General features: G+C 66.1%; 214 protein-coding genes (1 of these 214 only partly in view). 105 read left to right on the top strand and 109 right to left on the bottom strand.

Annotated features, from left to right (window positions below; translation table 11 throughout):
• Window positions 1-449: the 5' portion of an MFS transporter gene (locus TV39_RS18305; RefSeq protein WP_043484366.1), read on the bottom strand. 916 nt of this gene lie to the left of the window's left edge; the window shows 449 of its 1,365 coding nt (coding positions 1-449); the start codon lies at window positions 447-449; its stop codon lies off the left edge, out of view.
• A 118-nt stretch (window positions 450-567) separates the two neighbouring features.
• A complete protein-coding gene (locus tag TV39_RS18300; RefSeq protein ID WP_043484364.1) occupies window positions 568-4,434 on the bottom strand; it encodes a hydantoinase B/oxoprolinase family protein in 3,867 nt (1,288 codons plus the stop codon).
• Between the two features lie 498 nt (window positions 4,435-4,932).
• Here TV39_RS18300 and TV39_RS18295 point away from each other — a divergent pair, with 498 nt between their 5' ends.
• Window positions 4,933-5,745 carry an IclR family transcriptional regulator gene (locus tag TV39_RS18295; RefSeq protein ID WP_043484362.1) on the top strand — a complete coding sequence of 271 codons (813 nt, stop codon included), beginning with the start codon at window positions 4,933-4,935 and terminating at the stop codon, window positions 5,743-5,745.
• 153 nt (window positions 5,746-5,898) lie between these two features.
• Here the strand turns inward: TV39_RS18295 and TV39_RS18290 are convergent, their stop codons facing one another.
• A complete protein-coding gene (locus TV39_RS18290) occupies window positions 5,899-6,708 on the bottom strand; it encodes an IclR family transcriptional regulator (protein WP_043484361.1) in 810 nt (269 codons plus the stop codon).
• A 402-nt stretch (window positions 6,709-7,110) separates the two neighbouring features.
• On the opposite strand from TV39_RS18290, the gene TV39_RS18285 reads away from it, so the two are divergent.
• Window positions 7,111-7,890 carry an N-carbamoylsarcosine amidohydrolase gene (locus TV39_RS18285; RefSeq protein WP_043484359.1) on the top strand — a complete coding sequence of 260 codons (780 nt, stop codon included), beginning with the start codon at window positions 7,111-7,113 and terminating at the stop codon, window positions 7,888-7,890.
• Between the two features lie 151 nt (window positions 7,891-8,041).
• On the opposite strand, the gene TV39_RS18280 is transcribed toward TV39_RS18285, so the two are convergent.
• Window positions 8,042-10,927 carry an ATP-binding cassette domain-containing protein gene (locus tag TV39_RS18280; protein ID WP_043484356.1) on the bottom strand — a complete coding sequence of 962 codons (2,886 nt, stop codon included), beginning with the start codon at window positions 10,925-10,927 and terminating at the stop codon, window positions 8,042-8,044.
• Window positions 10,924-11,481: a hypothetical protein gene (locus tag TV39_RS18275; RefSeq protein WP_043484353.1), complete on the bottom strand. Its 558-nt coding sequence runs from the start codon at window positions 11,479-11,481 to the stop codon at window positions 10,924-10,926. Before TV39_RS18275 ends, TV39_RS18280 begins: the two co-directional genes overlap by 4 nt.
• Before the next feature lie 512 nt (window positions 11,482-11,993).
• Here TV39_RS18275 and TV39_RS18270 point away from each other — a divergent pair.
• Together TV39_RS18270 and TV39_RS18265 are read left to right on the top strand one after the other, a co-directional pair.
• A complete protein-coding gene (locus TV39_RS18270) occupies window positions 11,994-14,018 on the top strand; it encodes an ATP-binding protein (protein WP_043484764.1) in 2,025 nt (674 codons plus the stop codon).
• A gap of 128 nt (window positions 14,019-14,146) precedes the next feature.
• A complete protein-coding gene (locus tag TV39_RS18265; protein ID WP_043484351.1) occupies window positions 14,147-14,452 on the top strand; it encodes a hypothetical protein in 306 nt (101 codons plus the stop codon).
• Window positions 14,453-14,618: 166 nt separating this feature from the next.
• Here TV39_RS18265 and TV39_RS18260 read toward each other — a convergent pair whose 3' ends face one another.
• Complete coding sequence (locus tag TV39_RS18260; RefSeq protein WP_043484347.1) at window positions 14,619-14,879, bottom strand: hypothetical protein; 261 nt, start codon at window positions 14,877-14,879, stop codon at window positions 14,619-14,621.
• 160 nt (window positions 14,880-15,039) lie between these two features.
• On the opposite strand from TV39_RS18260, the gene TV39_RS18255 reads away from it, so the two are divergent.
• Window positions 15,040-15,783, top strand: a complete 744-nt coding sequence (locus tag TV39_RS18255; protein WP_043484763.1) for a GOLPH3/VPS74 family protein — start codon at window positions 15,040-15,042, stop codon at window positions 15,781-15,783.
• 206 nt (window positions 15,784-15,989) lie between these two features.
• Here the strand turns inward: TV39_RS18255 and TV39_RS18250 are convergent, their stop codons facing one another.
• From TV39_RS18250 to TV39_RS18240, 3 genes are all read right to left on the bottom strand, one after another.
• Complete coding sequence (locus tag TV39_RS18250) at window positions 15,990-17,081, bottom strand: type I restriction endonuclease (RefSeq protein ID WP_043484344.1); 1,092 nt, start codon at window positions 17,079-17,081, stop codon at window positions 15,990-15,992.
• 116 nt (window positions 17,082-17,197) lie between these two features.
• A complete protein-coding gene (locus TV39_RS18245) occupies window positions 17,198-17,935 on the bottom strand; it encodes a VOC family protein (RefSeq protein ID WP_043484341.1) in 738 nt (245 codons plus the stop codon).
• 46 nt (window positions 17,936-17,981) lie between these two features.
• The gene (locus TV39_RS18240; protein WP_235347445.1) at window positions 17,982-18,521 is read right to left on the bottom strand and encodes a TspO/MBR family protein; all 540 of its coding nucleotides are present in this window, start codon (window positions 18,519-18,521) and stop codon (window positions 17,982-17,984) included.
• A 155-nt stretch (window positions 18,522-18,676) separates the two neighbouring features.
• Here TV39_RS18240 and TV39_RS18235 point away from each other — a divergent pair, with 155 nt between their 5' ends.
• The 3 genes from TV39_RS18235 to TV39_RS18225 all read left to right on the top strand — a co-directional run bounded on the left by TV39_RS18235 (window position 18,677) and on the right by TV39_RS18225 (window position 20,507).
• Window positions 18,677-18,973 carry a hypothetical protein gene (locus TV39_RS18235; protein WP_043484335.1) on the top strand — a complete coding sequence of 99 codons (297 nt, stop codon included), beginning with the start codon at window positions 18,677-18,679 and terminating at the stop codon, window positions 18,971-18,973.
• Window positions 18,974-19,155: 182 nt separating this feature from the next.
• Window positions 19,156-20,184 carry a TerC family protein gene (locus TV39_RS18230; protein WP_043484332.1) on the top strand — a complete coding sequence of 343 codons (1,029 nt, stop codon included), beginning with the start codon at window positions 19,156-19,158 and terminating at the stop codon, window positions 20,182-20,184.
• The gene (locus tag TV39_RS18225) at window positions 20,181-20,507 is read left to right on the top strand and encodes a helix-turn-helix transcriptional regulator (RefSeq protein WP_043484329.1); all 327 of its coding nucleotides are present in this window, start codon (window positions 20,181-20,183) and stop codon (window positions 20,505-20,507) included. The genes TV39_RS18230 and TV39_RS18225 overlap by 4 nt, the downstream gene beginning before the upstream one ends.
• A gap of 83 nt (window positions 20,508-20,590) precedes the next feature.
• Here the strand turns inward: TV39_RS18225 and TV39_RS18220 are convergent, their stop codons facing one another.
• Both TV39_RS18220 and TV39_RS18215 read right to left on the bottom strand, forming a co-directional pair.
• Window positions 20,591-21,862, bottom strand: a complete 1,272-nt coding sequence (locus TV39_RS18220) for an SLC13 family permease (protein WP_043484326.1) — start codon at window positions 21,860-21,862, stop codon at window positions 20,591-20,593.
• A 3-nt stretch (window positions 21,863-21,865) separates the two neighbouring features.
• Window positions 21,866-22,612 (bottom strand): GntR family transcriptional regulator, encoded by a 747-nt coding sequence (locus TV39_RS18215; RefSeq protein ID WP_043484323.1) that lies wholly within the window; start codon window positions 22,610-22,612, stop codon window positions 21,866-21,868.
• Window positions 22,613-22,687: 75 nt separating this feature from the next.
• Between TV39_RS18215 and TV39_RS18210 the strand changes: the two genes are divergently transcribed.
• From TV39_RS18210 to TV39_RS18195, 5 genes are all read left to right on the top strand, one after another.
• Window positions 22,688-23,542 carry an amidohydrolase family protein gene (locus tag TV39_RS18210; RefSeq protein ID WP_043484320.1) on the top strand — a complete coding sequence of 285 codons (855 nt, stop codon included), beginning with the start codon at window positions 22,688-22,690 and terminating at the stop codon, window positions 23,540-23,542.
• 102 nt (window positions 23,543-23,644) lie between these two features.
• A complete protein-coding gene (locus tag TV39_RS18205; RefSeq protein ID WP_043484318.1) occupies window positions 23,645-24,529 on the top strand; it encodes an aminoglycoside phosphotransferase family protein in 885 nt (294 codons plus the stop codon).
• Window positions 24,530-24,651: 122 nt separating this feature from the next.
• On the top strand, window positions 24,652-25,203 hold the full coding sequence (locus TV39_RS22865; RefSeq protein WP_442853509.1) for a hypothetical protein: 552 nt from the start codon (window positions 24,652-24,654) through the stop codon (window positions 25,201-25,203).
• The gene (locus TV39_RS18200; protein WP_442853508.1) at window positions 25,163-26,194 is read left to right on the top strand and encodes a DUF222 domain-containing protein; all 1,032 of its coding nucleotides are present in this window, start codon (window positions 25,163-25,165) and stop codon (window positions 26,192-26,194) included. Before TV39_RS22865 ends, TV39_RS18200 begins: the two co-directional genes overlap by 41 nt.
• Before the next feature lie 172 nt (window positions 26,195-26,366).
• Complete coding sequence (locus TV39_RS18195; RefSeq protein WP_144406465.1) at window positions 26,367-27,149, top strand: hypothetical protein; 783 nt, start codon at window positions 26,367-26,369, stop codon at window positions 27,147-27,149.
• 97 nt (window positions 27,150-27,246) lie between these two features.
• On the opposite strand, the gene TV39_RS18190 is transcribed toward TV39_RS18195, so the two are convergent.
• Together TV39_RS18190 and TV39_RS18185 are read right to left on the bottom strand one after the other, a co-directional pair.
• Window positions 27,247-27,558: a putative quinol monooxygenase gene (locus TV39_RS18190; RefSeq protein ID WP_043484312.1), complete on the bottom strand. Its 312-nt coding sequence runs from the start codon at window positions 27,556-27,558 to the stop codon at window positions 27,247-27,249.
• 9 nt (window positions 27,559-27,567) lie between these two features.
• Window positions 27,568-28,602 (bottom strand): LacI family DNA-binding transcriptional regulator, encoded by a 1,035-nt coding sequence (locus TV39_RS18185; protein ID WP_043484309.1) that lies wholly within the window; start codon window positions 28,600-28,602, stop codon window positions 27,568-27,570.
• Between the two features lie 248 nt (window positions 28,603-28,850).
• On the opposite strand from TV39_RS18185, the gene TV39_RS18180 reads away from it, so the two are divergent.
• The 4 genes from TV39_RS18180 (at window position 28,851) to TV39_RS18165 (ending at window position 34,247) form a co-directional block, all read left to right on the top strand.
• Window positions 28,851-30,203: an NAD(P)H-dependent oxidoreductase gene (locus TV39_RS18180; RefSeq protein WP_043484306.1), complete on the top strand. Its 1,353-nt coding sequence runs from the start codon at window positions 28,851-28,853 to the stop codon at window positions 30,201-30,203.
• A gap of 94 nt (window positions 30,204-30,297) precedes the next feature.
• Window positions 30,298-31,329 (top strand): DctP family TRAP transporter solute-binding subunit, encoded by a 1,032-nt coding sequence (locus TV39_RS18175; RefSeq protein WP_043484304.1) that lies wholly within the window; start codon window positions 30,298-30,300, stop codon window positions 31,327-31,329.
• Between the two features lie 85 nt (window positions 31,330-31,414).
• The gene (locus TV39_RS18170) at window positions 31,415-33,334 is read left to right on the top strand and encodes a TRAP transporter large permease (RefSeq protein WP_043484762.1); all 1,920 of its coding nucleotides are present in this window, start codon (window positions 31,415-31,417) and stop codon (window positions 33,332-33,334) included.
• Window positions 33,335-33,353: 19 nt separating this feature from the next.
• Window positions 33,354-34,247 (top strand): NAD(P)-dependent oxidoreductase, encoded by an 894-nt coding sequence (locus TV39_RS18165; RefSeq protein ID WP_235347444.1) that lies wholly within the window; start codon window positions 33,354-33,356, stop codon window positions 34,245-34,247.
• A gap of 65 nt (window positions 34,248-34,312) precedes the next feature.
• On the opposite strand, the gene TV39_RS18160 is transcribed toward TV39_RS18165, so the two are convergent.
• Window positions 34,313-34,837: a flavodoxin domain-containing protein gene (locus tag TV39_RS18160; protein WP_043484301.1), complete on the bottom strand. Its 525-nt coding sequence runs from the start codon at window positions 34,835-34,837 to the stop codon at window positions 34,313-34,315.
• Window positions 34,838-34,971: 134 nt separating this feature from the next.
• The gene (locus TV39_RS18155; RefSeq protein ID WP_043484299.1) at window positions 34,972-35,256 is read right to left on the bottom strand and encodes a DUF427 domain-containing protein; all 285 of its coding nucleotides are present in this window, start codon (window positions 35,254-35,256) and stop codon (window positions 34,972-34,974) included.
• A gap of 167 nt (window positions 35,257-35,423) precedes the next feature.
• Between TV39_RS18155 and TV39_RS18150 the strand changes: the two genes are divergently transcribed.
• A complete protein-coding gene (locus TV39_RS18150; RefSeq protein ID WP_043484297.1) occupies window positions 35,424-36,182 on the top strand; it encodes a GOLPH3/VPS74 family protein in 759 nt (252 codons plus the stop codon).
• A gap of 104 nt (window positions 36,183-36,286) precedes the next feature.
• On the top strand, window positions 36,287-37,072 hold the full coding sequence (locus TV39_RS18145; RefSeq protein ID WP_235347443.1) for an alpha/beta fold hydrolase: 786 nt from the start codon (window positions 36,287-36,289) through the stop codon (window positions 37,070-37,072).
• Window positions 37,073-37,075: 3 nt separating this feature from the next.
• On the opposite strand, the gene TV39_RS18140 is transcribed toward TV39_RS18145, so the two are convergent.
• A complete protein-coding gene (locus TV39_RS18140) occupies window positions 37,076-37,522 on the bottom strand; it encodes a hypothetical protein (RefSeq protein ID WP_144406463.1) in 447 nt (148 codons plus the stop codon).
• A 407-nt stretch (window positions 37,523-37,929) separates the two neighbouring features.
• Window positions 37,930-38,496 (bottom strand): hypothetical protein, encoded by a 567-nt coding sequence (locus TV39_RS18135; protein WP_235347442.1) that lies wholly within the window; start codon window positions 38,494-38,496, stop codon window positions 37,930-37,932.
• A gap of 261 nt (window positions 38,497-38,757) precedes the next feature.
• Here TV39_RS18135 and TV39_RS18130 point away from each other — a divergent pair, with 261 nt between their 5' ends.
• Together TV39_RS18130 and TV39_RS18125 are read left to right on the top strand one after the other, a co-directional pair.
• The gene (locus tag TV39_RS18130) at window positions 38,758-39,966 is read left to right on the top strand and encodes an aspartate transaminase (protein WP_043484291.1); all 1,209 of its coding nucleotides are present in this window, start codon (window positions 38,758-38,760) and stop codon (window positions 39,964-39,966) included.
• Between the two features lie 25 nt (window positions 39,967-39,991).
• The gene (locus tag TV39_RS18125; protein ID WP_043484288.1) at window positions 39,992-40,669 is read left to right on the top strand and encodes a 4-carboxy-4-hydroxy-2-oxoadipate aldolase/oxaloacetate decarboxylase; all 678 of its coding nucleotides are present in this window, start codon (window positions 39,992-39,994) and stop codon (window positions 40,667-40,669) included.
• Between the two features lie 514 nt (window positions 40,670-41,183).
• Here the strand turns inward: TV39_RS18125 and nac are convergent.
• Window positions 41,184-42,104: a nitrogen assimilation transcriptional regulator NAC gene (gene nac / locus TV39_RS18115; RefSeq protein ID WP_043484283.1), complete on the bottom strand. Its 921-nt coding sequence runs from the start codon at window positions 42,102-42,104 to the stop codon at window positions 41,184-41,186.
• Window positions 42,105-42,423: 319 nt separating this feature from the next.
• Between nac and TV39_RS18110 the strand changes: the two genes are divergently transcribed.
• From TV39_RS18110 to TV39_RS18050, 13 genes are all read left to right on the top strand, one after another.
• Window positions 42,424-43,506, top strand: coding sequence for an ABC transporter substrate-binding protein (locus tag TV39_RS18110; RefSeq protein WP_052500620.1), 1,083 nt, complete (start codon window positions 42,424-42,426; stop codon window positions 43,504-43,506).
• 48 nt (window positions 43,507-43,554) lie between these two features.
• Window positions 43,555-44,679, top strand: a complete 1,125-nt coding sequence (locus tag TV39_RS18105) for an ABC transporter ATP-binding protein (RefSeq protein ID WP_052500619.1) — start codon at window positions 43,555-43,557, stop codon at window positions 44,677-44,679.
• Window positions 44,676-45,596, top strand: a complete 921-nt coding sequence (locus TV39_RS18100; protein ID WP_043484281.1) for an ABC transporter permease — start codon at window positions 44,676-44,678, stop codon at window positions 45,594-45,596. The genes TV39_RS18105 and TV39_RS18100 overlap by 4 nt, the downstream gene beginning before the upstream one ends.
• 2 nt (window positions 45,597-45,598) lie before the next feature.
• Window positions 45,599-46,414, top strand: a complete 816-nt coding sequence (locus TV39_RS18095; RefSeq protein WP_052500618.1) for an ABC transporter permease — start codon at window positions 45,599-45,601, stop codon at window positions 46,412-46,414.
• Between the two features lie 135 nt (window positions 46,415-46,549).
• Window positions 46,550-47,338 (top strand): LamB/YcsF family protein, encoded by a 789-nt coding sequence (locus tag TV39_RS18090; protein ID WP_043484278.1) that lies wholly within the window; start codon window positions 46,550-46,552, stop codon window positions 47,336-47,338.
• 1 nt (window position 47,339) lies between these two features.
• Entirely contained in the window at window positions 47,340-48,065 is a 726-nt protein-coding gene (locus TV39_RS18085) for a 5-oxoprolinase subunit B family protein (protein WP_043484276.1), read from the top strand.
• Window positions 48,062-49,075 carry a biotin-dependent carboxyltransferase family protein gene (locus TV39_RS18080; protein ID WP_043484274.1) on the top strand — a complete coding sequence of 338 codons (1,014 nt, stop codon included), beginning with the start codon at window positions 48,062-48,064 and terminating at the stop codon, window positions 49,073-49,075. The genes TV39_RS18085 and TV39_RS18080 overlap by 4 nt, the downstream gene beginning before the upstream one ends.
• A 51-nt stretch (window positions 49,076-49,126) precedes the next feature.
• Window positions 49,127-50,467, top strand: a complete 1,341-nt coding sequence (locus tag TV39_RS18075) for an MFS transporter (RefSeq protein WP_043484272.1) — start codon at window positions 49,127-49,129, stop codon at window positions 50,465-50,467.
• Window positions 50,468-50,537: 70 nt separating this feature from the next.
• A complete protein-coding gene (locus tag TV39_RS18070) occupies window positions 50,538-51,287 on the top strand; it encodes an SDR family oxidoreductase (protein ID WP_043484270.1) in 750 nt (249 codons plus the stop codon).
• Window positions 51,288-51,333: 46 nt separating this feature from the next.
• Entirely contained in the window at window positions 51,334-52,278 is a 945-nt protein-coding gene (locus TV39_RS18065; RefSeq protein WP_043484268.1) for a 2-hydroxyacid dehydrogenase, read from the top strand.
• A complete protein-coding gene (locus TV39_RS18060) occupies window positions 52,275-53,045 on the top strand; it encodes an SDR family oxidoreductase (protein ID WP_043484266.1) in 771 nt (256 codons plus the stop codon). The genes TV39_RS18065 and TV39_RS18060 overlap by 4 nt, the downstream gene beginning before the upstream one ends.
• Window positions 53,045-54,121: an L-idonate 5-dehydrogenase gene (locus tag TV39_RS18055; protein WP_043484264.1), complete on the top strand. Its 1,077-nt coding sequence runs from the start codon at window positions 53,045-53,047 to the stop codon at window positions 54,119-54,121. The genes TV39_RS18060 and TV39_RS18055 overlap by 1 nt, the downstream gene beginning before the upstream one ends.
• Window positions 54,122-54,313: 192 nt before the next feature.
• Window positions 54,314-55,918: an S-layer homology domain-containing protein gene (locus TV39_RS18050; protein ID WP_235347441.1), complete on the top strand. Its 1,605-nt coding sequence runs from the start codon at window positions 54,314-54,316 to the stop codon at window positions 55,916-55,918.
• 21 nt (window positions 55,919-55,939) lie between these two features.
• On the opposite strand, the gene TV39_RS18045 is transcribed toward TV39_RS18050, so the two are convergent.
• The 3 genes from TV39_RS18045 to TV39_RS18035 all read right to left on the bottom strand — a co-directional run bounded on the left by TV39_RS18045 (window position 55,940) and on the right by TV39_RS18035 (window position 57,777).
• A complete protein-coding gene (locus tag TV39_RS18045; RefSeq protein WP_011693407.1) occupies window positions 55,940-56,323 on the bottom strand; it encodes an RNA-binding S4 domain-containing protein in 384 nt (127 codons plus the stop codon).
• Window positions 56,324-56,383: 60 nt separating this feature from the next.
• Window positions 56,384-56,683: a DUF4193 domain-containing protein gene (locus TV39_RS18040; protein ID WP_043484261.1), complete on the bottom strand. Its 300-nt coding sequence runs from the start codon at window positions 56,681-56,683 to the stop codon at window positions 56,384-56,386.
• Window positions 56,684-56,853: 170 nt separating this feature from the next.
• Complete coding sequence (locus TV39_RS18035; RefSeq protein ID WP_082049866.1) at window positions 56,854-57,777, bottom strand: AraC family transcriptional regulator; 924 nt, start codon at window positions 57,775-57,777, stop codon at window positions 56,854-56,856.
• Between the two features lie 276 nt (window positions 57,778-58,053).
• Between TV39_RS18035 and TV39_RS18030 the strand changes: the two genes are divergently transcribed.
• The 6 genes from TV39_RS18030 to TV39_RS18005 are packed head-to-tail and all read left to right on the top strand — an operon-like array spanning window position 58,054 to window position 64,871.
• Complete coding sequence (locus TV39_RS18030) at window positions 58,054-59,400, top strand: ABC transporter substrate-binding protein (protein WP_043484260.1); 1,347 nt, start codon at window positions 58,054-58,056, stop codon at window positions 59,398-59,400.
• 26 nt (window positions 59,401-59,426) lie between these two features.
• A complete protein-coding gene (locus TV39_RS18025; protein ID WP_043484258.1) occupies window positions 59,427-60,395 on the top strand; it encodes a carbohydrate ABC transporter permease in 969 nt (322 codons plus the stop codon).
• Window positions 60,392-61,309 carry a carbohydrate ABC transporter permease gene (locus tag TV39_RS18020; RefSeq protein WP_043484256.1) on the top strand — a complete coding sequence of 306 codons (918 nt, stop codon included), beginning with the start codon at window positions 60,392-60,394 and terminating at the stop codon, window positions 61,307-61,309. The genes TV39_RS18025 and TV39_RS18020 overlap by 4 nt, the downstream gene beginning before the upstream one ends.
• 35 nt (window positions 61,310-61,344) lie before the next feature.
• A complete protein-coding gene (locus TV39_RS18015) occupies window positions 61,345-62,406 on the top strand; it encodes an NAD(P)-dependent alcohol dehydrogenase (RefSeq protein WP_043484254.1) in 1,062 nt (353 codons plus the stop codon).
• Window positions 62,407-62,408: 2 nt separating this feature from the next.
• Entirely contained in the window at window positions 62,409-63,389 is a 981-nt protein-coding gene (locus TV39_RS18010; RefSeq protein WP_043484251.1) for a carbohydrate kinase family protein, read from the top strand.
• Window positions 63,390-63,392: 3 nt separating this feature from the next.
• Window positions 63,393-64,871 (top strand): mannitol dehydrogenase family protein, encoded by a 1,479-nt coding sequence (locus TV39_RS18005; RefSeq protein WP_043484249.1) that lies wholly within the window; start codon window positions 63,393-63,395, stop codon window positions 64,869-64,871.
• Window positions 64,872-64,928: 57 nt separating this feature from the next.
• Here TV39_RS18005 and TV39_RS18000 read toward each other — a convergent pair whose 3' ends face one another.
• Together TV39_RS18000 and TV39_RS17995 are read right to left on the bottom strand one after the other, a co-directional pair.
• Complete coding sequence (locus TV39_RS18000) at window positions 64,929-65,177, bottom strand: hypothetical protein (RefSeq protein WP_043484248.1); 249 nt, start codon at window positions 65,175-65,177, stop codon at window positions 64,929-64,931.
• A 124-nt stretch (window positions 65,178-65,301) separates the two neighbouring features.
• Complete coding sequence (locus TV39_RS17995) at window positions 65,302-65,475, bottom strand: CsbD family protein (RefSeq protein WP_043484246.1); 174 nt, start codon at window positions 65,473-65,475, stop codon at window positions 65,302-65,304.
• A gap of 193 nt (window positions 65,476-65,668) precedes the next feature.
• Between TV39_RS17995 and TV39_RS17990 the strand changes: the two genes are divergently transcribed.
• The 3 genes from TV39_RS17990 (at window position 65,669) to TV39_RS17980 (ending at window position 68,807) form a co-directional block, all read left to right on the top strand.
• Window positions 65,669-66,265 (top strand): adenylate kinase, encoded by a 597-nt coding sequence (locus TV39_RS17990; protein WP_043484244.1) that lies wholly within the window; start codon window positions 65,669-65,671, stop codon window positions 66,263-66,265.
• Between the two features lie 371 nt (window positions 66,266-66,636).
• The gene (locus TV39_RS17985; protein WP_043484243.1) at window positions 66,637-67,998 is read left to right on the top strand and encodes an MFS transporter; all 1,362 of its coding nucleotides are present in this window, start codon (window positions 66,637-66,639) and stop codon (window positions 67,996-67,998) included.
• Window positions 67,995-68,807 (top strand): putative hydro-lyase, encoded by an 813-nt coding sequence (locus tag TV39_RS17980; RefSeq protein ID WP_043484241.1) that lies wholly within the window; start codon window positions 67,995-67,997, stop codon window positions 68,805-68,807. Before TV39_RS17985 ends, TV39_RS17980 begins: the two co-directional genes overlap by 4 nt.
• A 71-nt stretch (window positions 68,808-68,878) precedes the next feature.
• On the opposite strand, the gene TV39_RS17975 is transcribed toward TV39_RS17980, so the two are convergent.
• The 4 genes from TV39_RS17975 to TV39_RS17960 all read right to left on the bottom strand — a co-directional run bounded on the left by TV39_RS17975 (window position 68,879) and on the right by TV39_RS17960 (window position 74,433).
• The gene (locus tag TV39_RS17975) at window positions 68,879-69,451 is read right to left on the bottom strand and encodes an MOSC domain-containing protein (protein ID WP_043484239.1); all 573 of its coding nucleotides are present in this window, start codon (window positions 69,449-69,451) and stop codon (window positions 68,879-68,881) included.
• A 9-nt stretch (window positions 69,452-69,460) separates the two neighbouring features.
• Window positions 69,461-70,786 carry an alkaline phosphatase family protein gene (locus TV39_RS17970; RefSeq protein WP_235347440.1) on the bottom strand — a complete coding sequence of 442 codons (1,326 nt, stop codon included), beginning with the start codon at window positions 70,784-70,786 and terminating at the stop codon, window positions 69,461-69,463.
• Complete coding sequence (locus TV39_RS17965) at window positions 70,783-72,435, bottom strand: alkaline phosphatase D family protein (RefSeq protein WP_043484236.1); 1,653 nt, start codon at window positions 72,433-72,435, stop codon at window positions 70,783-70,785. Before TV39_RS17965 ends, TV39_RS17970 begins: the two co-directional genes overlap by 4 nt.
• A gap of 123 nt (window positions 72,436-72,558) precedes the next feature.
• Window positions 72,559-74,433 carry a Na+/H+ antiporter gene (locus TV39_RS17960; RefSeq protein WP_043484234.1) on the bottom strand — a complete coding sequence of 625 codons (1,875 nt, stop codon included), beginning with the start codon at window positions 74,431-74,433 and terminating at the stop codon, window positions 72,559-72,561.
• A 179-nt stretch (window positions 74,434-74,612) separates the two neighbouring features.
• Between TV39_RS17960 and TV39_RS17955 the strand changes: the two genes are divergently transcribed.
• Together TV39_RS17955 and TV39_RS17950 are read left to right on the top strand one after the other, a co-directional pair.
• Complete coding sequence (locus TV39_RS17955; protein ID WP_043484232.1) at window positions 74,613-75,659, top strand: metallophosphoesterase; 1,047 nt, start codon at window positions 74,613-74,615, stop codon at window positions 75,657-75,659.
• Window positions 75,660-75,774: 115 nt separating this feature from the next.
• The gene (locus tag TV39_RS17950) at window positions 75,775-76,134 is read left to right on the top strand and encodes a TfoX/Sxy family protein (protein ID WP_043484229.1); all 360 of its coding nucleotides are present in this window, start codon (window positions 75,775-75,777) and stop codon (window positions 76,132-76,134) included.
• 58 nt (window positions 76,135-76,192) lie between these two features.
• On the opposite strand, the gene TV39_RS17945 is transcribed toward TV39_RS17950, so the two are convergent.
• Window positions 76,193-76,669 (bottom strand): NUDIX domain-containing protein, encoded by a 477-nt coding sequence (locus TV39_RS17945; RefSeq protein WP_043484227.1) that lies wholly within the window; start codon window positions 76,667-76,669, stop codon window positions 76,193-76,195.
• A gap of 65 nt (window positions 76,670-76,734) precedes the next feature.
• Between TV39_RS17945 and TV39_RS17940 the strand changes: the two genes are divergently transcribed.
• On the top strand, window positions 76,735-77,559 hold the full coding sequence (locus tag TV39_RS17940) for an oxygenase MpaB family protein (protein ID WP_043484225.1): 825 nt from the start codon (window positions 76,735-76,737) through the stop codon (window positions 77,557-77,559).
• On the opposite strand, the gene TV39_RS17935 is transcribed toward TV39_RS17940, so the two are convergent.
• Together TV39_RS17935 and TV39_RS17930 are read right to left on the bottom strand one after the other, a co-directional pair.
• The gene (locus TV39_RS17935; protein ID WP_144406462.1) at window positions 77,519-78,982 is read right to left on the bottom strand and encodes a hypothetical protein; all 1,464 of its coding nucleotides are present in this window, start codon (window positions 78,980-78,982) and stop codon (window positions 77,519-77,521) included. The two genes, TV39_RS17940 and TV39_RS17935, sit on opposite strands and share 41 nt — an antisense overlap.
• Window positions 78,969-80,405, bottom strand: coding sequence for a hypothetical protein (locus TV39_RS17930; RefSeq protein ID WP_144406461.1), 1,437 nt, complete (start codon window positions 80,403-80,405; stop codon window positions 78,969-78,971). Before TV39_RS17930 ends, TV39_RS17935 begins: the two co-directional genes overlap by 14 nt.
• A 292-nt stretch (window positions 80,406-80,697) precedes the next feature.
• Between TV39_RS17930 and TV39_RS17925 the strand changes: the two genes are divergently transcribed.
• The gene (locus tag TV39_RS17925) at window positions 80,698-80,961 is read left to right on the top strand and encodes a GlsB/YeaQ/YmgE family stress response membrane protein (RefSeq protein ID WP_043484223.1); all 264 of its coding nucleotides are present in this window, start codon (window positions 80,698-80,700) and stop codon (window positions 80,959-80,961) included.
• Window positions 80,962-81,059: 98 nt separating this feature from the next.
• On the opposite strand, the gene TV39_RS17920 is transcribed toward TV39_RS17925, so the two are convergent.
• Together TV39_RS17920 and TV39_RS17915 are read right to left on the bottom strand one after the other, a co-directional pair.
• Window positions 81,060-82,307 carry an NYN domain-containing protein gene (locus TV39_RS17920; protein WP_043484222.1) on the bottom strand — a complete coding sequence of 416 codons (1,248 nt, stop codon included), beginning with the start codon at window positions 82,305-82,307 and terminating at the stop codon, window positions 81,060-81,062.
• Between the two features lie 55 nt (window positions 82,308-82,362).
• A complete protein-coding gene (locus TV39_RS17915) occupies window positions 82,363-83,061 on the bottom strand; it encodes an HAD hydrolase-like protein (RefSeq protein WP_043484221.1) in 699 nt (232 codons plus the stop codon).
• Window positions 83,062-83,145: 84 nt separating this feature from the next.
• On the opposite strand from TV39_RS17915, the gene TV39_RS17910 reads away from it, so the two are divergent.
• Window positions 83,146-83,634 (top strand): Lrp/AsnC family transcriptional regulator, encoded by a 489-nt coding sequence (locus TV39_RS17910; RefSeq protein ID WP_043484220.1) that lies wholly within the window; start codon window positions 83,146-83,148, stop codon window positions 83,632-83,634.
• Between the two features lie 13 nt (window positions 83,635-83,647).
• Here TV39_RS17910 and TV39_RS17905 read toward each other — a convergent pair whose 3' ends face one another.
• Window positions 83,648-85,057: an aldehyde dehydrogenase family protein gene (locus TV39_RS17905; protein WP_235347439.1), complete on the bottom strand. Its 1,410-nt coding sequence runs from the start codon at window positions 85,055-85,057 to the stop codon at window positions 83,648-83,650.
• Complete coding sequence (locus TV39_RS17900; RefSeq protein WP_043484219.1) at window positions 85,050-86,099, bottom strand: homoserine dehydrogenase; 1,050 nt, start codon at window positions 86,097-86,099, stop codon at window positions 85,050-85,052. The genes TV39_RS17905 and TV39_RS17900 overlap by 8 nt, the downstream gene beginning before the upstream one ends.
• Window positions 86,100-86,399: 300 nt before the next feature.
• Here TV39_RS17900 and TV39_RS17895 point away from each other — a divergent pair, with 300 nt between their 5' ends.
• Together TV39_RS17895 and TV39_RS17890 are read left to right on the top strand one after the other, a co-directional pair.
• The gene (locus TV39_RS17895) at window positions 86,400-87,857 is read left to right on the top strand and encodes an amino acid permease (RefSeq protein ID WP_043484218.1); all 1,458 of its coding nucleotides are present in this window, start codon (window positions 86,400-86,402) and stop codon (window positions 87,855-87,857) included.
• Between the two features lie 123 nt (window positions 87,858-87,980).
• A complete protein-coding gene (locus tag TV39_RS17890) occupies window positions 87,981-88,757 on the top strand; it encodes an IclR family transcriptional regulator (RefSeq protein WP_043484747.1) in 777 nt (258 codons plus the stop codon).
• On the opposite strand, the gene TV39_RS17885 is transcribed toward TV39_RS17890, so the two are convergent.
• From TV39_RS17885 to TV39_RS17875, 3 genes are read right to left on the bottom strand one after another with little or no spacing between them, the layout of a single operon-like run.
• Entirely contained in the window at window positions 88,750-89,511 is a 762-nt protein-coding gene (locus TV39_RS17885) for an IclR family transcriptional regulator (RefSeq protein ID WP_043484217.1), read from the bottom strand. The two genes, TV39_RS17890 and TV39_RS17885, sit on opposite strands and share 8 nt — an antisense overlap.
• Before the next feature lie 46 nt (window positions 89,512-89,557).
• A complete protein-coding gene (locus TV39_RS17880; RefSeq protein WP_043484216.1) occupies window positions 89,558-90,307 on the bottom strand; it encodes a cyclase family protein in 750 nt (249 codons plus the stop codon).
• On the bottom strand, window positions 90,304-90,738 hold the full coding sequence (locus TV39_RS17875; protein ID WP_326942852.1) for a hypothetical protein: 435 nt from the start codon (window positions 90,736-90,738) through the stop codon (window positions 90,304-90,306). The genes TV39_RS17880 and TV39_RS17875 overlap by 4 nt, the downstream gene beginning before the upstream one ends.
• A gap of 153 nt (window positions 90,739-90,891) precedes the next feature.
• Between TV39_RS17875 and TV39_RS17870 the strand changes: the two genes are divergently transcribed.
• From TV39_RS17870 to TV39_RS17860, 3 genes are read left to right on the top strand one after another with little or no spacing between them, the layout of a single operon-like run.
• Entirely contained in the window at window positions 90,892-92,277 is a 1,386-nt protein-coding gene (locus TV39_RS17870; protein ID WP_235347438.1) for an NtaA/DmoA family FMN-dependent monooxygenase, read from the top strand.
• Between the two features lie 41 nt (window positions 92,278-92,318).
• The gene (locus TV39_RS17865) at window positions 92,319-92,651 is read left to right on the top strand and encodes an ArsR/SmtB family transcription factor (protein ID WP_043484214.1); all 333 of its coding nucleotides are present in this window, start codon (window positions 92,319-92,321) and stop codon (window positions 92,649-92,651) included.
• 14 nt (window positions 92,652-92,665) lie between these two features.
• Window positions 92,666-93,169 carry an SRPBCC family protein gene (locus tag TV39_RS17860; protein WP_043484213.1) on the top strand — a complete coding sequence of 168 codons (504 nt, stop codon included), beginning with the start codon at window positions 92,666-92,668 and terminating at the stop codon, window positions 93,167-93,169.
• 116 nt (window positions 93,170-93,285) lie between these two features.
• On the opposite strand, the gene TV39_RS17855 is transcribed toward TV39_RS17860, so the two are convergent.
• Window positions 93,286-93,483 carry a hypothetical protein gene (locus TV39_RS17855; RefSeq protein ID WP_011693996.1) on the bottom strand — a complete coding sequence of 66 codons (198 nt, stop codon included), beginning with the start codon at window positions 93,481-93,483 and terminating at the stop codon, window positions 93,286-93,288.
• A 404-nt stretch (window positions 93,484-93,887) separates the two neighbouring features.
• Between TV39_RS17855 and TV39_RS17850 the strand changes: the two genes are divergently transcribed.
• A complete protein-coding gene (locus tag TV39_RS17850) occupies window positions 93,888-94,595 on the top strand; it encodes a DUF2306 domain-containing protein (RefSeq protein WP_043484212.1) in 708 nt (235 codons plus the stop codon).
• On the opposite strand, the gene TV39_RS17845 is transcribed toward TV39_RS17850, so the two are convergent.
• From TV39_RS17845 to TV39_RS22410, 10 genes are all read right to left on the bottom strand, one after another.
• On the bottom strand, window positions 94,564-96,339 hold the full coding sequence (locus tag TV39_RS17845; RefSeq protein ID WP_235347437.1) for a thiamine pyrophosphate-dependent enzyme: 1,776 nt from the start codon (window positions 96,337-96,339) through the stop codon (window positions 94,564-94,566). The two genes, TV39_RS17850 and TV39_RS17845, sit on opposite strands and share 32 nt — an antisense overlap.
• A gap of 251 nt (window positions 96,340-96,590) precedes the next feature.
• A complete protein-coding gene (locus TV39_RS17840) occupies window positions 96,591-98,105 on the bottom strand; it encodes an amino acid permease (RefSeq protein ID WP_043484211.1) in 1,515 nt (504 codons plus the stop codon).
• Between the two features lie 75 nt (window positions 98,106-98,180).
• On the bottom strand, window positions 98,181-99,125 hold the full coding sequence (locus tag TV39_RS17835; RefSeq protein ID WP_043484210.1) for a glutaminase: 945 nt from the start codon (window positions 99,123-99,125) through the stop codon (window positions 98,181-98,183).
• The gene (locus tag TV39_RS17830; protein ID WP_043484209.1) at window positions 99,122-100,720 is read right to left on the bottom strand and encodes a PucR family transcriptional regulator; all 1,599 of its coding nucleotides are present in this window, start codon (window positions 100,718-100,720) and stop codon (window positions 99,122-99,124) included. Before TV39_RS17830 ends, TV39_RS17835 begins: the two co-directional genes overlap by 4 nt.
• A gap of 251 nt (window positions 100,721-100,971) precedes the next feature.
• Window positions 100,972-101,280 (bottom strand): ArsR family transcriptional regulator, encoded by a 309-nt coding sequence (locus tag TV39_RS17825; RefSeq protein WP_043484208.1) that lies wholly within the window; start codon window positions 101,278-101,280, stop codon window positions 100,972-100,974.
• A gap of 68 nt (window positions 101,281-101,348) precedes the next feature.
• Window positions 101,349-102,650 (bottom strand): dicarboxylate/amino acid:cation symporter, encoded by a 1,302-nt coding sequence (locus TV39_RS17820; protein WP_043484206.1) that lies wholly within the window; start codon window positions 102,648-102,650, stop codon window positions 101,349-101,351.
• Window positions 102,651-102,779: 129 nt separating this feature from the next.
• Complete coding sequence (locus TV39_RS17815; protein ID WP_043484204.1) at window positions 102,780-104,195, bottom strand: aspartate ammonia-lyase; 1,416 nt, start codon at window positions 104,193-104,195, stop codon at window positions 102,780-102,782.
• Between the two features lie 169 nt (window positions 104,196-104,364).
• The gene (locus tag TV39_RS17810) at window positions 104,365-105,093 is read right to left on the bottom strand and encodes a FadR/GntR family transcriptional regulator (RefSeq protein WP_043484202.1); all 729 of its coding nucleotides are present in this window, start codon (window positions 105,091-105,093) and stop codon (window positions 104,365-104,367) included.
• A 93-nt stretch (window positions 105,094-105,186) separates the two neighbouring features.
• Complete coding sequence (locus TV39_RS17805) at window positions 105,187-105,438, bottom strand: DUF2630 family protein (RefSeq protein ID WP_043484198.1); 252 nt, start codon at window positions 105,436-105,438, stop codon at window positions 105,187-105,189.
• A gap of 177 nt (window positions 105,439-105,615) precedes the next feature.
• Window positions 105,616-106,050 carry a hypothetical protein gene (locus TV39_RS22410; protein ID WP_043484195.1) on the bottom strand — a complete coding sequence of 145 codons (435 nt, stop codon included), beginning with the start codon at window positions 106,048-106,050 and terminating at the stop codon, window positions 105,616-105,618.
• A 255-nt stretch (window positions 106,051-106,305) separates the two neighbouring features.
• Between TV39_RS22410 and TV39_RS17795 the strand changes: the two genes are divergently transcribed.
• Window positions 106,306-106,917: an NADPH-dependent FMN reductase gene (locus TV39_RS17795; RefSeq protein ID WP_043484192.1), complete on the top strand. Its 612-nt coding sequence runs from the start codon at window positions 106,306-106,308 to the stop codon at window positions 106,915-106,917.
• A gap of 148 nt (window positions 106,918-107,065) precedes the next feature.
• On the top strand, window positions 107,066-107,680 hold the full coding sequence (locus TV39_RS17790) for a J-domain-containing protein (RefSeq protein ID WP_043484739.1): 615 nt from the start codon (window positions 107,066-107,068) through the stop codon (window positions 107,678-107,680).
• Between the two features lie 20 nt (window positions 107,681-107,700).
• Here the strand turns inward: TV39_RS17790 and TV39_RS17785 are convergent, their stop codons facing one another.
• The 3 genes from TV39_RS17785 to TV39_RS22405 form a co-directional block, all read right to left on the bottom strand.
• Complete coding sequence (locus tag TV39_RS17785) at window positions 107,701-108,342, bottom strand: NADPH-dependent F420 reductase (RefSeq protein ID WP_043484189.1); 642 nt, start codon at window positions 108,340-108,342, stop codon at window positions 107,701-107,703.
• A gap of 69 nt (window positions 108,343-108,411) precedes the next feature.
• Window positions 108,412-108,726: a DUF6221 family protein gene (locus tag TV39_RS17780; protein ID WP_043484186.1), complete on the bottom strand. Its 315-nt coding sequence runs from the start codon at window positions 108,724-108,726 to the stop codon at window positions 108,412-108,414.
• A 6-nt stretch (window positions 108,727-108,732) separates the two neighbouring features.
• Window positions 108,733-108,894, bottom strand: coding sequence for a hypothetical protein (locus tag TV39_RS22405; protein ID WP_200891050.1), 162 nt, complete (start codon window positions 108,892-108,894; stop codon window positions 108,733-108,735).
• Window positions 108,895-109,059: 165 nt separating this feature from the next.
• On the opposite strand from TV39_RS22405, the gene TV39_RS17775 reads away from it, so the two are divergent.
• The gene (locus TV39_RS17775) at window positions 109,060-109,443 is read left to right on the top strand and encodes a hypothetical protein (RefSeq protein WP_043484183.1); all 384 of its coding nucleotides are present in this window, start codon (window positions 109,060-109,062) and stop codon (window positions 109,441-109,443) included.
• Between the two features lie 80 nt (window positions 109,444-109,523).
• Here TV39_RS17775 and TV39_RS17770 read toward each other — a convergent pair whose 3' ends face one another.
• The 4 genes from TV39_RS17770 to TV39_RS17755 form a co-directional block, all read right to left on the bottom strand.
• Window positions 109,524-109,808: a DUF1540 domain-containing protein gene (locus TV39_RS17770; RefSeq protein ID WP_043484181.1), complete on the bottom strand. Its 285-nt coding sequence runs from the start codon at window positions 109,806-109,808 to the stop codon at window positions 109,524-109,526.
• Between the two features lie 269 nt (window positions 109,809-110,077).
• Window positions 110,078-111,409: an ammonium transporter gene (locus tag TV39_RS17765; protein ID WP_235347436.1), complete on the bottom strand. Its 1,332-nt coding sequence runs from the start codon at window positions 111,407-111,409 to the stop codon at window positions 110,078-110,080.
• A gap of 381 nt (window positions 111,410-111,790) precedes the next feature.
• Window positions 111,791-113,194 carry a GntP family permease gene (locus TV39_RS17760; protein WP_043484177.1) on the bottom strand — a complete coding sequence of 468 codons (1,404 nt, stop codon included), beginning with the start codon at window positions 113,192-113,194 and terminating at the stop codon, window positions 111,791-111,793.
• A gap of 73 nt (window positions 113,195-113,267) precedes the next feature.
• Complete coding sequence (locus TV39_RS17755) at window positions 113,268-113,813, bottom strand: gluconokinase (RefSeq protein WP_043484174.1); 546 nt, start codon at window positions 113,811-113,813, stop codon at window positions 113,268-113,270.
• Between the two features lie 191 nt (window positions 113,814-114,004).
• Here TV39_RS17755 and TV39_RS17750 point away from each other — a divergent pair, with 191 nt between their 5' ends.
• Window positions 114,005-114,739 carry a FadR/GntR family transcriptional regulator gene (locus TV39_RS17750; RefSeq protein WP_043484172.1) on the top strand — a complete coding sequence of 245 codons (735 nt, stop codon included), beginning with the start codon at window positions 114,005-114,007 and terminating at the stop codon, window positions 114,737-114,739.
• 22 nt (window positions 114,740-114,761) lie between these two features.
• Here the strand turns inward: TV39_RS17750 and TV39_RS17745 are convergent, their stop codons facing one another.
• From TV39_RS17745 to TV39_RS17715, 7 genes are all read right to left on the bottom strand, one after another.
• Window positions 114,762-116,936, bottom strand: coding sequence for a transglycosylase domain-containing protein (locus TV39_RS17745; RefSeq protein WP_043484170.1), 2,175 nt, complete (start codon window positions 116,934-116,936; stop codon window positions 114,762-114,764).
• Between the two features lie 102 nt (window positions 116,937-117,038).
• Window positions 117,039-117,860 carry an aldolase/citrate lyase family protein gene (locus TV39_RS17740; protein ID WP_200891049.1) on the bottom strand — a complete coding sequence of 274 codons (822 nt, stop codon included), beginning with the start codon at window positions 117,858-117,860 and terminating at the stop codon, window positions 117,039-117,041.
• Entirely contained in the window at window positions 117,845-118,630 is a 786-nt protein-coding gene (gene hpaH / locus TV39_RS17735; protein WP_043484169.1) for a 2-oxo-hept-4-ene-1,7-dioate hydratase, read from the bottom strand. Before hpaH ends, TV39_RS17740 begins: the two co-directional genes overlap by 16 nt.
• Window positions 118,631-118,632: 2 nt before the next feature.
• A complete protein-coding gene (hpaD, locus tag TV39_RS17730; protein ID WP_043484166.1) occupies window positions 118,633-119,718 on the bottom strand; it encodes a 3,4-dihydroxyphenylacetate 2,3-dioxygenase in 1,086 nt (361 codons plus the stop codon).
• Between the two features lie 63 nt (window positions 119,719-119,781).
• Window positions 119,782-121,293 carry a 5-carboxymethyl-2-hydroxymuconate semialdehyde dehydrogenase gene (gene hpaE, locus TV39_RS17725; RefSeq protein WP_043484165.1) on the bottom strand — a complete coding sequence of 504 codons (1,512 nt, stop codon included), beginning with the start codon at window positions 121,291-121,293 and terminating at the stop codon, window positions 119,782-119,784.
• Between the two features lie 9 nt (window positions 121,294-121,302).
• Complete coding sequence (locus tag TV39_RS17720) at window positions 121,303-121,995, bottom strand: GntR family transcriptional regulator (RefSeq protein ID WP_043484163.1); 693 nt, start codon at window positions 121,993-121,995, stop codon at window positions 121,303-121,305.
• On the bottom strand, window positions 121,988-123,499 hold the full coding sequence (locus TV39_RS17715; protein ID WP_043484160.1) for a fumarylacetoacetate hydrolase family protein: 1,512 nt from the start codon (window positions 123,497-123,499) through the stop codon (window positions 121,988-121,990). Before TV39_RS17715 ends, TV39_RS17720 begins: the two co-directional genes overlap by 8 nt.
• A 223-nt stretch (window positions 123,500-123,722) precedes the next feature.
• Between TV39_RS17715 and TV39_RS17710 the strand changes: the two genes are divergently transcribed.
• Window positions 123,723-125,639, top strand: a complete 1,917-nt coding sequence (locus TV39_RS17710; protein WP_043484158.1) for an FAD-binding monooxygenase — start codon at window positions 123,723-123,725, stop codon at window positions 125,637-125,639.
• Here the strand turns inward: TV39_RS17710 and TV39_RS17705 are convergent.
• The 4 genes from TV39_RS17705 to TV39_RS17690 form a co-directional block, all read right to left on the bottom strand.
• Entirely contained in the window at window positions 125,636-126,505 is an 870-nt protein-coding gene (locus TV39_RS17705) for a prephenate dehydratase (RefSeq protein WP_043484157.1), read from the bottom strand. The genes TV39_RS17710 and TV39_RS17705 overlap by 4 nt on opposite strands.
• Before the next feature lie 124 nt (window positions 126,506-126,629).
• Complete coding sequence (locus tag TV39_RS17700) at window positions 126,630-127,346, bottom strand: GntR family transcriptional regulator (RefSeq protein WP_052500617.1); 717 nt, start codon at window positions 127,344-127,346, stop codon at window positions 126,630-126,632.
• Between the two features lie 4 nt (window positions 127,347-127,350).
• Window positions 127,351-127,896 carry a PTS sugar transporter subunit IIA gene (locus tag TV39_RS17695; protein WP_235347435.1) on the bottom strand — a complete coding sequence of 182 codons (546 nt, stop codon included), beginning with the start codon at window positions 127,894-127,896 and terminating at the stop codon, window positions 127,351-127,353.
• Window positions 127,893-128,123: a glucose PTS transporter subunit EIIB gene (locus TV39_RS17690; protein ID WP_011693340.1), complete on the bottom strand. Its 231-nt coding sequence runs from the start codon at window positions 128,121-128,123 to the stop codon at window positions 127,893-127,895. The genes TV39_RS17695 and TV39_RS17690 overlap by 4 nt, the downstream gene beginning before the upstream one ends.
• A gap of 185 nt (window positions 128,124-128,308) precedes the next feature.
• Between TV39_RS17690 and TV39_RS17685 the strand changes: the two genes are divergently transcribed.
• From TV39_RS17685 to nagB, 3 genes are read left to right on the top strand one after another with little or no spacing between them, the layout of a single operon-like run.
• Complete coding sequence (locus TV39_RS17685) at window positions 128,309-129,583, top strand: PTS transporter subunit EIIC (RefSeq protein WP_200891048.1); 1,275 nt, start codon at window positions 128,309-128,311, stop codon at window positions 129,581-129,583.
• A complete protein-coding gene (locus TV39_RS17680) occupies window positions 129,573-130,895 on the top strand; it encodes an N-acetylglucosamine-6-phosphate deacetylase (protein ID WP_082049862.1) in 1,323 nt (440 codons plus the stop codon). The genes TV39_RS17685 and TV39_RS17680 overlap by 11 nt, the downstream gene beginning before the upstream one ends.
• Window positions 130,876-131,685 (top strand): glucosamine-6-phosphate deaminase, encoded by an 810-nt coding sequence (gene nagB, locus TV39_RS17675; RefSeq protein ID WP_043484156.1) that lies wholly within the window; start codon window positions 130,876-130,878, stop codon window positions 131,683-131,685. The genes TV39_RS17680 and nagB overlap by 20 nt, the downstream gene beginning before the upstream one ends.
• Window positions 131,686-131,749: 64 nt before the next feature.
• On the opposite strand, the gene TV39_RS17670 is transcribed toward nagB, so the two are convergent.
• On the bottom strand, window positions 131,750-133,159 hold the full coding sequence (locus TV39_RS17670) for an aldehyde dehydrogenase family protein (protein WP_043484155.1): 1,410 nt from the start codon (window positions 133,157-133,159) through the stop codon (window positions 131,750-131,752).
• A 155-nt stretch (window positions 133,160-133,314) separates the two neighbouring features.
• Window positions 133,315-133,908: a TetR/AcrR family transcriptional regulator gene (locus tag TV39_RS17665; protein ID WP_043484154.1), complete on the bottom strand. Its 594-nt coding sequence runs from the start codon at window positions 133,906-133,908 to the stop codon at window positions 133,315-133,317.
• Window positions 133,909-134,089: 181 nt separating this feature from the next.
• On the opposite strand from TV39_RS17665, the gene TV39_RS17660 reads away from it, so the two are divergent.
• The 3 genes from TV39_RS17660 (at window position 134,090) to TV39_RS17650 (ending at window position 137,406) form a co-directional block, all read left to right on the top strand.
• Window positions 134,090-134,434: a cupin domain-containing protein gene (locus TV39_RS17660; protein WP_043484153.1), complete on the top strand. Its 345-nt coding sequence runs from the start codon at window positions 134,090-134,092 to the stop codon at window positions 134,432-134,434.
• 9 nt (window positions 134,435-134,443) lie between these two features.
• Entirely contained in the window at window positions 134,444-135,781 is a 1,338-nt protein-coding gene (locus TV39_RS17655) for a flavin monoamine oxidase family protein (protein ID WP_043484152.1), read from the top strand.
• Between the two features lie 149 nt (window positions 135,782-135,930).
• A complete protein-coding gene (locus TV39_RS17650; RefSeq protein WP_043484150.1) occupies window positions 135,931-137,406 on the top strand; it encodes an APC family permease in 1,476 nt (491 codons plus the stop codon).
• Here TV39_RS17650 and TV39_RS17645 read toward each other — a convergent pair.
• The gene (locus TV39_RS17645) at window positions 137,383-138,093 is read right to left on the bottom strand and encodes an AmiS/UreI family transporter (protein WP_043484726.1); all 711 of its coding nucleotides are present in this window, start codon (window positions 138,091-138,093) and stop codon (window positions 137,383-137,385) included. The genes TV39_RS17650 and TV39_RS17645 overlap by 24 nt on opposite strands.
• A 205-nt stretch (window positions 138,094-138,298) precedes the next feature.
• Between TV39_RS17645 and gdhA the strand changes: the two genes are divergently transcribed.
• Window positions 138,299-139,636 carry an NADP-specific glutamate dehydrogenase gene (gdhA, locus tag TV39_RS17640; RefSeq protein WP_028271230.1) on the top strand — a complete coding sequence of 446 codons (1,338 nt, stop codon included), beginning with the start codon at window positions 138,299-138,301 and terminating at the stop codon, window positions 139,634-139,636.
• Window positions 139,637-139,664: 28 nt separating this feature from the next.
• Here the strand turns inward: gdhA and TV39_RS17635 are convergent, their stop codons facing one another.
• The gene (locus tag TV39_RS17635) at window positions 139,665-140,624 is read right to left on the bottom strand and encodes a helix-turn-helix domain-containing protein (RefSeq protein ID WP_028271229.1); all 960 of its coding nucleotides are present in this window, start codon (window positions 140,622-140,624) and stop codon (window positions 139,665-139,667) included.
• Window positions 140,625-140,752: 128 nt separating this feature from the next.
• Entirely contained in the window at window positions 140,753-141,349 is a 597-nt protein-coding gene (locus tag TV39_RS17630; RefSeq protein WP_043484147.1) for a TetR/AcrR family transcriptional regulator, read from the bottom strand.
• A 126-nt stretch (window positions 141,350-141,475) separates the two neighbouring features.
• Between TV39_RS17630 and TV39_RS17625 the strand changes: the two genes are divergently transcribed.
• Window positions 141,476-143,413: a primary-amine oxidase gene (locus tag TV39_RS17625; RefSeq protein ID WP_043484145.1), complete on the top strand. Its 1,938-nt coding sequence runs from the start codon at window positions 141,476-141,478 to the stop codon at window positions 143,411-143,413.
• A 9-nt stretch (window positions 143,414-143,422) separates the two neighbouring features.
• On the top strand, window positions 143,423-143,902 hold the full coding sequence (locus TV39_RS17620) for a hypothetical protein (protein WP_043484141.1): 480 nt from the start codon (window positions 143,423-143,425) through the stop codon (window positions 143,900-143,902).
• On the opposite strand, the gene TV39_RS21455 is transcribed toward TV39_RS17620, so the two are convergent.
• Together TV39_RS21455 and TV39_RS17615 are read right to left on the bottom strand one after the other, a co-directional pair.
• Window positions 143,899-144,345 (bottom strand): SRPBCC family protein, encoded by a 447-nt coding sequence (locus TV39_RS21455; protein WP_052500616.1) that lies wholly within the window; start codon window positions 144,343-144,345, stop codon window positions 143,899-143,901. The genes TV39_RS17620 and TV39_RS21455 overlap by 4 nt on opposite strands.
• 179 nt (window positions 144,346-144,524) lie before the next feature.
• The gene (locus TV39_RS17615; protein ID WP_043484139.1) at window positions 144,525-145,853 is read right to left on the bottom strand and encodes an MFS transporter; all 1,329 of its coding nucleotides are present in this window, start codon (window positions 145,851-145,853) and stop codon (window positions 144,525-144,527) included.
• 152 nt (window positions 145,854-146,005) lie between these two features.
• Here TV39_RS17615 and TV39_RS17610 point away from each other — a divergent pair, with 152 nt between their 5' ends.
• Window positions 146,006-146,842: a shikimate dehydrogenase family protein gene (locus TV39_RS17610; protein ID WP_043484136.1), complete on the top strand. Its 837-nt coding sequence runs from the start codon at window positions 146,006-146,008 to the stop codon at window positions 146,840-146,842.
• Between the two features lie 123 nt (window positions 146,843-146,965).
• Complete coding sequence (locus TV39_RS17605) at window positions 146,966-147,763, top strand: IclR family transcriptional regulator domain-containing protein (RefSeq protein ID WP_043484133.1); 798 nt, start codon at window positions 146,966-146,968, stop codon at window positions 147,761-147,763.
• 52 nt (window positions 147,764-147,815) lie between these two features.
• Here the strand turns inward: TV39_RS17605 and TV39_RS17600 are convergent, their stop codons facing one another.
• Window positions 147,816-149,183, bottom strand: coding sequence for an LssY C-terminal domain-containing protein (locus tag TV39_RS17600; RefSeq protein WP_043484130.1), 1,368 nt, complete (start codon window positions 149,181-149,183; stop codon window positions 147,816-147,818).
• Window positions 149,184-149,274: 91 nt separating this feature from the next.
• Window positions 149,275-149,748 (bottom strand): sensor histidine kinase, encoded by a 474-nt coding sequence (locus tag TV39_RS17595; RefSeq protein WP_043484127.1) that lies wholly within the window; start codon window positions 149,746-149,748, stop codon window positions 149,275-149,277.
• Between the two features lie 314 nt (window positions 149,749-150,062).
• On the opposite strand from TV39_RS17595, the gene TV39_RS17590 reads away from it, so the two are divergent.
• The 3 genes from TV39_RS17590 (at window position 150,063) to TV39_RS17580 (ending at window position 153,489) form a co-directional block, all read left to right on the top strand.
• Entirely contained in the window at window positions 150,063-150,899 is an 837-nt protein-coding gene (locus TV39_RS17590; RefSeq protein WP_043484124.1) for a response regulator transcription factor, read from the top strand.
• A gap of 95 nt (window positions 150,900-150,994) precedes the next feature.
• Window positions 150,995-152,836 (top strand): sensor histidine kinase, encoded by a 1,842-nt coding sequence (locus tag TV39_RS17585; protein ID WP_235347434.1) that lies wholly within the window; start codon window positions 150,995-150,997, stop codon window positions 152,834-152,836.
• A complete protein-coding gene (locus TV39_RS17580) occupies window positions 152,833-153,489 on the top strand; it encodes a response regulator transcription factor (protein ID WP_043484121.1) in 657 nt (218 codons plus the stop codon). The genes TV39_RS17585 and TV39_RS17580 overlap by 4 nt, the downstream gene beginning before the upstream one ends.
• 75 nt (window positions 153,490-153,564) lie before the next feature.
• On the opposite strand, the gene TV39_RS17575 is transcribed toward TV39_RS17580, so the two are convergent.
• Window positions 153,565-154,059: a hypothetical protein gene (locus TV39_RS17575; RefSeq protein WP_043484118.1), complete on the bottom strand. Its 495-nt coding sequence runs from the start codon at window positions 154,057-154,059 to the stop codon at window positions 153,565-153,567.
• A gap of 280 nt (window positions 154,060-154,339) precedes the next feature.
• Between TV39_RS17575 and TV39_RS17570 the strand changes: the two genes are divergently transcribed.
• Window positions 154,340-154,906: a type 1 glutamine amidotransferase domain-containing protein gene (locus TV39_RS17570; protein ID WP_043484115.1), complete on the top strand. Its 567-nt coding sequence runs from the start codon at window positions 154,340-154,342 to the stop codon at window positions 154,904-154,906.
• 430 nt (window positions 154,907-155,336) lie between these two features.
• Here the strand turns inward: TV39_RS17570 and TV39_RS17565 are convergent, their stop codons facing one another.
• Window positions 155,337-155,567 (bottom strand): hypothetical protein, encoded by a 231-nt coding sequence (locus TV39_RS17565; RefSeq protein WP_043484112.1) that lies wholly within the window; start codon window positions 155,565-155,567, stop codon window positions 155,337-155,339.
• 448 nt (window positions 155,568-156,015) lie between these two features.
• On the opposite strand from TV39_RS17565, the gene TV39_RS17560 reads away from it, so the two are divergent.
• The 5 genes from TV39_RS17560 (at window position 156,016) to TV39_RS17540 (ending at window position 162,924) form a co-directional block, all read left to right on the top strand.
• Entirely contained in the window at window positions 156,016-158,109 is a 2,094-nt protein-coding gene (locus TV39_RS17560) for a S8 family serine peptidase (protein WP_043484110.1), read from the top strand.
• 16 nt (window positions 158,110-158,125) lie between these two features.
• Complete coding sequence (gene mgtA, locus TV39_RS17555) at window positions 158,126-160,834, top strand: magnesium-translocating P-type ATPase (protein WP_235347433.1); 2,709 nt, start codon at window positions 158,126-158,128, stop codon at window positions 160,832-160,834.
• Between the two features lie 103 nt (window positions 160,835-160,937).
• On the top strand, window positions 160,938-161,816 hold the full coding sequence (locus TV39_RS17550) for a CPBP family intramembrane glutamic endopeptidase (RefSeq protein ID WP_043484107.1): 879 nt from the start codon (window positions 160,938-160,940) through the stop codon (window positions 161,814-161,816).
• A 29-nt stretch (window positions 161,817-161,845) separates the two neighbouring features.
• Window positions 161,846-162,583: a DUF4386 family protein gene (locus TV39_RS17545; RefSeq protein WP_043484104.1), complete on the top strand. Its 738-nt coding sequence runs from the start codon at window positions 161,846-161,848 to the stop codon at window positions 162,581-162,583.
• A gap of 134 nt (window positions 162,584-162,717) precedes the next feature.
• Complete coding sequence (locus TV39_RS17540; protein ID WP_043484102.1) at window positions 162,718-162,924, top strand: hypothetical protein; 207 nt, start codon at window positions 162,718-162,720, stop codon at window positions 162,922-162,924.
• Here TV39_RS17540 and TV39_RS17535 read toward each other — a convergent pair.
• The 5 genes from TV39_RS17535 to TV39_RS17520 all read right to left on the bottom strand — a co-directional run bounded on the left by TV39_RS17535 (window position 162,921) and on the right by TV39_RS17520 (window position 169,074).
• Window positions 162,921-163,904 carry a CapA family protein gene (locus TV39_RS17535; RefSeq protein ID WP_043484100.1) on the bottom strand — a complete coding sequence of 328 codons (984 nt, stop codon included), beginning with the start codon at window positions 163,902-163,904 and terminating at the stop codon, window positions 162,921-162,923. The genes TV39_RS17540 and TV39_RS17535 overlap by 4 nt on opposite strands.
• A gap of 29 nt (window positions 163,905-163,933) precedes the next feature.
• Window positions 163,934-165,196: an ABC transporter permease gene (locus TV39_RS17530; protein WP_043484098.1), complete on the bottom strand. Its 1,263-nt coding sequence runs from the start codon at window positions 165,194-165,196 to the stop codon at window positions 163,934-163,936.
• 2 nt (window positions 165,197-165,198) lie between these two features.
• A complete protein-coding gene (locus tag TV39_RS17525; RefSeq protein ID WP_043484096.1) occupies window positions 165,199-166,146 on the bottom strand; it encodes an ABC transporter ATP-binding protein in 948 nt (315 codons plus the stop codon).
• A gap of 180 nt (window positions 166,147-166,326) precedes the next feature.
• The gene (locus TV39_RS21845; RefSeq protein ID WP_082049858.1) at window positions 166,327-166,503 is read right to left on the bottom strand and encodes a CsbD family protein; all 177 of its coding nucleotides are present in this window, start codon (window positions 166,501-166,503) and stop codon (window positions 166,327-166,329) included.
• A 132-nt stretch (window positions 166,504-166,635) separates the two neighbouring features.
• On the bottom strand, window positions 166,636-169,074 hold the full coding sequence (locus TV39_RS17520) for an HAD-IC family P-type ATPase (protein WP_235347432.1): 2,439 nt from the start codon (window positions 169,072-169,074) through the stop codon (window positions 166,636-166,638).
• A 100-nt stretch (window positions 169,075-169,174) separates the two neighbouring features.
• Here TV39_RS17520 and TV39_RS17515 point away from each other — a divergent pair, with 100 nt between their 5' ends.
• Entirely contained in the window at window positions 169,175-169,579 is a 405-nt protein-coding gene (locus tag TV39_RS17515) for a hypothetical protein (RefSeq protein WP_326942850.1), read from the top strand.
• Window positions 169,580-169,583: 4 nt separating this feature from the next.
• Here TV39_RS17515 and TV39_RS17510 read toward each other — a convergent pair whose 3' ends face one another.
• On the bottom strand, window positions 169,584-170,327 hold the full coding sequence (locus TV39_RS17510) for a GAF and ANTAR domain-containing protein (protein ID WP_043484094.1): 744 nt from the start codon (window positions 170,325-170,327) through the stop codon (window positions 169,584-169,586).
• A gap of 384 nt (window positions 170,328-170,711) precedes the next feature.
• Between TV39_RS17510 and TV39_RS17505 the strand changes: the two genes are divergently transcribed.
• Window positions 170,712-172,037, top strand: a complete 1,326-nt coding sequence (locus TV39_RS17505; RefSeq protein ID WP_043484092.1) for a phosphoribosyltransferase — start codon at window positions 170,712-170,714, stop codon at window positions 172,035-172,037.
• Here TV39_RS17505 and TV39_RS17500 read toward each other — a convergent pair.
• Window positions 172,007-173,068: a glycosyltransferase family 4 protein gene (locus TV39_RS17500; RefSeq protein WP_043484090.1), complete on the bottom strand. Its 1,062-nt coding sequence runs from the start codon at window positions 173,066-173,068 to the stop codon at window positions 172,007-172,009. The genes TV39_RS17505 and TV39_RS17500 overlap by 31 nt on opposite strands.
• Before the next feature lie 371 nt (window positions 173,069-173,439).
• Between TV39_RS17500 and TV39_RS17495 the strand changes: the two genes are divergently transcribed.
• Entirely contained in the window at window positions 173,440-175,110 is a 1,671-nt protein-coding gene (locus tag TV39_RS17495) for a GAF domain-containing sensor histidine kinase (protein ID WP_043484087.1), read from the top strand.
• Between the two features lie 27 nt (window positions 175,111-175,137).
• Here TV39_RS17495 and TV39_RS17490 read toward each other — a convergent pair whose 3' ends face one another.
• From TV39_RS17490 to TV39_RS17480, 3 genes are all read right to left on the bottom strand, one after another.
• On the bottom strand, window positions 175,138-175,776 hold the full coding sequence (locus tag TV39_RS17490; protein ID WP_043484084.1) for a response regulator transcription factor: 639 nt from the start codon (window positions 175,774-175,776) through the stop codon (window positions 175,138-175,140).
• Window positions 175,757-176,470: a hypothetical protein gene (locus TV39_RS17485; RefSeq protein WP_043484081.1), complete on the bottom strand. Its 714-nt coding sequence runs from the start codon at window positions 176,468-176,470 to the stop codon at window positions 175,757-175,759. The genes TV39_RS17490 and TV39_RS17485 overlap by 20 nt, the downstream gene beginning before the upstream one ends.
• A gap of 129 nt (window positions 176,471-176,599) precedes the next feature.
• Entirely contained in the window at window positions 176,600-177,079 is a 480-nt protein-coding gene (locus tag TV39_RS17480; RefSeq protein WP_043484077.1) for a universal stress protein, read from the bottom strand.
• Window positions 177,080-177,211: 132 nt separating this feature from the next.
• Here TV39_RS17480 and TV39_RS17475 point away from each other — a divergent pair, with 132 nt between their 5' ends.
• The 5 genes from TV39_RS17475 to TV39_RS17455 all read left to right on the top strand — a co-directional run bounded on the left by TV39_RS17475 (window position 177,212) and on the right by TV39_RS17455 (window position 180,992).
• Window positions 177,212-177,532: a DUF3040 domain-containing protein gene (locus TV39_RS17475; protein ID WP_052500613.1), complete on the top strand. Its 321-nt coding sequence runs from the start codon at window positions 177,212-177,214 to the stop codon at window positions 177,530-177,532.
• 12 nt (window positions 177,533-177,544) lie between these two features.
• Window positions 177,545-177,922, top strand: coding sequence for a hypothetical protein (locus TV39_RS17470; protein ID WP_144406458.1), 378 nt, complete (start codon window positions 177,545-177,547; stop codon window positions 177,920-177,922).
• Between the two features lie 152 nt (window positions 177,923-178,074).
• Complete coding sequence (locus tag TV39_RS17465) at window positions 178,075-178,947, top strand: NAD-dependent epimerase/dehydratase family protein (protein WP_043484071.1); 873 nt, start codon at window positions 178,075-178,077, stop codon at window positions 178,945-178,947.
• Between the two features lie 8 nt (window positions 178,948-178,955).
• Window positions 178,956-179,987, top strand: coding sequence for an aldo/keto reductase (locus TV39_RS17460; protein ID WP_043484068.1), 1,032 nt, complete (start codon window positions 178,956-178,958; stop codon window positions 179,985-179,987).
• A gap of 165 nt (window positions 179,988-180,152) precedes the next feature.
• A complete protein-coding gene (locus TV39_RS17455) occupies window positions 180,153-180,992 on the top strand; it encodes an NYN domain-containing protein (RefSeq protein ID WP_144406457.1) in 840 nt (279 codons plus the stop codon).
• A gap of 27 nt (window positions 180,993-181,019) precedes the next feature.
• On the opposite strand, the gene TV39_RS17450 is transcribed toward TV39_RS17455, so the two are convergent.
• Window positions 181,020-181,235, bottom strand: a complete 216-nt coding sequence (locus tag TV39_RS17450; RefSeq protein WP_043484062.1) for a hypothetical protein — start codon at window positions 181,233-181,235, stop codon at window positions 181,020-181,022.
• A 95-nt stretch (window positions 181,236-181,330) separates the two neighbouring features.
• The gene (locus TV39_RS17445) at window positions 181,331-182,443 is read right to left on the bottom strand and encodes a DNA alkylation repair protein (RefSeq protein WP_043484052.1); all 1,113 of its coding nucleotides are present in this window, start codon (window positions 182,441-182,443) and stop codon (window positions 181,331-181,333) included.
• A gap of 164 nt (window positions 182,444-182,607) precedes the next feature.
• On the opposite strand from TV39_RS17445, the gene TV39_RS17440 reads away from it, so the two are divergent.
• Window positions 182,608-183,390, top strand: a complete 783-nt coding sequence (locus tag TV39_RS17440) for a phosphatase PAP2 family protein (RefSeq protein ID WP_043484049.1) — start codon at window positions 182,608-182,610, stop codon at window positions 183,388-183,390.
• A gap of 47 nt (window positions 183,391-183,437) precedes the next feature.
• Here TV39_RS17440 and TV39_RS17435 read toward each other — a convergent pair whose 3' ends face one another.
• On the bottom strand, window positions 183,438-183,749 hold the full coding sequence (locus tag TV39_RS17435) for a MerR family transcriptional regulator (RefSeq protein WP_043484046.1): 312 nt from the start codon (window positions 183,747-183,749) through the stop codon (window positions 183,438-183,440).
• A 142-nt stretch (window positions 183,750-183,891) separates the two neighbouring features.
• Between TV39_RS17435 and TV39_RS17430 the strand changes: the two genes are divergently transcribed.
• The 4 genes from TV39_RS17430 to TV39_RS17415 all read left to right on the top strand — a co-directional run bounded on the left by TV39_RS17430 (window position 183,892) and on the right by TV39_RS17415 (window position 186,759).
• A complete protein-coding gene (locus TV39_RS17430; protein WP_043484712.1) occupies window positions 183,892-184,317 on the top strand; it encodes an Hsp20/alpha crystallin family protein in 426 nt (141 codons plus the stop codon).
• A gap of 107 nt (window positions 184,318-184,424) precedes the next feature.
• A complete protein-coding gene (locus tag TV39_RS17425; RefSeq protein WP_043484043.1) occupies window positions 184,425-184,811 on the top strand; it encodes a J domain-containing protein in 387 nt (128 codons plus the stop codon).
• 18 nt (window positions 184,812-184,829) lie between these two features.
• On the top strand, window positions 184,830-185,219 hold the full coding sequence (locus TV39_RS17420; protein ID WP_043484041.1) for a hypothetical protein: 390 nt from the start codon (window positions 184,830-184,832) through the stop codon (window positions 185,217-185,219).
• A 40-nt stretch (window positions 185,220-185,259) separates the two neighbouring features.
• On the top strand, window positions 185,260-186,759 hold the full coding sequence (locus TV39_RS17415; protein ID WP_043484039.1) for a GH1 family beta-glucosidase: 1,500 nt from the start codon (window positions 185,260-185,262) through the stop codon (window positions 186,757-186,759).
• A gap of 64 nt (window positions 186,760-186,823) precedes the next feature.
• Here TV39_RS17415 and TV39_RS17410 read toward each other — a convergent pair whose 3' ends face one another.
• The 3 genes from TV39_RS17410 to TV39_RS17400 form a co-directional block, all read right to left on the bottom strand.
• A complete protein-coding gene (locus TV39_RS17410; protein ID WP_043484038.1) occupies window positions 186,824-187,882 on the bottom strand; it encodes an App1 family protein in 1,059 nt (352 codons plus the stop codon).
• Window positions 187,883-187,956: 74 nt separating this feature from the next.
• Entirely contained in the window at window positions 187,957-188,688 is a 732-nt protein-coding gene (locus TV39_RS17405; protein WP_043484037.1) for a DUF72 domain-containing protein, read from the bottom strand.
• Window positions 188,689-188,719: 31 nt separating this feature from the next.
• The gene (locus tag TV39_RS17400) at window positions 188,720-189,610 is read right to left on the bottom strand and encodes an aldo/keto reductase (RefSeq protein WP_043484035.1); all 891 of its coding nucleotides are present in this window, start codon (window positions 189,608-189,610) and stop codon (window positions 188,720-188,722) included.
• A 47-nt stretch (window positions 189,611-189,657) separates the two neighbouring features.
• On the opposite strand from TV39_RS17400, the gene TV39_RS17395 reads away from it, so the two are divergent.
• From TV39_RS17395 to TV39_RS17380, 4 genes are all read left to right on the top strand, one after another.
• The gene (locus TV39_RS17395) at window positions 189,658-191,451 is read left to right on the top strand and encodes a glycoside hydrolase family 15 protein (RefSeq protein WP_043484033.1); all 1,794 of its coding nucleotides are present in this window, start codon (window positions 189,658-189,660) and stop codon (window positions 191,449-191,451) included.
• Window positions 191,452-191,556: 105 nt separating this feature from the next.
• Window positions 191,557-192,429 carry a fumarylacetoacetate hydrolase family protein gene (locus TV39_RS17390; protein WP_200891047.1) on the top strand — a complete coding sequence of 291 codons (873 nt, stop codon included), beginning with the start codon at window positions 191,557-191,559 and terminating at the stop codon, window positions 192,427-192,429.
• A gap of 126 nt (window positions 192,430-192,555) precedes the next feature.
• The gene (locus TV39_RS17385) at window positions 192,556-192,867 is read left to right on the top strand and encodes a hypothetical protein (protein WP_043484029.1); all 312 of its coding nucleotides are present in this window, start codon (window positions 192,556-192,558) and stop codon (window positions 192,865-192,867) included.
• Window positions 192,868-192,881: 14 nt separating this feature from the next.
• Entirely contained in the window at window positions 192,882-193,583 is a 702-nt protein-coding gene (locus tag TV39_RS17380; RefSeq protein WP_043484028.1) for an HAD family hydrolase, read from the top strand.
• Window positions 193,584-193,591: 8 nt separating this feature from the next.
• Here the strand turns inward: TV39_RS17380 and TV39_RS17375 are convergent, their stop codons facing one another.
• From TV39_RS17375 to TV39_RS17345, 7 genes are all read right to left on the bottom strand, one after another.
• The gene (locus tag TV39_RS17375) at window positions 193,592-193,810 is read right to left on the bottom strand and encodes a hypothetical protein (protein ID WP_043484026.1); all 219 of its coding nucleotides are present in this window, start codon (window positions 193,808-193,810) and stop codon (window positions 193,592-193,594) included.
• A 99-nt stretch (window positions 193,811-193,909) separates the two neighbouring features.
• On the bottom strand, window positions 193,910-194,851 hold the full coding sequence (locus tag TV39_RS17370; RefSeq protein WP_052500611.1) for a CHAD domain-containing protein: 942 nt from the start codon (window positions 194,849-194,851) through the stop codon (window positions 193,910-193,912).
• A 73-nt stretch (window positions 194,852-194,924) separates the two neighbouring features.
• Window positions 194,925-196,088, bottom strand: coding sequence for a serine hydrolase domain-containing protein (locus TV39_RS17365; RefSeq protein ID WP_043484023.1), 1,164 nt, complete (start codon window positions 196,086-196,088; stop codon window positions 194,925-194,927).
• A gap of 155 nt (window positions 196,089-196,243) precedes the next feature.
• Window positions 196,244-197,056 (bottom strand): bifunctional allantoicase/(S)-ureidoglycine aminohydrolase, encoded by an 813-nt coding sequence (locus tag TV39_RS17360; protein WP_043484707.1) that lies wholly within the window; start codon window positions 197,054-197,056, stop codon window positions 196,244-196,246.
• A gap of 10 nt (window positions 197,057-197,066) precedes the next feature.
• Window positions 197,067-198,341 carry a DUF6986 family protein gene (locus TV39_RS17355; RefSeq protein WP_043484020.1) on the bottom strand — a complete coding sequence of 425 codons (1,275 nt, stop codon included), beginning with the start codon at window positions 198,339-198,341 and terminating at the stop codon, window positions 197,067-197,069.
• A 3-nt stretch (window positions 198,342-198,344) separates the two neighbouring features.
• On the bottom strand, window positions 198,345-199,943 hold the full coding sequence (gene aceB / locus TV39_RS17350) for a malate synthase A (protein ID WP_043484018.1): 1,599 nt from the start codon (window positions 199,941-199,943) through the stop codon (window positions 198,345-198,347).
• A gap of 26 nt (window positions 199,944-199,969) precedes the next feature.
• Window positions 199,970-201,409 (bottom strand): NAD-dependent malic enzyme, encoded by a 1,440-nt coding sequence (locus tag TV39_RS17345; protein WP_043484015.1) that lies wholly within the window; start codon window positions 201,407-201,409, stop codon window positions 199,970-199,972.
• 222 nt (window positions 201,410-201,631) lie between these two features.
• Between TV39_RS17345 and TV39_RS17340 the strand changes: the two genes are divergently transcribed.
• Window positions 201,632-202,387 carry an IclR family transcriptional regulator gene (locus TV39_RS17340; RefSeq protein WP_043484012.1) on the top strand — a complete coding sequence of 252 codons (756 nt, stop codon included), beginning with the start codon at window positions 201,632-201,634 and terminating at the stop codon, window positions 202,385-202,387.
• Window positions 202,388-202,441: 54 nt separating this feature from the next.
• Here TV39_RS17340 and TV39_RS17335 read toward each other — a convergent pair whose 3' ends face one another.
• The 4 genes from TV39_RS17335 to pucL form a co-directional block, all read right to left on the bottom strand.
• Entirely contained in the window at window positions 202,442-204,004 is a 1,563-nt protein-coding gene (locus TV39_RS17335) for an NCS1 family nucleobase:cation symporter-1 (protein WP_043484009.1), read from the bottom strand.
• A gap of 197 nt (window positions 204,005-204,201) precedes the next feature.
• A complete protein-coding gene (locus tag TV39_RS17330) occupies window positions 204,202-205,026 on the bottom strand; it encodes a MurR/RpiR family transcriptional regulator (RefSeq protein WP_043484006.1) in 825 nt (274 codons plus the stop codon).
• 163 nt (window positions 205,027-205,189) lie between these two features.
• Entirely contained in the window at window positions 205,190-206,695 is a 1,506-nt protein-coding gene (locus TV39_RS17325; RefSeq protein ID WP_043484003.1) for a nucleobase:cation symporter-2 family protein, read from the bottom strand.
• A 174-nt stretch (window positions 206,696-206,869) separates the two neighbouring features.
• Window positions 206,870-207,778, bottom strand: a complete 909-nt coding sequence (gene pucL / locus TV39_RS17320) for a factor-independent urate hydroxylase (protein WP_043484000.1) — start codon at window positions 207,776-207,778, stop codon at window positions 206,870-206,872.
• 362 nt (window positions 207,779-208,140) lie between these two features.
• Here pucL and TV39_RS17315 point away from each other — a divergent pair, with 362 nt between their 5' ends.
• On the top strand, window positions 208,141-208,329 hold the full coding sequence (locus TV39_RS17315) for a hypothetical protein (protein ID WP_043483997.1): 189 nt from the start codon (window positions 208,141-208,143) through the stop codon (window positions 208,327-208,329).
• A gap of 113 nt (window positions 208,330-208,442) precedes the next feature.
• Here TV39_RS17315 and ligD read toward each other — a convergent pair whose 3' ends face one another.
• Both ligD and TV39_RS17305 read right to left on the bottom strand, forming a co-directional pair.
• Window positions 208,443-209,696, bottom strand: a complete 1,254-nt coding sequence (gene ligD / locus TV39_RS17310; protein ID WP_043483994.1) for a non-homologous end-joining DNA ligase — start codon at window positions 209,694-209,696, stop codon at window positions 208,443-208,445.
• A 103-nt stretch (window positions 209,697-209,799) separates the two neighbouring features.
• Window positions 209,800-211,164 carry an 8-oxoguanine deaminase gene (locus tag TV39_RS17305; protein ID WP_043483991.1) on the bottom strand — a complete coding sequence of 455 codons (1,365 nt, stop codon included), beginning with the start codon at window positions 211,162-211,164 and terminating at the stop codon, window positions 209,800-209,802.
• A 391-nt stretch (window positions 211,165-211,555) separates the two neighbouring features.
• Here TV39_RS17305 and TV39_RS17300 point away from each other — a divergent pair, with 391 nt between their 5' ends.
• The 6 genes from TV39_RS17300 to TV39_RS17275 all read left to right on the top strand — a co-directional run bounded on the left by TV39_RS17300 (window position 211,556) and on the right by TV39_RS17275 (window position 219,935).
• Entirely contained in the window at window positions 211,556-212,050 is a 495-nt protein-coding gene (locus tag TV39_RS17300) for a nucleoside deaminase (RefSeq protein WP_043483989.1), read from the top strand.
• Window positions 212,051-212,064: 14 nt separating this feature from the next.
• Window positions 212,065-213,561, top strand: a complete 1,497-nt coding sequence (locus tag TV39_RS17295) for an NCS2 family permease (protein WP_043483986.1) — start codon at window positions 212,065-212,067, stop codon at window positions 213,559-213,561.
• A gap of 189 nt (window positions 213,562-213,750) precedes the next feature.
• Complete coding sequence (locus tag TV39_RS17290) at window positions 213,751-215,070, top strand: XdhC family protein (protein ID WP_043483983.1); 1,320 nt, start codon at window positions 213,751-213,753, stop codon at window positions 215,068-215,070.
• Window positions 215,061-216,089, top strand: a complete 1,029-nt coding sequence (locus TV39_RS17285; RefSeq protein WP_043483980.1) for an FAD binding domain-containing protein — start codon at window positions 215,061-215,063, stop codon at window positions 216,087-216,089. Before TV39_RS17290 ends, TV39_RS17285 begins: the two co-directional genes overlap by 10 nt.
• A gap of 2 nt (window positions 216,090-216,091) precedes the next feature.
• On the top strand, window positions 216,092-218,944 hold the full coding sequence (locus TV39_RS17280; RefSeq protein ID WP_043483979.1) for a molybdopterin-dependent oxidoreductase: 2,853 nt from the start codon (window positions 216,092-216,094) through the stop codon (window positions 218,942-218,944).
• A gap of 7 nt (window positions 218,945-218,951) precedes the next feature.
• On the top strand, window positions 218,952-219,935 hold the full coding sequence (locus TV39_RS17275) for an aldo/keto reductase (protein ID WP_043484704.1): 984 nt from the start codon (window positions 218,952-218,954) through the stop codon (window positions 219,933-219,935).
• A 55-nt stretch (window positions 219,936-219,990) separates the two neighbouring features.
• Here the strand turns inward: TV39_RS17275 and TV39_RS17270 are convergent, their stop codons facing one another.
• Window positions 219,991-220,515, bottom strand: a complete 525-nt coding sequence (locus tag TV39_RS17270) for a DUF488 domain-containing protein (protein ID WP_043483976.1) — start codon at window positions 220,513-220,515, stop codon at window positions 219,991-219,993.
• Between the two features lie 69 nt (window positions 220,516-220,584).
• Between TV39_RS17270 and TV39_RS17265 the strand changes: the two genes are divergently transcribed.
• Entirely contained in the window at window positions 220,585-221,235 is a 651-nt protein-coding gene (locus TV39_RS17265) for a uracil-DNA glycosylase (RefSeq protein WP_043483973.1), read from the top strand.
• A gap of 4 nt (window positions 221,236-221,239) precedes the next feature.
• Here TV39_RS17265 and nboR read toward each other — a convergent pair whose 3' ends face one another.
• Window positions 221,240-221,848 carry a nicotine blue oxidoreductase gene (nboR, locus tag TV39_RS17260; protein WP_043483970.1) on the bottom strand — a complete coding sequence of 203 codons (609 nt, stop codon included), beginning with the start codon at window positions 221,846-221,848 and terminating at the stop codon, window positions 221,240-221,242.
• 83 nt (window positions 221,849-221,931) lie between these two features.
• Window positions 221,932-224,664: pyruvate dehydrogenase (acetyl-transferring), homodimeric type (aceE, locus tag TV39_RS17255; protein WP_052500610.1), on the bottom strand; the 2,733-nt coding region annotated here is incomplete at its 5' end.

Genomic DNA, 224,664 nt, shown 5'->3' with positions numbered 1-224,664 from the left:
CTGTTGTGGGCAAACATCTCGTTGAGGTACGCAGCGTTAATGGCCTGTTCGGCGTAGCCGAGGCCGGCCAGTGAACGCACGAGGACGAGGAAGACGAGTCCAAGGCCGGCCGCGATGCCCACAACCCAGCCGACAGTGGCCGTCAGCAGTGAGGCGACAGCGGCACCGATGACGGCGATCAGGATGCCCTTGCGTCGGCCGATCCGGTCGACGATCGGGCCGATCCCGAAAGCCACGAGTGCAGTTCCTGCAGTCACCCAGGTATTGATCCCGGTGGACTGGGCCGCGCTCCAGCCGAGGTCTGAGGCCAGCATCGGCAGGAGGTTGCCGAACAGGACGAAGTCATAGACAGCGAAGGTCCAGGCGAAGAAGCAAATCCAGGTGGCCAGCCGGACGTCCTTGGGCGTGACATCAGACTCGACAAATTGAAACGTTGGGGCAGTGGTCATAACGGTTCCTAATTCACGGGGATGGGTGGGGATGTGATCAGTACGGAACGAAGGGGGCGGCCTGGAGACCAGCGTCACCAACTGGCTCCAGACCGCCCCTTTTACTGCTGCGCTTGGCTCAGGTTGCCGAACTGAGCTCGGCGACCAAAACCCCGCGGCGTTCGGCGGTTGATTTCAGATCAACCGTGAGCTGGCCGTTGACTTCCTTGAGGACCACGCCGTAGTCACGGGCGGCCGCCTCGGCGGTCGTGAAGCCGTCCAGCACATCTTCGAGAACTTTCAGCGGGTCCCGCTTGTGCGGGTCACCGAAACCGCCACCGCTGGGCACGGTGATCTGGAGGGAGTCGCCGGCCAGCAGCTGACGACCGGTGACCTTGGACGGCCAGGACTCCTCGCCCGCCCGACCGGGGTTTTTCACGAGCGATCCGTTGAGGCCGTCATGGCCCTCGAATGCGCCCCACGGTACGTCCGATTCGTGGCGTTCACCCTCGCAGGTGATCGCGGTGTCCGTCAGGAACGTGTTTTCCCGGACGATGCCGATCCCGCCGCGGAACTCGCCGGCCGCTGCGGGCTCGGAACGCAGTTCGTAGCGGTCGGTGCGCATCGGGAACCGCCACTCGAGCTCCTCGATCGGGTTGTTGCGGGTGTTGGCAATGAGGTTGTCCACGGAATCCGGCCCGTCGCTGGTAGCGCGGGCGCCGTAAGAGCCCTCGTTGACCTCGAGGTAGACCCAGTACTCGCCCTGTTTCTCGTCCCATCCTGAGTAGGAGATGAAGTGGATGTGGGCGGAGTTGCCGGCGGTGACGCGCTCGGGGATGACCGGGGCGAGGGCACGCAGGGCCAGGTCGACGGCCCGCTGCACCTGGGAGAACCGCGAGAAGGTCGCGGCCGGGTATGTCGGGTTGAATATGGTGCCCTCCGGGGCGATGACCTTCAGCGGCTTGAGCATGCCCTCGTTCTGGGGCACGAACACTGGGAAGGCAACCTCATCCAGGAATATCATCCGGGTGATGAACGTGAACGCCGAGACCGTGGTGCCCTCGAAGGCGCAGTTGTATGCGGTGGGCACTTGTTCGGAGGATCCGGTGAGGTCATAGGTGATCTCGTCACCCTCGACGATCACCTTCACGACGATCGGCAGCTTCTTGCCGTAGTTGCGGCCGTCATCGTCCAGGTAGCCGACCTCGGTCTCGTAGACGCCGTCCGGGATCTTGGCGATCTCCTGGCGCAGCATCCGCTCCGAGTAGTCGATCCAGCTCTGGCCGGCTTCGCGGACCGCGCCGAAGCCGTACCGCTCGATGAGGGCGATGTAGCGGGACTTGGCCAGCTCGCAGGCCGCGATCATCGCCTGGAAGTCGCCCTCGTTGGAGGTGGGTGTCCGGGTGTTGTTGAGGATGTGCCGGATCAGCGATTCCTGGCGGACGCCCTTCTCGGAGATCTTCACCGCCCGGAAGATGGTGCCTTCGGACTGGATGTCCTGGATGTCCACCATCAGTCCGGAGTACGCACCGCCGTTGTCGATCAGCTGGCCCGAGGCGCCGGCGAAGCCGACGAGTTGCCCGTCGTGGAAGATCGGTTCGATGATCGCCACGTCGGGGGAGTGGGTGGCGCCGAGATACGGATCGTTGTGCAGGATGATGTCACCGTCGTGGATGTCGTCGCCGAGGACCGAGATCACGCCCTTGACGATCTTGGGCATGGAGCCCATGAACATTGGCGTGGAGTCGGACTCGGCCAGCACGTTGCCGTCCTTATCGAACAGCCCTGCCCCGAGGTCCTCGGACTCGCGGATGATCGAGGAGTAGGCCATGCGGAACAGCACCGAGGCCATTTCCTTGGCTGCGGAGTTCAGGGCGCCGCCGATCACGCGCATCAGGATCGGGGTGGCCAGTTTCTCGGCGCTCTGGGTAGCGGCCGGGCAGTCGATGACGAGGTTGCCGGCTGCGTCCACCGCTCCGGAGAATCCCGGAGGAATAACTGTGGTGGAATCGTACTGCTCGATGATGGCGGGGCCGGTGAAGGTGATTCCCACGCCCATCCTGTCGCGGTCGTAGAAGCGGGTGTCCAGGGTGACCGGCTTGCCATCCTGTTCGAAGGTCACCGGGCGGGTTTCCACCAGGGCGTCATCGAGGGAACCGGACTTGATCGCTTCCGGCGTGGGCAGGTCATCCATCACGGCGCTGGCCTCGACACGGATGTTGATAACTTCCACGGTGCCGTTCTTGAAGCGGTGGCCGTACTCCTCGAAGTGGGCGTCGTGGAAGGCTGTTTCGGCCTTTTCCAGCCAGGCCTGGTTGACCGGCCCTTCGGGGGCGGTGAAGCGGATCTCGTAGCCCTGTCCCTCGTAGCGCGCGTCCGCGAGCCATTCGAGCTTGCGGCGGCCGGCTGGGACGTCCTCGGCATCGAGTTGGGCGTTGGCGTCGCGCTCCAGCTGTTCATAGGAGTCCTGGATGGCGGCGGGGTCCGCGCTGGAGAACGTGAACCGTCTGGTGGCGACGAACTCGTACCTCTCGTCGGTGGCCAGCAGGCCGGTTGCGGCCATGATGCCGGGGTGGGCCGGGATCAGTACCTTCGGGACCTCCAGCTCCGCGGCGATCTCGCAGGCGAACAGTGCGCCGGCACCGCCTGCCGCCACGAGGGTGAAGTCACGTGGGTCGTAGCCGCGGCGTACGGAGTTCTGCTCGATTGCCTGGGTCATGCCGAACTTCTGGATCTGCAAGGCACCGAGGGCAGCCTGGTCCACTGACATGTTGAGTTTTTCCGCCAGACCTTCCATGGCCTTTCGGGCGCCCTCGAGATCCATATCCATACCTGAGCCTGCCAGGACGCGATCAGGACGCATCCGACCCAGCAACACTTGGGCGTCGGTTGATGTCGGCTCCGTACCGCCGCGGCCATAGCAGACCGGGCCCGGGACGGCGCCGGCAGACTGGGGACCGACACGGAAGACCCCGCCGGCGTCGACGTAGGCGATGGAGCCGCCGCCCGCGCCGATGGTGTCGATGTCCACCATCGGAACCATTGCCTGGTGGTCGCCGATCTTGGTGTCCAGGAGGTGACGCATGCGCAGTTCACCCTGGTAGGCAACACCTATGTCCGCGGAGGTACCGCCGATGTCCAGGGTGACCACGTTTTCGAAGCCGGACTGGCGCCCGGCCCACATGCCGCCGATCAGACCGCCGACCGGCCCGGACATCATCAGTGTGACGGGCCGCTTGGCGGCCTCCTTGATGGGGACCATGCCGCCGGAGGACTGCATCAGCAGGATCTCCCGCTTGTAACCCAATCCTTCGGCCTGCTCCTGCAGGCGGTAGAGGTAACGCGAGACCCGGGGCCCGACATAGGCATTCAGTGCGGTGGTGGAGAACCGTTCGTACTCCCGGTACAGGGGCACGATTTCGCTAGAAAGGGACAGGTAGGCCTCGGGGAACTCCTCCGCGACGATTTCCCCGATCCGCTGCTCGTGGGCGGGGTTCAGGTAGGAGTGCAGCAGGCAGACGGCGATGGCTTGAACTCCGGCCGCCTTCAGCTCGAGTACGCGCTCACGGACCTCGTCCTCGTCCAGGGGAACCAGGACGTCTCCGTTGGGTGCGGTGATGCGCTCCTTGACGGTGAGACGGTGACGGCGCTTGATCAGGGGTTTGGTCTGCCAGGGCAGATCCTGCTGGAGGGAGAAGTTGTACGGCTTCTTGTGACGGGCGATATGCAGGATGTCCCGGAAACCCTCGGTAGTGATCATCCCGACCTCTGCACCGGTATGCGTCAGCGCGGTGTTCGTGGCGACCGTGGTCCCGTGCACCAGCTGGTCGATCTCCGATAGGGACACCCCGGCCTTCTCACAGAGCTTCTTGATGCCCGAGATAACGGCTTCGGACGGGTCGTGCGGGGTGGAGGGAACCTTCTCCACAACGGCGATGCGCTGGTCGTCGTCCGAGAAATACAGGTCGGTGAATGTGCCGCCGACGTCTACTCCGATGCGCTTCATAAGGGGGTCCTTTCGAAAGTTTGGTTCAGGACTGGGGTTGAAGGAAAAACCGGGGGCCTCTCGGCCGGGCCCGATTCACCCGGGGTTGGAGATAGTCCGTTGGGCCGGGGGTCCGGTCCCGCAATCCGATGTGCGGTAGCTCACATCGTTGCTTAGAAAGCAATTTAGTTCCCTTATGAACAACGCGCAATGCTTTTGACGTTCATTTCTTGAGACTTCCCTTTTGCGTCAGCCTCCCTAAGTGCTGGAGCGCATCTTGCGGAAGGATCCGACAAGGCCTCTGCCAAGCAAGGTGGATAGTGTGCATAGTCGATTTCGGACTGCCGAGACTGTCGTCGCCTGATCTGACCCTCAAGGCCACAGGGTGGCTCCGGATTTCCTGGGCCGCGCTGCGGCGTGCCGGGCAGGTGTGTCTTGTCTTCCGGCGAGAGGTCGGATGGGCACACCGTACGATGGCTGCTACGGTGACTGCGCGTAGCGCCTGGAGAGGGAGAACCCATGCTTGACCCACAAACAACCACTGACAAACCGCAAGGGGCGGCAGCATCGCTGCTTAACGGTCTTACGGTTCTCGAAGCATTCTCCGTCGCCAAGCGTTCCCTCCTAGGCGTCACGGAGATCTCCGAGCTCGTTGGCCTGCACAAGAGCACGGTCTCCCGGATGCTTAGCGGCCTGGACGAAGCAGGCTACGTGCAGCGCGATGAGGAAACAGGGCGATACCGCCTTGGGCTGGGGATGATCGGCCTGGCCGGACCACTGTTGGCCGAGCTCAGCGTCCGCCGTGCCGCCTTGCCGCATCTCGAAGAACTCACCCAGGCCACCGGTGAGACGGCCGCGATCGCAGTTTGGAACGGCAGCAATGCGATTGTCGTGGAACAGACGGCCTCCACCCACCAGGTCAAGCACAGTGCGGCGATCGGCACGCGCTACAACAAGTTCGCCAGCTCCTCAGTTCGCGTATTCCTCGCCGAATTACCGTCCGAGGAGACCGACCGTCTGCTTGCCGACCGGACGATCCTGCGGGAGGGCTACCTCGGTCTCGAAGACCCGGCCCACGAAGAGCTCGTCGGCGTACGTGACGACGGCTTCGCCGTCAACGACGGCGAGACCACTTACGAGGAATACGGTGTGTCCGCTCCTGTGCGGGACTACCGGGGCGAAGTCGTCGGCTGCATCACAGCCAGCGCGCCCCGATCCCGAGTGCAGCACCTGCATAGTCAGTCGATCCTGCGCGAAGCCGTGCTAGAGGCCGCGGCGCGGGTGTCCACACGGTTGGGCGGCCTTCCGAGGGGAACAGACCCAGGTCGCTGACGGCGCTGTTTGCTGATCCGGGCAGGAGTGGATGGGCCTGCGAGCCGTAATCCTCGATGGTTTGCCAGAGCAGGGACCGCCGGAACCTCAAGTAGGGCCACGCCTTCGAAATTGGCAGCTGCTGGCTGACGTTCGCCTGGCTGCGTGGACGAATCACCCCGGAAGCGAGGCTGACCAGCCCAAACGGGTGGATACTTCCGAGGCAGCCTTTTGTACGGCTTGAACCAGAGCATCCTTGGTGTCGTGCTTGTGCACACGGGAACGGGGGGCGGATAAAGTGATGCACCCAACCACCTTGCCCCGGTAATCCCAAACCGGAGCGGAGACCCCAAACTCCTCCTCCGTAGTCGAGCCGTCGTTAACGGCGTATGCCTGGCGGGCTACTTCCTGCAGGTGGGCGGTGTGGTCCAACGGTAAACCATCTTCTGCCGTGCGTAGGATCTGCCCGGAGCCGATCAGTTCCGTCGCGAGAGCCGGCGCCAGTTCCGCTAGGAAAACCCGCACCGAAGAGCTCTCGAATTTGTTGTACCGGGTTCCGATGGTGGCAGTGTGTTTGACCTGATTCGGGCTGGCAACCTGCTCCACGACGATGGCTTCGTGACCATTCCAGACCGAGATTGCGCTGGTCTCTTGAGTGCTTTCGGTTAACTGCTCCAAATAGGGAAGCGCGGCACGCCGGACATCCAGGTCCGCCAGTAAAGGGCCGGACAGCGCAAGGAGACTCAGGCCGAGCCGATACCGCCCCGACTCCTCATCCCGCTGGACATATCCAGCTTCTGCCAGGCCGCCAAGAATGCGGGAGACCGTGCTCTTGTGGAGGCCAACGCGCTGAGCAACCTCAGTCACACCAAGAACCGGATTCTGCACCGAGAAGGCTTCCAGTACAGCAAGACCGTTCAGCAGCGACGCCGCAGCCCCTTGGACCTGCCCGTTATCCTGCCTCGGCCTGCCTGCCACCTTCATCCTTTCGCGCTACGTGACTATCCCGCCCACTCTTTCGAGCCATCATATGCCGCAATCTGTACCCGCCTCACTGAGGGGTGTCGCTTCCATATTTCGGACGAGAGATTACCGAACAGAAGGCTGGCCTTGGCGGTCCTTCAAAGTGTTTCGCTCAGACTACATCCGAGCTACGGCAGGCTTCCCTGCCTTTGCCTTGTCCAGAAGGGATCGGCTGCATTATTAGCAACATCGTCACAACAGGAGCAACGCACTCGCCGATGCTCGCCCTATCGGGCAGTTGGTCCGGTGGAGATGCAGACTCTGGGTACCTCTGGTGCTGTGCCGGTTCGTGCGCTACAGTATCCACTACAGCAACCTCGTTGCTACCTTAGAAACACAAAAGGCGAAAGAGTGGAGAGAACCATGACAACAGAGACAGAGACGTTCAACGACATCGAAGCCCGTCTTGCAGCAGTGCTGGAGGAGGCGTTCGAAGCCGGAACCAGCATCTACAACGAGCGCGGTTTCAAGCGTCGGATCGGCTTTGGCAACCGCCCCGCCGTCATCCACATCGACCTCGCGAACGCCTGGACCCGTCCGGGCCACCCGTTCAGCTGCCCGGGCATGGAGACCATCATCCCGAACGTCCAGCGGATCAACGAGGCCGCGCGCGCCAAGGGTGTCCCGGTCTTCTACACCACGAACGTGTACCGTAACCGCGACGCCACCTCCGGCACGAACGACATGGGTCTGTGGTACTCGAAGATCCCCACGGAGACCCTTCCGGCGGATTCCTACTGGGCGCAGATCGACAGCCGCATTGCTCCCGCGGAAGGCGAGGTCGTAATCGAGAAGAATCGTGCCTCGGCGTTCCCGGGCACGAACCTCGAGCTCTTCCTGACCTCCAACCGCATCGACACCCTGATCGTGACCGGTGCGACCGCGGCCGGGTGCGTGCGCCATACCGTCGAGGACGCGATCGCGAAGGGCTTCCGCCCGATCATCCCCAGGGAGACCATCGGCGACCGCGTCCCGGGCGTCGTGCAGTGGAACCTCTACGACATCGACAACAAGTTCGGTGACGTGGAGTCCACGGATTCGGTGGTGGATTACCTGAACCGCCTCCCGCAGTTCGAGGACACGGTCCCGAAGACCCTCTCGGATCCCCAGCCCGAGGTGGCGTGCCCCGCGGATCCGGCCTAAGCCGCACCGCACTCTCGGAGCCCCGCGGCCCGGCATCCCCGGGCCGACCAGACGACAGCCGGCACCCCTCAGCGGGTGCCGGCTGTTGTCGTGTCGGGCTGGGCTGCGGTGATGAAGTGCTGGATGCGGGTTGGGCCTCCCAGCGGTGTCCTCAGACCTCGATATAGAGCCGGTCCCTGGCCCGGGCGGATTGACCCTGGGCGGTCTGTCCGCCGGATATTCCGCCGACGCTGGAGACCGGCTTCACCCGCCGCAGGGCGGCCAGGATCGCCCGGCCCACCACAGCGATTCCGATGATGGTGGTGATGGCGCGCAGGGTGTCCCAGCCCGCCGTCGACGTCAACAGCGAGTAGAGCAGGAAGCTGCTGAGGTTGGTGCCCAGCGGCGCGCCGGGCACGTAGGAAATGCCGGTGCCGGCGCCCACCGCGAAGGGCCAGAACCACAGGTTGGTCAGCAGGCCGAACAGGTAGGACGCCAGCACACCGTAGCCGCACAGCATCCACAGCTCGGCTCTTCCCCGCACCCGGCGGGGGAGCAGGCCGGCCCCCGCGCCCACCCACGCACAGGCAAAGATCTGGAACGGTGTCCACGGCCCGAGGCCGCCCCACAAAGCACTTGAGAGGGCGATGGTGGCGGCGCCGAGGAGCATGCCGAACCGGGCACCGAACGCCCGGCCGGCAAGGATCAGCAGGATAAAGACCGCCTCCACGCCCCCGACGCCGGTGCTCGCCACCCGCACCGCCGAGCCGACCGCGGCCAGGATGCCGAGCAACGCCACCGTATGTGCGGAGCTGACAGAGCCGTCGAGGGACACGACGATGGCGACGACGGCCAGCGGCGCAATGGCCAGCGCCGCGTAGGGGAGGGCCGCGGCGGCATCCTCCGGGAAGGCCGCGGCGAGGAGAGGCCAGCAGAATGCTGCCAGGGCGAGGACGTTCGCAGCTGCGAGGACGCCGTGCTCGACGCTCCGCGGCATCCGGATGCGGTGCTGCCTTGCCGGGGCCTGCGAGTCTTGTTCGACGACGGCCCTGGGTTTTAGTGCGGCGCCGACCGTCCGGGGGAGCGGCAGGGGCGGTTCCGGCGCCTTGGCAGCCGCTGGGGAAGGCGCGACGCCGTCACGCATCGGGAGGATCCGGGCGCCAAGGCTGTGGGCAAAGTCGAGGTCGTGCGTGGCGATCAGGACGGCCGCGCCGGATTCCGCAGCAGCCCGCAGCGCGGCCGAAACAGCTGTGCGCGCCGCAGGATCGAGTCCGCGCGTCGGCTCATCGATCAGGAGCACCTGGGGATCATCCATGGTCTGCAGTGCGATGGCAAGGATCCTGCGTTCCCCCGCGGAAAGGTCCCGGGGATGCTCGTGCCCAATGGGAATCCGGACGTCTCCCCGCAGACGGGCAAGGCGAGCAGCAGCAGACCCGGGCCTGGGCTGTCCGCCGTTCTTTCGGCGCGACTGCCGCCGTTCGGCCGCGCGGAGCTCCCCGGCGACCGTATCCCTGGTGAAGAGGTCGTCCGAGGCGTCCGGCACCAAGGCTACGCGGCCGCCGTCGAGCGTGCCGCCGTCGCGCTTTACTGCCCTGCCTGTTCCTTCACTCACCGTGCCCTCACCCAGCGCTAGCGCCACCAGGAGGGACGACTTCCCGGCACCGTTCGGCCCCACCAGGGCCATCACTTCACCGCGGTGCAGGGTCAGGGATGCGTCGCGCACCAGCGGCTTGCCCTTGCGGTGCACCGCGAGCTTTGTGGCCGTCAGAACGGGCGCGAAGTCCGCTGGCAGTGCAGGCGTCGGACCGGCGTCGACAGGGCGCGACGGCGGGGGCGCGGCACCCGGCACCCCTGCTGCTGGGGTCAATGTGCCGTCGTCGATGGTCCACCACGAGTCGGCAACCGGGACGAGCGGCTCCGCGCGGTGCTCCGCCACGATGACGCAGACGCCGGCGTCGCGGGCGAGGGCGTTGAGCACGGCAATGACGTGTCCGCGCGCTGCGGTGTCAAGGTCGGCCAGGGGCTCATCAACCAGGAGCAGTGCCGGTTGCTCCACCACTGCGGCGGCGATGGCAACAAGCGTCGCCTCGCCCGCCGAGAGGGTGCTGACATTCCGGTCCAGAAGCGCCGACACCCCGATGCCCTCCGCGACCTCCAGCACCCGGGCCTTGGCGGCAGCGGATGCCATGCCGCGCAGCTCGAGTGCCAGGGTGATCTCGTCCCGTACCCGGGTGGTGGCGAACGCGGCGCGGGGATTCTGCAGTACGACGCCGATACGGCGGGCGGTATCGCGCGGCGGCGTGGCGGCACGGTCCGCCCCGGCGACGCGCACTGTGCCGGAAATGCCTCCGCCGTCAACGTGCGAGAGGAGGCCGGCGATGCCACGCAGGACGGTGGACTTGCCGGAGCCCGTAGCCCCGGTAATGACCGTGATGGACCCGCTCGACGGCGTGAAGTCGGCGACGCTCACTTGCGCGTCACCAACGCGGAACCGGGCGTCCCGGACGAGGAGCGGTGTTTCCGTACCTCTGCCGGGTTGGTGTGCCGCCTTGCTCCCGAAGCCGCGCAGCTCCAGAGCTGCGGCAACCCGGGCCGCGTGCTCAAGGGTGCGCTCCAGCACGGGAACAAGGGCGCGGGGTCCGAAGCGTTCGCCCCGCAACCGGAAGGCCAGGCGCACGGAGGTCACGGCGTCGGAAAGCGCCGGGAGCGCCGCCCAAGCCACCACAAGCGTCCGGGCCATGCCCTGCATGGGGCCGCGGCGGGCCAGGTGCACGAAGCCGCGGGCCACGTCTACCCAGGCGTTGAGCAGGCCGAAGCCAAGGAACATCCCGGCAATCGGCAGGGCGGACAGGACCGCCGCCCACAGCCCGGGCGCCGTGACCGGACCGAGGAGCACCACATGGGCGTACGGGGCCGGCAGCCGAATCGCCGGCAGGTCGAGCAGAACCGGCTCGGCAATGCCTGCCCCGTTGAAAAGGACGCGGTAGATGACCCGCGCCACGATGAAGACGACGGCGAGGGCCGCCCCTGCACGTAGCGGCGCGGGTCGAAAGGTCATGCCGCGGGTGCGGCCGGTTCGCCGTCGACCGTGAAGAGCAGTTCCAGGCTCTCTCCGGGGCTCACCTTCAGGGTGGCGAGGCCTTCCTGGGCGTATGCCCAGTCGCCGGAAGCCGGCTTAACCCAGAGAGCCCAGTAGGCAAAAGCGGCGGGCATCTTGCTGCAGTCTTCCCGGTACGTGCCGCCCTTGTGGGTGATGTCGAAGTCTGCGGCGGGCACGCCGTTCACCCGGCACGCCAGTTCCTTGGGATATTGGGCGGTGCCCTCGGTCTTTACCTTTGCCTCTTCGAGCGCCTTGGAAGCGAGGATTGGCGCGTCCGCCGGCACGCAGACGGACGTATCAGCGGCATCCTGCTTCAGGGCGCCCGAGTCGACGATGACCTTCACGCCGGCGCAGGGCCCGGCGGCAGCGCTGGATGAAGACGTTGCCGGGGAAGCCGGCGCAGAGGTGGTCGGCTGGGTGGCGGCCGGTGAGGAACAGGCGGCGAGGGTAAACAGGAGGCCTGCGGCGGCGAGGGAACTCGCGGCGGCGGTGCGGATCTTAGTCAAAGTCACATGTCAAGGGTAGGGCGTGGCCTCTCCGGATCGGGATGCCGTCCCGTTGTGTGACGTCAGGTCACCTAGTACTGAGTCACGCACGAGGTACCTGTCCGAGCGGACAATTGCCAGGTGTAGCCACCGGAAATTCTTGGTCATGTCGCTGGACGATCAGCCCGGGTATTTATTAGAGTCTCTAACTACGGAAACCGGCAGGGGCGCCCAGCGCCCGGGGAGGAGGAGCTGCATCACCGCTGACCAACACCAGAGATCAACTGCCCAACCCACTGAAAGCCCCTCCCGAGGGGCTTTCCCTATTTATCCGCAAGCATGAAACGGACACGGTCGCCGGTCCGAGCACTTCATCTCTCATCCCACGAACGTCTGCCTCACGGAACCGCCGCGGCCCCGATCTCGCGCATCCGTGCCAAGTACTCCAAAACTGCTACGCTCCACGTATCGGCCCGCCAGCACGCCGTCGGGCCGAATAGACTGCCAGCAACACCGGAGTTGTGAGCGAGGGAATCAGCATGACGGTTGCCGAAATCCAAGTGGACCAGCGCGTGATCGGGATCGACTCGCGGCGCTTCGCCTCGGTGGAGAAGGCGCTGGTGGAGCTGATCACCAACAGCGACGACAGCTACGCCCGGCTGGAGAAGTCCGGCACCCAGGTCACCGGCCGGATCCACGTCGGCTACGAGCGCCACCACGCCGGGGCCGTGCTCACAGTAGGCGACCAGGCCGAGGGTATGTCCTTCGAACAGGCCGGGCGCATCCTCAGCTACGGCGGCGCCCACAGTCCTCTTTCCCGCGGCGAGGGCACCGGCCGCGGCTACTTCGGCCGCGGGCTCAAGCAGGCCATCTTCGGCCTGGGCCACGGCTGGATCGAGACCATCCAGAACGGCCGGTTCACCCGCATCGACGTCTTCCGAGGCGAGAATGGCGGCTACCTCTACGACGACGACGGCTCGGACCGCCGCGCCTTTCCCGCCGACTACGCCCGGCTCGGGATTCCCGCTGGCGGCCCGGCGGACGGCACCCCCACCGACGGAAACGCCGTTCCCAGCACCGGAACTACCGCCGGCAACGGCACCCGGGTGACGATCGTCGTCGACAATCCGCACGTCACCATCACCCAGCACGCCACGTTGCTGCAGCTGCTCTCGGACAACATCTACCTGCGCGATGTGCTGGAGCGGCGCGAGGTGGAGCTGGTGCACGGACACCCCGGCGCCGAGGACCATGGCATCGAAAGCATCCGCTTCCAGGAGCCCCCGGCCACCCTGCTCCTCGGCCCGGACCGGCCCGGCAGTTTCAGCCTTGACGGTGAGGAGTGGCCGTTCACGCTCACGCTGAAGCGGGCCCGGGACGTGGAGCTGACGCTCAAGGGCGACGAACGCACGGCCGGCCTGGTGGTGGAATCCGGCATGGCAGTGCTCGACTGCCAGCTGTTCGAGTTCGAGAACCAGGTGGGCACGGAATACCTCTTCGGCACGGTGCGGTGTCCGGCGCTGACCGAGATGCTGGGCCGGGGCAAGGCGATCATCAGCGACGAGCGGGAGGGGCTGAACCTCAAGGACCCCTTCGTGGCGGCGTTCTCCCGCTCCGTCAGCCGGATGATCGCCGACGCCGTGCAGGCCGAGAAGGAAAAGCTCACGCACCTGGAACGCGCCACCACGTCCGGGCGCACCGCCGAGATGATCGAGCACCTGTTGCAGCACATGAGCGAGGCGGCCGTCGTCGACCTGGGGCTGGAGACGGCGCTGCCGCTCCGCAACGGGGACGGCTCGCCGGCACCCGAGCCGGCACCCGCTGCCCTGCGGTTCACCACGCCCTTCTATTACCGCCCGCCCGGGCACCCGTTCCACGTGGCGCTGCTGCTGGATCCGGCCCGGCTGCCCGACGGCGGGACGCTCACCTTCGCGGTGGACCTGCCCGGCTCGATGCGGATCGACCCTGAACCGGCCCCGATAGCCGTCGGCGCGCTGGGGGAGATGCAGCGGCTGGAGTGGACCGTGACCGGGGACCAGCCGGGCGACCGGGGCGAGATCACCGTCCGGGCCGGCGACTATTGGGCGCTCTGTGAAATCGTCATTGCCGAGCACGCCTCCCGCCGCAGCGCCGACCAGCCGCCGCACCACGCCATCGCCACGGATGCGGGAACACAGGCGGCAACGCAAACGCCGGCACAGTCGGTGCCGCACCGGGAGGCGCACCGCCCGACCCGGGACCACGGCGTCGACCTTTTCACCGGCTACGAATTCCGCAGCCTGCACAACACCGCGGATCGCGCTGTCTACAGCGAAGAGGAGCGCAAGGTCATCATCAACACCGCCGCGCCCACGGTCCAGCTGTACGTCGACGGCCGCGGACGCTTCCGCGATTCGGCCCGGCTGTTGCTGGCCGAACTTTTCCTGGATGTGATTGCGGAGGAGCTCGCCCGGCGCCGCGCCGAACAGCACGGCCACGCCGGGGACCTCGAAGCCTTCAGGAACGCCAAGCGGGACATCATCCGCCGCTACGGAAGCGACATCCACCGCACGTTCCTGGGGTGAGGCGCCTGCGCCACGCTGTGGGCCCAAGCCTCCATCACCTCCCTGCTCGGCGCCGCCCTTCGGCCCTACCGGGATAACGCCGAAAGGCCTATGTTTGACCTGCCACAGCCCGAGCGAAAGGAACGACGATGTTCACCTTGCAGATCAGCTATCCGGTCCGGGACTACGAGGCTTTCAAGAAAGTATTCGACAGCGATCCTGCAGGCCGCGCGGCCTCGGGCGCCAGGTCTGTCCGCCTGTTCCGGGATACGGAGGACCGGAACGACGTGGCCGTGCTCCTTGACTTCGACACCAAGGACTCTGCGAACGCCTTTCTGGGACGGCTCCGCAGCGAGGTGTGGGACAAGCCGGAGGTGTTAGGGCAGCTGATGACCGCAGCGCCCACAGCCAGGATCCTGGAGGAGACGGCCCGTGAGGGTCAGGGCGCGGACTGACCGCTGCCCCGCACGGCGGCTCTGTTCTTCAACTCCATAGGAAGACCCCCGGGCCACAGAGCAAACCTCTTGAGTGGTGGACGACGGCGGAACCTCCCGCCGTCGTCCGCTTGGACTTGGCGGTGCTGCCCTACAGGACGGACCATCTTGATCCGGGGCTGTCCACCTAGGGCTCGACGAGGGTCAGGATTGTTTCCGGACGGACGCCGTCGAATTTCATCGCTTCGGCTACTGTTTCGGACTCCATAATTCGCTGGAATGTTTCCATGTCGGGGACTTGCACGATCAGGCCTACACGGTGGCTCTTGGCCGGGTCGATGAACGTTCGAACCGTGATGCCCAGCGGCCCGAATATTTCTTCTCTTTTTGGCGAGCTGAGCCAGTGCTCAACGTCGTCGACCTCGTGGAAGATCACTAGAGTTGGCATCGTTGCCTCCGCTTTCTGGGGTTGCGCCAGGAGCCGGGCTGGATAGGGGCCGCAAGAGGACATCCTGATCACGCTGAACGTAGCACGGCGTCGAGTACGGCGGTAGCGCGAAATGCAGTTCCTCATTGTGGTGGCTGCCGAACAGGGCCACCATGATGCTATGAACGTTGAAACACCGAAGGCGGCGGAGTTGAGCCTTCCCCAGGCTTTCCTCCTCTTGGCAACGAACGACAAAGACGGCAAACCTGAAGTGCCGGTGTTCGCACTCAGGACCACTGTGGCAGGGGCAATCTTGGCCGAGCTGGACCTGCTCGGCGCGATCGAGCTGCAGGGGAAGCACGTCTGGGCTACCGGGACCGTCCCGCAAACGGACTTCCAACACGAGCTGGAACTGATCCGAGGCAAATCCCGCCCCCACACCCCGAAGGGGTGGGTCGCCATACTGGAGGGCCGCGCCGAAGTGCGGCGTGTCTACGAGGGGATGGCATCGCAGGGCATCGTGGAACATGTCGGCGAAAAGCACCTGGGCCGGTTCCGTCCCGTGCGGTACCCGCACAAGGACCACGCTCCGGAGGAGGCGCTCCTGAAGAAGATCGAAGCGGCACTCAGCGGTGCGTCCGATCTCAAGGTGCCGGATGCTGCGCCGGCCGACGCCGGGACGGCGACTGCCGGGGCGGTCGATGCTGCGATGTCTGAATCCAAGGCCGCCGAGGCCACGACGCCCGATGTCAGGACCACAGCGCTGATCGCCCTTCTTCAGGCGGCCGGACTGTTCGGCAAGCTCTTCCCGGACGCGGACCGGAGCCGGGCAAATGAGCTGGCGAGGGACTACTGGCCGACCCGCGCCGTGGAGGACGAACTCCGATTGATCAGACTGGCCGAGGAAGAAGCTGCGACTTTGTAGTACTGCCTCGCATCAGACGCTGGTTAGTCTGCACTGCAGGGCAGAGGCACCAAACGCAAGAGAACGACGGCGGGAGGTCCCGCCGTCGTTCGTCGTTTCTGCCAACGATCACGATATGCCGGGATAGCCGCCCGGCCATTCTTTCCAAGGCATCGGTATGGCCGCGATGGCGACGAGAAGCCGGTCGAGGTCCGAAGTATTTGCGCTCACAGGTAGCTCTTGACGCTCGCACGCAGGGCCTCAGTGTGCTCGTAGATCTCCTCCAGCGAGCTGATGGGCACACGGGTTTCTTCTTTGTTGACGTCGAAGATTCCGATGTACTTCTGCGTACGGTTGAAGTGCAGGCGCGCGATCGGCTTTCGGTTGTTGTCGTCCAACAACACCGCGAAATAGGACTTGGCGTCCCTCTGGACCACGCGAGCGGGCTTCACTTCGCTGCAGACGATGGCCCGGACGATCTGGTAACCCTCGATTTCCTCCAGTGTTGTTTCCAAACCATCCGCCTCGGCCAAGTCGGCTTCGGCGACAGGGGCGCTGGTGACGGTGGCCGCCGCCGTGGCGTCGTCGGTTTGCGGGAAGCTGGGGGCGCCGAGTGCTTTCTTTAGGCGCTCGTTCACCTGGTCGTTCAGGAACTGCTTGGACGCCTTGGTTACCAAGGCTGTGAATTGCTCACGGACTTTCTGCGTGTAAGGCCCCGGGTAAACGCGACCAGTGAGGAACTTGACCCATTCGTCTTCCGGCTCCTTGAATTGAGCCGCCAAAGTCCTCTTGAGTTCCCCGATGTATTTCAATTCACCAGCGGCGCTGATGATCGAATCGAGATCAAAGACGTCTTTGGACAGCTTCTGCAGCTCCGGAATGAGGGACTCATCAATGTCGCTCAAATCGAGGACGAGAAACGGCTTTTCGTCCATGCGGTTTGGTGCATCGAGGTCCGTGAAGAACTGGTACACCTCGCCGTTGGTCAGGATGGCGATTCTGGCGTTCGTGACGGCAAAGTACCGAAAAAGCTGAGACGCGTGCTCGATCTTCACTGGTTCCGTGGACTTTTTGCACTCAATCAAGATCTGGACTTCGCCGTCTTTGACGATGGCGTAGTCGATCTTCTCGCCCTTCTTGAGACCTACGTCCGCGATGAACTCTGGAACGACTTCCATGGGATTGAAGACGTCGTAGCCAAGAATTGTGGAAATGAAGGGCATGACAAAGGCGTTCTTTGTAGCCTCCTCCGTCTGGATCACACCTCGCTGCTGACGCACCTTTGCTGCCAGAGCTGAAAGTTTTTCTGCAAACTCCATTTGTCCCCCTTGAAAAATGTTGGTGCTGCCAACCGTAGCGCAGCGAGGCCTGATCTAAAGCGAAATACTGGCATTGCTTTAGCAAGAGTCACTGTTGAACATTGAGCCATCCCTCGTCACCGCGGGGCGAGGACGCAGAACTCGTTGCCTTCTGAGTCGGCCAGGCACGCCCACGGCACATCGCCCTGGCCGACGTCCGCGTCCGTGGCGCCAAGAGCCCGTAGCCGGGCCACCTCTGCTGCCTGATTATCACCGGGGTACGGCATCAGGTCGAGATGGACGCGGCCGCAAACGGTCTTCAAAACGGGGGTGCGGAGGAACTCAAGATACGGCCCCACGCCCTTGGCCGAACGCAGTCTCGCATGATCGTCCGTCACCTCGTGCAGGGTCCAGTCCATCGCCTCGCTCCAGAACCTGGCCATGGCCCGCGGGTCCGCGCAGGTGACCACCACCGCGGCAATCGGCCCGGTGTCGCGGTAGATCGGCCGTGGCTCCAGCACGCGGAACAGGTTGCCCTCCGGGTCGGCCAATGCCGTCCACGGCACGTCGCCCCGGCCCACGTCGGCCGGCTTCGCTCCAAGCTCCTTCAGCCGCGCGACCAGCTCCGTCTGGTGGGCCGCGGAGGTGGTGGCGAGATCGAGGTGCGCCCGGTACTGCACCGTTTCGGGGTCCGGGACGGTGACCACATCGACGCAGACGGCGACGGGGTCCGGCCAGACGAAGCCCACGGGTTCAACATTGGTCACGCCGGGCCCTTCGCTGGAAACGCCCCAGCCGAGCGCCTCCGCCCAAAACCGGCCGAGCGCTGCGTCATCCCGAGCCTTGAAGTTCACCTGGACAAGTCGCAGTGCCATACCGCCAGACCCTATACCAGCGAACACCCGAAGCGGGAGGCAAACCCTAGTTGTTCAGCGCCGCGTACAGGTTCAGGCTCCCGGAGAACACCAGCCACGAAACGTACGGCAGCATCAGTACCCCCGCCGTCCTACTGATCGGGCCGAAGTGCAGCACGGCGAGGGTCGCAATCACCGCGTGGGCTGCGATCAGCAGCAGCGCCAGCCACAGGGCGGCAGTGCCCAGCATGGGATACATGCCGAAGAACATCAGCGGCCAGGATAGATTCAGCAGCATCAGGCCGCCATAGACCTTGAGCGCATCCCGGCGCGGAAACCGCTGCTGCCGCCACACCAGCCATGCCGCCACCGCCATGGCCGCGTAAAGCCCGAGCCATGCCGAGCTGAACATCCACCCCGGCGGGGTCCACGGTGCCTTGTCCGCCGCCGCGTACCAGGCGCCGTTCAACCTGATCGGCAGTGAGCCCAGCAGCGACACCGCCCACGACGCCGCCAGGAAACCGAGGAGGGCCGCGATCTGCCGCTGCGGCGGCCGCGCGCCGGGGGCACGAGTGCCCGGGGCGCTTTGTTCAACGTTCAAGAGCACTGACTTACTGTGAACAACTGCGGGCCTTTCCGTCAAACCACGACGGCGGGCCCGCCCGCCGTCGTCCGCATGGCGTCGTGCGTGTACTGGCCTTTCACAGCCTCCCCATAGGCAAACGGTGCCAGGCTCCCATGTGCGCAGGCCACGATGAGGGTATGAGCGCATGGAGAAGGAGAACAGTTCCCGGGCTGGCCGCCGTCGCCGCGTTTTTCCTGGTCGCAGCCAGCGTGGCCGGTATCGATGAAATGGCCACCGCCAAGGTACCCGGTCCGGCCGCCGGAACCGTCCAGGCAACAGCCCTGAACACCGAAGCAGGGCTTGAGCACGTCCTGCTGGCCGGCCTGGGTCATGGCACCCTCCCCGGTGGTTTCCCGAATGACGAGCTCCGGGACGACAAGTACGACGACGACTACCTGGAAACCCTCCACGTCCAGCCGCGTCCCCCGGCCTGATAAGCCCAACCTCACCCATTGCCGCAACAGGTGAAATATGTTTCACTATTTCCTACGGAGGGGAGTATCCCCCAAATGTTCCGTCGTCAGTCCGGCCGTCCCTGAACGGCCCGGCGGGGCAGGTCCCAGACGACCGGGAAAGACCTCCAGTTGGTTGAACTGACTGGAAGCGGGTTTGTCTGATGAACGTTCCCCTATGGGCCTGGTTGGCCGTCCTTGGCTTCATTGTCCTCATGCTGGCGGTGGACCTTTTCGCGCACCGCAAGGCTCACGTGATCGGCGTCCGGGAAGCGGCCCTGTGGTCTGCTGTCTGGGTTGCCTTCGGAGTTGGTTTCGGCGCCCTGGTGTGGCGGATCTACGGCGCGGAGTTCGGTCAGCAGTACTTCGCCGGCTACCTGATCGAAAAGTCCCTCGCCGTGGACAACGTGTTCATCTGGGCCATCATCTTCACGTACTTCGCGGTGCCCCGGGAGTACCAGCACCGCGTTCTGTTCTTCGGTGTGCTGGGTGCCCTGGTGTTCCGCGGCATCTTCATCGCGGCCGGCTCCGCCATCATCGCCAGCGCCGGATGGGTGCTGTACCTCTTCGCGGCCTTCCTGCTCTACACCGGCTACCAGATGATCCGCCACCGCAACGACCACCTGGACCCGGAGAAATCCAAGGCCCTGGCGCTCTTCCGCCGGCGGGTGCCCATGACCGAGGACTTCCACGGCCAGCGGTTCCTGATCCGCAAGCGCGGCGCCCTCCTGGCCACACCGTTGCTGGCTGTCCTGGTCCTGGTGGAGGTCACGGACATCATTTTCGCGGTGGACTCCATTCCGGCGATCTTCGCGGTCACGGACGAAGTGTTCCTGGTCTTCACCGCCAACGCCTTCGCCATCCTGGGACTTCGGGCCATGTACTTCCTCCTGGCCGACCTGATCCACCGGTTCATCTACCTCAAGATCGGCCTGGCACTCGTCCTGATCTGGGTTGGCATCAAGATGTTCCTCAAGATCGACATCTACTACATCCCCACCCCGGTGTCCCTCGCGATCATCGCCACGATCCTGGGCGTATCCGTAGCGGCCAGCCTCTGGGCCACCCGCGGGCAGGCACGCCAGGCGCTCGCCGCACCGCCGAACCCGCCCTTCGGAGCCGCCTCGGCCGAGGAAATCGAAGCGCTGGAACCCTTGTGGCGGCGCCCCGCTAAGAACTCGGCACGGACGTGAATCCGGAGGAAGCATCCCAACCCGGCCTGCCCGCTTCCGGGCGGGCCGGGTGGACCTTCCTCACGAACCACGGGCACGTGCTGCTGGCCGTGGCAGCCGACCCCGGAATCCGGGTGGCGGACATCGCCGGCCAGGTGGGCATCACGCCGCGGGCAGCGCTCCTAATCCTGAAGGACCTCGAAAGCTGCGGGTACCTGCATCGCACCCGGGTGGGACGCCGCACCTTCTACAACATCGAGCCGCACCAGCATTTCCGGCATCCCACCGAGGCAGCCCGCGAAATCGACGGGCTGATCCGCCTGTTCTCCGATCCGGCACCGTAAGTACGCCGCCCGTTCTCAAACGCAAGCGGACGACGGCGGGACGTCCCGCCGTCGTCCGTGGTCCGTCGTTGGGGATCCTGGTGTTAGATCACCACGAACAGGAGCCAGGCCAGCAGGGGTGCTGCGACGATCATGGACATTCCCCAGACCATCATTCCGCGGAAGGTCTGATCCCGTTTTTCTTCCTCGGTGTTGGCCACGACCAGCGCGCCGCCGGTGGAGAAGGGGCTGGAATCGACGGCGGATGCTGCGATGCAAAGCGCGATCACGAAGCCCAGAACTCCGATGGAGCCTGCGGTGAGCAGTGGCGCTGCGAGCGGAACAAGCACCACGAACATGGCGTTGGTGGAGGCGAAGGCAGATACTACGCCTGCGACGACCAGCATCATCAGGGCGGCGAGGAGCGGGGTGCCGATACCTGCGACGGAGTTGGCGAGTTCCTTGATGACACCGGCGGTTTCCAGCATGCTGATGTAGGTCACGATTCCGCCGATCAGCAGGATGACGTTCCAGCCGATGTGACCGAGGGCCTCCTTGGAATGCTGCGGGTACAGGGCTGAGAGGATCACGGCGGCTGCGAGGGCCAGGAACCCGACGTCGAGTTTGAAGCCCAGGGCGCCGACAAGAATGCTGACCATGAGCGCCACGGTGACTATTTTTTGGGCAGTCCACGTTGCAGTTTTTACGATGGTCGCGGTGCCGCCGCCGAGGTAGGACGTGGTGGCATCCGCGGTCTCTTCTTCGCGTCCGCGGCGCATCAGCTCGGGTCCTCCCAGCAGGATGAACGCGACGGCGTTGATAACCACGTTGGCGATGAAGGTCCAGAGGAACAGCTGGCCGGGATCGACCGAGATGCCGACTTTGTCCAGCACGCCGTCAACGATGGTGTAGTAAACGGCGATGGGGGAAAACCCGCCGGCGTTGGTGCCGTTGATGATGCAGAGGCCCACCAGCAACGGATTGATCCGGTACCGCTGAGCGAACGCCAAGCCAACAGGGATGAGGATGGCGTTTGCGGCTGCGGAGAGTGCTCCGGAGCCGGTGATAACGGCAGCCAGGATGAAGAACACCCATGGAACGAGCGCGACGCGGCCGCGCACAGCTCCCACGGCGCCTCCGACGATCTGGTCGATGGTGCCGTTTGCCCGGGCCATACCGAAGAGATATGTCACGCCCAGCAGCGTGATCAGGAGGCTCCCGGGGAATCCGGACGCGATCCCGGACGCTGTCTGGCCGAAGTACAGGACGCCCAACAGAAAGGCGACAACCAGGGCCACGGCGCCCATGTTGATTTTGCGCCACATTGAGAGGGCGAAGATGAGGATTAGGCCTGATACGGCCACGAGTTCGTGCATGGCTTAGTTGATCTCCACTTGATAACGGAATGAGGATGCCAGCCCATAGGACTCGCGGTACTCGGCGACGTCGCCGGTATGGGTGCGTGCGATGCGGTTGATTCTGACGAGCGGGTCTCCGGCCTGGCAGTTCAATAGCGCTGCCTGTTCGCCGGGTGCCTGGGTGACCGAAAGTTCCTCGGTTGCCGAGCCGATGATGAGACCGATCCGGCTTTCGTATTCCGGATACAGCAGGCTTCCGAGCTCATCGAGGGCGATGTTGGCGATCGGCTGAAACTGCGGGAGCGGGAGCCAGATGTCTTCGACGAGGAAAGGCGTGTCATCCCACAGGCGCAAGCGGTGCAGGTGCAGGACCGGGGAGCTTTCCTCAACGTTCAGGGCCTTGGCGACCTCGGCCGGCGCGTCCTGAGTGTTCCGGGCCAGGATGCGGCTGCCGGGCGTCTGGCCGGTCCCTCCGTGCATCCGGAAGAACCGGAACAAGGAGTGCTGGAACGTAGCCCGGCGGACATAGGTGCCGCGTCCTTGGTGTCGCTCCAAGAGCCCCTCGGCGGCGAGCTCCGCCAGGACCCGCCGCAGCGTGCCCACTGAAATGCCGTACTCCTCAGCCAAAGCAGACTCGGGCGGCAGCGGTGTGGTGCTGCCCCACTCGTTTGCCCGGACGCGGCGGATCAGGTCGTCTTTGACCCGTGCGTGCAGAGGCAGGCGCTGGTCGGTCTGTGCCAATGCGGGGGAGCTGGAAGCTCGTGTCATGCCTCACAGCCTAGAATAAATTCCTTTATAGGTCTAGTCCTATAAAGGTTTAGTTGTTTCAGCTACAGTGAGTGCATGCCTGGATTGCCCGCTTCCTCAATCGACACCCACGCGCACATCTTCGAGCCTGGGCTTACCGCTGTGGCTGATGCCCGCTACGTGCCGGACTACGACGCCACCTTGGATCAGTACCTCAATGTGCTGAGAGCCAATGGCGTGGGGCGTGGCGTCCTTGTCCAGCCGAGCTTTCTTGGATCCGACAACAGCTATCTCCTGGCTGCCCTGGAGGCCGCGCCGGACAGGCTCCGGGGAGTCATTGTGGTGTCGCCCGACGGTGTTGGCGCCGAACTCTGCGAGGAGAGAGTCGGATACCTCCATGGGGTAGGGGTCCGCGGCGTCCGGCTGAATCTGATCGGCCAGGCCATTCCGGACCTCTTCCTGCCTGCATGGCACGCCGCGGGCGCCTCGATGGCCAAACATGGCTGGCACCTCGAGATCCAGGCGTCAGGGCAGCAATGGCTCCATCTCGCCCCGGCAATTCGAGCTTGGCCCGGAAAGCTGGTCATCGACCACCTCGGACTCCCTCAACCGGAATATCCCGAAGCCATTCGGGCTGTGCAGGACCTCGCTGCGCTCGAACACGTCTGGGTCAAAGTCTCCGGCCCTTATCGGTCCTCTCGCCAGCAGGCCGGATCGATGTTTGCCGAGCTCCTGGAGCGAGGTTCCGCTGACAGGCTCGTCTTCGGCAGCGACTGGCCGTTCACCCGCCACGAAGATTACACGTACGACGAAATCCTGGCATGGGCCCAGGGATTGGCAGGCGAAGACCAGCTCCGGCGCATGATGACAACTAACGCGCAGGCGCTTCTGGGATGGCCTGAGGCCTCCGATGACCGCCTGCCCGAGCCGGCTCTGCAGGGTGGACCATAACGTCCGTACCTGACAATGGACGCCGTCCCTACCTGACAATGGAATGGACCGGATGCCTCGCCTTAACATGTAAACGCAGGACCACGGAAGGCGGAGCTCTGAATGGCCGGAATGCCACCAGCCACGCTGGAAGTGAGTGACGCGATCGTCCAGCTCCTGGTCCGGGACCAGCGGCCCGACCTCGGCGATCGCCCTCTTACGCGGGTCGCGAATGGCTGGGACAACGCGACGTTCCGGCTCGGCGACGACCTGGCCGTCCGGCTGCCGCGCAGGGCGGAGGCCGTTTCGCTGATACTGCATGAGCGGCGCTACCTTCCCGGCATAGCCCGCCGCTCCCGGGTTGCGGTTCCTGTCCCCGTCCACGCCGGCCGTCCGACGTCGGACTTTCCCTGGCCGTGGAGCATCGTGCGGTGGGTCCCCGGAGCCGCCGCGGCGGACGTCGGCCCGGCAGACCGCAGGCCGGCCGCCGAAGGCCTGGCCGAGTTCCTCCTGTCCCTTCATGTGCCGGCTGAAACCGGCGTCCCGGTGAATCCTTTCCGCGGCGTGCCCCTGGCGGACCGCGACTCCGCGGTGGTTGAACGTCTCCGGGACCGCAACCGCTACCCGCAGGCGGCAGCACTCAGAGCGGTGTGGGCGCAGGCCTGTGCCGCCAAAACCTGGGACGGTCCGGCGATGATGCTCCACGGGGACCTTCACCCGGGCAATATCCTGCTGGCGGAGGACGGCTCGCTGGCCGGAGTCATCGATTTCGGCGACGTCGGGGCAGGGGACCCTGCGGTCGATCTCGCCGTGGGATGGTTGATGTTCGACGCCGGCGCCCGCCGCCGCTTCACGGACGCCTTTGGCTCCGCAGTGGAAAGCGACACCTGGCTGAGGGCCCGGGGCTGGGCCCTCATCCTGTCCACCGCCATGCTGAGCAACTCGGACGATAATCCGCGGATGTTTGCCGTGGGCGAGTTCGGGATCAGGCAGATCCTGGAAGGCTGACGTCGCCTGCCACTTTGAGGCCGCTTTATTGTCGGTGCCTGCTGGCATGCTGTGGGTATGGAGGGCAGGGTGGTTGCGGAGACGTTGGAGGCCATGGAGGCTTCCCTTGCCGTGTTGGCTGCATGTGCCGGTCACGGGGCCGGGAACGTGGCCGGGGCCGGGGCCGGGAGCGTGGGCGGGCCGCGGATTCTGCCGGTGCTGACCCTCTCCGGGACGAGGCGGACGCGTGCCTGGACGGTCTGGCGGGGGTGGGCGGCCTGGAAGCCATGCTGGCCGCGGTGAAGGTGCACTTCGCTGCCGGTTACGCGGCCGCGGCTGCGGCGTTGGCGGCCCCGGCCGTTTCCCCGCAGGAGCGGACCGCCCGGGACATGGCGGTGACGGCGGAGGTCGCCTGTGTGCTGACGGTGAGTGAACGATCGGCGGCGGCGTTGTTGGCGGAGTCAGCCGCCCTGACCACCGGGTTGCCGCTGACGCTGTCCGCGCTGGGGTCGGGGCGTATTTCGTGGCAGCACGCGCGCATCATGTGTGATGAAACGTCCGGCCTGGACCCCGCCGGGGCTGCTGCGTTGGAGGCTCATTTCCTGGACCCCGGGGCCCCTTTTTGCTGCGCGTGGCTGCCCGGCCGGGGAGCTGGTGCCGGGCAGGTTCCGGGCCAAGGCGCGCAGCTGGCGTGAGCGGCACCATCCGGTCAGCATCGAAGCGCGCCACCGCAAGGGCGTGGCGGACCGTCGGCTGGAATTTGTCCCGGACCGGGACGGCATGGCCTGGCTCTCGGCCTATGTGACCGCGGAGGTGGCGGCGGGTGTGTGGGCCCGTGCCACGCACGCGGCGCGGGCCCTGCAGGGCCCGGCCGAGTCCAGGACCCTGACCCAGCTCCGTGCGGACGTCGCCGCGGACTGGCTGCTGGCCGGGGTGGCCGAAGGTACCCCGTCACCGAAGGCGCAGGTGTTGGTGACGGTTCCGGTGTTCTCGCTCCTGGGTGCCGGGACGGAACCGGCCATCCTGGACGGGTATGGTCCCGTTCCGCCGTCCATGGCCCGCCGGCTGGTCGCGGACGGTGCCGGATCGTTCCTGCGGGTGCTGACCGACCCGCGCAACGGGGCGCCGCTGGAGATCGGACGCACCAGCTACCCGGTTCCGAAAGCGATGCGCCAATGGCTGCGGCTACGGGATGGCCGGTGCCCTTTTCCCGGCTGCAACAACCCCTCCCTGGACAACGAAGCGGACCATCTGCTGGCCTGGTCCGAGGGCGGCGGCACCGGCATCAGCAACCTCTCCCAGCCCTGCCGGAAGCACCACCGCCTCAAACACAGCACAGCATGGAGACCGGTCGGCGCCACCCGGGACCAGCCACCGGGCTGGATCTCACCCGCCGGACGCTCCTACCCCAGCGAACAACAGGACTGGGAACCACCACACTGGCCGGACATACTTGCCGGTGCCTCCGCTGCCGCCAGGCCCGCAGGCGGCCCCGGCCTCGCGGACGACGACACCGGGTGGGCACCGGACTGGGAACCGCAACGGGAACCGGACTGGGAACCGCCCGACTGTCCGGACATACGCGCCGGAGCGGACATACGCGCCGGCGCCCCCGGCCCCGGAGAGACCGGGCCACCACTACCGGCGGACCCCTTCCCAGACTGGGCCCTCTTCATCGCGGCCTAGGATCGACCCTGCACGGCACTGCCCGGTGCACGGTCCTGCCCGCTTTCAGGCTGCCCCTACGCCGCCAGACAACCACCGGAGGCTAATGCCGAGGACTGCCCACAGCGGACCTTATACTCAAGAGTCCAATCCGGACGGCCTTATTGGGGGAGACATGGACGACGGAACTACTGTGCCTGCACAGGAAACGCAGGGATTACCCCCGGTGTACCTGGAGGTGCCGCACGAATCCGGTTTCCAGGGTGCCGGGACGTCCAGACTGCTGAACACCGGGCTCACTGCCGCTCAAGCCCTCATCGTCGCTGAACCAGCCCCCGTCCAGCACGCCACCACTTCACAGAAACGCACCCGGGGCATCGTGGCTGTCACGTGGATCCTGATGTGCTGTACCGCAGGCGCGATGTGGTCCGTATACAGGGACGCGGCCGGCGGCCCCCACCCGGGGGAAGCGGATTGGGCGCTTGTGGTGCTGGGAATCACCGTGCCTTTGGCCGTCCTCGTCAGCTATTACCTCAATTGGCAGGAGCGGCGGCAGAAAAAGCGGCACGACATGCGGCACAGGGCGTGGGTTGCCCGGTTCGTCGCATCATGGCCGCTGCGCGAAAGGCTGGCAAGCGTGGAGAGCATCCCCGACGTGTGGCAGCGCATCACCGTGGGCACCATGGCTGACACGCTGGCGGCCGATCGCGAGGCCATACTGCTGCAGGGCAGGTCCGGCGAGGTTCCCGCCCGGCTGCTAACCGACGCCCTTGCCGCAGTGGGCGCCTATGCCCGGGCCGCTACCCTGGATCCGGACCTGCAGGCGGCGGCCCGGCAGGCTGTTGACCGGTTTAGCGAGCTGGCCGGACGAGGGCGGGAACACACCCCGCTGTCAGACCCACAGTCAGTGCCTGGTCAGCAGCTGCGGCGTCGCCGTAACGGACCCGTCAACGACGTCGGCAGCCTGCCGGAGTAGCGGCCGCCCTCCGGACTCATGGACATTTCCCCAGGTCAAACGCAAGCAGACGACGGCGGGCAATCCCGCCGTCGACCGTGGCTCGTTTCAGTACTGCTTAAAGTGCGCCCTGGTGGGAAGTCCCGGCGGGGATCGGCACCAGGCGCGTGACATCCACCGGCTTTGCCAGGAGCCCCTCGAGCGAGGCGTTGAGCCGTTTGACGGCATCGCCGGCGCCGTGGGCGTCGAGCAGCTCCGCGCTTTCCCACTTTTCAATCATCATGATCTGGCCGGTGGGCGATTCGTGGATGGCGTAGAGCAGGCAGCCGGGTTCTTCGTGCACCTCTGCAATGGCGGGGGCGAGCGCGGCGACCACCTGGTCGTAGGCGCCCTCGTTGGGAGTGAATTCTGCGGTAACAATGACGGTCATGAAATTTCCTTAGCTGATAGGGGAGAGGGCGAGAGGTGAGCAACTGCTGCGTGGGACAAAGTCGGCCTTAACTTCAATCGTGCGGGGGGCCGCAGGGAGCCGTCCCTGCATCCTTCCCAGAACCAGCTCCAACGAGTGCACCGCGAGCATGTCGATCGGCTGACGGATCACGCTCAACGGCGGGTTGGTCAGTTCTGTCCAGGGGTTGTCGTCAAAGACAATGACAGACAGGTCGTCAGGTATCCGCACGCCGATCTGGACGAGGCGTCGAACGGAGCTCAGAACCTGGGCGGTGTTGGCCACAATGAGCGCCGTGGGGCGGTCGGGCAGGGCCAGAAGAGACCCGACGGCGTCGCCCCCGCCGTCTCCCCGGAACGCTACATCCCGAATGAGCTGGGGGTCCACGCTGATCGAAAAGTTGTTGTGCGCGGCTTTGTAGCCCTCGATCCTGGACCGCCCCGTCGAGGTGCTGACGGGCCCGGTAATGAGGCCAATACGCCTGTGCCCGAGGCCGAGCATGTGTTCGGTGGCGCGTCGGGCCGAATCTACGTTTTCGATACTCACCAGGTCCACGTCTTCGAGTTCCGGAATGGTGCGGTCGACGAAGACCACATTCACACCCAGGGCCTGGAGGCGTGCCCACTTCTCAATGTTTGCTCCGGTGGGCGTGGCAATGACCCCTCCCACTGAGCGGTCAAGGAGCGTGTCCAGGCTGTCGGCTTCAAGGTGGGGGTCTTCCTGGGTGGTCATCACCATCACCTGCACGCCGTGGCTGCGGGCCTCCCAGACGACGCGGTCGGCCAGCTGCGCAAAAAAGGGGTTGGCCAGGTCTGCTACCACCAGGCCAATTGTGGGGGTATGGCCGACACTGAGCTCACGGGCGGCGGCGCGGGGCCGGTACCCGAGTTCATCAATGACCCGCAACACCGTTTCGCGCTTGGCCGGCGCGACCGGGCCTGAGTCAGGGTTCAGTACCCGGGACACCACCGAGACTGAAACTCCGGCCGCCGACGCGACATCGCGAATTGTTGGCGCCTTCTTCACTTCTCCTCCTCGGTGAGGGTCCTAACCCGGCATGCGATCACCAAGAGCTGTTCATCAACCCTGGCATGCTCCCCGAGAAACCTTCGTTTGCGTTCCGGTGTGACTGTTGACACAGCCTATCACCGACTGGTACAAAAGTGGAACCGGTTCCACCCCGGTCCTAAAATTCCAGTTTGCGACGAAGAAGTTGCTCCGCCCCTCAGGTGGAGGGCCCTTCTCGACGCGGAACGTCAATCAGAGAGATCCCCATGAACCTCCACAAGCTTCTTAGCGACCGCGAGCAGGATGGCCGCCCGATTCGAGTCGGACTCATCGGAGCTGGCCGCTACGGCACCATGTACCTGGCCCAGGCAAACAACATCCCGGGCATCCACGTGGTCGCTATCGCCGACATCAACGTCAAGCGCGCCGAAGGGGCGTTCGAGCTTGTGGGTTGGCCCAAGAACCAGATCGCGCCGGACATCGCCACCGCCCTCAGGGACCGTTCCACGACCATCGTGGCCAACGCGGACGAGCTGTTTGATGTAGACATCGACGTCATTGTTGAAGCGACGGGCAACCCGATCGTCGGAGTGAAGCATGCACTGCGTGCCATTGAGACGAAGAAGCACATCATCATGGTCACGGTGGAGGCAGATGCTCTCGCCGGTCCCGCCCTGGCCAGGCGCGCGGAAGCCGCCGGCGTGGTCTATTCAATGGCTTACGGCGACCAGCCGGCCCTCATCATGGAACTTGTCGACTGGGCACGCACCAGCGGCTTCGACGTTGTCTGTGCCGGCAAGGGCGCAAAGTTCCTTGAGCACTATCACGAGATGAACCCGGACAATGTCTGGGAGAACTGGGAGTTCTCCAAGGAACTCACCGATTCGGGGCAGCTGAACCCGAACATGCACACCTCCTTCCGTGACGGCACCAAGGCCTCCATTGAGATGGCCGCTGTTGCCAACGGCGCCGGACTGGTGCCTTCGGACGCCGGGCTGACGTTTACGCCGGGGGACGTCGAGGAGATTGCCACCATCTGCCGTCCCGCTGACGTCGGGGGAGTCCTCGCCCACGAGGGCACAGTCGACGTCATGTCCAGCGTCAAGCGAGACGGCACGTGGATCCCGCACAACACCCAGGAGGGCGTGTTCGTGGTGGTCAAGGCCACGAACGCCTACGTTTCCGGCTGCTTTACTGAGTACCCGTGGCACCCGGATCCCACCGGCCAGTACGCCGCGCTCTACCGCCCCTACCACTACGTGGGCCTCGAACTGAACATGTCCATCGCCAACGCGGCTCTGCGCGGGATCTCCACAGGTTCGCCGATCGGGTTCTTCGGCGACGTTGTCGCGACTGCGAAGAAGGACCTCAAGGCCGGCGAATTCCTCGACGGCGAAGGCGGGTACACGGTCTGGGGCCAGCTGGTTTCGGCCAAGCACTCCGTCGCAACCGGCGCCCTCCCCGTTGCGTTGGCCCACCACGTGGAGCTGCGGAACGACGTAGCCAAGGGCGGGATCGTGTGCTGGGACGACGTCATCATGGACGACTCCCTGGCCCAGGCCCTGGAGGTTCGCCGGGAAACCGAAGCGCTCGTCGCGGAATTCGCACTCAACGCCTGACCCTCCCCGCACCAAACCGGGCGCTTCAATGAACTTCAGCCGACGTCGTTCACGCCTCCGGAACAAGACTCCTTCCAATGAAGAAAGGCATCACATGAAATCCAAGACCCGCGCCCTCACCGGAGTGCTGGCATGCACCCTTGCAGCCTCAGTCCTCGCCGGATGCGCCTCCGGGGCCTCCGGCGGGACTGGAGCGCCGGTAGCCAAGATCCAGCTCTCCATCCCCGATCCGCTCACCTCCTCCGTCGGCGTCTCGGCCCAGCATTTCGCCGACCAGGTCAAGAAGACGTCCAACGGGTCCGTGACTGTCACCGTAGTCCCCAACGGAACGAGCTTCAGCGGAGACCAGAACGCGGCTGTGACACGCCTGCAGGGCGGTTCCCTCGACGCACTCATCCTGTCGACGTCCGTCTACGCCGCCGTCGTACCTGAAATGAACGCCATCAGCATTCCGTTCCTCTTCAAAGACACCACCGAGGAAGCGGCGTTCCTGGCAGGAAAGCCGGGCCAGGCGCTGAAGGAAAAGCTTGCCGCCAAAGACACCGTCGCGCTTTCCTTCCTCACCCGGACCGGCCGGGAAATCACGAACTCGGTTCGACCCATCGAACAGCCCTCGGACCTGAAGGGACTGAAGATCCGGGTCCCCGGCAACCCGTTGTGGACCGACTACTTCAGCAAGCTCGGCGCCAGCCCCACCACCATGGCATTCTCTGAGGTCTTCACCGGCCTGCAGACCGGAACGATCAACGGGCAGGAAAACCCGATTGAGGTGCCGTGGACGAACAAGTTCTCGGAGGTCCAGAAGTACATTTCGATGACCAACCACATCAACGACGCCTGGGTACTCGCCCTCTCCTCGAAGAAGTGGGACACCCTCACCGATGAGCAAAAGAAGGCCCTCACGGACGCCTCTGAGGAAACCGCCACCTTCAAGACCGGCTACGACGCCGAGCAGTCCAAGAAGCAGCTCGAGGAACTCACCGCCAAGGGCATGAAATCCAACGAGCTCAGCGCCTCCGGCCTGGAGGAATTCAAAGCGGCTTCCAAGAGCCTTTACCCAACCTTCTCCCAGCTGATCGGCAAGGACTTCTTCGACCAGGCCATCGCTTTCACCACCACCAAGTAGCCGCCGCCGGCCCGGGGAGCCCAATGCTCCCCGGGCCACCCGCAAGGAAACGCCCCCACTCTCAATGTCGACAGTCTGGAAGCCCATGAAAAACATCACTACGCCCGAGGAACTCGAGGAGGTCCTCCCCTCGGACGCGGAAGAGATACTCCACCACGGCCATGTCCCCCCGCGTTGGAGCGGTGCCCTGTGGCTCGACAAAACGCTCGAATGGGTTGTGGGCGCTGCCATCCTCGCGGAGCTCGTCGTGATCCTGCTGAACATCATGGTCAGGGTCGTCACCGGCGATTCCGTGCTCTGGACCCAGGAAGTCTCCGAAATCGCGCTGCTGACCATCGCTTTCATCGGCGGCGCCATCGCGTACCCCAAGGGTGCGCACATGTCCGTCCAGGCACTCATCATGCGCCTCCCGGCTGCTTGGAAGCCTTACCTGGCCGCCCTGGTTGACTGGCTGGTCTTCGTTATGAGCGCAGGGGCGTTTGCACTGTTCGTTCCCACCCTTGTCCAGCAGATCGAGGAAAAGACCCCGATCCTGCAGCTCCCCGTTTTCTGGGTCTCACTGCCTTTCTCAGTCGGCATGGTGCTGATCGCCTGGTTCGCCCTCCTCAAGCTGTGGCGCCAGGACCGCCGCCCGGTACTCATTGCAGCGGGAATCGCGGCCATCCTGATTGTTCTCGTCCTGGTGGCCCAGCCGCTGTTCTACTACGCCACCCCCAACCTCCTTCTCGGCGTCGTCCTTCTGCTCTTGTTCGTGCTGCTGTTCCTGGGCCTGCCCATCGCATTCGTGCTTGCACTGGCATCCGGGATCTACCTTTATTTGGGCGGCATTTCCGAGGTCAGCGCCATCCCCATCGGAATGGCTTCGGGGGCCAAGGGCTTCGTCCTTCTGGCAATCCCGTTCTTCATCCTCGCCGGCACGGTCATGAACTCCGCCGGCCTGACCCTCCCGCTGGCCAAGCTCGTCGACGCGCTGATCGGGCACCTGCGCGGCGGCCTGCTCCAGGTGGTCGTCGTCACCATGTACATCTTCTCCGGCATCTCCGGCTCCAAGGTGGCCGACGTCGCAGCAGTGGGCACCACGATGCGCGGCATGCTCGAAGAACGCAAGTACCCCCGCGGCGAAGTGGTCGCCGTCCTCTCCGCCTCGGCCATCATGGGCGAAACCATCCCGCCGAGCATCGTGCTCCTGATCCTCGGATCCATCACCACCATCTCCACCACCACGCTGTTCCTGGCCGGCTTTGTTCCCGCCGCCTTCCTGGCCCTCTGTGTCATGGCACTCGTCTTCTTCCGGGCCCGCAAACAGGGCGGCGTCGCCAGCCCCAAATCCAGCTGGCGTGAACGCGGGTCGGCGACGTTCTTCGCAATTCCGACTCTTCTGCTTCCTGTGGGAATGGTGGTGGGCATCCTCAGCGGATTCGCCACACCCACCGAAGTGTCATCAGTGGCCGTCGCCTACGCCTTCATCCTCGCCGCAGCCTACCGGCACGGCAGCAAGCGGCTGCTTGGCGACACCCTGCGGGAAACGACGACGACGGCCGGCATGGTTCTGTTCATCATCGCCGCCGCGTCCCCGCTGGCCCAGACCCTCGCGCTTGCAGGTGTCTCCCAGCAAATCCACGACCTCATGTCAGGGCTCGGCGACTCACCACTGCTCTTCATGCTGTTCACCATCGTCCTGCTGATCATCATGGGGCAGCTCCTTGAGGGCCTCCCCGCGGTACTGATCTTCGCGCCCCTGCTCCTGCCGATCGCCGTCGACTTCGGCGTCAACCCCGTGCAGTACGCGATGGTGCTGATCATCTCCATGGGTATCGGCTCGTTCGCACCGCCGGCCGGCGTCGGCTTCTACGTCGCGTGCGCAACCGCACACGAAACTGTCGAGAAAAGCCTCAAACACTTCTGGCCCTACCTCATCGCCGTGTTCCTCGGGCTCCTCGTTCTTGCGGCTGTCCCGTGGTTCAGCACATTCCTTCCGGCCCTCGCCGGACTGATCCCCTTCTAAGCGCATGACAACACCCGCAATGAGTGAGAAAGAAATGCCCGGCTTCCGCGGCTCCGTGGCCCTCATCGGCACGGGGCCCATGGGAGCCCCGATCGCCCGGAACATCCTGGCCGGCCAGGTTCCTCTAACTCTCTGGAACCGCACACCGGAAAAGGCCCGCGCGATCGGCGGAGGGGCCGTCGTAGCCACGCCGGCCGCGGCCGCAAGCGACGTCGTGCTGACTGTATTGCCCGACCTGCCCCAGGTTGCGGCTCTACTTCCCGGCGAAGAAGGCCTGCTGGCAGGATGGAGGAGCGCCGGCATCGAGCATCCGGTGATGGTGATTCACGGGACTGTGTCACCGGTTGCGGTCGCGGAGTTCGCCGACGACTGCCTGCGCAACTGGGGGGTGACGGTTGTGGACGCACCCCTCAGTGGCGGAACCATCGGTGCTCAAGAGGGCCGGCTGAGCATCATGGTTGGCGGACCGGCCGAAGTTGTAAAGGGACTCACACCGCTCTTCGGGCTGTACAGTTCCACGGTGGTCCGCTTCGGCCTCACAGGGGCAGGATCAACTGTGAAGGCGTGCAACCAGATCGTCGTTGCCGGCACGGTAACGGCCCTGGCCGAAGCGATGGCCCTCGCAAGCACTGCCGGACTTGACCTCGAAAAGGTGCAAACCATCCTGGCCGGCGGCCTTGCCAATTCAGAGGTCCTACGGCAAAAGGGACGGCGATGGATCGACCAGGACTTCGAGGGCGGCGGGTCAGCAAAGAACCAACTCAAAGACCTGAACTTCATTGCCGAAATTGCGGCGGAATGCGAGATAAAGCTGCCGCTCGCCGACAGCATCCGAAACGCCTTCCAACTCATGATCAATGAAGGCTATGGCGACCTGGACCATACCGGGATCTACCGGGCCATCGTCTCTTAGTCTCCAGCCAGGGGAACGGCATCAAACGCAAACGGACGACGGCGGGAAGTTCCGCCGTCGTCCGCTCACAATCCGTTCACAAAGTCCTCTGCAAACCGCCTGACGCCGTCCCACTCGGTATAGACGTAGTCGTGCGACGTGTCCGTGTCCAGGGTGCCCTTGTCACTGGCGATCTTCTTCATCATGTGGCGCTTGAGGAACCCGTACTGCGTGTAGAGCAGCGCCCCTCCGAAGAGGCCCACGTGCGCAGGACGCCAGCCCGTTTCATGCTCGAATTTCTCGACGTAGCTCTCCGCGTTCCCGGTGTCCCCGTGTGCGGCCAGGCTGACGGAGAACAGTGCGGACGGGAGGCTTTGCAGGGCATCACTGTTCTTCCGTACGAAGTCCCGGACGTAGTCTTCATGCTTGCCCAAATGGACTGAAGCGCCGACGATTACGGCGTCGTACCGGTCCGGAATAGTGTCTGCTGCCTGCCTGATGTCCGCCGTTTCCGCGTTGTGACCGTGTGCCCGGACCACCTCCGCGATGTACTCGGCGATCTTGGCTGTCTGTCCCTCGGTGGTCCCGTAGGGAAGATAAATATTGGCCATGATTGGCCTCCTTGTGCTGCCGGCCCGCGTGCGAAGAGGGGTATCGCCGTCGATGAACAACGGGCCTGGTCACACCAGTCTGCGCACGCCCGCTGCCGCAGCCGTAGGGTCGAACGTCCCGGAACGGGCGGCGGCTAATCCTCGATCGTCACACCGCGCCAAAACGCGATCCGGTCCTCGATCTGCTTCGCGCGCGGCTTGGGCTCCGGGTAGAACCAGGCGGCGTCAACGTTCAGCTTCCCGTCCACCTCAAGCGTGTGGTAGCTGGCCTGCCCTTTCCACGGGCACACGGAATACATGTCACTGTCCTTCAGATAGCCTGCATTGACAGCATCGCGGGGGAAGTAATGGTTGCCCTCCACCACCACCGTGTCCGCGGATTCGGCGATGACTTTTCCGTTCCAGATAGCCCTGACCATGTGGTTCCGTTCTGTAGGTGCCGCCGGCGTCAGCGGGCGACACGTCGTAGGTATCCCAACGGCCCGGGCGGCGGACTTGTTCCCCGGCGGCGAGCGGACGACGCCGGGAGGCGCCGCCGTCGTCCGCACTCATTGTGGTGGCCGCCTAACTGGTCCACCATGATCGTATGGATGCTGAAACACCTCAGGCGGAGGAACCGAAGGCCGCGGAGCTGAGCCTTCCCCAGGCTTTCCTCCTTTTGGCAACGAACGACACGGACGGCGAACCCGAAGTACCGGCCTACATTCTCAGGACCACTTTGGCGGGCGCAATATTGGCCGAACTGGAACTGACCGGCGCGATCGGCCTGCAGGGGAAGCACGTCGGGGCTACCGGCACCGCGCCGCAAACGGATTTCCAGCGCCAGCTGGAGCTCATCCGTCACAAGTCCCGGCCCCACACTCCCAAGCGGTGGGTCTCCATGCTGGAGGGGCGCGCGGAAGTCCAGCGCGTCTATGAGGGAATGGCGTCACGTGGCATCGTTGACCAGGTCGGCGAGAAGCACCTCGGCCTGTTCAAGACCGTACGGTATCCGGAGAAGGACCACGGCCCCGAAGCGGCAGTCCTGAAAAAGATCCAAGCCGCACTCGGACTCAAGCCGGCGGATGCCGCGCCAACCGACACCGCGCCGTCAACTGCGACGCCGTCACCTGCGCCGCCAACCGGGGCCGTGCGCGCGGAGACCAAAGCAACAGACGCCAGGACCACGGCACTGATCGCCCTGCTCGAGGCGGCCGGTCTGCTCGACAAGATGTTCCCGGAAGCGGACCGACGTCGGGCAAAAGAGCTGGCAAAGGACTACTGGCCTGCCTGTGCGGTGGCGGACGAACTGCGCATGATCAGGCTGGCGGAGGCAGAAGCACCGCTCTCGGCCGCGCCCCGCTAGTCGCCGGCGGGCCGGAACAACTCGACGCCGTCGTCGGCAGTTGCGCCGGAAAATCCAGACGATCCAACCCTTTCCGCCGGAAGCCCACAGAGTTAGGATGCCGTGTGACCTTCACCCACGGCTTCGCGGACAACAACGGCCTTCGCATGTATTACGAGGTCCACGGCGAGGCGGTGCCCGGCCGGCCGCCCCTGCTCCTCATCCCGGGCGGCGGCTCCACCATCGGAACCAACTTCAGCGAACTCATCCCGCTGCTCGCCGAACAGCGACAGGTGATTGCCGTTGAAGAGGAGGGCCACGGCCGCACCCAGCCCACCAGCCGACCGCTCACTGCCGAGAACTCCGCCGGAGACATCCTCGCCGTCCTGGACCAGCTCGCCGTGGAAACCGTGGACGTGCTGGGATTCAGCGCGGGCGGCCACACCGCCATCGCCCTGGCGCTGAGGCGGCCCGCCGCTGTCCGGCGCCTCATCGCGGCCTCCACCTTTGCGAGCCGCGACGCGGTGCCGGACGAGTTCTGGGACGGCATGGCGAACGCCACGCTCGATGACATGCCCGACACCTACAAGGACGCCGACCGCCTGCTCAACCCCGAACCCGGCCACCTCGGGCGGCTCTTCGAGCTGGACCACCGGCGTATCACGGAGTTTCCCGGATGGTCCGACGGCGAACTGGGCACCATCACAGCCTCCACCCTGGTGGTGTCCGGCGATCGGGACATCGTCACCGCAGCGTATGCCGCTCAGATGGCCGGTGCCATCCCCGGCGCACGCCTGCTGATCGTCCCCGGCGGCCACGGCGACTACCTCGGCGAGCAGGCCGCCAGCGGCGGGGATCTCCGCACGATGCACGCCACCGTCCCGTTACTGCTGCGGTTCCTCGACGGGTAAGGCTTAGCTCTGTCCCTGTTCTTCGCCGGCGGGATTGGCGAGCGTTATTTCGGTGTTGATGATGACGATGGAGCATTGGAATTGCGCGCTGCAGGTTCGCAGGTAGACCGAGGCCGCGGCGGCACCTTCGTTGAACGCCATTATATTTGGAATGACCCGTATGGTGACTGTTTGGGACTGCTTGGTGCAGCTGAGCTGATCGCTTCCGCCGCCGCCGGCGAGCCGTCCGTCGCTGACTCTTTGGGTAACTTGGACCACGGGTATTGCGATGATCAAGGCGGGGTCGGTGTCGCACACGAAGGTGACGGGAACATCCACCGCGGCGCCGTCGGCCACGAGGATTCCCGGCCCCGCGCTCACGAGCGTGGCGGGGGCTGCCTGCGCGGGGGTGGCTATGGTCACGAGGGTTGCTGCAAGAGCAGCGGCGAGGCAGCTTCTGGTGCCTAACATCAGGTTCTCCCTTGAATGGAAGCGTGGCGTCCTGCGTTCCGCATGGTCGGCCAGTGCGGTGGCCGGGCGTCTTATATGTACGGGGCGTAGCCCCTGACGACAGCGCCGTTCCCCCTGGCGACAGCGCCGTTCCGGGGGCCGCCTGATGCGGCCTTGAGTCCGGTTTGCCGTACATTACTCACCACCTGCCTGCGTGACAATAGCCTCCCCAAAGCAGACGACAACGCAAGCGGACGACGGCGGGAGGTTCGTAGTATTAAACCGGTGTGGGCCGGAAACGGCGGAGAACAACCTGAATTAGTGCGCTGGCCGTGTTGGGCGCATGGCTCCCGGGAGTCATACCAGTGGTTCAGGTGGCCCGCACTCAGTGCAAGACGAACGACGGCGGGATGTCCCGCCGTCGTGGTCTAAGCAGGAATGAGACCCGGATCGGGCGCAAGCCCCCAGGTCATCTTCCGGATCGCCTCGCTCGGGAGCCCGCTCAGTGCCGCAAGCTCGTAATCGTCCATGGTTCCCAGCCTGCGCGCCGCGGCCAGGAGCTTCAACCGCCGCCCCTCCAGGGCTGCCTTCGACTCCTCCAGCTCGGCCAGCTCGGACTTCAACCCGCTAATCAGGGCAAGCTGCTGCTCAGCCGTCAGCCCGGACGGTGCCAGGTCGTCAGAGGACAATCCGATGGTCCGCACTGCCCAGCGGGAAAGGCCGGCGGCCTTTGCAAGGCCTGTCATCTTCAGGCCGTCACACAGTGCCTGGGCGACGTGCTGGTTCAGGCGGACCGAAAGCGCCCGCATGCTGGAGGCATTGAAGGAAATCCGTTGCCGGTCCTCTTTGAGGAGCTGCCGGAGCTGTTCCGTCTGGACGGCTGCCGCTTCAGGCTTCCGCCGTCCCCGGTAACGGTAGTAACCGCCGTCGGCCGGGTTCGGAACAGCTGGGCGCAGGACAGGGCTGTGCAATACAGGGCTGGGCAGAACGGCCAAATGCACTCCTCGGTTGGGGGACACGTCAGTTGGCGCCGGCGGAAAGAACCGCCAATCGGGCCAGCGTACATAAAACGCTAGACACAGCGGTCCGCCCGCGGAAATACCAATACTGCGTGGAGCCATAACCGAAAAATGTGGGCACAGGCCATAAGAGACGCTTATCCGTCCACGCACTTTAGGTCTTATCCAGACGCGCCAGGATTCCCTAGGGTCGAAGGAAGCGAGTACCGCTCCCTCCTGAATCCGTAGGAAGAGACCATGCCTAAATTTGAACCTGCATCACGGGTGTCCCGCATCAAGTCCTCCGCCAGCGTGGCCGCCGCTGCCCGTGTGCGTGAGCTGAAGGCAGAAGGGCGCCGGATCCTGGACCTGACGGTCGGCGAGCCTGACTTCGACACCCCGGAGCACATCAAGGTGGCCGCCATTGAGGCGATCACCCGCGGGGAGACCAAATACACCTCCGTCACCGGAACCCCCGCCCTGCAGAAGGCGATCCTCCAGACCCTGGAGTTGCGCACCGGAATCCACTACACCCCGGCCGAGATCACCATTGGCGGCGGCGCCAAGCAGGTGATCTTCACAGCCTTCATGGCCAGCCTGGACGCCGGCGACGAAGTAGTGGTGCCCGCGCCGTACTGGGTCTCGTACCCGGACATGGTGCTCGCGAACGAGGGCACGCCCGTGGTGGTTGCCTGCAGCGAGGAGACAGGATTCAAGCTCACCCCCGAGGCGCTGGCCGGAGCCCTCACCGAGCGGACCAAATGGGTCATCCTGAACACACCGTCGAACCCCACCGGCGCCGTCTATTCCGCGGCGGAACAGCGCGCGCTCGCGGACGTCCTGGCCGGCTTCCCGCACGTGAACATCCTGACGGACGAGATCTATGACCAGATCTACTTCGGCACCGGCAAGCTCTCCAGCCTGGTGGAGGTGGCCCCGGAACTGAAGGACCGAATCCTGGCGGTCAACGGTGTGTCCAAGGCCTACGCCATGACCGGCTGGCGCCTGGGCTACGCGGGGGGACCCGCCCCGCTCATCGCCGCGATCAACAAACTCCAGTCGCAGATCTCCTCCTGCCCGTCCTCCGTCAGCCAGGCCGCCGCTGCCGCCGCGCTCACGGGCAACCAGCGCTTCGTGCAGGAAAGCCGCGAAACCTACCGCGGCCGGCGCGATGTGGCAGTCGCCGCGCTGAACGCCGTCGACGGACTGTCATGCACGACGCCGGAAGGCGCCTTTTACGCGTACGTCAACTGTGCGGGGGTCATCGGCAAGACGACCGCCGAGGGGCAAATCATCGCCAACGACGAGGACTTCACCCTTTACCTCCTCGAAACGGCCTCCGTTGCCGTGATCCAGGGATCGGCCTACGGACTGGGCCCCTACTTCCGTGTCTCCTACGCCACCAGCCTCGACGTCATCGAAGAGTCCATCGCGGCCATCGACAAGGCCGTCCGGGCCCTCAACTGATCCACACCCACCGAAGGAAAACGCCGTGATCCACGTAAGAACCACCATCGAACGACCCGAAGCCGACGCCGTTAGCCGCCTCGCCAAGTTCTCGTCCGCCACCATCCACGAGGCACAGGGACGCAAAGGCGCCCTCAGCTCCAGGATCAAGCCCATCGACCGGAGCATGTCCTTCTGCGGCCCCGCCGTCACTGTGCGCTGCGCCCCCAGGGACAACCTCATGCTGCAGGTGGCCATCCACTATGCCGAGGCCGGGGACGTCATCCTTGCCGCGGCAGGGGAGTACGAGGAAGCCGGGACATTCGGCGACGTCCTCGGCAATGCCATGAAGGCCAAGGGCCTCGCCGGCCTGGTGACCGACTCGGGCGTCCGAGACACCCAGGACCTCATCGAACTGGGACTGCCCGTCTTCTCCGGCAGCGTCTCCATCAAAGGCACTGTCAAGGAAACCATCGGTCCCATCAACCACCCGGTGGTCTTCGGCGACGAAATCATCTACCCCGGCGACGTGCTCCGCGGCGACGCGGACGGCGTGGTGGTGGTGCGGAAGGACGAGATCGAGGAAGTCATCCGCCTCTCGCAGGAACGCGACGACGCCGAGCGCGAACTCATCGGCCGCTACCAGGCCGGCGGCACCACCATCGAGCTGTGCAACCTCACCGAGGTGCTCAAAGCCAAGGGCCTGCTCGTCGAAGAGGCCTAGCCGCTCGCACAAGCCGCGGCAGCACCGCCGTCGTACGGGAAACCCGTGCGGCGGCGTCCGCATATGCAGAGGCGCCCGGCCGCGGCAAGCGGAATGGGAGGGCTCGACGTCCGTTGCAGGACATCGAACCCTCCCATTTGCGATAGTTTCCTACCGGGCCGGAAGGAAATGGGTGGGCGGGCCCAACACGGCATCCTCCAGATACCAGACAGTGGACCCTCCGCTGCTGGCCGGCATGATGCTGCCTTCGAAAACAAAGACAGGGGCAACCGAGCGGTCCTCAGGGCGCCAAAAACCGTTTGCGGGGCAGTGGAAGCCCGTTTTGGCCATCAGCCCGGGGTTTGTCTCGGAATTCCTGCGTCTGGCGCTGATTTTTTTTCACGGCTCGCTCCCAATTAATTCTCCATAAATGCAACCGCCGCAATTAATCGGCCTATATACAATTTTAGGATCAGGAGCTCCCGGATACTAAGACGAATGATGAGTGCCCTGATAAGCGGATGCTATGGCAGGGCTATCTCGCATATTTATTGCTAAGCATTTCCTGGAGCATTTCCTTCAGCACCAGTAGAACCGCCGACGCCGCCTCGGAAAGCGGATCATGGTCGGGGGTGCACAGCGCGATCTTGCACTGCAGCGCCGGATCCACAATCCGCAGGACGTGGAAGTCCTCCTCGTGGAAGAGTGCGTCAGCCGCTGACTTGGGCATGATCGTGGCCCCCAGGTCGGCCCGCAGCAGGCGCGCCAGGGACGGCACGGACTCCACTTCACCCACCAGCTTGAGGGTGAGCCCCTTGTTGGTGAAACCGGCCTCCACGGCCTGTCGAAGCGTGTGGATCTTCTCGGGCAGGAACAGTCCGTGGCGGGCCACTTCCTCCAGTGAAATTTCGCCATTCCCGGGTTCAACCGGGAATCTGCCCGCGTTGACCACAAAGTGCAGGTCTTCGACGATCATGGTGGTGAACTGGACGCCGCGGATAGGGCCCGGCTCGTAAATGAGGGCCATGTCCAAGCGGCCATTCTTGATTGCTTCACTCAAGACGCCGCCATAGATTTCCGTGACATGCAGGACAATATCCGGGTACCGGCGGCCCACTTCGCTAATGATCTTGGGCGTCAGGCTGGACGCCATGCTGTAGGGCGCGATCGCGATGGATACGCGCCCGGACGGTGCGGCGCCCGACGCGGCTACGTCCTGGCGTGCCTGCTCCACCAGCCGCAGGATCGACTGGGCATGCCGGTACAGGGTGTGCCCCGCGGCCGTGGGCTTAACGCCCTGCTTGCTGCGGATCAGGAGCCGCTGCTTGAGATCCGTCTCCAGTGCCGATACCTGCTGGCTCAGGGCAGGCTGTGCCACATGCAGCGCCGCCGCCGCCTTGGTGATGCTTCCCGAATCCACAATCTGGACGAAGTACGCAAGCTTCCGCGTGTCCATGGCCGTCTTCTCTCTTCGCGGCGTCCTGAACCCGGGAAAGGTCATAACCGGATGCTATGGAGGGATACGCAACAGGTCTTTGTGTGATCCACATCTCTGACACTAGGTTGAACCCAGAACGCTATTTCATTCATCGAACATTCTACCCCTCCGGTGGATATGCAAATTAACGATGACCCCAGACGCATTTTGCATGCTAACGGGTTTTACCGGAATAGACGTTTTCTTTTACATTTCCGAAATGTGCACTCCTTAGCGTCGGAACATCAGGATCCGCCGCCAACAGCCCGGATTCTTCTTTATGAGAAAGAGATGACAAATGCGAGCAACCATCAAAGGCAAGATCACAGCAGTCGCCGCGCTGTCCGCTGCGGCGCTGGTACTCTCCGGCTGCGGGGGCGGCGCCGGAGCAGCCAGCAACGACAGCGCCACGTCAGGCGAAGTGAACCTGATTGCCTACTCGGGCGTATGGCAGGACCAGTACACCGCCGCAGTCATCGAACCGTTCAAGGCCAAGTACCCGGACATCAAGATCAACTACGCCTCCAAGCGGTCCTCGGCTGAGATGCTCAGCGCCCTGCAGGGCCAGAAGACCAACCCGGCAACCGACGTTGCCATCATGGACAACTCCGTTTCCACCACCGGCAACAAGCAGGGCCTCTTCGAGAAGGTGGACGCCGCCGGCGTCCCGAACCTCGCGAACGTCCCGGAAAAGTTCCGCGACAAGGACGGGTACGGACCGGTGGCCATGCTCGACGCCGTGGGCCTGGTCTACGACACTGCCACCTTCCCCCAGGCTCCCGAGAGCTGGGACGTGCTGTGGGACCCCGCGTACGCCGGAAAGATCAACGTCAACGCCCCGCCGTCTTTGCTGGGCCTGTCCCTGACAGCCATCACCGCCAAAATGGCGGGGGAGGACTACACCAAGGGCATCGATGCCGCAGTGACCCGCCTCAAGGAGATGGCCCCGGGCGTGCAGACCTTCGCACCCAACCCAGACGAATACCAGAACGTCATCACGGGCCAGACCGTCCTGGGCCTCGGCCAGAATGCCCGCGGCCAGTTCTACAGCGACCAGAGCAACAAGAAGATGGGCGTCACCTTCCCCAAGGAAGGCACCGTCTACCAGATCAACACCATCAACGTGGTCAAGGATGCACCGCACTCCGCCGCAGCCAAGACTTTCGTGGACTACGCCCTTTCCGCCGAGGCGCAGACCGCCTTTGCCAAGGCACTCTTCTACGCCCCTTCCGTCAGCAATGCAGAACTGCCGGCAGACGTGAAAGCCCGCGTGGTCCCCACCGACGGGTCACTGAACATCGTCCCGCTGGATGTGGAATTCCTGTCCTCCGCCCGGGACAAGTGGACCGACATCTGGAAGCGCCAGATCATCACCAAGTAACCGCGAGCCGGTGCCCCTCCCCAACTTCACTTCAGGAGAACTGAACCCGTGACTGAACCAAAACTGTCGATCGTAGATCTGACCAAAAGATATGCAGCAGGTCTTGAACCCGCCGTCGACCGCCTGAACATGGAAGTTGAGGAGGGGCACCTGGTGGCGCTCCTCGGCCCGTCCGGCTGCGGCAAGACCACCACCCTGCGGATGGTGGCCGGCCTCATGGACCCGACGGCCGGCTCCATTGTGGTGGACGGCAAGGAAATCACCCACACGCCGGTCAACAAGCGCGGGATGGGCATGGTGTTCCAGTCCTACGCCCTCTTCCCGCACATGAACGTGGAGCAAAACGTGGCCTTCGGCCTGGAAATGCGCCAGACGCCGAAATCCGAGCAAAAAGCCCGTGTTGCGGCGGCGCTGGACATGGTCCAGCTCGGCCACCTCGGAAAGCGGCAGACCAAGGAACTCTCCGGCGGCCAGCAGCAGCGCATCGCCCTGGCCCGGGCCCTCGTTGTGGAGCCCACGCTTCTCCTTCTCGACGAACCACTGTCCAACCTGGACGCCAAGCTCCGCGAAACCATGCGCACCGAGATCAGGTCCATCCAGCAGCGCACCAGGGCCACCACACTCTTCGTCACACACGACCAGGACGAGGCCCTGGACATGGCCGACCGGATCGCCGTGATGAACGGCGGCCTGATCGAACAGTTCGGTTCGCCCACCGACGTCTACGAGCGCCCCCGCACGCACTTCGTGGCCAACTTCATCGGCCAGGCCAACTTCCTCACCGCCCGCGTGGGCGCCGAAACCGGAGGGGCCAGCCTTGCCGGCGAAAGCTACTACAAGGTGGACGTCGAAGGCCTGGGCCAGTTCGGCGCCGTCGGCGCAGCGGGCCTGTCAGGCAGCACCCATGAAATGGTGATCCGCCCGCACCGGCTCACCGTGGCCCTGCGCCCCGGAGCGGACCAGACACCCGTCGCGGGAACCATCGAACGGGTGAGCTACACCGGCGACGCCCTGGCCGTGGCCGTCCGCGTGGGCGACCAGCAGCTGCAGGCCCAGCTGCTGACCTCCAGCGGCGACCTGCCCCGCACCGGGGACGCCGCGTACCTGTCATGGGCGCCCGAGGACGCGTATCTCCTGCCCGCGACTACATCCGCGGAAAGGCTGGCGGCATGACGCTCCTGCAAACGCCAATTGCCGCGGAAAAGCGGACAGACCGGGACGAGGGCCTGCTCGAAAAAGCCACCGAACGGCGCAACCGGCGCACCTACCTCGCCCTGCTCCTGCCCGGGCTCCTGGGCCTGCTGGTCAGCTTCGTGTTCCCGCTGGCCTACATGATCCGGATGTCCTTCAACAAGGGCGCCCCGGACGGCGTCATCGTGGAGACGTTCACGCTGGACACCTACATCCAGCCGCTGACCGACCCGTACTACTGGCGCGTCACCCTGGACACCTTCCAGATGGGCGTGACCGTGGGCATCCTCTGCGTCCTGGTGTCCTACCCGGTGGCCCTCTTCCTGGCCCGCAGCACCAGCAAGTACCGCGGCCTGCTCATCGCCATCGCCATCGCCCCGCTGCTGACCTCGGCCGTGGTGCGCACCTACGGGTGGATGGTGATCCTCGGAACCAACGGACTCATCAACTCCTCCCTCGAGGGCCTGGGCCTGATCGACACGCCCCTGAAGCTCACCAACAACATGACCGGGGTGACCATCGGGCTGGTGGAGATTTTCATGCCCTACGCGATCCTGGCCATGATCTCGGGCTTCGGCCGCCTCAGCCCCCAGCTCGAGGAAGCCGCCGGCTCCCTGGGCGCCAGCAAGTTCAAGGTCTTCACCCGGGTCACACTCCCGCTGAGCCTGCCCGGCCTCCTGACAGCGTTCCTGCTGGTCTTTGTGCTTGCCATCAGCACCTTCATCACCCCGCGGCTCCTGGGCGGAGGCAGCGTGCAGGTCCTGGCCACCGAAATCTACGACCAGACCACCGGCCTGCTCAACTGGCCCTTCGCCGCCGCCCTGTCCGTCATCCTGCTGGTGCTTTTCGGCCTGATCATTGCCGTCTACCAGCGCCTCACCAAAAAGATCGGAGGCTGACCGTGAGCGACGTCCGGATATTCAAGCCGCGCTTCAACCCCGCCAAGCCGGCCTTCGGGCTGCTGGTGTTCCTGCTGTACCTGTTCCTTCTGGCACCCCTGCTGATAGTCTGCGTCGTTTCCTTCGCCTCCAACCAGTACCTGTCCTTCCCGCCGGAAGGGCTGACCCTGAAGTGGTACGAGATGCTCCCGCAGGAGAGTACGTTCATGGAAGGCATGAAGGTCAGCCTCATCGTGGCCGTCATCGTCACCCTCATTGTCCTGGCACTCGGTGTGCCGGCCGCGCTGGCGCTGGACCGGTTCGATTTCAAGGCCAAGGCAGCCGTGCAGTCGTTCTTCCTTTCGCCGCTGCTGATTCCCAGCATCGTGCTGGCCCTGGGCATGGTGCTGCTGTTCGGCCCGCTGGGGCTCACCAACACCTATGCCGGCATCATCATCGGCCACGTGGCCATCACCATCCCATTCGTCATCCGCACCACCCTGATGAGCCTGGCCACCACTGACACGTCCTGTGAAGCGGCCGCACGCGTCCTCGGTGCGGACTCGTGGACGGTCTTCCGCCGGGTGACGCTGCCCATCATCCAGCCGGGCGTGATCGCCGGTGGCGTCATTGCGTTCATCGTCTCCTTCGATGAAGCCGTCATCTCGCTCTTCGTGGCCGAATCCGGCCTGCCCACCCTGCCCGTGCAGGTGCTCAGGTACGTGGAAAACTCGGCAGACGCCGCCGTGGCGGCCCTGTCAGTCATCCTCATCCTGATATCCCTCGCGGTTGTAGTGGTGGTGGAACGCGTCATGGGGCTGCGCAAAGCCCTCCGCTGAGCGCTCCCGTCATAACCGCCAGCTATCCCGTGACACCGATTACGTCTTTGTGTGATCAAACTCGCGGTGTCAGACTTTTTTGCAGAAGCCGGTCAAAACGGCACACCGAACCACACCCACCCAGGAAGGCACTCAATGGGACCCATCGTTGATCTCGTCGCAGATCTCGGAGAAGGCTTCGGCGCCTACTCAATGGGCGACGACGCGGCCCTGCTCGAAGTGGTTTCCAGCGCCAACATCGCCTGCGGCTTCCATGCCGGAGACCCGGACATCATGCACGCGACCGTGGCCGAATGCGTCCGCCGCGGCGTCAGCATCGGGGCGCACCCGAGCTTCCCCGACCTCCGCGGCTTCGGCCGCCGCGCCATGGACCTGACCGCGGATGAGGTCCGCAACGACGTCGTCTACCAGTTCGGCGCACTGAGCGCCTTCGCCGCCTATCACGGCGCCGGCGTCGCCCACCTTGCACCGCACGGGCGCCTCGGGAACCTCGTGGCCACCCGCGCCGACTACGCCGAGGCAGTGGCCGACGCCGCCGCCCGCATCAACCCGGACCTCATCGTCCTGGCCCAGGACGGCGAGCTGGCTGCCGCGGCGGCCGCGCGGCGGCTCCCGGTGGCCATCGTGGGCATCGCAGACCGCGCCTACGAGGCGGACGGCACACTGGTGCCGCGCAGCCGCCCCGGCGCCGTCATCCATGATCCTTCAGCCATCGTGGACCGCACCGTCCGGATGGTCTGCGAGGGGCTTATTTCCACCGTCGCAGGCACCGACCTGCCCATCGTCGCCGACACGGTCCTGTTGCACGGAGACACTCCCGGCGCGGTGCAGCTGGCCCGGCAGGTACGCGCCGAACTCGAAAGCGCCGGAGTGACAATTGCCTCGCTGGCACAGGTCCTCGGCGCCAAAGTGAAGGCCGCCTGACATGGCAGCCACCCCAACCCCAACTCCGGTGGAGGTTTACGAATCAGGGGACGCAGCTCTGCGCGTCGTCGCTTCGTCCCCGGACACGGAAGCCAACTGGACCACCGTGCATGCCCTCGCCGAATGGCTTGAGGAAGCCGGAGCCGACGGCGTCCACGGCGCTGTGCCGACTTACGACTCACTGCTCGTGGAATTCGACCCCGGGGTCACCTCGGCACGCCAGGTCCGAGCCTTTGTGCTGATGGGCCTGCGCCAGCTCGATTTTGTTGGTGCGCCGTCCCGGGCTCCCCGCACGTTCGAGGTCCCCGTGGTCTACGGCGGGGAGTACGGTCCGGACCTGGAGCGGGTTGCCGCCCATGAGCAGCTGTCGATCCAGGAGGTCATTGCCCTCCATACGGCCAAGTCTTACGTGATCCGCTGCCTCGGTGCCCCGGCCGGCTCGCCCATGATGGACGGGCCCGATTTCCCGCTCCCGGTCCCGCGGCTCAAGGACCCCCGCCTGTCCGTCCCGGCAGGTGCCGTTTCCGTCGCGGGCCGGCAGGCAGTCATCGCCCCTGCGGCGGCACCCGGCGGATGGTGCGTCATCGGCCAGACACCCCTGGCCGTTCTCGACGCCGCCAGCGAACCGCTCGTCCCCTACGTTCCCGGCGACGTGGTCAGGTTCCATCAGATCCAGCCCGAAGAGTTCGCCAGCTTCGCCGGCCTGAAACTGGAGGCGGCACGATGAACGGCTCGTTGATCATCCATCAGCCCGGCAACTCGGTGGTCACCGACCTGGGGCGCTTCCGGGGACCCCGGTTCGGGCTGCCCGTGAACGGCGCCCTGGACCAGTTCTCCGCCCGCGCAGCGAACATCCTCGCCGCCAACGCCGACAACGCGCCGCTGCTGGAGGTCACCGCCCTGGACTTCCGGATGCGCGCCACCACGGACGTCCTCATCGCCGTCACCGGAGCACCCCTGCACCTCACGGTGGGCGGGCGCGAATGCCCGCAGTGGGAACCGGTGTCCGTCCGGGCCGGTGAAACGGTGGCGCTGCGCCGGATCACCGGCGGCCTGCGGGCCTACGTTGCCGTTCACGGCTCGGTGGAGGCGCCCGTCCTTCTCGGCAGCTGCGCCCCGGACACCGTCGTCGGATTCGGCCTGCGGCTGTCCGAAGGCACCGAACTGAAGACCTCACGAAGCGTCGGACCGATCCGGCAGCCGTACTTCGACCTGCCGCTGTTCCGGCTGGGACTGACCCGGCCCGAATTCAGCAGCCGGGTGGTTGTGGAAGTCACGGACGGTCCGGACGTGGACGAGTTCGGGGACACCGCCGACCTTCTTTACAACACCGAATACACCGTCAGCGGCCGGAGCAACCACATCGGCCTGCGCCTCGGCGGCGCGCTTCCCGAACGCCAGTCCACAGCGGAAGTGCTGTCCCGCGGCGTTCCGGTGGGGGCTATCGAAGTGCCGTCCCGGGAGGAACTCCTGGTGCTGCACCGCGGACGCGGAGTCACCGCCGGCTATCCCGTGCTCGCGGTGGTTACCAGCCGCTCACTGGACGTCCTTGCCCAGGCCAGGCCCGGGCACACCATTACTTTCCGAAAGACCACCGTCCCGGAAGCAACGGCCCAGCATCGGGCCGCGCTGCGGGAACTGGAAACCCTCCGTTCCACTGTCAGCACCGTCTTCTCCCTCCTGGGCATCGGCAGGCAGCCCGGCTGGCCGGAACTCGTACCGGCAGCAGGCAGCTGAGAAACACCGATGGCCCCGTCTTTTCGCACAAGATTTAAGTTAGGAACGAACATGTCAACATCAATGCGCGAGACCGCCCCGCGGCAGGACCGGCTCAGTGCCGGGCAAACCCGGAAAGTCATTACCGCCGGGTGCGTGGGGATTTTTGTCGAACTCTATGACAACGGCATCTTCGCTTTCATGGCCGGCACCCTTGCCCTCGTCTTCCTGGCACCCGGCAACCCGGACAACGCCCTGTTGTTCGTCTTTGCGGGATACGCCGTGTCATTCTTCGTGCGGCCGCTCGGCGCCGTGGTCTGCGGATACTTGGGCGACCGGATAGGGCGGCAGAAGCTCCTGGTCTTCGTCATCCTGCTGATCAGTGTGGCGACGGCGGGCATCGGCCTGCTGCCCGCCTACGCGGCCATCGGCGTCGCGGCCCCCGTGCTCCTGGTGTTGCTCCGCATGCTGCAGGGCTTCTCCGTTGGCGGCGAAGCCGCCGGCGCCATGACCTTCCTCGCCGAGCACGCACCCGAAGGCAAGCGCGGCGTGATCACGTCCTACGCCCAGATCGCCTCCTTCGCCGCCCTGCTCACCGGCACGCTCGTCGCGTTCTCCATGTCTCCCTGGCTCACCCAGGCAGCGATCGACGGCGGCGGCTTCGGCGCGTTCGCCTGGCGCATCCCGTTCCTGGTGGCCATCCCCATGGGCATCATCGGCTGGTACATCCGCAAGGCGATCAGCGACACCCCCAACTTTGAAAAGCTCAAGGAAGAAGGCGGGCTGTCCGAGAACCCGCTGAAGGAAGCGTTTGCTTCGGCCGAACACCGCCGGGCAATGCTGCTGGCCCTCTTCATCCCGCTCATGAACGGCTCCGGCTACTACGTCCTGTTCTCGTACATGCCCACATTCCTCAAGGGCAAGCAGCTCAACTTCACCATCGGCGAAGCCCTCCTGGTCACTGCCTGCAGCCTGGTGGTCATCTGCATCGCCATCCCCTTCATGGGCGCCCTCTCGGACCGCATCGGCCGCAAGAAAGTCATCGCCGGCTCCGCAATCGCCATGGCCGTCCTCGGCATTCCCTCCTACGCCCTCATCGCCACCGGCCAGATGGCACTGGCCATCCTCGGCGCCTGCATCATGGCCGTCGTCTTCGCCGGCCACACCGCAGTGATCCACATCCTGATCGTGGAACTCTTCCCCACCCGGGTCCGATACTCGGCCTACGGACTGGGCTACAACATCTCGTCTGCACTCTTCGGCGGTACGGCACCGCTGCTGATGACCTGGCTGATCTCATCCACCGGCAACATCTACATGCCAGCGTTCTACGCAGTCATCACCGCGCTGGGCACCCTTGCCGCCGTCAGCACGGTCAAGGACCGGGCGCACCTGCCGCTCCGCGACGCCTAACCACCCGCCTCATCACTGCACCCTCAGTACTGCACTTTCAGCACTGCACGCAATCCACCAGGAGACTTCCATGCCTTTTTCAGATTATTCAACTGCCGTCGTCACGGGCGCGTCCACCGGAATGGGTGCCGCAATCGCCGGCCGCCTGGCCAAGCGGGGACTAACCGTCCACGCCTTGGCCCGCAACGAGGAGCGCCTCAACGAACTGGCCGACAAAACCGGCGCGGTCCCACACGTCGTCGACCTGACCGACACGGCGGCGCTGGCTGCCGCCGTCGGCAATCTTGAAGTGGACATCCTGGTGAACTGCGCCGGAGTTTCCCGCCCGGGGAACATCCTGGACTCCAGCGAGAGCGACATCGACGAACTGGTGGACGTCAACCTGCGCGGCCTGCTGCAGCTGACCAGGCTGATCCTGCCGGGCATGGTGGAACGCGACCGCGGGCACGTCATCAACATCAGCTCCATTGCCGGCCTGTACAACTTCTACGGCCACACCGTCTACCACGCCACCAAGGCGGCAGTGCACCAGGTCTCCCGGCAGTTGCGCAACGACACCGTGGGCAAGCGCATCCGCGTCACCGAAATCTGCCCCGGCCGCGTCGAAACGGAAATCTTCGGCCGCAACATGGGCGGTACTCCCGAGGCCATGGAAGAGGCGTGGAAGACGTACTACGAGGGCTACGAATCGCTGACCACGGACGACATCGTCAACGCCATGGACTACGCGATCGAAACACCCCGCCACGTCAACGTGGGCATGCTCGAACTCATGCCCACCTTCCAGGTCCCCGGCGGCCTCACCTTTGACCGGCGCTGACCGCCTGCGCCCGCTTCATTACATCCCACGATTGATAGGTTCTTCGATGCAAACAGTCCGCACCGTCAGCTTTCCCGACCCGCAACTGCTCTCCGATCTCTCGCCCCTCCCTGAAGGGCTGAGGGGAGTGGTCTGGGACCTGAAGACTGATCCCGACGGCGGGACGCCGGGTGAGATCGACGGCGTCATCCTCCCGTACATCGACGCATCCGCCGTTTTGGGGTCCCTCGCCAAGGCGGAATGCCTGAAGTTCGTGCAGACGCAGTCCACCGGGTACGACGGCGTCATCGAGGCGGCCGGACCGGCGGCGGGCGTGGCCAACGCCTCCGGCGTCCACGCTGCCGCGACGGCGGAGCTGGCCGTGGGGCTGATCCTCGCGAAACTGCGCGGCATCGACCAGGCCGTCCGTGACCAGCAGTACGGCCTGTGGCGGCCGGAGCGGCGCCAGTCGCTGGCGGACCGGAGGGTGCTGCTGGTGGGAGTCGGCGGGATCGGACACGAGATCGCCCGCCGCCTGGAACCCTTCGAAGTCACCGTCACCCGGGTGGGGAGTGCAGCCCGCACTGACGAATACGGCGAAGTGCACGCCTCCGCGGAACTGCCCGCACTCGCCGCCACACACGACATCCTGGTCACGGTACTGCCCCTGAACCAGCAGACCCACCAGCTGATCGGCGAAGAGGTCCTCGCCGCCCTCCCGGACGGTGCCCTGGTGGTAAACGTGGGCCGCGGCTCCGTGGTGGACACGGCTGCCCTGACCAAGGAAGTCCTGTCCGGCCGCCTGCAGTGCGCGCTCGACGTCGTGGATCCCGAGCCGCTGCCCCAGGACCACCCGCTGTGGTCCACGCCCAACGCCCTGATCACGCCCCACATCGGCGGCAACGCGTCGGCGTTCCAGCCGAGGATCCTCAAGCTCCTGCGGCACCAGCTCGAAGCCCTCGCCGCGGGACAGGCACCCGCCAACCTGGTGCAGGCCGGTCCTTTCGCATGAGTGCACTTTTTGACCTGACGGGGCGCGTTGCCCTGGTGACCGGTTCGAGCAGGGGGATCGGCAACGCGCTGGCGAGGGCCCTGGCTGATGCCGGCGCCACCGTGGTGCTGAACGGCATCAACCGGGAACGGCTCAAATCCGCCGAAGCCGCGATGGCCGCCGACTATCCGCCGGGGCGGGTACACAGCTGCGCCTTCGACGTCACCTGCGACGCCGAGGCCGCGCGCGGCGTCGCCTGGGTGGAAGAGAACGTGGGGCCGTTGGAGATCCTGGTGAACAACGCCGGGATCCAGCACCGGGTGCCCATGCTGGAGCTGGATGTGAAGGACTGGGAACGCGTCATCTCCACGGACCTGACCAGCGCCTTCCTGGTGGGGCGGGAAGCGGCCAGGCACATGATCCCGCGCGGCCGGGGCAAGATCATCAACATCTGCTCGGTGCAGACCGACCTGGCCCGGCCCACCATCGCCCCGTACATCGCGGCCAAGGGCGGACTGCGGAACCTGACCCGGGCCATGACCGCGGAATGGGCGGCGTCCGGCCTGCAGATCAACGGGATCGCACCGGGCTACATCCACACCGAGATGACCCAGAACCTGGTGGACGATGAGCAGTTCAACGCCTGGATCCTGGGACGCACCCCGGCCCACCGCTGGGGGACCGTGCAGGACCTCGCCGGCCCGGCCGTCTGGCTGGCCTCCGACGGTTCCAACTTCGTGAACGGCCAGACCATCTTCATCGACGGCGGAATGACGGTGGTGGTCTGATGCCCAACAGCGAAGCCCTGCCTGCCGCAGCCCTTCCCGTCTCTGGTCCTGCCGTGGTGGCCCACGCGGCCGGTGACCTCCGGATCGAAGACGTACCTGTGCCGCCCCCGGGTTCCGACGAAGCGGTGGTGGAAGTGGCGTACGGCGGCATCTGCGGCTCCGACCTCCATTACTGGCTCCACGGAGCGGCCGGTGAATCCATCCTGAAGGCGCCCCTGGTGCTGGGCCACGAGATTTCCGGGACTGTGGTCCGCGCCGCGGCGGATGGCACCGGTCCGGCCACGGGGACTGCCGTCGCCGTCCACCCCGCCACCCCCGGCCCGGGTACCGCACGGTATCCCGAGGACCGGCCCAATCTGTCGCCGGGCTGCACCTACCTGGGCAGTGCCGCCCGTTTCCCGCACACTGACGGGGCCTTCAGCCGCTACGTGAACCTGCCGGCGCGGATGCTGCGCGCGCTGCCGGAGGGCATTGACCTGCGCACGGCCGCGCTGATCGAGCCCGCCTCCGTTGCATGGCACGCAGTGTCCCGGGCCGGGGACGTCGCGGGGAAGACTGCCCTCGTGATCGGCAGCGGCCCCATCGGCGCGCTTGCCGTCGCGGTCCTGAAACGGGCCGGCGCAGGCCGGATCGTCGCCGTCGACATGCACGCCAGGCCGCTGGAAATCGCTACGGCCACGGGCGCGGACAAGGTCCTCGCCGCCGACGACGCGGAAGCGATCGCCGCCGTCGAGGCGGACGTGGTGATTGAATCCTCCGGCAACCACCACGGTCTTGCCTCCGCCATCAAGGGCGCTGTCCGCGGCGGCAAGGTGGTGATGGTGGGCCTGCTGCCGTCCGGACCCCAACCCGTCCTGATCTCCCTGGCCATCACCCGCGAACTGGAACTCCTGGGCTCCTTCCGCTTCAACGACGAGATCGACGACGTCATCGCGGCCCTCGCCGACGGCTCCCTGCACGTCGACCCGGTGATTACGCATGAGTACCCGGTGGAGTCCGCCCTCGAGGCGTTCGGCGTCGCCCGGAACTCCGCGGAATCCGGGAAGGTGCTCCTGAGCTTCGGGCCCGCCGCATGATCGTTTGCATCATTCGGCGGAACAGTCCCGGCTCAGGCCTGTTTCCCAGGACGGCGGCCCTGTAGCCTACCCTCGGGGCTACGGAAGCCCCGCCGGAGTTACGGGGCCGGAAGTTCACGCGGGCCCGGCGCTTCGGCCTTTCCTTGGGGGACGGAAATGATACGACGTAGTGTTCGGGGCACGATTGCCGGCGTGGCGGCGGCACTAGTTTGCCTGACGGCAGTGGCTCTCCCCTCTGACGCAGCAGGGACACTACCGTCGATTACCCCGGCGCCAACCGGGAACACGATTACCGGTTGCGGCCTGCCGACGGCGCCGCCGATCCTTGAAACACCGGTGACGGAGGGGGACCCAGGGGCGGTCACGATCAACAAGGACGGGTCCCGCCTCTACGTCTCACGCGTTCGTACGGGAAGCGACGGCGGCGGAATTATCTCGGTCTACGACACTGAGACACTGACCGAAATGGCGGCCATGCCAGTACCCGGCCACTATCCCTATGCCGGCAAAGTCACGCTCAATCCGTCCGGAACGAAGGGCTACTTGCCCACCAATGCGATGACGGTTCAGGTCTTTGACACGACCACAAACACCATGACGACCTCGATTCCGGTGCCTCAATCGCCGGGGGCGATCAAATTCAACCATGACGGAACCCGGGCGTATGTTGCCGATTACAACAATGCCATTACCGTGCTGGACACCCTCACGGAAACGGTCATCGATCGGTGGGAATACGACTCTGACTACGGCACATTTAGTGACCTCGAGCTTGACCCCACCGGCACCTATGCCTACGTCGCAGGTGCCCGAATGCACACGATCTACATTGTGGACCTGGCCTCGGGCTCCATCGTGGACGACATTCCCTTGGGCGGCCCGGCCGGGAAAATGGCTATAACCGAGGACGGCAGCACCCTGTACGCGATGGACCACTACAATCAACGGACCGTGGTCGTCGACATGGTGTCCCGCACCGTCGAGTCAAGCTTCCCCGTGGTTGGCGAAACCCTGGCCCTGAGCCGGTCGGGAAACCGCATTTACATCCCCATGCCAAACCTGCGGCACATCGGCGTCGTAGACCTGACCACCAACGCCCTGATCTGTTCGCAATGGTTTCTGCCCTCCCACCTTGCCAGCCCCAGTGACGTCGCCCTTAGCCCGGACGGCCGGACAATGTATGCCGTGCATACGGGCTTTTCCAACCGGATCACGGCGCTGAACGTGGCCGGAGAACGAAACCCCAGCTTTGCTGATGTTCCTGCCGGGTCGTTGTATCACCGCGAAATCAGTTGGCTGGCGGCCGCCGGCATCACCACGGGATATGACGACCAGACCTTCCGCCCGCTGGAACCTGTCCGCCGTGACGCCATGGCTGCCTTTCTGTACCGGTTCCACGGATCACCGGACTTCGTCCCGCCCGTGACCTCACCCTTCACGGACGTCCGCCCCACAGACAAGTTCTATAAGGAGATCACCTGGCTCGCAGACACGAAGATCTCCGAAGGGTGGCCTGACGGTACCTACCGTCCGCTCGAACCGGTGAACCGTGACGCCATGGCCGCATTCATGTACCGGGTGGTGGACGATGTGCGCTTCATTAGCCCCGAGGCCAGCCCCTTTGCGGATGTACAGCCCGATGACCAGTTCTACCGCGAAATATCCTATTTAGCGGCCAGAGGGGTCTCCACGGGATGGAGCGACGGTACTTTTCGGCCGTTACAGCCGGTGAACCGGGATGCCATGGCTGCCTTCCTCTTCAGGCTCAACCCTCTGGCCTCCTTCTTGATGAGGTAGCCGGCAGGCTGCTTCCCAGTCTTAGGCCGGGCCGCGCAGGCGTTCCATTTCGCGGCGGTCCTTCTTGGTGGGCCGCCCGGTCCCGCGGTCGCGTTGCGGAAGGCCGAGCGCCGGCGCGACAGGCCTGGGCGGGGTGTGGTCGGTGAAGCAGTGCGCGGCCGCCTCGGCCCCCACGCGCTTGGCGATCAGCCGCCGGACCTCAAGAATCCGTTCGTACCCCGGCTGGCGCACCCGGACGGTGTCGCCCGGAACCAGAGATTGCGAGGCCTTGGCGGGGTTTCCGTTGAGCCGGACGTGCCCGGCCCGGCAGGCGGCAGTGGCCGCGGAGCGGGTCTTGTAGGCGCGGATTGCCCACAGCCACGCATCGATACGGACTGTGGCGGGGGCTGACGGAAGGCTGCTCATGACTGCAGCCGAGTATAGCGGGACGCGATCCTCCATCGACCGTCTGGCAGGAGGCGGGAGCTAGCCTTCACAATCCTTGCAGTACTTCATGCCGTCCTTCTCGCGGGCCAGCTGGCTGCGGTGGTGGACCAGGAAGCACGACATGCAGGTGAACTCGTCCTTCTGGACGGGGATGATCTGCACCAGGAGTTCCTCATGGGACAGGTCAGCACCCGGGAGCTCGAAGGAGTCGGCCAGGTCGGACTCGTCGACGTCGATCTGGGACGTTTGCGTGGCAGAGCGCTCGGGTTTGAGGACATCGGCCGCTTCGTTTGACTCGTCCTCAGTGGACACCCTGGGCGCATCGTAGTCGGTTGCCATGTGCCGGTCTCTTCCTGGAGAAGACGAAGACGGCGTCTGCGTACCGTCTGAAGAAAACACATCTTAGCCACTCCGGCGGGAACATAAAAGGGCTTCCGGTGTGGCGCCAAACGCAAGCGGACGACGCCGGGAAGTCCCGTCGTCGTCCGCTTGCGGAGGGCGGAAGGCGGTCAGCTTTGGACCCGTTGCCGGTACTGCCGCGGGGTCTCGCCGGCGTCGTTGACGAAGTGCCGGTTGAAGTTGGACAGGTTGGAGAATCCGACTTCGTAGCAGATCTCGGAGATCGCCTTGTCGCTGCGCTCCAGCAGGCGCCGTGCGTGCGCCAGCCGGAGCTTGCGGACCAGGTCGCTGAAGTTCTGGCCGGTGGCGCGCTTGAAGTATTTCGAGAAGGTGGGCTCCGGCATTCCCACCAGTGCTGCCGCCTCGGACATCTTCACGCTTCCGGCATGGTTGCTGAACACGTACTCCAGGATGATGTCCACCACTGCTGCGGCCTGGCCGTCCAGCTGCGGCCGGAACCACTCATCGGCAAGATACCGCCGCTCTTCCGCGGGTGCATGGGCAAGGACAGCAAACAGTTCAAAGAGGTGGTGTAGCCGTTCCAGCCCGGTGGAGGTGCCCATCGCCTCGATGGATGCGGCCGCCTTCCCGGCTGACCGGCCCAGGAACTCGATCCCGCGTGCGGACTGCTCCAGCAGGGGCTTGACCTCCGCCATCTCGGGGACCAACGCGGCGGTCTGTTCGACCCATTTTCCGTCGAACTGGATGACGGCGTCCCGGTTCGCCAGCACTTCGCCGGGCTCAAGGTCGCTTACCCAGTCGTGCGGCAGACCGGAGCCGACCAGGGACACGTGGCCTGCCTCGAAGGTGCCGATGTGGTCTCCCACGATGAACTTCCCGGTGCCCTTCCGGATCAGGTGGATCTCGTACTCGGGATGGTAGTTCCACCGCGCCACGGGGCTGGGGTAGTCGTGCTGGTGCCACCGGACCGAGTGGTTGGGATCGGGCGGGATGACCTCCCTGTTGGCCCGCATCCCCAGCAGCCTTTCGGCCAGCCTGGCGGTGGCTCCGTCGGTGGGTTCGGCGGCACTCATGGTGGTTCTCCGTGGGATCCGTGGGTTATGAAAAATGGACAGCTCGCAACAGCCTTTTCCTTAGGTTAGCCCCTGCCGGAGGCGAACCGTCGGGAAAATAAGTATCAGAAACTGGCAACCAGGGCGCTAGTTGTGCGCTACCGCACACGCCTAAAGTTGAGGAACATCAGCGCGGCACCACGGATACCCGATGGCAGGCCCCGCCCCAGTCCGGTACCTCGACGCAGCAGTCGAAGTACAGCGGCTGTGCACCCCTGAAGTACAAAGGAGTCCTTAATGCGCCCAAAAACTCGCGTTGCCGCTCTGGCAGCCGGCGCCCTGTGCGTCGCCCTGAGCGCCACGGCCTGTGCAGGTGCTGGCGGAGGCAACTCCGCCGGTGACCCGAACAGCATCAACGTCCTGATGGTGAACAACCCCCAGATGGAGGACCTGCAGCGGCTCACCGCGGAGAATTTCACCAAGGAGACCGGCGTCAAGGTCAACTACACGATCCTGCCGGAGAACGACGTCCGCGCCAAGATCAGCCAGGAGTTCTCCAGCCAGGCCGGTCAGTACGATGTTGCCTCCCTGTCCAACTACGAGATCCCGTTCTATTCCGCCAACGGCTGGCTCGCTCCACTGGACAACGTGGCCAAGGACGCCGGGTTTGACCAGGACGACATCCTGCCGGCCTACACGGCGTCCCTCACCGGCACCGACGGCAAGCTCTACGGCGAACCGTTCTACGGCGAATCGTCCTTCCTGATGTACCGGAAAGACATCCTGGACGCCAAGGGCCTGACCATGCCGGAGAAGCCCACCTGGGATGAGGTCGCGGACATCGCGGCAAAGGTGGACGGCGCAGCCCCCGGGATGAAAGGCATCTGCCTGCGCGGCCAGCCCGGCTGGGGCCAGGTCTTCGCGCCGCTGACCACCGTGGTGAACACCTTCGGCGGCACCTGGTTCGACAAGGACTGGAACGCCCAGGTCAACAGCCCGGAATTCACCGCAGCCACCGAGTTCTACACCAAGCTGGTCCGCGAGCATGGTGAGGCAGGCGCGGCCCAGGCCGGATTCACCGAGTGCCTGAACAACATGAGCCAGAGCAAGGTGGCCATGTGGTACGACGCCACCTCCGCCGCCGGGGCACTGGAAGCCGAGGCGTCACCCGTCAAGGGGAAGATCGGCTACGCCCAGGCCCCCGTGAAGGAAACCAAGTCCTCCGGCTGGTTGTGGACCTGGTCCTGGGCCGTGCAGGCGGCCTCCAAGAAGCAGGATGCTGCCGGGAAGTTCATCGCCTGGGCCAGTTCCAAGGAGTATGAGGAACTCGTGGCGTCCAAGCTCGGCTGGGCGAAGGTCCCCTCCGGCAAGCGCATCTCCACCTACGAGAATGCCGAGTTCCAGAAAGCGGCCCCGTTCTTCAAGGCCGAACGCTTCGCCATTGAGAACGCCGACCCGAAGAACCCCGGCGCCCAGGAGCGGCCCGCCGTCGGCATCCAGTTCGTGGGCATTCCCGAGTTCGCTGCGCTAGGCACCAACGTCTCACAGGGTGTCAGTTCCGTCATCGCCGGCCAGGGCTCCGTAGCGGACGCGCTGGCCAAGGGCCAGGAAGCCGCCCAAAAAATCGGCAATAAGTACAAGTAGCACCACCCAAACCGCAGGAGAATCCCATGACTACCGCAACGGCGCGTATCTCCCGATCGGGACACACCGCAGCCAAACCATCCAGGAACGCCAAGTCGCGTGAACGCGCCCTGGCCTGGGCACGGCGCGCGCCGCTGCTCCCGGCCCTGGTCTTCCTCATCATCGTCACTCAGCTCCCTTTCGTGGTGACGCTGATCATCTCGTTCCTGAACTGGAACAGCCTGAGCCCGGACAAGACGGCATTCGCCGGCCTGGAAAACTACGTCACGGTCCTCACCGACCCGGACCTGCGCCAGGCGATCTTCACCACCATCCTCCTTACCGTCGCCGTCGTCCTGGCGAGCCTGCTCATCGGCCTGGGCCTGGCGCTGCTGCTGGACAAGAAGTTCATCGGCCGCGGACTGGCACGCACCCTGCTGATCGCGCCGTTCCTGGTGGTCCCCGTGGCCGCCGCCCTCATCTGGAAGCATGCCCTCCTCAACCCCACGTACGGGTTGATCAACGGAATCCTGACCTGGATCTGGTCCCTCTTCGGCAGCGTCACGCCGCCCCAGCTGGACCTGCTCTCCCAGGCACCCCTGATGGCGGTCATAGTCTCGCTGGTCTGGCAGTGGACCCCCTTCATGATGCTCATCCTGCTCGCAGGCCTGCAGTCACGTCCCATGGACACTGTGGAAGCGGCCCAGATGGACGGCGCCACGCCGTGGGCAATCTTCCGGCACCTCACGCTGCCGCACCTGCGCCAGTACCTGGAGCTGGGCGGCCTGCTCGGCGCGATCTACATCGTGCAGAACTTCGACGCCGTCTTCACCCTCACCGCAGGCGGACTGGGCACGGCCAACCTGCCTTACGCGATCTACCAGACGTTCTACTTCGCCAACGAATACGGCCTGGCCTCCGCCGCCGGCGTCGTGGTGGTCATCGGCACCATCATCGTGGCGACCTTCGCACTCCGCACCGTATTCTCGCTCTTCAAGAAGGAGGCAGCACGATGAGCACCCTCACCCCGGCCGCACCCAGTGAATCCCTTTCCGGGCCGACCGCCCTGAACGCCGGCCCGCGCCGGCGCGGCAAGACCCGGATGGACCCCACCCGCAACAGCACCGGCGCCGGCATTGCGGCCTGGCTCCTGGCGTTGCTCTTCGCGGCACCCGTCGTGTGGATGATCCTCACGTCCTTCCACTCCGAAACGGACGCGGCCACCAACCCGCCGTCCATCGCCGCGAACCTCACCCTGGACGCCTACAAGGAGTTCTTCGGCGAAACCTCCGGCGTCAGCCCCTGGCCGTCGCTGATCAATTCCGCCACCGCCTCCATCCTGTCCACGGTCCTCGTCCTGGCCCTGGCCATCCCTGCTGCCTACGCCCTGTCCATCCGGCCGGTGAAGAAGTGGACCGACGTGATGTTCTTCTTCCTCTCCACGAAGATGATGCCCGTGGTGGCTGCGATCCTGCCGCTTTACCTCTTCGCCCGGACCGTCGGAGCCCTGGACAACATCTGGTTCCTGATCCTGATGTACACGTCCATGAACCTCCCTATCGCGGTGTGGATGATGCGCTCGTTCCTCGCCGAGGTGCCCGAGGAAATGCTGGAAGCCGCCCAGATCGACGGCGCGGGCCTCCTCCTCATCCTGCGCAAGATCATCGCCCCCGTCGCGATGCCCGGCATCGCCGCGACCGCCCTGATCTGCTTCATCTTCAGCTGGAACGAACTGCTCCTGGCCCGGGTCCTCACCGGCGTGGTGGCAGGCACCGCACCCGTCTTCCTGACCGGCTTCGTCTCAGGCCAGGGCCTCTTCCTCGCCAAGGTCTGCGCCGCCGCCGTCGTCATCTCTCTCCCGGTGCTGTTCGCCGGATTCGCCGCCCAGGACAAACTCGTCCAGGGCCTCTCCCTCGGCGCCGTGAAATAGCCCGCCGTCCCTTCGATTCCCAGAGGATTACCCAGATGACAACACCAACCGTCCAGTCCAGCACCCACGCGCACGCCCACCTGCCCGCCACCATGCGTGCCGCCATCCTGAAGCGCCAGGGCGACATGGCCCTGGAAACCCTGCCCGTTCCGCAGCTCGACGCCGACCAGGTCCTGGTCCGGGTCGCCGCCGTCGGCGTCTGCGGCAGCGACGTCCACTACTACGAGCACGGCCGGATCGGCGACTACGTGGTGGACCACCCGCTGATCCTGGGCCACGAGCTCTCCGGCAGGATCGCCGCCGTCGGAAGCGCCGTGGACGCTGCCCGCATCGGCCAGCGGGTCGCCGTCGAACCCCAGCGCCCCTGCCGTACGTGCAAGCAGTGCAAGGCCGGCCGCTACAACCTGTGCCCGGACATCGAGTTCTACGCCACCCCGCCGATCGACGGCGCCTTCGCCGAATACGTGACCATCCAGAGCGACTTCGCCTACGACATTCCGGACAGCGTCAGCGATGAGGCGGCAGCCCTCATCGAACCGCTCTCCGTGGGGCTCTGGGCCTGCGAACGTGCCGAGATCAAGCCCGGCAGCCGGGTGCTGATCGCCGGTGCCGGCCCCATCGGCATCATCGCTGCCCAGGCGGCCCGCGCCTTCGGTGCCGCCGAAATCTACATCAGCGACATTGCCGAGGACCGCCTGGCCTTCGCCTTGGAACACGGCGCCACGCACGCGCTCAACGCCAGGACAGACAGCGTGGAAGGGCTCGACGTCGATGCGTTCATTGACGCTTCCGGCGCGCCCCAGGCTGTCCGTTCCGGCATCAAAGCCGTGGGACCGGCCGGGAGGGTCATCCTCGTGGGGCTCGGGGCGGACGACGTCGAACTCCCCGTCTCGTACATCCAGAACCGGGAGATCTGGCTCTCCGGAGTGTTCCGGTACACCAACACCTGGCCGCTGGCCATCCAGCTGATCGCCGACGGAAAAGTGGACCTGGACATCCTGGTCACCGGCAGGTTCGCCCTCGCCGAATCCGAGGAAGCGCTCAAGGCCGGCAAACAGCCCGGGCAGCTCAAAGCCGTGGTCTACCCGGGCCGCTGACCATGATCACCGTCATTGGCGAATCCCTCGTCGATATCATCAACGATCCGCACCGCGCCGGCTCCACCCAGGCGGGGCCAACCCAGTCAGGGCCAACCCAGGCGCACCCAGGCGGGAGCCCCCTCAACGTGGCGGTGGGGGTTGCGCGGCTGGGCCTGGCGACGAACCTCGTGACGCACTACGCAGATGACCGGTACGGGCTCATGATCGAAGAGCACCTGGAGTCCAACGGCATCACAGTGATCAGGGGCGGCAGCGCACCCACGTCAACGGCGACCGCCACGCTCAATCCCGGCGGCGCCGCCACGTACGCCTTCGACATCAGCTGGGACATCAACGGGGCGTCGCTTCCCGCCCTGGCCGCCGTCGGGGGATCCATCCACGTCCATACGGGGTCGATTGCTGCCGTGCTCGCGCCGGGGGACCACGCCACGCTTACCCTGGTGAAAGCGGCCCGGGCGCATGCGACCGTCAGCTACGACCCCAATTGCCGGCCGGGGCTCAGCCCCGATTCTGCGGCGGCGCGCACGCAGGCGGAAGTCTTCGTGGCCGCCAGCGATGTGGTCAAGGCCAGCGATGAAGACCTGGCCTGGCTCTACCCGGACAGGACGCCGGAGGAGTCGATGGCAGCATGGCTCGAGCTTGGACCGGCCCTCGTGGCGCTGACACGGGGCGCGGACGGGCCGGTTGTCGTGACACGGCGGGGCCGTGTGGAAATGGCCGCGGAACCCGTCTCGGTGGCGGACACCGTCGGGGCGGGAGACTCGTTCATGGCCGGCCTGATCGGCGGGCTGGCCCGGCTGGACGCGGTGGGAGCCGCCGCGCGATCCAGACTGGCTGACCTGGATCCGGGGGAGCTGCACGCCCTGGCCGCGTATGCCAACAGGGCAGCCGCCATCACCTGTTCCCGCCCGGGTGCCAACCCGCCCACATCAGCCGAACTGGGTTCCTTGACCGGGTCCCTCACTGCATCGGAAGGTTAGACAATGCCTGCACTCGAGCCCGGCGTCCTTGCCGGACTGCCTGATTCCCTGGCGGTACCCTCCTACGACCGTTCCGGCCTGACCTCCGGGATTGTCCACTTCGGCGTGGGCGGATTCCACCGCGCCCATCAGGCCATGTACCTGGACCGGCTGATGAACGCCGGCAAGGCGCACGACTGGGCCATCTGCGGCGTCGGGGTCCTGCCCGGCGATGCCCGGATGAAGCAGGTGATGGAGAGCCAGGGCTGCCTGTACACCCTGGTGGTGAAGCACCCTGACGGAACCCGGGAGGGCCGCGTCATCGGCTCGATCATCGAGTACCTCTTCGCGCCCGACGATCCCGAAGCCGTCATCGAGAAAATGGCGTCCGACGCCGTCCGGATTGTTTCGCTGACAGTCACCGAAGGCGGCTACAACTTCCACCACGTCACCGGCGAGTTCGACGCCGGCAACCCCGACGTGGTCCACGACCTCCAGCCCGGTGCCGCACCCCGGACGACCTTCGGCCTCGTCACTGAAGCGCTGTCCCGGCGGAGGGCACGCGGGCTCGCGCCGTTCACGGTGATGTCCTGCGACAACATCCAGGGCAACGGCGATGTGGCCCGCACAATGTTCACCGCGTTCGCGAACCTCAAGGACCCTGAACTGGGCGCCTGGATGGAGGAGAACGTTCCCTTTCCCAACAGCATGGTGGACCGCATCACCCCGGTAACCACCGACGCCGACCGTGCAGCGATTGCCGGGGAATTCGGCGTCGAGGATGCCTGGCCGGTGGTGTGCGAACCGTTCGAGCAGTGGGTCCTCGAGGACCACTTCAGCCTCGGCCGGCCGGCCTTCGAGGACGCCGGGGTCCAGTTGGTTGAGGACGTCGAACCCTACGAGCTGATGAAACTCCGGCTGCTCAACGCCAGCCACCAGGGCATGTGCTACTTCGGCTACCTCGCCCGCTACCGCTACGCCCACGAGGTTGCCCAGGACGGTTTGTTTGCGGAGTTCCTGCTGGACTACATGGACAAGGAAGCCACGCCCACGCTCCACCCGGTCCCCGGCATCGACCTCGATGCCTACAGGCGGACACTGATCGAGCGGTTCTCCAACGAGCATGTGCGGGACACCCTGGCCAGGCTGTGCGCGGAAAGCTCGGACCGGATTCCCAAATGGCTGGTGCCGGTGATCCGCATCAACCTTGAACGAGGCGGGGAGATCCGCCGGTCCGCGGCGATCGTTGCCAGCTGGGCACGCTATGACGAAGGCACCGACGAACAGGGAAACCCCATTGACGTGGTGGACCGGCTGAAAGAGCCCTTGATGGCAGCAGCCGCACGGCAGCGCCAGGAGCCGCTCGCCTTCATTGCCAACCGCGAAGTCTTCGGGGACCTGGTGGACCACCCGGTCTTCGTGGCGGCTTACGCGCAGACCCTGGACGACCTCCACAGCGTCGGTGCCCGCGGATCGCTGGAACCCCTGCGGTCCCGTTCATAGGTCAACGCAAGCCGACGACGGCGGGAAGTCCCGCCGTCGTCCGTTGTGTTCTGGCGGCTAGTGCGGCACCAGTCCGCCGCCGTGGTTGCCGGGCAGATGGCGGTCGTTCAAACTCCTGAAGAGCCCGGCGATGCCCCTGATGAGTCCGACCGTGAGGGTTTTCACTGCGAGAAGAACAATTCCAATGGCTCCCGTCACCAGCAATAGCAGGAGAAAAAGGATCAGGATTGGCAGCAGTAGGACAACTATCCCCGCTATTGCTGCCATGTAAATGAGTGCGTACCCGGCAACGGTGGTCGGATCCACTGGACTTCCTGTCAAGAGCCGGACATTTGCTCCGGATGCTTGCTGCCCGTACCCGTTGCAGCCTGGGGTGACAAGGAAGGGTGCCGCCCGCATTGGAGTGGCACCCTTCCTTTTGCTGACGGTTTTACTCCTTGAAGGCGTCCTTGACCTTCTCGCCCGCCTGCTTCAGGTCCGCTTTGCTTTGATCAGCCTGACCTTCGGCCTTCAGGCCCGGATCGTTCTTGGCTTCTCCGGCAGCTTCCTTGCCCTTGCCGCCGAGCTTCTCGGCAGCGTTATCGATCTTGTCTCCCAGACCCATGGTGTTACTCCCTCCGGTTTGGTTGCCGCCGGCGATCCGCCGGTGGCCTACAACTTCATGGTAAACCCGATCTACCCCAAATAGTAAGCATGCTGATTTGATTGGTGCTCAGTTGCCGATGCAGCCTGGTTGCAACCTTTGAAGCCTTAGCATGGGGCACGCTTTCAACGACGCACAGCGAAGGGTTAACCGCATGACGAGAATGTTGATTATCGGCCCGCCCGGCTCGGGCAAAGGAACGCAGGCGGAGCGCGTTTCGGAAGGCCTGGGTATTGCTGCGATCTCCACGGGCGACATCTTTCGTGCCCATGTGAAGGGCGGTACGCCGCTTGGTACCGAAGCCAGGAAGTACATGGACGCCGGCGATTTCGTGCCGGACAGCGTCACCAACGAGATGGTGCGCAGCCGCCTCAGCCAGGACGACGTCGAAACCGGCTTCCTGCTGGACGGCTATCCCCGCACCGCCGCCCAAGTCGGCTACCTCGACGGCATCCTGGCTGCGCGAGAGGTGACGCTGGACGTCGTCCTGCAGTTGACCGCCGACGATGAGGAACTCGTCAAGCGCCTCCTGGGCCGCGCCCGGGACACCGGCCGCAGCGACGACAACGAGGCCGTTATCCGCCACCGGCTGGACCTGTACCACCAGCAGACCGAACCTGTGGTGGCGGCATACGCCCGGCGCACCATCCTGACCCGGGTGGACGGCATCGGCGGCATCGATGAAGTCACCGCCAGGGTCATGGACGCCATCCCTAACCCCAGCAGGGTTTCGGCAGCGAGCGACCGGTGATCCAGACCGGGAATCTTTCATAGCCGGGCACCCTGTCGTGTAGGGAAAGCGGCACCAAACGCAAGCGGTCGACGGCGGGACTTCCCGCCGTCGACCGCTTGCGTTGCGCCTTGGGGCAGGCAGCTCACCGCTACTGCGGAATCGCGATTAACCCTTGACGGTGTGATCTACGTCGCGTAGATTGTTCAACAGTTCGGATTGTTCAACGATCCAACGATCGCTCACTACCTCGACATCCGCAGCCCCCCTCGCGGCCGTCGCACATTCGCCCTCATGGCCCGCTTGCTACTCCGCGAGCCAGGACAGAGAAGGCGCCCCAGCACCATCCGCCCGCACACGGATGACATTCGCATTTTTCACGGAGGATACACATGGCCACTCCATCAGTAATGGCTCCCGGTGACCCAAAACCCGTTATAGGGCGCAAGAGCATGTACAAGGCATTCGCCGCCAGCCTGACAGGAACCGCGCTGGAGTTCTACGACTTCGCCGTCTACTCCGCCGCGGCCGCGATCGTTTTCCCGCTGATCTTCTTCCCGGCCTCGGATCCGGTCACGGGAACCCTGCTGGCCTTCTCCACCTACGCCGTAGGCTACATTTCCCGGCCCGTCGGCGGGATCATCTTCGGCAGGCTCGGGGACGAGATCGGCCGCAAGAAGATCCTGGTCATCACGCTGATGCTCATCGGCGTCGCCACGTTCCTCATCGGCCTGCTGCCCACGTACGACAACATCGGCGTCATCGCCCCCGCCATCCTGGTCTTCCTCCGCTTCGCCCAGGGCGTCGGCGTCGGCGGCGAATGGGGCGGGGCAGTGCTGCTCTCCAGCGAATTCGGTGACCCCAACCGCCGCGGATTCTGGGCCTCTGCCGCGCAGATCGGCCCGCCCGCCGGCAACCTGATGGCCAACGGCGCGCTCGCCGTCCTGACCCTGACCCTCTCGGAGCAGGCCTTCCTGGACTACGGCTGGAGGATCGCGTTCCTTATCTCGGCGCTGCTGGTGGCCTTCGGGCTCTGGATCCGGCTCAAGCTTGAGGACACCCCCATCTTCAAGGCCATGGAAGCCAGGGGAGACAAGCCCAAGGCCCCGATCCGGGAAGTCCTGACCACCCAGCGCCGGCCCCTCATCGCAGCCATGCTCAGCCGGATCGGCCCGGATGTCACCTACGCTCTGTGCACGGTCTTCACCCTCACCTACGGCATCCAGGAGCTCGGCTTCGACCGCGGCCAGGTCCTGGTGGCTGTGCTCATCGGTTCCGCCTTCCAGCTGTTCACCATGCCGCTTGCCGGGGCCATCTCGGACCGCATCAACCGCCGGCTGGTCTATGGCATCGCAGCAGTGGCCGCCGCGGTGTGGGCGTACTTGTTCTTCATCGTCCTCGAAGGACGGTCCCCGGTCATGTTGATCGTGGGAACGGTCCTGGGCCTGCTCTGCCACTCGTTTATGTACGGCCCACAGGCAGCGTTCGTGGTTGAACAGTTCTCGCCGCGTCTTCGCTCCACCGGCAGCTCGCTGGCCTACACCTTCGCGGGAATCATCGGCGGTGCCATTGCACCGTTCATGTTCACTCTGCTGCTGAGCACTTTCCACAGCTGGGTCCCGGTTGCCATGTACCTCAGCGTCGCGTGCCTGCTGACGTTGGTTGGCCTGGCCCTGGGTCGTAACTCCAATGTTGCCGAGGACGAGGAATACCTGCAGTCCCCGGTGGAACCCGCGGAAGCCGTCGCCCGATGAACCAGGCCAACGCCCTCATGGCACCCGCCGAGGCACGCTTGAAGTTCCGCAACGGCCTGGTCACCCCCACCTCCGGTTGGAGCGACGGCTACACCCAGGCGAACCTGATTGCGGTGCCGGCCGGCTACGCCGACGAATTCCTTGAGTTCTGCCGGCTCAATCCCAAGGCCTGCCCCGTCATCGACATCCTCGCGGCGGGACGGTACGAGAGCGCCCTCGCCGCGGGGTCGGACATCCGCAGTGACATCCCCGCCTACCGGGTGTGGGTGGACGGCGAACTTGCCGACGAGGTCACCGACGTGACGTCGCTCTGGCGTGATGACATGGTGGGCGTCCTCATCGGCTGCAGCTTCACCTTCGAAGCCGCGCTCGCCGGCGAGGGCATCCCGTTGCGGCACACCGAAACCGGCCGCAACGTGCCCATGTACCGCACGAACATTGAGTGCACCCCGGCGGGCCGCATCCACGGTCCGATGGTGGTCTCCATGCGCCCGATGCTGCCCGGGCTGGTCGAAACTGCCATCAGGGTGACGTCGGAAGTGCCGAAGGTCCACGGCAGCCCTATCCACGTCGGATCGCCTGAAGACCTCGGCATCGCTGACATCAACCGGCCCGACTTCGGCGACGCGGTGGACATCCGGCCAGGCGAAGTACCGGTCTTCTGGGCCTGCGGGGTAACCCCGCAGAGCGCCGTGATGGCGTCCAGGCCGTCCTTTGCCATCAGCCACGCCCCCGGGCATATGTTCATCACCGATGTTCCCGAAAGCAACTATCGGGAACCGGCAGCTCCGGAGCACCACAGGCTGTAAGGGCACCAAACGGCAAGCGGACGACGACGGGACCTCCCGCCGTCGTCCGCCTGCGTTGTGTTGGGGGCCTGCTACGGCAGCCGCGACGCTCGCAACAGCGTGGGAGTCCCTGCACTTTCGGGGTCGAGGGGCACGGGGCTGGCAAGCACCGCCGGTCCCCGGTGCAGGATGCCGCCTGAAATAACCTGGCAGCGCACCCCGCCCCGCCCGCGCATGGCCTTGTGCGCTCCGGGCGCCAGCATCTGGTCCATCCAGGCGCAAGGGTTGGCGGGCCGCCCCGCCTTCAGCCGGACCACATCCCCGCGCGATTCCAGCGCAAACTCCCCGCCCAGCAGCGGCGCCAGGTGGGCGCCTCGAAGGACCACGTTGCGCCGCGTCAGCAGCGGGTCAAACGGTCCGGCCCCCAACTCGGCGGCCATGGCCTCGAGTGCCTCGACGGCGAAAAGGGTGACAGCGGCATCCATGTGGGCGGCCTTGCCGAAGAACCTGTCACCCACGATGCCCTTGCCGGCCACCATCTCCACTTGGTCGGCGTCGGTGGTGGGAACGTCCGCCGCCCCCTCGCGTGCGCGGCCAAAGTAGGCATGCGCCGGCGACACAAGAAGGTGCTGGACCTCAACGTTGTACCTGTAGCCTGCCGTCATGCCTCAAAACTATCGTTCCTCGGAGGGCCGGCGCACTGTTTGGCCCGCACGGAGGTCAGAGCCGCAGGGAGCCGGACCGCGAAGTTCCGTCGTAACCGCCGTCCGGGGCTTTGAGCCCGTAAATGGTGCCGATGGTGGGTGCAACATCGACGGTTCTTGCAGGCTCCGAGGACACCGTCCCGGGTGCCACCAGCGGCTGCCGCCGGATATGAAGAAGGGGATGGGCTCGGTGGCGGGGTGTCCGTGGTTTCCCGGGATCGGGTTGGAAGCCACATACGGGTCGGAGAAACGCCAGCCCGCGCGGCAGTAGGCCACGAGGTCTCCGGCTTCTGCCCCCAGCCGCAGGTCCGCCGGCTTGTGGACGGACAGCACGCCCTCATGGGCACTGACTAGCTGTTCGACGGCAGCCATACCGGCCGCACGCTCTGCGTCGGGACCGGTCCAGTAGAGCAGGTCGGCCCCGCCGTTCTGGGCGATCCTGACGTTGGACTGCAGCTCCGGACGGGACTGCAGGATCAGGTCGACTGAAACCACGTTCGTGGGGATGGACCAGTCCATGGAGTGGTCGGCGAGCACCATCACCACGCTGGACTCCCACTTGCCCGTGCCTTTGAGGTGGTCGATGAAGCGGCCCACCTGCAGGTCCGTGTCCGCCAGTGCGGATTCCCGGGCGGCCCGCAGCGTGGTACCGGAAAGGTCTGAATGCCCCACGCGGTCAATGTCGCCGAGGTTCGTGAACACGAAGTCCGGGTCCGGCCCGCCCACCATCGCCAGCAGGGCGTCCATCGTGGCGGCATCGGGAGCATGGCCGGTCACCGGCAGCAGCGGCTGCGGTTCCCACCGGTAGCTGGCCCTGGCTCCGAAGATGCCGTAGAGGTACTTCTTGCTCAGCACCGAGCCGGTGGTGAGCCCGCGCTCCTGCAAGCGGTCCAGAAGGGTCGGGAAGTGCAGGTCCGTGGACCGGTCGAGGTCGCGGACCACACCCTCGGCCCTGTCGTAGATCGCGTTGGCCGGAACGCCTGAACCGTCCGGGCGCACTCCCGTCATCATCATCACGTGGTTGGGAATGGTCTCCATGACCGGGAGGGACCGTGCCGCCGGGAAGTTGGTGCCGACCGCACGCAGGCCAGCCAGCCGCGGCGTCAGCGTGGGGGTGATCTCGTCCGGGCGGCAGCCGTCCACCACGAGCACGTAGCTCCGGGTCCGTCCCGCCGCCGGTGCGGCCCACGCCGTTCCTGGTGCGGCGGAAAGAACGACGGCGGCACCGCCGGCAGCGGCGAGCTGCAGGAACTGCCGGCGGCCCGGCGTCGGACGGTTGATTGATGAACGGCTCATGCGAGACCTCCCTGGGCGGGCGTGACCTTGCCCGTTGTGGTTTGAACGTTGAAAGAAGTGGACAGCGTTGATCCGGACCCGGCGGCGGTGCGCTCGGTGAGGACGTACCAGTCCATCCGGACTCCGGCCGCCGTCACGTCCAGGACGGAGTAGCCGTGCGAGTCGAAGTCCAGGTACTTCACGTGCGGGTTGGCCGCCTTGATGGCGTTCTCGACGGCGACGGATCCGGTCCGGGGCGGAACGTTGAGGATGTCATCGAGGTTGTCGCTCGTGACGGACGTGCAGACCAGTTCCGCTGCCACCGAATCGCCGGTGGCCGGGTAGGTGGCCGGATCCGCGGGGATGTCGCAGGCCCAGCCGGAGTGGATGTCGCCGGTGAGGAAGACGGTGTCCTTCACGGCGTTATCCCGCAGGTGGCGGACCACGCGGTTGCGGTCCGCCTCGTAACCGTCCCATTGGTCCACGTTGTAGGGCACGCCGCTGATGCTCGTCCCGCCCATCAGCTTTTGCACACCGGCCAGCTCGGCGGTGCTCAGCGTCGAGGGGACGCGGACGGGCGCAATCATGACGGGGTTGCCCACGAGCTTCCACTGCGGGCCGGCGGATTTCAGGTTGCCCAGCAGCCAGTCCATCTGGGCGGCGCCGGTGATGGTGCGGGCGGGGTCGCTGACCGCACCGTCCGTTCCGTTGGCGGCCTGCTGGTCCCGGTAGGTACGCAGGTCCAGCATGGACAGGCTGGCCAGCGAACCGAAGTCGAGCCGCCGGTAAATCTGTCCGCCCGGTTCGTAGCGCACGGGCATCCATTCGGCGTAGGCCTGGTGCGCGGCGGAAAACCGTTCGCTCCAAGCCCCTTCGGCGCCTTCAGTGTGGTTCTCGGCGCCGCCCTTCCAGGCATCGTTGGCCGATTCGTGGTCATCCCAGGTGACGATAAAGGGTGCGGCAGCGTGCAGGGCCTGCAGGTCGGTGTCGGTCTTGTACTGCCCGTGGCGGCGGCGGTAGTGGGCCAGTTGGGTCATCTCGTGCGCGGGCTCGTGGGGGCGGACCACCACGTCGCGCGCCTGGTATTCGCCCGGTCCGTACTCGTAGAGGTAGTCGCCGAGGTGGAGCACGGCGTCGAGATCTCCGCGGCTGGCAAGGTGGCGGTAGGAGGAGAAATAGCCCGCCTGCCAGTTGGCGCAGGACACGACGCCGAACTTCAGCCGGTCCACCGGAGCGCCGGCCGCCGGCGCCGATCGTGTACGGCCCACCGGAGACACCGACTGACCAAGAGTGAATCGGTACCAGTAGCTCGTGCCGGGCGCAAGCCGGCCCGCGATGACCTTGACCGTGTGGTCCCGGGATGCGCCTGTATTGGCCGTCCCCCGGGCAACTACCTTCCTGAAGTCGGGATCAGCCGCGACCTCCCAGCCCACGGACACGTCCGGGCCCAACCCGCTTCCGGGTAGCGCCTCGGGCGACGGCGTGACCCGGGTCCAGAGCAGCACGCTGTCAGGCATCGGGTCACCGGAGGCAACACCGTGACCGAAGGCTCCCGCGCCGGCCGCGCTGGCAGGGACGCCAGCGGTGCCGGTCAACGCGGTGCCCGCGGCTCCTGCCGCAGCCACCACCACAGCAGAACGCAGTACTTGACGTCGAGTAAAGTTGTTCATGGTTCCAGTATTCCTACCCGCGAGTAGCGGATTAGGCTTTCCCGGCCCCTGTTTCCCAGCTGTTTGCCCACTGTTTGCCCGTTGGCCAAAGACGCAATCCGGCCGTAAATGATTGAATCCGGGTCACCCCAGCAGGTCGTCCTTGTAGCACCAGCGCCAGTCCTCACCCGGCTCGATGCTCCGCATCACCGGGTGGCCGGTGGCCTCGAAGTGCCTGGACGCGTGCGTTCCGGGGGAGGAGTCGCAGCACCCCACGTTTCCGCAGGCCAGGCACATCCTGAGGTGGACCGGCGTCGTACCTTCCCGGCGGCAGTCCCCGCAGAAGGGGTCGCGCGGGACCTCCGGTGAGTGTGCGGATTCGAGGTGGCCGCACACACCGCCCGGACGCGCGATGCCCTCCCCGCCGCCCTCCCCGGATGCGTCCGCCTCATCCAGCGAGACGTCCAGCATGGACTCCTCAACGTCCAGCCGCTCCAAAACCTCGCTGAGAACCTCGTGGGCGTACTCGCCGCCGCGCCGCAGCTCCAGCACCTTCGCCCGTTCAGCGTCCAGCATGGCAAGCCGCAGCTGGGCGTAGCGCTGGCTCGGTGTCGCGGCCTCCGACGTCGGCCGGCCCAGCCGCTCCCAGGCGGCCAGCCCGCGCTCCTGGGTGCGCCGCTTCAGCATGGCCACGACTTCCGGCGGGTCGTTGTCGGTGCGCAGTTCCTGCAGCCGCTGCACCCCGGCAGCGGTGGCCAACTGCATCAGGGATGCCTGGTTCAGGGCGTCTTCGCGCTGGTCCGGTCCCTGCACGCCGAGCAGCCGGACCAGCGCCGGCAGGGTGAAGCCCTGCAGTGTCAGGGTCCCGCCGACCACCACCATGGCCGCCAGGATCAGCACCGGACGGTGCTCGAGTTCCGCAGGCAGCACCAGCACCGCGGCCAGCGTCACCACCCCGCGCATCCCCGCCCAGGACACAATCGCCGCGAACTGCCACGGCGGTGCGGGGTCGTTCCGCCGCACGGCAGGGATCAGCCGGGGCAGGTACGTCGCCGGGAACACCCACACCGGCCGGAGCAGCAGCACTGCCAGCAGGATCATGGCGCAGCCGGCCCAGATCCGGCCGGCGCCCAGCGAATCGTCCTGGACGCCCTCGATGATGGTCCGGACCTGCAGGCCGATCAGCAGGAACACGGAGTTTTCCAGCAGGAACTGCACCGTGTTCCAGTTGCTGCGCTGGCTCAGCCGGGCGGCGCCGTTGGGCATGGACGGGGCCTTGGTCCCCATCACCAGCCCGGTGACGACGACGGCGAGCACACCGGAGGCGTGGATTGCCTCGGCCGGGAGGTACGCGATGAACGGGGCCATCAGCGACGTCGAGGTGTTGATCGCGACGTTCCGGATCCGCTTCCGGAGCTCGGTCAGCACGTAGGCGGCTGCCAGGCCCACCACCAACCCGCCGCCGGCCGCGAGCAGGAAACCGCCGGCAATCCCGGCCGCGGACACGGACCCGGCAATCGCCGCGATGGCGGCGCGGAGGCAGACCAAAGCGGTGGCGTCGTTGACCAGGGACTCGCCCTCAAGGATGGTGACGATCCGGCGGGGCATGCCCACTTTCCGGGCAATGGCGGTCGCGGCCACGGCGTCGGGCGGCGCGACGACGGCGCCGAGGGCGATCGCCGCGGCCAGCGGAATTTCCGGGAACAGCCACCACACCACGAAACCGACGGCAAGCGTTCCGAAGATGACGTAGCCCACCGAAAGCAACGCGATGGCGCGGCGGTTGGAGCCGAAGTCGAAGAGCGAGGTCCGCAGCGCGGCCGCGTACAACAACGGCGGCAGCAGCCCGACGAGGACCAGTTCCGGGTTCAGCTCAATGGCGGGGACGAAGGGGAGGAAGGAACCCGCGACGCCGGCCAGCACCAGCAGCAGGGGAACAGACACGTTGAGCTTCCGGCCCAGTGCGCTGCCAGCGCAGACAACGGCCACGAGAACCAACAGTCCCAGGGCGATCTCCATGGGGTCATTCTCTCAGGCGATAAAAGGGGCAGGACGGTGTGGCTACACTTTCCGTTCACGGCACCGACACCGTGCGGTCCTTGCGCGTTATTCCGTGGCGGGCACTCTGTTCACGCACCCTCGTTCAGCGCGTGAGCGCCTGAGCCGAAACCCGTTGAGCCGCACCAAGGAGAACCTCTGTGCTCGTGAAAACCGCTGTCACCGCCGTCGTGGCACTCTTGTCCCTGACCGGGATCGCAGCTCCGTCGGCTGCCTCCGCCCACGCGAGCGATGACCCTTCCAGCCAGCAGGCATTCAGCTTCGGTGTCATCGGCGACATCCCCTACGGCGACGCCGAGATCGCAAAGTTCCCTTCCCGCATCCAGGACATCAACGCCGACCGCGGCCTGGATTTTGTGGCCCACGTGGGCGACATCAAGAACGGGTCGTCCGTTTGTTCGGACGAGTACTTCGCGTACATCCGCTCCGAGTTCGACTCCTTCGAACATCCGCTGGTCTACACGCCCGGCGACAACGAATGGGTGGACTGCCACCGGGGGAACAACGGCGCGTACAACCCCCTGGAGCGGCTGGACAAGCTTCGGGAGGTCTTCTTCGACGCTCCGGGAAAAACCCTCGGCCGGACGATGCCCGTCACGAGCCAGGAAGCACTCGGGCTGCCGGAGAATGTCCGCTTCACTAGGAACCGTGTGGCATTTTCCGTGGTGAACGTCCAGGGCAGCAACAACTCGCTCCTGCCGTGGACCGGCATCGGTGAAACGGCAGTCACCCCCGAGCAGCAGGCCGAGGTGGACCACCGGACGAAAGCCGTCCTGGAACAGGTCAGGGACACCTTCAGTGACGCGACCCGGCGCAACGACAGGGCTGTGGTCCTCATGACGCAGGCGGACATGTTCGACCCTTCACTGCTCGACGCGGCCACCGCCAACCCGGACTCGGTCTCGGGCTTCCGCGAGATCGTCAGGACGATTACCGAGGAAACGAACCGCTTCGACGGCCCGGTCTACCTCATCAACGGCGACAGCCACGTCTACGCCGAAAACCAGCCCCTTGCCGAAGGTTCGCCCTGGCTGACGATCTACGGCCAGCAAGCTGCGGATGACCTGCAGCGCATCACCGTGGACGGCTCGGCCAACGCCACGAATTACGTGAGGTTCACCGTGGCGGCAAACAGCGCGCCCGGGCCCGGCGTCCTGTCCTGGGAAAAGGTCCCTTTCCGGCCGTAGCCCGGCGGCAAGAACAAAACAGCGGACGACGACGGCGGGAAGTCCCGCCGTCGTCGTCCGTTGTGTCGCCCTTTGACGGGGCGATAATGAAGGCCCCGGACCGGAAGGTGCCCTCATGGAAATGGCAAAGCCCACTGAGGCTGACAAAGAGCAGTTCAGGTCGCTGATGGCAGGGCTGCCGGGCATCGACATCAAACCGATGTTCGGGAACCTCGGCGCCTTCGTCAACGGAAACATGTTCGCGGGGCTTTACGGCTCCACCCTGGGCCTGAAGCTCGCTGACGCTGACCGCGACGAGGTGATGACGAGCCGGGAAACCCTGCCGTTCATCTCGGCCGAACGGCCCATGGGCGGCTATGTGGGGCTCCCGGTCCAGGGCCCGCCCGAAGAGATCGAGCCGTGGCTGGCCCGGGCACTCGCCTATGTCGCCGGGCTGCCGCCCAAAGCGCCGAAGAGTCCCAAGCCGAAAAAGTAACGAACGACGACGGCGGGACGTCCCGCCATCGCACGCTGCCCCGTGAGTCCGCGTCCCCTCAGGAAGCGCTGTCCAGGAGACGCTGTACGAGCGCGTCAAGGATGGGAAGCTGGCCTTTCACGAGCTTGCTGCGCGCCTCCGGCTCGTTGAACCAGCGGGCGTCGTCGATCTCGGGGTAGTGCTTGATGATGCCGGACCCCCTGGGCCATTCCAGCGGGAACGTGTTGCTCACGATCTGTTCGGGCCGGAAATCCCACTCGGCTGCGAACACGGTGATGACCTTGCCTGACGGCTGCCGGAAGGAGCCCAGTTCAGTGTAGTCGGCTGGCGGTGCAGGAGAGCCCATTTCCTCTGCGAACTCGCGCCGGGCCGCCGTCAGGGCGTCCTCATCCTCCGGGTATTCGCCCTTCGGGACGGACCACGCGTGCTCGTCCTTGCGGGCCCAGAAAGGTCCGCCCATGTGGGCTATCCAGACCTCCAGCCGGGCCGCGGGGTTCCACCGGTACAGCAATATGCCTGCGCTTCGAACCGTCATGGCGCCTCCTGTTCCAAGGCTAACGCCGCCGCCGCCGAGGGTGGGCTCTCGGGTAGTGTGTGGGCATGGTGCGTCGACTTGCCGACATGGGAGCAGAGGGCGTTCTGCTGGCCGGGGCAGGGCGGGCTATCCTGCTGCAGATCGCGAACCCGGCGGTGGGTCACGGGGTTGCCGAGCACAGCAATTTCGCGGATCGCCCGCTCGAACGGCTTCGCGCCACCCTCACCTACGTGTATGCCGTGGTGTACGGGACCGAGGACCAGGTGGCAGCCGTGCGCCGCAGCGTGAACCGCGCCCACGGCCCCGTCCGCCGCAAGCCCGACGCCGGCTCCGCTGGCTACAGCGCCTTCGATGCGCACGCCCAGCTCTGGGTGGTGGCAACCCTGTACGACACCGCCGTCACGGTCTACGAAAGAATCTACGGTGCGCTGGACGACGAAGCCGCAGACTTCATGTACCGGGACTACGCGAGGCTCGGCACGGCACTGCAGCTTCCCGCCGACCTGTGGCCCGCGGACCGCGAGGCGTTCGGCAGCTACTGGGAGGGGTGTCTGCAGGGGCTGGAGGCCGACGACGTGACGTCAGGGGTGGCGCGCAGCCTGCTCTATCCGCGTGATCCCCGGCTTTGGCAGCGCGTGGTCATGCCGCTGGCGCGCTTCATCACCGCAGGCCTCCTGCCGGACCAGCTTCGGCGGGGGTTCGGACTGCCCTGGAGCGAACGGCACCGCCGCTGGTTCGACCGCACCATGCGGTGGTCCTCGGTGGTCTATCCGCGGCTGCCGCGGCGGGTCCGACACTGGCCCAAGGACTACTGCCTGGGCCGGCTCGGCGCGGCATCGGAACGGGGTATCAGCGCGGAGTTCCGGCCCGCTCGAAAACCTGCTGGATGATGGTGGCCGCGGCGTCGACGGCAGGCTGGATATCGCCCTCCCCGAGCGGCCGCCAGTTCATGGTGGCAACCTCCACTGAGTCTGTTCCCCTCCGTGCGCCGAGGCGGACATACCAGCGGCCGGGATCCTTGGCATCCTGGTAGCTGAAGGCGTAGCTTGATGCGGCGTCGAGCTTCACGTCCAGGCGTCTCACTGACGTCCAGGAGAGGGCGCCCTGGCCGAAAACATTGGCCTGGATTGTGGTGCAATCAGCGACTGCGGACGTTCGGGTGTCGAAAGGGTGGGGCGGCTGGACCGCTGTGCCCGTGCTGATGGCGGTGATGCCGAGCGCGATCCCTTTGTCCTCAGTGGAGGCAATTCCCTTGGCCATGGTGGCGCCGGGTGCCAGCGATTCCCAATACTTGGCATCGTCGTACGAGCAGCTGGTCAGCGGCGGGAGCGGTGAGGAACCTGATGTCCTCGTGATCAACCCGGCTTCGGTGGGGCTCACGTAGAACTTCGTGGCCGACGGTCCCTGCACGCCGGCGAGCAGCTGGGTGAGCTCTTCCGGGGTACGGGCGCCGGCCGGATTCGGCTGCGGGGAGCTGGGCGGGTTCTTCACGGCCTCATCGATCAGGTCGCGGGCAAAGGCGGCCATGGAGTCCATGGCGCGTCCCGTCACCTCCGGATTCACCGGCCAGAGCGTGAGTGCCATGTCGATCGACAGGGTCCCGGCCAGCACCTGCATCCCGGCCATTCCGATGTCCGCTGCGCCCAGGCCCTTCGCCTTCTGCACGGTCCCGTATGCTTTCTGGCCCACAGATGGCGGGTCCACGAGCTGGACCGTATACGTCGTAGTGTAGGGGGCGCCTCCGCCGGGGGCTGGGACGGTGATAGCCCGCTCGAAGCCGGTGCACTCCGGCGTGGGTTCATCGACGCCGTTGAAGTCTGCCGCAACCAGCTTCTCGTGCGGCGCACTTCTCACCGTAAACGTGATGGTGGACGTCGGGGACTGCTCCGGGCCTAGCGGCAGGGTGCCCGCCGCAAAAGCTATTTCAGTGTCCGTCCGCCGCGGATCGCTCTCCCCAGAGCCAGGCAGCCGGAACGCAGCGCACTGCTCCGGGGTGGTGACGCTGGTGCTGGTGGGACCCTGCATCATCTCGGCCGTGCTGCGGAGTGTGCGGGTATCGATCACCACCCCCTGCAGGTTCCGTGACTGCACCACCGAGGTGGCAATGTCCACGAGCTGCTGGTCGCCATAGGCCTCTTCCGGCTGAGCGGATGCGGTTGATGATGCAGATGGCGAGGCCGGTATGCCGCTCGACGATTCGCTGCCAGGCGTCGGGCCGCCGGGCGCCGGAGAGCACCCCGCGAGGACCAGCGCCACAGCCGTGCCCGCCACCCAGCCGCGCCAGCGGCGGCGGACGGCCCTACAGCCCCGCATTGGAGAACACCCTGCCGAAGAAGGTGGCCAGCCCGTCCGCGGTGGCCTGCGCTTCGGACGGTGAGGATGCCCTGCTGGCCTCCACCGAAAGGCTCCCCCTGCGGGCGCCGGCCCGGACATGCCATTCACCCGTTCCGTCGGATAGCTGGTACACCACGGCGTAGCTTGAGTCGGCAGCAAGGGTTGTGTTCAGGTGCGTGAGCGAAGACCATTCGCGCGGGCTGCCGCCAAGGGCGATTTCCTGGATCGTCGCGCAATCGCGGAGTGCGGCGGCGCGGGTGTCAAACGGGTAGGGCGGCGCCGCCGTCGTCGGCATACTGATCACGCTGAAATCGGTGTAGTCCATCTTGCTTACACTCTGTATCTGGCCAGGGCCGAAGACCGAGCCTGCGAGGGAGCCGTAATATGCTTCATCGCTGAAGGTACAGGGCCCCGCAGGTCCCTGCGGCGACGGGGCGGCACTGAAGCCGGGCACCTGGCCGAGGACTGAAGCGCCGGGCATGGTCACCGGACCGCCGTCCGGGCCGGTGACGCCCTTGAGGAGTGCTACGACATCGTCAGCCGAACGTGAGTTGGGCGGTACCGGGGCCACTGTTGGAGGCTTCTTCACGGCCTGGTCGATGAGCTCCTTCGCCAGGCCGGCCATGGAGTCGAGGGCCGGTTTGGCGGCGGATTCGGAGTCGAGCGCGGCCACCGAGAGGTTCAGGTGGATGGAAAGTGTCCCTGCAAGGACCCGCATCCCGACCGTTCCGACATTCCCCTGCGCCATCGGCTTCGTCTGCATCAAGCCGTATTGTCTCTCCCCGACCGGCGCCTCCCCCACCAGGGGAGCGGCCAGCAGCCGGAGTGTGTACGTTGAGGTCTGGCCGGACTCCGTTGCTGCAACGTCAAACTGGGTGCAGCGGGATGCCAGATCGTCGGTGTAGCCGAAATCGGCCTTGGCTATCGCATCCTTTTCCGCGCTGCGGAGCGTGAACATGATGGTGGTGGTGGGCCCCGACTGCCCGCCGATTGGCATGACACCGTCGGCAAAATTGACGCTCTTGTCCGCCCACCGAACGAAGGGGTTTTGAGGGGCGAAGGCGATACATTCGCTGGGGGTTGTCTCGGTGCCGACCTCGGGGAAGGTGCCGCTGGAGGCTCCGCTTCGCTGGCGTGCGGGGTCCTGGGCCGGGGGGAACTGCACGTTCCGGTTCTGCGCGACTCCGTTGATGATTGCCGCGAGCTCCTGGTCCGTGAAGACCGCTTCCGGAAAGCCGGTTGCTGCCGGGCTGCTTGATGGGGACGCAGGGGGCGTAGCACCGGGCGTCCCGCCTCCGGATGAGCACCCCGCCAGAGCGAGCACGGTCACCACGGCGCAGGCGATCCGGCGACCGACCGCCCTGGGCGCACCGCCGGTTTCGGTTCCACGAACGGACACCATCTGCCTCCCTTGCCAGAAGCCAAGGCTATGATTCACGGGGCATACCCAATAGGGTATTTGGACCCCAGGGCTGGTCCGCGCGTAGTCCGTGTTGCCGGTGCGCGTGTGCGGCTGCAAATTCGGGTGGCAGCCACTCGTGACGGGCCGTACGAGGATCCCTAGAATGCAGTCACCGGCAGGTGCCGGCAAACCCGGACCGTGGAGGGCAGCAGGCAACGGGCATGACCCGCCCAGCAGGACTTCCTGCTCCTGCCGCAGCTAAGCGGTTCTCTCATTCGGAAGGAAGCTCGTCATGGGAATTCTCGGTTTTCTCCTGCTCGGCTTGATCGCGGGAGCTATCGCAAAGGCCATACTTCCCGGCAGGCAGGGCGGTGGCTGGGTAGTCACGATGGTTCTGGGTGTGGTCGGCGCCATCCTCGGCGGATGGATCGGCTCGCTGGTCTTCGGCGGCGGCCTCGCTGAATTCTTCGATCTCAGGACCTGGCTGCTGGCTATTCTGGGCGCGGTGATTGTGCTGGGCATCTACGGCGCCGTGACGCGCCGAAGCAGGGCCTGACCGCGCGGTCCGCGAGGCCGCACACCGCAGCAGACCGAGACAGACGACGGCGGCTCCTCCCCGCCGTCGTCCCCTCACTGGCGCCTGCCGCAGGGGAACTACGCCTCCAGGTAACCGCCGCTGGCCCAGCGGCGCAGGGCCGCCTTCTCGGCGTCGTCGAACTCCATCAGCGCCACTCGGCAGAGCTCCTCCACGTTCTCCGTCCAGGCCGCCGCCAGCCCCTCCGAGGTCGCGTTTTCAGTCAGCTGGTAATTGACGTAGCCCAGGCCCTGGATCACAAAGTTCACCGCACCGCGGGACACCGGCTGGCCTGCGGTGACGCAGTCGTCCCGGACGAGCCGGGAGAGTTCGTTGCGGTTGACCGGCTGTTCGCGAAGCCGGGCTGCCAATGCCTGGAAAAGCTGCCGGAACTGCGCCTCGGAGAGCGCGGGAACGTCCGTCACCCTGGTGACCCGTTCGTCGATGCCGGGCTCGACGTCGGCATCCGCGGGCAGGTCATCGCTGGAAAACCTCTGCGCGTCCCAGACCCAGCCGCCCCGTGAGGGCGAGTATTCAATGCCGTTGCCGATCTGCGCCACCCAGGTCCCGAATTTTCCGTACCCGCCCCAGTCTGTTTTCAGGGAAGGGTCCGCCGTGAGGGCCCGGTGGGCCACCATCGCACCGACAACCGGACCCGGGGCAGCCCGAACGAAGTCGCATACCTCGCGGACCGCGGCCGAAGCCGTCTTCGACTTTGCCTTGGGTTTCACCTTGGCAGCCTGCTGTGCCTGCGGCGGCTGAACAGAGGCCACGGCGTGGATGGGCTCGGCGGTGGTGCCGTTGAGGATGGCAACGAAGTCGTGGGACTCCACCACGCTGTCCGCCATCTCGCGGTAGGCAAAGGCCACGGCGCCGGCGGCGATGACCGTGGTCATCTTGTCAGCCGCCCGAAAGCGCTGGATGAGGGACGTGAAGTCAGCATCCGCCGAGGCGATGAAGAACTCGTCAATGCCTGCGCTGCCGGACAGTGCGTCCATCGCATCCAGCACCAGGTTGATGTCGGTGCTGGATTTCCCGCGCTGGGTCAGCGACGGGCAGTCGATCACACGGAAGCCCGCGCGGGTCCAGTACGTCCGGTACTTCGAATAGACCACGGGGTTCAGGTAGCAGTTTCGGATCAGGAAGCGGCGGGAGCTTTCGGCTGAGCCGCCGGCGGACAAGGCATCCGCCCAGTGTTTTGGATCCTCGGCGAACCGCTTCGCGGCCAGGGGATCGAGGGCCAGCAAGCCGGTGTACACGTTGTCGAAGTCGACAAACATGGCCGCCCGGATTCCGGGTCGTCGGGCGGGGGAGTGCGACTCTTTCATCTGCCCAGTGTGCCAGCACGCCGGGGTGGCTGCAGCCGCTCTTTTCACGACACGCTCAGGCAGGGGGCCGGCCGGCGCATAGCAGCCGCCCAAGAATCCCGGGGGTCTGTGCCACAGCTGCGGCTTCACGGGCTTCCGACGGCTCCCCGTAGCCCCATGAGACAAAAATCGTAGGAATCCGGTGTGCCGCCGCGCCGGCAACGTCGTAGCTCCGGTCGCCCACCATAACCGGACTGGAGATGTCCACGCCCTGTGCCTTAAGCCGCGCCAGCGATTCGGCAATCACATCCTCCTTGGAGGCCCTTCCGGCCGCGTCGGAGGCACCGCAGACGTCGGCGAAGTGGCGGTCGATCCCAAAAGCGCGGGCCATCCGGACCGCCTGATCCTCCACTTTGGACGTTGCCACCGCCATCGGACACTGCAACGAATCCAGCTGAGCCAACAGGTTGTCGATGCCGCCAAAAAGGCTGGATTGCCGAGCCCCTGTTTCGGCGTAGGCTGCGCGGTAGTGCCGGAGCGCGTCCCGGGCTGTTGCTTCGTCCAGGCCTGCGCTGTGCCTGAACGACTCGTACATGGGCGGTCCAACATACTTGAGCAGTTCCCCGGGTGGAGGGACAGGGGCATTGACCGCCTCGAGCGCCCGGGCAGCGCTGTCCATCACCCCCGGCGCGGAGTCCAGAAGCGTCCCGTCCATGTCGAACAGAATGCAGGTGATGGCGGCGGGTGCCTGATTGTCCCGGCGTGGACGTATCATTTCTGCGGAGCCTTTCTGGCTACGGCATCGGCCTACGCTGTCCAGGGGACAAGGGCGAACCGATGATTGCGGCGGAGGGTAGGGATGGACGGGGCGGGTTTGGATCACATCGACCAGAAGATCCTTGCGGAACTCACAAAGAACGCCCGGGTGTCCCATGCCGAACTGGCCGGCAGGGTGCTTTTGTCCCGGAACGCCGTGCGGCAGCGTGTTGACCGCCTGGAGCGGCAGGGCTACATCCAGGGCTACACGATTGTGGCGGGCAGCGTGGGCCAGAGCATGGTTTCCGCTTTCCTCATGATTTACCGCAAGGACCGCATGCGCGGTGCCGACGTCCTGGCAGCATTGCGGACCATTCCCGAAGTGGTCCTCTGCGATGTCCTGAGCGGTGACTTTGACCTGCTGGTGAGGCTTGAAGCGCGCTCGCTGGACAGGGTCCAGGAGATCTGGGAGCAGATCGCGGCCCTCCCCGGCGTGGGCGACACCGTGACCGCGCTGACCCTGTCCAACGTCATCCGCCGGCAGGGAACCGACGGGCACGGGACAGACGTGCCCGGGACAGACGGGCCGTAGGCCTGCTGCCTCGTTAGTTTCTGATGCAGACCACCTTGGGCTGCGTCATTTCCTCGTAGGCGAACCGGACTCCTTCGCGGCCCATGCTGCCGTATTTTGACCCGCCGAACGGCATGCCGTCGAACCTGTAATCTGAGGAGTCATTGATCATGACGCCGCCCGCGTCCAGATCACGTGCCGCACCCATGGCCGACGCGAGCGACCTGGTGAAGAGGCCTGCGTGCAGGCTGAACTCGATGGAGTTCGCCAGTTCGATGGCTTCGTTGTAGGTGCTGAACACCTTGAGCATGACCACCGGTCCGAAGACTTCCTCCTGCCAGAGGCGGCATTCCTCCGGAACGGACTCCAGGACCGTCGGCAGCAGCACATTTCCCTCCGCCCGGTTGCCTGCCAGGACCGTTGCACCGGCATCAACGGCCCCGCTGATCTTGAGCTGGACCTCCCGCACCGCACCGGGCGTAATCATGGGGCCAACGTCGGTCCGTTCCTCGGCGGGGTCACCGGTTACCAGCGCCTGGGTGGCAGCCAGGAACTTCCCACGGAATTCGCTGTAGACGGAGTGGTGGACCAGGATCCTCTGCACTCCCACGCAGTTCTGCCCCGCAGCCCAGAACGCGCCGGACACACAGGAATCCACTGCATGGTCCACGTCCGCATCATCCAGGACGATCACCGGTGCGTTGCCGCCCAGGTCCATGGCGAGCTTCTTTAGCCCGGCCGTGCGGGCGATTGCCTCACCGGTGGCGAAGCCGCCGGTAAAGGAAACCATCCGCACGTCCCGGGTCCTGATGATGGCAGCCGCAACATCCCTCCCGCCGTGGACCACCGTCAGGGCCTCCGGCGGCAGGCCGGCGTCGTACAGGGCGTCGGCCAGAAGCTGTGCGGACAGCGGCGTGAGGGCTGACGGCTTGAGCACGACGGCGTTGCCCCCTGCGATCGCCGGGCCCACCTTGTGGGCCACAAGGTTGAGGGGATCGTTGAACGGCGTGATGGCCGCAATGATCCCTAGCGGCTCGCGCGTGAACCAGCCGGTCCGGTCCTCTGATCCGGCATAGGAATCGAAGGGTATGACCTCGCCGGCACCGCGCGTAGCCTCCTCCGCGGATAGCCGGAGGGTGTTGACGGCCCGGTGCACCTCCTTGCGCGCCTGGCGGATGGTCTTTCCCGCCTCCGCCACGATGGTCTGTGCGAAGACCTCGCTCCTGCGTTCGATGTCGGAAGCGGCCGTGGACAGGATGGCAGCGCGTGCATGGCGGGACAGGGACTTTGCCGCCGCGGCGCCCGAGCGTGCCGCGGCCATCAGTTCTTCAACGGCGCTGACGTCGGTGATGGCGACGCATCCGACAATCCTGCCGTCGTAGGGACTGGTCACCTCGTGGAGCCGTGGAGCGCGGACAACCTGCATCATGGTGGCCTCAGACATGTGCCAGTCCTTCCGCCATCTTGTGGATGGCCACGATGTCGGAGAGCAGCGCGTAGGCCGTCTCGATGCGTCCGGCGCCGGGACCGGAAACCGTCACGGGGCCCAGCAGGTCGGTGTCGAACGAAACCGCGTTCGTGGCGCCCGAGATGCCGGCAAGGCTGTGCTCCACTTCAACGGCGCGCGGAGCAACGCCCGCCACGATGCCGCCGTCGGGAGTCCGCCTGGCGGATCCAATCAGCTTCCAGCGCCGGCCGGCCGAAGCGGCTGCCCGGATATCCTCCGGCGTCAGGGCCGAGATTCCCTCCCGGTGGACGTCCGTCAGCTGCAGGTTCCCGCCAAGCAGTTCGTTGGCGAGGATCAGCACCTTCAGTTGCACGTCGAATCCTTCGAGGTCAGCGGCGGGATTCGCCTCGGCGTAACCCAGTTCCTGGGCCTCCCGGACAGCCTCGCCAAGTTCAAGACCCGCTTCCATGCGCCCCAGGACGTAGTTGCTGGTGCCGTTCATGATCCCTTCGAAGCCGTTGAGCTGCAGCCCGCCGAACATCTGCTTGGCAAGCCGGATCACCGGAGTGCCGCTCATGACGGCACCTTCAAACTCGAAGCGGACACCCTGCCGTTCCGCCAGGGCTGCCAGCTCCCGGCCGCGTAGCGCCACGGGTCCCTTGTTGGTTGTGCAGACGCTCTTGCCGGACTCCAGCGCCCAGCGGACGTGGGACACCGCCGGCTCGCCGTCCTCGGGATTGGTGAAGGTGGCCTCGCAGATGATGTCCGCCGGGCAGTTGCGGATCACGCCCTCGTTATCCGGCTCCGCGGAACCGCCGTGCCGGGCAAAGGTTTCGCCGTCGCCGCCCAGCGCCAGGGCCATGGACAAGTCGATGCCGCCGGCGTCCACGAGGGACCCGAGGCGCAGATCCGTGATGGCAACTACACGCAGGCCGAAGCCCACCTCGGCGCGGAGTGCTTCACCGCGGGCGGCGATCAGCTCAGCGAGGCTGCGGTTCACTCCGCCGAAGCCAATCAGTGCAAGGTCGTAGGTGGTCATGCCGTGTCCTTCTCTCGGAATTGCTTGGTGCTTCCATGCTCAGGGCGCTCCGTGTCCGTCCCGCCATGTGATTCCGCCCAAAGGACTGCGCAAAGTGACCAAGGATGACGCCATACGTACCGCCTGCCCTTAATATTCGTGCAATATATGCATCTAAGAATGTTTTTAAAGATCAAAAAGGCGTTTTGGTGTTACTTTCATCACGGTGGTTGGGTTTACCGGTCTGGTCCCCAGCGCCCTCCGAGGCTTTCCGGTGCATCAATCCCGTTCGCACCTCGACTACTCTCCCGGGAGCAATTCATGGAACTTTCTTCCACAACCCGCTTGGATCAGCAGGCTTCTTTATTAACTGAATCGGGACCCGCTGAATCAGAGCGCGGACCGGCGCCGGGGCTCCAGCGATCCATGGGCCCGCGGCACCTGGTGATGATCGCCATGGGCGGCGTCATCGGGTCGGGCCTTTTCCTCAGTTCGGGCTACACGATCTCCCAGGCCGGCCCGCTGGGCGCGGTCCTCGCGTATCTCGTGGGCGCCTTCGTCGTCTACCTCGTCATGGCCTGCCTCGGCGAGCTGGCCATCGCCTATCCGGTCTCGGGCGCGTTCCACATCTACGCCGCAAGGTCCATCGGTCCCGCCACCGGCTTCACCACGGCCTGGCTGTACTGGCTCTGCTGGGCGGTGGCCCTGGGATCTGAATTCACCGCGGCCGGCCTGCTCATGCAGCGCTGGTTCCCGGGAATCGAGGTGTGGGTCTGGTGCGTCGTCTTCGCGTCCATACTGTTTGCCCTGAACGCCGTCTCCTCGCGCTTCTTCGGCGAATCCGAGTTCTGGTTTTCCATCATCAAGGTGGGTGCCATCGTCGTCCTGATTGCCTTCGGTGGCGCCGCGCTGGTCGGGTTCCACCCGCTGGCCGGCGGCTCCCACCCGTTCCTGTTCGAAAACTTCAACACGTCGGGCGGACTGTTCCCCAACGGCTTCTCCGGCGTCCTGGTGACTGCCCTGGCTGTTTTCTACGCGTTCTCCGGTTCGGAACTCATCGGCGTCGCAGCGGGCGAAACCGCCAACCCCGAGACCAGCATTCCCAAGGCAATGCGGACCACGGTGTTCCGCCTGCTGATCTTCTTCGTGGGCGCCATCGCTGTCATCGCCGCCACCATCCCCTTTGACCAGGTGGGCTTGGACGAGAGTCCCTTCGTCACCGTCTTTTCCTCCATCGGCATCCCCTATGCCGCGGACATCATGAACTTCGTCATCATCACCGCACTGCTCTCCGCCGGTAACAGCGGCCTGTTCTCCTGCGCAAGGATGCTCTTTTCCCTGTCCGAGGAGGGGCACGCCCCGAAGGCATTCCGGAAGCTGACCAAACGCGGGATTCCCCTCATCGCCCTTTGCGTCAGCATGGTGGGCGGGCTGGCCTCGCTCATCAGCAGCGTCGTTGCGCCGGAATCGGTGTACCTCGCACTGGTGTCAGTCGCCGGGTTCGCTGTTGTGGGCGTCTGGATGTCCATCACGGCATCGCACTTCTTCCACAGGCGGGCCTTCGTCCGGAACGGTGGAAACATCGACGACCTCGCCTACAAGGCCCCGCTGTTCCCGGTGGTTCCGATCCTTGCCTTCGCGCTGTGCCTCATCTCGCTGATCGGCATCGCCTTCGACCCGAATCAGGTCGCGGCCCTGTACTTCGGCATTCCCTTCGTGGGCGCCTGCTACGCCTTCTTCTACTACAAGTACGGACGGCGGCCGCAGCTCGCCAAGTAGCTAGCTGCAGCAGTGCTGCGGCAGTGCTGCCGCAGCGTCTCCGGCCCGGCGGCCCAACCAGTGTTGGGCCGCCGGTGCTGTGTGAGAATGGGCGGTGAAGTCCACCAGAGGGAGCGGTTCAGCTTGGAATTGTCGGAAGCGTCATCGCTGGGCCAAGGTCTTCGCATTGTGCGGCTCATCGTCGACCGCGAGAAGCGGGGCAGGGGACTGCTGGGGGTATCCCAGCTCGCCGCCGAACTGGAGATGGACCAAAGCCGCGTGTCCCGGCTTACCCAGGAGCTGTGCGAGCTGGCCATTCTGGAGCGGGTGGAACGCGGACCGTTCCGTGCCGGTCCGGCCTTCTTCCAGCTTGCGGCCAGCCTTAATGCCGGCTGGATCGGCCAGGCGAAGAGCGAACTGGAACTCTTCGTGGCGGAGTTCGGGCTCCGGGCCCGGCTGTCAGTCCGTGACGGTGTGCGCGTGATCCTCCTCAGGACGTCGAGCAATGACGGCGTGCTGGGAAGCTTTGTGAAACCGGGCATGGTCACACCCGTCTGGTGCACGGGATCAGGCCGTGCCCTCCTCTGGGACCACACGGCAACCGAGGTCGAGAAGCTTCTTCAGGGCATGGACTTCATCGGCGTGGGCGGCCCCCGGGCGGCCCACTCTGTGTCGGAAGTGTGCGAATTGATGGAGCGTGACCGTCCGCAGGGCTTCATCGGGGCGGCCGAGGAGTTCGAGCACGATGTCCATGAGCTGGCCGTGCCCGTGCGGGATCCGGACGGACGCGTCAGCGCAGCCCTCTCCGTCCTGGGCAGCCGGGCCGCCGTTGAGCTCCGGACCGGGGAAATAGCCGATGCGCTGCATTCGGCAGCAAAGCGCCTCGCAGCGGTGGGTGCGGACGGCGCCGGAGTCAGCTAGGACGCCCCAGGGCCGCTTCAAGCCGGCCGCCCCACTTCAGGGCCGCGGCGGCAATCTCTTCGCACTTGGGCTCAAGTCGCGCCTTTGATCCGACCACCTGCAACGCGGCGATGGTCTCGCCGCGGAAATCGCGCACGGGAACGGCCACGGAGTATAGGTGAGGCTCCGCCTCTTCATCCACCACGGAATATCCGCGCTCCCGTGCCCCGGCCAGGCGAACAAGGAAGTCCTCGATGTCGGCGGGAGTGTTGGGGCCGTGGCGCACGAATTCGGTGTGGCTGAAGACGGCCCGGACCTCGGCGTCGCTGGCGTCCCACAGCAGCGCCTGGCCGGCATCGCTGCAGTAAGCGGGGTAGGGCCGGCCGATCCACGAGCCCACCATCGTGCTGTTCGGCGGGACATGCTCACCAATGGTCACGGTGCTGTCCCCGTTGAGGACACCCAGGAAGCAGCCCTCGCCGGTGTCCTCGACGAGCCCCTCCAGCGCCGTCAATCCCTCGGTTCGGAGCCTTTGCTCGGTGAGCAACTGGGCATCCGTATAGAGGCTCCAGTCCAGCGAATACTCCCGGTGCCCGCCCCGGAGCAGGAAGTTCTCCTGCTGGGCGGCTTTCAGTCCGCGGGAGATCTGGCTGCGGTCCTTGCCGAGATCCGCGGCGATGTCCCCGACAGTCGCGCCCCGCGCCCCGCCCTTGTGACGGGACCCGACGGCGAAGACGACTTGCATTCCGCGGCCCATGCTGGAGATCTTCGACATGGATCCGATCTTAGTTCCTGGCGCCCGAGGGGCAGGGAGCTTGTCCCTAGTGGATCGCGAAGACCCGTGCCGGGAATCCACTTCCGCCGTGCGGCTTCGGCCAGGTAGCCACCAGCACAGCCCCTGATTCGGGCAGGCCGTCCAGATTGGCGAGCAACTCTATCTGCCAGCAGTCCTGGGCAAGGATGTAGGTTTCCAGGCTGAAATCCTGGTTCGACGTCGCCTTGCCCGGGTCCGTGTCGGTTTGCTCGTGGCCGATCGCCGTGATGCTCCGCTCGCCGACCAGGAAGGACAGCACCTCTTGGGACCAGCCCGGTGTGTGGCTGACGCCGTCGGAATCCCGGTTCGCCATGGCTTCCGGGTCGGGCCAGCGGTTGCTCCAGCCGGTCCGAAGCGCCACGAACGCGCCCGCCGGAATCCTTCCGTTGCGCTCCTCCCAGGCGCTGACGTCATCCAGCGTGGGCGTCGCGTCGGCGTCACCCGCGGCCCTGGTGCTGATGTCCAGTACCACCAGAGGCAGCACCATCTCGTCCACCGGGATGTTGTCCAGCGTTCGCCCGCCACGGATAAAGTGCGACGGCGGGTCGACGTGGGTGCCCCACTGGCCGACGATGGAGTAGACGTGTGCCGTGAAACCGTCGCCGTTTTCCAGGTCGAACAAAGCCGTCCTGCGTTCGTCCGGAAAGGCAGGGAAATGTGGCTGGCCGGGGTGGAAAGCGTGCGTCAGATCGGTGAACGACCGGCCGGACAGCAACGACTGGAATCCTTCCCAGAGCCCGGCGGCCTGGACTGTCATGACGCCCGTCCCAGTGCCGGACGAACAGACGCTGCCGTGGAAACCCGGACCGGCTCGGAAAGTTCGATGACCGGCACCTCCCACGGGTGAACTTCGATCATGCGCCCGACGAGCCGGCTGACGGCCTCTTCGGACAGATCCGCGTCCAGATACGTGGTCAGGACAAAGGTGGGCGAAAAAGTTCTTTCATCAGCGCGGCCAAAAGTGGGATTTGCGCCGGCCGATGCCGTGAAGCCCTCGAAGCCGAGACTCGATTCGAACACATGCCGGTAGTTTCCAAAGTCCCCGAGATCGGGGCAGGACTCCAGTGTGTCGAAAAGTGACGAGAGGCCCGGGTCCGCCTTCAGGACCTCCAGGTCACCCTCCACCAGCCGCCTTAAGGAACCTGCGCCGATGGGCCAGTGGACGCGGAGTTTGCGCACACTTTTCATTCCAATATCCATGCCTTGATGCCTCTTCCCTCGATCGTCCGGAGCCGTCCGTGCGGCTTGTGATTCATCCTGACAGACTGTGATGAGCAGCACAAGCATATTTACTTGTATATGATGCACATAGATTGACATGGTCCCGTCCACGAAAGCGAAGTGATCCCCTTGAGCGCCACCGCCACCCCGCTGCTTTTCGCCCTCTATGAACAGGCAAGCGTCGGTTGCGGCGGCGCCCCGAGCCTCTGGACCCACCCGCTGGATGACCGCCTGGCGGTCAACTCCCTGGACCGCTGGCGGGATGTGGCCGTGACTGCGGAACAGGCCAACCTTGATGCACTGTTCTTCGCCGACGTGCTGGGCCTCTATGACGTCTACGGCGGATCCTCCGACGCTGCCCTCGGCTGGGCCGTCGAGGCGCCGGCGAACGACCCGTTCGTCTACGTCCCTGCGCTGGCGGCGCTGACGGAGCGGCTGTCCTTCGTCATCACGGCGTCCACCACCTACGAGCACCCGTTCTCCCTTGCCCGCCGCTTTGGCACCCTGGACCACCTCAGCAACGGCCGGATCGGCTGGAACATCGTCACGTCATACCTTTCCAGTGCGGCCAGGAACTTCGGTATGGACGAGATGCTCAAGCATGCGGACCGGTACGGCCGCGCGGATGAGTTCATGGATGTGTTCTACAAACTGCTGGAAGGCAGCTGGGCGGGCGACGCCGTCGTCGGCAGCAAGAGCGAAAAGGTGTACGCGCGTCCCGGTTCTGTCAGGTCGATCAACCACGACGGCGAGCATTTCCGCGTGGACGGGCCGTCGCTGACGTCCCCGTCGCCGCAGAGGACGCCCACCTTGTTCCAGGCGGGGTGGTCCCCGCGGGGCCGCGAATTCGCGGCCAAGCATGCTGAAGTGATCCTGCTGCCCAAGAAGGATCCGCAGGAAATTGCCGAAGGCCTGGCGGACATCAGCCGCCGGGCGCAGGAGGGCGGCCGTCCCGCCGGCGAGGTCCGCTCCATGGCGCTCGCCCGGATCATCACCGCGCCCACGGCGATCGAAGCGCAGGAAAAGTACCAGGAACTGCAGCGCAACTACCACCTGGAGGCACAGCTGGTCAGCTATGCCGGCGACACCGGGATCGACCTCAGCCAGTACGCCGACGACGAACCGCTGGCCACGGCATCCAACGGATTGACCTCCTATGTGGTCAAGGGGGCCCCGCAGGACCGGCCGCTCACCGCCGGCGACGTGCGGCGCAAATTCTCCGAGGTCACGCGCGGAACGGACCTGTTGTTCATCGGCACGCCGGAGGACGTCGCGTCGCAGATCGAGGAACACGCGGCGGTATCGGGGCTGGATGGCTACATGATCAACCCGCTGGTCAGCCCGGGCTCGCTCAACGATTTCGCCGAAATGGTGGTGCCGGAGCTCGCCAAGAGAGGGCTCTACGACACGGAACCGAAGAAGGGCACCTTGCGCTCCAGGCTCCGTGCCGACGGTGCGGACCTGATGGCCGCCACGGCTTATGGGGCCGGATTCCGCCAGCGCTAACCCATTGACACCCGGACCCGCCGGTCGTATTCTACAACCAAATGGTTGTAGATCAGATGAGTGAAGCCGAACTGGACCGCCTCTTCCAGGCGCTCGCCGATCCAACCCGCCGCGACATTGTGCGGCGGGTGACGGTAGGGGAGTACTCGGTCTCCGGCCTGGCCGCGCTCTACGCCATGAGTTTCGCCGCCGTTCAGAAGCATGTGGCGGTGCTGGAGCGCGCTTCCCTGGTCGCGAAGCAGAAGCGCGGAAGGGAGCAGATGGTGCGGGGCAACCATGAAGGCCTGCAGAAAGCCCGCCGGCTGCTCGATGAGTACGAGGCGATCTGGCGGCAGCGTGCCGAGCGGATCGCAGACATTCTCGCTGAAGGATAGGAAAGGGTTCCGCTATGACTGTCATCAGTTCCACCAAGAATCTCGAGGCGCTGAGCTTCACCCTGATCGCCGAGTTTGATGCCGATATCCAGCGCGTCTGGCAGCTCTGGGAAGACCCGCGGCAGCTCGAGCGCTGGTGGGGTCCGCCCACGTGGCCGGCCACGTTTGAGCAGTTCGATTTCCGCCCGGGGGGCAGGGCGGGCTACTACATGACCGGTCCCGATGGCCAGAAGAGCCGCGGCTGGTGGCACATCACCGCTGTCGATGCGCCCAAACGTCTTGCGTTTGACGACGGCTTCGCCGACGAGAAGGGCGATCCGGTGGAGGCCATGGGCATTACCCGCGGAACCGTGAACCTCGAAGCGATCAGCGACGGCGACCGCACCCGGATGACCGTCCAGTCCACCTTCGAGTCCGAAGGGCAGATGCAACAGATGGTGGAGATGGGCATGGAGGAAGGCATGAAGGAGGCGGTAGGGCAGATCGACGCCCTCCTCGCCGAGCACTCCCACGCCTGACGGGGGCCGGACCGTGGCTAACTGTTAAAGCTGACAACGCAGGCGGACGACGGCGGGAATTCCCGCCGTCGTCCGCCTGCGTTGCGGTGAGTCTGACTTACCAGACTGCGGCTTTACTAGACTGCGGCGCCCTGGGCGGCGCTGCGGTTCAGGCTCACAGTGAAGGTGTTCGGCCCGCTGAGGGTGACGGCAACATCGTTCCGGTGGGCGTTGGCCTTCGTGGAAATGTCGTGCACCAGGGCGTCCAGCGTGTGGTCGATCGCGGAGCGGTCCCAGATCTTAAGGGTCACGGAGTGATTGGTTTCGAACGTCATTATTCGGTGCCTCATTCATAAATTTGGTCATGGGCTTCGCATCGGCGCGGAGCCCGGGACGGGTCTATTCATGAACGCTCAGAGGCCTTGCGCAGCTCGGCGAGCTCACTGGTTTGGCCTCGTTGCGTCCACCAGGTTGGGTCGTTCTAAGCCTCTGCATTCACTGCGCCTCAGCGCGGAACAAGGGCTGGTGAGGCTGTGAAATCGCATTCTCAACCGTCCTTTCCATGATGCATGGAGGGGCGGCGGCGGCTCAAGCCAGGATCCGTTGATTGCGCGTGAGAATCATCACAGCCCTTGCTGCGAGGCGGCCGGACCGCCCTTCCCTTGACAAGTGTACGGCGTACACCTATCGTCAACGGGAAGAGGTGTACGCCGTACACCCACCTTCCAAAGGACCGGCCATGTCAATCAAAACCACTAGCTCCGCAGCTTTACCTGTCCGGCGTTCCGGGCCCGAGTGGCCCGTGCCCGCAGCCTTGATCCTGCTGAGCCTGATTCCGGTAGTTTTCGGCGCGCTCCGGCTGACCGAACTGACGTCCGGTGCAACGGTCACGCCGCAGAACGCGCGGTTCTTCGCCTCTCCCGTCCCGGTGGTAACGCACATTGTCAGCGTCACCGTTTACTCCCTGCTCGGAGCATTGCAGTTCGTTCCCTCGCTTCGCGGCAGGCGCGGCTGGCACCGCATCGCCGGCCGTATTCTCATCCCGGCCGGGCTGCTCGCAGCGCTCTCCGGGCTGTGGATGTCCGTCTTCTACCCGCTCCCGGACGGCTACACCGACGTCCCGCTCCGGCTCTTCTTCGGCTCGGCCATGCTGGCGAGCATCGTCCTGGGCCTCGCAGCGATCCGGCGCCGGGACTTCGCCGGGCACAGTGCCTGGATGACGCGCGCTTACGCTATCGCCGTGGGCGCGGGAACCCAAGCCCTGGTGAGCATCCCTTGGCTCCTTCTGGTCGGCCCCACCGATGTGCCCACGCGCGCAGCGCTGCTGGGAGCGGGGTGGATGATCAACGTGGCGGTTGCCGAGTACGTCATCCGCCGCCGCGCCCGGCGTGCGGCCGGTGGGGTCCGCCGTCCGGTCAGTACGCCTTCACCCGCTGTTCCACGATGAGGTGAATGAGCGCAAACGTCCCGTCCCGGTCGATGGCCCGGAATGCGGCGTCGAGGGCGGCCGGCACGTCCTCGTCGCGGGTGACCGTGACGCCGAACCCGCCAAATGCTGTGGCCATGAGGCCGAAGTCGGGGTTCTTCAGCTGCGTCCCCGAAACCCGCGACGGGTAGTGCCGTTCCTGGTGGGTGCGGATGGTGCCGTACTCCTGGTTGTCCATCACGATGATGAGCGGCGTGGCCCCGTACTGGGCAGCGGTGGCCAGCTCCTGTCCGTTCATCAAGAACTCGCCGTCGCCCGCGATGGTTACCACCCGGCGCTCCGGACTGGCCAGCGAAGCGGCGATGGCCGACGGGACGGAGTAGCCCATGGAGCCGTTCCTGGCGCTGATCATGGATGCGTAACGGCGGGTGGGGAAGTACCGGTGCGCCCAGTTGGTGTGCTCGCCCGCCCCGAACGTCACCATGGCATCCTCAGGCAGCCGCGGCACGAGGTTGGCCATCAGCGTGTCCATCCTGGCGGGCCCGTCACCCGGCGCTGCCGGCGGCAGGGCCGCAAAGGACGCCTGTTCGGCTCGCATCCTGGCCGTCCACGCTTTCCACTCGTCTTTCACGGGCAGGTCGATGCCCAGCAGGTCGCGGACAAAGGCATCCGGCTTGGCCACGATCTGCCGAGAGACGGGGCCCGACCGGCCGCGCAGCGAGGGGTCGATGGTCACCAGGAAGTTCTGCTTGTTCCAGTCCTGCCGGCAGACAAAGCCGTCAGTGATCACGTCGCCGGGGACCGTTCCCACGAACACGAGCAGGTCGGTTTCCTCCAGGAGGTCATACGTGGGGCGGGGGCGGCCGTAGCCGATCGGGCCCACGTAGGACGGCGAATCACAGGAAACCGTACCCTGCGTGCGCCATTCCGCGGCGGCCGGGATGTGGTGTTTTTCGAGCCAGCCGGTGAGCTGGCCGGCCGCTTCCTGGGTCCAGTCATTGCCGCCGGTGACAAACAGCGGCTTCTTGGACAGTGCAAGGGCGCTGGCGAGTGCTTCAGCGTCCGTGGTGCTCATGCCGCCCGCGGCCACCGGAATGGCCGGGTGCAGCGCCGGATCGATCTGCTGCCGGATGATGTCTTCCGGCAGGCCCACCACGACGGGGCCCGGCCGTCCGCTCATGGCCGCGAACATGGCTTCCGCAACGATCTCGGAGGCCCGCTCGGCGTGGTCCAGCACCATGACACGCTTGGCCCCGGTGTCGAACCACGCCTTGATGTCGAATTCCTGGAACGCTTCGCGGTCACGGTGCGCAAACGGAATGAGCCCCACGAAGAGCAGCATGGGCGTGGAGTCCTGCCAGGCCGTGTGCAGGCCCACGTGGGCGTTGGCCGCGCCGGGCCCGCGGGTGACCATGGCCACCCCCGGGCGCTGGTTCATCTTGCCGTCGGCTTCGGCCATGTACGCGGCGCCTCCTTCATGCCGGCAGACCACGGTGTCGATGTCGGAACCGTGCAGCCCGTCCAGTACGTCCAGGAAGCTCTCGCCGGGAACAACGTAGGCGCGCTCCACTCCGTGGGCCACGAGGGAATCCACAATCACGTGCCCGGCGGATTTCAGGGTCCCGGGCCCTTCCTTAATGCCGCCGGAGTTCAGTGTTCCGGGGTCAGTCGCGGAGGCCGGCTGTACGGCGAGGTGATTGATGGTGCCGCCGTCGATGGGCCTGATGTCGGTTGCTGTCATGGTGGATGCGGATTCCGTTGTCATCTCTGCTTGTCTTCTTGGGTTGGGTGTTGGTTTACGTGTGTTGGGTGGAGGCGCCGGTGGTGCCTAGTCGGTTTCCGGTCCGGTGCAGAAGAAGCAGCCGTCCTCGCAACTGTCTGTCGTCTGGTTTTCCGTGGACGCCCCGCGGGGCTGGGGGCTTAGCAGGTCTTGTCGGTTCATGGCGGGCTTTCTTCGGTTGTTGGTGGGATCCGGGGCTGCGGGGCCGGAGGGAATGCGGCGGGCGGGTGTTTCGGCTACCGGATGGGAGTCCGGTTGGCCACCACGGGCGCGGCGCCGGTGTATCCGCTCCGGACCTCGGCGATCTCATGGATCCGCCTGCGGCAGGAGTACCAGCCCGCCACCATCAGCGCACAGGCCACGAGCGTCACCAACAAGGTGAGCGGGGAATCGATGAACACCATGACCAGCACGCCCAGCAGGAACAGCAGGCTGAGGTAGCCGGTGTAGGGAGCACCGAACATCCGGAAGGAGGGGCGCTCCACCCAGCCCTTGTCCGCCCAGCGTTTGAGCTGGATCTGGCACACCACGATGGTGGCCCACGTGACGACGATGCCCACCGAGGCCACGTTCAGCACGATTTCGAAGGCCTGCGCGGGGACGAGGTAGTTCAGCGGCACGCCCAGGAGCGAAACCACCGCCGTGAGGGCGATGCCGCCGTACGGAACGCCCGCCCTGTTCATGCGGGCGGCGAACCTGGGGGCGGAGCCGGCCATGGACATGGAGCGCAGGATCCGGCCGGTGGAGTAGAGGCCGGCGTTAAGGGAGGACAGGGCGGCCGTGAGGACCACCAGGTTCATGATGACGTCCACGCCCTCGATGCCCAGCGAACCGAAGAATGTCACGAACGGGCTGACGCCCTTCTCGTAGGACGTGTAGGGCAGCAGGAGGGCCAGCAGCAGGACGGAACCGACGTAGAACACGGCGATGCGGAACACCACGGAGTTGATGGCCTTGGGCATGATCTTCTCCGGGTTCTCGGTTTCACCGGCAGCGGTGCCCACGAGTTCGATGGAGGCGTAGGCAAACAGGACGCCCTGCATCAGGATGATCATCGGCAGCAGGCCGTTGGGGAAGATGCCGCCGTTGTCCGAGATCAGGCTCAGCCCGACGTCCTGGCCGTCCACCGGGGTGCCGAAGATGACAAAGTACGTGCCGATGATGAGGAACGCGCCCAATGCCGCCACCTTGACCAGGGCGAACCAGAACTCCAGCTCACCGAAGACCTTCACCGAAACGAGGTTGAGGCAGAGAACCACTACCAGTGCGATCAGCGCCCACATCCACTGCGGCACCGCGCCCATCCACGGGACGTACTTGCCGAAGAAGTTCATGTAGAGCGCCACGGCGGTGATGTCCACGATGGTGGTGGTGGCCCAGTTGATCCAGTAGAACCACCCCGAGATGAAGGCAGCCTTCTCACCGAAGAACTCCCGGGCGTAGGAAACGAACGAGCCTGATGATGGCCGGTGCAGCACCAGTTCGCCCAGCGCCCGGAGGATCAGGAACGCGAAGAAGCCGCAGACGGCGTAGGCGATCACCAGGGAGGGGCCGGCCGCGTTGAGGCGGCCGCCGGCGCCGAGGAACAGGCCGGTGCCGATTGCTCCGCCGATCGCGATCATCTGGATCTGCCGCGCCTTGAGGCCCTTGTGATAGCCGGCGTCTTCGGCGTGGATCAGTGAATCCGGTGCGTGGGCGTGGCCGCCGTCGGCCTCGTACAAAGCAACCTCGCCATTGGGGTTGTTGGACATGGGTGTTCCTTTCGACCTGTCAAAGATCTAAATGGGGGTTTTAGCGGAAATTATTCGAAACAGCTGAGGGGAAAGTTAGAAGACGGACCAGCCGGTGCGCTCGGCCAGATCGGCGAGAGCCGCAGTCCCGGCCAGGGAATTGCCTTTGGAGTCGAGGCGGGGGCTCCAGACGCAGATGGCCCCTTCGCCGGGCACGATCGCCAGGATTCCGCCGCCTACGCCGCTCTTCCCCGGGAGCCCCACGCGGTAGGCAAATTCGCCGGCCGCGTCATACATGCCGCACGTGAGCATGATGGAACTGATGCGTTTGGCCTCACTCCGGGAGACCACGGTGCCCTGTGCGCCCCGGCCGTCCTGGGCCAGGAAGAGCGCGGCCTTCGCCGTCTCCACGCAGGTCATCATGATGGAGCACTGCCTGACATAGTTCTCCACTACCGCCTGCGCGGGGTAGCGCAGGTTGCCGAAGTCCCTCAGGAAGTGGGCCAGGGCAAGGTTGCGGCTGCTGTTGGCGAGCTCGCTTTTCGCGGCGTCCTCGTCGATGAACGGTCCCTGCCCGCCGATGCGGTGGCCCGCCTCCCGGGAGAGGAAGTGCAGGAGTTGTTCGGCGGCGTCGGGAAATCGTTCCATGAGGTGGTCGGTGACCACCAGGGCGCCCGAGTTGATAAACGGATTCCGGGGAATCCCGTGCTCCACTTCGAGCTGCACCAGGGAGTTGAAGGACGTGCCGGATGGTTCGCGAAGGACCCTGGACCAGAGCCCGCCCGGGTCGCCTGAGCTGAGTGCCAGGGCCAGCGTGAAGACCTTGGAGATGCTCTGGATGGAAAAGGGAACGTCGGCATCTCCGGCGCTGAACACTTTCCCGGACGATGTGGCCACCGCAATGCCGAAGCGGCTGAACGGCGGGGATGAGAGGTGGGGGATGCCTGCGGGAACTGATCCTGCTTCAGCCCGGGGCCGGTGGTTCCGCACGATATCGTCCAGGACCAGGTCGAGAGGGGGCGAGTCGAGTACTGTCTTCATGGGTTGCGCGGGTGCTCCTTGTGCTTGCCGGCCCACTCCTGGATGTGGAGCAGGGCGACCAATGAATGGCGGGGATCGGTGAAGTTCAGGCCGGTCACGCGGCTGGCCTTGCTGATCCGGTAATAGACGGTGTTCTTGTGCAGCTTCATTCGCTTTGAGCATTCGCTGACGTCCAGTGACGACTCGAAATACACCCGAAGGGTCTCCGCCAGTTCCCCGTCGTCACGGAGGAGGGACCAGAGGCTGCGATGGCGGAAAGCCGAGGCTGTGAAATTCTCAAGGGCTTCGTGGAAGAGGATGTCCACTTCGAAGTCATCCACGGTGGCCACAGCAGCGGTCCCGTCCCGCCGCATGGACCCGAGCAGTGCCTCCGTCTTGGCGGTCACCGAGTGAATCGACAGCAGATCGGGGGCGACGGGTCCTACTGCGGCAAAGGGACTGATGCCCAGGTGCTTTCCGGCGTCCCGCACGATGGCTTCGGCGAGGCTCCGAAGCCCGGCTTCGGCATTGGCGGACTGGAGTGCCGGGATGATCACCGCGGTGTCGCCGTTGAACTGCCCCACGACTGCCGACTGTTTGTACGCAGCCGCGTGGATGGACGCGAGGTTGGCGAGTTCCCCGTGTTTGAGTGCTGCATCGTCTGCCTGCGCGTCAGTTGCCGACATTCCCAACAGGATGAGCGCTGCGGGGCGGTCCGCCGGGATCTTCTCGCTGTGGGCGCTCGCCGCGGCTTCTGCCGGACCGGAGAGGATCCGCGCGATCCGGTCCTGCCGCATGTGCACCGACTGCTGGTTCCGGTAGCGGATCAGCTCGGCAGACGCGCGCGCCGCGGATCCGGTGAGGACATAGTCGACGTCGGCCCCGAAGCCGTCTCCGGTTTCCTGCAGCCAGATGTACCCCATGATGCGGTCCCCGGCGAACAGGGTGATGGCGATGCGCTCCCGGAGTCCGTCCTGCGGCCGGGCCGGAACCCTGACAGGCAGTCGGGTCCGGTGCAGTTCGCGGTAGGCGCCGAGGTCCTTCAGGAGGAGTTCGTATTTTCGCGGACCCCGGCGGGCAAGGATCGATGCCTTGCGGAGCTCATCGATGTCATTGGTCACTGTGGAGTACGCGAGGACTTTGTTCGCGGCGTCCTCGATGACCACGTGGCTCGACGTCAGGCGTGCAGTGGTCTGCGCGATGGCGAACAGGTCTTCTTCCAGCAGCGTCAGCACTTCGCTCTGGTAGCTGCGGGGCATGATCCTGTCCTTGGCGATGGACAGGAGCCGGTCCCAGTCGGCGGCCGGGTCCACCAGGAGAAGGCCCGTTCCTGCTGCGCGGAGCAGCTCTTCGGCTTCCTCGAGTTCGCCGGTCCTGCCCTTGACGGCAAGCACCAGGGGAGGATTCTTCAGGAGGCGCCGCAGCGCCGGCAAAGCGGACCGCCCGCGAACCCCGATCAGCAGGACGAACGCGGCGCCGCCGTCGGACGTTTCGTCGTCGGAGTCAACGATCAGGAAGCGTTCAATCGGGGAATCCGCGTTGGACGGCCGGAGGATGAGGCTGGCGAAACCAAGGGGGAGATCCGACAGGATGTCATCCATTGTCGCTGCGGCCATGGGCTTCCTTCTGCATTGATACCCGTCCGGACGGCTCTGTCCGGTCACACCATGCTATCCAGAGCATTTCCCGGAAAATATGGGTGCCGGACTAAATCCAGTGCTGCGTTTTAGGTCCCTGAACCAAGGCGCGGCCGGCCGGGGAAGGCGGGCACGGGGCGCCGCTTTTGCGGCACGCGGCTTAAGGCGCAACGGACGACGGCGGGCGGTCCCGCCGTCGTCCGTTTCCCTGGCGGCCGGCGCCCGCCCGGTCAGGAGTCCGTCTCTGTTTTTCCAGGGGCGAATCTTCCAGGAGTGAGCGCGTAGAAGGGCGTGAACCGGCCCCTTTCTCCGGGAGCAATGTTGGAACGGACGATCGAAGCGCTCTCAAGGGCGGCCAGATGGTGCCTGACCGAATCCCGGCAGGAGGCGATGCCGTTGCTGATGTCGGCTACCTTGCTAGCACCGTTGCTTGCCAGGTAGTCGACGATTTGGGCCCTGATCGGTGTTCTCCGCGTCCTTGCCGTCCGCTCAAGGGTTTGCACGTCCGTCGGGCTCTGGAGTTCAGAATCAGCGGTCATTGTCCATGTCCTTTCATTCGGTGTGTGGGGGATTTTGGTAGAAACGAGGGTGGCCGGGCGGGGCCTGGTCAGCGCATTGAAGCGGGCTCAAGCTCCCTGCTGAACTCAGCGTCCTGCGCGCCGTGGGGCGCTCCGGAAGGCTCCGCTTCGAGTCGGGAGGCGGACCTGTCGTGCTTCTGGCCGATGACGGCGGTGGCGATGGCATTTCCCAGGATGTTGGTGGCGGTGCGTCCCATGTCCAAGAGCTGGTCGATCACCAGCAGGACGCCAATGCCGGCGGCGGGGATACCGAAACCGGGGACCACGGCAGCCACGACGACGAGTGACCCGCGGGGCACGCCGGCCATGCCTTTGCTGCTGAGCAGGAGCATTGCGGTCATCGCGATCTGCTGGCCGAGGTCCATGTCGATGCCGTAGGCGTTGATCAGGAAGACCGACGCAAAGGTCATGTACATCATGGAACCGTCCACGTTGAACGAGTAACCCAGGGGCAGCACGAAGCCGGTGGTGCGCTTCTCGATGCCGAACTTGGTCAGGCCTTCGATGAGCTTGGGCAGGGCGGCTTCACTGCTGGAAGTGGCGAATGCGATAACCATGGGTTCACGCACAATCCGGACCAGCCGGAAGGCCGCCCGTCCGAGGAAAGCGACCGCGACGGCGATCATGATCGCCCAGAGTGCGGAGAGGGAGACGTAGAAGCCGCCGATGAACGAGGCATAAGTGGCAAACGCATCCAGGCCCTTGGAGGTGAAGGCTGCCGCGATGCCGGCGAAAACGCCCACCGGGGCCGCCTTCATCACATACCCGGTGACCTTCAGCATGACGCCCATCAGTTCATCGATGGCATCCGCGATGGAGGAGCGGCCCTTCTTTCGCAGATTCAGCAAGGCAATGCCGAACAAGGCGCCGAAAACAAGGATCTGAAGGGGGTTGTTGGCAGTCAGGGCAGCGAAGACGCTCGTCGGGATGATGTGGGTGATGAACTCCTGGTAATCGAGGGGCTTCGTTTCCATCCCCGCGTCGCCGCCTGGCATCAGGTTGAGCCCGTCACCGACGTTGAGCACATGGGCGGTGATGAATCCGAAGGCCCCTACCAGGACGGAGGCGGACAGGAACCAGACCATGGAGCGCCCAAAAAGCTTGCCCACGCCGGCGGACTTCGCCGCTCCAGCGATGCCGGAGACGAGGGTGGCAAAGATCAGCGGGGCGATGATCATTTTGATGAGGTTCAGGAACATGTGCGTCACGGTGTCGAGGACCGCCACGACGGATTCGCGCGTTTCCAGCGGCAGCAGCCAGTGGAACAGCAGCCCGCTGAGGATTCCGAAGACGAGTGCGGCCAGAATCCACATTGTTGATTTGTTTTTCATAGTCAGTCCTTGGGTAGAGACCGGGGATATTTGGGCACGGCGGTGTGCCCCTGCTCCCGTGGTCTTGCGGGGTGGTTGTCGCTGGTCGAGTTTGTCGAGACCTGGTTTCGACAGGCTCAACCGGCGGCGCTATTTGCTCAGGTTGGCCAGGCGTTGGGGGCTGAGGAGGTCTTCGAGTTGCTCGGCGGTGAGCAGGTTGTGTTCGAGGACGAGTTCGGCGACGCCTTTGCCGGTGGCGAGGGCTTCCTGGGCGATGGCGGTTGCGGTGGTGTAGCCGAGGTGGGGGTTCAGGGCGGTGACGAGGCCGATGGATTGTTCCACGGTGAGGCGGAGGTGTTCGGTGTTGGCGGTGATGCCCCGGACGCAGCGTGCCGTGAGGGTGCGGCAGGCGGCTTCGAGGTGGGAGATGCTCTTGTGGAGGCTGTGGACGATGACGGGTTCGAAGGCGTTGAGCTGGAGTTGCCCGGCTTCGGCGGCCATGGTGATGGTGACGTCGTTGCCGATCACCTCATAGGCGACCTGGGAGACGACTTCCGGGATCACCGGGTTGATTTTGCCGGGCATGATGGAGGACCCGGACTGCACGGCGGGGAGGTTGATTTCGCCGAGTCCGGCGCGGGGGCCGGAGGAGAGCAGCCGGAGGTCGTTGCAGATTTTGGAGAGTTTCACGGCGACGCGTTTGAGGACGCCGGAGAGGTGGACGAAGGCGCCGACGTCCTGGGTGGCTTCGATGAGGTCCGGCGCGGTGACCAGGGGCAGGCCGGTGATTTCGGCGAGGTGCCGGCAGGCTGCTTCGGTGTAGCCGGCGGGGGCGTTCAGGCCGGTGCCGATGGCGGTGGCGCCGAGGTTGATTTCGTGGATCAGCAGGTCCGCTTCGGCCAGGCGGAGCCGGTCCTCGCCGATGGTGACGGCGTAGGAGCCGAATTCCTGGCCGAGGGTCATGGGCACGGCGTCCTGGAGCTGGGTGCGGCCCATCTTCACCACGGTGCGGAATTCCACCGCTTTGGCGGCGAACGCGTCTTGGAGTTCGGCGAGGGCGGCGAGGAGTTCGCGGGCGGCGAAGATGGTGCCGAGTTTCACCGCGGTGGGGTAGACGTCGTTGGTGGACTGGGAGAGGTTGACGTGGTCGTTGGGGTGCAGGCGGGTGTAGTGGCCTTTGGGGTGTCCGAGGATTTCCAGGGCGCGGTTGGCGATGACCTCGTTGGCGTTCATGTTCGAGGAGGTTCCGGCGCCGCCCTGGATGACGTCGACGACGAACTGGTCGTTGAGTTTGCCGTTCATGACGTCGGTGCAGGCGGCTTCGATGGCGTGGGCGCGTTCGGCGTCGAGGAGGCCGAGTTCGTGGTTGGTGCGGGCGGCTGCGAGTTTCACGGCGGCGAGGCCGCGGACCAGGTACATGTTGGTGGAGAGCGGCTGGCCGGTGATGGGGAAGTTCTCCACGGCCCGGAGCGTGTGCACGCCCCAGTACGCGGCGGCGGGAACGTCCCGGTCACCCAGGAGATCATGCTCGGAACGTGTGTCCGGGGCGGTAAGGGAAATGGTCATTTGGGTCCTCGCAGGGCTTCGTTGACGGGTTTGGACGGTGAAATTTTGGCGCGCTTCAGGGACGCCGCAGGCAGCACGGAGGCATGGGTGTGCCGCGGCAGGGAGGCCGCGCGGGCATGCGGTGGTTGGGCGGGTCAGGGCACGCTGGGTGAAATTCGGGGCTTAGGGTTTAGCGCGTATGGCCGGACGTGGAGTTCTCGCTTCCGGGGACGATGGTGCCCAGGGCGCATTCCACCCCGTGCAGATGCATCCTCATGGCCTGGGATGCTTCCTCGGCTGATCCGCTCTCAATGGCAGCGAAAATGCGCGCGTGCTCTTCGCCGGATTCCTTGCGCCGGTCAGCCACGAGGTTGAGGGTGTTGGACTGGTTGGCCATGGCGTCGCAGATGTCCGACAGGAATGATTCGAACACGCCGTTCCCGCTGCACCGGGCGATGGTCACGTGGAACTCGGTGTTCAACAGCACCCACTGCTGCAGATCGTCCTCTTCGGACATTTCCCGAAGGATTTCCCGAAGAGCCTCCACATCTTCGGCGCTGCGGCGCTGGGCTGCCAGGCCAGCGGCAGGCACTTCGACGTGGGGGCGGGCTTCCACGAGGGCGCTGGCGGAGTACTTGCCGAGTTTGAGGTCCTGGGCCACCTTGTCAGCGATGACAAAGGTGCCCTTGCCTGTATGGGTGGCGGTCAGTCCCAGTGCGGTGCATGAACGCAGTGCTTCCCTGACCATCGTCCGGCTCACACCGTATTGCTTGGCGAGCGAGGCCTCCGAGTCGAGGCGGGTGCCGACCGGAATCCTGCCGCCCTCGATGGCGCTGCGAAGGGATGCGAACACCGCCTCGGCCGCCCCAACGCGCACCACTCGGTCTTGCGCAGCTGTCCAGCTGTCCAACAGGTTCATACGACGACTATGGCACTTGTCACAGAACCTGTCAAAGGGGTCCTGAATATTGCGTGGCCCGGGGTGCTTTCGCCGCCCACAAAGAACGCCGAATCAGCCGCGGTAGTCCTCCACCTGCTTGACCGGCCGCACCTCGGCCTCGTCCGGATTCTCGCCGTACTGCTTCTTGGCCCGCCGCTGGCGCAGCAGATCCCAGCACTGGTCCAGGTCCTCTTCGATGCGCTGCAGCCGTGAGCGGTCCGGGGCGTGATCGGCGCCGGGCGCGGCGGACTCCGCTTTGTCACGAAGCTCGCGTTCCTCGTCAACGAGGCTCTGGATGCGGTGCAGGATGTCCTGTTCGTCCACGGTGTCCTTCTTCCTGGAGGGGGTACCAGCCAGCGTAGTGTCGCCCGCGGTGCCTGACCAGATCTTCGCGGGGGCGTGCCGGCGCGGGCAACCGGAACAAACAGAAGCGGACGACGGCGGGAGGTCCCGCCGTCGTCCGCTTCCGGCTGTTATGGCCAGCAGCCGGTTCGGGCCTCGTCAGTCGCCCCCACCGCCGTCACCGCCGCCACCGCCGTCACCGCCGCCGCCCCCGCCGTCACCACCGCCGCCGTCGGAGTTGTCGCCATCGCCGAAATAGCCGTTGTAGCCTGAACCGCCTGATCGGGAACCAGTGGCACGGCTGCGTGGCTTCATGACCCCGAACAGCAGCACGCCGGCCGCCTGGGGGTCGCCCCCGGAGGCCGCAAAGACGGCCCTCCGTTTCACGCCGGCGCGCCAGGTGGTCCCGAGGACCAGGGCATACGAGAGCGCCAGTCCCAAGTAAGTGGCCGTCCGTGCGGCAGAGAACTCCAGCCCGAACGCGGCGATAACCATGGCTGCGAAGATCAGTCCTGCCGGAAAAGCAAGGAGAAGCCGAAGAATCAAGCGGCCACGCAGCCTGCCCTTCGACACGGGCAGCGGCGCGGTGCGCACGGATCTGGCGCCTCGCCGCCTGGCACTCATCGCGAGCCTCGGCGGTTCCATCTGGCCTCCCGGATACATAAGCCTTAGTCAAATGCCGTGTCCGGCATGGTCGTGGTGCTGTGTGGATCCTATGTCCCCGGTACCTCGCGCCTCTGGCCGTCGCCCGCGTTCTGTGCTGGACTGACTGCTGGGTTGCGCCTGCCAAGGGCACCGCCCACCAGTCGGCCAGCCGGCTCAGACCGGCCCAAAGAAGGGATCTGTCGCATGGCAACGTTCAAGATCGGCTACTTCGTCGGAAGCCTGGCCCGCGGCTCCATCAACCGCACCCTCGCCAACGCCTTGACCAAACTGGCTCCGGAGGACCTCGAGTTCACAGAGATCCCCATCAAGGACCTCCCGCTGTACAGCTACGACTACGACGCCGATTTCCCGCCCGCCGGCCGTGCGCTGAAGGAAGCCATCGAGGGCTCGGACGGCATCCTGTTCGTATCCCCCGAGTACAACCGCTCCATCCCCGGCGCACTCAAGAACGCCATCGACTGGGGGTCACGCCCCTGGGGAACCAACTCGTTCGCGCGCAAACCCACCGGCATCATCGGCGCCTCGCCGGGCAGCATCGGCACCGCCGTGATGCAGTCCTCGATGCGCGCCGTCCTCAGCTTCCTCGATGCGCCCCAGCTCAATGCCCCGGAGGTCTACCTGAAGTTCGATCCCGCCGACTTCGCCGACGACGGAACGGTCACCAACCAGGGCACCGCGGACTTCCTGCGACACTACATGGAGGAATACGGCGCTTTCGTGCAGCGGGTGCTTGCCGCCAACGCTCCCGGCCACATCGGCGACCCCACACCGGACGAGGCCAAGCTCTCGCGCTGAGTCCCAGGCAAGCGACAGCGGACGACGGCGGGACCTCCCGCCGTCGTCCGCTGTGGGATATTGCGGTGACCTGCGTTATTGAAACTCCCGCAGGGCCTCTGAATACTGGAAGGCAGGTTATTCAGGATCGGCCCGGGACGGTGTGGACATGACCAGCGAAGGATCCGGCAGCGCGTTCAGGCGGCGGGTGGAACGGGCTGCCGAACTGCGTGCCGTCCGGGCCACCGGCATGACGGCCCACGAGGAAGCCGAACTTACCGCCGCTGAGGAAAAGGAGCGGGAAAAGCGGCGGAAGGTGGATGACGCCAAGAGGGCCGAATACCTGATCCGGGACGCCATGGCCCAGGGGAAGTTCGACAACCTGAAGTACGCCGGCAAACCCATTCCGGGGCTGGGCGAGGGCTACGATCCCGACTGGTGGGTCAAGGGCCTCATCCAGCGCGAGAACATCACCGGCATGGGCCCGAAAGCCATTCTCCTGCGGACCGAGGACGCCGGGCTGGACGCCAGGCTCGACTCGCAGTATTCGGAGAAGCAGGTCCGCGAGATCCTGCAGGATTTCAATAAGCGCGTGATCGATGCCCGCCGCCAGCTCCAGGGCGGGCCGCCCGTCGTCACCAGGACCCGTGAGGTTGATGCCGAAGTGGAGCGCTGGCGCGAGCGGCGCGCCACCGCCGCTGCCGCCGCTGCGGCAGCGGCGCCGCCACCGGAGCCTGAAGGTAAGCACTCCTGGTGGCGGCGGATCTGGAACGGCGGAACGTAAAGCCACGCCGCTCCCGGACGTCAGACGGTGCGGTGGGCGCGGGACAGGTTCTCGGTGAGCTCGGCGGCATTCTGGCGAATCACGTAGGCCGGGCGGTCGCGTTCAACCCGCCAGCTTTCGGACAGGGGACCGACGTTGACGGTGTCGAAGCCAAACTCGTCGTAGATCCGGGTCACGAGTTCCGCAGCCTCGGGGTAGTTGCTGGCCGTGGCAAGGGCCCGGCGGCCTTCGGTGCCGGCCGGGGTCCCGTCGGTGGTGATCTCCTTCGCCATGATGTGGTTGAAGCCCTTGGCCACCTTGGAGGTGGGAAGGTGCTTCTGCAGCAGCCCGGACGTCGTCTCCTGGCCGCTGTCCAGTTCAGGGAAGCGGCCGTCCCGCTCCCAGTAGTAGTTGTTCGTATCGATCACGATCTTTCCTTCCAGCGGTTGCGCCGGAACGTCCCCGATGCTCTTGAGCGGCACGGTGACGACGGCGAAATCGCCCGCCGCTGCCGCCTCCGCCGCTGTTGCGGCCCGGGCCCGAGGTCCCAGTTCCGCCACGAGCTCCGCCATCGTTTCCGGCCCGCGCGAATTGCTGATGACCACGTCGTAGCCCAGCTCCACGGCCTTGCGGGCGATCTGGCTGCCAATGTGTCCTGCACCGATGATTCCGATTGTTGTCATGTCCGGGCCAACACCGCCCGGGCCGTGGATATTTCGGGCGCGCCACGATGTGTAGCGCCCCGCACGGAATCACCGCCAGTCCTCTTCGAAGTCCGGGTGATCTGCGTAGGGCAGCGCCAAGGCCTTCAGCGACCGCGTGGTCCATTCGATGGCTTCGGGAATCCAGCGGGATTCCTCCTCGAAGGGGTCGCTGACCATGGTGGCCAGCGCCGTCTGCCGCGCCGACTCAACGATCCGGATAACCCTCTTCTTCGCCTCGCACTCCAGCAGGAGCCGGTGCTCGTACCATTTCGCCGACTCGGAGACTGTGCGGTCACTGAGGATCTTGAGGGCCGCAGCTTCATCTTCCCTGACGCGCTCGGTCAGGAATTCGACAATGTCCACAACTTTTCAGCCGCCGGCAGCCCCGTCAGTGAGGTCGACGCCTGTGAGGTCGGCGCCTTCGGCAGGGTCCTGGGAGTGCACCCGGATGTCCCTGGGATCAGCGCTCTCGTCGCCCTCGGCCGGAGCTTCACTGTGGACACGCTCCGAAGCGCGTGGGTTTTCGCTCATGTCCGCTCCTTTGCTGTGCTTTGTGCTGTGGTTCAGGAATCCCCGTTACTGATCATCTAGCTCCCGTAGCCACAAGGCTGTCAAGGACCCTTCCACCCTGCCCGGTCCACTGCAGTGGAGGACAATAAGTCCCATCGGAAGACGGCCCAGCGAAGGAGCAGGACAGTGTCAGAGACGAACGGACCACGGCGCGCAGCGCAGCAGATGCAGGAAGCGGCCCGGTACCTGGCCCGCGCCACCAGGAACCTGGACGCTCCCTCGGACAGCCACGAAATCCTCCGCAGCCTGACCGAAACCCAGGGCTCCATCGCCCAGGCCATCCGCGAACTGGCCGCATGGCACCGGGCGGCGGCAGCAGGCACGCACTATTCCCGCCCCCACAACGAAAGCGCCCGCGGCGTGATGACCGCGGTGGCCGAACTGGACATCGCGGCGCAGGAAGCCGATGCGCTGCAGGAAACCCTCAACCGGGCCCACGGCGGCAGCAGCGTGGTGAACTGGATGGAAGAACCCGAACCCGAACCTGAGACGCCGGCCGGCGACGACTAAGCGCGAACGCAAGCGGACGACGGCGGGAAGTCCCGCCGTCGTCCGCTGCTTTCGGTGCTGAGTGCCCGCCGGGCGTGCCGCTATGCGTGCGCGTAGGTGAGGCAGTCGGCGTTGTCCGCGCCGGGACCCACATGGACCTCGGGCGCCTTGCACATCAGGTGGTCGTTATGGGCGCATTCGGAGCGCTGGCAGGCACCGACGTCGGCCAGGACCTTGGGCAGGCCGCCATGGGTGCCGGTGTCGATGAACGTGGCGCAGGATGCGTGGTCTTCGGTCCCGCCCACCGTGATGGCGGCGGCGTTGCAATGCGAATGGTCGTTGAAGGAACAGTTGGAAACACTGCAGTCTGCGACGTGCGTTGTCATAGGAGGGTCCTCCGTGGTTCGGCTGCCCGGGCGGGCGGCTCCCTGGGTCCACGGTAGGCCTGTCCTACCCAATCAAAAAGACCCAAACGCATGACCTAATTGAACCGCCCGCGCGGCGGTTAGGGCATTACGGCCTATGGCCGGGCAGCGCCGCGGCTCCTACAATTGAGGTAGGGCCGACGGCACGACTCCCGGCACGTCCGGGAGGCCTTCCCAAAGCAGCCGCCGGCCCCTAAACTCTGATCACCACCCGCACCATAAGAAGGCAGCTACACCAGGCTGTCTTCCTTTTCGTGCGCCTGGGCTCCCTCGGCCGGGGCTGTTGCCGGAGCCGACACGGTGGCGTAGTGGTGGAAGGGGTTGAACCGGCTGCGGGACAGCTCGCCGAATGCGTAGGCGGTCTCGGCGTGCTCGGACAGGTCCACGCCCACGTTTTCGGCTTCCTCGCTGACCCGGAAACCGAGCGTCTTGTGGATGGCGAGGCCCAGGACGGTGGTCACCAGGCCGGAGAGCAGGACGGTTACCAGGACGGCAACGGTCTGGGCCACCAGCTGGTGGAGTCCGCCGCCGTAGAAGAGGCCGCCGCCCTCGCCGTCCACCGGAAGTGCAATGAAGCCAAGGGCCAGTGTGCCGATGAGGCCGCCGCCGAGGTGCACGCCCACCACGTCGAGGGAATCATCAAGGCCGAACCGGTACTTCAGGTCCACGAAGATGGCGCACAGGGCGCCCGCCGCGAGGCCCAGGCCGATGGCGGCCACCGGGCTGATGTTGGCGCAGGACGGGGTGATGGCCACCAGGCCGGCCACTACGCCGGACGCGGCGCCCAGGGAGGTGGGGTGTCCGTGGCGGATCTTTTCCGTGACCAGCCAGCTCAGCATTGCCGCAGCGGGGGCCACCAGGGTGTTGATCCAGATCAGGCCGGCCTGCTCTGCCGTGGTGGCTGCCCCGCCGTTGAAACCGAACCAGCCGAACCAGAGGATGGCGGCACCGAGCATGATGAAGGGGATGTTGTGCGGGCGGTGGTTGGGGTCCTTGCCGAAGCCCTGGCGTTTGCCCACGATGACGGCGAGGACCAGCGCTGCGACGCCGGAGCTGATTTCCACCACGGTGCCGCCGGCGAAATCGATGACCTGCCCGAACACGGAGGTGATGGCTCCGTTGGCGCCCAGCAGGCCGCCGCCCCAGACCATGTAGGCGAGCGGGCAGTACACCAGGGTGATCCAGATGGGCACAAAGAGCGCCCAGGAACTGAACTTGGCGCGGTCCGCGATGGCGCCGCTGATGAGGGCCACGGTGACCATGGCGAACGTGCCCGCGTAGGCTGCCTTGATGAGGTCCGGGGAGCCGATGAGGTTGGTGAGCCCGAAGTTGGCGAACGGGTTGCCGAAGATTCCCAGCACGCCTTCGCCGCTGCTCATGGAGTAGCCCCACAGCACCCAGATGACGCCGACGATGCCCGCCGAGATGAAGCTCATCATGATCATGTTGAGCGCCGCCTTGGCCCGGGTCATGCCGCCGTAAAAGAGGCCGAGACCGGGCGTCATGATCAGCACAAGGGCCGTTGACACCAGCACCCAGACGTTTTCCGCAGTGATTTGCACCTGCGTGTCCCTTCTCATCAAGTCTTCCGTACGGGACCTCGAGTGATTCCGGGCCACGCCCCCGCTCAATGTTTCACGGTCCGTGTTTCCGATAATCGGGCGCTACGTTGCAGGAAAGTTACAGGACCAGGGCTTGCGTGAAGATCACGTGACCGCTGTGTTTCGGGCATGTTAACGAAAGGCCCCGGGCGCGGTGCCGGGATGCTTTTTGCGGTGCACGTTTCGGCGAGATGACCGGCTGCTCACCAGGCGCGGATCGGCGGTGGATCAACGGGGCGGGCCGGGGTCGGGCTTGCGTTAAAGCGAGAGAACGACGGCGGGATGTCCCGCCGTCGTTCTCTGTTGCCTTACGGGGTTGCCCCGGAAGGAAGGATCGGCCGGCTAACCGGCCAGGCCGGCCACGCCGAAGATGACCGCAGCGATCGCGAAGCCCATGACGCCGATCAGCGTTTCCATGACAGTCCAGGTCTTCAGGGTGGTCTTCACGTCCATGCCGAAGAATCGGCCCACCAGCCAGAAGCCGGAGTCGTTGACGTGCGAGACCACCACGGAACCGGCGGCCACGGCGATGACCAGGGCGGCCACCTGCATGCCGTTCATGCCGGCGAGGGCCACTGCGGGAGCGATCAGCCCGGCGGTGGTGGTCAGTGCCACCGTCGCGGAACCCTGCGCGATGCGCAGGATGGCCGAGATCAGGAAGCCGGCCAGCAGCAGGGGAATGCCGACGTCGCCCAGGACGCCGGCCAGTGCGGTGCCGATGCCGGACGTTCGCAGCACGCCGCCGAACATGCCGCCGGCGCCGGTGATCAGGATGACGGAGCAGACCGGGCCGAGGGAGGATTCGAGCAGCTTTTCCAGGGTGGCGCCGCGGGAACCGCGCAGCCTGCCCAGGACGAACATGGCCACCAGTACCGCGATCAGCAGTGCCACCGGCGTTTCACCAAGGGTGCGCAGGATCTGGTACCAGGCTTCGGTCTTTGCCGAGGCCGGAAGGACGCCGGAGGAAGCCAGGGTGCTGAGGCCGGTGTTGAGGAAGATGAGGACCAGCGGAAGGAGCAGGACGCCCACGACCGTGCGGAACCGCGGCGGGTTCTCTTCGGCGGCGGTGTCGGCGTGGCCCAGCAGTTCCGGAACGGGGAGGACCAGCTTCTTGCCGGTCCACAGACCGAACAGGTATGCGGTGACGTACCAGGTGGGGATGGCGGTGATGAGGCCGGCGATCAGCACGAGGCCGATGTTGGCGTCGAAGAAGGTTGCCGCGGAGACCGGGCCCGGGTGCGGGGGCAGGAAGATGTGCATCACGGAGAAGGCGCCTGCAGCCGGCAGGCCGTAGCGCAGCACGCCGCCGCCAAGGCGGTGCGCCACTGCGAAGACCACGGGCAACATGACCACCAGGCCGGCGTCGAAGAAGATGGGGAAGCCGAAGATCAGCGAGGCGAGGCCCAGTGCGAACGGGGCGCGCTTCTCACCGAAGAGGTTGATGAGGTAATCGGCCAGGGCCTTGGCGCCGCCGCTGGTTTCAACGATGCGGCCGAGCATTGCGCCCAGGCCCACCAGCAGGGCCACGGTACCCAGCGTGCTGCCGAACCCGTTGACGAGCACCGGAACCACCTTGTCCGCCGGGATGCCGGTGGCGAAGGCGGTGGCCAGGCTGATGAGGATCAGGGCCAGCAGCGCGTGCATGCGCAGCTTGATGATGAGGAACAGCAGCACCAGAATGGCGGCGCCGGCAATCAGCAGCAGGGGACCTGCGCCGAGGGTTTGAGTCCATCCTTCGATGGTCATGGTTCTCCTTTGAAACAGATGTGTTGGGGGGCTGTGAAGCTTAGGGGCTGTGGAGCCTGGGGGGATTGGGGGATCAGGAGGTGCAGGGGGCCTGGGCCGCCGGCAGGTGGAGGGCGGCCTTGACGGCCTGAACCAGGTCCTCGGGCGTGCGGGTGATGTCCAGGCGAAGGCTTCCGGCGGCGAGTTCCTGCGGCGTCAGCGGTTCCAGGGTGGCCAGCTGGCTGGGCAGGAGCGTCACCGGCATGAAATGGCCTTCGCGTCCGCGCATGCGCTCGCCGAGCAGGGCGGGATCGCCGTCGAGGTGGATAAAAACCACCGTGCCTTCCGCCTCGGACAGCAGCTGCCGGTAGCTGTGCTTGAGGGCGGAGCAGGTCAGGACGGTGCTTTTGCCTTCCGCGGCCTGGGCGGTCATCCAGTCCCGGATGGACTGCAGCCAGGGCCAGCGGTCCTCGTCCTGGAGCGGGATGCCGGCATTCATCTTGGCGATGTTGGACTCGGGATGGAACTGGTCCGCCTCGGCCATGTCCCAGCCGAGATCCCGGGAGAGGGCCCCGGCGATAGTGGACTTGCCGGCTCCGGCGACACCCATGACTACCAAGTGCATGGCAGGAAACTTCATTGTTCTACCTCCGTAGAAGACATCGTTGGCTTCGGAATGAAGCTCAGGCCAGCAGCGGACGCTGGATAGGAAAATAAGATAGCACCATTTGGATGCATTAGTAGCATCTTTTTGTAACACAGGTCATACCTTTACTTATTTGTGGCCTAAACTGGAGGCCAGGCGCCACGGCGCAGAGGGAGGCTTCAAACATGTCGACGGCGACAGACAACCACGCGGACGCAACCGACGGTGAGGCGGCGGTTCCGGCACTGCATCTGCGGGTACTGGACGCCCTCGGCGAAGCCATCGTTTCCGGCGAGTTGGCCCCGGGCCGACGGCTGACCCTGGACGATCTCCAGCAGCACTACAACGTGTCCCGCACCCTGGCCCGGGACACCATGCGCGTCCTGGAATCGATGAACCTGGTGTATTCCCGCCGCCGGGTGGGCATCGTGGTGCAGGACCCCGAACTCTGGAACGTCTTTGATCCCAAGCTGGTGCGGTGGCGGCTTGCGTCCAGCCGCCGGGCCGAGCAGTACAGCAGCCTCACGGAACTCCGGATCGCCGTCGAACCCATCGCCGCCGCGGGTGCTGCGCGCCGTGCGGGCGCAGCGGAACGCCGCCAGCTCACGGCGCTTGCTGCAGAACTGAGGCGGCTCGGCGAAGCCGGCGAGCTGGAAGCATTCCTCCAGGCGGACATCGCCTTCCACAGCCTGCTCCTGCACAGCAGCGGGAACGAAATGTTCAAGGCCCTGGACGGCATGGTGGCCGAAGTCCTGTCCAGCAGGACCAAGCAGGGGCTGATGCCCTTCAAGCCGCGTCCTGACGCTCTGGCGGCACACGAGGCCGTGGCGGCGGCGGTTGCCGGGGGTGATGCAGGTACCGCGGAGGCCGCCATGCACCAGATCCTCGACGAGGTCCGCACGGCGATGGGGCTGCCGTAGGGACTCGCGGGAGGGCGCCGGCTCAGCGGGAGGGCGCCGGCGTCGGGCCCTGGGGCGTGTACATGGACGGCGGCGGCGCCGGGAACGGCTCGGCCGGGTACAACCCCGCCACCTGCATCATGTAATTGGCCCACTGCGGACCGGCAAGCATGTAGCCGTCCACCGACTTGTAGAAGTTGCCGTTGATGGTGACGTTCTGGCCAGCCCGTTGCTGGCCTTCCAGGGTGTCTCCAAAAAACGACGCCGTGGCCAGGCCGGAGGTGTAGCCCGCCACCCAGGTGGCGCCGTTGTTGTTGGACGTTCCCGTCTTGGCCGCCACCGGCACCTTGCTCTGGACCTTCGGGTTGATGTAGATACCGGAGCCCATTTTCAGCACGTCCTGGAGCACCGCGTTGACGCCGCGGGCCACCTCGGGCTTGACGGCAGGGCGGCACTGGGAGGATTCGGCCGGCAGGTGCCGGCCTGCCGGGTCGCTCACGTCCGCGACGGCGACCGGGGTGCAGTAGCGCCCGTCGTTGGCGAAGGTGGCAAAGGCGTTGGCGAGGTGCAGCGGGGCCACGCCGATGGCGCCCAGCAGGTTGCCGAGCTGGTGCATGTTGACTTGGGCTCCGTCCAGGCCGCTGTGGAGGCCCACGGCATCCACCATCTTCTGGATACCGCAGAAGTCCAGCTGCGCGGCTTCAGCGAAGGTGGCCGTGTTGATGGAGTTGTACAGGCCGTAGTTGACGGGCATGGGCCGGTAGTAGCCCGGATCGTTGTTCTGGAGATCATCCGCTGCGCCCTCGTTCCTCTGGGCGGTGTTGTAGGCGCCCAGCACCTTTCCGCAGCTGGACCGCCACGGAAAGTCGAGGGGATAGGTGCGCCGGGAAGCGTCGATCATGGCGTTGATGGGCTTGCCCTCGTTCAGCCATTCCGCAAACGTGAACGGCTTCATGGTGGAGCCGGGCTGGAAGCCGCCAGCGCCGTTGAGGTCATTGCCGTTGGCGTCCTTGGAGTCGACATTGAAGTTCAGCTGGGTGTCGAATTTCCCTTCGGCCGGCAGGAAGACGGTGTTCTGCGCCATGGCCAGGATCCGGCCGGACCCTGGCTGGATGGTGACCAGGGCGGCGCCCCATTTGTCCGGATTCGCGCCCGCGGTGGCCTCCACCTGGGCCTGGGCAGCGGCCTGCAACCGGCTGTCCAGCGTGGTGACGATGGTCAGGCCGCCGCGGTATAGCAGCCTCTCCCTGTCGTTGGGGTCCGCTCCGTATGCCGGGTTGTTGAGGATCAGGTGGGACACGTAGTCGCAGAAGTACGGTGCGATCACGGCGGCGGCGCAGCCCTGCCGGCCCGGGGTGATCTTCAGCTCCACGCCGGTGGCCGCGGCGGCGTCGTGCTCGGCCTGGGTGATTTTCTTCTGCTCCAGCATGTTGCCCAGGACCTGGTTGCGGCGTTGCAGCGAGTTCTCCGGATGCACGGCAGGGTCGTAGAAGCTGGGGCTGTTCACCAGCCCGGCCAGCAGCGCCGCCTGCGGCAAGGTGAGGTCCTTGGCGGAAGCGCTGAAGAAGTGCCGGGCGGCGGCCTCGATTCCGTAGGCGTCCCGGTTGAAGAACACGATGTTCAGGTAGCCTTCGAGGATCTGGTCCTTGGTGTATTTCTTCTCCAGTTCGATGGCCAGCTTCATTTCCCGAATCTTGTCGCCCACGCTCTTCTGGCCGCTGAGGATCACCTGCTCGCCTTGATCCGCGGAAAGATACGACTCATTGATGACGTTGGTGACGTACTGCTGGGTCAGTGTGGATGCGCCCTGACGGCCGCCCTGGGTGACGTTGAACGTCAGCGCCCGGAGGATGCCCTGAGGGTCCACGCCGCCATGTTCGTAGAAGCGGCTGTCCTCGATTGCGACGATGGCGTCCTTGATGAACGGCGACATCTGGTCGAGGGTGACCCGAACCCGGTTCTCCGCGTAGAAGGTGGCGATGGGCTGGCCGTCTGAGGTCACCATCTTGGTGGCCTGCGACGGAGGATTGACCGTGAGGTCGCCCGGCAGGTTGTTGAAGAACGTGATCGAGCTGCTGACCGTCACACCGGCGGCTGCCACGCTGGGGGCCACAAGGCTGGCAGCCAGGACCCCGCAGACGGCGCTCACGGCAATAAATCCGATCAGCCTTGCCAAGGCTGCGGCCAGACGGGAACCCCATCGCTTCTTCGGCGCCATTTCTTCCAGCTATCACGCGTGCCAGTGCCTCAAGGCTACGCCGGGCCGCCGCCCGCAGGACAGAGTCCTAATGCCCGCACGGGCCCCACCACCGGCTTAGGGTCAGTAGCTGGCGGGGGTTTCGGGCGGCTCAGCCACCGGGTCCGGAGGGATGTATTCGGCGGCGAGGGCCTCGGAGCCGCGAGCCAGGATGGCGACGTCGGCGCCCACCAGCACAAACGCGGCGCCGGCCGCCAAGTAGCTGCGCGCGGTGGCGGGGTTGAAAGCGTTCACGCCGGCCGGTTTGCCGGCCGCTTTGGCGGCAGCGATGCAGTGTTCGACGGCGGCACGCACCTCGGGATGTTCCTGCTGTCCCAGCCCGCCCATGGAGGCGGCGAGGTCCGAGGGCCCCAGGAAGATGCCGTCCACGCCGTCGACTGCCAGGATGTTTTCCACCGCTGCGACGGCGGCCTCGGATTCAATCTGGACGGTGAGGCTGATGGTGTGGCTGGCGCGGGCGAGGTAGTCCGGAATCCGGTTCCATCGAGAGGCCCGGGCCAGGGCCGAGCCCACGCCGCGGACGCCGTGCGGCGGGTACCGGGTGGCGGCCACCGCGGCTTCGGCTTCGGCGGCGGAGTTCACCATGGGTACCAGCAGGTTCTGGACGCCGAGGTCCAGGTACTGCTTGATCAGTACGGTGTCGTTGACCGCCGGCCGGACCATCGCCTGGACCGGGTAGCCGCGGACCGCCTGCAGTTGGGCCAGGACGGATTCCAGCCCGTTGGGGCTGTGCTCGGCGTCGATCAGCAGCCAGTCCAGGCCGGCCCCCGCGCAGAGCTCTGCCACCAGCGGGCTGCCGGAGCAGACCCACATGCCGGTGAGAGGACGGTCCGAGCCGGCCAAGGCGTCGCGGAACGTGGCGTCCGGTTCTACTCGAAGCGGCATGTGACACTCCCCAGGGGTCCGTAGTCGGCATGGACGGTGTCGCCCTTGTACACCCAGAGCGGGCGGGTGAAGGAGCCGGCCAGGATGATGTCCCCGGCCTTCATCCCGTCACCGTGGGCGGCGATTTTGTTGGCCAGCCAGTGCACTCCGTTGGCGGGGTGGTCCAGGACCCCTGCCGCGACGCCGGTTTCCTCCACGGTCTGGTTCTTGTAGAGGATGGCCGACACCCAGCGGAGGTCGACGGCGTCGGGCTTGACCGGGCGGCCGCCCACCACCATGGCGCCCATCGCGGCGTTGTCCGCGATGGTGTCCACGATGGTCCGGCCCTCCATCTCAATCCTCGAATCCAGGATCTCCAGCGCCGGAACCACATAGTCGGTGGCGTTGAGGACATCAAAGATCGTGCAGCCCGGCCCCTTGAGGCCGGACTTCAACACAAAAGCGAGTTCCACCTCCACCCGCGGATGGGTGTAACGGTCCCACTGCACCGAGCACCCGGTTTCCAGGACCATGTCATCGAAGATGGCGCCGTAATCCGGTTCGGTGATGCCGGTCGCCGCCTGCATCGCCTTGGAGGTGAGGCCGATCTTGCGGCCTACGAGCTTCCGGCCGGCGTCCTCGTTGCGGTTCCGCCACAGCTGCTGCACGGCGTAGGAATCCTCCACCGTCATGTCCGGGTAGCGGGACGTCAGCCGGGGCACCGGCTTGCGGTTCCGGCCGGCCTCGAGCAGCTCGTCCGCGATGGCTTCGATCGTCTTGGCATCGAGCATGGCTACAGCTGCGCTCCGAGCTTGAAGCCGGTCCGGTCACCTTCGGGGGCTCCATCCTTGCGGGTGTAGGAGAAGCCGTCGGCGCCGACCGTGACGGCCATCTCGCTCTTGTCCATGCGTTCGATGACGGGCTGGGGGTTGCCGTCGAGGTCCAGCACCAGGGATGCCTCGGTGTACCAGGACGGGACAACGGGGTTGCCCCACCAGTCGCGGCGCTGGTTGTCGTGGACGTCCCAGGTGATGGTGGGGTTGTCCGGGTCGCCGGTGTAGTAGTCCTGGGTGTAGATCTCGATGCGGTGGCCGTCCGGGTCCAGGATGTAGAGGTAGAACGCGTTGGACACGCCGTGCCGGCCGGGGCCGCGTTCGATCCGGTCGCTGATGCGCAGGGCGCCCATCTTGTCGCAGATCTGGATGATGTTGTGCTTCTCGTGCGTGGCGAACGCGACGTGGTGCATGCGCGGTCCGTTGCCGCCGGTCAGCGCGGTGTCGTGGACGGTCTGCTTGCGGTGCATCCAGACGGCGTAGGAGACGCCGTCGGAGTCCTGGATGTCCTCGGAAACGCGGAAGCCGAGGTCCTCGAGGTACTTGCGGCCGCGGGGAACGTCCGGGGTGACCTGGTTGAAGTGGTCCAGCCGGACCAGTTCGCCGGCGGAGTAGAGGTCGTAGCGCTGGGTGAGGCGCTCCACGTGCTCCACGTCGTAGAAGAATTCGTACGGGAAGCCCAGCGGATCCTCCACGCGGACGGAATCGCCGATGCCCTTGGTGAACCCGTCCTTGCGGCGTTCGGTGCGGCAGCCCAGCTCCTTGTAGTACGCCTCGGCGGCGTCCACCTCGGCGGGGGACTTCACCCGGTAGGCGAAGGCCGCGACGGCGGCGATCGGCCCCTTGCGGAGCACCAGGTTGTGGTGGATGAACTCCTCGAGGGAGCGCAGGTAAATGTTGTTCTCGTCTTCCTCGGTGACGTGGAGGCCCAGGAGGTCAACGTAGAACTCGCGTGACTTGGCAAGGTCAGTGACCACAATCTCCATGTACGCGCAGCGCACGATGTCCGGTGCCGGGACGGAGGGCTTCGGGATGACGTTGTTCATGGTGTTCTCTCTTCGTTGAAAGGTGTCTGGCTGGTCTTTGGGGGGACGGACTGAGCGCCGGAACTAGGCGCCGAATTTGGGCGTGTGGACCGTTCCGAGGGTGATGTGGACGGCCTGCTGGTCGGTGTAGAAGTCAATGGAGCGGTAGCCGCCTTCGTGGCCCAGTCCGGAGGCCTTGACGCCGCCGAACGGGGTGCGGAGGTCGCGGACGTTGTGGCTGTTCAGCCATACCATGCCGGCCTCGACGTTCTGCGAGAAGTTGTGTGCCCGGGTCAGGTTCTGGGTCCAGATGTAGGCCGCCAGGCCGTACTTCGTGTTGTTCGCCAGGGCGAGGGCTTCGTCGTCGTTCTCGAACGGGGTGATCGCTACCACCGGACCGAAGATCTCCTCCTGGAAGATCCGCGCGTCGGGGGCGACGTCGGCGAATACGGTGGGGGCGATGTAGTTGCCATCCGGCAGGCCCTCGGGACGTCCGCCGCCGGCCAGCAGCCGGCCTTCTGACTTGCCGATCTCCACGTAGGAGGCCACCTTGGCGAAGTGCTCCGGGTGGACCAGGGCGCCCACCTGGGTCTTGGGGTCGTGGGGGTCGCCGACCACGATGTTCTTTGCGCGGGCGGCGTACTTTTCGCAGAACTCGTCATAGATGGCCCGCTCCACCAGGATGCGGGAGCCGGCGGTGCAGCGCTCGCCGTTGAGGGAGAAGACGCCGAACAGGGCGGAGTCGATCGCGGCGTCGAGGTCTGCGTCGGCGAACACGACGCAGGGGGACTTGCCGCCGAGCTCCATGGAGAGGCCCTTGAGGTTGGCGGCGGCGTTGCGGAAGATCGTCTGCCCGGTGGTGGTTTCGCCGGTGAAGGAAATCAGCGGGACGTCCGGGTGCTTGACGAGGGCATCGCCGGCTTCCTCGCCTAGGCCGTTGACCAGGTTGAAGACACCGTCGGGGAGGCCCGCGTCCTTGAAGATCGTGGCCCACAGCGATGCCGAGAGCGGAGTGAATTCGGCCGGTTTGAGGACCACGGTGTTGCCGGTGGCCAAAGCGGGGGCGAGCTTCCAGGACTCCAGCATGAACGGGGTGTTCCACGGGGTGATGAGGCCGGCGACGCCGATCGGCTTGCGGTTCACGTAGTTGATCTGCGAGCCCGGGACCTTCATGGCGTCGTCGAACTGGGCCACGATCAGGTCCGCGAAGAAGCGGAAGTTCTCGGCTGCACGCAATGCCTGGCCCTTGGCCTGGGTGATGGGGAGGCCGGTGTCGAAGGTCTCGAGTTCAGCGAGGCGTTCCTCCTGGGCTTCGACGGCGTCGGCGATCCTGTTCAGGATGCGGGCGCGTTCGCGGGGCTTCATCTTCGGCCAGGGGCCGTTGACGAACGCTTCGCGGGCTGCGGCGACGGCCAGGTCGATGTCCTCTTTCTGGCCGGCCGCGGCAGTGGCGTAGTTGGTGTTGGAAACCGGGTCCAGGACGTCGAAGGTCTTGCCGCCCACTGAATCAACGAACTGGCCGTTGATGTAGTGCTGGATGTGGGAGGGAAGGTCCTGCGGAACATAGTGGGTGGCTTCTGCGGCAGTGAACGTCATTGTTTTTCCTTACTGCTGTGCGGTCTGTTGTTCGGTGGAGGTGGCTTGCGCCAGGTAGGCGTCCAGGGTGGCGCTGCGGTGCAGGCGGGCCGCCCTTTCTATCTCGTCGGCGGCGGCACCGGTTTCAATGAGCCGGAGCAGGGCCTCATGTTCGTCCACGGAGTCGCGGGCGCGGCCCGGGACGAAGCGGAACGTGGAGGACCGCAGCGATGCGAGCCGGTTCCAGCCGCGGTGGACGAGGTCCAGGATGTGCGGATTGGGGCAGTGCTCGAACAGGACGCTGTGGAAGTCCTGGTTCAGCCGGGTGAAGCGGACGGGGTCGAAGTGTTCCAGGCATTCCCGCATTTCCTCGTTCACCGCCCGGGCCCTGGCCACGTCCGCCGCCCCGATCAGCGGAGCCGAGAGTGCCGTGGCGGCACCTTCGACGATGCTCAGGGTCTGCATGGTGTAGAGGTACTCGGTGGGGTCGATGCCGGACACGGTGGCGCCGACGTTCCGCTCGAACTTGACCAGCCCTTCGGCTTCGAGCCGGCGGATGGCTTCGCGGACCGGCACCACGCTGACGCCCAGGTCCTCGGCGATTTTCGCCAGCACCAGCCGGTAGCCGGGGGAGTAGGTGCCGTCAACGATCCGGGCCTTGACGGCGGCATAGGCCTGCTCGGACTTGCTTCGGGGGCCGGCGGCGGTGGCCGTCTCAGTCATTGGTTTGTCCGTTTCCCGTTGCTTCCCATTCCTCATACCTAAGGCGCCATTCCGCGTTCAGCGGGTAGAGGCCGTCCACACTGTGGCCCTGCTGGACCATCTCGGCGATGAAGACTTCCTCACGTTCCTGGGCGATGGAATCATCCGCAAGCTCTTCCGCGAGGGCCGGCGGGATCACCAGGATGCCGTCCGAGTCGGCCACGATGATGTCGCCGGGCTGCACGGTGGTACCGCCGCAGGCGATGGTGATGTCCGTGTCCCAGGGGATGTGCCGGCGGCCCAGCACCGCCGGGTGCGGGTTGGAGTAGTAGGTGGGCATGTCCATGGCGGCCACGGCGGAGAAGTCACGCACCCCGCCGTCGGTGATCACGGCCGCGGCGCCGCGCACCTGGGCGCGGAGGGCCAGGATGTCGCCGATGGTGCCGGTTCCCTTCTCGCCGCGCGCCTCCATCACCAGGATCTCGCCCTCGTTCACGGAATCGATGGCCTTCTTCTGGGCGTTGAAGCCGCCGCCGTGGGTCTTGAAGAGGTCCTCGCGGTTGGGCACGTAGCGCAGAGTCCGGGCCAGGCCCACAATCCGCTTTTCCGGGCGGGTGGAGGTGAGGCCGTCGATGCTGACGTTGTTCAGGCCGCGCTTGCGCAGCTGGGAGGAGAGGGTGGCGGTGCAGACGCTTTCCAGCTTCGCCTTGAGCCCGGCGGTCAGCACAGGGGCCGGCGACTCCGGTGCCTGGGCCGGGAGCCCGGCGGCTTCGCGGGAGCCGTACGCTTCCTCCCGCTGGAGATCATCGGTCCGGGGCCGGGCACCGAAGTCCGCGAACGGCGTCGTGCCTTCCGCCACCCGGGTGGCCAGGCGGCCGGTGCTCACCGCCCCGCCGCCACTTTCGACGGCGCTGACTTCGACCTCGACGACGTCGCCCGGTTTGGCAACGGAAGCGCCGGCCGGCGTGCCGGTCAGGATGATGTCGCCCTCTTCGAGGGTGAGCAGCTGGGAGAGGTCCGCCACGAGCCGGGCGAACGGGAAGAGGAGGTCTTCAGTGGTGTCGTCCTGGACAAGCTCGCCGTTATGCCAGGTGCGGACGCGGAGTTTGGCGGGGTCCACGGCGTCCGCGGCGATCAGTCCCGGGCCCACGGGAGTGAAGCCGTCGCCGCCCTTGGACCGGAGGTTGGAGCCCTTGTCCGCGTAGCGGAGGTCGTAGACGCCGAGGTCGTTGCTGGCGGTAACCCACTCGATGTGGCTCCAGGCATCCTCGATGCCCACGCGGCGGGCAGCCTTGCCGATGACCAGGGCGATCTCGCCCTCGTAGCCGAGGAGTTCGCAGCCGGCCGGGCGTTCCACCGTTGAAGGGGCTTCCGCTGAGCCGATTGCCAGGGAAGAGGATGGCTTCAGGAAGTAGGAGGGCTGCTCCGGAGTACGGCCGCGCTGGGCTGCCCGGCTGGGGTAGTTGATATGCACCGCGATGACTTTGCGGGCCGCGGCCAGGAGGTGGTCGGTGACCTGTTCCAAGAGTTACTCCTCATCGAGTACGAAATCGTATACGATAACTATTGCCTAGGAAGCGTGGAACGTCAATCCTTATGTTTTAGGGAGTTTCCGGGGCTGCTTGTAACGCAGGTCATATCTGCGTACAGTTTTGAATGAGCATCAAATTTCTATTATCGAACACTTAGTTCTGATATCGAATACATTCGACGGCGATACGCCGCCACACAATGAAGTGAGGACCCCCGTGCAATTCCACCATCACGGTTACGTATCCGGTGACCCGCGAGTCCAGCCGGCAGCAGGCGTAGGCATCAATCGGCCCACAGAGCTTCCTGAAGAGGTGGACGTCCTGATTGTCGGCACAGGCCCTGCAGGCATGCTGGCCGCCGCCCAGCTGTCCCAGTTCCCGGACATCACCACCCGCATCGTTGAACGCCGTGCCGGCAGGCTGCCCATCGGCCAGGCGGACGGCATCCAGGCGAGGAGCGTCGAGACCTTCCAGGCCTTCGGCTTCGCCGAGCGGATCATCGCCGAGGCGTACCACATCACCGAAATGGCGTTCTGGAAGCCGGACCCGGCGGACCACTCGCGCATCATCCGGGGAGCACGCGCGGTGGACGACGAGATGGGGATCAGCGAGTTCCCGCACCTCATCGTCAACCAGGCCCGCGTCCTGGACTACTTCGCCGAATTCATGGCGAACGCGCCCACCCGCATGGCGCCTGACTACGGCTTTGAGTTCCGGGGCCTGGAAGTCACCGGCGAGGGGGAGTACCCGGTCACCGTGACCCTGCTGCACACCGCCGGTCCCAACGAAGGCCAGGAGAAGGTTGTCCGGGCCAAATACGTGATTGGCGCAGACGGCGCGCGCAGCAAGGTGCGGGATGCGATTGGCTGCACCCTCGCCGGCGACGCCGCCAACCACGCGTGGGGCGTGATGGACGTTCTTGCCGTGACGGACTTCCCCGACATCCGCACGAAATGCGCAATCCAGTCCGGATCGGGCGGCAGCATCCTGCACATTCCCCGCGAGGGCGGCTTCCTCTTCCGCATGTATGTTGACCTCGGTGAGGTGGACCCGAACGATAAGGGTGCAGTGCGCAACACCTCGATCGAGGAGATCATCCGCAAGGCGAACGGGATCCTCCACCCCTACACACTCGACGTCCGCGACGTCGCCTGGCACAGCGTGTATGAGGTGGGCCACCGCCTCACCGACCGGTTCGACGACGTCCTCCCGGACCAGCGGGGCACCCGGACACCCCGCGTGTTCATCACCGGGGACGCCTGCCACACGCACAGCGCCAAGGCCGGCCAAGGCATGAACGTTTCCATGCAGGACGGTTTCAACCTGGCGTGGAAGCTCGGCCATGTCCTTGAGGGCCGCAGCCCGGAAAGCCTGCTGACCACCTACTCGGACGAACGGCAGGTCATCGCCAAGAACCTCATCGACTTCGACAAAGAGTGGTCCACGATGATGGCCAAGAAGCCCGAGGAATTCGAGAGCCCCTCCGAGCTTGAGGACTTCTACGTCAGCACCGCCGAGTTCCCTGCCGGGTTCATGACCCAGTACACCCCGTCGATGCTCACCGGCGGCGCCGAACACCAGGACCTGGCCGCAGGCTTCCCCATCGGCAAGCGCTTCAAGTCCGCGCCCGTCGTACGGGTCTGCGACACCAACCCCCTGCAGCTCGGACACCATGCCACGGCGGATGGACGGTGGCGCATCTACGTCTTCGCCGACGCGGCAGCGCCGGCAGCGGGACAGGAGGGTGCCCCCTCAGCGGTGGCCCACTTCGCCGAGTGGATCGCGAAGGCGCCGGACTCGCCGCTGGCCGCCACGCCGTCGGGCGCCGACCTCGATGCATGGTTCGACGTGAAGGTGATCTACCAGCAGCCCCACACGGACATCGACATCAACGCCGTCCCGGCAGTGTTCAAGCCGCAGGTGGGCCCGTTCCAGCTCACGGACTACGAGAAGGTGTATGCCACCGATCCGAAGGCGGACATCTTCGAATTGCGCGGCCTGGACCGTGGCGGCGTGATCGTGGTGGTTCGCCCGGACCAGTACGTGGCCAACGTCCTGCCCCTGGCTGCGACGGCGGAACTCGGCGCTTTCTTCGCGCCCCTCCTCGCGACCGGACGGGCTGCGGCCGTCTAGCCCCGGTGCTCGCCGGCGGGTGCCTGCCCGGTCCGGTAGTCGGCGGCTGCATAGACGCCGAGGATGCGCACTTCGGTGGTGAAGAAGTCCAGTTCCTCGAGGGCCAGCCGGACCGGCAGGTCCTCGGGGTGGCCTTCGACGTCGGCCATGAACATGGTGGCAGCAAACTCGTTGCCCACCATGTAGCTTTCCAGCCGGGTCATGTTCACGCCGTTCGTGGCGAACCCGCCGAGAGCCTTGAAGAGCGCGGAGGGGACGTTGCGGACCCGGAACAGGAAGCTGGTCACGGCCGGTCCCGGCAATGCCTCCCGGGTCGGCAGCTCCTTTTCCGGCGCCAGGACCACGAACCGGGTGGTGTTGGAGGGGTCATCCTCCACCCGCGAAGCGAGCACCTCCAGGCCGTAGATCTCGGCCGCGAGCGGGGGAGCGAGGGACAGCTTGGCAGGATCGTTCCACTCCCGGACTTCACGGGCAGAGCCTGCGGTGTCCCCGGCAATAACAGGCTTCAGGCCGGCGCTGCGGATGAGGCGCCGGCACTGGCCCAGGGCGTGGATGTGGCTGTGGACCTCGGTGGCGCCTTCGATGGTGCTTCCGGGGATGCCCAGCAGGTCGAAATGGATCGGCAGGAAGAACTCTCCCACGATCTGGAGGCGGGACTGGGGGAGCAGGACGTGGATGTCCGCCACCCGGCCGGCGATCGAGTTTTCGATCGGAATCATGGCCAGGTCGGCGTCACCGCCGGACACCAGCTCGAATGCGTCCTCGAAGCTGGCGCACGGGATGCTTTCCAGCTCCGGGAACATCTGGGCGCACGCAATATTGGAATTAGCGCCGGGTTCACCTTGGTACGCAATCTTCTGGGCCATGATCGGTATGGTTTCACGCCCGGCGCCCACCCACCCAACTGGCTCGCATTTAACGTCGCCATTCGCGCGTTTCACGACATTAACTGCCAGTCAGTTGGGTGAGACGGGAACACTCGGGCCCCCGTCAGAGCGCAAGCCGCATGGACACCTGGTACCGGTCCGAGCGGTACGTCGAGACGGAGTACTCGATGGGCGTGCCCGGGTCTTCCTGGCCGGTGAACGAGCGGCGCCTGAAGAGGAGGACGGGGGACCCTGGTTCGATGTCCAGCAGGACCGCGATCTCCTCCGGGGCGGCAGCGGCCTCGACAGTCTGTTCCACGTGCTGCACCGGATGCCCGGAGGCGGCGAGGACCCGGTAGAGCGAGCCCGTCAGGTCCTCGGAGAGCAGGTCCGGCAGGAGCTCGGGCGGCAGCCAGGACTCGTCCACGCTGACGGGCGCCCCGTTGGCCAGGCGCAGCCTGCGGACCTGGTAGGCCTCGTGCCCCGGGGGCAGCCCCAGGTGCTCGGACGCCGCTGCCGGCGGCGCCGCCGTCGCGGCTGTAATGACCCGGGTGCTGGGTTCAAAACCGGCAGCGCGCATGTCCTCATTGAAGGAGGCCAGGTGCAGGGTTGAACGAACCAGCCCGTGCGACACAAAGGTCCCCTTGCCCTTGATCCGGACCAGCGCCCCGTCCTGGACGAGGTCCGAGATCGCCCGCCGCACCGTAATGCGTGAAACCCCGAACTGCTCCTCCAGCTGGCGCTCGCCCAACAGTGCGTCCCCCGGCCGCAGCCTGGTGGCCACGAGGTCCTGGAGCTGCCTGCGCACCCAGACGTGTTTGAGTTCCCCCGCCGTATCCATAGCTCTATTGTCCGGGCAGATTGAACAGGTGTCCGCCCGCTTCCACGCGGCCGCCGGAGGCCGGCAGTGCAACGGCGTCCGGTTTGCTGTCCAGGATCACCACAGGGCTGCACATGCTGAGGTTTTTCGAGCGGACCAACGTGACATCAACGCTGATCATGGGGTCGCCGGCCCGGACCTGGTCTCCCTTCCGGGCCAGCACGCTGAATCCCTCGCCTTTCAGGCCCACCGTGTCGATGCCGACGTGGACCAGCACTGCGGGTCCTGAGGCGTGCTGGACGATGTAGGCGTGCGGCATGACCTTGATGACCCGGCCGTCCAAGGGTGCGACGGCGGTGAGCACACCGGCGTCATCGTCCGGAATGACGGCGGCGCCTCCGCCGACGAGCCCTTTGGCGAACACCGGGTCCGGCACTTCACTCAGCGGGATGAGTCGGCCGGGCAGCGGCGAAGCCACGCTGATGGCCCCGGCCGGCGCTTCGCCGCCTGGCACCGCCCCGGCCGGCGCGGTCCCGCCGACCTCCGCCGTGCTCATGTCAGCCGTGCTCACATCAGGTCCTGGATGTCTTCTGCCAGGCTCTCGGCTTCGGGGCCCACCACCACCTGGACCACGGAGCCGGCCATCATGACGCCATGGGCACCCGCGGCCTTCAGGGCTGCTTCGTCCACCTTTCCGGCGTCCACCACTTCGGTGCGCAGGCGGGTGATGCACCCTTCGATCTCTTCAACGTTGTCGGCGCCGCCGAGGGCGGCGAGGATGATTTCTGCTTTGGACATGTCCACTCCTGTTGGTCGTTTTCGCGGTGAGTCCGGCCGGCCCTGAAGCGTTTTTCCTGCCTGAGGTTGACAACTAAGCCCGGTGCACTTCACAGTGATGATTGTCACTGGTTATAACCAGTTAGCAAAACTCTACTGAATCCCGCATCCCCGCACAAGCACTCCTTTTCGAAACGAGGAACCACATGTCCACGGAAAACCCGTCCGCTTCCGCCGGGGCCGGCGCGCTGGCCGCGCCGGCCCCGGGCAAGGCCAAGGGCAGCGGAAAAGCGTTGCAGAACATGCAGCGCTTCGGCCGCAGCCTCATGCTCCCCATCGCCGCCCTTCCCGCAGCCGCACTCCTCCTGCGCCTGGGCCAGGACGACCTGCTGGGCAGGTTCGAATCCCTGACCACCGTTGCCCAGGTGATCGGCGCAGCCGGCGGTGCCCTGTTTGAGAACCTTCCGCTGCTCTTCGCCGTCGGCATTTCCTTCGGCTTCGCCAAGAAGGGCGACGGTTCGACGGCGCTGGCCGCCGTGGTCGGCTTCCTGGTCCTGACCAATGTCTTCAAGGTCATGGCACCCCTGGTGCTGGGGGCCGCCCCGGAGGGCGGCAAGGATCCCGTCATCAATTACGGGGTGCTGGCCGGCATCGTGATGGGCCTGACCACGGCTTGGCTGTGGCAGAAGTTCCACCGGACCACCCTGCCGGACTGGCTTGGATTCTTCGCCGGCCGGCGGCTGGTGCCCATCCTGACGTCGTTCGCGGCCATCGTGATCGGCGTGGTCATGGCCCTGCTCTACCCGTTCTTCAACACGGGCCTGACAGCCGTGGGCAACGCCGTCGCGGACAACACGGTGGTGGGCAGCGGCGTCTACGGCACGCTCAACCGGCTGCTCATTCCGCTGGGCCTGCACCACATCCTGAACTCGATCGTCTGGTTCATCATCGGCGACTACAACGGTGCCCACGGCGACCTGAACCGCTTCTTCGCCGGCGACCCCTCAGCGGGTGTGTTCATGACCGGGTTCTTCCCCATCATGATGTTCGCCCTGCCCGCGGCCGCCCTCGCCATCTGGCACGAAGCCAAGCCCTCTCAGAAGAAGATCGTGGGCGGCGTCATGCTCTCCACCGGCCTCACCGCGTTCCTCACAGGCATCACCGAACCGCTGGAATTCTCCTTCATGTTCGTGGCCTGGCCGCTCTACCTTGTCCACGCCGTCCTGACCGGAACCTCCATGATGCTGGTCAACTTCCTGGGCATCCACCACGGGTTCGGGTTCTCCGCGGGGGCCATCGACTACCTGCTCAACTTCGGTATCGCGCAGAATCCGCTCTGGCTGGTGCCCATCGGGCTGGGCTACGCAGCGGTGTACTACGTGGTGTTCCGCTTCGTGATCCGGCGCTGGAACCTGCGCACCATGGGGCGCGAAGACGAAACCGACGAGAACGGTTCGATGGCCAAAGCCGATGCGAGCTGAACCCGGCGTGCCGGGGCCAGCTCAACCCGGAGCCGGAGCCGGAGCCGGAGCCGGAGCCGGAGGCCGCGGCCGTCTGGGGCTGCGCGGCCGCCTTGTCACCGGCCGGCCCGGGGAGGGAGTGATCGACGACGGCACGGTGGTGATCGCCGAAGGACGCATCGTGTGGTGCGGCCCGACGGCGGAGCTGCCCGCCGGCGTCGACGTCGAAACAACACAGGTTCCGGTCATCCTGCCGGGACTGGTGGACGTGCACTGCCACGGCGCCGTGGGGCACACCTTCTCCGCGGATGCGGACGGCGCCCGCCGGGCCGCTGGTTATCACGCCGGGCAGGGTACGACGTCGGTGCTCGCCTCGCTCGTTTCGGCGCCGTCCGGTGTACTGCTTGAGCAGATCACGGTGCTGCGGGAGCTGGTGCGGGACGGCACGCTGGCCGGCCTGCACCTGGAAGGACCGTTCATTGCCCGGAGCATGTGCGGAGCGCAGGACCCTGCGGCCATCATTGACGGGGATCCGGCACTCCTGAAGCAGTGGCTCGAGGCGGGGCAGGGCACGGTGCGTTCGCTGACCCTTGCCCCGGAAACGCCGCACTTTGCCGAACTGGTGGCCCTGTGCAGGGAGTACCGTGTGGTCCCGTCCCTCGGCCACACCGATGCCACGGCGGCCCGGACGCGTGACGCCCTGGGCAGAGGGGCGGGCGCCGGCGGGGCCGGGGCCGGACCCTGGTCCGCCACCCACCTGTTCAACCGGATGCCGGCGCTGGGCCACCGTGCGCCAGGGCCCATTCCGGTCCTGTTGCAGGCCGCCCGGCAGTCACCGGACCGGATGGTCCTGGAGCTGGTCGCCGACGGCATCCACCTGGACCCGGAGATTGTCCGCATGGTCTTCAACCTGGTGGGACCGGGCTCGATCGCGCTGATTACGGATGCCATGGCGGCGGCCGGGATGTCCGACGGCCATTACACCCTGGGCAGCCTGGACGTGCTGGTCCAGGACAGGGTGGCCAGACTGGTCCCCGCGGCGGATGATGCCCGTCCCGGGGCGATCGCCGGGGCCACCAGCCTGCTGCTGGAAAACGTCCGCCGCTGCGTGGAATGGGGCGTGGGCCTGGCCGACGCCGTCACCGCGGCCTCCGCCACGCCGGCCCGCCTCATGGGCCTGGACCAGCCGGGACCCGCACAGGTCGGATCCATCACCAACGGGTACCGCGCCGACGTGCTGGTCACCACCGACGAACTTGAACTGTTGCAGGCCTACCGGGCCGGCACACCACTAACGCAGGAAAGGAAAACGAGTGCAGATCATTCTGTGTGAGTCCGCGGAACACGTAGGGGCCCGGGCCGCCGACATCATCGACGCCCGGGTCCGGCGGGGCCCCGCCGTCCTGGGACTTGCCACCGGAGGTTCGCCGAAGTCGACGTACCAGGAACTCATCCGGCGGCACCGCGAGGAACAGCTCAGCTTCAGCAGGGTCACCGCGTTCACCCTGGACGAATACGCCGGGCTGCCGCCGGAGCACGAACAAAGCTACCATTCCACCATCCGGCGCGAATTCACCGACCACGTGGACCTGCCGCCGGAGCAGCTCATCACCCCGCAGGGGAATGCGCCGGACCTGATCGCCGAAGCCGACCGCTACGACGCCGCCATCACGGCCGCCGGCGGGGTGGACATCCAGATCCTCGGCATCGGAGCCAACGGCCACATCGGGTTCAATGAGCCCACCTCATCCCTTGCCTCGCGCACCAGGGTGAAGACGCTGGCCGGTGCCACCCGTGCCGACAATGCCCGGTTCTTTCCGGCGGGCGACGTTCCGCGGCTGTGCCTGACGCAGGGGCTGGGAACCATCCGCGAAGCCAGGCTAGCGGTGCTGGTGGCCATGGGGGAGAACAAGGCCGGTGCGGTCCAGGCCATGGTGGAAGGGCCGGTCAGCGCACACTGCCCCGCCTCGGTGCTGCAAATGCACCGCCGGGCCGTGGTCATCCTGGACCCGACAGCCGCGTCCCGCCTGAGCCTGCTCGATTACTACCGGGACGCCCAGGAGTTCAACGACCAGCTGGGCCAAACGCCCACCCGGCCCTGGCTGCAGCAGCCGGTCGTCTAGGAGAGCTGAGTCAACCGGATTCGTGGCTGGACGGCTGGACAGGAGGTACGGCCCGGGTACCGTCCTAGCCGTTGATCACCTGCGGAACACCAAGGGCTTTCAGGCCTTCGACGCCGAACTCCAAGCCGTAGCCGGACTGCTTGGCGCCGCCGAAGGGAACGCGGGGGTCCACGGCGCCGTGCTTGTTGATCCAGACGGTGCCGGCCTCGAGCCGGGCGGCCACTTCGCGTGCCCGCACGGGGTCGGAGGACCAGACGGAGGCGCCCAGCCCGACGTCGAGCGCGTTCGCCATGGCTACCGCCTCATCCACGGTGCCGTACCGGATGATCGGCAGGGCGGGGCCGAACTGTTCCTCCGCCACCAGCGGGTTGCTGTTGTCGATGTCCGCCACGAGGGTGGCGGGGTAGAAGTGTCCGGGCTGGTCCGTGGCCGGGTTCCCGCCGAGCAGGATCCGGGCACCGGAGTCGCGGGCTGCGTCAACGAGCCCTGCCACGATGTCGTACTGCTGCCGGTTCTGCAGCGGGCCCAGGACGTTGGCCTCGTCCAGGCCGTTGCCCATGGGCGTCGCGGCGGCCACCTTGGTGAGCTCCTCGCACACGGCTTCATACAGCGAGTCGTGGACGTAGAGCCGCTTGAGGGCCGCGCAGGTCTGGCCGGTGTTGATGAAGGCGCCCCAGAAGAGGCCTTCGGCGATGGCCTTGGGATCGGCGTCGGGCAGGACGATGCCGGCGTCGTTCCCGCCGAGTTCCAGGGTGAGGCGCTTCACGGTGTCCGCGGAGGATTTGATGATCGCCTTGCCGGTGGCGGTTGAGCCGGTGAACATGACCTTGCCGATCGCCGGGTGTTCGGCCAGCCGGGCGCCGACGTCGCGGCCGCCGGAGACGACGGTCAGGAGGCCTTCGGGGAGTTCCTCGTTGAGGACCTTGGCGAGGGCCAGGACGGAGAGCGGCGTGTATTCGGAGGGCTTGACCACCACGGCGTTGCCCATGCGCAGGGCGGGGGCGACCTGCCAGACGGTGATCATCATGGGCCAGTTCCACGGGCCGATGGCACCGACGACGCCGATGGGCCGGTAGTGCAGTTCGGCGCGGGTTTCGCCGTCGTCCACCACCACTTCCGCCTCCAGCGGGGTGCCGGCGGCGACGCGCAGCCACGCGGCACAGGCGCCGACTTCGAAGCGGGCGTTGGGGCCGTTCAGGGGTTTGCCCTGCTCGCGGGAGAGCAGGCGGGCGAGTTCTTCGGCGGAGCGTTCGACGGCGTCGGCTGCTTTGAGGAGCGCGGCGGACCGGGCGTCGTGGCCCAGTGCTGCCCACGCGGGCTGGGCGGCTGCGGCGGCGGCGATGGCCGCCTCGAGGTCCTCGACGCTGTGGACCGGCGCCTCGCCTACGGGTTCCCCGGTGGCGGGGTCCAGGATGGTCCGGGTTTCGCCGGTGTCCGGGGTGATCGAGGCCAGCAGGGCATCGTAGGTTTCCATGGGGTACTCCACTTCGAGTAGGTCAGAGAACGCGGCCGGAACGGCCTAACAGCGCTGCCTTAAGCGTGCTCCGGCAGGCGCTGCGGGTCTTGTGTATCCGCGTACGGCGCTTGACCGGTGGCGAACAGAACGGCCGGCCCTGAACCACGCTGCGCTCAGAGCTGTGTGCCGGAGCCCGTCCTGAGCAGGAGTACCTCGTGGACTTCCTCGAGGGATGCCGCGATCGCTGAGCGATCGACACCGGCCAGATACTGGAGAACAAGGCCATCGAGGGCAGCAAACAGTGTGCGGGCCACAACCTCAACGTTGTGGGTCACGCCGGAGGCACTCAGCCCGGCGGCGAGTGCCCCGACATAGTTTTCGTAGAGGGCGGTGACCGCTTCCGAAAGCTCGGGGCGCCGCCGCGCCTCCAGGATCATCTCGTACTGAAACACCTGCAGCTCGGGTTCGGCCAGCAGCAGCCCCAGCAACGTCTCCGTGAACGAGTGGCCCAGTGTGGCGGCCTCGCGCAACTTGGACGCGCTGATGGACTGCTCGGTGGCCCAGTCCAGGGCCGCGGCGATGAGCGCGTCCCGGGAACCGAAGTGGTGGGCCACCAGCGTGTTGTTGACGCCGGCAGCTTCGGCCACGGATCGGTACGTCAGCCCGCGCATTCCCTTTGTTGCCACCACAGTCACGGCGGCGCGGAGCAAGGCCTCCTTGCCCGTGCCGTATTTTGACGGCGGGGCAGCGGCAGGGGAGGAATTCATAAACCGAGTCTAGCCAGCAACGAAGAGCCGTTGGAACGCTATTGACTTAAACTAAGCAACTGCTTAGATTGATCCCAGGTGGTGATGCAGCTCACTATTCAGGCTTGCTGGAACACCGCCCCACCTCAACCCGACCCGCGCCCGGCCGAGCCGCCGGTGCCGTCATTCCCTTGGAGTCAACGTGTCAGAGCCCATTGCTTTCACCACTTCGTCCGCCCTTAATCCAGACAAGATAGAACCCTTCGAACTCGGGCAGGTTCAGTGGGTGCGCCGCTTCGGGGAGGGGGACCGTCCCTCCCTTGCCTGCGGTTACTGGCATGTGACGCCCGCCGAGGCGCCTGAGCCTTTCGACTTGGTGATGGAGGCAGACGAGACGATCTCCATTGTCGACGGGCACCTGCGCATCGAAGTGGAGGGCGGGGACGCCTACGATCTCACTGCCGGAGGTGCAGCTTCCTTCAACAAGGGTGCGCGTACCAGATGGGCTGTCCTCGCGCCCACCGTCGAATTCTTTGTGTACTCCTAGGGGCGCGCCATGGAAACCGACGTGTATGACGCAGTGGTGGTCGGCGCAGGCTTCGCCGGTCTGACCGCGGCCCGCGAGCTCAGCAGGCAGGGACTGGCCGTCCATATCGTGGAGGCCAGGGACCGCATCGGCGGCCGGACCTGGCTGGACCACCGGTTGGGACGGGACCTCGAAATCGGCGGCACCTGGGTGCACTGGACGCAGCCTTACGTCTGGGCCGAACTGACACGCTACGGGCTGGAGACCACGCCCAGTCCAGAGCCAGAACGCGCCTTCTGGTGGGCGGACGGGTCACGTCACGAAGGCAGGCCGGATGAGTTGCTGGGGCTTATCGGCCAGACAAACGAGGAGTTCGTCCGCGACTCCCGCAAGTATTTTCCGGAGCCTTTCAGGCCCATGGCCCGCGACGATTTCAAGTCGATCGACCACGTGTCAGTCCAGGCGAGGATCCGTGAACAATTCCCCGCAGGCGCGCCGCGGGACATTCTTGAATCCTTCTGGGCCCTCAACTTCAATGGTCCACTGAGCAACGCCGCGTTGACGCAGGCTTTTCGCTGGGTGGCACTAACCAACGGCGACTGGGCGGTGAACTTCGAGGCGTGTGCCACGTACAAGATCGTCGGTGGCACAGCCGCACTGGCAGCTTCGATGCTCGCGGACTCGGGGGCCGGCATCCACTACGGCTTTACGGTTGAAGCTGTCGCTGAGGACGCGGGAGTCGTGGAAATCCGTAGTGCGGACGGCCGGACGGTCCGTGCCCGGACTGCGATTGTCACGGTTCCGCTTCATGCCCTGAGTGCAGTTGACTTTGAGCCGCCCCTGCCTGCGGCCAAGGCCGAAGCCGCCAGCCTTGGGCAGGTCTCCAAGGGGGCCAAGGTCTGGTTCCGGCTTCGCGGCGAACATGCGCCGTTCGTAGCGCTGGGGGGCGCCGATTGGCCCCTGAATTTCTTCCAGGTGGAATACACGCTCGACGGCGACACGATCGCCGTCGGGTTCGGTCCTGACGCCTCAAACATCGAGGTGGAGGATCCGGCCGCCGTCCAGGCGCAGCTCGCGCGCCTGGTGCCGGGAGTTGAAGTGGTGGCGGTGGCTAGCCACAACTGGGTGGACGATCCGCTGTCCGGTGAAACCTGGCCCATGCACCGCACCGGCTTTCTGTCGACGCATCTACCCGCCATGCAGGCCGCGCACGGCCTGGTTCTATTTGCTGGTTCCGATATTGCCAACGGCTGGTGCGGATTCATCGACGGCGCCATTGAGAGCGGCATGGGGGCCGCCCTTGACGCAGCGTCCCTGCTGGCAGGTGGCCTGTCCGTGAACCAGGCTGCGCTCAGGAACAACAACTGATCGCTGCACGACAAGCCGGGTCCGGCGCCGGCTGCCATGCTGGATTCCACGGTGCACATCACCGGCACCTTTGCCCGGGCCCGGCAGCTGTCCCACGAATTTCGCCCCAGCTCTTTTCCCCAGCACTCATGACCGTTAAGAAGGATCCAATGAGTATTTCGAATCCCGAATCCCGAACCGCGGAACCCGGTTCACGCCAGGAACATTCCACCGCCCTGCGCGCAGGAAGCATCGGAGTCCTGGGCATTCTGTTCTTTGTCCTCTCCGCCCAGGCCCCGCTGACCGGCATCGTGGGAGCTGCACCGCTCGCGGCCGCGCTCGGCAACGGCGCCGGCGCACCGGGTGCCTACCTCGTGGTGGGCATCGTCATTGTCATCTTCGCCGTCGGCTTTGTGGCCATGAGCCGGAAAGTACAGACCAACGGCGCCTTTTACGCCTACGTGACCGCAGCATTCGGGCGCAAGACCGGTGCCGGAGCGGCCTGGCTTGCCCTGCTCGCCTACAGCACGGTGCAGGCGGCAATGTACGGACTGTACGGCGCGGCCTTCTCCGGCCTGCTGGCATCCGCCGGCATAACTGTTCCCTGGTGGCTGCTCGCCGTCATCACCATGGCTGGCGTCCAGGTCCTGGGATCCAAGAACATCGAACTCGGCGCCCGCGTCCTTGCCATCCTGGTGGGCCTGGAAGTGGCCATCCTGCTGATGTTCGGATTCTCCGTGCTGTTCAAAGGCGGCGGCCCCGAAGGGCTGGACATCGCCGCGTCGTTCGCCCCGGAAGCCATCGCCAGCGGAGCCCCCGGGGTCGCCATTATGTTCGCGGTGGCCTCCATGTTCGGTTTTGAGTCCACGGCCATCTACTCCGCCGAAGCCAAGGACCCGCACAAGACGGTTGCGCGGGCCACCTATCTGTCCGTGGGCATCATCGCTGTGTTCTTCTCCTTCATCACCTGGATGCTGGTCAGCTTCTACGGGCCGTCCCACGTGGTGGATGCTGCGGGTGCCGCCCTGGAATCGGGGGACGCCACCTCCTTCGTGATCGGCCCCATCGTTGAAATGTTCGGACCCTGGGCAGGGATCACGGCCGGAGTCCTGCTGGTGACCTCGCTGCTGGCCGGCATCATTGCCTTCCACAACGGCATCAACCGCTACCTGCACTCGCTGGCCCTGCGCGGCTCCATGCCGGCAGTCATTGCCCGGACCAACAAGCACCGCGCCCCGGCTGCGGCGGCCTGGATCCAGACCATCGTTGCGGTCCTGCTGGTGGCGCCGTTCGCGCTGCTGGGGCTGGACCCGGTCCTGACCCTCTTCTCCTGGTTCAGCGGCCTCGCCGTCGCGGCGCTGCTGGTGCTGTACATGCTCTCCTCCCTTGCCGTCGTCGCCTACTTCCGCCGGGAAAAGGTGACCGGCCAGCAATGGCAGACGTTGATCGCCCCGGTGCTGGCTTCCGTGCTGCTGGCGTGGGTGCTGTACCTGGTGGTCAGCAACTTCACGTCCCTTATCGGAGGCAGCGCGGAAACGGCAGTGGGCCTGCTGGTGGCCGTCCCCGCACTGTTCCTGGCCGGTGTCCTCGTGGAGATCCGGGTGGAAAAGCAGATCCGGGCGTCAGCGCTTGAGTTCGCCGGGTAGCGCGCTGGCAGAGACATCAGGACAGGCAACGGAAGGGACGACGGCGGCGCGGGCGGCGGTTTGGCGCCCGCGCCACGCGAGGTAACCGGCCAGCAGCAGAAGCGCGGCCAGGGCCGCCGCGGCGCCCACCGCCGCTGCCGCCGTCGCCGGTGCTTCGGGACCATCGGGCCAGCGCCCGGTGATGCCCAGCAGCGCCGGGACCGTGGCCGATGCCTGGCTCGTGAGGATCAGGGACCAGCCAATGAGCGGCGTGAGCCGTTCAATCCCGAGGGCCAGTTGCAGGAAGAACAGCAGCCACAGGTAGGTCCAGCAGAGCCAGAGCACGGCCAGGAGCGGATCCTCCACGGACCAGGCCGCGGCGAGCAGGAGGCCGCACTCGGCCACCATCCCGCAGAACCAGCCAAGGCCCCGGGACCCCAGTCCCAGGAGGAAATCCAGCCCAACGTAGGCGTAGGTCAGCCCGAAAAGGAACATCCCGGCCGCTCCGAGCAGAATCGCCGTTCCGCCGCCGCCGGCAGTACCGTCACCGCCGCCGGCAGTCCCCAGGTATGCAACGGCGAGGAGCAGCTGGGTGCTGCCGGTGACCAGGCTGAACACGGCCGCGTCCCGGCGGGGGAGGAGATCCAGCGCCGCGAGGCCGTTGAGCAGGAGCGCGGCGCCGGAGAGGAGCAGGCAAATCTGGTTCATCAGAAGTCCCCGGCCGGACGCTGAACCGGGCATGTAATTTTCGTTTTATGGAAATTAAAAGTCACAATACGGAGGTTAGTGGAGTGCTGATTGGTCATGCGAGGCCCGTGCAGTCACAATTGGCTATGTTGAAGTTTCAATAAAAAGGGTGCCGGTCCGCGTATGCCGGAGATTTGCCGCGCCCGGTTCGACGTTAGGAATCATCATGGATGCACGGCTCGAGGCCATCAGGGACACCGTCCTGGCCAGGAACCCGGGAGAAGCGGAGTTCCACCAGGCGGTGGTTGAGGTCTTCGAAAGCCTGGGCCCCGTCCATGATCGGCACCCCGAATTCCTTGAAGCGGCCATCCTGGAACGGCTCTGCGAACCCGAACGCCAGATCATCTTCCGGGTGCCGTGGACCGATGACCAGGGCCGCGTGCAGATCAACCGCGGCTTCCGGGTGGAGTTCAACTCCGCACTCGGCCCCTACAAGGGCGGCCTGCGTTTCCACCCGTCCGTCTACCTGGGCATTGTGAAGTTCCTCGGCTTCGAGCAGATCTTCAAGAACGCCCTCACCGGCATGCCCATCGGCGGCGGCAAGGGCGGCTCGGACTTTGACCCCCGCGGCCGCAGCGACGCCGAAGTCATGCGGTTCTGCCAGTCCTTCATGACCGAGCTGTACCGCCACATCGGCGAATACACCGACGTGCCGGCCGGCGACATCGGCGTCGGCGGGCGCGAAATCGGCTATCTCTTCGGCCAGTACAAGCGCATCACCAACCGCTACGAATCCGGCGTCCTGACCGGCAAAGGCATCTCCTGGGGCGGCTCGCTGGTCCGGCCCGAGGCTACCGGCTTCGGCACCGTGATCTTCACCGAAGAGATGCTGAAGACCCGCGGAACGTCCTTCGACGGGCAGCGCGTGGTGGTTTCCGGTTCCGGCAACGTGGCCATCAACGCCGTCGCCAAGGCCCAGTCGCTCGGTGCCACGGTGGTGGCCTGCTCCGACTCTTCCGGCTACATCGTGGACGAGGCGGGCATCGACGTCGGGCTCCTCCGCCAGGTCAAGGAAGTGGAGCGCGGGCGCCTGAAGGATTACGCGCTGCGCCGTTCCGGCGTCGCCTACGTGGAAGCCGGTTCGGTCTGGGACGTCGATGCGACGGTGGCGCTGCCGTGCGCCACGCAGAACGAGCTCGACGGCGATGCTGCCGCGAGGCTGGTCCGCAACGGCCTGGTCGCCATCGGCGAAGGCGCCAACATGCCGTCCACCCGCGAAGCCGTGGCGGTCTTCCAGGAAGCCGGCGTGCTGTTCGGCCCGGGCAAGGCCGCCAATGCGGGCGGCGTGGCGACGTCCGCGCTGGAAATGCAGCAGAACGCGAGCCGTGACTCCTGGTCCTTCGAACACACGGAACAGCGGCTCACGGACATCATGGTGGGGATCCACCACCGCTGCGCTTCGACGGCCGACGAATACGGGGAGCCGGGCAACTATGTGCTCGGCGCCAACATCGGCGGCTTCGTCAAGGTGGCCGACGCCATGCTGGCCCAGGGGCTGATCTAGCAGGGGGCTGATCTAGCAGGGGGCTGATCTAGGCGCCGCGGCGCCAGTCGCTGGGGGATTCGCCGTAGGCATCCCGGAACGTGCGGCTGAAATGCGCCGCATCCAGGAACCCCCAGCGGGCGGCGACTGCCCCCACGGAGGTGCTGTGGAGCAGCGGATCCCTCAGGTCGCGGCGGATGCGCTCCAGCCGCTGGCTCCGGATCCAGCTGGCAACGGTGGCGCCCGATTCGTGGAAGATGTTGTGCAGGTGCCGGGTGGAGATGAAGTGCGCCGCCGCAATGCTGGCGGGCGAGAGCTGGGGATCGGCGAGGTTGGCCTCGATGTATTCGCGCACGGACGACGCCAGCAGCACCTGAGGCTTCATGCTCTCCCGCGCCATGTCCAGCTCCGAGTGCAGCATGGTGGACACGAGGTCCAGGGCGTTGGCGGCCAGCCGTGATCCGCTGGGGCCGCTGAGGGCTTCAAGGTTCTCTGCCAGCCGGGCAATGAAGGGGCCTACGATGCCCGCCAGCCCGTGCCCGCCTGCCAGCCGGACGGCCGCGAGCTGCCCGACGTAGTCCGGGGGCAGGGTCAGCGAATCGTGCGGGAACATGACCACCATGACCCGCGCCTGCTCTTCGAACGCCAGCGTGTAGGGGCGGTTGGTGTCGTAAATGGCGAGGTCGCCGGGGCGCAGCACTGCCTCGCGGTTGTCCTGGATGAGGAGTCCGGTGCCCTCCAGCTGGAGATTGAGTTTGAAATAGCGCTGGCCGGGCCGGGCCACCAGGGCAGGTGTGCGGTGGACATTGTGGCCCGAGGCTGACACCTCCACGATGCACAGCCGGTCCAACACCCTGGACCGCATCCGGCCGCGGAAGGTGTCCGGCTGATCCGTGTCGGCGGCCAGCGGCACGAAGGACTCCGCCACAAGGTGCCGCCAGTGGTCGAAGGAGGTGGCCACGCTGGAGGTGAGTTCTTGGCCCGCCGGGCGGGCTGTGGTTGCAGACATGGATGTTCCTGACGCCGGATAGCCATCTGAAAGTGGGTCCCCCAGGCTGTGTCCTGCGACACAGTCATTTCAGGTTAGCGGCCACGGCGGGCGTTGTCATCTTTTTTCGCCCATCGTCGAAAAAAGAATTATGAACCCGACCGAAGGAGGGTCAGGAATGCTTCCAGCTGGTCGCCCAAGCCTAGGTCCGCCTCGTTGTCCGGGGCGAGGGCGGCTGCTATCTGCGCGCCCAACAGCATGTTCAGGAGGTGGCCGGCAACGGCTGAATCGTCGATGGCGGCACCCACGTCCCCTTGCGTCCTCGCCTCCGCCAGGTGCCCGAGGATCGCGGCGTGCCACTGGTCCATGGACTCGCGGTGGATGGCGGCTTTTTCCGGGTCATTGATGGCCTTCTGCCAGAACGGGACCACAATCCGCGCTTCATTGACCCGCTCGGCGTCCAGCGGCAGCACCTCCACGCAAAACGCCCGGAGTGCTTCAATCCCGGCCTTGCCCGCCGTGACCTCCCGGATGCGCTCGTTGGTCCTGTTGAAGACGTGCCGGAACGCGAACGTCAGCAGCGTGTCCTTGGTGGGGAAGTAGGGCTTCAGTGCGCCGTTGGCAAAGCCGGCCTCGAGGGCGATTTCCCGCATCGTGGCGCCTTCGATGCCCAGCCTGGCAATGATCCGCCAGGTCGCATCCACCAGTTCCAGGCGTCGTTCATCATGGTCAACAATCTTTGGCACTCTGGTGATCCCCCGGAACTTTTTTGTATCGAACCCTTGTGATCCATCTTACGGACCGTTTATTCTCTACAACTATAGAAAATAAAAATCCCGACCCCAACACGGTCCCGGACAAAGGCAGCGCTCATGACACTTGCACCAACTGACACAGCCGCCCCGTACCGCCTGGCAACGGGCGGGGAGATCACCGAAGTCCAGGGCATCCTGCGTGCCGGCGGACTCCTCGGCCCGGAGAAGCGGATCGCCTACCTCGGCCTGCTGGACCCGGCGCGGCGCCCGGCACCGCCGGAAACCCCGGGTTCGGAGGACCGGCGGTTCCGGGTGTTCATCCACGATGTTTCCGGTGGCCGCCCGCTGGATGTGACGGTCTCCGTCACAAGCGGCGAGGTGACCTCCGCCGTCGAACTGGACACCGCCGTCGTCGGCGAACTTCCCGTGCTGGAAGAGGAATTCGAGGTGGTCGAGGAACTCCTGGCGTCCGACGAGCGGTGGCTCAAGGCCCTGGCCGACCGTGGACTCGACGTCGGCAAGGTCCGTGTTGCTCCGCTCTCCGCCGGTGTCTTTGAGTACCCGGAGGAAAAGGGCCGGCGCATCCTCCGCGGGCTGGCCTTCGTCCAGGACTTTCCCGAGGACAGTGCGTGGGCGCATCCCGTCGACGGCCTGGTGGCGTACGTCGACGTGGTCAGCAAGGAGGTCACGCAGGTCCTGGACACCGGGGTTGTCCCGATTCCGGCCGAGCACGGCAACTACACCGACCCCGAACTCACCGGCCCGCTCCGCACCACCCAGAAGCCGCTCCACATCACCCAGCCCGAGGGGCCAAGCTTCACCGTCACCGGCGGCAACCACGTCGAGTGGGAAAAATGGAGCGTGGACGTCGGCTTCGACGTCCGCGAAGGCGTGGTGCTGCACAACCTTGCCTTCCAGGACGGCGACCGGAAGCGCCCCATCATCAACCGCGGGTCCATCGCCGAGATGGTGGTTCCGTACGGCGATCCGTCGCCGATCCGGTCCTGGCAGAACTACTTCGACACCGGCGAATACCTGGTGGGCCAGTATGCCAACTCGCTCGAACTGGGCTGCGACTGCCTCGGCGAGATCACCTACCTCAGCCCGGTGATCAGCGACGCGTTCGGCAACCCCCGCGAAATCCGCAACGGCATCTGCATGCATGAAGAGGACTGGGGCATCCTGGCCAAGCACTCCGACCTCTGGACGGGCATCAACTACACCCGGCGCAACCGCCGCCTGGTCATCTCCTTCTTCACCACCATCGGCAACTACGACTACGGCTTCTACTGGTACCTCTACCTCGACGGCACCATCGAATTCGAGGCCAAGGCCACCGGCGTCGTCTTCACCTCCGCCTACCCGGAGGGCGGTTCGGCCAACATCTCCCAGCTGGCACCCGGGCTCGGCGCTCCGTTCCACCAGCACCTCTTCAGCGCCCGCCTGGATATGGCGATCGACGGCTTCAGCAACCGGGTCGAGGAGGAGGATGTGGTCCGGCAGCCCATGGGCGAAGGCAACGAACGCGGCAACGCGTTCTCCCGGAAGAGGACCGTGCTGAGCCGGGAATCCGAAGCCGTCCGGGAAGCCGATGCCCGCAGCGGGAGGACGTGGATCATCTCCAACCCGGAGTCGCGCAACCGGCTGGGCGAACCCGTGGGCTACAAGCTTCATGCCCAGGGCCAGCCGACCCTTCTCGCGGATCCGGATTCCTCCATCGCGCGCCGGGCGGCGTTCGCCACCAAGGACCTGTGGGTCACCCGGTTTGCGGAGGACGAGAGGTACCCCACCGGCGACTTCGTGAACCAGCACTCCGGGGGAGCGGGGCTGCCGGCCTACATCGCCCAGGACCGCGAGATCGACGGCCAGGACATCGTGGTGTGGCACACTTTCGGGCTGACGCACTTCCCCCGGATCGAGGACTGGCCCATCATGCCGGTGGACACGGTGGGCTTCAAGCTGCGCCCGGAAGGGTTCTTTGACCGCAGCCCGGTGCTGGATGTTCCCGCCAACCCGAACACGGGACCCGCCGCCGGCGGGCACTGCCACGGCTAGGCAGGCGCCATGACAGCCCTGCGAGGATGGGGCCGCCCCGCCGGCCCCATCCTCCGCCCCCGCCCTGTCCTCCATATGCGCGCCATTGCCGCCGCGACCGTTGCGTCCTGCCTGGTGCACCTCTGGCTGGTCGCGGGAAACCACCACGGAATATGGATGAACCTGCTGATGCTGGCCATGGTGGGCGTATGCCTGCCGTGCGCGGTCCACATCTGGCGCGACGGGCGGCCGGGTTCCCTCCGGCAGGTGATGGCCTGCGCGCTGGCGATGGCCGCCCTGCACGCCGTCCTGTTACTGGGGGCAGGGGCCGGTGCCGGGGCGTCCGGCCACAGCCACGGGGTTTCCGGGATGCCGGCAGCAGAAGCTGCGGGTTCCGCTGCCGGTTCTGCCGCCGGCGGGATGCTCGCCATCATCGCCGTGGAAATCACGACGGCGCTCCTCGCCGCGACGCTGCTGGCCAGGCTGCGACGCCCGCTGGCGGGGGCTTAGCGCTCCGCCATGAGCTTGAGATTTTCCAGCGTCTGTTGCCTTGCCCGTTCCTGCATGTGCTCGATCACCACGTGGTCCGCGAACTTGCCGATGGCGCTGCCCGGAACGTTGTATTCGATCTCCAGCGAGACGAGCGTCCCGGTACCCGCCGGTTCGTACTCCCAGGTTTGCCAGCCCTTGAGCGGTCCGTCGAATTCGATGCGCACGTGTTTCCCGCCGGTGGGCGTCGGCTGGTTCTCCACAACGCGCGTGGTCACCGGAAACGGAACGCCGGCCATCAGGTAACTGTGCTCAACCACGGTGCCGGCACCGCCGTCGCCCGTTACTTTCTTGGCCTCTCCGAGGTTGACCCACCAGGAGGCCCAGTGCTGCGGGTCCGTGGCGATCTCCGTGACCCGCTCCACGGGTGCGTCGATTGTTGTGCTCAGCTTGATGTGGCCCATCGGAACTCCTCGTGTGGCAAATGGTAACCGCTGTGTAGTTCCCCCGCCATCCAGCCAAGCACCTGTGGGCAAAAGGCCGCAGAGGACAAAGTCCTGTTGCGGCAGGGGACACTGCGGGTTGAGCCTGCCGGGATTGGGGTCCCGGCAGGCTCAACCACCTGTTTGTCAGCGGATGTTTGTCAGCGGACCGAGTTGCCCAGTTCGCGCAGCGGGGTCTTGCTGGTTTCGCGGGCCCAGAAGGCGCCGGCGACGGCCAGCAGGGAGGACGCGGCCACGATCCAGGCGGCGGGGCCCCAGTTTGCCTTGTCCGCGCCGACGAGTGCAGTGCCGAGCAGCGGGGTGAAGCCGGCGCACAGGATGCCGACCTGCAGGCCGATGGCCATGCCGGAATAGCGGACCTTCACGTTGAACAGCTCCGAGAACCAGGCCGGGTAGATGGCGTTGGACATGGCGTAGGTGCCGGCCGTGATCAGGGTGCTGGTCAGGAAGATCATGGGCACGTTGCCGGTGGAGATCACGGAGAAGTACACGAAGATCATGGCACCTGAACCGAGGACGCCGGTGATGAAGACCGGGCGGCGGCCGTACTTGTCGGAGAACCAGGCCATCAGCGGCTGGGTTGCCATGGCCAGAACGTTGCCGGTGATGCTGACCCACAGCATGGTGGAGGCGGGAACGCCGACGGATACTGCGTAGGCCAGGCCAAAGGACTGCATAAAGGTGTTGGTGACGGTCTCGAAGGACATCAGGGCCACCTGGAAGAACTGGGCCGGATGCGTCTTGAACATCTTGGCGAAGGGGAGCTTCACCAGCTCGCCGTGATCATGCTTCTCCTCGAACACCTCGGGTTCCTCGAGCGAGCGGCGGACCAGGTACGCGACGATCAGCACGATCAACGAGAGCCAGAACGGGATGCGCCAGCCCCAGGCGAGGCGGTCGGCTTCACTCATGGCGGCCACGGGCAGGAACGCCAGGGAGGCCAGAACGATGCCGGCGGAGATGCCGCTCATCGCAAAGCTGGCGAAGAAGCCGCGGCGGCCTTCCGGGGCCTCCTCGGTGGACAGTGCCGAGGCGCCGGCCGTTTCGGCTCCTGCGGAGAGGCCCTGCATGAGGCGCAGCAGCACCAGCAGGGCAGGGGCCCAGTAGCCGGCGGTGTTGAAGTCTGGCAGCACGCCGATGAGGAACGTGGCCGAACCCATCAGCACCAGCGTCAGCACCAGGGTGTTCTTGCGGCCGATCTTGTCGCCCAGGTGGCCGAAGACCACCGCTCCGAAGGGGCGTGCAACGTAGGCCACACCGAAGGTGGCGAAGGAAGCGATCAGGGCGACGGTGGGGTCGCCTGCCGGAAAGAAGATCTTGGAAAAGACCAGCGACGCAGCGGTGGCGTAAATGAAGAAGTCGTAGTACTCAAGGGCGCCGCCGAGGAACGCGGCGAGGGCTGCTTTCTTGGCCCGCTTGAGCTGGCGCTGATCGGCTCCGATGCTGGCGCCTGTAGCTGTGTTTGTCATGGTGCTGGCCCTTCCGCGCTGAAAGACGGTTATCGTGTGGTGAGTTGTGCGCATTCCGAACAGCTGTGCGGTATGCGATTATAGAAAGAGTAGCGCAGAGGTGAGGTGCCTCACAACACCCCGGCTGAGTCTCCCAAGCGAAAGGTGCCCCCATGGAAAACCATCCACCGGCCAACCGGCTGTTCCTCATCGGCTCGGAAGCCTCGGCCGCCATGTCGCCCGGGCTCTGGGGCCCGGTCCTGGAACAGCTTGGAAGCAGCTGGACCTACGAGGCATGGGACGTCCCGGCCGGACAGGACATGTCCGGCGTCCGCGCCGCGATGCTGGGGGCCGACGTCGTGGCCGCAAACGTGACGATGCCCCACAAGCAGTGGGCGGCGGGCACAGCTGACACCGTCACCGAACAAGTGCGGATCAGCGGAGCCGCCAACCTGCTGGTCCGGCACGGCCGGCGGCTGGGTGCCCACAACACGGACATCACCGCCGTCGCCGAACTTTTGGACGGCCGGCACCAGCGCCACGCCCTGATGCTTGGGGCGGGCGGCGCCGCGCGCGCAGCACTGGTCGCCCTGGCGGGACTGGCGGACCGGGTCACGGTGACGGACAAGGATCCTCGTGCCTCGCAGCAGTTGCTGGAACTCGCCACCAGCCTGGGCATGAAGGCCGGTGCGGTGACGTGGGACGAGGCGCGGGATTCAGCGGCGGGCGCGTCCTTGATCGTCAATGCGACGCCCCTCGGCAAGAGCTCAGCCGACGAACCGGCCTGGGGATCGGCGGAGCTTTCACCGGACGCCTTTGTCTATGACTTCGTCTACGCCGGCCATACGACGGCCACCATCGCCGCCGCGAGGGCGCAGGGCCTGCCCTGCGCGGACGGCTGGGACCACCTGCGGGCGCAGGCGGAGGCCATGATCCCCGTCCTTGGGCTGAAGCCGGAGACCGGCGCCCTCCTGGGCCGGACACTGACTGTCATCCGGACGGAGAACTGACAGGAGCTGAAACCGGACTGCCCGGCGGATTCCGCCCTGCTTTATCCGGATATGATCGGAATTAGCCTGCGGCCGCGCGCCTGCAGATGCCGAGATCGAGCTTCAGGGAGGGCAAGCGATTCCATGGCGGAGCAACCCGAGTACTTCGTGAAGTCGGTGGAAAAGGCGTTTGACGTGCTGCGTTCCTTCGCCCCGGACGAGCCGCGCCTGACTGTCTCCCAGGTCGCCGCAAAGTCGGACATGACCAGGGCCTCCGCCCGGAGGTTCCTGCTGACGCTGACTGACCTGGGCTACCTTCGTGCCGACGGTCCGTACTTCGAACTGACGCCCCGTTCGCTGGACATCGGACAGTCCTTCCTGGCGAACCTTGCGCTCCCGAGAATCGCGGAGCGGCACCTCAAGTCGCTGGCCGCGGAGCTTAATGAAACGACATCTCTGTGCATCCTCGACGGCACGGACGTCGTCTATGTCGCCTGCGTTCCGTCACCCCGGCTCCTGAGTGTCTCCATCAGCGTGGGCACACGGTTTCCCGCCTGGGCAACCTCCATGGGCCGCGTCCTGCTGGGTGCCTTGTCCGACGCCGAGCTGAAGGCTTACTTCGACTCCGTCCAGCTCCAGCGGTTCACCGAACGCTCGATCGGAAGCCTCGACCAGCTCCAGGCCGAAGTGGACCAGGCCCGGACCAAGGGATGGTCCATGGTCTCGCAGGAACTGGAGGAAGGCCTCCGCGGCGTGGCCGTTCCGGTCTGGCGGGGCCACGAGGTGGTTGCCGCGGTCAATGTGTCCCTCCAGACGCACCGGGCGCCGGCGGAGGCCATCGAAAAAACGGTGGTCCCGCTGCTGCAGGACGCCGCGAGGCAGATTGGCCACGACTACGGCGGCCGCGCAGCCGCACCGCTCACTTCTGCACACCGGGGATGACATGATCACGCGCCACGGCGCGAACACGGACCCGTCAACGGTCTGACAACGGTCAGATCGCCGCGCGGCCGCCGGGCCGGGCAGCAATCCGTTTTGGTTCCTTCCGGTCGCGGCGGGCGTAGATGCGGGACCGCTCGCTGGACAGGGCGAGGATCAGCAGGATATCCAGGGTGAGTCCGGGGAGGTTGGTCTGCAGTGTGATTCCGGGACCTCCGTTGACAACGTCAATAACCTGCAATCCGATCGCTGCGGTGCTGACGGCCATGGTGAGCGTGCGCGCCCGGTTCCGTCCCAGGAAGACGTACCAGGCCATGAGCAGTTCCGCGAGGGCAAAGATGACCACCACGGCCAGCCCAAGGTAAAGCGCCAGCTGCGCCTGGTCCATGGTCAGGCCGGTCCCGGAGCCTCCGGCTCCGCCGCCGGGTTGCAGGAGCGGCTCCAGGTGGGCGGCGGGAAACAGCATGATGGATAGAGCCAGTGCTGCCGCGGCCAGCGCACGGCCGGCCACGAGGACCGCTCCGATGACGGTGGGGGCGGGGCGCCTGTTCCGGCTGTCGCTCGGGAGGCGTGGCACGGCATGTCCGGTCACCGCCGTCGCGCGCAGGTCAACGACCGGGAGGTCGCCGTCGGTGGCAATTTCATCGCCGCCGCCGTTGCGGCTGTGGTAGCCGGTGGAGAAGTCCCGGATCACCCGGACGCTGGCCGCCGGCTCGGCGTCCGAAATGGACGCGACGATATGGTCCCGCTCATCATCAGTGTGTTCGTCGATCTTGTGAGTGACCTGCAGGGTGAACAGCGAGAAGCCGACGCTGCGGTCATAGGTGCCGGCGGCCAGCCAGTCCGCCGCCACGCCGCCGGGGAGCAGCCAGCCGGGCGGACACCGCCAGAAGCGGACGTGGTGGCGCTTGCCGGGGTTGCCGTCCACCTCCTGCTGGTACGCGAAGTCCTGTTGCCGGCCGAACAGGAAGAGCGGGCTGACCGGGGCCTCGAGGTAGCTCCGGCGCAGCACGGTGGAGGTGACGATCCTCCAGCTGCTGGCCAGCGTCACGTCGTCGGCGATGGTCCAGCCGGCCCGGCGCATCACCTGGTGGAGCTGGGCTTCGGAGCCGAGCAGGGCAACATTCACCGGATCGCCGAGCAGCCCGTCGCTGGTGCGGGCGCGTCCGATGAAGTAATCGGGCACATAGAGGCGGGTCAGGATCGAGTGCAGCCTGGGCAGCACGAGGTAGGCGAGCATGGCCCAGAAGACGAACGTAAACCAGATCTGGCCCCAGCCCCACTGGAAGCTGAGCTCAAGGAGAAGATAGGTCAACCAGACGGCCGCGGCACCACCGACCAGGAAGAAGATCCGGTCCCAGGCGGTATCGAGTGCTGTGCGGGAAACGCCCGCGGCAGGCACGTTCACCGTAGCCCTGGTCATGCGCAAAATAATACTGGAGCCGGTGGCTGGTTCCGTGGGCGCAGCGGCCCGGGCTGAGATGCATGGTGTTTCCCCCTGTGAAGCGTGACGGTCAGTCCAGCGGAAGCGTGACCGTGATGCACGTGCCCTTTCCGGGCGCGGTGTCTATGGTTGCGGTGCCGCCGGCTTCATGCACCGCGATGGACATCAGAAGCAGACCGAAACCCCGCGGCCGGCTGCCGCATCGTTCTGTGCGGTCGAAGCCGCTGCCGTTGTCGGCCACAGTCAGCCGGATGCCGTGATGCACCGCCGCGAGCCGGACGGTCAGTTCGGTGGCGCCGGCGTATTTGAAGGCGTTACTCAGCGCCTCCTGGGCGGCGTGGTAAAGCAGCCCGGCACTGCCGGCCGGTATTTCGATGCCGTGGTGCGGCGTCTCCCACCGCACGGTGGTCCCCTGTTCCCTGAGCGGGGCAGCGAGCCGGTCGATGCAGCCGGCGAGCCCCAGGCTGTGGAAATCCACCGGGGCCTGGTCGGTAATGACGCCGTGGATTGCGGCGACCTCGTTGACCGCTGGAGCCTTTTTCATGGCCAGTCCTGCTTCCTTGCAGCCTGTGATGCTTCCTTCTCACGGGTGCTGGGTTCCCGCCTGGATGTATGACTCAAGGGTGGTCCGGCGTAATCATGAATGACGCGACTTTGACGCAATTTTGGCTCAAGTTCCCGGGGATTCCCGGGGCCGACTCAAGAGATGCGCAAGATTTAATTCTGCGGCAATGACCTGTGTCCCTCCCTGTGTAGGCTCATCACCAACCCCATAAGTCCAGATAGTGGAAATACCCATCCGTGGGGCTTCCGCCGACGAATATGAGGGTGACTAACCGAAGGACTATGGGGGCATAGATGGAAGAACGCGGTATTGCCGTTGTTGTAGAGGATGACGACGACGTCAGGAATTCCCTGAGGGAAGTGCTGTTGCAATCAGGGTTCTCCGTTTACGCGACGTCCTCCGGGCTCGAAGGGGTTGAGGCTGTCCGGCGGTACAACCCCGTGGTGGTCACCATGGACCTGGGGCTTCCGGACTTCGACGGACTTGAGGCCTCCCGCCGTATCCGCACGTTCAGCGACGCCTACCTGGTCATCGTGACGGGACGGGTGGACGAGGCCGACGCCATCATGGGTTTCGAAGCAGGGGCGGATGACTTTCTGACCAAGCCCTTCCGTCCCCGCGAGCTTCGGGCCAGGATCGCAGCGATGCTTCGCCGCCCCAGGCAGGCTGCCGGGACCTCGGCCGGACCTGGCGGTGACCTGGGGCCAGCCGCCAAGGCGCCGGCGGCAGCGACGCCTCCGGCCGGCATGGCGTCGGCCGGACTCCGGCAGGGCGCCCATGACGAGTCCGATCCCGCCGATTTCGAGCACAACGGGCTCACGTTGAACGAGGGAACCAGGACCGCGGAATTCGGGGGACTGCGGGTTGAACTGACCCGGACGCAGTTCGACCTCCTCCTGGTGCTCCTGGAGAACGGACGGCTGGTCCAGACCAAGGCCGACCTGGTCCGCCGCCTGCGGAACGAACCGTACGACACCGGTTCCTATGTCAGTACCGCCGAAGAGCGCGCCGTCGAGGTCCACATGGGGAACCTGCGGAAGCGGCTGGGCGACGACTCGCGCTCGCCGCGGTGGGTGGAAACCGTCAGGGGGATCGGCTACCGGCTCGCGCCGCAACTGGCTGCCGGCTGACCCCGTCCGCCTGGCAGCGGTCCCGGACTGTAGTCCCGGACTATGGCCGGGGACTCCTGGACATGGGATTCTTAAGCTTGGCGGAGGGAAGCACCGTGACTCCCAAGCAACTGGTTCTGGTAGTGGTTGCCACCGTGGGCGTCCTGGCCCTGGTGCTGATCTCGATCGACTGGGCGCCGGCGGCCCTGCAGGATCCCGCCCGGACGCTGGGAGTGCTCAACGCCCAGGGAGTCATCCGCTGGGGCGAGAACCCGGACAGGGCACCCTTCTCCGTCGTTGAACTCTCCATGTTCGTCGCCGTGGGGCTGGCTTTTGTCCTGGCCGGTGTGGCCGCGTGGCAGACCCGGCCCAACCGGAACCCCGGGCTGCTGCTGGTGGTCGCCGGGCTGCTGTGGCTGGCCGCCGGAGTGCGCCGCTCCAGCGACCCGGTCCTGTTCACCGCCGGTGTGGCGCTGACCCTCATGTACCAGCCGCCGCTGCTCCAGCTCGCCCTGAGCTTCCCCTCGGGCGTCCTGCGCTCGCGGGCGGAACGGGCGGCCGTCGTGTTCTTCTTTGCCGCCTGGGCGGCCATCGCGGTGGCGAGCTGGGCATTTTTCGATCCGCGGCTGCACATCGCGGCGGGGGAGTCCACCTCCCGCAACCTGTTCCTGCTGTGGGACAGCCCGCAGCTGACCAGCGCCATCGGGGACGCTGCCCGCATTGTCCAGGTAGGCATCGGCGTGGCGATAGTGGCCGTGCTGGTGTCCCGCTGGCGCTCCGGTTCGCCGGCGTACCGGGCCGCGTTCCTGCCGCTGTGGCTGGCAGTGATCATCAAGACCGCCTCCACCGTCTGGGTGTCCCTCGCCGTGGTGCAGCTGACCGGTTCCCTCTCCAACGAGGCACTGCTCTGGCAGTACCCGGCGACGGCGATCGTCCCGCTCGCCGTCCTGCTGGGGCTGTGGCGCTACCGGTTCGCCCGCGGCGCACTCAGCGAGCTGATGGTGGAGATCGGGATGGCGCCGGTCAGCGACCGGCTCATCCGCGCCCTGCGCAGGTCCGTCCGGGACCCCACCCTCAGCCTCTGGCGGTGGTCGCCCGCGCTGTCCGGGTTCGTGGACGACGACGGCGTGCCCCGCGCGGTGCCAGAGGACGGATCCGGACGGGCGGCCATGGTGCTGGAGCGCAACGGCACGCCTGTCGGGGCGCTGGTTTTCGACGAAGCCCTCCGGGACCAGCCCCAGCTGATGGCCGCCGTGCGGAGCGCCACTTCCCTGGCCCTGGACAACCAGAACATGGAGCAGCAGCTGCGGGACCAGCTGGTGGAAGTCCGCCGCTCCCGGGAACGCATTGTCACGGCCGGGGACGCCCGGCGTCGTGAGCTCGAGCGGGACCTCCACGACGGCGCCCAGCAGCGTCTTGTTGCGGTGTCCATGGACCTTGCCAGGGCGAGGCGGGCTGCAAGCCCGGCGGAGATGAAGGAACTGGTGGATCAGGCCAGCGACGAACTCGCCCTCGCACTCGCGGAGCTTCGTGAGCTGGCCAGGGGCGTCTACCCGCCGTCGCTGCGGGAAAGGGGGCTGGGCGGCTCCCTCAGGGCGCTCGCCGAGCGCTCTGCGCTGCCCATCGAGCTGGACATCCACCTCCCGCAGCGGCCGCCGCCGCAGGTGGAACTCGCGGCGTATTTCATCTGCGCCGAGGCGGTGACCAATGCCGCCAAGCACGCCCGCGCCTCGAACCTGCAGATCGGCGTCCAGGGCACCGACGCCGGACTCAGGCTCCACGTGACGGACGACGGGATCGGCGGGGCAACCCCCGGTTCCGACGGCGGGCTGGTGGGGCTGGCCGACCGGGCGGCAGCGCTGGGCGGCTCCCTGACGGTCACCAGCCCGGATGGCCGCGGAACAACGGTGGCGGCAACCTTGCCGTTCTCGGCCGACCCTACGGAGGACATGCCATGACACTGCGCGTCGCCATCGCGGACGACTCGGCGCTGCTCCGCCGCGGCCTGGCCGCGCTGCTCACATCCGAGGGGCTGGAGGTGGTCTGCGAGGCTGCGGACGCCCAGGAACTGCTGGGCTGCGTGGCAGCCCGGCAGCCGGATGTTGCCGTGGTGGACATCCGCATGCCGCCCAGCTTCACCACCGAAGGCATCCAGGCCGCCACGGCGATCCGGCGCGACCAGCCCGGAACGGGGGTCCTCCTGCTGTCCCAATACGTGGAGACGGACAACGCCATGCAGCTCCTGGGAAACGGTGCGAAAGGCCTGGGCTACCTCCTGAAGGAGCGGGTCTCGGACATCGACGACTTCATCGACGCGCTGCACCGGGTGGCGGCTGGCGGGACCGCCGTCGATCCTGAACTGGTGGCACGGATGGTGGCCAGGCCGCATAACGGCCACCAGCGGGAGGATGAGCTCAGCAGCCGGGAACGCGACGTCCTGGAGCTGATGGCGCAGGGCCGCACCAACCAGGCGATCGGGAAGACCCTCTTCCTGGGGGAGCGGACGGTGGAGGCGCACATCCGGAGCATTTTCCTGAAGCTGGGGCTGCGGCCCGAACCCGAGGACCACCGCCGGGTCCTCGCCGTGCTCACCTACCTGCGCCAGCACTAGCAAACCGGCGGCCGTCCTGAGGGGACAGCCGCCGGTTGCTGGTCAGCCGGGACGCTGACGCGGCCGGGCGTTGAGCTAGTTGGACATGGACGTGGTGCCGCTGCTCTTCCAGCCCGTGAACGGCGACCAGACGCCGCCGGCCCCCTCCTGGTGGCGGACCTTCTGGTACACCTCCTCGTTGCCGATCTCGGTGTTGGTCAGGGTGCGGACGTTGTGGATGGTGACAATTCCGCTGTAGTAGCCGAGGGAACGGCTAAAGCTGGAGTTGCCGAGATGGTCGTCGCCGTTGGGCCAGTCGTCGCTCTCCCAGCGCTGCTGCTCGATGTAGACGGACCGGTTGTTGTAGCAGCGCACCTGGATCTGGTAGTCCACCAGCTTGGTGCCCGAGGAGTTGAAGCCTGCAAAGACGGGCTTCAGCGGGGTCACGGTGCAGGCGTAATTGGTGGTGGCGGCCTGGGCGGGCGCGGCCAGGGCGACGCCGCCCGCAGCAAGCCCCAGCGTCATTGCCGAGACGAGTGCGACTTTGGCGCGGGACGGGCGGGACTTCGTTGTTCCGGCGGTCATGGACATTTTTTGCTCCTGTTGCGGTGATGGTGGTTTCGGCCAGGAATCCTTTCCTGATGCCGTGATTCCATGGTGCGGCGGGGGCACTGTCCCTGACTTCCGTGCTAGCACTGTTTGTACGGCACTGTTTGTACGGCACTGTTTGTACGGCACTGTTTGTACGGCACTGTTTGTACGGCACTGTTTGTACGGCACTGTTTGTCCGGCCGGAAGAATTATCAGCTTGCTTATTATTTCCGGGGTTCCTAGTGTTAAACCCGTAAAGCAACCGGCACAAGGAGGACATATGTCAGCGCACAACATTGCAGGCAAAAAGGTAGCGTTCCTGCTGACCGACGGCGTGGAGCAGGTGGAGCTGACCAGCCCCTGGAACGCCGTGAAGGAAGCCGGCGGCGAGCCCACGCTGGTGGCGCCCAAGGCCGGAAAGCTGCAGGGCTACGACGGCACTGAAAAAGGCGAGACCTTCGACGTCGACATCACGGTGGCCGAGGCCAACGCCGCCGATTTCCATGCGCTGGTGATCCCCGGCGGAGTGGTCAACGCGGACCACCTACGCGTGGACAAGGACGCACAGGCCTTCGCCCGCAGCTTCTTTGAGCAGCACAAGCCGGTGGCCTCCATCTGCCACGGGCCCTGGCTGCTGATCGACGCCGATGTGGTCAGCGGCCGCAAGCTGACCTCGTACCACACGCTCCAGACCGACCTGAAGAACGCCGGAGCCAACTGGAGCGATGAGGAGGTTGTGGTGGACCAGGGCTTCGTGACCAGCAGGCACCCCGGCGACCTCAAGGCCTTCAACGACAAACTGCTCGAAGAGATCGAAGAAGGCGAGCACGCCGGCCAGACCGCCTGACCGGCACAACGCACTACGCCCGAAGGCGCAAAAGAGGAGGGGTCCGACGGCGGCAATTGCCGCCGCCGGACCCCTCCTCTGTGTCCAGGTGCCCTGCGTCCAAGTCCGGTTTAGTCGCTGGAGCTGGGCTCCGTGGTGAGTCCGCGGTCGTCCGCGGTTTCGCTGTTCTGTTCCTCGGCCGGTCCCGGAGGTTGGTGCCGCCTGCCCCTGCGGGGCCTCTGTCGGCGGGGCCGGATGCGGCGTGGCGGCCGGAGGGCCGGCCCTCCGGCTTTTCCCTGGGCACCGGACTCGTTTCGTCCTCGACGCCGTCGCTCACGATGTCTTCGGGCTCGTTGTGTTCCGTGCTCATGGACTGCTCCTGATCTCGAGGTAGGGTTCCACGCTACAGCCGGGGTGCCGGTGCGCCTAGGCGCCGGCTCGCGGCGTGTCCTTATGCCAGGGCGCCCCATTGCCGCAGTTCGCGGGTTTCGCCGTACGGGACGTCGCGGCTAACGGCCACAGTGTAGGTGGAGAAGCCGGTCTGCGTGACCAGCACGCCGTGGCGGCGTTCCTGCATGGCGTGCCGGAGGGCGATGTCCACGGCGCTGTTGAGGTCGTTTTCGATCGTTGCGGGGTCGTGGGCGATGATTTCCAGCAGGATGTCGGAATGGTGCTTGATCATGGGGTGCTCTCTTTTCGCGATGACGGATGGTGGGCGTCTGAGGGTGGATTTTGTGAGGGCTGTTTCCGGGACGGAAATTAGGTAGGGCAAAAGAAGTGCCGGTAGAGGCTGGGGATGATTCGAGGGGGCCCGGCATTCTGTGATGGGGCGGGGGCCGGTGCGAAGCATCCGGCAGAGGGACCGGGAACGGTGTGCCGTTCCTGCGGATCCACCCTTAGTGTGGCGGACCGCCGGCCCCCAAGGCAATCATTTCGGTGGAATTTTCTGTGTGCCCTGCGTCACACGCTTGTCGGCAGCGCACGCGCCGTTGACCGCCTAGGGCGCCGAGCGTATGCTGACGCTCACCTTCCGGGGCCCTCGCTCGGCGGGGGCCCGGGTCTCCTTCTAGAACGCATGCGGCCGCCGGGTGCCGAGGCTGTTTCCGGCGGGCGCCAGGGGGCACAATTCCATGTCTGAAATCACCATCAACGGCATCACCATTGATCCGATCACACAAAACCGGGCCCTTCGGGACGCCGGGCTGGTTGCCGAGGACGCCTCGGAGTCGGACCACATCCTCATCCAGACCGCGGAGCCGCTGACAGCGGAACAACGTGCGGAACTTGCCGGCATCGACGTCGAGATGCAGGAGTACGTCTCGGACAACACCTACCTGGCGGCGTTCCCGCCGGCAGACCTGGACAGGGTGCGTGCCCTGCCCTTCGTGAGCTGGGCGGACGTGTACTCCCGTGTCTTCAAGATCCCGCCGCCGCTGCTGCCGCGCGGCGCGGACACAGGCAACGTGCGCTCGCTGGCGGACCACGAACCGCATCCGGACCGCCGGCTGGAAAGGGTGGACCTGCTCCTGCACCCGGGCATCGAGGCCGGCCCGGAGCTGATCGCCCGGGTGGCCGTGGCCGCGCGGGTGGAGCCCGATGCCGTGGCGGTGACCCCGGGCAAGCTTCGCATCACCACCTCGGTGGGCCAGCTCCCGGAACTGGCCGCAATCGATGAGATCCGCGAGATCCATCCGGTGCGCGAGCGCCAGCTCTTCAACAACGTGGCGCGGGAGATCCTGAACGCCAACGTGCAGCTCAACGGGACAACATACCGCGGCGACGGCGAAGTGGTGGCCATAGCGGACACCGGATTCGACACCGGCGACGCCGGCAACCCGCACCCGGCATTCACCGGACGGGTCCAGACGCTCTACGCGCTGGGCCGCACGGCGCCGGACAAGGCAGACGACCCGCACGGCCACGGGACGCACGTGGCCGGCTCCGTGCTGGGCCGGGGAAACTCGGCCACCATGGGCGGAGCGATTGAGGGCACCGCGCCGGAGGCCCTGCTGATCCTGCAGAGCCTCCTCGACTCCAACGGCGGCCTGGGCGGCATTCCGGTCAACCTCAACGACCTCTTCCAAAAGACGTACGACGACGGCGCCCGCGTCCACACGAACTCCTGGGGCGTGCCCGGACTCAACCTTCCGTACGACGCGAGCTCCCGGGAGATCGACGAATTCGTGTGGAACCACCCGGACCAGGTGATCTGCTTTGCGGCGGGGAATGACGGCGTGGACGGCAACAGCGACGGCACGGTGGACTCGAATTCCATCGGATCCCAGTCCGCGGCGAAGAACTGCATCACCGTGGGTGCCAGCGAAAGCCTCCGCAAGGAATTCGCCCCGACCTACGGCACCTACTGGCCCGGCGACTTCCCCTCGAATCCCGTCAAGAAGGACAAGCAGGCCAACAACCCGGACGGGATGGTGGCCTTCTCCAGCCGCGGGCCCACCAAGGAAGGCCGCATCAAGCCCGACGTCGTGGCGCCGGGAACCAGCATCCTGTCCACGCTCTCGCGGAATGCCCCGATGGGCAACACCTTCGGCACCTCCACGGACCCGCTGTTCTTCTTTGACTCCGGCACCTCCATGGCAACGCCGCTGGTGGCCGGCTGCGCCGCGGTGCTGCGCGAGACCCTGGTCAAGAACGGACTCAACGCGCCAAGTGCGGCGCTGGTCAAAGCCCTCCTGGTCAACGGCGCGGACGTCCTGCCGGGGCAGTACAACCCCACCGAGGCCGGGGAATCGCCGAACGGCAACTCCGGCTGGGGCCGGGTCAACCTGGCCCGCTCCGTGGTCCTTCCCGGGCAGCCCGGCAACGCCGGACTGGGCGAAGGCGGACCGCTGGAGCAGGGGCAGGAGGACACCTTCACCATCGATATCCCCGAGGAAATCCCCAAGGTTGCCGCCAAGGGGAGGCGGAACCGGGGTCCGGCCGCGGAACCGGCCCTGACCGCAGCCGGGGTGACGCTGAAGATCACCCTCGTGTGGTCCGATCCGCCCGGCGCCCAGCTGCAGAACGACCTCGACCTCATTGTGCTGGCGGCGGACGGCAGCGAGCGGCACGGAAACTCAGGAACCACGGCCGGCTTCGACCGCCGGAACAATGTGGAACAGGTCCTCTGGACGGGCATGCCGTCGGGCCAGGCCAGGATCGTGGTCCGGGCCTTCCGGATCACGCAGTTCCCGCAGCCCTACGCCTACGTGTGGCGGCTGTCTTAACGTGCCGGGCCTCCGCGTGCCGGACTCCCACGTCCAGGGGCAGCTGCCCGGGCAAATGTCGATGGCGCATGCCGCCCAGCTGCCGGTGGAACAGGTCCTTGACCAGCTGGGGTCCGGCAGCACCGGGCTGGACAGCGGGGAAGCCGCCAAACGGCTGGCCGAGCTCGGCCCCAACGCCGTGCGGACGCATCAGGCCAGCGGGTGGTCCGTGCTGGGCCGGCAGCTGGGCAGCCCCATCCTGATACTCCTCGCCATCACGGCCGGGCTGTCGCTCTTCCTGGGGGATGCCACGAACTCCATCGTGATCGGCGTGATCCTGCTGGTCAGCGTGGGTCTTGGCTTTACCAACGAGTTCCGGGCCGAACGGGCCGCCGAGGCGCTGCACTCCCGCGTCACCCACCTGGCCGCGGTTCTCCGGGACGGGACCCTGGACGAAGTCGGCGTTACCGCCCTGGTGCCCGGCGACGTCGTGCATCTGGCCATCGGCGCGATCGTCCCGGCGGACATCAGGCTGCTGACGGCGAAGGACCTGCTCTGCGATGAAAGCATCCTGACCGGTGAATCGTTGCCGGTCAGCAAAGACCCCGCGCCGGTCCGCGGTACCGCTGCGCTCGCGGACCTGACGTCCTGCCTGTTCATGGGCACGGTGGTCCAATCGGGGAGCTGCACCGGCGTGGTGGTGGCAACGGGAGGGCGTGCCGAGTTTGGCCGGATCGCCCTGGGACTCGGGGAGCGGCAGCCACAGACCGAGTTCCAGCTCGGCCTCAAGCGCTTCTCCTTCCTGCTCCTGCAGGTGGCCATCGTCCTCACCACGCTGATCTTCATCGCCAACCTCCTGTTGCAGCGGCCGGTCATTGAATCCCTGCTGTTCTCGCTGGCCATCGCCGTCGGAATCACGCCGCAGCTGTTGCCGGCGGTGGTGAGCACCAGCCTGGCCACGGGCACCCGCCAGCTGGCCAAGCGCAAAGTGCTGGTCAAGCGGCTGGTGTGCATCGAGGACCTCGGGGACATGGACGTGCTGGTCACCGACAAGACCGGCACCCTCACCGAAGGCAGGATCAGCTTCACTGCAGCGTTGCCCGCCAAGGACGGAGTGTCCCCGGCCGCTTTGTTTACGCTGGGGCTTCTCGCCACGGAGGCGGAGTACGCGGAAGCGAAGGTCTCCACGGTGGGACTGAACCCGCTGGACGCGGCGCTCTGGGCCTCCGCCGACGCGGCCGGGTTCCAGCCGGACCGCTACGAACGGCTCGACGTCATTGATTTCGACCACCTGCGGCGCCGGACCAGCGTGCTGGTCAGCGAGGAAGGCGGAGCGGCCCGGCTGGTCACCAAGGGCTCGCCGGAAGATGTCCTGGCGCTCTGCGTGGACACCCCGGCCGGTGTGCAGGCGATGCTGGATGAACAGTTCAACGCGGGATCCCGCGTGGTGGCCGTCGCCAGCCGGCCGGCCGAAGGAATGACGGCGATTCAAGCCTCCGACGAGAAGGACCTGGTCCTGGAAGGGCTGCTGGTCTTCCTGGACCGGCCCAAGGCCAACGCCCGCGCTTCACTGGACCAGCTCGAGACGCTCGGCATCACGGTCAAGATCGCCACCGGGGACAACGCCAAGGTCGCCGAGAAGGTCTGTGACGAGCTCGGCGTGCTCTCCGGCGGGACGCTCACCGGTGCCGAGGTGGAAGCCCTCTCCGATGCCGAACTGGCCGCGGCGGCCCGCGAGGCGAGCATCTTCGCCCGCGTCTCGCCCGAGCAAAAGGCACGGATCATCCGCCTGCTGCGCCAAAGCGGCGGGTCGGTCGGGTTCATGGGCGACGGCGTCAATGACGCACTGGCCTTGCACGCGGCGGACATCGGGATCTCCGTGGACAGCGCCACCGATGTGGCAAAGGACGCCGCCGACGTCGTGCTGCTGGACAAGGACCTGGGCGTCCTGGCGGAGGGGGTGATGGAAGGGCGGCGGATCTTCGCCAACACCATCAAGTACGTGCTGATGGGAACCTCGAGCAACTTCGGCAACATGTTCAGTGCCGCCACGGCGTCCGTCGTCCTTAGCTTCCTGCCGATGCTGCCCGGGCAGATCCTGCTGAACAACCTGCTCTACGACACCGGCCAGCTCGCCATCCCGGGGGACCGAGTGGACAAGGAACAGCTGCTGGCCCCATCGCACTGGAACATCGGCTTCATCCGGCGTTTTATGTTCCTTTTCGGACCCATCAGTTCCCTCTTCGACTTCGCCACCTTCGCCCTGATGCTGTTCGCGTTCCACGCGGTGCCGGGGGAATTCCGGGCCGGCTGGTTCATCGAGTCGATCGCCACGCAAACGCTCATCATCTTTGCCATCCGCACCCGGCGGGTTCCCTTCCTTCGGAGCCGGCCTTCAGCGGGCCTGCTGGGCGCATCCCTGGGGGTGGTGGCGCTGGGCGTTTTCCTTCCGCTGTCCCCGCTGGCCGGTGTTCTGGGGTTCGATCCGCTGCCCACGCCCTTCTTCCTGGCGCTGCTGGGGATGACGGTGGTGTATCTGGTGATGGTTGAATTCGCCAAGCGATGGTTCTTTGCCCGCACAGCCCAACAGCCTCCGGTCCGGCCGGCCGTCATCCCGCGCAGGCAGCCAACGCACCACATTTCGCGCCGCGCAGCCCGCTTCAGCACCCCGGTTGCGCGCCCGCTGCGCGGACAGTTGGTCCGCGGCGGCCGGAAGCGGAAAACCAGGAGCGTCCGCGCCCGCTGACCTGGCGCCTGGCCCGGCGGGAAAGCATGGATTCAGCAGCGCAACCGGCGTACCCTGCAGCTGTTAGCATCTGGTGATTTTGGCCCTGGATCCGAGGCACATCATGAGCGTTGAACCGCATGCACCGGAGTCCGCGGGAAGCGTCCGCTCCCGGGTAGCCGCTCACCCTGTTGCCGCTTTCCTGATCCTCGCCATCCCGCTGGCCTGGCTGGCGCAGTGCCTGGCCATCATCCTGCTGCAGGACATCACTCCCGGGCTCCTGGTGGAACTGTTGATCCTGCTGGGGGCAGCGGTTTTTGTGACGGCGGCGTCGGAAGGCCGCGCCGGCGTCCGCCGACTCTTCAGCGGAGTGGTCCGCTGGCGCGTGGCTGCCGGCTGGTACGTCATCGCGTTGCTGGCGCTGCCCGTCCTGACGCTGCTGACCGCCGTCGTGACCGGAACTCTCCGCGAGCCGGGGAGCGGCTGGGCAACAACCGCGGGGCTGTATCTGCTGAAGGCAGTGGTCATCGGTGCCCTGCTGGGCAACGTCTGGGAGGAACTGGCCTGGGCGGGAGTGGTCCAGCGGCGGCTGATGGACCGGAAGGGCGTGCTCGCAGGCTCCCTGCTGACGGCCATTCCATTCGCGCTGATCCATCTGCCCCAGGCGTTCGCGCAGCGCGGGTTCACAGCCACCCCTTGGGCGGACGTTGTCCTCTCCTGGGGAGTCCTCTTCGGTTTCGCCCTGGTGGCGCGCTACCTACTGGGTATGGTCTACGTGGGGACCGGCGGGAGCATCCTGGTCCTCGGGCTCCTGCACGGGTCCATGAACGCGTCCCAGGGCATGGACGCGGTGGACTGGTGGCAGTTCATCCCGGCGGTGGTGGTGCTGACCGCGGCGGTCGCGGCCTACCTCGCCGCCAGGTCCCGGACCACCGGCCAGGGCAGCAGCGGACATGCCCTGCGCCGGCGGCGTATCCGGCCCTACCGGGCAGCAAACCCGTAGCGGTCAGCCGGCAGAAGGGAGTTACGGACATGGGAGACACAAAGAACGACGGCGGGCTCCGCCGGCCTGAGCTGCGGCTGTCCGCCACGCTGCTCTTCGCCGGCGTCCTCGTCTCGCTGCTGGCAGGACTCCGGCATCCGGACGCGGCCAGCGCCAACGACCACACCGCGACGTTCGCTGAGTATGCCGCCAGTGACGCCTGGATCGCCGTCCACCTCGGGCAGTTCCTTGGCATGGCGCTGCTCATCTGCGGACTGCTGGTGCTGGCCTTCGCACTCAACGTCCGTCACGGGGCGGCGGCCTGGGGTGTCCGGGTGGGTGCTGCGGCAGCCATTACGGCGCTGGCCCTCTACGGCGTCCTGCAGGGCGTGGACGGCGTGGCGCTTAAACATGCCGTCGATGCCTGGGCGGGCGCCGCCGAGGGGGAGAAAGCCCTCCGCTTCGCCGCCGCGGAGGACATCCGGTGGCTTGAGTGGGGAGTCAGAAGCTACCAGAGCTTCATGCTGGGTTCAGCGCTCATCCTGTTCGGCATTGCCATCGCCGCCACGCGCAGGGTTTCCCGGTTCATCGGCTACCTGATGGTGCTTTCCGGCGCGGCCTACCTGGTGCAGGGCTGGATCATTGGCGCCGAGGGTTTCTCCGCATCCAATTCCCTGCCCACCTTGTCCGGCATTGTGCTGGTCGTCGGGTGGACCGGCTGGCTCCTCGTCGCGGCATGGCGGGGGAAAGGGCGTGGGAAGGCCGGCGCCCAGGCTTCCGCTGGCTAGTCTTCCGGCGCCCGGTCTTCCGCCTGCTGGTCTTCCGCCTGCTGGTCTTCCGCCCACTGGCCGGTGCGGATAATCTGGGAATGCCAGGATGCTGCCAGAACAGCACCCCAGTTTCTGGCCAAGAGAGGCACGACATGTCAGAGAAGCTGCATCTAGCCCCGGAAGACGAGTTTCCGGAAGATCTCTCAGAAGTTGAGGATAAGGATCTTCAGGTCCTCGACAGCCAGGTCCAGCGCCAGCTGGATTATGAATATGTGGCCGAGGGCGAACCGAACCCGGAGACCGAATTCAGGCACTTCGACCTCGATGAGGAATTCAGCGAACGGGACAAGCGGGACTAACCGCCCACCGGTATTTCCAGCACGTTCGCTTCATCAAACCACCTACTCTGCGTTCCCAGCTGAGCGCTAAGCCCCTGCATCCTCACTCCGATGTGGCGTGAGCTCTTCCCGGCCAGCCGCGCCTGGAACCCGGCGATGACCGTCGGATGGAGCTGCAGCCGGACGGGCACGGCCCCTGCGGTTTCCAGGCAGAAGATGAACGACTGGTCGTTGCGCTCCTCGGGATCCACCGCATAGTCGTCAATGAAGTCACCGGCGCTGTAGATGAGGGGCCGTCCGCGGTAGAGCTCGACGCCACGGAAGACATGCGCCGAATGCCCGAACACGACGTCGGCCCCGGCGTCCACCAGCGCCCGCCCCAGGTCCCGGTGCGCGGACGGCACATCTGCTCCCCAGTTGCCGCCCCAGTGAGCCGAAACCACCAGCAGATCGGCCCGGGCCTTGGAGCGGCGGACCAGGGCCAGCAGATCCCGCACCCGGGCGTCGCCCTGCTGCCGCCCGTCCGTCGGTACGTAGTAGACCCCGGGCCGGTGCGGCCCGGCCTCCCAGTCCGGCTGGTTGTCCGTGAAGGCAATGAGTCCGACGGCGGCCGGACCCGCCCGCATGATCGCGGGCCGTTGCGCGGCCTCCAGGTCCGGCCCCGCTCCGGCGTGAAGGATTCCGCGGCGGTCCAGCGCGGGCAGCGTCTCCCGGAAGGCGTCCGTCCCGTAGTCGAGCACATGGTTGTTGGCGAGGGAGACGGCGTCGATGGCTGCCGCGGCCAGGACGGCCGCGTTGCGGACGTCCGAGCGAAAGTGGAACACCTTCCCCGGCTGCGGCGTCCCGGCATCGGCCAGGACGCATTCGAGGTTGGCGAACCGGATGTCCCCCTGAGCCAGGACGGGGAGCGTATCGCCCCAAGGGAACGCGGGCGGGACGGACCTGAGCTGCTGGTTCACCAGGCGGCCAAGCATCACGTCACCCAGGAACACCAGGCGCATGGTCCGCCTCCCGCCCCTCCACAGTCTGCCTACTTTTCCGCCGGGTGCTCCGCCGGGCCGGCCACGGCATGCCGGGAACCCGCTCTGAGGGCGGTCCTGATGCTCACTTTCGAGGTGTAGGAGATGGATCCGTATTGGAAGAGCCGCACCGCCACCCGGAGCATCAGGGCAGCCCCGATGTAGAGGATGGCGATCACCACGGCCGCCTCCACGATGCCCAGTGAGCCGAAGGCGTTCCGCAGCAGGGCCGTGACCGGGGCGGAGAACGGGAAGTAGGTGAACACCTGCACGATCGGGGAGTGCGGCTCGGAGACCACCAGGCTGACCGAATAGAACGGAATAAAGATCAGGGCGATCATCACGCCCATGAAATTTCCGGCTTCCTTGGCGGTGGGCATGACGGCGCCGATGGCCACCAGGGTGGTGGTGAACAGGGCGAAGCCGCCCACCAGGATCAGCAGGCCCACCGTCATGCGCAGGGGGTCGAATTCGAGCTGGGACGCGTCGAACTCCGGGATGCGCATGGCGTCACGATAGAAAAGTGCGCCGACCAGGATGGGGGAGGCGAAGACGGCCACCTGCACCAGGCCCACCATGAACAGGGCCAGCACCTTTCCGGTGATGAGGGTGGTGGGTTTGAGCGTCGTCAGGATCATCTCGGTGACCCTGTTCTCCTTCTCCTCCAGCGTGGAGTTCAGCATCTGCCCGGCAAGGAGCACCACCAGCCCGTAAAAGACCACCAGGAATGCCAGCGGCGGGACCACGGAGTTCATGCCGCCGGACACCTCGGACCCCTGGTAGGTGACGGTGTCCACCTGCGCCGACCCTGACGCGAGGCGGGACAGCTGGGGCGACCCGATTTTCACGGCCACGGCGCGGGCCAGCATGGCCTGGGCAACGGCGGCGTACTTGCCGTTCTCAAACAGCCCCCGGTCCGCGCCGTAGGCCTTTACTGCAGTGGTTTCGGGGTGGGCGGGGAACTCGAAGTAGGCATCCACGGCGCCGGACTGGACGTCCCTGATCCCGGCGGCGGACGAGGCCGCGGGAACGGCTCCGAACGCGGCCGCGTCCGCCGGCGTGATGAGGCCGGAGGCGTCCAGGTAGGAGATGCTGAACTGGGCGTTCTTCTGGGCCTCGGCGGCGGTGCTGGTGCTGGTGTTGCTGAGGAAGATCATCCCGAACACCACCGCCATGATGACGGGCACGGACAGGGTGCCGATCCAGAAGCGCAGCTTGGTGACGGTGCGCACGAATTCGAAGCTGATGACCGTTCCAAGGTTGTGCTGGGCCATGGCTAGGCTCCCCGTGCGGCGGCCGCGCGGGCGGGAACGGACGACGGCGGCTGGGTGTGGTCCCCGTACACGCGGATGAAGATGTCCTCCATCGAGATTTTGGTGGTGGTGAAACTCCGAATGACCAGGCCGGCGTCCATGAGTTCCCGCAGGATGGCCGCTTCGTCGGTGCCGTCCGTGATGGAGAGCTCCGCATAGTTGGTTTCTTCCAGCGTCACCTCATAGTGGGGCGACGGCGGAATGGGCCCGGCGTGGCGGATGCGCACGATCCTGCCGCCATATTTGTTCTGGACCTCATCGATGGTGCCGTAGGCCTCGGACGTGCCGTCTTTCAGGAGGATGATGCGGTCGCACAGCCGCTCCACTTCCTCCATCTGGTGGGTCACCATCACCACGGTGGCGCCGTCGCTCTTTTGCTCCCCGATGATGTCCATCAGCAGCCGGCGGTTCACGGGGTCGAAGCCCTTGGTGGGTTCGTCCAGGATGAGGAGCTCCGGACGGTTCATGATGGTGACGCCGAGCTGGACCTTCTGCTGCTCGCCGCTGGAGAGCTTGTCCACCTGGGTGGCGGCCTTGCCGGCCAGGTCCACCCGGTTCAGGTAGGCCAGTGACCACTGCCGCGCCGAATGCCGGTCCATTCCCTTGAGGCGGCCGAAGTAGGTCATGACGTCCATGACCTTTTCCTTCTTGTAGAGCCCGCGTTCCTCCGGAAGATAGCCCAGCCTGCTGCCGTGCTCGGGTTTGAACGGCCGGCCGTTGATGTGGAGAACCCCGGCCGTGGGTTCGTAGAGGCCCAGGAGCGCGCGGATGGTGGTGGTCTTGCCGGAGCCGTTGCTGCCCAGGAACCCGAACGTTTCGCCGGCCCGGACATCGAAGGACAGGTCGCGGACCACGGTGGTGTCAGCGAAGTCCATCCGGAACCCGCTGATGTGCACCACTGGCTCGTCCATGGCTGTCGCCGCCTGTACCGATCATTGCCCGCCGGTGTCGGTTCCCCCGGGGCGGGCTGCCATGTGACCAGACTGGCTGCGGATGCTCCCGAACGGAAGGGGCGAAGGTCCCGGCAGCCGGCGCAGCACATGAAATGGCCGGGACACGGAAATCTCCGCGCCCCGGCCATCAGGTAACGACTACTTGTCGCTGATGGTGTCCTTGGCGTCCTCGGCGGCGTGCTTCGCGTCGGCCGTGCCCTGATCAATCTTGCCCTCGGTCTCGAGCTTGCTGTTGTTGGTCAGCTTGCCCAGTGCTTCCTTGGCCTCGCCGATTGCTTTCTCGGCAGCGTTCTTGATCTTGTCGCCCAAACCCATGTTTGTTTCCTCAATCAGTTGATCAGTCGCAGGAGGGCGGATGCCAACCGTTGCCCCTCCACCCTAGGTGCAACCGGCTTCCAGCAGTGCCATCCGCAGTTTTGCGTCGATGGCGCCGCGGCCGGCGCACGGTCAAACGTTGAGGCGGCGGCGTAACCGGAACACGAGCTCGACGGCGGCGCACCCGCCAACCGCCGCCAGCAGGGCGGCGTTGCGGAGCGTGTCCGGCGGCGAGGCGATGCCGAAGAAGTCGGCAATGACGGGGACGGTGAGCAGCGCGAACAGCCCGGCATACATTGAGGCGACGATGAGGAGGCGCCAGCGGTTCAGCGGCCGGGAGAGCACCACGAGCACCCAGAGTGCCACGAGGGCGAGCACCATCACCGAGCCGGTCCGCACGGAGTCCTGCCCGTACACCCCTGCGACCGCCGCATAGGCATTCACCGCAAGCACCGCCGCGGTGATGATGAGGCCGGCGGGGACGGCAAACGTCAGCGAGCGTTTGAGGAAGCCGGGCCGGTAGAGCCGGGCGTTGGGCATAAGGGCGAGGAAGAACGCGGGGATGCCGATGGTGAGCCCGTCGGTGGCGGAGAGCTGTCGCGGCAGGAACGGAAAGCCCCACAGCAGGCCGCCGAAGGCCACCGACAGGGCAATGGCATAGGCTGTTTTGGCGAGGAACAGCATGGAGACTCGCTCGATGTTGGCGATGACCCGCCTGCCCTCTGCCACGACGCCGGGGAGCCTGTCGAAGCGGCCGTCCAGCAGCACCAGCCGGGAGACGGCCTTGGTGGCCGCCGCGGCTGAGCCCATGGCAATCCCGATGTCCGCCTCTTTTAGCGCCAGGGCGTCATTGACTCCGTCCCCGGTCATGGCCACCACATGGCCCCGGCTGCGCAGGGCTGCGACCATGGCCTTCTTTTGTGCCGGGGTGACCCTGCCGAACACTGTGTGGTTCTGCAGGACGTCGGCCATGAGCTCAGGATCTTCGGGGAGCTCGCGGGCATCGTAGCCGTCGGCGGCGTCCAGGCCCACGTTGCGGGCAACAGCCGCCACGGTCCGCGGATCGTCGCCGGAGAGGATCCGGAGGTCGACGCCCTGCTTCCGGAAGTAGGCCAGGGTCGCGGCGGCGTCGGGCCTTATCTTTTCGCGGAAGGTCAGCACCGCGGCGGGCACCAGCATGGACGGCAGGGCTGCCGCTTCCGCCTCCCGGTCTGCCATGGGCCGCCCGGCATGGGCCAGGACCAGTGCCCGGAGGCCGGACGATGCAAGCCCGGCGGCCGACGCCAGTGCCCGGGCGTGTCCCGGAGTCGTGGCCTCGAGGACCAGTTCCGGGGCGCCCAGCACCCAGGCGCCGGGCGCGGACCCGTTGTTGAAGCTGACCGCACTCCATTTCCGCGAGGAGGCGAAGGGGACGGAAGACGCCGGGCGGAGGCCGCCGTCGTCCTTGTAGACAGCGGCGAGGCAGCGGGCGGTGGCGTTTGCGTCGGGGTCGGCGCCGAACCAGCCCAGCGCCTGCTGCCATCCTTCCGCCGGTGCGGCGCCGGCGTCGTGCACGCCGTCGAAAATGATCTTGCCCTCAGTGAGGGTGCCGGTCTTGTCCAGGCAAAGCATGTCCACCCGGGCCAGGCCTTCGACGGCTGCCAGTTCCTGGATGAGGACCTTGTCGCGGGCCAGCCGCAGCCCGCCCAGCGCGAAGGCGACGCTGGCCATGAGCACCAGGCCCAGCGGGACCATGGCGATGACGCTTGCCACGGCGCCCACGGCCGCGGTCTTCCAGGCGCCGGTGTCCAGCGCCTGGTTCCAGCCGCCCTGGGCCTGCATCTCCCCGTTGACAACGATGGCCATGACGGGGAGGAGGCCCCATGTGATCCATCGCAGGACCTTGTTGAGGCCGGTGCGGATTTCCGAGTTGACCAAGGAAAAACGCTTGGCCTGCGTTGTGAGCTTGCCGGCAAAGGAGTCGTCCCCGACGCGGATCACCTGGGCCCGGCCCTGGCCGCCCACAACACTGGACCCTGCCAGCACCTCGGTCCCCGGTGCTTTGTCCACAGGGTTGGATTCGCCGGTGAGCAGGGATTCGTCGATTTCCAGCCCGTGGGCGTCGTACACGGTGGCGTCCGCGGGCACCTGGTCCCCGGCGAAGAGCAGGATGACGTCGTCCAGGACCACCTCGGCCGTTGGAATGTCCTGGATGGCGCCGTCCCTCAGGACCCGTGCGTGCGGGAAGTTCAGTACCGCCAGCCGGTCCAGCGACTTCTTGGCCCGGTATTCCTGGACCACCCCGATGACGGCGTTACCGACGGCCGCGAAGCCGAAGAGGGCGTCCTGCCACTGCCCCAAGGCCAGGAGCAGCACGAAGCTCCCGGCCACAATGGCATTGAACAGTGTCAGGACGTTGGCACGGAAGATGTCCCAGATGCTGCGGCTTGATGCGTTCGAGACAAGGTTGGCCAGGCCTCCGCGGACACGTTCGGAGACGTCGGCACTGGACAGCCCGTGCCCGCGCCACCTCTCCATGCCAAACCGGTGGGTGCGTTGCCCCGTCACCATGAGTGTTGCTCCCTTAGGCATCCGCCGCTCGTGTCCTTAGTGTGGCACGCCGGCCGGCCCTTGGCCCGCTTTGGTGCGGTCCCGCGGATGTGGTCCGCAGATGCGCGGGAACGGTACCATCATGACCATGCCCGGAGTTCTCGACATTGCAGGTCCCATCCTGGAAGTGCTGACCTGGATTTGCCTGCCTGCCGGCCTGATTCTCCTGGTTATCGTGGAGACGATGAGGCGGTTCGAGGATCAGTGGGCGCAGTCGGAGGGCGTGGTCTACTCCGACGAGAGCGGCGTGGGTTTCCGCTGGTACGACCACCATCACCAAGTCCACAACGCGCCCATGTCCCCGCATGACATCCGGCATATGGCCCCGGGGGACGCCGTCACCATCCACTATGCGGTGAAGACGCCCACCCGCTGGCGGACCAGCGCGCCGGAGGTGCGCGGCGAGGCGGCCGGGGTCCTTGGCTGGATCCTGAGCGGCATCGGTGCGGCAGCCATGGTGGCCGGGTTCCTGCTGCCGATGTTCTGAGCCGTTACAGCTCGAAGTGCGTCCTCGTCGGGCCTTGGCCCAGGGAATCGACGATTGCCGTTGCCACGCCGTGCAGTTTGACGTTCCGCGCGCTCGAAGCGGACTTGAGGAGCTCGAAGGCTTCCTCCTGGCTGCACCGGTTCTGCGCCATGATGATGCCAATGGCGACGTCGATGGCGGTGCGGGACTCCAGTGTTGCCTTGAGGTTGGCCGCAGTCTCGCTGAAGTGGGCGAACCTCACCGCCAGCCGGAGGGCCAGGGACGTCTGGCTGACAAAATCCTCGGCGAGTTCCAGGACCTTGCCCTCGAACCGGCCCGGGCGGTGGGAGTAGAGATTCAGCGCCGCGCGGGTGTCGCCGTCAAGCTGGAAGGGGACGGCGAGGATGGACCGGACTCCGTGCCCCAGAACGGTATCCGAGTATTTCGGCCAGCGCTCATGGGTTTCAAGGTCCTTGATGTGCACCGTCACCTGGTCGCGGGAAGCGGTCATGCACGGACCGTCACCAAAGGCGTACTGGATCTCATCCATGGCCTGCGCTTCGGGGCTGCTGCTGGCCACGGTGGCTGCCTTCCGGTGCCGGAGCAGGGTAATCCCGCACAGGACGGCGTCTCCCGGTTCGGAAAGGATGCGCGCGGAGACGCGTGCGAGTTCGTGGAGGAATTGCTCAACATCGGAGCTGTTCAACACGATCTCATTAAGGTGCTGGCTGATGGACGTTGCGGTGTGTGCGGTCGACTCGCTGGCCACGATGTTCTTGCTGCCGTTTCATTCAGGTCAAAACGAGCCGGCAAAGCGGCCGCCCACCCTGGCGATCGCAACGCGGGCAGCAGGCAGAGAAGCCGGATCGTAGAACTATCCAACGGCTCTCTGCTAAACCGTACCGAGAAATTATATACATCAGTCACGGGGGTTGCGGGTGCGTGTGACAAGGCCCACCGCCGGGCCGGCCGGCCCGGCGGAAGCCTTCGATGCCCGGCTAATCCGGGCCGAAAGTCCCTCGCAACCGGCCGCCGCCTGCCGGATAGTTGGAGAAAAGCGGCCGCCGTTGTCCCTCCCCGCATGCCGAGCTCCGCACCGCCGGCTCACCCGGATCCGCATGGCGGCCTTGAGCCACGAGGCGAACGGCTGGCCATGAGCATTTTCGAGGACAGGGTTGAAGTGGGACGGCGGCTGGGGCAGCGCCTCGAATACCTCCGGGGCCAGGACATCGTGGTCCTCGGGCTGCCCCGCGGCGGCGTTCCGGTGGCGTTCGAGGTGGCCACGGCGCTGGACGCACCCCTGGACGTGATCGTGGTGCGGAAGCTGGGCGTCCCGTTCCAGCCGGAACTGGCCATGGGGGCCATCGGTGAAGGCGGTGCGCGGGTGCTGGACAAGCACATCATTTCCCGGGTACGCGTGACGCAGGCCGAACTTGACGCCGTTGAAGACCGGGAGCGCGCCCTGCTCGAGTCGCGGGTGGCCCGGTTCAGGAAAGGTCGGACCCGTGCGGATCTGCATGGACGCACCGCAGTGATAGTCGACGACGGCATCGCCACCGGGTCCACAGCCCGGGTTGCCTGCCTCATCGCCCGTCAACTGGGTGCAGCCAAGGTGATTCTGGCCGTGCCGGTGGCCCCGGCGGACACGCTCGCGGACCTTACGGAACCGGACGAAGTGGTGTGCCTTGCCACGCCGCGCCAGTTCACGGCAGTCGGCTACCACTACCGTGATTTCTCGCCGACTGACGACGACGAAGTAGTCCTGCTGCTCGATGCGGCAGCGAAGCGGCTGCACAGCGCCCGGACGGTTGCCAACGGCACCGCCGTCGATGAGGACGTCCAGATCGAAGCCGGAGCGGCGCGGCTCCAGGGGCACCTCTACCTGCCCGAGGCGGGTGCTGCCGTCGTGCTGTTCGCCCACGGCAGCGGCAGCAGCCGGCACAGCCCCCGCAACCGTTTCGTGGCGGCGTTCCTCCAGCGGGCGGGGCTGGGGACGTTGTTGCTGGACCTGCTCACTCCGGCCGAGGAGCTCAACCGGGCCAATGTGTTCGACATCGGGCTGCTCGCCGGCCGGCTGACCGGGGCTACTGAGTGGCTCGCCGAGCGGCCGGACACAGCCGGGAGCCGCGTGGGGTACTTCGGCGCGAGCACGGGGGCAGGGGCTGCTCTGTGGGCCGCCGCGGAACCCGGCGCCCGCATTGGTGCCGTGGTTTCCCGGGGCGGCCGCCCCGATCTCGCCGGCGACCGGCTCTCAGCCGTCCGTGCCCCCACGCTCCTGATAGTGGGCGGGGCGGACCGTGAAGTCCTGGAGCTCAACCGCTGGGCCCAGGCGCTGCTGCGCTGTCCCAGCCAGTTGTCCGTTGTTCCGGGCGCCACGCATCTTTTCGAAGAACCCGGGACGCTATCTGAGGCCGCGGCGTTGGCCAGGGACTGGTTCGTCCGCTACCTTCAGCCAAGCGCGGATGCGCCGGGGGACTGACCCGGCCGTTTATCCCGCAGTATCTCCTGGTACAGGGAGACGTGGTCGGCCACCATCCGCCCCACGCTAAAGCGCAGCTCGGCGGCCCGGCGGCAGGCAGTCCGGTCCAGGCCGGGGGCCAGCAACAGTGCTTTGGCCAGCTCATCGATGCCGCTCCGCAGGTACCCGGTGACGCCGTCGTCCACGATCTCGGGGGCCGCCCCGGATCCGGTGCCCACCACCGGGGTGCCGGTTGCCAGGGCTTCGATCATCACCAGGCCGAAGGGTTCCGGCCACTGGATCGGGTTGAGGAATGCCGCTGCGCCGCCCATGAGCTGGTACTTCTCCGCCACGGCGAGTTCCCCGAGGAACTCCACGTCCGGTCCGAGGAGCGGGGCAATCCGGCTGTCGAAGTAGTCTTTCTCGTCCCGGCCCTGGACACGGGCGGACATCAGCAGCCTGAACCCGGCCTGCCGCGCGATCAGGATGGCCTCCCGCGGCCCTTTGTCCGGGCTCATCCGCCCGAGGAATGCCGCGTATCCGCCGGTGCCGTCACCCACCGGCACGGCGTCAACGTCGATTCCGTGGTGGATCACGCGGGCGATCCGGACCCCGGCGGCATCCGCAGCCTGTCGATGCGAAATGGCCACCATGGCCACATCCGGCCCCATCAGCCGGTAGAGATCGCCCAGTCGCGAACTGAACGGCCCGTGGTTGGTGGTGACCACCGGCAGCGAGGCGGGGCGGTAGCGGAAGAAGGGTCCTGCCACCGTGTGATCGTGGACGAGGTCCACGTCGGTCAAAGCCGCATAGGCCCGGGCCACATGGTAAAGCTCGGTGGCGGCGGACCAGGTGGCGGACGAACCCGCGCTGGGCTCCGGCATGTCAGGCACCAAGGGAACCGGGCAGGTGCTCCCGGCGGGCGCGGCCAGCAGCACCTCATGGCCGGCGGCAGCGAGTCCGCGTGCCAGCCCGTCCACCACCACTTCGGTGCCGCCATAGCGGGGCGGAGGCACCTGCAACCAGGGCGGAGCGATGAGGCCGATACGCACGTTGGATCATCTCCTCGCACCCGGGGACGCCGCGGTATGCCGCTCGTATAGATTCCCAGCCGGGCCTGTTGTTTCCCAGTGCCTTTAGTCCCGTTACGCCGTCTATTGAGCCGCTGTGCCGGTCTTGGTACTGTGTTGATACCAGTCTGGGGTTGGTGCATAGGAACTCGGTGAAGCAGTCCGCCGTGTGTGTTTCGCTGCTGTGGGGAGTTGCATGGTCCCGGACCTTCCGGTATTCGAGCAGTATCGGTCAGAACACTACGATCGCCTCCGGTTGAGCGGCGAGCGCTTTTCCGGCGATCCGCCCTCTAAAATGCCCGCCCCCGAATCCCTTGACGGTGTCCGCCGGCCGTCCTTCGCCCGGTGGCGGCATGTGGCGTGAACCCATCCGCCGGCGCACCGAAGACCTGTTGCGCGATTTCGTGGCCCGGGCAGACGAACTCGTGCGTGCCCAGGACCAGATGCAGGGCCTGCTGGGGGCGGTGGTTTCCCTCACCGAAGACCTCAGCCTCGAAGCAGTCCTGGACCGTGTGGTGCAATCAGCCTGCGAGCTGGTGGGCGCGCGCTACGGCGCGCTGGGCGTGATCAACGGCGACCACGAACTGGGCCACTTCATCACCGTGGGAATCGACGACGACGGCGTCCGCCTGATCGGCGACCTCCCCACCGGACGCGGGGTACTGGGGCACCTGATCCGCCGGCCCGAGGCACTTCGGCTGGACGATCTGGGCGCGACTGAAATGGCCAGCGGCTTCCCGCCCCACCACCCGGACATGAAGACATTCCTGGGGGTGCCGGTCAGGGTCCGGGGTGCCGTCTTTGGGAACCTCTACCTGACGGAAAAGCTCGACGGCGCGCCATTCACCGCGGAGGACCAGGAGCTCGCCTCGGCGTTGGCGGCGGCCGCCGGCGTGGCCATCGAGAACGCCCGGCTGTACGAGGACACCCGCCGCCGCCAACGCTGGCTGGAGGCCGGGCTGGAGGTCAGCGACCAGCTGAGTTCGGCGCTGTTCCCCGGCGAAACCGACAACCTGGACCTCGTTGCCGAGCGGGCACTGACCGTCTCGGACTCGATCCTCGCCGTGATTGCCTACCCTGATTCCGACGGCACCCAGCGGTGCCGGACCATGGTGGGTGTCCAGTCCCTTCCTGCCGGCCAGGAGCTGCCGGCATCCAAAGTCATGAGGGACGTCCTTGAAACCGGGACGTCCGCACTTGTCAGGGACCCGAACGAGGTGTTCGGGCCGGGAACGGACGGGAAACTGGGCCCCCTGCTGGTGGCTGCCCTGGGGCGCAAGAGCAGCGAGCGCGGCCTGCTGATCCTGGCACGCCCCGCAGGAGGCCCCTTGTATCTCCAGTCCGACCTGCAGTCCTGCGCCGTCTTCGGTTCCAGGGTGGGGCTGGCCCTCGGGCTGGTCAGGGCACGGCAGCGCCGGGAGGAGCAGCTGCTGTCCACGGACCGCGACAGGATCGCCCGCGACCTGCACGATCTGGTGATCCAGCGGCTCTTCGGTGCGGGGCTGAGCATGCAGAGCCTGCGGCGTTACATCCCGGACCCCGTGGCCCAGGAGCGCATCTCCGCGGTGACAGCCGAATTGGACGGCACCATCCATGAGCTCAGGGACACCATTTACTCGATGCGGACCGGCCACGGCCAGAAGGAACCGCTCACCGGCCTCATCATGCGGACCATCCACGAGGGGATCCGCAACTCCGAATTCTCCCCTAAAGTCCAACTGACAGGGCCGGTTGACGAAGCGGTTCCCGACGCCGTGGTGGAGCAGTTGCTGCCAGTGCTGTCCGAGGGGCTGAGCAACGCCGTCCGGCACTCCGGGGCGGATGAAATCGACATTTCGCTGACGGCCCGGACGGACTGCGTGGAACTCCGGATTACGGACAACGGCTGCGGGTTCGAAAACCCCGCCAGGGTCAGCGGCATCGCCAACATGAAGCACCGGGCCATGGCACTGGGCGGCGAGTGCTCCATCACGAGCAGCCCCGGGCACGGCACCCGGCTGACGTGGACCGCGCCGTCGAAGTGACCTCGGGTGCGGGTTGCGACGGCATCCTCAGCCACGCAGTTCGAAACCCAGTTTGGCGAGGATGCCGGCCACCTGGACCTTGACCGCTGTCCGGGCGAATCTCGTCTCCTCGCTGATCTGGCTGTTGGTCAGCCCCTGGCCCATGAGTGCCAGGACCCTCAGTTCCTGTGCGTTGAGGCCGCTGTGCCTTCGGTTGACTTGTGCCTGGTACAGGCCCTCCATGACCTTGCGTTCGATGCCGGGCTCCAGCAGTGACTCGCCGGTTGCCACCTTTCGGATTCCCTCAAGCAGAGTGGTCCCGGGCAACTGCCGGAGTACGTAGCCGGCCGCCCCGGCCAGTACTGCGCTGCTGAGGGCATGGTCGTCGTCGTAACTGCTCAGCAGCAGGCACCGGAGGCCAGGATTGTCGGCGAGAATTTCCCGGCACACTTCAATGCCGGTGCCGTCCGGCAAATGAGCGCCGATCACCACGAGGTCGGGATGCAGTTCCGGGATCCGGCTGCTTGCCTCGGAGGCCGATCCGCTTTCACCGACCACCTGGAAATGCGCCTCTTCCAGCAGCTCGCGCAGTCCCATCCGGACCAGGGCATGGCTGTCCAGGATATATACGCGCGTTCCCCCAACAACGTCGTTCCCGATTGCTGGGTCAGTGGCCACCGTGAGCATCACCCAGTCCTGGCTTCATGGGGTCCGCGACGGCACTTCCCGTGTGAGCGTTGCCGCTTCGGCGGGTATGGAAGGCGTAGTACAGCAGGCACAGGCCGGCCACCAGCGGCACCACCGCGGTGAGATACTCCATCGTGCGGAAATTTACGGCCGACTGGAAGGCAAAGGACAGCCCCAGCACGGCCAGTACGGCAGCAGGAATGAGCGGCCACTTCATCCGCTCCGGGGTGAGGGTCAGCGCGGCAAAGGTTGCGGCGAGCCCCAGGAACAGCACTGCGGCCACCGGCGTTCCGTCCAGTGCCGGCGGCAAGGCCACCACCAGGGCAAGGGTGAGCAGGACGCCGCAGGGAATCAGCGCCCACCAGTTGGACCGCTCCCGGAGGTACACCGCCGCGAAGCCGGCGGAGATGAAGAGGAAGAACAGTGAGCCCGGCCAGTCGCCCGCTGAAGCGGGCCACAGCTGTGTGGTGGCGATGACCGCGGCCAGCCCCAGGAGGACAAACCCCGGAATGGCCGCCCACCAGTTCGTTCGGCTCCTGGAAAACACCGCCAGGAAGGCTGCGCCGGAGGCGCCGAAGATAAACGGCCACACCAGCAGTGCGGTGTCGAGGACGCGCAGGGCGTCCAACAACAACAGGACGCCGGCCAGCAGGAGGACTACGCCTGCGATGATGCTCGCCGATGCTGCTTTCATGACGACGCTCCAGGGGCTTGGCGCGCGGTGCTTGCCGCGCTGATGCATTCAGGTTAGGGCTTGGACGCGAACCGGGGTCAGAGCACAAAGTCACTGAACGCCCCGTGGCCTTCCGGGGGATGCCCGGCTTCAGCCGGACTTTGGACCCGGTTCCGGTTCTGCCACTTTGGAGTCCTGGCCCACCACCAAAACAGGGCAATGGGCGTGCGCGGCACAGGCGCCGCTGACGGATCCCATGACCTGGGTGAGAAACCCGCCTTCCCCCCGCCGGCCCACCACCAGCAGCTGCGCATCGCGGCTTTCATCGACCAGGGTCTTCGCAGGCGGACCGAACTTCACGGTGCGGGACAGCCGCGCCGGGGGTTCTGACCCAAAGGCCCTCTCCACGGCCTGGTCCACCAGGCGCTTGGCTGTCTCTTCGAGTTCCTCCATGCTGGGGACCCGCCCGGCAGGCATGTGCGAAGCGAGGTAGAAATCAGAGGTGCCCAGGCATGTGATGATCTCCAGCGGGGCGTTGAGGCTTCCGGCCATTCGTCCGGCGAGCTGCAAGGCAGCTGTGGAGAATTCGGAGCCGTCCACGCCCACCACAATGCGTTCTTCAGTGTTCATGGGTTCCAGCGTGCGCCGCCCGGCACCCCTTGCCTAGGGTCCAAAGTCACCGGGGTTTCCTCCATGACTTTCGGCTCTATTGACTTAACCGTCCGAGGGACGATCCTTAATATCAATCCGGTTCGGAGGTCAATGATGCCGCTTTCTGAACATGAAAAGGACATCCTCAGGCAGATGGAGCAGTCGCTTCACGAGGACGATCCGCAATTCGCCGCGCGCATGGAGGGCCAGGCCTGGTCGCTGATGCGTCGGATTGTCCTAGGGGCCCTGTGCGTGGTCTGCGGATTCCTTGCGGTGATCGCCGGCGCCGCCTTGCAGCTGATGTATTTGGGCGTCGCGGGCTTTGCCGTGATGGTTGCGGGCGGCTACTACGCATCGTTTGGCATCAGCCCGAGCAGGCTCCCTTTCGGACGCCCGAGCCTGGGGCTGCCGGGCCAGTCGCAGCACATCTGAGGACCATCACCCATGACTTCACGTAGCCAGGTGCCAGCCGCTGCCCCGGATGCCGGAGGCTCCCTGAACGGCCGGAGGCTCCTGCGCCGGGCCTGGATCGCCGTTGCCGCCATCCCGGTCGCGTTCGTGGCCGGAATGGTCATCGGCGAGGGGCTGCTCTCGCTGCAGGGATACACAGGTGAGGACACTGTTCCCCTGGGTGTCGTTGCGCTCGCGGCGGGGCCGGCCCTCGTGGTGATCCTGGCGCCGGAACTGGCTGCGGCGGTGCTCGGATTCAGGGCGCGGGGCCGTGGTGAAGCGCGGGGCATCATTCCGGCAGTCATCGGCATTGTGGCGGCCGCCTTCACCATCCTCGCGAACACCCTTCCCCTCCTGCTCCGGGCCGGCTGAGGGCCGCCGGCAGGCAGGGGCGTACTTTCCTAGGACTCAGAGGGCCATGCAGAAGGGCTGCATCCGTGCCGCTGCGCCTCTAGGGTGGAATGACGACGGCGGCACACGGTCGCGGAAGACCGCCGGCCGCCAACTACCCAGAGGAGTTCCTGATGAGAGTTGCTGTAACCGGAGGAAGCGGAAAACTGGGCAGGAGCGTGGTGCGCAGGCTCACCGAGGACGGCCATGACGTCCTGAACCTGGACCGCACGGGCACCCGGGACCGCGGCTTCACCGAGGTTGACCTGCGCAACTACGGGCAGGTCCTGGACGTCATCCTGGGCCTCGATGACCGCCACGAAGGATTCGACGCGATCGTTCACCTGGGGGCCATCCCGGCTCCGGGACTCGCGCCGGACGCGGCCACGTTCGAGAACAACATGCTTGCCACCTACAACGTCTTCCAGGCGGCCCGCCGGGCCGGAATCAAGAAGGTGGTGTACGCCTCCAGCGAGACGGTGCTGGGACTTCCGTTCGACGTCGAACCTCCCTATATCCCGGTGGATGAGGAATATCCGGCACGGCCGGAAAGCACCTACTCGCTGGTGAAGCACCTGGAAGAGCAGATGGCGATCCAGCTGACCCGATGGGACCCGGAACTGAGCATCACCGGCCTGCGGTTCTCCAACGTGATGGACCCCGAGGACTATGAGGCTTTTCCCTCCTTTGACTCTGACGCCACGCAGCGGAAGTGGAACCTGTGGGGCTACATTGACGGCCGCGACGGCGCCCAGGCCGTGGCCCGCGCACTGGAAAACGGCAAACCGGGATTCGAGGCGTTCATCATCGCCAATGAAGACACGGTCATGAGCCGGTCCAGCGCCAGCCTCGCAGCGGAGGTCTTTCCGGGCGTCAAAGTGGTCAAGGAGCTTGGCGAACACGAAACCATGCTGTCCATCGACAAAGCCAAGCGCCTCCTGGGGTTCGCTCCGGAGCACACGTGGCGCACCTACCACTCGAACCGCACCACGCCCACCGAAGACTGAGGAGAACTATGCAATACCGCACACTAGGCAACAGCGGCGCCGTGGTTTCCAATTACGCGCTGGGCACCATGACCTTTGGCGCCGAAGCCACTGAGGAAACGTCCTTCGCCATTCTTGATGACTACTTTGCAGCAGGTGGCAACTTCATCGACACCGCGGACGTCTACAGCCAGGGCGTCTCGGAACAGATCATCGGCCGCTGGCTGGCCGCCCGTCCCGAGGTCAGGGACCGTGCTGTCCTGGCCACCAAGGGCCGGTTCCCCATGGGCCAGGCCCCGAACGACCTCGGAACCTCCCGCCGCCACCTCACCCGGGCGCTCGATGACTCGCTGCGCCGGCTCGGCGTCGAACAGATCGACCTGTACCAGATGCACGCGTGGGACCCCATCACGCCGCTGGAGGAGACGCTGCGCTTCCTGCATGACTCCGTCAGCAGCGGCAAGATTGCCTACTACGGCTTCTCCAATTTCCTCGGCTGGCAGCTGACAAAGGCGGTGCACCTGGCCAAAGCCCACGGCTGGAGCGCCCCGGTGACCCTTCAGCCGCAGTACAGCCTGCTGGTCCGGGAGATTGAATCCGAGATTGTTCCGGCGTCGCTGGATGCGGGGATCGGCCTGCTGCCGTGGTCGCCCCTGGGCGGCGGCTGGCTCTCCGGCAAGTACAAGCGCGACGAGGCTCCGGCCGGCGCCACCCGGCTGGGCGAGAATCCCCAGCGCGGCATGGAAGCCTGGCAGGCCCGCAATGACGATCCGCGCACGTGGGAGGTCATTGGCACCGTTGAGAAGATCGCCGCGGACCACGGTGTGAGTGCCTCGCAGGTGGCACTGGCCTGGCTGGCGGACCGCCCGGCAGTCACGTCCGTGATCCTCGGTGCCCGCACCACGGAGCAACTGGCGGACAACCTCGCAGCCGCGGACCTGGAGCTGACGGAGGAGGAAACCCGGCGGCTGACCGAGGCCAGCCAGCCGCGGGTGGGCGTGTACCCGTACGGCCCCATGGCCCAGGAGCAGCGGAACCGGAAGATTGAGGGCGGCCGCTAGGCCGCAACCAGCGCCAACCAACTGACAAGGACCAACTGACAAGGGAGGCCGACGGCGGCAGGTGGCTGCCGCCGTCGGCCTTCCTTTTCTTGTCACCAAACCGCCGCCGCGGTAACTGCGGGGGGATAGGATCTGTTTACTATTCGCTGGGGGAGGACGGTTTACGTGGCAGGATCTTATGTGGCGAGGTCGCAGCAACGGAACGTCGCCATTTTCCTGGACATGGAGAATCTCTTTGGCGGGTACAAGAACGACGTCACGTCCGTACCGCTGGCCACAGTCGTGGATGACATCGAGAAGGTGGTGGGGGAAACAGGCCTGGGCGGGCAAACGGCGCTGACGAGGGCCTATGCCAACTGGGGCAGGGCGGACATGGCCGGCTACCGGAGCCAGTTGCTGGCCCACAACATCAAGCCCGTGCAGATTTTCTCGTTTGACCAGAGCAGCAAGAACGCAGCGGACATTGAACTGGTGGTCGACGCGCTGGAAGTGGCCGCTGACATGCCGTGGATAGAGCTTTTTGTGATTGTCAGCGGCGACGGCGACTTCGTCCCGCTGCTCCGGCGCTTGCACGCGCTGGGCAAGCGTTCGCTGGTGGCCACCACGTCCCAGCCGAAAGCGGGTGTGGTGAACAAGGTCCTGCAGTCGGTGGCCGACTACTTCCATGTCATTGACGTCCCGGCGCCGGCTGCTGCGGTGGTTGCACCTGCCGTGAAGAAGCCCCCGGCGCCGGCCAAGCCAGCGAAAAAGAAAAACGGTGCGCAGCACACCGAGCTCGAACTCTACAAAGCAAGCGTCCACGCGTTCCTCAAGGAAGACCCCACCTTGTGGGTGAACGGTTTGGTCAACGCACCCAGGCTCGGCCAGCTCCTGAGGAACCGCTGGCCCAATGTCACCTACAAGACTTTCGGCTACAAGACCTTGCGAGTGTTCGCGGAGGAAGGCTGCGGGTTGAAAGTTACCAGCGCGCCCGCCGGCAAGGCCGCGGCCGGCACCAGGGCGTGAGCGATGCCCTCAGCTGAAGCGATGCCCTCAGCTGACCGGTAGCACTTCGTAGCCGTCGGCCTGGGACACCAGTTGCCGGCCGTGGTTGCCGTCGAACCGCAGCCACATCACGGAGGAATCCTGCGTGGCGTCTTCCACCTCGCCGGTGCGGACCAGCCGTCCGTCGAGCCGCAGCTCAACCCGGCTGCCAATCAGCTCCTGCCAGGTGGTGGTCGGTTCAGGTGCGGGGCCGGCGGAGTTCATCCCGGGTCCAATCTGTGCGCGCTAACAATTATGGAATGCTATCCACCCCGGGGCTGTGAAGCAAATCACATTGGCTGGAGGATTGACCCTCCGCGTCAGACTTCGACGAGGAACGGCGTGGGTGCATACCGCACGCCGTTGATCTGGAGCTCCAAGGCGTGGCTGCCGGGGTGGTGGACCCGGGTGGTCATCTGGCGGAAGGCGTGGCGCTTCGACACCGTCCTGGTTTCGCCCGGGTCCAGGGTCAGGGCGGCCAGTTTGAAAACCTTCTCTGACTGGGAGCCATTGGCCTTCATGTAGTGCACGACGTAGTCCACCGCGAGCCTGGCAGGTTCTGCGCCCGTATTGGAGACCTCAAATTCAAAGGCGAGGTCCGCCGGCAGCGCCACGGTATCCCGGTCCAGCCTCGGCGGGGTGACGGAGAGTGATGCCGGGGCGAACCCCTGCAGGGCCAGTGCGCCCGGGTGGGCCTTCTTGACGAGGGTGCGCAGGCCGTGGCGGACCACCCACGGCGTATTGGCATCCGGCGCCTCAGTCCAGGCGGCAGCCGCGGCCAGCACCGTCTCAGGAGCGTGCCGTGCCAGGTCGTTGAGGTGGTTGGCCACCGAACGCCGGACGTACTCGTGCGGGTCCCGGTACAGGGCATCGAGGATGGGGACCGTTGCCTCGGGCCGCTGGACCAGGCCCGGGACCCGCACTGCCCAGGGGAGGTAAGGGCGGGTACCTTCGCTGGCGAGGCGGCGCACATGCTCATCAGGGTGGGCGGTCCAGGTCAGGACGACGGCGAGTGCACGGTCCAGGTCGGCGGCCAGCAGCCGCCGGATGGCGAATTCCCCGGTCAGCCGCGGGGTCAGTTCGGCCAGAAGCTGCAGGCAGTCTTCAAATTCGGCGGACGCGGTTGACCCGAGGGCCAGCGTTACTGCTGTTTCCGTCACCGGCCAGAGGGTCCAGCCGGTGAAGCCCGGGTCCCGGAGGGCGCTGCGGAAGACACGCGCCGCCGTCGGATAACCCCCCGGGCCGCCGGCAGCGGCAAGGTCGGCCAGCAGCCCGCGGCTGATGTGGTCCGTGCGTTCGCGGAGGCTCAGGTTCCCCAGCGATGCGCCGGCACTCGAGGCGTTGGACCAGGAAACGCCGGGGGCTGCATCCTCGAGCACGCGAACCAGCCGGCCGACGGCGGCATGGTCAATCAGTTCGTTCATGGCACCCATGCAAGTCAGGCTACAGTCTGCGCCCGGGCTGCCGTTGCCGCCGTCCTCAGGCCGGCAGCCGGCCAGTCAGCCCGGATCCGCCGTGCCGCCGCGAGCCAAATCCCCGGAATCGGGATAATCTCAGCGGACACAAATTTTCAAGACTGCATAGGCGGAAGCGGGACATGGCTGAAGATCGATCACGGAAATCGCCCCACTGGTGGCGGGTCTTCCACGACAAATTCGTGGTCGAAGAGCGGTACATGAGTGCTGCCTCCCGGAGGAACCTCTACCGCATCGCCGTGATCCTGATGATTGTTGGCGCAGCGCTCTTCTCGCTCGCCCTGACGGGGGTGCTCGGAAAAGACGGCCTGACCTTCATGGACGAGCCCGTCAGGGCATGGCTTGTCACCCAGCGGTCGGAGCCCCTCACCGCCGCCATGATCTTCCTGGCGATCGTGTTCGGGCCGGTGGCGCTGCCGATCATCGTCCTGGTGGTCACGGTGGCCTGGGGCCTTGCCGCGAAACACGCCTGGCGGCCCCTGCTGCTGGCCGGGGCCATGCTCACCGGAGTTGCGCTTGCCCAGATCATCGGCAGGTCGGTCGGACGGCAGCGGCCGCCGCTGGACCTCATGCTGTTCGGTCCCGACGTCACCTTTTCCTTCCCTTCGGGGCACGTACTCGGTGCCTGCGACTTCCTGTTGGTGACCACGTTCCTGATCTTTTCGCGGCGGCAAAGCACGTGGCCGGCGGTGGCCGCCTTCGCCGTAGCCGTCTTCGGGATTTTCCTGGCTTCCATCAGCCGGCTCTACCTGGGCTACCACTGGGTCAGCGACGCCCTGGCCTCGCTGTTCATCTCCTTCGTGGTGCTGGGCGCCGTCATCGCCCTGGACACGTGGCGGACGGCGCGCATCCCGGGGGAACAAATCACCGGGGAACTGTCCAAGGCCGATACTGTAGACAGCTAGCGCCGGGCGGCCGGCGTTGCGTTCCGGCGGCCGTCCCGAATCCCTGGTCAGCGCCGCGGGTGTGAGTCCCCTGAGCGTGAGCGGGCCTTTTTCAGCTCGATCCTGAGCTTGGCATTGGCCGCCTCGAGTTCCAGGACCTTCGCCACTCCGGCCAGGTTGAGCCCTTCGTCCAGCAGTTCACCGATGCGTTTCAGTACGGCGAGATCCGCATCGCTGTACTGTCGCGTCCCTCCCGAGGTGCGGTCCGGAGTGAGTAGGCCCTTCCGCTCGTACAGCCTGATGTTCTGCTGGCCCGTTCCCACGAGATGGGCCACCACGGAGATCGCATACAGGCCCGTTTCTGCGTTTCGCTCGGCCATGATCCTCCCCGAAAATTCCCTGCATATTGGTCTTGCAACAGTCTCTCACCGGTGCTATAAAAAATCTATACCCACCACCATAGATATGGCAGGCGGGTACCGCCAACGAAAGACAAACCACATGCTGAAGGAGTGGGAAATGATGTTGATGCGTACGGACCCGTTCCGTGAACTGGACAGGCTGACCCAGCAGGTGTTTGGAACCGCGGCACGGCCCGCGGCCATGCCGATGGACGCCTGGCAGGAGGACGGGGAGTTCGTGGTCGCGTTCGATCTGCCGGGAGTGGACATCGACTCCGTGGACCTCAACATTGAGCGGAACGTGCTGACTGTGCGGGCTGAACGGCGCGATCAAACTCAACCCAACGTGGAACTGGTCGTTTCGGAGCGCCCCCGCGGTGTCTTCAGCCGCCAGTTGATCCTCGGCGACACCCTGGACACGGACAACGTCAAGGCCAGCTACGACGCCGGTGTCCTGACTCTCCGTATCCCCGTTGCCGAACAGGCAAAGCCGCGCAAGATCGAAATCGAAACCAAGAACGACAAGATGCACGAGATCAGCACCTAATCGCCATCGAAAGAGCGCCATCGAAAGAGCGCCAGGGAAGTTCGCGGGGCGGCGGCCGGTAGGCGCCGGCAGCCGCCCCGCCACGCAGCGGACGGTGTGGGACGGCCATGAACAACCAGTTGCCTGACTACTACGGCGTGCTCAGCGTGGCCAGGACGGCCACGAGGCAGGAGATTTCGCGCGCGTACCGGGCGCTGATGCGCCTCCACCATCCTGACGTCGAGGGCAGGTCCAGCGGCGGGGGCAGCTCAGCCGGTGCCGGCCCGGACCCCAACGGGCTGCTGGGCATTATGGAAGCCTTTGCGGTGCTGGGCGATGCGAAAACGCGAGCTGAATACGACCGCGCACTGTCCGTTGCCCACCCCGCAGTTCCCCACCCCGGCCGCGGCGGACCCCGCGAGGTTCCGGTACGCCGGGTTCATACCCCGCAGCCTCCGCTGCTGCGGGTCACACCAGTGCTTTGGGAGCGCGGCCCCTGGCCGGGCACCGGTTAGTTAAAGAAGGAGCAGTCCATGAGCGCCTGGCGCCGTTATGATTCCCATCTGATTCCGGCGTTCCATGAACGCTTCGAGCAGCGGTGGGGCGTGGGTACAGCCCCGTTCCTGGATCCCGAGGCCCATGAGGAGCCGCTCCCGCGTGCCCAGTGGATCCATCCTGAGACGGGTGCGGCGCTGGCCGTGGTGCCCATCTGGACCCCGGATGACAGCCAGCACCGGTCCTTTGGGGTCTTCTATCTTCCCCCGGGCGGTGACATCTGGGTGCTTCGCCCGGGCTTCACGGGCTACCTTGAACCGGCCGCGGGTGACACGGAGCACCTGATTACGCTCCGCAATGATGCCTTCAAAAAGGCCCTGGCCCACGCCAAGGAATTCCTCTTCGGCTCCGACGCCGCGGTGCACTAAAATCAGTCCACCACCCGAAACTACATAAGGGATCACGCAGATGAACTACTCCGCCAAAGACCTGGCTGCCAGGATCCCGCCATCATTCACCATGGGTGTCGCCACAGCCGCCTTCCAGATTGAGGGCGCCCTCGACGAGGATGGCCGCGGACCGTCCGGGTGGGATGTATTTGCGAAGAGGCCCGGGGCAATAGTGGACGACCACAGCCCTGTCACAGCCTGTGACCACTACCACCGCATGCCCGAAGACGTTGCGCTGATGAAGGAACTGGGGGTGGATTCCTACCGGTTCTCACTGTCCTGGTCCCGTATCCAGCCCGGCGGCAGCGGTCCGGTCAACCCGAAGGGCCTGGACTTCTACGACCGCCTGCTGGATCAGTTGCTGGCCAGCGGTATCTCACCCATGGTGACGCTTTACCACTGGGACACCCCGCTGCCGCTCGACGAATCCGGCGGCTGGATGAACCGGGACACGGCGTACCGGCTGGGCGAGTTCGCATCCATTGCCGCAGCGGCCTTCGGCGACCGCGTGGCACGCTGGGTCACCGTCAATGAGCCGGCCACCGTGACCACCAACGGCTACGCCCTGGGCCTGCATGCTCCGGGCGAATCGCAGTTGCTCAAGGCGTTGCCCACAGTGCACCACCAGCTCCTCGGCCACGGCCTGGCCATGCAGGCCCTTCGCGCAGCCAATGTCCCCGGTGAAATCGGCATGACCAATGTCTATTCGCCCATGGTCCCGGCCTCGGTCAACCCGCTGGACAAGCTGAGTGCGGCGCTTATGGACGTTTTCCAGAACAGGCTGTTCGCGGATCCCGTGCTGCTTGGAAAGTACCCTGACGTTATCCGGGCCGCCACGTTCTTCAGCTCGTTCAGCCCCTCCGACGAGGACATGAAACTGATCTCGCAGCCGCTGGACTTTTACGGGCTCAACTACTACATGCCGACGCGGGTTGCGGCCGGCCCCGGTGACGGCGCGGTTCCCCCCGGCATGGCAGAGGCGATGGGGGACGACCTCAGCGGCAGTGCTCCCGGCGCGCCCTTCCACATCACCGAGTTCCCGAACGCGGAGACCACGGCGTACGGCTGGCCGATCAGGCCCGACTACATGCCCGTTGCCCTCGCGGAGATGGCCGAACGCTACCCGGAGCTGCCGCCCGTCTTCATCACCGAAGGCGGAGCGAGCTTTGAGGATCTGGTGGTGCGGGACAGGGCCGGGGACCGGATCATCATTCCGGACGAACGCCGCCTGCGCTATCTTGCCGACCACATCTCCAACGCAGTGGAGGCCACCAGCCCCGGCGGGGCCGCGGAATCGATCGATCTCCGCGGGTACTACGTATGGTCACTGCTGGACAACTTCGAGTGGTCCGCGGGCTACAAGCAGCCTTTCGGACTCCTGCATGTTGACTTCGAGACAATGGCCAGAACGCCCAAGGCGTCCTACTACTGGCTCCAGGAACTGCAGGAAGCCCGCAAGGAGGCTGCCGCCAAGGCGGTGGGCGAGAGTGCCGCCGGGGAACCGGAGCCCGTGGCCTGAGCCCTCAGGCTGGCACAGCAGGGGAGGCCGGCCGGCAAGCGTACCGGCCGGCAGGTGTCCCGGATCAGACGATTTTGAGGTCTGCGAGGCCCCTGGTGATGCCGGCGCCGTCGGGGGAGTAGATCCACGGGACGGTGGAGCCGGTGTGGTCACCGTTCTCCGAGTGGCCGCCGGCCAGCACGGACTCGCCAACCGACAGCTGGCGGATGGCAATGGCGGCTACGCGGTCGCCGTGGTCCCGGGCGAACCTTGAATAGATCTGCTCGTCGTGCTGGCCGTTGTCGCCGATCAGCAGCCACCGCATATCCGGGAATTCCTTGGCCAGACGCTCGAGGTTTCCGTTCTTGTGCTCCTGGCCGCTGCGGAACCAGCGGTCCTGGGTCAGCCCCCAGTCCGTCAGCAGGAGGGGACCGGCCGGGTACATGTTGCGGGTCAGGAACCTTGCCAGGGTGGGCGCGGCATTCCACGGTCCGGTGGACAGGTAGATCACCGGCGCGTCGGGGTGTTCCACCACCAGCCGGTCCATGAGGACCGGCATGCCCGGCGTGGCCATCCGTGCGCGCTCACTCAGCACGAAGGTGTTCCACAAGGCCAGGAAAGGCCTGGGCAGCGCCGTGACCATGACAGTGTCGTCGATGTCGGACACGATGCCGAACTTCGTGTCGGGGCCGATCACAATGATGTTGGCCTGGACGGCCTCGGTTCCTTCAGCCCGGAGGGTGGCTGTGTGCCAGCCGGGGGAGAGGGCCACGTCCACCACGGTGTCCACAAGGCCGCCGCGGTCCGCCTTGACGCGCGTGGTCACGCCTTCGATTTCGATGTCCACCTCTGTGAACTGCAGCGGCACGCTGGTGAAGGCCCGCCAGCCGCGGATGTTCTGGTTGCCGTTCTTCGCGGCGTGTTCGGCGCGGCTGCCCGGCTTCGGCTTGGTGGTCAGAACCACCCGGCCAAGGACCCGCACCCACGACGTGGAGCCGTACCCCTGGTACGCGACTGTCTGCGGAACAAAATTCCAGCGCCGGGCCAGCTTGATGCGGGCGCTGTTGACCGTGTCCGAGACCTTGTGAGCCGCCCGAAAGGCATGATTTCCGGACACCGATGATTCCTGCGACGCCAATTCCATGCCTCCACTCTGCCACAACGGCGCCCATCGCCAACGGTGCTGTGCCACTAAGGCGCCGCATCGTAACAAGGGAATCAGCCGTCCCCCAGCAGCCACCGCAGGGTGTCGGCGTTCCGCACGGCGTTGCCGCCGCCGTCGTTGTTGAAATAGGCGAACACGTCCTTGCCCTGGCCCTGCCACTCGCGGATGCGGTCAGCCCACCACCGAAGGTCATCGTCGGAATACGATCCCCCGTAGAGGTAATCATGGTCCGGTCCGTGCAGGCGGATGTACACGAACGGCGCCGTGGCCCGCAGGATGCAGGGCAGGTTGGCCCCGCTCATGATGCAATAGGCGGCCCCGTGGCGTTCCAGCAGGGCATACACTTCGGGATGGTCCCAGCTGGGGTGGCGGAATTCAACCGCCACGCGCACCCACCACGGCAGGGCCGCGAGGAAGTAGTCGAGCCGGGCGTCGTCGCGGGCAAAACCCGGCGGGAGCTGGACCAGCAGGACCGCCCGCTTGTCACCGAGCTCGTGCCAGCACCTGATGATCCGTTCCACCCAGACCTCGGGGGCGTAAAGCTTCTTCGCGTGGGTCAGTCCGCGCGGGGCCTTGACGGACATCATGAAGCCTTCGGGAAGGCGTCGGCGCCAGCTGGCGAACGATGATTCCCGCGGCCAGCGGTAGAAGCTCGCATTCAGCTCCACCGTGCCAAAACGCGCAACGTAGTGCTGCAGGCGGTCGCGTGCCGGAAGTCCCGGAGGATAGAGTACGTTCTCCCAGTGGTCATAGCTCCAGCCGGACGTTCCGATGTGGATCCCCATGGCGTCTTTCGAAGTCAGTCGGCCGCCGGGCTCAGACTTCGCCGGCCCAGTCCTGCGCGTGCGGCGCAAACGCGTCTTCCCAGCGCCGGCGCTCGGTCTCCGGCAGCGGGCCGCGTCCGACGGCGGCCGCCGCGGCCTCCAGGTTGCGCACCTTGGACGTACCCACGATCGCCGTGCTCACCCCCGGGCTGAAGGCTGAGAACCGCAGCGCGGTGCCCTGCCAATCATCGGTTTCCGGTTCGACGTCCATCCTGCGCAGCCGTTCCCAGTAGGTCTCCCCGTACACGCCCACGGGGCGTTCGTCGTGGCGCCACGGGGCGTTGGCCAGGGGCCGCTTGGCCACCACTCCCAGTCCCTGCCCTCCGGCCGCGGGCAGGACGTCATTCCGGGATCGCTGGTCTGCGAGGTTCACGGAGGACTGCAGGGCGCCGAACACGCCGGCGGTTGCGGCCCAGGCAAGGGCGTCGTTCTCCCCGCTATAGCCCGGAACCCGGACTTTTCCGGCCTCTACGCAACGCAACAGCGCCTCCACTGCCTCACCGTCCTGGAGGACGGAAAGCGGACAGGAGTGCAGGAAGACGACGTCGATTACCTCGGTTCCCAGCTTCCGGAGGGCCTCGTCCACGCCGCCGGTCACCGCGGCCGCGCTCCAGTCCTCCGCGCCGTCGACGTCGTATCCCACTTTCGTGGACAACACCACGGTGTCGCGTTGTCCACCAAGGTCGGATAGCCAGGAGCCGATCCGTTCCTCGGAGAGGCCGTAGCCGCGTGCTGTGTCGATGAAGGTGACGCCCAAATCCAGTGCCCGGTCCAGCAGTCCGTGGGCCTCGCGCTCGCTGACGTCGTCATAGCCAATATGGCCGGCGCCGAACCCGAGGGCGGACACGCTCAGGGAAGAGTTTCCAAAGTTCCGTTGCAGCATGCCTTGGATAGTAGTCGGCCCGGACCGCTTGTGGCACTGTAAGGTCCATGGCACGCATAGAGGATTACGCCCTGGTGGGCGATCTGCAGACGGCGGCTCTCATCAGCACCGAGGGTTCCATTGACTGGCTGTGCCTTCCGCGGTTTGATTCGCCGGCCTGCTTCAACGCGCTGCTGGACACCCCGAAAGCAGGGCGGTGGCTGTTGGCGCCGGCCGATGCACGGGAGTGCACGCGGCGGCACTACCGCAAGGGGACCCTCATCCTGGAAACGGAATGGGAAACGTCCACCGGCAAGGTGAAGGTCATCGACTTCATGCCCCCGCGCGACAGCGTTGCGGACATCGTACGGATAGTGGTGGGCGTCCGCGGATCCGTCCGGATGCGCGGCGAACTCGCGCTCAGGTTCGATTACGGACACATCGTGCCCTGGGTCCGGCACGATGAACACGGCATCCACGCCATCGCCGGTCCTGATGCCGCCTACCTGGTCACGGACGCCCCGCTGCGCGGCGAACGCATGCAGACCATCAGCGACTTCACCGTGCGGGCGGGCGAGAGGGTGCCTTTCGTGTTGACCTGGTCGCCGAGCCACCTGCACCGCCCCCGGTCCGTCGAACCTGAGGCGGTCCTGGAGTCAACGGAGTTGTTTTGGCGGGAATGGTCTGCCAAATGCAAGATCACCGGCCCCTATCGTGAGGCCATCGAGCGCTCGCTGATCACCTTGAAGGCGTTGACGTATGCTCCGACCGGAGGCATTGTGGCGGCGGTGACCACTTCGCTGCCGGAGCAGCTGGGCGGACCGCGTAACTGGGATTACCGCTACTGCTGGCTGCGGGATGCCACGCTGACCCTGCAGGCGCTGCTTGCCGCCGGCTACACCGAGGAAGCCGCGTCCTGGCGGGACTGGCTGCTGCGGGCGGTGGCCGGGGATCCGGCCGACCTGCAGATCATGTACGGCATCCACGGGGAGCGGCGGCTGCCGGAGATGGAGCTGCCTTGGCTGGCAGGCTACGAAAAATCCACGCCCGTCCGGATCGGTAACGGCGCCGCGGGCCAGCTCCAGCTGGACGTGTGGGGCGAGGTGCTGGACTGCCTGGCACTGACCCGGCACTCGCTGTTGAAACACAGCGATGAAGCCTGGGATGTCCAGGTTGCCCTCATGGAACACCTCGAGGGCGCCTGGCAGCGGCCCGACAACGGGCTGTGGGAGATGCGCGGCCCGCAGCGGCACTTCACCCACTCAAAAGTGATGGCCTGGGTGGCGGCGGACCGGATGGTCAAGGGCGTGCGGGACTTCGGCCTGGTGGGGCCGGCCGACCGCTGGGAAGCCCTGCGTGACACAATCCACGCAGACGTCATGGCGAACGGGTTCGATGCGGGGCGCAACACCTTTACCCAGTCCTATGGCAGGCCTGAGCTGGACGCGAGCCTGCTGCTGATACCCCGCGTGGGTTTCCTGCCGCCCGATGACCCCAGGGTTGTGGGCACCATTGACGCCGTGCAGCGGGAGCTTACCCACGATGGCTTTGTGCTTCGGTACCGTCCTGCGGATGCCGACGACGGACTGCCCGGCGACGAAGGCGTCTTCCTGGCCTGCTCCTTCTGGCTGGTGGAAGCACTCATCGGCGTGGGCAGGCGCCACGAAGCCAAGGAGCTGTTCGAAAGGCTTTTGGCCTTGCGCAACGATGTTGGCCTCCTTAGCGAGGAATGGGGCGTGGAAGCGGGCCGCCAGTTGGGGAACACGCCCCAGGCGTTCAGCCACTTCGCGCTGGTCATGAGTGCCATGGAGCTGCACGAGGACAGTGTGCAGCGCAGCGACACCCCAGTGCACGGGCACTGATCCCGGCCCCTGCCGGTCACATTTGGTTCAGCTGGGGACCGCGGCGCGCTGCGTGGTTCCATGGTCACTGAACCTAATGGAGCAGGCACGAAGGAGTGTGGACCGGTGAAATTTGCGCGTCTTGGAGATCCCGGCAGGGAGCAGCCGGCCGTCCAGCCCGGCGGGCCCGAGTCCGACGGGAAATGGTATTCACTGGCCGGCATCGCCGCCGACATTGACGGTACGTTCCTTGAATCCGGTGGCGTCGCCCGGGCCCGCGATGCCTTTGAGGCCGGGAACCTGGCCGAAATCCCCGACGCCGGCACCCTCCGTTTCGGCGCCCCGCTGGCCCGCCCCGGCACTGTCGTGGGGATCGGCCTGAACTATGCCGGCCATGCCGCCGAGTCCGGTGCCGCGGTACCGGAGGTCCCGGTGGTGTTCCTGAAGCCAAGCAACACGGTGGCAGGGCCCTTCGACGACGCCCCCATCCCGCCGCTGTCCCGCAAGTACGACTGGGAAGTGGAGCTGGCCGTGGTGATCGGACGGCGCGCCTCCTACCTGCCGTCGGTGGACGACGCCGCGGACTATGTTGCCGGTTACGTGCTGGCCAACGATCTGTCGGAGCGGGACTACCAGCTCCCCGGCGCCGCGGGCCAGTGGGTCAAAGGAAAGTCGCTTCCCGCTTCCACGCCCCTTGGCCCGTGGTTCGTCCCGGCCGCTGACCTGGATTCCACAGCCCTGCGGCTGCGGACCTGGGTGAACGGCGACCTGCGCCAGGACTCGTCCACGGCGGACCTCATCTTTGACGTACCGGCCGTGGTGCATCACCTGAGCCAGTTCATGGTGCTGGAGCCCGGCGATGTGATCCTGACGGGCACCCCGGAGGGCGTGGCCCTGTCGGGGCGCTTCCCGTACCTGCAGGACGGCGACGTGCTGGAACTGGAAGTCGAGGGACTGGGCCGCCAGCGCCAGGTCCTTCGCCGGGCTACGGCGGCCTAACCCCGGTCCGCCGGCTTCCGCGCCGTCGGCGGTCAGCGTCCCCGGAATCCGGCGGGACTTCCGAATCCAGCAGAGGTAAGTATACTTACTAATACCTCAAGTCGGGGTCGGAACGGAGGAATTGCAATGGCTGGATACTTCGAACTGGTTGATGCGCCGGACGGCGGCTACCGCGTCAAGCTCATCGACGGAAGCGGAAACCTGATGGCCATCTCGGTAACCTTCCCCACGAAACGCGCCGCAGCGGCGGGTGTGGCCAAGGCCCGGGAGATCGCCGGCACCGGGCTGATCCGGGACCTTAGCGTGAGTCAGGACTCGGAGCCACTCAAGCAGCCGCCCGTACGGCAGCACGTCAAGGCGCCGAAGAACATCGGCGTTCTGGGGTCGGGGAGGCCCACCGGAGCTACGGGCGCCAAACGTGCCCGGACACACTACTGACGCGAACGGCGGCTATGTCACCCAACGGTCCCGGCGGCCGCAAGCGCGGGGTCCTCTTCGATGTCGACGGGACCCTGGTTGATTCCTGCTACCTCCACACGCTCGCGTGGTGGCAGGCGTTCCGGGAGGCCGGGCTCGATGTACCGATGGCGTCCATCCACCGCTCTGTGGGCATGGGCGGAGCGGAGCTGCTGGACCGACTCCTGCCGGCAGGCCGCGACAAATCCGAAGACGCATCCATCATGTCCTCCCATGGTGCCGTTTTTGCCACCTTCTGGCCCGCGCTCCGTCCGCTTGACGGGGCGCGGGACCTGCTGGCCCAGTGCTACGAAAGCGGCTTCGCCGTCGCCCTGGCCTCCTCTGCCCGGCAGAGGGACCTGGACGTACTTCGCGCCACATTGCGGGCGGACTCTTTTATCCACGCCGCCACCAGTTCCAATGATGCCGAGCGGGGCAAACCAGCGCCGGACATCCTGGCTGCGGCCCTGGCCGCCGTGGACCTGCGGGCAGAGGACGTCGTTTACGTGGGCGACGCAGTCTGGGATGTCTACGCGGCGGGTAGGCTGGGCATTCCCACTATCGGGCTCACGTGCGGGGGGACCTCTGCTGCGGAACTACTGGAGGCCGGCGCCGTGGAAATCTACCAAAATCCGAGGGAGCTCCTGGCGAACCTGCGGGACAGCGCGATTGGCAGGCTCGCCGGAAGCTCCCAGTGAACGGGGCCCTAGGCGTCCGCGATGGCGCCCTTGTTCCAGGAGACGGCGACACTGACTGACCCGTCGTCATCCCGTTCAACCTCGGTGACCACATCGGTGGGGCCCGCGCCCATTTCCATCAGCTTGGCCCGGTACGACGTGATCAATTCCTCAAGGCTGGATTCTGTCCACTCGCCGGGACGCATCCGCGTCGAAATCTCCACCGGCTCTGGTTGGTACAGCGTCATGTCGTTGCCTTTCCTCGATGCTCGGATTCCCCACGCTATGATCCCCGGCGCCTGCACGCAATAGATGTACTCAGTGTGCTTAGTTTCGGCTTCCGGGCCCTAGCCGCCGGCCTGTTTGCGGGAGAATTTCTTCCAAGCCTTCCAAAATGAAGCTTCGGCGCTCGCGGCAAGAGCCTCCTCCTTTGCGTGGAGGCGGCCGTACGTGAAACTGCTCGCGTCAATGCCGTACCCGCCGCCGCTGGCCACACCGTTGCCCGGAGCCCGGCTGCCCAGGTCAGCCAGGAGGGTCCTTGCCACCACGCTGTCCTGGTGGAGGCCGAGGACCTGCTGCAGTTCATGGGCCCGTTTGGCCGCCTTGGCGGCCTTCTTGCCCGCCACAGGCTCGGCCGCTTCGGCGGCGTACCGGAGGCGCTTGGCCGCCTTCCGGACCTCGTGCAGGCCCGCGTCGTGGGCATTGCCGGCGGGGGCCAGGCCGCCGTGGGGCGGGCTGCCCGGGGTGTCCGGCAATTCGTGCACCCTGCGCAGCACTTTGGCGGTGTCCTTGGCGACGAGCTTCAGCATTGCTTTGCGTGGTTCGCGGGCGGCTTTGCCCGTCAGGGGTGCCAGCGTGACAAGGTCCTGGAGGCGCTCGACCAGACGGGCATAGCGGTCTCCGTCGAGGGCCTCAAGTGCGGCTCTGCGGCCAGCGGCTGAGGCGGACTCCATTTCCTCGTCGATCTGCCGGGCTACGGGCCCGAAGACCAGTGCGTCCGGTTCCTGGGCCAGGAGGTCCCGGAGCCGCTGGTGGATCACTTCGGGATCCCGGGCCGCACCCAGCACACCGGAGAACCACTTCAGCTCGTCCCGCACTTCGGAGACCGCCGCGCCGTCGTCGAAGAACTTCTTGCCCGTGGCCAGTAACGACCGCAGGCGGCGGGCGGACATCCGCATCTGATGAACTGAGTCGGGCAGGTCCTGCCGCACCAGGGGTTCCTGCTCCCTCAGCCCGGCAAGTTGCTGTGCCAGATAGTTTGTCAGGACCTCGCCGGCTGTGGTGGGCATGCTTCACTTTACGTCGCCCGGGGTTCCGCCAGAAGGGCCGCAAGACCTTCCATTCCGCGGACAAGCGGCGCACCTAACAGCTGGCGTTCAGGGCCTCCTCGACGACGTCGGTGAGGTCGTCCACGATGCCGTTGCCGGTGGAGCTGAAGGGCTTTGGCGGACTGGCCAGGGCGAACGATGCCTGCCGGGTTCCGTCAGCGCTGGACATTGAAATGACGCCGTACCCGGCGTTCTGGCCGGCCTGGCCGTAGTAGAAGTCGTTGGTGCAGGTGTCGTTCCAGCGCTGGATGCCGAGGCCGTACTGCGCGTACGGCGGGTCCTGCATTTCCGTGACCAGGGCCCGGGGGATCAGCCGGCCCTGGAGGAGTGCCGCGAAGAAAACGTTCAGGTCGCCGACGGAGGACACCAGGCCGCCGGCAGGGTCGCCCGCATGGAGTGGGGCGTAACTGACGTCCAATCGCTCGCCGAAGCTCGTGACATAGCCATGGACCAGCGAGGGCGGGGCCGGACCGTAGCCGGTCATCGAGGTGGATCGCAGGCCCAGCGGCTCAATGATGTCAGAGCGCACCACCTCGCCGATCGGGCGTCCGCGCAGCCGTTCCACGATCATGCCCAGCACGATGTAGTTCGAAGCGGAGTGCTCAAAACCCTGTGCCAACCTGCGCTTCCACGGCTGGGTCGCTGCCAGGGCGAGGAATTCGCGGTGGCTCCGGCCCGTGGCCAGCACATCGCGCAGGCTGGCCTGCTGGAGGAGCGGCATCGTGTAGTCCGGCATCCCTGATCGGTGCTGCAGCAGCTGCCGGACCGTGACAGGCCCTGGCGGGTGCATGATGCCCTCGAACTCCGGCAGATGCTTGCTAACCTCATCCTCAAGGCCCAGCCTGCCTTCGCTGACCAGCTTGAGCACAGAGACTGCCACGAAGGATTCGGTCACGCTGGCAATGGGCACCTGATCGGTGGTCTCCACCGGCTCCCGGTTCTCCAGGCTCGTGACACCGAAGGCGCGCACCCGTTCTTCACCCCGCACTTTGGCCTGCATCACGACGGCAGGGGCTCCGTCGTCGAGCATTGCGTTGCCGAACTCCTCCAGTGCTTCCGCCAGCCGTGCGATCGACGAGGGCTGCTCAGGCGGCTCCGGGGCCGCAGTGCAGCCGCCGAGTGCGGCGGCCAAAACGGCTGCGGTTGCCGCGGCCGCGGCCCGGAACTGTAGGGTGCGAATCCAAGCCACGGAACTCATGTTCCTCAGCCGGTCCGGACGCGTCAACAGCTACCGGTGCCGCCCTAGCAACCCGGTCAAAGTCCCGTTAACGCCCAGCTGACTGGCAGTTAACGTTGCGAAACCGCGTTTTGGCGACGTTAACTGCCAGTCAGTCGGGTGGGGACTAGCCGGGACTAGGTCAGCCGGATCTGGCGGTTCATGTCCTTGTACAGCAGGTAACGGAACTGGCCCGGGCCGCCGGCGTAGCAGGCCTGCGGGCAGAAGGCGCGCAGCCACATGAAGTCCCCGGCCTCCACCTCAACCCAGTCGTTGTTCAGCAGGTACATGGCCTTGCCCTCCAGGACGTACAGGCCGTGCTCCATGACGTGGGTCTCCGGGAACGGGATGACCCCGCCCGGCTGGAACGTCACAATGTTCACCTGCATGTCGTGGGCCAGGTCGCTGGAATCCGTGAAGCGGGTGGTCTTCCAGGCGCCGTCGGTATCCGGCATCGCGGTGGGTTCCACCTCGGCATCACTGGTGACAAAGGACTTTGCCTCGTACCCCTCAAGCCGCTCGTAGGCCTTGCGGATCCATTGGAAAGAGACGATGTCATCCGAGACGTTCTCCAGACCCCAGGCGGCACCGGCGGCGAGGTAGGCGTAGCCGCCTTCCTCAAGCTGGTGCAGTTCGCCGTCGAGGGTCAGGTTGACCTTGCCCTTGGTGACGAACACAACGCCTTCGACGCCGGGCTCAAACTCGGCCTTGGGAGCGCCGCCGCCCGGGCCGATCTCCACGATCAGCTGCGAAAACGTGGTGGCAAACCCGGAGATCGGACGGGCCAGGATCCAGGAGCGGGTGTTGGAGAAGCCCGGCAGGGTGCTGGTCACGATGTCGGTCATGACGCCCTTGGGGATGACCGTGTAGGCCTCCGTGACGATGGCCCGTTCCGTGGTGAGGTGGGTCTGCGGCGGCAGGCCGCCCTGGGGGTAGTAATACTTGCCCATCATTGGATCCTTACTTAGAGGTGGAGTGTGCCAGCCGTGGGTGGGCCAGACCGGTTAGCTGGGGAATTCCGACGCCGGCAAGCGCCTGGACGTCGTCGGCACCAACGGCGCCGCACTGGACGCCGCGCAGCACGAATGCAGCCAGCGCGCGGGCGGTGGCGGGTTCGTCCATGACCCCGCCCTCGGTGCGTTCCACGTAGTTGCGCAGCCGGGCCGCCGCGGCGGGCAGCCCTTGCCGGTAGAACGCGTAGGTGGCCGCGAACCGGCTGGGCAGCTGGGCGGGATGCAGGTCCCAGCCCTGGTAGTAGCCGCGTTCCAGGGAGCGCCGCACCAGCCGGCCGTGCAGCCGCCACGCGTTCTCTACGTTGTCGCCCACCGGGATGATGTTGGTGGAGCCGTCCGACAGCCGGATGCCGGTTCCGGCCACCGCCAGCTGCATGACTTCCTTGGCGAAGTCCGCCACCGGGTGCTCCATGGACTGGTACTCGGCCGAGATCTGCAGCGAGGCGGAGTAGTCGTAGGTGCCGTAATGCAGGCCGCTGATCCGGCCGGGCACGGCGTGTGGAAGCTGCGCCACCGGCGAGGTGCCTTCCGGGCCGAGGATGAGCTGCGGCGTCTCCACCTGCACCTCGAACCGCAGCCGGCCGGCGGGCAGCGAATGGGCTTCCTCCAGCCGCGCCACGGCAAAGTCCATGGCCCTGACCTGCGCCACGGTGGTGACCTTGGGCAGGGTAAGGATCAGGCCCTGCGGCAGCTCGCCCGCTGCGGCCAGTCCGGAGACGAACAGGTCCAGGGTGCGCAGCCCGCGGGCCCTGGTGGCCGCCTCGAAGCACTTGAAGCGGATGCCGATGAACGGGGGCGCAGTGCCCGCCGCAACTGCGGCGGCCACGGCGGACGCCGCCGCAACAGCGGCCTCGTCCTCGGCGTCGTCGCCCCTGTCACCGAAACCGTCCTCGAAGTCCAAACGCAGGTCCTCGATGGGTTCGCTTTCCAGCTTGGCCTGGACCCGCGCCGCCACGGCTTCAGCGAGTTCGGCGTCCTGGCCCAGCAAGTGGCCCAGCCGGGTCAGGCCGCCGTGCGCATCCGCGGCGGCCAGAGCCTGCGCGCCCCAGTCGGCGGAGAACGACGGCGTGAAACGGTCAGCCGGTACATACACGGTATGCACCGGCTGGCGGGTGCCGTCGTCGCCCGGGTAGTTGCGTTCCAGCAACTGGTCGGTCGCCGCCAGCTGGGCGTCGATCTGCGCCAGGTCCGCCGCGCTGAGAGATCCGGAGGGTACCGCCATGCCTCAGCCCACCAGTTCGTAGGCCGGGGTGGTCAGGAAGTCCGTGTAGTCCTCGGAGAGGCAGATGTCCGCGATCAGGTCGCTCGCAGGCTTGTAGTACTTGGCGAAGGCTTCCTCGCCCACTTCACCCCGGAGCTTTTCGGTTTCCTCGGCAAGAATGGTGCTGACCAGTTCCCGGGTGACAGTGTTCCCGGTATCTGCCAGGACCACGCTGTTGCGGATCTGCTGCCAGACTTGCGACCGGGAGATCTCCGCGGTGGCGGCATCCTCCATCAGGTTGTGGATGGCCACCGCGCCGTTGCCTGAGATCCACACTGCCGTGTAGGCGACGGCAACGTAGAGGTTCAGGCGCAGCCCGGCCTCCGTGACGGTGCCGTCCGCCGAGGCGATGTCCAGCAGCTGGTCCGCGGTGACGTGGACCTCCGGGCGCTGCTTGTCCAGCTGGTTGGGGCGCTCGCCCAGGACGGAATCGAACACTTCCTGGCACACCGGCACCAGGTCCGGGTGTGCCACCCATGAACCGTCGAAGCCGTCATTGGCCTCGCGCGTCTTGTCCGCGCGGACCTTCTCGAACGCCTGGGCGGTGACCTCGGGTTCGCGGCGGTTGGGGATAACGGCAGCCATGCCGCCCATGGCAAAGGCGCCGCGGTGGTGGCAGGTCTTGACCAGCAGTTCGGTGTAGGCGCGCATGAACGGTGCCGTCATGGCCACGGTGGCGCGGTCCGGCAGCACGAAGTCCGCTCCGGCGTCGCGGAAGTATTTGATGATGCTGAACAGGTAGTCCCAGCGTCCGGCGTTCAGCCCGGCGGCGTGGTCGCGGAGCTCGTACAGGATCTCGTCCATCTCGAACGCCGCGGGAATGGTCTCGATCAGCACGGTGGCCTTGATGGTGCCCTGCGGGATGCCCAGGAAATCCTGCGCGAAGACGAACACGTCGTTCCAAAGGCGCGCCTCGAGGTGGCTCTCCATCTTGGGCAGGTAGTAGTAGGGACCCTGGCCGTTGAGCAGGAGCTGCTTGGCGGTGTGGAAGAAGTGCAGGCCGAAGTCCACCAGCGCACCCACGGTGTGTTCGCCGTCGAGCAGGAGGTGGCGTTCCTCCATGTGCCAGCCGCGGGGCCGGGCCACAACAACGGCGAGCGGTGCGTCGGTGCGGAGCCGGTATTCCTTGCCCTCCGGGGACGTGTAGCTCAAGGTGCCCGTGGCCGCATCCCGGAGGTTCAGGATCGCATCAATGACGTTGGCCCAGGTGGGCGTGCTCGCGTCCTCAAGGTCGGCCAGCCACACCTTGGCGCCGGAGTTGAGGGCATTGATGGCCATCTTGGCCGGCGAGGCAGGGCCGGTCATTTCCACGCGGCGGTCCTGCAGCGCGGCGGGCGCCGGAGCAACCTTCCAGTCGCCCTCGCGGACATCCTTGGTTTCGGGCAGGAAATCGAGCTTTCCGGTCCGGGCCACCTGCTCGCGCTTGGCCACGCGGGCTTTGAGGAGTTCGGCGCGGCGGCCCGCAAACCGCTTGTGGAGCTCCTCCACGAAGGCCAGTGCCTTCGGGGTGAGGATTTCCTCTGCTCGTGCAATCGGCTGCGGGTCTGTGACTGAGAGAGCCATTGTCCGGGTCCTTTCTAGGCTGCGAATCAGGCGTTGGCGGGTTCTAGGTTTGCGTGCGCTGCGTTGGCTGCTTTGGCTGCGCTTGCTGCGTTCGCTGCATTTGCGACGGCGGCGGCCACATCGGCCGCAACATGCGGGTCGAACACGCTGGGGATGATGTAGCTGGCATTGAGTTCGTCGTCAGCCACGCGGTTGGCGATGGCCTCAGCTGCAGCAACGAGCATGTCCGGCGTGATGTCCGAGGCTCCGGCGTCCAGCAGCCCGCGGAAGAACCCGGGGAATGCCAGGACGTTGTTGATCTGGTTGGGGAAGTCGCTGCGCCCCGTAGCCACCACTGCCGCATGCTTTGACGCTACCACCGGGTCGATTTCCGGAGTGGGGTTGGCCATGGCGAATACGATTGCACCCTTGGCCATAGCGGCCACCTGCTCCTCGCCGATCACATGCGGGGCGCTGACGCCGATGAAAACGTCCGCCCCGACGAGGGCTTCATGCAGCGTGCCGGAGAAGCCTTCTTCGTTGGTGTTGGCGGCGATCCAGCTGCGGTGTTCGTCGCTGTATTCCTCGCCGGAGTGGATGGCGCCGGAGCGGCCGGCGGCGATGATGTGCTGCGCGCCCTGGGCCTTGAGGAGCTGGATGATTGCCGAGCCCGCGGCGCCGACTCCGGACACCACGATCCTGACGTCGGCGAGCTTTTTGCCCACCACGCGCAGGGCGTTGACCAGGGCGGCAAGGGTGACGATTGCCGTGCCGTGCTGGTCGTCATGGAAGACAGGAATGTCGAGTTCCTCGCGGAGCCGGTTTTCGATCTCGAAGCAGCGCGGTGCGGCGATGTCCTCGAGGTTTACGCCGCCGTAGACCGGTGCCAGGGCCTTGACGATCTTGATGATTTCCTCGGTGTCCTGGGTGTCCAGGCAGACCGGCCAGGCGTCCACGTTGGCGAACTGCTTGAAGAGCGCGGCCTTGCCTTCCATTACCGGAAGCGCTGCGGCCGGGCCGATGTTGCCGAGGCCCAGGACGGCGGAACCGTCGGTGACGACGGCGATCGTGTTCCGCTTGACCGTCAGGTTGCGGGCCGCCGCCGGGTCCTCCGCGATGGCCAGGCAGACGCGGGCGACGCCGGGGGTGTAGGCGCGGGAAAGGTCGTCCCGGTTGCGCAGGGCTACTTTAGGGACCACCTCGAGCTTGCCGCCGAGGTGCATCAGGAAGGTGCGGTCGGAGACGTGCTGGACCGTGACGCCGTCGAGCGCGTTCAGGGCGTCCTTGACGCGGGCGGCGTGTTCGTCGTCGGTGGTGTTGCAGGTGACGTCCACAACCAGCGTTTCGTGGTGCGACTCGGTGACGTCCAGGGCGGTGATGGCTGCTCCGGCAGCGCCGACGGCGGCGGCCAGTTCGCTCGTTGCGGTAAAGCTGGACGGCGCCTCTACGCGCAGGGTGATCGAATTTCCGGGGCTCGGGTTCGCCATTGAATGTTCCTCCTGGTCGGGCCCCGGACGCTGAGCGCAGCGGGGCGTACTGCTCAATCAGATGTTTTCGTATTATGGATATTATTATCTACTTTGTGGAAACACAAGCCCTTGGCGAGCATCGACGGGGGAGGGCGCGTGCTGTATCTTGGGTCTTCTAAGCAATTTTTTTCACGATGTGGATAAGAGTTGTCGGAATCGATACCGCAGGAGACCACGGTTATGGCTGAAAAAGCCCCGGGAGGCGTGCAGTCCGTTGAGCGCGTCTTCGAACTTTTGGAACTGATCACTGACGCCGGCGGAGACGTTACGCTCAGCGAGCTTTCTTCCTCCACCGATCTGCCTCTTCCCACCATCCACCGCCTGCTGCGCACCCTGGTCACCCTTGGCTACATCCGCCAGCTGCCCAACCGGCGGTATGCACTTGGTCCGCGGCTCATCCGGCTCGGCGAGGGCGCCAACAAGCAGCTCGGTGCACTGGCCCGGCCGCAGCTCAAGTCCCTCGTGGACCGGCTGGGGGAGACGGCCAACATGGGCGTCCTGGACTCCGACATGGTCATCTACGTGGCTCAGGTGCCGTCCCTGCACTCCATGCGGATGTTCACCGAGGTGGGCAAACGCGGTTACATGCACGCGACCGGCATGGGCAAGGCGATATTGGCCCAGCTGGACGATGACACGGTCCGCGGGATTGTGGGACGCCAAGGGATGCCCACCCCCACCCCCAAGAGCATCGGCGACGTTGATTCCCTGCTCCTTGACCTGAAGCTGATCCGTGAACGCGGCTACTCCATCGACGAGGAGGAGCAGGAAATCGGCGTCCGCTGCTTCGCGATGGCAGTCCCGAACGCGCCGACGCCCACGGCCATCTCGGTCTCCGGGCCGGTCTCGCGCGTGGACCAGTCCTTCGCCGAACGTGCGGTGCCGCTCCTGCGCGAAGCAGCCCAGGCGATCTCCGACGAGCTCAACCAAAACTGACCCCCGCCGTCGTAAGTCGAGCGCGAACGGACACTTAAGCCCCGGCGGCGGGTGCTACACCAGCGTGCCGTCGCTGACCGCGCCGCTCTCCTCGCCGGCGGGTTCGAGCGAGATCATCGGGGACCTGCGCTCAAGGGCCTGGAAGACCACGTACCCGAGGGCGCAGCCAAGGAACCAGCTGTAGTTGCCGATCCAGGTGGCGTTCACCGCGGTGGCGCCGGTGTCGAGCAGGATTTTGGGAATCAGTACGGAGGCGATGGAGATTGCACCGCTGATGGCCACGGCCTTGACGGCGTTCGGGTTGTAGCCGTTCCGGAACCAGTACCGGCCGGTGGTCTTCAACGTGTACATGTCGTCCACCCAGACTTTCTGGCGGCTCACCACGTAGTACCCGGCGATCAGGATGCCGAACAGCGGGCCTATCAACGCGCCCAGGACGCCCAGTGTGTAGTGGATGGCGTCGTTGTTGGAGTACCAGTTCCACGGGGTCAGGATGACGGAGCCGACGGCGGCAATCATGCCGCCTGCCCGCCAGCTGATTTTCTGCGGGCTGACATTGGAGAAGTCGAACGCGGGCGAGATGAAGTTGGCCACGATGTTGATGCCCACGGTGGCGATGACGAAGGTGAGTCCGCCCAGCAGCACGGCGAAAACGGTGTCGATTTCCTGAACGGTCTTGACCGGGTCCGTGATGAGGCGGCCGAACACCGGGATCGTTGCTGACGCCGTGATGACCGTGAGGAGCGAGAAGAACAGGAAGTTCACCGGCAGGCCCAGGAAGTTGCCCTTCTTCACGGCCTTGTAGCTCTTGCCGTACCGGGCGAAGTCACCGAAGTTGAGCATGGGCCCGGAGAAGTAGGACACCACCAGGGCGATCGCGGAGACCATCACCGGGATGGAGGCGGCGAAGTCCAGGGGCGGCCCGCTGGAGAGGTTCAGGCTGATGTTGCCGATGCCCGCCTTGGAGACCAGGTAGATGGCCAGGACAAGCATCACCACATAGACGGCGGGGCCCGCGAAGTCGATGAACTTGCGGATGCTTTCCATGCCGTTCCAGAAGAGCGCGGCCTGTGCCACCCAGAGGATGCCGTAGCAGATCCAGCCCAGGGTGGAGAGGCCCAGGAAGCCGTTCTGTTCGACGTCGTACAGCGGCGCCATGCCGGGGAAGAACTTCAGGAAGACGATCACCAGGGCTTCGGAGGCGAGGAAGGTCTGGACGCCATACCAGGCAACTGCGATCAGTCCGCGGATGATTGCCGGGATGTTGGCGCCCTTGACGCCGAAGACGGCCCGGTTGATGACGGGGTACGGCACGCCGGTCAGCTGGCTGGGCTTGGCCACGAGGTTGCAGAAGATGTTGACGATCACGATGCCCGCCAGCAGCGCCACGAGGACCTGCCAGCTGGCCAGGCCCAGGGCGAAGAGGCTTCCTGCCGTGACATAGCCGCCGATGCTGTGGACGTCCGACATCCAGAAGGCGAACAGGTTGTAGCTGGTCCAGCGCTGGTTCTTAAGGGGGACCAGATCCTCGTTGCTGAGCTGGGGATCGTAGTCGGGGAGCTGGCCGGTGCGGGCGGGTGCTGCCACCCGGGGTGCGGCCGTCGCGGAATCTGTCATGGTTTCCTCTGAGAGATGGGGACAGCCGCCGATCCGGCCGTTTCGCACTTTCAATTAGATGGAACCAATGTTTCAGAGCTGTTTCTGGCGCAACAAATCCTGTTTACTTCAGCCCGTTGCTGTGCTGCGACAAGCTGTGCTGCGGCGGCGTTGTGCGGCGGCGGCGCGCGGGCGCCCCGGGCGGGCGCCGGGCCGGGTTAGCGCGCTTCGATCTCGCCCAGTGTGTCGAACATGCCCGTGACCTCGCGGACCCGCTCGCGGCCGGCCCGTCCCGAGGCGATGAGCACACCGTTGGCCAGCGCGCTGACCAGGCTCATGGCCGCGGCGTAGCTGTCAAAGGCGTGGGCGCCGTCCACCGGGCACTCGAGCCAGATGGCGGCGTCGGCAGCGAGAAGGCGGGCGCTCGGGTCCGCGATCAAGATGGTCGCTGCCCCGGTGGCCGACGCTGCCTGGAGGATCTTGCGGAAACCGGCAGGCCGCCGTCGGAAACCGAACAGGACCACCGCGTCGCCGGCGCCCAGGCCGGCGAACTCTTCGCCGAGGCTCTGCCCGGGCTGCGGTGCCACGGATACCGCGGGGCGGCACTGGAGGAGCTGCTGACGGAAGTGCAGCGCCACCGGGAAGCTGTTGCGGAAGCCGAGCAGCAGCACGGTGCCAGCACCGGCGAGTTTGCCGCTGGCCTCTGACAGCCTGTCCTCGTCGAGCGATTCAGCCAGCCGGCGCAGATTTTCCTGCTCCTGCCCCCAGTGGGCGGCCAGGCCGCCGTCGGACGACTGCGGGCCCAGCGGCATGCCGCTGGAACGGATGGACCGGGTATGTTCCTTGACCTCGTTGAAATCCTCGAAGCCGAGCCGCCGGAACAGGCGGCTCATGGTGGCTTTGGAGACACCGCTGAGCCTGGCAAGTTCCGCGGCGTTGTAGACGGCGAGCTCCCCGAGGCGGTCCAGGAGCGTGTCTGCCGCCTTTTGTTCCTGGGGGCTCAGCTCCGCATAGTGCCGTTGGATGCGTTCGTCGATCCTCATGAAACAACCGTCTCACAGGAGGGGCGGCTGCAGCATCGGCCGCGGCGGCACGGATCAGCGACGCAGAAGCGCGAACGGACAGTTGGGGCCCTGTCGGAAAGGGGCCGCAGCTGTCCGTTCGCGCTCTGTGCAGGCGGGTGGTGCCTGTGCCGGTGGGCCTAACTTAGTGGTCAGACTTCGACGCCGACTCCACCGGGACTTCCTTGCCGTCGCAGTCGATCAGCTTGCCGTCTTCGAAACGGTCGCCGTGGGCCAGGCACTTGAGGTCCTCTTCGCGGACCACCCGGCCGGTGCCGGCCACGAAAACCGACTGGTTCTCGGAGTTGCCGGCCTTGAGGTGGTTGAAGAGCAGGTTGAGCAGGATGGCCATGACGGCGGCCGAGCTGATGCCCGAGTGGAAGATGGTGCCGAACCAGGAGGGGAACTTGTCATAGAACGCCGGTGCAGCGATCGGAATCATGCCGAAGCCGATGGACGCCGCCACGATGATCAGGTTCATGTTGTTCTTGTACTCCACTTTGGCGAGTGTCCGGATGCCGCTTGCGGCAACGGTTCCAAAGAGTACGACGCCGGCGCCGCCCAGGACGGGCGTCGGCACCGCTGCGACCACGCGGCCAAGCACGGGCAGAAGGCCGAGGATCACCAGGATCAGGCCGCCGGCGCTGACCACGAAGCGGCTCTTGACGCCCGTGATGGCAACGAGGCCAACGTTCTGGGCGAAGGCGCTCTGGGTGAAGGAGTTGAACAGCGGGGAAATGGCGCTGGAGAGCATGTCGGCCCGCAGGCCGTCGCCGATGCGCTTGGAGTCAACCTTGGTGCCCACGATCTCGCCCACGGCAATGATGTCCGCCGAGGTTTCGGTGAGCGTCACCAGGATGACGATAAGCATGGAAATGATCGCGGCGATCTCGAAGGTGGGCGGCCCGAAGGCGAACGGGGTGGGGAACGCAACGATTTCGCCCTGGCCCACCTTGGAGAAGTCAGCCATGCCGAAGGCGAAGGCAATCCCCGTGCCGAGCACCATGGCCAGCAGGATGGACAGCCTGGAAATCGCGGCGTTGCCCACCTTGCTCAGGAGCAGCACGATCGCCATGGTGGCCGCGGCCAGGCCGATGTTGGCCATGCTGCCGTAGTTCGGTGCCTTGTTGTTGCCGCCCATGGCCCAGTTGGCGGCAACCGGCATCAGCGTCAGGCCGATGGTGGTGATGACTGTGCCCGTCACCACCGGCGGGAAGAAACGGATGATCTTGGAAAACAGCGGGGTGATGAGCAGCCCGATCAGCGAGGCAGCAATCACCGAGCCAAACACCGCCTGGATCCCGCCGCCGCCGTGGACGATTGCCACCATGGTGGAAACGCCGGCGAAGGAGACGCCTTGGACTAGCGGGAGCTTGGACCCGAAGAACGGAATGCCAATGGTCTGCAGGATGGTGGCGAGGCCGCCGACGAAAAGGCAGGCGGCGATCAGCAGGCCGATGTCCTGCGATGACATGCCGGCGGCTGCGCCGATGATCAGCGGCGGGGCAATGATGCCGCCGTACATGGTGAGGACGTGCTGGAAGCCGTAGGCAAACGTGCTTCCGATGGGCAGCCTCTGGTCTTCGGGGCGGTCGGACTTCTTGCGGCCGGAGGCGGCCACTGCAGCGGCCGATTTCTTCTTGGTGTTCATGGCAGACTTTCTTGGTGTTCATGGCAGACGTCTTTGTCTGGCTAACGGTGTCTGGCTAACAGTTGTGAATCGTTGGTGGCCCAGGTGGTCGAGCTGGGGAGAGGCCGGGAGGTGCCCGGTGGCCGAGCCTGTCGAGACCCGGGGGCGTCGAGAGGCTCAACCACCGGGTACGGTTTAGCAGAAGCCGGCGATGCCGGACCAGGCGATGTCCGCCGGGGTGGCGTCCTCGCGCTGGACCGTGGCCTCGATCAGGCCGTACGGGCGGTCGGCTGCAAAGAAGACCTCGTTGGGGTTGTCGAGGCCGAACGGCGAGAGGTCCACCAGGAAGTGGTGCTTGTTGGGCATCGAGAACTTGATCTCGTCGATCTCGCTGTGCGCTTCCAGGACCTTGGCGCCCATGTCGAACAGGGTCTGCTGCAGGGCGTGGGAGTACTTTTCGGTGAAGCCCTCCAGCAGCAGGCTTTTGACGTCCTCGTAGCTCTTGTTGAAGTCCAGCGAGCTGAAGTCCGTGTTGGCGTTGAAGCGCCAGCGGGCCGAAACATCGGTGGCCAGGATGCGGTCCGTGGTTTCCGGCAGGGTGGTGTACTTGTCCCGCGGGTAGCCGACGAAGCCCGACTGGGTGGACTTGAGGACGGTGAGGTCCTTCAGGCCCGAGATGAGGTGGGCGGCCGCACCGTCGCGGACCAGCACCGCAGTGCGGACTTCCTGGCCGTTGCGCACGAAGGAGTGGTCGTGCTCGGCGCCGTGGGCCTGGATCCGGTCCCAGCTGTAGGACTCGGCTTCCCAGCGGCCGCCGGTGACCCAGTCGAAGCTGGACGTGAAGTGTTCGCCCAGCCGCAGGAGGAAGGCCTCGGGCGAGCCGACGCCTTCACGGGCGAACGCGTAGATGGTGTTCTTCTGCGTGTCCGTGGCCACGACGTGGCTGTTGTCGCCCTCAAGGTGGGCGGCGGCGAAGTCCCCGCGGAGCTGCGAGGTGACGTTCAGGTCTTCGATCTCGTGGCGGTCGGTGTCCCTGGTGATCTTGACGACCCGGACTTCGGCCTTGCCGTACTGGTTCTGGCCGAGGATGATTTTGCTGCTCATGGTCTATTCCCAACTTCCGTGATGTGGAACCTAGGTTCCATCATTGAAATTAAGCGCGTGTTACACACGCGTTTCTGATGGAGCCGACCCAACAAAAAAGAGCCGGCATCCAATGACGCCAGCTCATTACGACCCTGCCTGCTGCTCCCAGGTTACGTGACCTACGCCACGAGTTGACTTAAAGCGTAGCCGAGCATCGCCGTGGTGTACATCACTAGATGAAAAATCGGATTGTGACCGAGGGTGCCCGGAACCATTGACGAACGCCAGGGGGCAGCTCTAGGATATTTCACATAGCAAAAGTTCTTTTCCATTTTGCGGAATCTTTGAATGAACCATTAACTACCTCGGAGGAGGATCAGATGTACCAGCAGGACACAACGCCGGTTGCACCGGCACAGACGGCGGCACCCTCAGTCCAGGAGTTCTACCTCCCCCTCGGAGGCGGAACGGATCCGGATTTCTACCTGCCTGCAGACCGGGAGCATGTCCCGGGCCGCTTCTCGCGCTGGGTCCACGGCCTGCCGGGTTTCGGCGGCCAACGTTCATAACGAGCCTGACGACACGCATCTTCGCTGATGACACGCACAAGGCCTGGCGACACTGGAATCCGGGTGTCGCCAGGCCTTTTGCGTGTCGATGGGCACTTTGCGCGTCGCAGGCCTCAGGTGCCCGGTGTGCCCGGGTGCCCCGGCCATTCCTTGCCGGCCCACGGGTCATAGTGGGCGGTGAGCTCCTCCTGCGGCGGACGCTCCGCTTCGGGGACGTGCTGCAGGTTCACCCGCACCCGGTACCAGAGCGAACTTGATCCGCGCATGCCGTCGACCAGCACATCGGCCGGGTGCAGGGCGGGGACGAGATCGGCGTGCCGGGTCTTCCATTCGTCGAGCGCCGCGAGTGCCTCGGGCTTGGTCCTGGTGCGGGCCACCTCGATGAGCGGCATCACCGACTGCCGGCGGCCCGAGCCGTCGCCGCCGCGTGGCGGCTTCTCGGCGGGGCCTAGCTCGGCCGCCAGAGCCAGGAGTCCGTCCAGTCTGCCAGCCGCGTCGTCGATCCCGGCGTGCGGATCGCCCCCCTGCGCGAAGCGCGCGGGCACCGTAAGCACGGTGAACTGTTCCGGCCGGATGGAGCGGACCTCGTCCCATGTGAGCGGCATGGAAACCCGGGCGTCGGGCCGGGGCCGGACGGAGTACGCAGAGGCGACCGTGCGGTCCTTGGCGTTCTGGTTGAAGTCGACGAAAACACTCTCGCCGCGCTCCTCCTTCCACCACCGCGCGGTGGCGAGACCGGGAGCGCGGTTTTCGACCTCGCGGGCCAAGGTCTCTGCGGCGAGCCGCACGTCGCGGAACGACCACTGCGGCGCGATGCGCACCAGGATGTGGAGTCCGCGCGAGCCGCTCGTCTTCGGCCACCCCACCAGCCCCACGTCGTCGAGCACCTCCCGCGCCGCATAGGCGACATCGACGATCTGGGACCAGTCGACCCCCGGCATCGGGTCGAGGTCCACCCGGAGTTCGTCGGGGTGCTCGAGGTCCTCGGCCCGCACGGGATGCGGGTTGAGGTCGAGGCAGCCAAGATTCACCACCCACGCCAGGCCGGCGGCATCGCGGATCACGGCCTCTTCGGCCGATGTCCCGGACGCGTAGTGCAGTGTTGCCGTGTCGATGAAGCCGGGGTGGTTCTCCGGTACGCGCTTCTGGAAGAAGGGTTCGGCGTCGATGCCCTTCGGGAACCGCTTGAGCACCATCGGCCGCCCGCCGGCGCCGCGCAGCGCACCGTCCGCGACGGCGAGGTAGTACTGCACCAGGTCGAGCTTCGTCAGCCCGGGCTCGGGGAACACCACCTTGTCCGGACTCGAGATGCGAACCTCGGTGCCGTCAATGTCGAGGATCTCGGCCGGGGCCTTCGAGGGGCTCATTCCGCCACGCTAGCAACGATCGGATGCCGCGGCCAGACCCGCTGCCGCGGCCAGACCCGCTGACCGGCCAGCCAAGGCACCGGCCAGCGAAGGCCCCGGGAACCTACCCGCTCACCAGCTTCCGTGCCGCGGCCGAGTGCTCAGCGATCAGTCCGGCAACGTCCAGCCCCGGAATCGCTCCGTCCACCACGCGCCACTGCCCGCCCACCATGACGCGGTCGGCCCGGTCCGCTCCGCACAGCAGGAGCGCGGCGAGGGGGTCGTGGCTGCCGGAGAACCGCAGGTCGTCGAGCCTGAACAGCGCCAGATCGGCCTGCATCCCGGGCGCCAGCTGGCCCAGGTCTGACCGGCCCAGGACCGCCGCGGACCCCCTGGTCGCCCACCCCAGCGCACGCTCCACGGGGACCTGCGCCCCGTAGCGCAGCCGTTGCAGGTACAGCGCCTGCCGCGCCTCCAGGATCATGTTCGAGGCATCGTTCGATGCCGACCCGTCCACTCCCAGCCCCACGGGCACTCCCGCGTCCTCCAGTTCGAGCACCCGCGCGGTGCCCGAAGCCAGCCGCATGTTGGAGGTGGGGCAATGCGCGACGGCGGTGCCCGCGGCTCCCAGCGCGGCGATCTCGGCATCGCTGAAATGGATGCCGTGGCCCAGCCAGGTCCGGTTGCCCAGCCAGCCCACGCTCTCCAGGTACTCCACCGTGCGCAGGCCGAACATCTCCCGGCAGAAGTCCTCCTCGTCCAGGGTTTCGGCCAGGTGCGTGTGCAGCCGGACGTCATGCCGTTCCGCCAGGACGGCACTTTCGGCCATGATCTCCTTGGTCACGGAAAACGGCGAACACGGCGCCAGGGCAATCTGGATGACGGCGCCGTCGCCACGCTGGTGGTACTCGCGGATGAGCCGTTCGCTGTCCGCCAGGATCAGGTCCGGCTGCTGGACAGTGGACTGCGGCGGCAGGCCGCCGTCGTCCTGTCCGAGTGTCATGGAGCCGCGGGTGAGCGTGGCCCGCATGCCGAGCTCCCGCACCGCCCGGACTTCGATGTCGATGGCATCCTCCATGCCGTTGGGGAAGAGGTAGTGGTGGTCCGCGGCGGTGGTGCAACCGGAGAGCAGCAGTTCCGCGAGGGCAACGGTGGTGGCCAGTTCCAGGTCGCGCGGCGTGAGCCGTGCCCAGACCGGGTACAGGTTCTGCAGCCACGGGAACAGCGGAGCGTTGGCCACCGGTCCCCAGGCGCGCGTGAGTGTCTGGTAGAAGTGGTGGTGGGTGTTGATCAGGCCGGGCAGCAGGACGTGGCTGCCGGCGTCGAAGGTTTCCTGGCAGGGTGCGGAGGGCAGCTGGCCGGCGGCCAGGACTTCCGTGATGACTCCGCCGGCCACCACGACGCCCCCGGAGGCGTCAAGGCTGTTGGCGGTGAAGGCTGTGAGCGGATTCCGGATCCAGAGCCGGGAATCGGAGGGGTGCGTGGTCATGGGGCGGGCTCCTGCCTGAGCGTGCGGATGAAGTTCCAGCTCAGTGAGGGCCTGTCTGCTGATCCAGGCGTCCGGCGCCCGTGGCGCCGGTTGGGCATCAGCGTAAGGCGGCGGGAATCGCCGCGTCAACGCCGGGAATCGTGCCAACGTGTTGTGACAGCGCGGAAACCCGAATTTCACATCACGAAATTAACTTTCCGAAAACCTATGGCGCAGCTCACGTTCCGGTGCTAGTCTCGATTCTGCCAAAGGCGGGCCCCCGGACACCGGGGAAGCTATCTACCAGGCGCAACTTAACCTTCAAAAGCACATGCTGAAGCCTGGTAACCGTCGCATCTGGCCTTTTCGTTCCACCTCGGCGTACCGGCTTCCCAGCAAAGGGAGTCGCATCATGAGTACCACCGTCACGGCCCAGGAATTCCTGGCCAGGTCCATCGAGTTGGCCACTGCCAACGTCCTCAACAGCGGCGGGCCGTTCGGCGCCGTCATTGTCACCGCAGACGGACAAGCGTTCGACGGCGTCAATCGCGTCACCGCCACGAATGACCCCACAGCCCACGCCGAAGTCACGGCCATCCGCCGTGCGTGCAGTGAACTCGGCACGTTCGACCTCACCGGAGCCACCCTCTACACCAGCTGCGAGCCGTGCCCCATGTGCCTGGCCTCGGCGCTGTGGGCCCGGGTGGAGCGTGTGGTGTTCGCGGCGGACCGGCACGATGCCGCCTCCGTGGGTTTCGACGACGCAGTGTTCTACGAGTACTTCGAAAACGACCAGCGCGATGCGCTGATGCCGGTGGCCCGGCTTGAACTCGAGGATCCGCAGGCTCCTCCGGTCCTCGAACCGTTCACCACCTGGAACACGCTCGACTCCAGGATTGATTACTAGGGCCGGTGGCTGAGATGACAATCCTGGACACCACCTCCGACGAGCGGCAGCAACCGGCCGCCCCTAAGCGCCCGCAGCCGCCGAACGCCTTCCTGGACCGCTTCTTCGAGATCACCAAGCGCGGTTCCACCGTGGCCCGCGAGGTGCGCGGCGGCCTGGTCACGTTCTTCACCATGGCCTACATCGTCATCCTGAACCCGCTGATCCTGGGCGGCTTCAGCGCGGACAATGCCCCCACCGACGTTGCCGGGGGCTGGCTGTCCGCAGCGCAGGTGGGCGCTGTCACCGGACTCACCGCCGGCGTCATGACCATCCTGTTCGGCCTGATCGCCAACCTGCCCTTTGGGCTCGCGGCAGGCCTGGGCATCAACTCCTTCCTGGCCGTGGCCGTGATCCAGGAGGTCACTTGGGCCGAGGCCATGGGCCTGGTGGTCATCAACGGCATCCTGATCGTCCTCTTCGGCGTCACCGGCGCGCGGACGGCCATCTTCCGGGCAGTACCCAAGGAGTTGAAGGCGGCCATCACGGTGGGCATCGGCCTGTTCATCGCCTTCATCGGGTTCGTGGATTCCGGCTTTGTCCGTGCCACGACGGCGGGGCCCCCGGTCCAGCTCGGTGACAACGGTTCCATCACCTCGGTCCCCACCCTGGTGTTCATCGTGGGCCTGCTGGTCATGGGCGTCCTTGTGGCCCGCAAAGTGCAGGGCGGACTGCTGATCGGCATCGTGGCCACCACCGTGCTCGCCGCGGTGGTCGAGGCAGTCATGAAAATCGGCCCCGGCAGCGCGAGCAACCCCGGCGGCTGGCACCTGAACACCCCTGTCCTCTCCGGCCAGCTGGTGTCCGCTCCGGACCTGTCCCTGGTGGGGCAGTTCGACCTGTTCGGCGCCTTCGGCCGGATCGGCGGACTCGCTGCGACCATGCTGGTGTTCACGCTGGTGTTCACCAACTTCTTCGACGCCATGGGCACCATGACCGGACTGGCCAAGAGCGCCGGTGTGGCGCACAAGGACGGCACCTTCCCGCGGCTGAAGTCGGCCTTCATCGTCGAAGGCCTCGGAGCCGTTGCCGGCGGCGCAACGTCGGGTTCGTCCAACACGGTGTACATCGACTCCGCCGCGGGCATCGGGGAAGGCGCCCGCACCGGACTGGCTTCGGTGGTCACCGGCGTGCTGTTCCTGGGCTCGATGTTCCTGACGCCGCTCACGTCAGTGGTGCCGCTGGAAGTTGCCGCCGCAGCGCTGGTGGTTGTTGGCGCCATGATGATGGCCCAGATCCGCGAGATCAAGTTCAGCAAGTTCTCCGTGGCACTGCCGGCCTTCCTGACCATCGTCACCATGCCACTGAGCTACTCCATCGCCAACGGAATCGGCGTGGGCTTCATCTCCTGGGCGGTCATCAGTGCCTGCTCCGGCAAGATCCGGAAGGTGCACCCGCTGATGTGGGTGGTCACGGCCGGCTTCCTGATCTACTTCGCCCGCGGTCCCATCAACGCCCTGCTGGGCGCGTAGGGAGTCCCGCGTAGGGACCACACAGACCGGACCGGGGCAGGCAGATGGGGCCGGCCCCGGTCCACCAAACCGCAAGCCACAAACTGCAATGAAACTGGTGCAGGTGCCACAACTGCCGGTGCTTCCCCCGGCGCACGATAGGAACGAGAATATGGACACCATCGCCGCACAGGAAAAGGGAGTGCAGCAATGTTGGATCTGATGCCTTCACTGAAGGAATGGCAGCCCGCCGCCACCGGCCAGCGCTGCGCACTGGCCACCGTGGTGTGGGCCGGCGGATCCGTACCGAGGCCGCTGGGCACCTCCATGCTGGTGTCCGAAGCCGGCGACGTCCTGGGCAGCCTGTCCGGCGGCTGCGTTGAAGGGGCCGTCGTGGAAGCGGCGCTGGCGGCACTGCACGACGGCGGCACGCGCCGCGAGTTTTTCGGTTACAGCACGGAGGACGCGTTCGCCGTCGGGCTCACCTGCGGGGGAGAGCTGGAGATCCACATCGAACCCCTGGGCACCGCGCCCGGCGGGCTCCGGCTGGAGAACCTGCGGGTCCTTGCCGGTCAGGGGCCCGGCAGCGCGCTCGCGCTGATCCGTCGGGTGGACGCCCACGGGGGCGGCGCCGTCGTGATTCCGGACCCGGCAAGCTTCCTGGTGGAGCATTCTGCGGAACTCGCGGTGCTGCTGGGACTGCCTGAGCTGTCCCCGCGCGCGGCGGCCCGCCTGATGCGGGCGGCGGCCGCCCAGCTGGAACCCCTGCTGCGCGGCGGCCGGACCGGGCTGGTCCGGCTCGCGCCAGCCGAGGGCTGCCTTTCCGGCATGGGCGTGCCGCCGGGCCAGACCACGAACTCAGCCACCAGCCCGGAGCCCATCACCCTGCTCGTGGAGAGCCGGCTGCCCCTGGCCCGCCTGCTGATCTTCGGCGCCAACGACTTCGGCGCCGCGCTGCTGCCCGCCGCCCAGCTGCTGGGCTACCACGTGACCCTGTGCGACGCACGGCCGGCCTTCGCCGGCCAGTCGCGGTTCGCCGGGGCGGACCAGGTGGTCACTGCCTGGCCGCACCGCTATCTGGCCGAGGAAGCCGCGGCAGGGCGGATCGACGCCCGGACCGTGGCGTGCGTCCTGACCCATGATCCCAAATTCGACATCCCGCTGCTGCAGACCGCGCTGGGCCTGGACCTGGCCTATGTGGGTGCCATGGGTTCGCGGCGCAGCCACCGGCAGCGCGTCGATTCCCTGCTTGCCGCAGGGGTAGGCCCCGAGGACCTGTCCAGGCTGCATTCGCCCATCGGGCTGGACCTGGGTGCCGTGACCCCTGCCGAAGTGGCCGTGTCCATCACGGCCGAACTCGTGGCCAGCCGCACCCGCTCCGCCGGTGCCTCCGTGCAGGCGGCGTCGCTGAAAGACGTCGCCGGCCCCATCCACGGAACCGGCCCCATCCACGGAGCCGGCACCAGTCACAAAGCCAGCCCCATTCACAACGTCAACACCCCGCAACACCAGGAGACCCCATGGATATGAACACCATCGAGGCGGTGGTCCGCACCGAGGACCCGGCCGAATGGCGCGACGGCGATGCGTGGCTCGCCGGCGGAACGGTGCTCTTCTCCTACGGGAGCCTTGCCTTCGGCACAGAACCGCTCCGGCGGCTGCTGGACCTCGGCTCCGCCGGCTGGCCCGCCGTCACGGTGACGGATGCGGGCATCGAGCTCGCGGCGACCTGCACTGTGGCGGAGCTGTACGCGCTGCCCGGGTCCGCTGCCGCGGCAGGCCGGGACACTGACTGGCCTGCCCTGGACCTCATCCGCCCCTGCTGCGACTCCTTCGTGGCCTCCTTCAAGGTGTGGAACATGTCCACCGTGGGCGGCAACCTCTGCACCTCGCTGCCCGCCGGCCCGATGACGTCGCTCTGCGCCGCCCTCGATGGAGTGGCCACGGTGCTCGGGACGGACGGCACCGGCCGCACCGTGCCGGTGGCCGAGTTCGTCACCGGGGACGGCAAGAACTGCCTGGCCCCGGGCGAGCTGCTGCGCAGCATCCACCTCCCGGCATCTGCGCTGGCCGCCCGGGTGGCTTTCCGGCGCCTGTCGCTCAGCAACCTGGGCCGATCAGGGGTGCTGTTGATCGGAAGGCTCGACGCCGACGGCACTCTGGTCCTCACCGTCACCGCCGCCACAAAACGCCCCGTGCAGCTGCGCTTCGCGGCGACATCCAAAGATGAGCCGTCCGGCGCGTCCACATCTGCGGCGGCGCTTGTCGACGCACTCGACGCCGCCATCCCCGAAGGGCTGTACCACGACGACATCCACGGCCTGCCCGCCTGGCGGAAAGACATGACGTACCGGCTGGCCGAAGAAATCAGGGCTGAATTGGCATCCCCGGCAGGGGTCCCGCCGGCCCGGGTGTCCGGGGACTTCTGGCCGCCGCGGCCCGGTCTGACGCAGCGCAGTTTGGAAGAGCGCAGTTCGGCGGAGCCCGGCGCGCACCGTTCACAGCACACCGTTACATCGCAGGCGTCGCCTCAGCAGGAAGGGGCCTGAGCATGGCCAACCACACCATCCGCGGCATCGACATCAACGGCGTCCCGGCCACGGCGGAGCCCCGTCCCGGCCAGTGCCTGCGCACCTTCCTGCGCGATCAGGGCAACTTCGGCGTCAAGAAGGGCTGCGACGGCGGCGATTGCGGTGCCTGCACCGTGCACGTGGACGGCACTCCCGTGCACAGCTGCATCTACCCGGCCGTCCGGGCCGAGGGCCGCGCCGTCACCACCATCGAGGGGCTCGCCCGCACCTGCGGATCCGACGCCGCCCTCCACCCGATGCAGCAGCAGTTCCTGGACCGCCAGGGATTCCAGTGCGGATTCTGCACCGCCGGCATGGTGATGACGGCAGCCACGTTCGACGAGGAGCAGAAGGAAAACCTGCCCCGGAACCTGAAGGGAAACCTGTGCCGCTGCACCGGCTACCGGGCCATCGAGGACGCCGTCTGCGCCCATGAAGGACACCCGGACCCCAAGGGTCCCGGTTCGGGCATCGCCGGCGAAGGCCAGCCCGAGCCCAGGCCGGGCCAGCTCGGTGACGACGTTCCCGCCCCCGCCAGCCGTGCTGTGGTCACCGGGAAAGCCCGCTATACCCTGGACGTTCCCGCAGAGGAGCTGCAAGGGCTGCTGCACCTGAAGCTCCTGCGGTCACCGCACGCCCACGCGCGGGTCATTTCCATTGACTCAAGCGCTGCCCTTCAGATTCCGGGCGTTGTGGCCGTCTTCACCCACGAGGACGCCCCGGCCCAGCTCTTCTCCACCGCCCAGCATGAGCTCTACACCGACGATCCGGATGACACCCGCGTCCTGGATGACGTGGTGCGGTTCATCGGGCAGAAGGTTGCCGCCGTCGTCGCCGACTCCGTGGCGGCGGCGGAAGCCGGCGTCCGGGCCCTCACAGTCGAGTACGAGGTGCTGGACGCCGTCTTCACCCCCGAGGACGCGATGCGCCCCGGTGCCCCGGCGATTCACGGGGAAAAGGACGCACCCGCGGCCCGCATCAGCCGGCCCGAGCAGAACGTCGTGGCAGAGCTGCATTCGGAACTCGGCAGCGTGGCAGCCGGGTTTGCCGAGGCCGACTTCATCCACGAACAGACCTATCGGACCCAGCGGGTGCAGCACACCGCGTTGGAAACGCACGCCGCGATCGCATCCGTGGACGGGGAGGGCCGGCTGCAGGTCCGCACCTCCAGCCAGGTCCCGTTCCTGGTCCGGCGCACCCTATCCAGGGTCTTCGATATGCCGGAGGAACAGATCCGCGTGGTGGCCGGCCGCGTTGGCGGCGGCTTCGGCGGCAAGCAGGAGGTGCTCACGGAGGACGTCGTGGCGCTGGCGGCGATGAAGCTGAGGCGGCCGGTGCAGCTCGAATTCACCCGGACGGAGCAGTTCACGGCCTCCACCACCCGGCACCCGTTCACCATCCACCTCAAGGCCGGTGCCAGCAAAGACGGCCGCCTGACCGCGTTGCAGCTGGAGGTGCTCACCAACACCGGCGCCTACGGCAACCATGCTCCGGGCGTGATGTTCCACGGCTGCGGCGAATCCCTGGGCGTGTACAAGTGCGCCAACAAGAAGGTGGACGCCCACGCCGTGTACACCAACACCGTTCCGTCCGGGGCGTTCCGCGGCTACGGCCTGAGCCAGATGATTTTCGCCATCGAATCCGGGATCGACGAGCTCGCCACCGGGATCGGGATGGATCCGTTGGAGTTTCGCCGCCGGAACATGGTCCTGGAGGGCGACGACATGCTCTCCACCCACTCCGACCCGGAAGAGGACGTGCACTACGGCAGCTACGGGCTGGACCAGTGCACCCGCCTGGTGCAGGATGCCCTGGCCCGCGGGCTGGAGCGGTACCGGGCCGCCGGGCTGGACGACCTGGGCCCGGACTGGGTCACGGGGGTGGGGACCGCGCTGTCCATGATCGACACCGTCCCGCCGCGCGGCCACTTTGCCCACTCCAAGCTCCGGCTCCTTCCGGACGGAACGTACGCGGCCGACGTCGGGACCGCCGAATTCGGAAACGGCACCACCACTGTCCACGCCCAGCTCGCGGCCACCGCGCTGTCCACCACGGCGGGGCGCATCACGGTCCGGCAGTCGGACACGGACCTGGTGCAGCACGATACCGGGGCGTTCGGCTCGGCCGGGACCGTGGTGGCGGGCAAGGCCACGCTGGCCGCGGCCGAAGAGCTCGCAGTCCGGATCCGGGCGTTCGCCGCCGGCATCCGCCAGGTGCAGTCCTCCGGCTGCGTGCTGGAGGAGGACGCGGTGGTGTGCGAGGGAACCCGCGTCCCCCTGACGGAAATTTTCGACGCCGCCGAGCAGGCCGGCGTCGAGCTCGCCACCGAAGGCCACTGGGGCGGGACGCCCCGATCCGTGGCGTTCAACGTCCAGGGTTTCCGGGTGGCGGTTAATACCGGCACCGGCGAACTGAAGATCCTGCAGAGCGTCCAGGCCGCCGACGCCGGAGTGGTGGTCAACCCGCGGCAGTGCCGCGGCCAGATCGAAGGCGGGATCGCGCAGGCGCTCGGCGCCGCGCTGTACGAGGAAGTGAAGGTGGACGACGGCGGAAAGGTCACCACGGACATCCTGCGGCAGTACCACATCCCCACCTTCGCGGACGTGCCACGCAGTGAAGTCTATTTCGCCGAAACCAGCGACAAGCTGGGCCCGCTGGGGGCAAAGTCGATGAGCGAAAGCCCGTTCAACCCGGTGGCGCCGGCGCTCGCCAATGCCATCCGGAACGCCACGGGGGTGCGGTTCGCGGAGCTGCCCATTGCCAGGGACAAGATCTACCTTGGACTGAAGGAAGCGGGAGTCGCCCCGCGCCTTGAGAGCGCTAACGGCCTATAGTCGGATGATGGAAAAACGACAGTTGGGCAAGACCGGACGGAACGTCTCCATTGTTGGCCTGGGGACCTGGCAGCTTGGCGCGGACTGGGGGAACGTGGACCCCGCGCAGGCGCAGGCCATCCTGGCTGCGTCCGTGGAAGAGGGCGTCACGTTCTTCGATACTGCGGACGTTTATGGCGACGGCCGCAGCGAGCAGGCCATCGGCGCGTTCCTGGCCGATAACCCGGGCCTGGACATCACGGTGGCCACCAAGATGGGCCGCCGGATGGAGCAGGTGCCGGAGAACTACAACCTCGCCAATTTCCGCGAGTGGACGGACCGGTCCAGGCGAAACCTGGGCATGGAACAGCTGGACCTGGTCCAGCTGCACTGCCCGCCTACGGCCGTCTACAGCAACGCCGAGGTCTATGACGCGCTGGACACCCTCGTGGCCGAGGGTGCCATCCGGAACTACGGCGTCAGCGTGGAGCGGACCGACGAAGCCCTCGAAGCCATGCGCCACGAAGGCACCGCCACCGTGCAGGTCATCCTCAACGCCTTCCGTCTCAAGCCGCTGGACGAAGTGCTGCCTGCGGCCGAGGCCGCCGGGGTGGGCATCATCGCCCGGGTCCCGCTCGCCTCGGGGCTGCTGTCCGGCAAGTACACCGAGGATACGTCCTTTGCGGAGAACGACCACCGGAACTACAACCGCACCGGTTCCGCGTTCGACGTCGGCGAGACCTTCTCGGGTGTGGACTTCGGGCAGGGCCTCAAGGCGGTGGCCGAGTTCGAGGAACTGGTGCCCGACGGCGTCAGCACCGCCCAGGCCGCCATCGCCTGGATTGCGGCGCAGGACGGCGTCAGCACGGTGATCCCGGGCGCGCGGAACGTGGACCAGGCCCGCTCCAACGCTGCGGCTGCGGGTGTCAGCGGGATTGACGCCACGTTCGACGTCGGCGTCCGCGAAATCTATGACCGCTACTTCCGTGAAGCGATCCACCCGCGCTGGTAGGGCGCGACCCGGCAGCTGCCGTCCGCGTGGCCGCCGTCCTGGAACGCGCGCCTCGTTAGTCCGCCGGATACCACACCCGCTCTCCCTCAACGCGTGCGAAGGAGGTCAGGGTGTGGGGTTTGGCGGACGTCTCCGTCATGATGTCCAGCACCTCGACGTTCCGGACCACGAGGGCGTCCCCGATCAGGGAGCGGTGGCAACGCCACGGGACGGCTTCCGCGCACATGATCGCCGCATTGTTGGTGCGCCCGCGTTCCATCAGCTGACCGATGGCTGAGGAAAACTCTTCGGTCTGCATGTAGTCCGCGTACCCGCGGAAGGACGCGTTCCGCCACGCGCCATTGGGGCTGTCCTTCCGCGCGTGCCGCAGGCCGCCGAGGGATTCCATCCGCCGGTAGGTGATCCCGCTGGCGCGCAGGCTCGCCGCCAGGGAGTCCCCATTGAACTGCGGATTGTGCCGGGACTTCGGGACGGTGCGCACGTCGATCAGCTTCCTGACGCCGTGGGCCTTCAGGAGGCCGATGAATTCGTCGGTGGGATGAGTGGAGTGCCCCACCGTGAAGATGGTCATGTCCGTCATGTCCCCATGCTAAAGGGGCTGCCCGGATATTCTGGGTGCCCGACGAGCTGCTAACGGAGAGGGCATCACATGACTTCTTCTTCCATCGATGCCTTTATTGACCGGCTGGCGGCCGTGGCAACAGGGCCGGGATGCAACAACTTCTTCGACCATGCCGTGCCGGAGAATGGGCAGCGCCGCCGGAATCTGGGGATCTACCTGCAGGAAATGCTGGACCGCTCCCCGAAGGTGCTGCTGGTGGGGGAGGCCCCGGGCTTCAGGGGCATGAGGATCACCGGCGTTCCCTTCACCAACCGCACCATGTTTGAGGGGCCTGCCAACACCTTCGGTCTGTTCGGTGCGGGGAAGGGATACGTGCTGCCGGCGGAGGCCGCGGGGGTTGCGGCCGAGCCCACCGCAACGGTGATGTGGGAGGTCCTGGCCGAGCTGGCATTCCTGCCCCTGCTGTGGAGCGCATGCCCGTGGCATACCCACGTGCCGGGGCGCCCGTTGTCCAACCGCACTCCGAAGCCGGCCGAAGCAGCCCTCGGAACTCCCTTTTGGCAGGCACTGACTGAGCTATTTCCGATCGAAACCGTGGTGGCCGTGGGCAATGTGGCGCACCGCAGCCTGCACCGGAGTGGCCTGGACGTGCCGAAGATCAGACATCCCGCCCACGGCGGCCGGTCCGGGTTCAAACAGGGACTGGAAGAGCTGCTGGCAGCGGGAATGCGGCCCTGAACTGCTAGGCGAGCAGCCCCAGCTGGTCCGGGGTGTCGAGGTCTTCGCCACCGGATTGGTCGCTGCAGTCCACCAGGTCGATGAGGTCCGGGCGGGCCTGCAGGAAATGCCGGGCACCGGCGTCGCCCGTTGCTGATTCAGCCGCGTCGGCACGCAGGGTGGCGTCCAGCAGCAGAGGATGGCCGCGCCGCAGGGTGCCGTCCGCTCCGCGGTAGGCAGCGGCAGTGACCTGTCCGAGCCGGTGCGCCGACAGGAGCCGGGACACGATTTCCCGAGTCAGGCCGGGCTGGTCCACCAGCGCGACCAGCACGTGGTCCCCGGCTGCCGCCGCAGCAACTCCCAGCCGGAACGAACTGCCCATCCCGGACTGCCAGTCAGGGTTCTCGAGGAGGGTGTATGCGGACAGGTCCGTGGTTTCGCGGACCCTGCCCGCGTCAGCGCCGAGGACAACCACGACGTCGCGGCAGCCGCCGTCGAGCAGCACCCCGGCGAGCACTTCCACCAGGGTGCGGCCGCGGAACGGCAGCAGGGCCTTGGGCCCCCGCCCCAAACGGGACCCCGACCCGGCAGCGAGCAGCACCGCCGTCGTGCCGGGTCGGGTCGAATCACGCATGGTTCCAGCCTATCCAGCCACATGACAGTTGACGGCAGTGTTCCGGGGAAACACTGCCGTCAACTGTTTCTTGGATCCGCGCCTCAGGCGTCGCCGCCTGCTCCGCCGGTGGTTCCGGCGTTGACGTCCAGGAGCTTGTACCGGTCCATGGCGTACGACGGCGCTCCCTCCTCCACCTCGCCCCTCGCCGCGAGCATTTGCAGCGTTTTCACCACGATGGAGTGGGTGTCGTTCTTGAAGAAGCGGCGCGCTGCGGCGCGGGTGTCGGAGAAGCCGAAGCCGTCCGCGCCGAGCGAGGCGAACTCGTTCGGCAGGAACTGGCGGATCTGGTCCGGGACGGCCTTCATGTAGTCCGAGACCGCCACCACCGGACCGTGCGCATCGGCCATCTGCTGTGCCACGAACGGGATCCGGGCCGGTTCGCCGGGGTTCAGGAAGGCTTCCTCCTCGGCGGCGAGGCCGTCGCGGCGGAGTTCGTTCCAGGACGTGACGGACCAGACGTCCGCGGAGACGCCCCAGTCCTCGGCCAGGATCCGCTGGGCTTCCAGAGCCCACGGCACCGAAACGCCCGACGCCAGGATCTGGCTTTTGGGGCCTTCAGCGCCCGACGCCGACACCCGGTAGATGCCTTTCAGCACACCGTTGACGTCGAGGTTCTCGGGTTCACCCGGCTGGGTGATGGGTTCGTTGTAGACGGTGATGTAGTACATCAGGTTTTTATCGTATGCAGCTCCGGTTCCTTCGCCGCTTGCGGCCGCTGGCCCGTACATCCGCTCGATGCCGTCGCGGATGATGTGGCCCATTTCGTAGCCGTAGGCGGGGTCGTAGGTGACGACTGCCGGGTTGGTGGCGGCGAGGATGGGGGAGTGGCCGTCGGCGTGCTGCAGGCCTTCGCCGGTGAGGGTGGTGCGTCCGGCGGTGGCGCCGATGATGAAGCCGCGGGTCATTTGGTCCGCGGCGGCCCAGAAGGCGTCGCCGGTGCGCTGGAAGCCGAACATGGAGTAGAACACGTAGACCGGGACCAGGGGCACGCCGTGGGTGGCGTAGGCGGTGCCGGCGGCGGTGAACGCTGCGACGGCGCCGGCTTCGTTGATGCCGGGGTGGATCAGCTGGCCCTGGGCGGATTCCTTGTAGGCCAGGACCAGGTCCCGGTCCACGGAGAGGTAGTTCTGGCCGCCCGGGTTGTAGATCTTCGCCGTCGGGAAGAACGCATCCATGCCGAAGGTCCGTGATTCGTCCGGCACGATCGGAACGATCCGGTGCCCGAACTTCTTGTCCCGGAGAAGGTCCTTCAAGAGCCGGACAAAGGCCATTGTGGTGGCCGCCTGCTGCTTCCCCGTTCCCCGCTTGGCAACATCAAAGGTCTTGGCTTCGGGCAGTTCGATGGCCGCGTGGTTGGGCCGGCGCTCGGGCGTGTAACCGCCGAGTGCCGCGCGGCGCTCAAGCAGATAGGCGATCTCCGGAGCATCCGGGCCGGGGTGGAAGTACGGCGGGCTGTACGGGTCCTCCTCCAGCCGGGCGTCGGAAATCGGAATCCTCAAGTAGTCCCTGAATTCCTTCAGGTCCTCGAGGGTGAGTTTTTTCATCTGGTGGGTGGCGTTGCGGCCTTCGAAGTGCGGGCCGAGGCCGTAGCCCTTGACCGTTTTGGCCAGGATGACGGTGGGTTTGTCCTTGAATTCGGTGGCTGCCTTGTACGCGGCGTAGACCTTGCGGTAGTCGTGGCCGCCGCGCTTGAGGTTCCAGATCTGGTCATCGCTCAGGTCCGCGACCATGTCCTTGGTCTGCGGGGTCTTCCCGAAAAAGTGTTCCCGGACGAACCCGCCGGATTCGGCCTTGTAGGTCTGGTAGTCCCCGTCCGGGGTTTCGTTCATGATCTTCACCAGCGACCCGTCGGCGTCCTTGGACAGGAGGGCATCCCATTCCCGGCCCCAGACGACCTTGATGACGTTCCAGCCCGCGCCGCGGAAGAACGCTTCGAGTTCCTGCATGATCTTGCCGTTGCCGCGCACCGGCCCGTCCAGGCGCTGGAGGTTGCAGTTGATCACGAAGTTCAGGTTGTCCAGGTTCTCGTTCGCGGCGAGCTGGAGCAGGCCGCGGGACTCGGGCTCGTCCATTTCCCCGTCGCCCAGGAACGCCCAGACCTGCTGGTCGGAGGTGTCTTTCAGGCCGCGGTTGTGCAGGTACCGGTTGGACTGGGCCTGGTAGATCGCGTTCATCGGCCCGATGCCCATGGACACGGTGGGGAATTCCCAGAAGTTCGGCATCAGCCGCGGGTGCGGGTAGGAGGACAGGGCGTGGCCGGCCTTGGATTTTTCCTGCCGGAACCCGTCCAGGTCCTCCTCGGTCAGCCGTCCTTCCATGAACGCGCGGGCGTACATGCCGGGGGAGGCGTGGCCTTGGAAGAAGACCTGGTCCCCGCCGCCGGGGTGGTCCTTGCCGCGGAAGAAGTGGTTGAACCCGACCTCGTACAGGGTCGCGGCGCCGGCGTAGGTGGAGATGTGCCCGCCCACCCCGATGTTCGGGCGCTGGGACCGGTGCACCATCACCGCGGCGTTCCAGCGCATGTAGGCCCGGTAGCGGCGTTCGTATTCCTCGTTGCCGGGGAACTCCGCTTCCTGGTCCACCGGGATGGTGTTCACATAGTCCGTGGTGGTGACCATCGGGACCCCGACGCTCTGGGCGCCGGCACGCTGCAGGAGACTGCGCATGATGTACTGGGCACGCTCGGTGCCCTGTTCCCTGATCAGCGTATCCAGGGACTCAATCCATTCGGCGGTCTCTTCCGGATCACGATCAGGCAGCTGGTTAGTCAACCC

Origin of the sequence: Arthrobacter sp. SPG23 (assembly GCF_000876655.1) — a bacterium.
In the GTDB taxonomy this organism is placed as follows: Bacteria; Actinomycetota; Actinomycetes; order Actinomycetales; family Micrococcaceae; genus Arthrobacter.
Note: the sequence above shows the minus strand (reverse complement) of the source record. Positions and strands in the feature narration are given on the sequence as shown.

Excerpts from the sequence above, each read along its gene's own strand:
- TV39_RS17855 (WP_011693996.1), bottom strand. The coding sequence starts at position 93,483 with ATGACGTTCGAAACCAATCACTCCGTGACCCTTAAGATCTGGGACCGC.
- TV39_RS17755 (WP_043484174.1), bottom strand. The coding sequence starts at position 113,813 with ATGAAGTTTCCTGCCATGCACTTGGTAGTCATGGGTGTCGCCGGAGCC.
- TV39_RS17860 (WP_043484213.1), top strand. The coding sequence starts at position 92,666 with ATGACTGTCATCAGTTCCACCAAGAATCTCGAGGCGCTGAGCTTCACC.
- TV39_RS17360 (WP_043484707.1), bottom strand. The coding sequence starts at position 197,056 with ATGGGCAAGTATTACTACCCCCAGGGCGGCCTGCCGCCGCAGACCCAC.
- TV39_RS17940 (WP_043484225.1), top strand. The coding sequence starts at position 76,735 with ATGGTGCGTCGACTTGCCGACATGGGAGCAGAGGGCGTTCTGCTGGCC.
- nboR (WP_043483970.1), bottom strand. The coding sequence starts at position 221,848 with ATGCGTGATTCGACCCGACCCGGCACGACGGCGGTGCTGCTCGCTGCC.
- TV39_RS18205 (WP_043484318.1), top strand. The coding sequence starts at position 23,645 with ATGGCCGGAATGCCACCAGCCACGCTGGAAGTGAGTGACGCGATCGTC.
- TV39_RS18060 (WP_043484266.1), top strand. The coding sequence starts at position 52,275 with ATGAGTGCACTTTTTGACCTGACGGGGCGCGTTGCCCTGGTGACCGGT.
- TV39_RS17950 (WP_043484229.1), top strand. The coding sequence starts at position 75,775 with ATGGAAATGGCAAAGCCCACTGAGGCTGACAAAGAGCAGTTCAGGTCG.
- TV39_RS17490 (WP_043484084.1), bottom strand. The coding sequence starts at position 175,776 with ATGCTCACGGTGGCCACTGACCCAGCAATCGGGAACGACGTTGTTGGG.
- TV39_RS17565 (WP_043484112.1), bottom strand. The coding sequence starts at position 155,567 with ATGATCAAGCACCATTCCGACATCCTGCTGGAAATCATCGCCCACGAC.
- TV39_RS18235 (WP_043484335.1), top strand. The coding sequence starts at position 18,677 with ATGAGCGCATGGAGAAGGAGAACAGTTCCCGGGCTGGCCGCCGTCGCC.
- TV39_RS18045 (WP_011693407.1), bottom strand. The coding sequence starts at position 56,323 with ATGAGCAGCCTTCCGTCAGCCCCCGCCACAGTCCGTATCGATGCGTGG.
- TV39_RS17825 (WP_043484208.1), bottom strand. The coding sequence starts at position 101,280 with ATGACCGCTGATTCTGAACTCCAGAGCCCGACGGACGTGCAAACCCTT.
- TV39_RS17895 (WP_043484218.1), top strand. The coding sequence starts at position 86,400 with ATGGAACTTTCTTCCACAACCCGCTTGGATCAGCAGGCTTCTTTATTA.
- TV39_RS17370 (WP_052500611.1), bottom strand. The coding sequence starts at position 194,851 with ATGCCCACCACAGCCGGCGAGGTCCTGACAAACTATCTGGCACAGCAA.
- TV39_RS17645 (WP_043484726.1), bottom strand. The coding sequence starts at position 138,093 with ATGAACCAGATTTGCCTGCTCCTCTCCGGCGCCGCGCTCCTGCTCAAC.
- TV39_RS18175 (WP_043484304.1), top strand. The coding sequence starts at position 30,298 with ATGAAATCCAAGACCCGCGCCCTCACCGGAGTGCTGGCATGCACCCTT.
- TV39_RS17580 (WP_043484121.1), top strand. The coding sequence starts at position 152,833 with ATGACACTGCGCGTCGCCATCGCGGACGACTCGGCGCTGCTCCGCCGC.
- TV39_RS18285 (WP_043484359.1), top strand. The coding sequence starts at position 7,111 with ATGACAACAGAGACAGAGACGTTCAACGACATCGAAGCCCGTCTTGCA.
- TV39_RS17335 (WP_043484009.1), bottom strand. The coding sequence starts at position 204,004 with ATGACAGATTCCGCGACGGCCGCACCCCGGGTGGCAGCACCCGCCCGC.
- hpaE (WP_043484165.1), bottom strand. The coding sequence starts at position 121,293 with ATGACGTTCACTGCCGCAGAAGCCACCCACTATGTTCCGCAGGACCTT.
- TV39_RS18300 (WP_043484364.1), bottom strand. The coding sequence starts at position 4,434 with ATGAAGCGCATCGGAGTAGACGTCGGCGGCACATTCACCGACCTGTAT.
- TV39_RS17345 (WP_043484015.1), bottom strand. The coding sequence starts at position 201,409 with ATGGCGAACCCGAGCCCCGGAAATTCGATCACCCTGCGCGTAGAGGCG.
- TV39_RS17595 (WP_043484127.1), bottom strand. The coding sequence starts at position 149,748 with ATGAAAAAGGCTCCAGCGGTCAACGAGGTCGCCGCAATCCACGGCGTC.
- TV39_RS18140 (WP_144406463.1), bottom strand. The coding sequence starts at position 37,522 with ATGTTAGGCACCAGAAGCTGCCTCGCCGCTGCTCTTGCAGCAACCCTC.
- TV39_RS17485 (WP_043484081.1), bottom strand. The coding sequence starts at position 176,470 with ATGAAAGCAGCATCGGCGAGCATCATCGCAGGCGTAGTCCTCCTGCTG.
- TV39_RS17415 (WP_043484039.1), top strand. The coding sequence starts at position 185,260 with ATGAACTACTCCGCCAAAGACCTGGCTGCCAGGATCCCGCCATCATTC.
- aceB (WP_043484018.1), bottom strand. The coding sequence starts at position 199,943 with ATGGCTCTCTCAGTCACAGACCCGCAGCCGATTGCACGAGCAGAGGAA.
- TV39_RS17325 (WP_043484003.1), bottom strand. The coding sequence starts at position 206,695 with ATGAACACCAAGAAGAAATCGGCCGCTGCAGTGGCCGCCTCCGGCCGC.
- TV39_RS17975 (WP_043484239.1), bottom strand. The coding sequence starts at position 69,451 with ATGACGGCAGGCTACAGGTACAACGTTGAGGTCCAGCACCTTCTTGTG.
- TV39_RS18040 (WP_043484261.1), bottom strand. The coding sequence starts at position 56,683 with ATGGCAACCGACTACGATGCGCCCAGGGTGTCCACTGAGGACGAGTCA.
- TV39_RS17535 (WP_043484100.1), bottom strand. The coding sequence starts at position 163,904 with ATGCGCCTGGTGTTCCTGGGTGACGTGATGCTTGGCCGCCTGGTGAAC.
- TV39_RS17930 (WP_144406461.1), bottom strand. The coding sequence starts at position 80,405 with ATGGTGTCCGTTCGTGGAACCGAAACCGGCGGTGCGCCCAGGGCGGTC.
- TV39_RS17830 (WP_043484209.1), bottom strand. The coding sequence starts at position 100,720 with ATGGCCGCAGCGACAATGGATGACATCCTGTCGGATCTCCCCCTTGGT.
- TV39_RS17450 (WP_043484062.1), bottom strand. The coding sequence starts at position 181,235 with ATGAACTCCGCCGGCCCCGCACCTGAACCGACCACCACCTGGCAGGAG.
- TV39_RS17435 (WP_043484046.1), bottom strand. The coding sequence starts at position 183,749 with ATGGCCGAGCGAAACGCAGAAACGGGCCTGTATGCGATCTCCGTGGTG.
- TV39_RS17740 (WP_200891049.1), bottom strand. The coding sequence starts at position 117,860 with ATGCCGCTTCGAGTAGAACCGGACGCCACGTTCCGCGACGCCTTGGCC.
- TV39_RS17505 (WP_043484092.1), top strand. The coding sequence starts at position 170,712 with ATGAGCATTTTCGAGGACAGGGTTGAAGTGGGACGGCGGCTGGGGCAG.
- TV39_RS18075 (WP_043484272.1), top strand. The coding sequence starts at position 49,127 with ATGTCAACATCAATGCGCGAGACCGCCCCGCGGCAGGACCGGCTCAGT.
- TV39_RS18215 (WP_043484323.1), bottom strand. The coding sequence starts at position 22,612 with ATGACACGAGCTTCCAGCTCCCCCGCATTGGCACAGACCGACCAGCGC.
- TV39_RS18180 (WP_043484306.1), top strand. The coding sequence starts at position 28,851 with ATGAACCTCCACAAGCTTCTTAGCGACCGCGAGCAGGATGGCCGCCCG.
- TV39_RS17280 (WP_043483979.1), top strand. The coding sequence starts at position 216,092 with ATGGCCAACCACACCATCCGCGGCATCGACATCAACGGCGTCCCGGCC.
- TV39_RS17440 (WP_043484049.1), top strand. The coding sequence starts at position 182,608 with ATGGCTGAAGATCGATCACGGAAATCGCCCCACTGGTGGCGGGTCTTC.
- TV39_RS17550 (WP_043484107.1), top strand. The coding sequence starts at position 160,938 with ATGAGCGTTGAACCGCATGCACCGGAGTCCGCGGGAAGCGTCCGCTCC.
- TV39_RS17575 (WP_043484118.1), bottom strand. The coding sequence starts at position 154,059 with ATGTCCATGACCGCCGGAACAACGAAGTCCCGCCCGTCCCGCGCCAAA.
- TV39_RS17770 (WP_043484181.1), bottom strand. The coding sequence starts at position 109,808 with ATGACAACGCACGTCGCAGACTGCAGTGTTTCCAACTGTTCCTTCAAC.
- TV39_RS18290 (WP_043484361.1), bottom strand. The coding sequence starts at position 6,708 with ATGAAGGTGGCAGGCAGGCCGAGGCAGGATAACGGGCAGGTCCAAGGG.
- TV39_RS18025 (WP_043484258.1), top strand. The coding sequence starts at position 59,427 with ATGACTACCGCAACGGCGCGTATCTCCCGATCGGGACACACCGCAGCC.
- TV39_RS17375 (WP_043484026.1), bottom strand. The coding sequence starts at position 193,810 with ATGACGCTGTACCAACCAGAGCCGGTGGAGATTTCGACGCGGATGCGT.
- TV39_RS18020 (WP_043484256.1), top strand. The coding sequence starts at position 60,392 with ATGAGCACCCTCACCCCGGCCGCACCCAGTGAATCCCTTTCCGGGCCG.
- TV39_RS17745 (WP_043484170.1), bottom strand. The coding sequence starts at position 116,936 with ATGGCGCCGAAGAAGCGATGGGGTTCCCGTCTGGCCGCAGCCTTGGCA.
- TV39_RS17615 (WP_043484139.1), bottom strand. The coding sequence starts at position 145,853 with ATGACAAACACAGCTACAGGCGCCAGCATCGGAGCCGATCAGCGCCAG.
- TV39_RS18295 (WP_043484362.1), top strand. The coding sequence starts at position 4,933 with ATGCTTGACCCACAAACAACCACTGACAAACCGCAAGGGGCGGCAGCA.
- TV39_RS22865 (WP_442853509.1), top strand. The coding sequence starts at position 24,652 with ATGTGCCGGTCACGGGGCCGGGAACGTGGCCGGGGCCGGGGCCGGGAG.
- hpaH (WP_043484169.1), bottom strand. The coding sequence starts at position 118,630 with ATGCTCGATGCCAAGACGATCGAAGCCATCGCGGACGAGCTGCTCGAG.
- TV39_RS17690 (WP_011693340.1), bottom strand. The coding sequence starts at position 128,123 with ATGTCCAAAGCAGAAATCATCCTCGCCGCCCTCGGCGGCGCCGACAAC.
- TV39_RS17880 (WP_043484216.1), bottom strand. The coding sequence starts at position 90,307 with ATGACAGTCCAGGCCGCCGGGCTCTGGGAAGGATTCCAGTCGTTGCTG.
- TV39_RS17960 (WP_043484234.1), bottom strand. The coding sequence starts at position 74,433 with ATGGAGATCGCCCTGGGACTGTTGGTTCTCGTGGCCGTTGTCTGCGCT.
- TV39_RS18245 (WP_043484341.1), bottom strand. The coding sequence starts at position 17,935 with ATGGCACTGCGACTTGTCCAGGTGAACTTCAAGGCTCGGGATGACGCA.
- TV39_RS17420 (WP_043484041.1), top strand. The coding sequence starts at position 184,830 with ATGAGCGCCTGGCGCCGTTATGATTCCCATCTGATTCCGGCGTTCCAT.
- TV39_RS17650 (WP_043484150.1), top strand. The coding sequence starts at position 135,931 with ATGAGTATTTCGAATCCCGAATCCCGAACCGCGGAACCCGGTTCACGC.
- TV39_RS18110 (WP_052500620.1), top strand. The coding sequence starts at position 42,424 with ATGCGAGCAACCATCAAAGGCAAGATCACAGCAGTCGCCGCGCTGTCC.
- TV39_RS17480 (WP_043484077.1), bottom strand. The coding sequence starts at position 177,079 with ATGAACACTGAAGAACGCATTGTGGTGGGCGTGGACGGCTCCGAATTC.
- TV39_RS17385 (WP_043484029.1), top strand. The coding sequence starts at position 192,556 with ATGGCTGGATACTTCGAACTGGTTGATGCGCCGGACGGCGGCTACCGC.
- TV39_RS17840 (WP_043484211.1), bottom strand. The coding sequence starts at position 98,105 with ATGTCCAACAACCCCAATGGCGAGGTTGCTTTGTACGAGGCCGACGGC.
- TV39_RS17605 (WP_043484133.1), top strand. The coding sequence starts at position 146,966 with ATGGCGGAGCAACCCGAGTACTTCGTGAAGTCGGTGGAAAAGGCGTTT.
- TV39_RS17270 (WP_043483976.1), bottom strand. The coding sequence starts at position 220,515 with ATGACGGACATGACCATCTTCACGGTGGGGCACTCCACTCATCCCACC.
- TV39_RS17525 (WP_043484096.1), bottom strand. The coding sequence starts at position 166,146 with ATGGACGAGCCAGTGGTGCACATCAGCGGGTTCCGGATGGACTTCGCT.
- TV39_RS17635 (WP_028271229.1), bottom strand. The coding sequence starts at position 140,624 with ATGTCTGCAACCACAGCCCGCCCGGCGGGCCAAGAACTCACCTCCAGC.
- TV39_RS17530 (WP_043484098.1), bottom strand. The coding sequence starts at position 165,196 with ATGGCCCAGCACAACCTTGGAACGGTCATCAGCTTCGAATTCGTGCGC.
- TV39_RS17495 (WP_043484087.1), top strand. The coding sequence starts at position 173,440 with ATGTGGCGTGAACCCATCCGCCGGCGCACCGAAGACCTGTTGCGCGAT.
- TV39_RS17625 (WP_043484145.1), top strand. The coding sequence starts at position 141,476 with ATGACACTTGCACCAACTGACACAGCCGCCCCGTACCGCCTGGCAACG.
- TV39_RS17760 (WP_043484177.1), bottom strand. The coding sequence starts at position 113,194 with ATGACCATCGAAGGATGGACTCAAACCCTCGGCGCAGGTCCCCTGCTG.
- TV39_RS17810 (WP_043484202.1), bottom strand. The coding sequence starts at position 105,093 with ATGAACCTGTTGGACAGCTGGACAGCTGCGCAAGACCGAGTGGTGCGC.
- TV39_RS17285 (WP_043483980.1), top strand. The coding sequence starts at position 215,061 with ATGGATATGAACACCATCGAGGCGGTGGTCCGCACCGAGGACCCGGCC.
- TV39_RS17405 (WP_043484037.1), bottom strand. The coding sequence starts at position 188,688 with ATGGGGATCCACATCGGAACGTCCGGCTGGAGCTATGACCACTGGGAG.
- TV39_RS18270 (WP_043484764.1), top strand. The coding sequence starts at position 11,994 with ATGACGGTTGCCGAAATCCAAGTGGACCAGCGCGTGATCGGGATCGAC.
- TV39_RS17655 (WP_043484152.1), top strand. The coding sequence starts at position 134,444 with ATGGAAACCGACGTGTATGACGCAGTGGTGGTCGGCGCAGGCTTCGCC.
- TV39_RS17380 (WP_043484028.1), top strand. The coding sequence starts at position 192,882 with ATGTCACCCAACGGTCCCGGCGGCCGCAAGCGCGGGGTCCTCTTCGAT.
- TV39_RS17460 (WP_043484068.1), top strand. The coding sequence starts at position 178,956 with ATGCAATACCGCACACTAGGCAACAGCGGCGCCGTGGTTTCCAATTAC.
- ligD (WP_043483994.1), bottom strand. The coding sequence starts at position 209,696 with ATGAGCCCCTCGAAGGCCCCGGCCGAGATCCTCGACATTGACGGCACC.
- TV39_RS17330 (WP_043484006.1), bottom strand. The coding sequence starts at position 205,026 with ATGAGGATCGACGAACGCATCCAACGGCACTATGCGGAGCTGAGCCCC.
- TV39_RS17970 (WP_235347440.1), bottom strand. The coding sequence starts at position 70,786 with ATGAGCCGTTCATCAATCAACCGTCCGACGCCGGGCCGCCGGCAGTTC.
- TV39_RS17790 (WP_043484739.1), top strand. The coding sequence starts at position 107,066 with ATGACCAGCGAAGGATCCGGCAGCGCGTTCAGGCGGCGGGTGGAACGG.
- TV39_RS17600 (WP_043484130.1), bottom strand. The coding sequence starts at position 149,183 with ATGACCAGGGCTACGGTGAACGTGCCTGCCGCGGGCGTTTCCCGCACA.
- TV39_RS17920 (WP_043484222.1), bottom strand. The coding sequence starts at position 82,307 with ATGAAAGAGTCGCACTCCCCCGCCCGACGACCCGGAATCCGGGCGGCC.
- TV39_RS17545 (WP_043484104.1), top strand. The coding sequence starts at position 161,846 with ATGGGAGACACAAAGAACGACGGCGGGCTCCGCCGGCCTGAGCTGCGG.
- TV39_RS17835 (WP_043484210.1), bottom strand. The coding sequence starts at position 99,125 with ATGAAGACAGTACTCGACTCGCCCCCTCTCGACCTGGTCCTGGACGAT.
- TV39_RS17610 (WP_043484136.1), top strand. The coding sequence starts at position 146,006 with ATGGAAAACCATCCACCGGCCAACCGGCTGTTCCTCATCGGCTCGGAA.
- TV39_RS18210 (WP_043484320.1), top strand. The coding sequence starts at position 22,688 with ATGCCTGGATTGCCCGCTTCCTCAATCGACACCCACGCGCACATCTTC.
- TV39_RS17395 (WP_043484033.1), top strand. The coding sequence starts at position 189,658 with ATGGCACGCATAGAGGATTACGCCCTGGTGGGCGATCTGCAGACGGCG.
- TV39_RS18015 (WP_043484254.1), top strand. The coding sequence starts at position 61,345 with ATGACAACACCAACCGTCCAGTCCAGCACCCACGCGCACGCCCACCTG.
- TV39_RS18190 (WP_043484312.1), bottom strand. The coding sequence starts at position 27,558 with ATGACCGTCATTGTTACCGCAGAATTCACTCCCAACGAGGGCGCCTAC.
- TV39_RS17620 (WP_043484141.1), top strand. The coding sequence starts at position 143,423 with ATGACAGCCCTGCGAGGATGGGGCCGCCCCGCCGGCCCCATCCTCCGC.
- TV39_RS17985 (WP_043484243.1), top strand. The coding sequence starts at position 66,637 with ATGGCCACTCCATCAGTAATGGCTCCCGGTGACCCAAAACCCGTTATA.
- pucL (WP_043484000.1), bottom strand. The coding sequence starts at position 207,778 with ATGAGCAGCAAAATCATCCTCGGCCAGAACCAGTACGGCAAGGCCGAA.
- TV39_RS17990 (WP_043484244.1), top strand. The coding sequence starts at position 65,669 with ATGACGAGAATGTTGATTATCGGCCCGCCCGGCTCGGGCAAAGGAACG.
- nac (WP_043484283.1), bottom strand. The coding sequence starts at position 42,104 with ATGGACACGCGGAAGCTTGCGTACTTCGTCCAGATTGTGGATTCGGGA.
- TV39_RS18080 (WP_043484274.1), top strand. The coding sequence starts at position 48,062 with ATGAACGGCTCGTTGATCATCCATCAGCCCGGCAACTCGGTGGTCACC.
- TV39_RS18250 (WP_043484344.1), bottom strand. The coding sequence starts at position 17,081 with ATGGAGTTTGCAGAAAAACTTTCAGCTCTGGCAGCAAAGGTGCGTCAG.
- TV39_RS17720 (WP_043484163.1), bottom strand. The coding sequence starts at position 121,995 with ATGACTGAGACGGCCACCGCCGCCGGCCCCCGAAGCAAGTCCGAGCAG.
- TV39_RS17875 (WP_326942852.1), bottom strand. The coding sequence starts at position 90,738 with ATGAAAAGTGTGCGCAAACTCCGCGTCCACTGGCCCATCGGCGCAGGT.
- TV39_RS17425 (WP_043484043.1), top strand. The coding sequence starts at position 184,425 with ATGAACAACCAGTTGCCTGACTACTACGGCGTGCTCAGCGTGGCCAGG.
- TV39_RS17295 (WP_043483986.1), top strand. The coding sequence starts at position 212,065 with ATGACAATCCTGGACACCACCTCCGACGAGCGGCAGCAACCGGCCGCC.
- TV39_RS17905 (WP_235347439.1), bottom strand. The coding sequence starts at position 85,057 with ATGTCTGAGGCCACCATGATGCAGGTTGTCCGCGCTCCACGGCTCCAC.
- TV39_RS17845 (WP_235347437.1), bottom strand. The coding sequence starts at position 96,339 with ATGACAACGGAATCCGCATCCACCATGACAGCAACCGACATCAGGCCC.
- TV39_RS17885 (WP_043484217.1), bottom strand. The coding sequence starts at position 89,511 with ATGTCGAAGATCTCCAGCATGGGCCGCGGAATGCAAGTCGTCTTCGCC.
- gdhA (WP_028271230.1), top strand. The coding sequence starts at position 138,299 with ATGGATGCACGGCTCGAGGCCATCAGGGACACCGTCCTGGCCAGGAAC.
- TV39_RS17540 (WP_043484102.1), top strand. The coding sequence starts at position 162,718 with ATGTCAGAGAAGCTGCATCTAGCCCCGGAAGACGAGTTTCCGGAAGAT.
- TV39_RS22405 (WP_200891050.1), bottom strand. The coding sequence starts at position 108,894 with ATGAGCGAAAACCCACGCGCTTCGGAGCGTGTCCACAGTGAAGCTCCG.
- TV39_RS17910 (WP_043484220.1), top strand. The coding sequence starts at position 83,146 with ATGGACGGGGCGGGTTTGGATCACATCGACCAGAAGATCCTTGCGGAA.
- TV39_RS18065 (WP_043484268.1), top strand. The coding sequence starts at position 51,334 with ATGCAAACAGTCCGCACCGTCAGCTTTCCCGACCCGCAACTGCTCTCC.
- TV39_RS17820 (WP_043484206.1), bottom strand. The coding sequence starts at position 102,650 with ATGAAAAACAAATCAACAATGTGGATTCTGGCCGCACTCGTCTTCGGA.
- TV39_RS17980 (WP_043484241.1), top strand. The coding sequence starts at position 67,995 with ATGAACCAGGCCAACGCCCTCATGGCACCCGCCGAGGCACGCTTGAAG.
- TV39_RS18010 (WP_043484251.1), top strand. The coding sequence starts at position 62,409 with ATGATCACCGTCATTGGCGAATCCCTCGTCGATATCATCAACGATCCG.
- TV39_RS18155 (WP_043484299.1), bottom strand. The coding sequence starts at position 35,256 with ATGGTCAGGGCTATCTGGAACGGAAAAGTCATCGCCGAATCCGCGGAC.
- TV39_RS17400 (WP_043484035.1), bottom strand. The coding sequence starts at position 189,610 with ATGCTGCAACGGAACTTTGGAAACTCTTCCCTGAGCGTGTCCGCCCTC.
- TV39_RS17570 (WP_043484115.1), top strand. The coding sequence starts at position 154,340 with ATGTCAGCGCACAACATTGCAGGCAAAAAGGTAGCGTTCCTGCTGACC.
- TV39_RS18085 (WP_043484276.1), top strand. The coding sequence starts at position 47,340 with ATGGCAGCCACCCCAACCCCAACTCCGGTGGAGGTTTACGAATCAGGG.
- TV39_RS17815 (WP_043484204.1), bottom strand. The coding sequence starts at position 104,195 with ATGACCATTTCCCTTACCGCCCCGGACACACGTTCCGAGCATGATCTC.
- TV39_RS17945 (WP_043484227.1), bottom strand. The coding sequence starts at position 76,669 with ATGACGGTTCGAAGCGCAGGCATATTGCTGTACCGGTGGAACCCCGCG.
- TV39_RS18280 (WP_043484356.1), bottom strand. The coding sequence starts at position 10,927 with ATGACCTTTCGACCCGCGCCGCTACGTGCAGGGGCGGCCCTCGCCGTC.
- TV39_RS17475 (WP_052500613.1), top strand. The coding sequence starts at position 177,212 with ATGATGCCGCTTTCTGAACATGAAAAGGACATCCTCAGGCAGATGGAG.
- TV39_RS17315 (WP_043483997.1), top strand. The coding sequence starts at position 208,141 with ATGTACCAGCAGGACACAACGCCGGTTGCACCGGCACAGACGGCGGCA.
- TV39_RS17305 (WP_043483991.1), bottom strand. The coding sequence starts at position 211,164 with ATGACCACGCACCCCTCCGATTCCCGGCTCTGGATCCGGAATCCGCTC.
- TV39_RS17685 (WP_200891048.1), top strand. The coding sequence starts at position 128,309 with ATGTCCACGGAAAACCCGTCCGCTTCCGCCGGGGCCGGCGCGCTGGCC.
- TV39_RS17670 (WP_043484155.1), bottom strand. The coding sequence starts at position 133,159 with ATGGAAACCTACGATGCCCTGCTGGCCTCGATCACCCCGGACACCGGC.
- TV39_RS17865 (WP_043484214.1), top strand. The coding sequence starts at position 92,319 with ATGGTTGTAGATCAGATGAGTGAAGCCGAACTGGACCGCCTCTTCCAG.
- TV39_RS18035 (WP_082049866.1), bottom strand. The coding sequence starts at position 57,777 with ATGAGTGCCGCCGAACCCACCGACGGAGCCACCGCCAGGCTGGCCGAA.
- TV39_RS18170 (WP_043484762.1), top strand. The coding sequence starts at position 31,415 with ATGAAAAACATCACTACGCCCGAGGAACTCGAGGAGGTCCTCCCCTCG.
- TV39_RS18100 (WP_043484281.1), top strand. The coding sequence starts at position 44,676 with ATGACGCTCCTGCAAACGCCAATTGCCGCGGAAAAGCGGACAGACCGG.
- TV39_RS17275 (WP_043484704.1), top strand. The coding sequence starts at position 218,952 with ATGGAAAAACGACAGTTGGGCAAGACCGGACGGAACGTCTCCATTGTT.
- TV39_RS17445 (WP_043484052.1), bottom strand. The coding sequence starts at position 182,443 with ATGGGTGCCATGAACGAACTGATTGACCATGCCGCCGTCGGCCGGCTG.
- TV39_RS17300 (WP_043483989.1), top strand. The coding sequence starts at position 211,556 with ATGAGTACCACCGTCACGGCCCAGGAATTCCTGGCCAGGTCCATCGAG.
- TV39_RS17900 (WP_043484219.1), bottom strand. The coding sequence starts at position 86,099 with ATGACCACCTACGACCTTGCACTGATTGGCTTCGGCGGAGTGAACCGC.
- TV39_RS17355 (WP_043484020.1), bottom strand. The coding sequence starts at position 198,341 with ATGGCGGTACCCTCCGGATCTCTCAGCGCGGCGGACCTGGCGCAGATC.
- TV39_RS18070 (WP_043484270.1), top strand. The coding sequence starts at position 50,538 with ATGCCTTTTTCAGATTATTCAACTGCCGTCGTCACGGGCGCGTCCACC.
- TV39_RS17515 (WP_326942850.1), top strand. The coding sequence starts at position 169,175 with ATGACCATGCCCGGAGTTCTCGACATTGCAGGTCCCATCCTGGAAGTG.
- TV39_RS18150 (WP_043484297.1), top strand. The coding sequence starts at position 35,424 with ATGGATGCTGAAACACCTCAGGCGGAGGAACCGAAGGCCGCGGAGCTG.
- TV39_RS17705 (WP_043484157.1), bottom strand. The coding sequence starts at position 126,505 with ATGGCCCAGAAGATTGCGTACCAAGGTGAACCCGGCGCTAATTCCAAT.
- TV39_RS18255 (WP_043484763.1), top strand. The coding sequence starts at position 15,040 with ATGAACGTTGAAACACCGAAGGCGGCGGAGTTGAGCCTTCCCCAGGCT.
- TV39_RS17560 (WP_043484110.1), top strand. The coding sequence starts at position 156,016 with ATGTCTGAAATCACCATCAACGGCATCACCATTGATCCGATCACACAA.
- TV39_RS18090 (WP_043484278.1), top strand. The coding sequence starts at position 46,550 with ATGGGACCCATCGTTGATCTCGTCGCAGATCTCGGAGAAGGCTTCGGC.
- TV39_RS18230 (WP_043484332.1), top strand. The coding sequence starts at position 19,156 with ATGAACGTTCCCCTATGGGCCTGGTTGGCCGTCCTTGGCTTCATTGTC.
- TV39_RS18160 (WP_043484301.1), bottom strand. The coding sequence starts at position 34,837 with ATGGCCAATATTTATCTTCCCTACGGGACCACCGAGGGACAGACAGCC.
- TV39_RS18030 (WP_043484260.1), top strand. The coding sequence starts at position 58,054 with ATGCGCCCAAAAACTCGCGTTGCCGCTCTGGCAGCCGGCGCCCTGTGC.
- TV39_RS17470 (WP_144406458.1), top strand. The coding sequence starts at position 177,545 with ATGACTTCACGTAGCCAGGTGCCAGCCGCTGCCCCGGATGCCGGAGGC.
- TV39_RS17365 (WP_043484023.1), bottom strand. The coding sequence starts at position 196,088 with ATGAGTTCCGTGGCTTGGATTCGCACCCTACAGTTCCGGGCCGCGGCC.
- TV39_RS17665 (WP_043484154.1), bottom strand. The coding sequence starts at position 133,908 with ATGAATTCCTCCCCTGCCGCTGCCCCGCCGTCAAAATACGGCACGGGC.
- TV39_RS17935 (WP_144406462.1), bottom strand. The coding sequence starts at position 78,982 with ATGCGGGGCTGTAGGGCCGTCCGCCGCCGCTGGCGCGGCTGGGTGGCG.
- TV39_RS17465 (WP_043484071.1), top strand. The coding sequence starts at position 178,075 with ATGAGAGTTGCTGTAACCGGAGGAAGCGGAAAACTGGGCAGGAGCGTG.
- TV39_RS18260 (WP_043484347.1), bottom strand. The coding sequence starts at position 14,879 with ATGCCAACTCTAGTGATCTTCCACGAGGTCGACGACGTTGAGCACTGG.
- TV39_RS18130 (WP_043484291.1), top strand. The coding sequence starts at position 38,758 with ATGCCTAAATTTGAACCTGCATCACGGGTGTCCCGCATCAAGTCCTCC.
- TV39_RS17995 (WP_043484246.1), bottom strand. The coding sequence starts at position 65,475 with ATGGGTCTGGGAGACAAGATCGATAACGCTGCCGAGAAGCTCGGCGGC.
- TV39_RS17915 (WP_043484221.1), bottom strand. The coding sequence starts at position 83,061 with ATGATACGTCCACGCCGGGACAATCAGGCACCCGCCGCCATCACCTGC.
- TV39_RS17265 (WP_043483973.1), top strand. The coding sequence starts at position 220,585 with ATGACTTCTTCTTCCATCGATGCCTTTATTGACCGGCTGGCGGCCGTG.
- TV39_RS17520 (WP_235347432.1), bottom strand. The coding sequence starts at position 169,074 with ATGCCTAAGGGAGCAACACTCATGGTGACGGGGCAACGCACCCACCGG.
- TV39_RS17965 (WP_043484236.1), bottom strand. The coding sequence starts at position 72,435 with ATGAACAACTTTACTCGACGTCAAGTACTGCGTTCTGCTGTGGTGGTG.
- TV39_RS17850 (WP_043484212.1), top strand. The coding sequence starts at position 93,888 with ATGTCAATCAAAACCACTAGCTCCGCAGCTTTACCTGTCCGGCGTTCC.
- TV39_RS17785 (WP_043484189.1), bottom strand. The coding sequence starts at position 108,342 with ATGACAACAATCGGAATCATCGGTGCAGGACACATTGGCAGCCAGATC.
- TV39_RS18220 (WP_043484326.1), bottom strand. The coding sequence starts at position 21,862 with ATGCACGAACTCGTGGCCGTATCAGGCCTAATCCTCATCTTCGCCCTC.
- TV39_RS21455 (WP_052500616.1), bottom strand. The coding sequence starts at position 144,345 with ATGGGCCACATCAAGCTGAGCACAACAATCGACGCACCCGTGGAGCGG.
- TV39_RS17290 (WP_043483983.1), top strand. The coding sequence starts at position 213,751 with ATGTTGGATCTGATGCCTTCACTGAAGGAATGGCAGCCCGCCGCCACC.
- TV39_RS17340 (WP_043484012.1), top strand. The coding sequence starts at position 201,632 with ATGGCTGAAAAAGCCCCGGGAGGCGTGCAGTCCGTTGAGCGCGTCTTC.
- TV39_RS18265 (WP_043484351.1), top strand. The coding sequence starts at position 14,147 with ATGTTCACCTTGCAGATCAGCTATCCGGTCCGGGACTACGAGGCTTTC.
- TV39_RS18055 (WP_043484264.1), top strand. The coding sequence starts at position 53,045 with ATGCCCAACAGCGAAGCCCTGCCTGCCGCAGCCCTTCCCGTCTCTGGT.
- TV39_RS18165 (WP_235347444.1), top strand. The coding sequence starts at position 33,354 with ATGAGTGAGAAAGAAATGCCCGGCTTCCGCGGCTCCGTGGCCCTCATC.
- TV39_RS21845 (WP_082049858.1), bottom strand. The coding sequence starts at position 166,503 with ATGGGTTTGGGCGACAAGATCAAGAACGCTGCCGAGAAAGCAATCGGC.
- TV39_RS17925 (WP_043484223.1), top strand. The coding sequence starts at position 80,698 with ATGGGAATTCTCGGTTTTCTCCTGCTCGGCTTGATCGCGGGAGCTATC.
- TV39_RS17795 (WP_043484192.1), top strand. The coding sequence starts at position 106,306 with ATGGCAACGTTCAAGATCGGCTACTTCGTCGGAAGCCTGGCCCGCGGC.
- TV39_RS18005 (WP_043484249.1), top strand. The coding sequence starts at position 63,393 with ATGCCTGCACTCGAGCCCGGCGTCCTTGCCGGACTGCCTGATTCCCTG.
- hpaD (WP_043484166.1), bottom strand. The coding sequence starts at position 119,718 with ATGAACAACGTCATCCCGAAGCCCTCCGTCCCGGCACCGGACATCGTG.
- TV39_RS17590 (WP_043484124.1), top strand. The coding sequence starts at position 150,063 with ATGGAAGAACGCGGTATTGCCGTTGTTGTAGAGGATGACGACGACGTC.
- TV39_RS17410 (WP_043484038.1), bottom strand. The coding sequence starts at position 187,882 with ATGGAATTGGCGTCGCAGGAATCATCGGTGTCCGGAAATCATGCCTTT.
- TV39_RS17430 (WP_043484712.1), top strand. The coding sequence starts at position 183,892 with ATGTTGATGCGTACGGACCCGTTCCGTGAACTGGACAGGCTGACCCAG.
- TV39_RS17750 (WP_043484172.1), top strand. The coding sequence starts at position 114,005 with ATGTCGACGGCGACAGACAACCACGCGGACGCAACCGACGGTGAGGCG.
- TV39_RS17680 (WP_082049862.1), top strand. The coding sequence starts at position 129,573 with ATGCGAGCTGAACCCGGCGTGCCGGGGCCAGCTCAACCCGGAGCCGGA.
- TV39_RS17700 (WP_052500617.1), bottom strand. The coding sequence starts at position 127,346 with ATGGATACGGCGGGGGAACTCAAACACGTCTGGGTGCGCAGGCAGCTC.